The organism is Peribacillus sp. NPDC097284 (genome assembly GCF_044761765.1).
GTDB lineage: Bacteria > Bacillota > Bacilli > Bacillales > DSM-1321 > Peribacillus.
Window position 1 is genome coordinate 1 of the sequence record NZ_JBIWCZ010000004.1, and the last position, 230,686, is coordinate 230,686.

Sequence of the window (230,686 nt, forward strand, 5' to 3'; positions counted from 1 at the left end):
CTCGACTTGCATGTATTAGGCACGCCGCCAGCGTTCGTCCTGAGCCAGGATCAAACTCTCCGAAGAAATGTTTGACTTGCTCATTTTGCTTTTTTATAGTGTGTGCTCACTCAAAATTTACGTTGGCGCTTTGTTTTGTTCAGTTTTCAAAGAGCAATTTCGTTGTCGTTTACTTCGTAAGCGACTTATACATCTTATCATGTTTTCGTTTAAGTTGTCAACATGTTTTTTTGATGTTTTTTTATTTCGTAAAGCTTCGTTGAAGCTGCGAAAGCTGATGTCCCGCAGCGACATGTATTAATATAACACCTATATTATTATTGGTCAATACTAAAAATGATTTTTTAGTATATTTTTTTAAACTTTATAAAATCGGTGATAAACATCGTGCCCTTTGGTCTCGACTATAATGGTATCCACTACTTTCTTTTCAATTAAGTATTCTAAAAGAACGCCTAGATCGATTGAATAATAACTTAGTTCTGGATGCTCCATTAACTCCGCTATGGTCCAAAATCCTTCTCTAGCATTCATTATTTCCAGTAGGTGTTGAGAACCGGCATTAGTTCGGGAATAAATAAGGAACTCACTAGCTAGAAAAAGAAGCTCCAACCTTTTCTCCAGGGTTTCTTCACTGCTAATCAGTTCTTCGTACAACTTATATATTTCAGGTTCCATATGCTTCACTTGATTCCAAACCGTCACCTCTGGATGAAAACCTTGTTCTATTATTTCCAATCGGGCTAGATGATGTAGCGAGTGAACAATATGGTTATAGGCATCCAGGTAATGGCCATTCTCAAAAAAGTCTTTTCCATCCCTATACCTACGAATTAACTTTGCAAATTCCATTCCCATCTTCAGCTTTCTTCCATAGAAGGGAAACTCACGGATTTCGGTTTTTAAATGCTCCAGGTATTCATTTCGGTCGAATAAAATCTTCCCATTATAAATCCAATCCACGACTTTACGATTCGACCCTAATAAAATCCATTCCTTGACTTGCTCTTCTTTCACAACATGTAAAGCCGCTTTCTTATCCTGATAGGTATAGTGCTTTAAAAATACAGGTTCCTCTGCATCATCCACGATGACAAATAGGACATAATCAAACGTATCAGTGATGGGGCTTTTGTGCTCCCTTTTTTCTATTAACAAAATCCCTAATGTGGACTTCAAACTTGCTCGCTCTTGATAAATCGGGCGAAGGATATCTTCCATTATAAATTCCTCCAAAACCATTTTTCTTTTTACATTCGACAATTCTCTTCAAAAATCCTGTTTTCTGAGCCTAGATGTTCCTTCCTATTTTTCCTCGGGTCAACCATAAGTCATTTGTATCCTTTATTTCTTTTTTGTTCCAACCTTAGTTTATGTTATAGTTAAAGTTATATTTTAGGAGGGTCTAACATGGCTAAATATTCTAGCAAAATCAATAAAATCCGTACGTTTGCTTTAAGTTTGATCTTCGTTGGCTTTATCGTGATGTATATCGGTCTATTCTTTAAGTCGCACCCTATCGTCATGACGCTCTTCATGGGTCTTGGACTTCTATTCATTATCGCAAGCACAGGCGTTTACTTTTGGATTGGGATGCTGTCCACAAAGTCGGTACAGGTTATCTGCCCTAACTGTGGGAAGCCTACGAAAATATTAGGTAGGGTCGATATATGTATGCATTGCAATGAAACGCTGACCCTTGATAAAAAGCTGGAAGGCGAAGAGTTCGACGAAAAATATAATCGCAAAAGCCTGAACGACTGAATGAAATGGATTTTAGTTACAGTGCTTTTGCAACAAAAAAAGTTCCAACCAAGTGGCGGAACTTTTTTTAATGCGCTTCTTTCTTTGCACAATCCGTGCATTCCCCATAGATTTCCATCCGATGGTGACTTACGTTGAATCCGGTGACCTGTGCTGCAAAGTGCTCGACCTCATCCAATGCAGGATAATCGAAGTCGACGATTTTACCACAGCTTTCGCAGATAACATGATAATGATTCGTTGTTACGAAATCAAATCTAGCTGACGAATCGCCATAGGTAAGCTCTTTGACCAATCCCACTTCACGAAACACACGCAGGTTGTTATAAACCGTAGCCACACTCATATTCGGAAACTTGCCTTCTAACGCTTTATAAATATCATCAGCAGTAGGATGCGACATGGAGTCTATCAAATACTCAAGAATTGCATGGCGTTGAGGAGTTATTCTTACACCGGTATCTTTAAGGGAATCCAACGCTTCTTTCAACTGAACTTCAGACACCGTCATCCACCTCTTTTTCTAATTAAGTATGAATTATTACATTGTAATGTTTATAAATAGTGTACTCCCCATAAGCAAGCTTTGTCAATATATCTACACCCTTAGTTTATTCCTCATTCATTTAATTATTTCCTGTTTTTCTAGTTGGTCCTAGTATCCCTTTTTAGGGTCGATGATATTAATGAAATCCTTTCCGTCTTTTAGGTAGACTTTCATGTTTTCCTCAAAGATTGAAAAGGTCCTTGGTAAATATTCGCCGCTTTTGCTTGATAGGTGCGGGGTTACCGTGACCTGCTCCATATTCCAGAATGGGTGGCCCTTCACTAGCGGTTCAGGTTCGAATACATCCAGTATCACATGAGCGAGTTCATGCTCCTGCATGACCTCTATGAGCACGTCTTCCTTGAACAGATCTCCCCGTCCTATATTCACGAAGACGGCTGTACGTTTCATTGCCTTAAAATGTTCTTTCTTTAACAAATCCTTCGTTTCATCCGTACTAGGCAAGACGCTTACGATATAATCCGCTTTAGGCAATGCTCTCTCAAGCTCCGTAAGGGCGTATAGATGATCGATGTGTTCGACGGCTTTCCCACTACGATTCACTCCGAGGGTCGTCATTCTAAAAGCCTTGGCAAGACGTGCCACTTCCCCTCCAATTGCCCCCGTTCCTAGGATAAGCATCGTTTTTCCATTCAACTCGCCTACTTCTATCTTCCGGTCCCAGATTTCTCCCGCTTCATTCTCAATTAGTTGTTTTAATTTCTTTTCATACTGTAAAAGCATGCCGATTGTATATTCAGCCATCGGGATTTTATGGATGCCCCTAGCGTTGGTCACCATGATTCCGCGTTTCTCAATGGCGGCAAAAGGCATTAACTCCAATCCGGCACTCATGACCATGATCCATTTCACGTTCACTGCCTCTTCAATGATTTCATCGGTTAAATCTTCTCCATATGTAATAAGAACTTCGGCCTCTTGGAGCTTTTCATCCGCCCAAGTTTCTTGATAAATGAATGTCAAATCGGGAAATGCTTGTGCCATCTTCTTTTGAATGTCTTCATTCGGAATGATTGTTGAAAATACTAACATGATTATCTCTCCTTTTCTTTACATAAAAAAACACGGGCACTGAATGTCCCGCGCAACTTTCTATGAGGAGGTATTCCCTTACTAAATCATATTCAGGGGTCCTCTATTTGAGTTGGACAAACGCCTCTCCCTATTAAAAAGGGCTTTATTTTAATTGATTTGGATTCAATTCGCATAATTCCCGTGGCACGAATAAACCGTCCTTACGAACCAGTATATCATCAAAGTAGATCGCTCCGCCGCCATATTCGGGTCGCTGGATCAAGACCATGTCCCAATGAGACGATGATTGATTTCCATTATCGGCCTCTTGGTAAGCTTGACCAGTGGCAAGATGGAGGCTGCCACTAATCTTCTCATCGAATAGGATATCACCCATCGGTTCCATGATATACGGATTGATTCCCAGGGCGAATTCCCCGATGTACCGGGACCCTTCATCCATATCGAGCAAACGGTTCATTTGGTCCGACTGATTGGAAGAAGCTTTCATGATTTTTCCCTTTTTAAATGTAAGGGTTATCCCCTCAAATACCTCTCCTTGATAGGCGGAAGCAGTATTGAAGGAAATCGTGCCATTGACACTGTCTTTTACCGGTGCCGTGAACACTTCACCATCTGGAAGATTGTTTTTACCAGCGCAAATGACAGCGGGGATATTTTTAATGGAAAAAGCCAAGTCAGTCCCCGGCGATATGATCCGAACTTGATCCGTTTGATCCATCCAATCCTTTAGAGGCTTCATGGACTTTTCCATTTTGTGATAATCAAGTGTGCACACGTTTAACAAGAAATCTTCATACTGCTCAAAGCTCATGCCGGAATTTTTTGCAGAACCAATGGTCGGATAATTCAGTAACACCCAGCGCCGGTTATTGACGAAGAACATGGTGGACGTTTTCATGGCATCCTCCTGAAGGCGATATCTCTCATGAGGGACACTCACTCCTCGCCCTTCGTTTCCATCGCCCGATATGATGATGACTGCATCCACATCTTCGTATTTCTTATAATTCCATTTTGATAAGGTATCGAGCTGTTCCTTAACATTCCCTTTTAGCAGATGACTGGTAATTTCGTCATCTTCAAGTTCCGCATAAGGATAGGCCCCCATTCTATAGGCTTCGTCAATCAGTTCCTTCAATAGGGCCTTTGCTGCAACAGGCCCACGGATCAAGACTCGCTCTTTCGCCTGCAGCCTCAGTGAATGATGAATCAGCTGCTTGGCAAGCTTGATAAGTCGCTCATCCTTCATTAGCCTGTACCTTATTTTTCTAGGTCACGAAGAGTTTCCAACGCTTCTTCGACGTGGCCCTTTACTTTGACTTTACGCCATTCTTTAACGATCGTTCCTTCCTTATCAATCAGGAAAGTCGAACGCTCAATGCCCATGTATTCCTTACCGAAGTTCTTTTTCAATTTCCATACGCCATATAATTCAGCGGCTTCTTGCTTTTCATCAGCAAGCAACAGGAAAGGCAACCCATGTTTTTCAATGAATTTTTCATGACGTGTTACCGGGTCCGGGCTAATGCCTATGATGACAGCATCAAGCTCTTCGAATTGTTCATTAGCATCACGGAAATCACAAGCCTCCGTCGTGCAACCGGGTGTCATGTCTTTTGGGTAAAAATATAATACAACGTGTTTACCCTTGAATCCTGATAGGGTAACTTGTTCTCCGTTGTTTGCTGGTAATTGAAAGTCTGGTGCTTTTTCTCCAATTTCGACCGTCATTCTAAACCCTCCATTTCTTTCATCATGGTAAGCGTACCCAATAATCGAAAGAAACACAACTTTCATTTCTTGTTCTTTCTTTCCTTCTGTTCAAAATCGATGACAGCCCTGATCACAAATGCCGCAGGAAGCGTATAGCCAATGAATGCTTGGATTGTCGCGATCATCCGGCCAATGCCGATTGGGGAGATATCCCCATATCCGACGGAGAACATCGTCATCGCACTAAAATAAAATGAAGTCTTCAGCTGCTCGGAAAAGGTTCCATCCAAGCGATTGCCCATATCAAGAATCACCGAATGATTCTGAAGCTCGTATAATAAATAAATCAGTGCAAAACCGACTAATAATGTCGCATATAAATTGCCGAGCCACAGCATATCTTCAAGAGAAAACTTCTTTGCCTCCGACTCAGAAAGAAATAAGGTCCGAATGCTCATCACCATGCAAAAGATAATCCCCACAATCAAAATATAAAAGGTCATCCCCCACGCCTCATTTCAAAAACAACCCACTTCCCTTATACATACTCTTTTGCGAGTCAATATATGCTCGTTTTAGGGGTCAGACCCTATTTCCCAGCTGCTGCACCATCAAGAAAACATAGATACAGCATGGGTTCTCGTGCCACATGGTGGGGGTCAGACCCCATTTCCCGACTTTTTCCTTGTTGACCCATTTGGCCGGGATATGCTAAGATGGGTTAAGTTTTTATAATATTTTGTAAATTTTAGTGTCCGTGTTTATGCGGACGGAGTTTTTTATGAATTTCATATGTGGAGATAGGTTCCTAAGCTTTTAGGATTAAAAGGGAAGTCCGGTGTAATTCCGGCACGGTCCCGCCACTGTAATGGGAATGTATAGCGCTTTTGTTTGATGCCACTGGTCCTTTTGGATTGGGAAGGCTTTTAGTGCTAAGGAAGAGTTCCCTGAGTCAGGAGACCTGCCTATTTCGACAACACTGTTTTAACCTACGGGAGATAGGGAGGTGTTAGGGACCTTATAATGATAAGGGGTATTTTCGTGCCCCTTTATTTTAAGCATTTCTAACTTTCTCTTTTGACGGTTAGGGATGCTTTTTTGTTGTTATTTCATTAAAAGGAGATGGATGTGTTGAAAAGTAGTAATATAGGGTACCCACGAATCGGTGAAGATCGTGAATGGAAACGTACATTAGAGGCATATTGGGCTGGAACATTAAACGAAACGGAATTCACGGCGCAATTGGAAGCGATCCGTTTAGGCAATTTGCAAAAACAAAAAGATCAAGGCATCGATATCATCCCGGTCAACGACTTTACGTTATATGATCAAATGCTCGATATGTCCGTCATGTTCGGCCTGGTGCCAGAACGCTATTCGGCTTATAAAGGCGGCATGGTCCCCCTTTCCGTTTATTATTCAATGGCCCGTGGGAACAAGGATGAAGTCGCTTCCGAAATGACGAAATGGTTCAATACAAATTATCATTATATCGTTCCAGAGCTAAAACAATCCCAGCTTACGTTGACAGAAAACAAGCCACTTACTGCTTACCGTGAAGCCAAGGAAAAACTAGGAATCGATACGAAGCCGGTTATAGTCGGACCTTACACATTCATTTCTTTGTCAAAAGGCTATGATAAAAAAGATCTTCCGGCCATCATCCTGAGCCTGTTGCCTTTATACACAAAAATTTTGCGAGAGCTGGAACAAGAAGGAGTGAAGTGGGTGCAGGTCGATGAACCCTCCCTTGTTTCTTCCCTTTCCAAAGACGAGATGAAAACTGTTACATACCTGTATGAAAAATTGAACGAAGCTGTCCCCAACCTGAACATCATGCTGCAAACATATTTTGATGCTGTAGAGCACTACCAAGAAGTGATTGACTTGCCCGTTCAAGGAATTGGCCTTGATTTGGTCCATGACAAAGGAAAAAATCTCAGCAATCTTCAAACAGTCGGCTTTCCAAAAGATAAAATACTTGGGGCCGGTGTGATTGATGGGAAAAACATTTGGCTTTCTGACTTGACGAAAAAAATCGGGTTGGTCGAGTCCATTACGAAACACGTATCCGAAGATCGGATTTGGATTCAACCTTCCTGCTCCCTGCTACACGTGCCAGTGACGGTTCGAAACGAGACAGAACTGGCCAGCAAAGTGAAAGAAGCCCTTGCCTTTGCTGATGAGAAACTAGAAGAAATCACGCTTTTGGTCAGAGGGAACAGCGAAGGTCTAGAATCAATCGAAGAAAAGCTGGCGGCAAACAAAGCTGCATGGCAGACCTTAAAGAATTCAAAGGCCAGAAACCATAAAGACGTTCAATCCGCTGTCGAACAGGCGAAGCAGCAATCCCATGGCCGTACCCTGCCATTTAAACAGCGCTATCAAAAACAACAGGCGTATTTCAACCTGCCCTTCCTTCCAACCACGACAATTGGAAGCTTTCCGCAGACCGCGGAAGTTAAACAGGCCCGCGGGAAATTCAAACGCGGTGAATGGACGGCTGATCAATATGAAGCATTCGTGAACGAGGAGATTAGCAGATGGATTGATATCCAGGAAGAAATCGGATTGGACGTCCTTGTGCACGGGGAGTTTGAACGGACCGATATGGTCGAGTTTTTCGGCCATAAATTGGGTGGATTCGTCTTCCTTGAAAAAGGCTGGGTTCAATCTTACGGCTCCCGCTGTGTCAAACCTCCCGTCATCTATGGAGATGTCCATTTCATCGATCCGATGACGGTCAAAGAAAGTGTGTATGCACAAGCCTTGACGAAAAAAACGGTGAAGGGAATGCTGACCGGTCCTGTTACGATTCTGAACTGGTCGTTCGTCCGTGACGATATTTCACGGGAAAATATCTGCTATCAATTGGCATTGGCCTTGAAACAAGAAGTAGAGGCACTGGAATCAGCAGGGATCAAAATGATCCAAGTCGATGAACCAGCCCTGCGTGAAGGCCTTCCATTGAAAAAAAGCGACCGTGATGAGTACTTAAACTGGGCGGTCCATTCATTCCTGATTTCCACTTCGAGCGTCGAAGACACAACACAAATTCACACCCATATGTGCTATTGTGATTTCAATAGCTTCATGGATGTCATTTCTTCCCTGGACGCTGATGTGATTTCCATTGAAACGTCCCGTAGCCACGGCGAGCTCGCTTCCGCATTCGAGGAGAAAACATATGAAAAAGGAATCGGCCTTGGTGTGTATGATATTCATAGCCCTCGCGTTCCTGCAGTGGAAGAAATGGTCGATATGATCGAACGTGGCATCAAGGTACTGGATAAAGACCAATTTTGGATCAACCCTGACTGTGGCCTGAAAACAAGGGGCGTTCCAGAAACCGTCGCTTCACTGAAAAATATGGTCGAAGCCGCAACGGTTGTCCGGAATAAGCTATTGGTCCAACAGGAAAATGACTGATTTAACAACAGGCATTCCCGTTCAACAGTCACGGACGTTTTTAACGGACCTCGTTTTTCCACCTGATACGAACCATCACAATACCATCTTTGGTGGAAAAGTGATGGCTTATGTGGATAAAATCGCCTGCATTGCAGCGATGCGCCACTGCCGGAAACCGGTCGTAACCGCTTCAAGCGACTCCTTTGACTTCCTGGCCCCCATCAAGACCGGGGATGCAATCAATTTGGAAGCCTATGTCACCTGTGCCCATCGAACGTCAATGGAGGTATTCGTAAAAGTAGAACGGGAGAACCTGTTGACTGGCGAAAAGCAACTCACCGCCCGCGCTTTTTTAACGATGCTTGCGATAGATGAAGATGGAAAGCCCATACCGGTTCCACAGGTCCAACCGGAAACGGAAGAAGAAAAACGGCAGTACGTCCAAGCACAAGCTAGATATGTCGAGAGAAAAAACAAACGCATATAAGCAAAAAAAATCCCTTCAACAAAATTGTTGAAGGGATTTTTTTTTAGTTTCCTGCTCCGCGGTACCTTTTCACACCCTGATTCCAAATGAAGATCGAGATCATGAAAAAGACGACCCCTATAACAGGTGTGGCAAATGCATACGCGTACCACTCTTCTTTTCTAAGAAAATAGGAAGCGGGATACACACCGACAAAGGCAAATGGCAGCACCCAAGTCAGAACAAAGCGGATGACCTTGTTATAAATATCAACCGGATAGCGCCCGTAGTTCCCGATGTTGTACATCATCGGCATGATGGACGTTTTGGCATCAGACCAGAAGCCGATGCTTGCAATCGCAACAAAGATGGCGGCATACGCGAGTGCCCCGCCGATTGCAAAGATGATGAAGAGAATCGGGTCATACCAAGTTAGTTCCAGGTTTAACGAAACACCGGAATAGAAGATGATGATCAAACCGGTCACGACTCCAAATAATGATTCAAGCTCAATCCGCTCTAAGATGACTTGAAACAGGCTGTGAATCGGCCTTGTTAAAATCCGGTCCATCTCCCCTTTGACGATGTAGCGATCGTTGAAATCCCAGATGTTGAAAAAGGATGAAAATAGTGCAAACGGGATAAGGAAAAAACCGTATATGAAAATGATTTCATCCCGGCTCCACCCGCTTAGGAACTCCGTATGTCCGAAGACCACTAAGATAAACACCAGATTCACGACTTGGTTCAACAAATCAGAAAGAATCTCGATGACGAAATCCGCCCGGTACTGCAATCTCGTTTTCATATACTGACTCACATATTGAAAAAACATTGATACGTAAAACATCCCATCAACCTCCCTGAATAATCAGCTGTTTTTTTGCGACTATCCATAAAACCTGGATGGGGATAACGAGAATGATGACCCAGATCAATTGCTGTAAAAGAGCCATGCCGATGTCTCCCGTTCCGTATCCATTTGTGAAAATCATACTCGGGACATAGCTGATTCCTTGAAACGGCAGAAACTTCATGATGTCCTGTGCCCAGATTGGATAAAAGCTGATAGGCAATAACAAGCCTGAAAACAAATCAACAATGACCCGTTTTGCCCGGATCAATCCAGCATTATTATATAAGAAAAATGTCGTGATTCCCGTTAGCAAATTGATTTGCGTATTGATGATGAAGCTGAATAACAGGGAAATTCCGAAAAGCCCCCATGTTGCCGGTTCATTTGGCAAATGGATGGGGAAAATGATGGCGACGAGCAGCATACCTGGAATGGAGAAGAAAAAGAAACGGAAAATCCCCTCACCCAGGCCTTGCATCGTCTTCATCCCTAAATAGTTATAAGGTCGAATCATCTCGATTGCGACCTTGCCGTCCTTGATCTCATCGGCAATCTCACGGTCAATATTATTAAAATAAAAGGCGCGCGCCATCCAGGCAACCGCCACATAGGTGGTCATCTGCATGCTGGATAACCCTTCAATGGAACTTTTCTCTCCATATATTGCATTCCACAAGAAATAATAAGCACCAATATTGATGCTATAAATTAAAATACCGGTATAATAATCGGTTCGATACGCAAGCATCATCAAAAAACGCATGCGAATCATCGCAAGATACTTTCCCATGGTCCTCTCCCTTCTTGGTAGACACATTTTTTCTGAAAGAGTCAGACCGTGCCCTCTTCGTAAATATTACGAACAATCTCTTCGATGGACGTTTCATGGATTTTGACGTCCTTGATTTTAAAATGTGAAACGACAGCGGCGACCAGCTGTGAAATATGATCACTTTCTTCTTTTAACACGGCTATGTATGCATGATTCTTTTCATCGTGCTCCCAATTGACGTGAAAGGATAACGGCAAGGATTGCAGTTCATCCAGTTCGACTGGCTCGATGAATTGGAAGTGGACCTGTTTTTCCTCTGCCCAATTATCTTTCAAGCTTTGCAATTCCCCGTCATAAATGATTTGACCTTCATCAAGCATGATCACCCGCTCGCACAAGGCCTCGATATCCCCCAAGTCATGCGTGGTCAGAAGGATGGTCGTGTTGTATCTTTCATTGATTTCCTTCAGAAACTCACGGATTTTCATTTTCACTAACACGTCAAGGCCGATTGTCGGCTCATCCAGGAAAAGCAACGGTGGATTGTGTATCAAGGCAGCAGCCAGTTCACAACGCATCCGCTGGCCAAGGGACAGCTTACGCACCGGCTTATCGAGTAACGGCCCGATATCCAACGTCTTGATTACATGTGCCATATGATCGTTATATTGTTCATCAGACACCTTATATACTTTTTTCAGCAGCCGGAAGGATTCCTGGACGGCGATATCCCACCAAAGCTGCGATCGTTGCCCGAAGACGACCCCGATGGTCTGGGTGAACTTTTCCCGTTCTTTATGCGGATTCATGCCATTGACCATGATATCACCGGACGTCGGCTCCAAAATCCCCGTCAGCATCTTGATCGTCGTCGACTTGCCTGCCCCATTTTCCCCGATATACGCTACCATCTCACCCTTTTTTACAGTAAAATTGATATCGTTGACAGCAGGCACGATTTTATAATTTCTTGTAAGTAAGTCGCGGAAGGCCCCTTTTAATCCGGAACGGCTTGAAACCGACTTGAATTCCTTCCGTAATTGATTAACCTGAATTGCATTGCTCATTATGTTATTTTCCTCCATATTCCTTGTCCTAATCAAATAGTTTAGCCAACCTCAGCTTTTTAAACAATAAAAATGCCTGGATTCAGGATATCCTGGGTTGGGCGAATTTCGACGATGTATGTATTACCTATAAAAAGGAGACTAATCGCTATGAATATAAAAAAGTTATTGCTCACGCAAATCGAAAAAATCGTACTGGAATTACGGTATGATTTCTTGTACGAGGACGAATACGACCAACTATTGTGCCAGATCGTCCAAAGGGATTCGTCCGGCTCCATCGAAAATACCCCACTAAGCTTTCATTTACATATTAATGAAGAAAAAGGAACAGGACACGCAACCTACTACCAGGCCCAAGGCGAAATCAAACGCCAAACCTTCAACATCGAAAACCCAAGCACCATCCTAGATATAATGTCCTTCATAAGTGAAACTTTGGGGTCAGACCCCATTTCCCAAACGAAATAATTCATCCAAAAAGCTGTACCATCAAGGGTTACAGCTTTTTGGATTGGGGGTCAGACCCTATTTCCCAACTCTTTATAGGAGACTAGTTCGATGTCACGCACGGCTATGGCTTTTTGGATCAATGGGTCTGTCAGGATGGCCATTTCCTTTACACGTGGCAGGGCGTAGGAGCTTCCGTTTAGTATCGATTCGTCTATATACCCGGGATGGCACATGATTTCGACTGTCTCGGAGGATAGACTTTTATCCAAGATATCAACTAAATGACCTGTCGTCAGGTCCGATCCGTAGAAATCCGTTATCAATTTCTCTGTCCTTTTCACCCCTTGATAACCATGAATTGCCCCATCCAATTTCCGAACCGGCAAGCCATGCGCTTTCGCTATCTTTTCAACGATGGGATAAACCTTCTCCAAGCCGTGAACATGGTGATGGCTATCAATGTGAGTCGGTTCCAGCCCCAATGATAGAAATCTCTCCATTTGGCTGTTCAATTCTTTTTCTATATCCGCAGGATCAGCAAACTTATGCATATCCCCGCGTTGATGAAACGCACCATCCTCCCTCACCAGCGAAGGAACATCGCTTCTCACTGGAAAGCCGCAGGTCAAAACCAAGTGAATCCCACGCCAAGATTCGGGTTTTCCTTAGCCAGCGCTACCGCATGCTCGGCACCCGGCATATTGGCCATCAAAGTTGCCGACGTCACGACACCATTCTGAAAACATTCAACAATCCCCAAATTAATTCCCTTACAATACCCAAAATCATCCGCATTAATAATCAGCTTCGTCATCCTTATCCCCCTCCCATTCCCCTTGCCTACTGCTATGAATATACCAGACCGTGGGGGTCAGACCCTATTTCCCAAACAAAATAAAAAGCATGAAAGCTTGGTATATATGGGGTTCGGTCTGCTTGTTTGGGGGTCAGGCCCCATTTCCCAGCGATTTTAAAGTGGAAAAGTGCTATGATTAGGAGTGATTATGTTTGTATTTTTAGGAGGTTTTTAGATTGGATTTTACTAATTCGGAAATTATACATAAAGAGGCATTGGAGCATATCGTCGGTGGGGTTAATAGTCCTTCCCGTTCTTATAAAGCCGTGGGCGGCGGTTCGCCGGTGGCCATGGATCATGCCAAGGGAGCTTATTTCTGGGATGTTGATGGCAACAAGTATATCGATTATTTAGCGGCATACGGCCCGATCATCACAGGCCATGCACACCCCCATATCACAAAGGCGATCACAAAGGCTGCAGAAACAGGTGTTTTATACGGTACGCCGACAAAACATGAAGTCACCTTTGCCAAAATGTTAAAAGAAGCGATGCCTGGCCTTGATAAAGTCCGTTTCACCAATTCTGGTACGGAATCCGTCATGTCCACCATCCGCGTAGCCCGCGCTTACACGGGTCGCGATAAAATCATCAAGTTTGCCGGCTGCTATCACGGTCACTCCGACCTTGTGTTGGTTGCTGCAGGTTCTGGTCCGTCCACACTTGGAACACCGGATTCCGCTGGTGTCCCAAAAAGCATTGCACAGGAAGTCATCACGGTACCTTTCAATGATATCGAGCCATTCAAAGAGGCCCTGAAAAAATGGGGCAACGAAATTGCCGGTGTCCTGGTCGAACCGATCGTCGGCAACTTCGGCATCGTCGAACCGCACCCTGGATTCCTGGAAGATGTGATTTCCTTATCTCATGAAGCTGGAGCACTCGTCATCTTTGATGAAGTCATCACTGCATTCCGCTTCATGTACGGTGGGGCTCAGGACTTACTTGGCGTTCAACCCGATTTGACCGCTCTTGGAAAAATCATCGGTGGGGGTCTTCCAATCGGTGCTTATGGCGGCAAAAAAGAAATCATGGATACGGTCGCACCATTAGGACCTGCATATCAAGCAGGAACGATGGCCGGAAACCCTGCTTCCATGCTATCCGGGATCGCTTGCTTGGAAGTGTTGAAGGAAGAAGGCGTTTACGACGAGCTTGATCGCTTAGGGAAGCTCCTTGAAGACGGCATTCTTAAAGCCGCTCGTCAATATAATGTGCCTATTACCATCAACCGCCTAAAAGGTGCCTTGACCATCTATTTCACTACAGAAACAATCGAAAACTACGAGCAAGCTGAAAATACGGACGGCGAAATGTTCGGTAAATTCTTCAAGCTGATGCTTAATCAAGGAATCAACTTGGCACCATCCAAATATGAAGCCTGGTTCTTGACAACGGCCCATACGGATGAAGATATCGCTTATACTTTAAAAGCGGTTGAACATGCATTCAAGAACTTGATTTAAGCTGGACAAAAGAATAAATATGCACCAACCATTCAACCCCAAGATGGATATCCATCTTGGGGTTTTCTCATATCGGCTAAATTAAACTTTCAAATTGGCTTTCACGGAGTTTTTTCTAAAAAACACACTTTTCCATCCTATCCAATATACTGTATAAAAAATTGATTTCTGAATATTTAAATGATATGATACCAATACATTTATATCCATTTATTCTATTTTATATCATTCAATTAAAAAGCTTGGACAGTTGTTCAAGTTTACTAATATGAACGTTTCATAAAATCAAAAGCCACAGGGGGTGAACGGCAGCAAATAAGGGTTATCCTTATTGACGCCAAACATATGACTCAACAATGGACACCTGCTACATTCAAAGAATTCTATAGAGAAGAACATGATGCCTGCGGTATCGTAGCCCGTATCGAAAAAAAGAAAATCCCCACCAATGAGAACATTTTCGCATGCATTGATGCACTGGTTAAGATGAATCACCGTTGCGGATTCATCAATGGCGAAGGCGATGGCGCCGGTATCCATATTGATATTCCACGTGCTCTTTGGAAAAAGAAACTCGAAAAGGAAAACATCGATTCCGGCATCGTCGATCAAGACGATTTCATAGTCGGTCACCTATTTTTAAGCAGAAAAGCAGATGCAGGCAAATTAAAAACCGAAGTCAAAGAAAAATTGCAGAAACGTGGGCTATCGCTCGTTTTTGAAACGGATAAAGCATACCGCTCTGAAGCTTTGGGCCCGATTGCCATCCAAGAGGATCCTGTGTTCTGGCAAATTGCCTGTTCATCCACGACTACCAATCAACAGGAACTCACCAACATCCTTTTCGAGCTGACGTCCGACATCGAGAATAGTGATTACATTCATGTCGCTTCCTTAAGCCAGCATCATGCCATCTACAAAGTAATGGGTGCCGGGGATACACTCCCTGCCTACTATCATGATCTTGCCGACCCCCTTGCAGCCTCAACTATGACACTGGGTCATAACCGTTTTTCCACCAATACTCTATCAAGTTTTTTCCGTGTGCAGCCATTCAGTGTCCTTGGACACAACGGCGAAATCAATACCATTGCCAAATTACGTGATGAAGCCAAAATGATCGGGGTTCCGATTGCTAAAGACGGAAGTGATTCCCAGGATTTGAATAAAACGATTGAAACATTCATCTGCCGTCACGGCTACTCTTTATTCGAGGCAATCGACCTGGTTTTTCCGCCAATCATCAACGAAATCAAGGAATACCCTGAGCATTTGCAGAACCTTTATACGTATCTAAGGGAAGCATGGGGGCATTTTGCACAAGGCCCAGCTGGAATCATCTCCCGATTCGGAGATGAAGCCGTATTCTCCGTAGACTCGTTAGGCCTACGTCCGCTTTGGAATATCGAGACGGCTTCTTCCTATATGTTCACTTCCGAGCCTGGTATCATCCCCTCTTCAGAATATACGGGAGACCCAAGACCGATGGGACCAGGGGAAAAGGTCGGGTTAAAATGGAATGGCGACCTTATTGAACTATATAACTATAAAGAATATCAAGGGAAAGTGTATGAGCGCTTCAATGAACGTTTTGTTCTTTCCGATGACCTCGTTCGCCTGCAGCCACCAATTTTCGAGAAGGTGTTCACCATGACGCAGCCACAGGCCATTCATAACGGACAATATAAGGCATTCGGTTGGGAAAGGGAGCACGTTCAATTAGTCGAGCAGATGGCTGAAAAAGGTGCAGAACCCATCCGTTCATTGGGTCATGACGCACCGCTTGCCGCCCTTAATCCACAGCGGACCAATCTTTCGGATTTCATTAAGGAAAGCGTCGCCGTCGTAACCAATCCAGCCATCGACCGGGACCGGGAAACCGAGCACTTTTCCACGAGAACCATTATTGGAAGACGTCCTTCTTTATTTGAAGCAAAGAAGGCCGGTCACGTTACCGAACTTCTGACACCTTTATTAATCGAGGGACTGACAGGGTATGAATGCTCCTCCACCCTTTCACAACCAAGCTATGATCAATTTGTCCTTCACAACCAGGATCAAAAACTGGCACATTTCATTTCAAGCACGTTTACAGAAAAGGAGAGTATCCCTGAAGCGTTAAAAAGGATAACGGATGAAGCCGTAAAATCGGTCGATGCCGGGAAAACGCTGCTCATCCTCGATGATGCCCTTGCTCATCAAAACGGGAACCTATGGCTTGACCCTCATCTTGTCACGTCAGCTGTCGATCAAGCATTGGTCAATTCCGGCAAGCGCCGCGATTGCTCGATCCTGTTACGTTCTGCATCCCTAAGGTCACTGCATGATATCATCGTTGCCTATGGCCTCGGTGCCAACTTGATCAGTCCCTATTTCATGTTCCTTTCATTATCTTCCGGGGACCTGAAAGGCGTTATGAATCTATATAACTCGTTGACTAAAGGACTGGAAAAAGTGATCTCCACCATCGGGATTCATGAATTGCGCGGCTATGGCCGGCTATTCTCAAGCATTGGGTTACATGAGGAGATTGCCTCTTATTTGAATGTGGCCAATTTCTTCGGAGCAAACCATTTAGACTATGATTTTGACAAAATCAAAGAGGATAGCATCCAGCGTGCATTAGATTATGATAATGAAAAAGAACGGATGGGTAAAACCTTTCATCTATTCCCGCGGATTTGGAAATCCATCGGCGAAGTCGCTTCCACGGGAAATTATGACGCCTATCGTGAAAAGATCACGGAGCAAGAAGAATCAAACCCGACGACAATCCGTCACCTGACATCACTTAAGTTGTCAGACACACCTGTCCCAGCCGAAGATGTCAGTCTATCCATTGGCGATCAGGAGTTGCCTTTCGTCATCGCCTCCATGTCATTCGGTTCTCAAAATGAAATAGCTTTCCGAGCGTACGCAGAAGCGGCAGACCGTTTGGGCATGATCAGTATGAATGGCGAAGGCGGAGAAATTAAGGATATGCTCGGAAAATACCCGAAATCACGTGGGCAGCAGATTGCTTCCGGAAGATTCGGTGTCAACGCCGAACTCTTGAACTCTTCTAATCTCTTGGAAATTAAGATTGGGCAAGGGGCAAAACCTGGTGAAGGCGGACATCTTCCCGGTTCGAAGGTTACGGCAAAAATTGCGGAAGCACGGAATGCGACGATTGGTTCTGACTTGATCTCCCCTTCCAATAACCATGATATATATTCGATTGAAGATTTGGCCCAAATGATCCATGAGCTGAAAACGGCCAACGATAAAGCCAAGGTGGCCGTCAAGGTACCGGTTGTTCCCAATATTGGAACGATTGCCGTCGGCGTTGCCAAAGCCGGCGCCGATATCATCACGCTTTCCGGCTTTGACGGCGGAACGGGTGCAGCACGGATTCATGCCCTTGAACATGTAGGTCTGCCTGTCGAAATCGGCGTAAAAGCCGCCCATAATGCGTTGCTTGAATCCGGAATTCGGCAAAACATCGAAATCTGGGCTGACGGTGGATTGAAAAGCTCGATGGATATCCTGAAATTGATGTTGCTCGGGGCCAACCGCGTTGGTTTCGGTACCCTATCGATGATTGCCGTTGGCTGTACAACATGCCGCGGTTGTCACCTGGATACATGCCATGTCGGGATTGCCACCCAAATCGAATCGGAAGCACAGGCAAAAGAACATGGATTGCGCCGCTTTGTTCCTCGAAAATTTGATTTGGCGGTTCAAGGATTGACGAATATGTTCACGGCATTCGGCCAGGAGCTAAAAACCCTGACTGGATCACTAGGTGTGAAGAACCTTCAGGATATCGTCGGCCGCTCTGATTTGCTTGAGCAAGTGAAAGGCCAACAATCGCTGGATCTGACCTATTTATTAAAGAACCTTGATATCACGCCATTCTCCAATAGGGAAAAAGAAGCTTATTTGAATGAAAGTTCCCTACAGGTGGCGGTGGGAGCGGAATATCTCGATTCGCAGGTTGAAGAATTACAGCAATCCCGCAGTTATAGCGGCATCACTTCCGAGCAACGGGTCCTTGGTAGCCGTGTTTCGTGTCACCGCGTCCGTAACAGATTGGATGGTTCGTATAAGAATCTGCCTCCCATTCATCTTTCCTATCAGGATGGTTCCATCCCTGGTAATGGCCTTGGTGCCTATAACACCGAGGGAATCACCATTAGCGTAAATGGCGGAGCCCAGGATGGAATCGGCAAAACGTCAATCGGTGGGAATATCGCCATTTTCAAATCACCAGGAAAAGATGGCAACCTTTACAATGGCTCTGTCGGTAAAGGTTTCGGGTATGGGGCACAGCACGGACTCCTTATCGCCCAAGGTGATGCCGATGCAAGGGCGGGAATCCGGCTTTCAGGTGCCGACATGATTATCGGTGGCCTAGTGAAAAAGCCGATTCCAGAAAATGAACATGGCAATATTGCGGTAACCTCGAACATCAAGGGATTTGCATTTGAGTATATGACAAATGGCAGAGGATTGGTTCTAGGGGATCCGGGCCCATGGATTTGTGCAGGCATGACCGGCGGTGTCGTTTATTTAAGGCTTCAGCCGGAAGTCGGCCTAACGAAAGAAGTTATCCAAAGAAGGATTGCGAAGGGTGCGAAAGTGTCGATTGAATCCCTTTCCAAAAAAGGACTTCAGGACGTGAATGAGCTCCTTGGCAAATACGTTGCCCTTTTAAAAGAGCAAGGGCAAGAAGAGGAAGCAGCCTCTCTTGGGGCCTTGCTCCATAATCCGGGAAACCACTTCCTTCAAGTTGTTCCCGTTAAGGAACAAGCAGATCCATCTGTATCAACCGAGTGATGATAAAAAAGCTAATGTCTTTTTACAGGACATTAGCTTTTTCCATCTTTGTAACTCCCCACAGCCAGGGGAAAAAAGCACCTCATTTACATATGTCATAAAATCTTCATTTTTTCCCTTCCGTAAAAAGCTTATAATTACTTTTACGGCTGCTTTGCTCCATTACTTTTTGTTTACAACATTAAAAATTAGTGTAAAGTACTAACATATAAGTTAGAATACAACTTTACGAATATCCTGTATAAAGAAAGAGCTTCTTATCAGGAACAATAACATCACAAAGAAAGGATTTACCTATATATGAAGTTTGGTGCCCGCATTCTCAAAACAGGAATAGCGATTGTTTTAGCGCTTTATATTTCGGAACTGCTTAATCTTCCTGCTCCTGTCCTTTCTGGGATTGCTGCTATTTTTGCCATCCAGCCCACCATCTATCGTTCTTACCAGACGGTGCTGGAACAAATTCAAGGAAATATCATCGGTGCCTTAGTCGCCATTTCCTTCGTTTTATTGTTTGGTAATGATATTTTCATTATCGGATTGGCCGTAATGGTAGTCATTACGATAAATCTGAAATTGAAAATGGATAAGACGATCGTACTTTCCATCGTGACGGTTATTGCCATTATGGAAAGCCAAGAAGGAGAATTTTTAAACTTTGCATTTGTGCGTCTTTCATCCGTCTTACTTGGGATTATTGCTTCATTTATTGTCAATCTCGTTTTCATCCCGCCAAAGTATGAGGCAAAGCTATATACGCGCATAACCGATGTGACAGAAGATATTTTGAAATGGATCCGAATAAGCACTAGGCATGCTACAGAACATACCTTATTGAAAAAGGATATTAGCAGATTAAAAGAAGATTTGCTTGATTTAGAGCATATCTATTCCATGTATAAAGAAGAACGTGAATATTTCAAAAAGAAAAGTGTAGCTAAATCAAGGAAGCTTGTCGTGTATCGTCAAATGATCATCACGACGAAAAAGGCGTTTGAGACCTTGAGAAGGATTCATAAATTCGAGAATGAAATCTATCATATGCCTGAAGACTTCCAGAAGACGATTTTACATCATCTTGATTCCCTCATACGTAAGCATGAGCAGCTGATTTTATTGCATATCGAAAAAATCAAAAACATTGAGGAAATCGATGATTGGGATCAGGGTTCCCTCAGCCGCAAAGACCTTCTTGCCCTCTTCTTTGAGCAACAAAACGAAGTCGACGAAATGCATGATGACCTCGGGCATCTTTCCGCCCGCCTTGTTCCATTGATTTCTTACATCATTGAGTATGACGAACAATTGGAGCATCTCGAAAAGCTGATTGTCAGCTTCCAATCCTTCCATAAAGATGAGAATGAAGTGTCTATCCAATATGAAGAAGATTAATAGAGAGACGGTTCACTAGATAACCGTCTCTTCTTTTATGTTGGGCTCCCAATATTTTCTCTCTGATATATGTGAATAGTCTAACTATATAGAAAATATCATTCCCCATTGACATTTATTCACAAACGAATTAAGCTAAGATAACTCAACAATAATGTTTAAACTCAGCACTTGCTGAGAGACGGAATTTTAAAAGGATTTCCTTTTTTCGTTCGTCACTTGCCATCTAGGCAGGTGGCGATTTTTATTTTTTAGGGGTGAAAAAACATGCAACTTTTGAAGTATTCTATAATGGTTTTAATTGGTTCCATCTCATACGGCACATTATCCACCATGATGAAATTCGGATTCAAGGATGGTCATTCTTCCGGGGACCTAGTCGGCAGTCAATATTTGATTGGATGGCTGATCGTCGCCGTTTTGTTCCTTTTTTCGTTTAAATATAAAATTTCTTGGAAAAATGCCGGTTTGCTTGCCATTACTGGGATGATGTCCGCTTTTGTCGGAAAAGCCTACGCGGTGGCTGTTGCGGAGCTTCCGGCTTCCATTGCCGTAGTATTTTTATTTCAGTTCACCTGGATTGGTGTCCTTATTGAAAGCATCATAAACAAAAGACGTCCAGATCGAAGCAAGGTCCTGGCCATCTGCTTGCTCTTTATCGGGACATTATTTGCAGGTGCCATCTTTGGCCAGCCTCTCTCTGCCCTTAGTTTGACGGGGGTATTATTCGGGCTTCTGTCTGCCTTGCTCTTTGCTCTTTACATGTTCTGCAACTCTAAGTTCGCCGTTGAAGAGCCCTCGATGAAACGTTTGTTTTTCATTGCGACAGGTGCCATGCTGACTGCGGTATTCACAACCAATCCGGTAACGCTTGCCACCAATCTTGTCGAAACCAACCTTTGGCAATTCGGTCTATTGCTCGGTACACTTGGTGTTGTGGTTCCCTTCTTTTTCTTTGCCGTCAGTATGCCGAAAGTCGGCGTCGGCCTGGGGACGATCCTATGTGCCGCAGAATTGCCTTCCGCGATGGTCGTTTCCGTCATCTTCCTTGGAGAAGGCGTAACATCCCTTCAATGGTTTGGAATGTTCTTGATTATCGTCGGAATCGCCTTGCCGGAGTATTTAAAGTATTTGTTGAAAAAGACTCATACCAAGAAAAAGCCTTTGCACGAAAAAAGGGTTTCTTAATGTAACATTCATACGAAAAAAAGAGAAGGATAGCTGAAGCAACTATTATTTGCCTCAGCTATCCTTTTTGCCGTTTCAGTATAATGCCTTGATGGATAATAATAGACATATACATGCTAACGTAAAGAAAAGAACCGAAATTTTGAGATTCTTTCTCATATTAAATCCGTAGGCACTAAAGAAGATGGCAGCGGCTAATTTGGCAAAACCTTTGAAATAAGCATGATCTGAAAAAAGAGTACTGCTAAAAACAACGGAAATCACCAAAGTTACAAAGATTAGAATTTTAAACCACAATGGCTCTCTCAGGAAATGTCTAACCATAAATTTTATCCGCTGCATGATTGTATAACTCCCCTTCGATACTCTTTATTAACTAATTGTATGGTATTTTTCACAAGTTTATTAGAATACTCTGCCCCGAAATTCATCTGCATCCTATGTATTCCACAATGATCAAAAAGACCATCCCGCAACAGCGAGATGATCTTTTTTTGATGTCAGTTATCCAATTGCTGCACCTGAAAGAGTTTATAATAATTACCTTGTTTTTGCATGAGCTCTTCGTGTGAGCCGATTTCAGTTATTTCCCCGTTATCGATATGGACAATTCGATCGGCATGCGTGATGGTGGAGAGACGGTGCGCCACGATGATCGTGGTTCGGTCCTTCGCCAATATATCAAGGGCTTCTTGAATATTATGTTCACTTTCCAGGTCAAGGGCCGATGTTGCTTCATCCAGGACAAGGATCGGTGGGTTTTTTAGAAAGACCCTGGCGATGGCTACCCGTTGCTTTTGGCCACCTGAAAGTTTCACGCCCCGCTCGCCCACTTTCGTATCATAGCCTTCTTTCAATCCCATAATGAATTCATGGGCGTTGGCTGCTTTGGCGGCTGCAAATACCTCTTCGTCAGTGGCGTCGGGTTTCCCCATCAGGATATTGGCCTTCACAGATTCACTGAATAAGATGTTATCTTGCAGCACCATCCCAATTTTATCGCGCAAGCTTCGAACTTGATAGTTCCGGATATCGGTTCCGTCCAGTAAAACGGCCCCTTCCGTAACATCATAGAACCGGGAAATCAAACTGACGATGGAGGATTTTCCCCCACCACTCATGCCGACAAGTGCAATGGTTTCGCCAGGCAACACATCCAGGTTGATATGTTTTAGAACAGGTGCCTCCTTCTCGTCATAAGCAAACGAGACATCCTTGAAGGTGATCCGTCCGTCCACATGTTTCAGTTCTTTTGAATCCGGGGCATCATCGATATCGTACTTCTCATCCACGAACTCGAATACCCGGTCCATGGAAGCCAATGTTTGGGTCATCGTCGTCGATGAATTGACTACGCGACGTAGAGGATTATAAAGCCTGTCTATGAACCCGACGAAGGCGACCATCGTTCCGAGTGTCAGCTGCCCCTGTATGACTTGATATCCGGCAAAGCCAATCACCAGTAATGGGGCAATGTCCGTAATCGTATTCACGACGGCAAACGATTTTGCATTCCAGCTTGTATGCTTGAGTGCCTTATCGAGGAAATTTTTATTCTGCTTCGCAAACAGTTCCTGCTCGCGGTCTTCTATCGCAAAACTTTTGATGACAGACATCCCCGAGACACGCTCGTGAAGATGACTCTGCACATCGGCCAGAGCTTGTGACCGTACTCTCGTATAGATCCTAAGCTTGCCGAAGAAATGCTTGATTGAAAACGCATAAAAAGGCAGCATGAGAATCGAGACGATCGTCAGCTTCACATCCATCGTAAACATGATCACAATGACAATGGCGATGGTGGCGATATCGAGCCAAAGGTTCATCAGGCCCGTAATCACAAAATTCTTCGTTTGCTCGACATCGGTGATCATCCTTGAGATGACCTCGCCCACCCTCGTATTGGAATAATATTTAAAACTTAATTTTTGTACATGAGTGAATAAATTATTGCGAATATCATATAAAATCTTCGTTCCGGTCCATTGGGCAAAATACTGTCGGTAATATTCAATTGGAGGCCTTATTGCCACGAAAATGAATACCATGATGCCCATCGCCCACAGGAGGTGTTCGGTTTTCTCTTCCGTTGTCAGATTTCCATTAATGATGTCATCCACAACATATTTACTTAATAAAGGAATCAACAGTGGAATTCCGAATTTTAACAGACCTATGAAGACTGTCCCGATAATCTGCCATTTATATGGCTTAACGAATTGCATATATCTCTTAATGCTGCCCACGGGGTCCCTCCATTTTCATCTATTTTCTCTTCTTACTATACCCTATTACCCTTGATCGACCGACCATCTGCAAAAGAAAAAGCCTGCAATGTTAGCAGCAGGCCATCTCACTGTTATCGATACGTTAAAAAACGTTCATACCAACTATCAATGAATTCCGCTGAGAATGGTCCCTTTCTCTGGCGAATCATATATATTAGATAGTCTACATTCTGCTTTAAAATTTTATCGATAGCTTCAGGATAATTCATTTCTTTCGAATGTCTTTCATATTCATCCTCATCCAGCAAATTAAACGTCATATCTGGGAATACTTTGATGTCCAGGTCATAATCAATGTATTTCAGTGCTTCTGGATCGTATGTGAACGGAGAACTGATATTACAGTAGTAATACACCCCGTCCTCTCTCAACATGCCAATCACATTAAACCAATACTTTGAATGAAAGTAACAAATCGCCGGTTCCCTTGTGATCCAGGTCCTACCATCAGATTCCGTCACGATCGTTCGGTCATTGGCCGCAATCACCAAGTTTTGAGTTCCCTTCAAGACGGTGGTTTCTTCCCAGATACGATGGATATGTCCATTATGTTTATAGCTTTGGATTTGGATTTTTCCTCCTTCAGCAGGAACAATCCCCATTTATCTCTCCCTACTTTCTATAGACACCTTCAACGTACTGTGCCCTATTCCGTTACAATCGTGTGGATTCGTTTATATACATTTTTCCATTTACCCTATATTCCTATATTATAGCGATTTATTCGGAAATTTAAAACAAAAGAGGCTAATCTACAGTAAAAATGTGTAAAAAGATTAAAAAAAGCAATCTTTTTCCTCATTCTCATCTGAAAATTAGCCAATGTTTTTATTGAACTGCCGCTTGTTCCTGTTGATAACATCGAATGACATCCTCCGTTTGCCGCTCGAACGTTTCATGAATCGTCTTCAATTCCAATTTTCTATGTTGAATTTCTTCTTGAACGGTGACCGCTTTATCTTCTTCCTGATTCGCAAGGAATTTTTTCTCTATATCTTGATATCTTTCGATTTCGGATTGTACATATAAAAGTCGTTCCATCGTTTTCAACTGGGCGTTAATGAGCCGGTTAAATTCCTCCATATTTGCACCATCCTACATCTGTATTTTTCCCATAGTATGTATATTCTATTTATTTACAGCATTTCCTTTTACATTTAATTTAAATTATCCCTTCTCTAAATTTTAACAAAATCCCCTTTTATCTATATTCGTCTGCGCGGGAAAAAGTGAATGTTAAGAGTAACCTTAAAAAATGGACGAGAGCTAGGGCGCCAAGCGTGAAGTGGAACTAACATCAATTTAAGGTATAGGTTTTCCATGGCAATTGATCACAATAAAAAGGCACCCTTCATAAGAAGGATGCCTGGTCGTGGTTGGAGTTCAATTACCCTTGGCTTTTTTTGCTTTGGGATTTTTGATTTTGCTGTTTCACATCTTGTACATTTGTTTCACTCGCAAACTCTGTACCGTATTGGCCTTGGCCTTGTTGAGATTGCGCGTTTTGTTTTTTAACTTGTTGGATGTCAGTACCTGATTGTGTTTTGTTGTTGTAATTAGCCATTGATATCACCTCCACGGTAATAAGATATCCATCATCACCGTGGTCTATCCGGCTAATTTTTACCAATTACTTAGACGAGCAGGGAAATTCCGCCATCGACGATGATCGTTTGCCCACGGATCATGCTTGATTCGTCCGCTATCAAGAAGAGAATCGTATTCACCATATCCTCCACTTCGACCATCCGTCCTGCAGGTGTTTGTTCAGCGGCTTCCGCAAGCATTTGTTCGCGGTTTGGGAATGACTTTAAGGCATCCGTATCAATGACACCGCCTGAAACCGCATTGACGCAAATGTTTCTTGAAGCCAATTCCACGGCCAAATACCTTGTCAATGCTTCGAGTGCAGCTTTTGATACTCCGACTGCGGTATAGTTTTTCAGATATCGGATCGAACCGAGTGAACTGATGCTGACAATTTTACCTCCGCCGTTCCTTTCCATTAACTTTGCCGCTTCCTGGGCACAAAATAGAAGGGCTTTCGTATTGATATCCATGGTCCAGTCCCAATGTGTTTCTTCAAGCTCCATTAAAGGACGCTGTACGCCAGATGCCGCATTATTGATGAAAACATCCAAACGCCCGTAATGGGCATCGATTTCGGCGAACATGTTCTTCACTTTTGCGACATCGCCGACATTGGCCTTTACGACAAGCGCTTTCCGCCCCATGGCTTCGATTTCAGCAGCTACTTCTAATGCTTTGGACTTGCTCCGGGCATAATTAATAACAAGGTCGTACCCTTCTTTTGCAAGCCGTAATGCCGTGCTTCTTCCTAGACCCTTACTGCTACCTGTAACGAGTGCTACTTTTTGTTCCATATGTTTATTCCATCCTTTCTGAGTGAACATTAAAGTATAACGAATAAAAAAGGAGTGTGTGTCTATGTATGTTGGACGAGATATGACAGAGTTGTCCATGATGGAGAAATCGGATTGGGAAAATAGCGAGCTTGCCTATTTTCATCACTCCCTTCAACAAATGGTACCTTATTTGAACCAAGAAGGACAGAGTATCCATAAGGAAATCGTTCAAGAAATCGAAAGAAGAGGCGGGCTGAAAAGACAGGAAGCCGATTACACTCATGGTACCGAGACAACCTACGATTGACTTGAATTTAATGAAAGATGCCGAAAGCAAAGCTTTTCGGCATCTTCTTTGTTGAGTTCATTCTAAAATATATTTACGTTAAGCAGTTTTTTCTTCATAAGGCAAAATTGAATTAGCCCCTATCGTTATAGGCTTTCATCATCTTTTGGTGAGAGACTGGAAATGCAAATTCCTCCATCGCCTCTTTACTCACCCACTTCAGCTGATTTTCCGCTAAGATGTCATCACCGATTGGTTCCTTCACCACTCCGGTATACGTATCCATCTTCCATACCAGATGGGAAAAGACATGTTCAATTTTGACGAGCGAATCGATTAGTTCCGGTTTGCTACCGTAAGTCTCAAGAAAACGCGCCTCAAAAAATTCCCGTTTATGTTGAAGGGTTGTGTGAATCTCGAAGTTCGGGTATTCCCAAAGGTTCGCAAGCAATCCTTCCGACGCCCGCTTGTGAATGAGGAATTCACCTTTTTCATTCGTCAAAATCGCAGCAACGATTGGTACGTCACGCGACTTTTTCTTTTGGATCTTGACCGGCAGCTCTGACTGTACTCCCTCCTCAAATGCCAGGCAATGGCTTTGTACAGGGCATAACAGGCAGGCTGGCTTGCCTGGCGTGCAAATGAGTGCACCCAGTTCCATCAGGGCCTGATTGAACTCAGACGTATGATTGGGATCGATTAGCTTGCGTACGGCGACCTCGAAGGTTTTCCTCGTCTTCGGCTTAGCGATGTCTTCATAGATCATCAAGATCCGGGACAACACACGCATGACATTTCCATCGACGGCCGGTTCTGGCTTTCCATAGGCAATGCTTAGGATCGCTCCGGCCGTATAAGGTCCGACACCCTTCAGTTTCGAGATTTCCTCCGGGCTATCCGGGACAATCCCATTATAGGATGCTTGGACTTCCTGGACAGCACTATGCAGATTGCGGACCCTTGAATAATAACCAAGGCCTTCCCACGCTTTTAATACCTTTTCCTCATCGGCAACCGCGAATTCACCAAGAGTGGGGAACCAGTCCATAAACCGGTTAAAATACGGGATGACGGTATCCACCCTGGTTTGCTGCAGCATGATTTCAGAAACCCATACCCTGTATGGATCCTTATTTTCACGCCATGGCAAATCCCTTTGTTCTTCAAGGAACCAGTTGACCAAATCTTTCTGAAACGCTTCAATATTTACTTTTTCTATGGTTGGGATCATTATTTCTTTCGCCATTTTGTTCCTCCAAAGATGTTAACTCTTATTAAAAAAGGGAATACACCATAATGGGCATTCTTTTTTAACAGGCACTCATTTCGTTTTATTGTAAGGGGCAAGGTAAGAAAGTCAAATATATTCATTTGATTGATAATATATAAATACGGTATGATGGAAAGAAGACATATTTTTCTATATTGTGGCAGGGAGGTTTTGCTTTGGATACAGGCACTCACTTTGTCATGGGGATTGCTCTTGGAGGACTTGCCACATTAGATCCTGTTATTGCGCAAAGCCCCATTACTTTCAGTGCAGTAATGGCTGGTACGGTTTTGGGTTCGCAAGCTCCTGACATCGACACCATTCTAAAATTAAAAAATAACGCTGTTTATATACGAAATCACCGGGGAATCACGCATTCGATTCCTGCCGTGTTACTTTGGCCCCTGCTTATTAGTGGCACCCTTTACATGATCATGCCTGAAACGAATTACCTTCATTTATGGCTATGGACATTTCTGGCCGTATTCCTGCATGTTTTCGTCGATATCTTCAACGCCTATGGGACACAGGCGCTACGGCCCATTTCCTCGAATTGGGTGGCACTCGGGGTCATCAATACGTTCGACCCGTTCATCTTCGGGATCCATGTTGGCGGCTTGATATTATGGGGATATGGTTTTCCCCCTGGTTATCTATTTCTGACGATGTATGCCATACTCGTTCTTTATTATCTCGCCCGTTTCAGGGAAAGAGCATTCGTAAAGAGGGCAGTTAGACAGCAGATTCCCGGTGCCCGGAAAATTCTCTTATCACCAACGATGAGCTATCACCGCTGGAGAATAGCCGTGACTGCCGAAAAGCATTATTATGTGGCCCGGGCTGATCGAGGCTACGTGACGATTCTTGATACGTTTGATCGAATCCCGCTTCCTGAAAGCAAAGTTCTTGAAGCCGCCAAGCATGATATCAATTTGGCAGCCTTTCTCTCTTTTTCCCCCGTCTACAGATGGGAAATTGAGCAGAACAAGGATTATTATGAAGTCCGGTTCATCGATTTAAGGTACCGCAGCAACGGTTATTATCCTTTTGTCGCCGTTGTTCATTTAGACGATGACTTGAATATCTTGAATTCATTTACCGGCTGGATTTTTAGTGAAGCGAAACTCAAGAAGAAATTGAATATCATTTTGTAGTACCTTCATAAGAAAAAAAGGCTGATTCCGAGGGGGAAATCCCCAATGGAATCAGCTTTTTTTAATGAATTTGGTTCTGTTGATCCAGTAAATGCTTATATTTAGGATTTTTTGCAATGAATTCGTGGAATCGTTCCCCGTAGTTGTCGATCCAAGTCTGGACAACTCGTGATGTCATTTCTTCGCCCGCATATTCATGTCCCGCTTTCGCATAGGTCGCCTCGAAATCTTCCCATAATAATTCAACCCAAGTTAGAGCCTGCTCATACGTTATGTGATCATTTTTCTCGAGCAAAATCTTGGTTAATCTTTCATGGTAATCATTCATCTAAACCACCCCGTTGCCAATATTTTTACAGACTGAATTTTACTGTTCCTTACCCATACTAGTAGAGAACAGAAACACTTTTTTACTTATTCTAATGCTTGGAGGAGAAAAACTTGAGAAATAAACAAAAAGGTTTTCCTAACCAAAACAATAATAAATTCCAAGGCGAACCTCGCGCAAAGGCGAGATATGCTTCAAAACGGGCGGATGGCAGCATCAATACACATCCACAAGAACGTATGAAAGCTTCAAGCGAAAGAACGGAATAAAGATACTACCAAAAGGAATCGGGTTCGTCACGATTCCTTTTTTTATTTCAACATCGAAATGGGCAACGCTTCCTCTTTCCCACTTCCACCTAAACGGTATCCCCAGGCAAAAACGCCATTCATATAATCAATTTTGAAGTAGACACCTGGGTCGCCTTCAACTTGATAAATTTCACCTTTTTTAAAATCATCCGGATTTAACAGATAGGCTTTAGCCATGGTCACTTTCCGTTCCAATACGGAATATTCGTTGACCATTCCCAGTTGCTCGGCTTTTCTCGCCTTTTCCGTCAGTGTGGCAATTTCTTGCTGCAGCTCGTAATCCGACATCGTGCTATATCTTACCTCGCTCATATATAAGGCTCCTTAATTAATAATATGTACTTCTATATTAAACAAAATTATGCGTTTTGGCTATGCATGTACCTTAATCGACATCAGAATCGTTCAAATAGCGGTCGATCAATTCGATGGGGAACCCTTTTCGATATAGTGCCTGCTTCATCTTCTGCTTATACTCAAAGCCTTCATAGTTCCGGTAACGGCGTTGAAGTTTTTCGGCATGATGCGTAAGCGAGGTCCATTGCTCATCCTCGTCTTTTTCCACGCCCACCTCTTCCAAGGCCTCGTGTATGATGTCCCGGGGATATCCTTTACGGGCTAATGTTTGTTCCACTTTTTGCTGTAATGCCCGTTCCGAGATATTCTTTTCTTTCCTGATCGACTTTTCGGCAAGCTTTCTTGCATGCTCCACTTGAATCTCGTGGGGGTATTCCAACAAAGCTTGTTCGATCAGCTTATCCTGAATCCCTTTTTCCTTCAGCTCCTGCTTTAGCGTGATTGGTCCTTTATTGCCACCGTTCACATGCGTCCGGACATATGCCTTGGCAAAATCGAGATCGTCGAGATAGTGAAAGCTGTACAGCTTATGTATCGCTTCTTTTATAATCGGTTCTTCGATATCCTTCTTTTTTAAATACAGGCGGACTTCCGATTCTGAACGCATGCGGTAGGATAAATAATGGAGGGCATCGGTAAACGCCTTTTGTATTTCATCATGAAACTGCACTTCGGCAAGAAGCAAATCATCGAGTACCGTGCCTTTTTTCAACTGAAACTTCAGAAGGACCTCTTCGTCCACACTGAACGCATATTTTTCATCGACAAATATATTGTAACGGTCTGTCCTTTTCTTTTGGGTCGTTATTTTCGTTATGTTCGGCATACTTTCCACCCCCTTCTTACTTTACCCGTTTCTGTGAACCTTTTCTAGACAAGCACGTCCAAAAATGAAAAAAGAACCCGAGCGTGTTACAGTGAAGGAAAGACAGAAAAAGGATGTGATTTTCATGAAAATAGCCATTGCCGGGGGAAGCGGTTTTGTCGGCACTGCCCTTATTGACGAATTATTAAAAGAAAATCATGAATTATATATATTGACCAGGCATCCAGATAAATATGATAAGCAAGAGCATATTCATTACGTAGGCTGGCTAAGCGCAGGATCAAGCCCTGAGAGACAGTTGGAAGATCTTGATGTGTTCATCAACCTAGCCGGGGAGTCATTAAATAGCGGTCGTTGGACACAGGAACGGAAACGGACGATTGTCGAAAGCCGGGTCGAGACTTCCAAGGAAATGAACCGGATCCTCTCCAAGCTTCCGAAAAAAATCCCGTGCCTGATCAATGCCAGCGCAGTGGGATACTATGGCATATCCGACCAGGAAACCTTTACAGAGGAATCGGATTCCATCGGGGAGGACTTTCTGGCCCGCACCGTCAAGCTATGGGAAAAAGAGGCGATGAAATCAAGCCCCTACTGCGAACGTGTCGTCCTCACAAGATTTGGCGTAATCCTGGGGAAAAAAAAAGGGGCACTCCCCATGATGACCCTTCCCTACAAACTTTTCGGCGGTGGAAAAATCGGCAAAGGTACCCAATGGCTTTCCTGGATTCATATTCAAGACGTCGCCCGTGCGGTTTCTTTTTGCATGAAGGAAAAGAATATCCAGGGACCAGTCAATTTCACAGCGCCAAACCCCGTTCAAATGGATACGTTCGGTAAAACGATTGGCGCCGTCATGAAACGGCCTCACTGGTTCCCGGTCCCTCCATTCCTTCTAAAAACCGCACTCGGCGAAATGAGCATCCTGGTCCTTGAAGGGCAAAAGGTCCTACCAAGCAAACTAATGAAGGAGGAATTCACATTCTCCTTTCCCACTCTTAAAATGGCCCTAGAAGATATTTTACATGTATGATTGAAGTTATTTGGGAAAAAATAGGATTATCACATGAATTGGAGATGATCTAAATGGCGAAAAAAACGGATAAAGAAAAAAGTTTCCTAACAAGCATGCAAGAGATCACTTACTCTCGCGAATTCAAACAAGCAGATCGAGCCGGCGGTTTTACAGAAAAGAAACCCCGTCGTTAAGTTTGGCGCTTTTTTCCGTACATGATGATCTACCATTCAACACACAATAAGCTGGAGATGATTTAAATCAAATCATTTCCAGCTTATTTACTTTCATCGAGGGGGCGCTAACATGGGACGAAATAACATTCACCATAATCGGGATAAAAACAAACAAAAACTGCCACAGGTACCTAAAAACCTTAAAAGTGACGGAATTGATGTCGAATTTTCTACCGAACTAGCCGACCAAGATGATATGGAGGCTCAAGCGCGCGCCAATGCCGCTGACCGCCGGGCCCATAACCGTAAATCATAGCGTTTAGAGGAGGCTGTTTTTTCAACAGCCTCCTTCTTATACACACCATCTTATCCACAGCCCTGTTAATATTGTGGATATTTTCTGAATATACCGATAAATAATGGGTAATACGACACCTCTTGATTATATGAAAATAATGTAAATTATGGATAACTCTGTGGATAATGTGGATAACAAGCTATATTCCTTGAATCGTAAGCTTTTTACATGTGGATAACATTTAAAAGGAGACTCCTATGACTGGAGTCTCCTTTTCTTATTCATTCACTAATTCAACTAATGAATCGATCATCACCCATTGTTGCCTTAGACGGTATTCTGTGGATTTTTCATAAACCAATTTGCTTGCGGCAGCTTGATCGCTTTCGGCATTCACTAAACTGCGTCCTTCGAGAATGGAATGTTCATCGACGACCGCATGCCATGCAATTCGAAATGACTTACTCAATTTGTTCCCCCCATTATGTTTTCTCATGTTGTCCTTTATTTTATCGGCCACTCGGATTTTTATTTTAAGGGGAATCCTCAAATTATTGTTCTTCCACGACGTTCTCTTCCAACTGTTTGCGAAGCATGAATTTTTGGATTTTGCCACTTGCGTTTCGCGGCAGCTCCTCACAGAAAATATATCGTCGTGGACGCTTATAGTTAGCTAGCGTTATGCTATTCCTGCACCAATCCTCTAAATCCTTCTCAGTTAACGATGGATCTTTCGCCACGATAAACGCCGTCACCGTTTCTCCCCATTTATCATCTGGTTGACCGAGCACGGCACAGTCGAGAACCCCCCGATGTTCATAGAGGGTATCTTCCACTTCACGAGGGTAAACGTTCTCGCCACCCGAAATGATCATATCATCCACCCGGTCCTTGACCCATAGAAAACCGTCTTCATCAAGGAAACCGATATCCCCGGAATGGTACCACCCTTTATGAAGCGCTTTTTGGGTCTCTGGCTCTCTTTGAAAGTACCCTTGCATGATGCAAGGTCCTTTCACGAGGATTTCCCCAGTTTCCCCAGGACCCATGGCATCATCGGGATCCGCTGGCCCATCTTCATTCGGACGGGCAATGACGATTTCATGGCCACGGCATGCCTGGCCGGCTGAACCGGCTTTCCGGATTTGGTCGTCTTCCAGCAGCAAGGTGATGGCTGGACCCATTTCGGTCATCCCGTAAGCCTGGATGAACTGGATGCCCAGTTTTTCCTGGCAAGCGAGCACAAGCGTCGGGGCCATTGGGGCTGCCCCGTACAATCCAAGCTTGAGGCTTTGAATATTATAGTTCTCCAGGTTCTCCTGAAGCAGCATGTTCCACATCGTCGGGGCTGCGAATAGTTTGGTGATTCCTTCCGCTTCGATCAGCTCAAGTGCCAGCTTGGGATTGAACTGATGCATAATCACATTCTTAGCTCCGACCTGAACGCGTGGTAAAAATGAACAGTGCAATTCAGCACAATGGAACATGGGTGCGGTAATCAAACCGACGTCTTGACTTTCATATCTCATCGCCTCTGTTATTATGGCTGACTGCTCGACCATATCCTTATGAAGATGGATCACTCCCTTAGGTCTTCCTGTCGTCCCGCTCGTATACATGATGGCATAGACATCATTTTCATCCACGGCTACATCAACCGGTGTGGAAGATGCATGGATCAGTTTTTCCTGATAACTCTTGGCATAGCTAGGAACTTTCTTATCAATGAACCAGAAAGCAATGCTTGGAAAACGTTTTTCAATCGCCGCCACGGACGATTGCAACTCCTCCTCGAAGATCAGCACCTTTGGCTTTGCATCACTGATGATGAAGGCCAGCTCTTCCGCCATCAATCGAAAGTTAATCGGATTAAAGACAGCCCCAATCTTGGCACAGGCAAAAAACGCGGTGGCCAGTTCTTCATTATTATATAAATAAGTAGAAACCCGGTCTCCTTTTTGGACACCTTCTGCTTGGAGCGCAGCCGCCAGTCTATTCACCTTGTCGTTCCACTGGATGTATGTATATCGGGCATTCCTTCTCACGTCGTAGATAGCTTCTTTAATGGGGAATTTTTGAACCGTCTGATCGAATAGGGTGTTAATCGTAACCGACATCTTTTTTCCTCCTCAAATACCTGCCATCATCCGGGGGATTCCTGATGATGACAGCTTTCTACTTCATCCAAACTTGACCTTCACGTGAATTTACCGATTACTCAACCTTTCGATGATTGTTGCATTGGCCATCCCATGCCCTTCACACATCGTTTGCAGTCCATAACGGCCGCCTGTCCTTTCCAGTTCATGCATCATGGATACCATCAGGCGGGCACCGCTTCCGCCAAGGGGATGTCCCAGGGCAATCGCCCCTCCGTTTGGATTCAGCTTCTGCGGGTCTGCGCCCGTTTCCTTCAACCAAGCCAGGGGTACAGGTGCAAACGCCTCATTCACTTCAAAGATATCGATATCATCAATGGAAAGACCCGACTTTTCCAAAGCCTTTTGCGTAGCCGGAATCGGACCCGTCAACATCAATGTCGGATCTGAGCCGACAACCACCCGCGTATGCACTTTAAAACGTGGTTTCAAACCAAGTTCTTCTGCCTTACTTCTCTCCATCAACAGTAAGGCCGCAGCCCCGTCGCTGATCTGGCTCGAGTTCCCGGCATGGATCAGACCATCTTCTTTAAAAACGGGTTTCAATCCAGATAGGACCTCAACCGTCGTTCCAGCTCTTGGTCCGTGATCTGCCGTGACGTCAATCGGGTTGCCTTCTTTATCCCTACCTGTAACGGAAATGATTTCACGGTCAAAATAGCCCTCTTTTTGCGCGCGTATTGCCCTCTCATGGCTTTCAACAGAAAATGCATCACATTCCTCGCGTGTGATTTTCCACTTTTCGGCGATTCGTTCAGCTGAGAGTCCTTGGTTGATCACCTCATATTTATCAACATACTTTTGGCTCGTAGTCGCCCCTTGGTAATTGAATCCCATCGGAACACGGGACATATTTTCCACACCACCCGCTACGACCACATCCATATCGCCTGATAGGATGGCTTGGGAAGCGAAGTGGACAGCCTGCTGGCTTGATCCGCATTGACGGTCGATGGTCGTTCCTGGCACTTCAATCGGATAACCGGCAATCAAGGCAGCCACACGGGCAATATCTCCAGCCTGCTCCCCGGCCTGTGTTACACAGCCTAAAATGACATCTTCAACGATGGCTGGGTCGATTCCTGCTTTTTCAACCAGTTTCCTTAACACTTCTCCAGCTAATTCGTCAGGACGAAAGTCCCACAGGACCCCATTCCTTCTGCCAACCGGTGTACGGATCCCCTCAACAATAACCACTTCACGCATCTAATCGCTTCCCTTCCATTCTTTTTTAGAGGCCAAGATTCTTAGCTATGATTTTTTTCATAATTTCATTGGTTCCTGCGTAAATGCTTGCTACAGGTATATCCCGGTAGCGCCTAGCAATCTTGTATTCTTCCATATAGCCATAGCCACCGTGAAGTTGCATACATTCCGTGGAGATTTTCCTGGCGGTTTCCGTCAATCTCCATTTCGCCATCGACACTTCAGTGACCACGTTTTCCCCTGCCATATGGTTTGCAATCAGTTGGTCCAGAAAAGCTCGGCCCATTTTGATTTCCGTTGCCATCTCGGCTATTTTAAACTGCGTGTTCTGGAACTGGCTCACCGATTTGCCGAATGCTTCACGGCTTTTCACGTATTCGATTGTATCCGCAAGCATGTCCTCCGATGCAGCTTGGGCACAGATTGCGACCACAAGGCGTTCCTGTTGCAGTTTCTCCATTAAATAGGTGAATCCCTTGCCTTCTTCACCAAGCAGGTTTTCCTTTGGCACCCGGCAATCCTCGAAAATGAGCTCTGCTGTATCCTGACAATGCAGGCCAAGCTTTTTCAACTTCCTTCCCCGTGAGAACCCGGGTGCATCTCGTTCCACTACGATCAATGAAACGCCTTTATGCTTCGGAACAGCATTTGGATCGGTTTTACAAGCTACGATAATCAAATCAGCATGGATGCCATTTGTGATGAATGTCTTTTGCCCGTTAAGAACATAATGATCTCCATCCAAAGTCGCCGTCGTTTTAATATTGGCCAAATCCGATCCCGTCCCCGGTTCCGTCATGGCGATAGCCGTAATCCTTTCCCCTGTCGTACATGCAGGAAGCCAGCGCCTTTTTTGTTCCTCGGTTCCATAGGCGGAAAGATAGGGTACCGTAATATCGCTATGAAGCCCGAAACCGATTAATCCCGAGCCCACCCTTTCCAGTTCTTCATTGATGATGACCCCAAAGCCCCAATCGACTCCTGACCCACCAAACTCTTCATCAAGATCAGGACAGAGAAAGCCTTGCTCGCCCATCTTCTCCCAGAATGACCGTGGGATGAGTCGCTCTTCTTCCCACTTTTCATAATGTGGAACCGCTTCTTTCTCTAAAAACTTCCGTAATGATTTACGGAAAATCTCGTGATCTTCTGTTAAGTAAGAATGCTTCATCTGTTCTCGCTCCTCTTTCTTTTCTCTTCTTCTATCATTACTCGGGTGTCATGGTCACCTTGGTGACATCCTGATGGCCCCGTCCAGCCGGATCGTTTCCCCATTCAGCATCGGGTTGGTTATGATGCTTTCCGTTAGCTTCGCGTATTCGTTTGGATACCCGAGCCTTGATGGGAACGGTACCGTTTTCCCAAGGGATGTCCTCGCTTCTTCCGGAAGCGAATCGAACATCGGTGTATGAAATAAGCCAGGTGCAATCGAGACGACCCGAATGCCAAAAGAAGCAAGATCCCTTGCTATCGGTAAGGTCATGCAGACGATTCCCCCTTTTGAGGCACTATAAGCAGCCTGCCCGATTTGGCCTTCAAAGGCAGCTACGGAAGCCGTATTAATGATCACGCCCCGTTCGCCCTCTTCATTCATCGGATTATGAACCATTTTCTCCGCTGCGAGACGTATGACATTAAACGTGCCGATTAAGTTGACCGTCACCACTTTTGAGAACGCTTTCAATTCATGTGTGCCTTTTCGGCTAACGACCTTCTCGGCAATGGCAATCCCCGCACAATTGACGACCGTGTTAATCGTCCCGAATGTTTCGATTCCTTGGTCCATGGCGGCTTGGACACTATCCTCTTGCGTCACATCCGTTTTAATGAACAGGACGGAATCCCCTAATTCCTCGACCAGCCTGGCCCCTTTTTCTTCCGAGAGATCAAGGATGATCGCTTTCCCGCCTTTATGGATGATGTTTCGCACCGTTGCCTCACCCAGTCCTGAAGCCCCACCTGTCACTACTGCCACTGTCTCTTGAATATTCAAGTCCTCCACCTCTTTCCCTTTGTTTTTGAAGCTTATGATTCAACCTTCAAGTTATGAAGGGTTTTCTTAAAATCATGGATCATATATTCAAAATCCCGCTTCAATTCATCAAGTTCCCTCATTCGTTCATTGATTTCTTCTAATTTCTGTCCCGCTTTTTCTATCGTTCTCTCCAGTTGCTTGACCCCTGTTCTGTCCTGCTCGAAAAGGACCACAATGTCTTTTATTTCATCTAAAGAGAACCCATACTTCTTGCCACGCATGATGATTTTAAGCTGTGCGAATTCTTTCTTTCCATATACTCTGTTCCCTGTTTCGGTCCGCCTCGGCTTTAGCATGCCTAATTCCTCATAGTAACGCAGCGTCCTCGTCGTCAATTCAAACTCTTTGGCTAACTCAGAAATCGTGTACATCCTATAACCACACTTTACAAAGGGATTATTTACCTTTATCTTACCATTGACGTTAACGTAAACTTCAACAAATATTCATAAAATTTCATGAAATCAAAAGAAAAGGGTCGTTTTACCTGTTATACTAAAGATATATTCTTGTAAATGAAGGGATGGATCAACATGATCTGCTCGAAAATACTAGTTGCCTATGACGAATCTGAATTAGCTCTCAAGTCTTTGGAAAAAGCGATTGAATTAGCCAAGCTGGATCCAGCCATTGAAATTCATGCGATACACGCTGTAACGCTACCGATTCATCCAAGTATATATGGAAACGCTTTTCAAGAAATCGAGGAATCCATGCTGAAGTATGGAGAAGAAGTCATCTCAAAAGCGGATGCGCTATTATCGGAAATTCCGAATAAAACCCAGACATTTGTCGTGGAAGGCTCCGCCATCAAAACGTTATTGGAACATGCGAAATCCCAAAACTGCGACCTTATCATCATGGGTAGCCGCGGCTTAAGCGGGTTCAAGGAATTCCTGGGAAGCGTCAGTCATTATATCGTGCAGAACTCCCCGGTACCCGTCTTATTGGTTAAGTGATTACATAGTACGACTCGTTTTCAAAAAAGCTGGGCTCCTTGAGACCAGCTTTTCTGCTAGCTTGACAATAGGATGTAAACGGCAAAGAGATTCTTATTTTACAAACCCTTATTTCTATGGGTAAAATGAAAGTACTTTGAAGAGATAAGCAGGTGAAGCGATGGATATTAAGCATTTACAATACTTCATAGAAGTGACTAATTTTAACAGTTTCACTCGGGCAGCCGATCATTTATTCATTACTCAGCCGACCATCAGTAAAATGATCAAGAACCTGGAAACCGAACTTGGGGTTGAACTTTTCGATCGTTCCCGCAAGCAACTCGCTCTGACCGATGCCGGTCGGGTCGTATTAGAGCAGGCAAAATTGATCGATAAAGCCTTTCATAACTTGGAAACAGAAATGGATAATTTATTAGGCCTTAAAAAGGGACATATACGAATCGGTTTACCCCCGATTATCGATGCCTCTTTCTTCCCCCGAATTCTTAGCCGTTTTCATGAGGATTATCCCAATATCACCTTTCAATTGGTTGAAGATGGTTCAAAAAAAATTGAAGAGTCCGTTCAAAATGACCAACTGGATATAGGCGTAATCGTCCTGCCGACCAACACCGTTCTATTTCACCATTTTGCCTTTTTAGAAGAAGACATCAAGTTGATCGTTCATCCCTCTCACCCACTTGCTTCCGAGGATGAAATCGATTTGATAGATCTTCAACATGAGTCCTTTATCTTATTCAATAAGGATTATGTTTTGCGTGACCTCATCATTTCATCTTGTAAGGAATCAGGTTTTTCTCCACACATCGTTACCGAAAGCTCTCGATGGGACTTTATAGAAGAAATGGTTTTCTGCAAGCTTGGCATCGCCCTTTTACCAGAAAGCCTCTGTCGGTTGGATAGTCGTGTTAAGACCATTAAGGTTAAAAATCCATCACTGAGCTGGAACTTGGCATTCATTTGGAGTAAGGATCAATACCTTTCATACGCCGCAAAGGAATGGCTGAAATATACAAAGGAAGCATTGGCTAAAAAAGAGTGATCATACACCTTCAATAAGAAAATAATGTAAGCACTATCATAGATATGAGTTATCTTCATGATAACATCTAACCATTTTACTTTATTTACTTGCCGAGTTAGACTTGGTAGTGAGTAAAAAGCACTGCAATACCGATATATCGATATTTTCTGAAAGGAGATATTTATGATCACTTTATCTAGTGTCGATGAGTTACAAGCAACCGAAGAAGCGTTGGAAAAAATTAAATATTCATACCCCGAATTATTTAAAAAACTGCTTCATGTCGTTGCCTTAACACGAGCTTTCCAATTTAAATATCAATTTATGGGCACATTAATCATGGATGAAAACCCTAACGAATACACCCCTGAATTCGTTATGCCCTCCGTTATCACTTTATATAAAGAGGAAGTTCAAAAGTTAAAGAATGATCCGAATATCGAGGTTCTTCGACAAACCCTCTCCCAAAATGAAAATATTGGATATGCGAAAATCAGTATGCTAGTGCTCGGTAAAAGCCCTGAATCACTTTTAGGCGCTTCATACATTAAATAATACCCCCTGATATGTTCCTAAAAAAACCTCCCGTTTTCGGAAGGTTTTTTTCTTTAGCTATACGTCAAAGGACTTTACTCAAAAATGCCTTCGTTCTTTCCTGCTGCGGGTTGTCAAAAATCTCGCTAGGCACATTCTCCTCAACGATTAACCCTTCATCCATGAATATCACTCGATCTCCAACCTCTTTTGCAAATCCCATTTCATGTGTCACCACAACCATCGTCATGCCTTCTTTCGCCAGTTGCTTCATGACTTCGAGCACTTCACCGACCATTTCCGGGTCTAGAGCGGATGTCGGTTCATCAAACAACATGATCTTTGGGCCCATAGCCAGAGACCTAGCAATGGCTACACGTTGCTTTTGCCCTCCTGACAAAGAGTCGGGATAGGCGTTCGCTTTATCCGACAGACCCACCTTATTAAGCAATTCCATGCCCGTCTTTGCTGCCTGTTCCTTGGAAACTTTACGCACTTTTATCGGCGCAAGCATGATATTTTCAAGAACCGTTTTATGCGGGAATAAGTTAAAATGCTGAAAGACCATGCCGACTTCCGTACGGATTTTATTAATATCGACTTTCTTATCCGTCGTATCAAGCCCCTCAATGTAAATGTGGCCACCCGTTATCGTTTCAAGCTGATTGATGCATCTTAGGAAAGTGGATTTTCCAGATCCCGAAGGACCAATGACCACGACGACTTCCTGAGGGGCAACGGTTGCACTGATATTCTTCAATACCTCATTGTCACCAAATGACTTATTTAAATTTTCCACCTTGATCATTCTGTTTTCAACCTACTTTCAAGTCTATTTAGTACGAAACTTAATACAAGCGTCAGGCAAAGATAGATGAAGGCACAGGCCAAATATGGCTCCCATACTTTAAAATACTGACTGCCCATCGCTTTTCCCCAATACATCAATTCCGGGGCAGCAATGACACAAACCAAGGAAGAATCTTTCAATAATACGATGAATTCATTACCTAGAGGAGGAATCATGCGTTTGAATGCTTGTGGAAGGACAACGGAAATCATGGATTGAGTGTGCGTCAAACCTAAAGAACGTGCCCCTTCCATTTGTCCTTTATCAATGGATTGAATTCCGGCCCTGAATATTTCAGCAATATATGCCGCTGCATTTAAAGACAGTGCAATGACTCCCGCTGCGACGGCATTCGTTTCGCCGGTAAAGAAAGGAACCACCCCAAAGTGGATCAAGAAGATTTGGACCAATAATGGTGTCCCCCGGAAAACCGTGACATAGCAGTAAAATGGAAAGGCGAGCCATTTATTTCTTACTATCTTCCCTAATCCAATCAGCAATCCTAGAAACGTCCCGATTAGAATCGAAGAAACGGATAGACCAATCGTAAGCAACGTCCCCTTCAATAAGAAAGGCGCATATTCAAAAATAATATCCCAACGAAAACCCATTCTATGTACCTCCTAAAGTCCAAAAAAACTGCGTAACTTCACACGTAAAGTTACGCAATTTTCCTCATAACCTATATTATTGTTGTGCTTTTACCGTCTCGATATCTGGATCTGTGCCAAACTGTTTTTTATAGATTTCGGCGTACTTGCCATTATCGAGCATGGTATTGATCGCTTTATCGAAATCGGCCTTTAACTCACTGCCTTTAGGGAATAGGACTCCATAAAACTCCTCTTCAAAGCTGCTGCTGTCTTCCACGACCTTCAACTTTTGATCAGGATTATTTTTTACGTACTCTTCAACGACCGTATTATCCGCCACGACCGCTTCAGCCCCACCCTTGAGCAATTCCTGAATGGCTAAGTTATTATTCTCGAATTTCTTGATATCTTTATGGTTTTTCCCAAGAAGGGCTTCCACCGCTTCTTGACCCGTTGTACCTGTTTGGACAGCTATCTTCTTCCCTTTCAGATCTTCTCCCGATTCCACATCACTTTTTTCGGGAACCAAGATTTTATTAGTGGAAAGGAAATAAGGAACCGAAAAATCATACGATTGTTTTCTTTCATCATTCACTGTAATTGCCGATACAGCTAAATCTGCTCTTTTTGATTCAATCTCCACAAAAATCGGATCCCAGCCTACATGCTCAATCTCGACTTTATACCCAGCTTCCTTCGCTACGGCATTGATAAAGTCAACATCGAATCCGACGATTTTATCACCTTCGAGGTATTCAAAAGGCGCATATGCCGCATCCGTCACGATTCTAAGCGTCTTTTCCTTCGGCCCTTCATCACTTGTAGTGGAAACTTCCTTTTCCTTGCCACATCCTGTCATGATCAAAAGCAAAGAAGATATCACGACCAACATGTATACAGATACCCTTTTCAACATAATCCCCTCTTTTCTCCCGTAAACTCTCACTCAAAATAGTCTAATAATTTAGACTTGAATGATTATTCAGTATTTTTTGCTTAAAAATAGTATACGTTTTTTTGAGTTTTCATGCAATAAAAAGTAAAAAAATAACTTTAGTAGAATACAAGTTTATTACAGTAAATGACAAAACCGAGTATCATAATGGACTTTGAACATGTGAGCAATCGATTCATCTTCTTTTTCCATAAAAAATAGAAAATTATATTGAAAACGAATATAAAAAAATAAGCAACCACCCATTTAGAGGGTTGCTGCTTATTATGGTTCGTCCAGTGCACGGTTAGTTTCTTCATCAATATCTAACATATCCAATAGGAAGATAAAGATTGGTATCCCGATGATCAATCCCCAAATTCCAAGGAAGTGTTCGGAAAACAGTAAGATCATAAACGTGAAGAACGTAGGAAGATTTGTTTTGGCCGACATGAATTTCGGGTTCAAAATATAGCTTTCAAGCGCATGAATCACCACAATCATGATCAACACTGCAATGACCTTTGGCATGCCTCCGATACTATAGGCAATCATGCTTAGTGGAATCAAGGAAATAATGACCCCAGCCACTGGAATCAAACCAAGGAAGAAAATCATGATCCCCAAACCAATTAACTGTGGAAAACCAAGAATCCATAAGAACGCAACGGATAGAATGGCATTCGTAATGGCAATTAGGAATTGAACCTCAATGACTTTTCCGAATGAGTTAACGAACTTCACACCGAAATGTCCAATATTAATGAAGAAGGAATTGAATTTCCCCCGCTTAAACTTGGAAGTGAAGCGGATGATTTTATCCTTTTCCAACAAGAAAAACAAGCTAAGCAGTATAGAAATGAAGATTTGAAACGCCAGTTTTCCAAAGTCAGATATATAAAGATAGAGCGTATTCATCTGCTTTTGAAGATCCAGAGGTGATTCAAGTTCATTCATTAAACTAATGGCATATTGAATGACCTTGCTATCAGGCGGATGTTGAAAGAAGAATACAATCTGCGTAATCAGCTCAGTAAATTGTGTCGTAATAACCGGCAAGTACTTATAAAGGACGATAGCTAAAGAAGCAATGAACACTATATAAATGAAACTTATGACCACTTTGGAATTGATGGGCATCACTTTTTTCAGATGAAGCATGATGAACTGTTCAAGCCTTCCCATCAGGAAAGTGAAAACAAATGTGAATAAAACGATATTGACCATACTTCCGATGCTTACAAGAAATAAAAACAGCACAAGTAAGGTAATGAATCTTGAAAATCCTTCGCTTTGTAAATACTCTTTTACCACTTACCTATCTCCTATCTACCATTTTGCCGTAATCTATCTTTGTATTTATTATTTTACACGGAATGGAGGAAATCTACTACAAATACCTTCCAAAAAATAATAATTTGAAATATCTTGCCCGGACTCCCTCAAAAGCCCCGGCTTTGTATTAACTATAACCGGTACAAAAAAGGGATGCACCTATTATGCATCCCAATCAAGAAGGCTTAGTCTTCGTCCTTAATGTCTAGATCTTCCGGAATCGGTTCATTCGCCAATTCTTCGACTAACATTTTATATTTCTCCAGCTGTTCAAAGTGCGTCTTGAACTGGTCCTTATAGATCAATACTACACCCTCGCCGTCATCCACCACTCTAATTTTCCCTTGTAAGATTAAACTTTCGACATATGGTATGGACACCGATAAATAATCAGCCGTTTCCTCTACTGTTAAATACACGTTTTCGTCACTCCTACTACTATCTTTATAGCTATTATACCAGTAGTTCACTTTTTCTGCTTTTCTCCTATTGCCCATTTTCCTCCATCCATTTGAAAAGGGCCTTTCCCAGATTGGGAAAGGCCCTTCTATCATTTCACTGTCACTTTGACCGTTTTGGCATTTCCGGCCTTATCGGTTGCCACAACCGATAACTTTGTCTTTTTCTTTTGTTTTTTCATCGTCACTTTATATTTGCCATTTTTATCGGCTGTCGCCTTTCCGAGAACCTTGGATCCCACTTTAACCTGCACGGTTGCTTTGGCCTCTGTTTTACCGGAAACCGATTTACTTGAACTCGTCACTGCGCTGACTGTAAGCGTTTTGGGTGCCGTCACGTCTTTTACCGTCGTTTTGACCGGGGTGGTCTGGTACTCTTTGCCACCCACGGTTCCTGTAGACCAAACAGAGACTTTCGTTCCGGCTTTTTGTTTACCGATCGTGACAGAATACTTGCCGTTCGCTTTTATCTTTGTTCCCTTTTTATTGACAACTTTATTATTGACCTTCACATACACTGTGGTATTCGGTTCAGCTTCCCCGCTTATCTTTGTATCCTTATCCCCGACCTTTTTGATGGTCGGCCCAGACATGGTTGCACCTACTGCGTATTCTTCCTGGCTTTTTAAACTCCCTGTGTCTTTCACTTTAATATAATATGTTCCCGGAGATACGGAATAGAGTTGAGTATCCGCTTGATCTACACGGTTGGAACTTTCCAGGCTCACCGCTTTATTCTTGGCATTATATAAAGAAAAATCTAGCGAACTATTAAACTCCGTAGCAGCGACCACATATAAGAAACCATAATGCTTCACTTTGATTTTATAGTAATCTACATCGTTCGCTTTATTGAAAATCCCCAAACCAAATTGTTTCAGGCTTATTGAGTTAGACTTTTTAATCGTATTATTCGGTTCTTTTTCAATGAGATACTCACTTGCCATCTTCTTGTATGACTGATTATGTACACGCTCGAAAGGACTTTTCAGGCCTGGTCCCTTTTCAACTGAAACTGTAGCGGCTCCAACCGCCCCTAAATTAAACGAGAATAGACTGAATACAGAATAAAAACAAATGATTTTTTCATAGTTCTCTCCCTTTTTAATAAAGTAAAAGATTTTCTTCTTTTCCCCTTGTCTCTACCCACATACAAAAAGGAAATAAACCCTCTTTTACCAAAATATACTAATAATTACTCTGTGCGTAAAGGGACTAAAGCCTGATATGTCCACCTTATTTCCTGGTTCGTGAATATCAAGGAAAATAAAATGCGTTTATACCTTATAAATCAAACCCATAAAATGTAAAATAGTGTTAATGTAGGAGTTCTATAGACTAGGAGGATTGAAAAAATGACCTTATTTTATGTCATGCTTGCAGCCATTTTCGCGATCATTGTGGTTATCCTGGTAAAGCGAAGAAGTGAGCCGGTTCGAATGGAACGGTATCAGCAAGAATTCCGGAGAAGGTATGAGGAGACGTTGAACATAGGCGGGAATGCTATCGTATCGGAAGCCTTAATAGAAAAGCTAAATCAAGCCATGGAAATCGAGTATATGGAAAAGGTCAATACCGATTTCCGTATGAGACACCCACGTTATACACAGGGGAATGTCAACGAGTTATGGCGGGAATTAAAACGGTACTTCATCATGACGGCCGTGTTCGGTAAAATGGAAATGTTTCATGCCACCGTCGATGAACTCTGGCATATCATGCTGGATGATAAACAGAAATATGATAGGTTCTGTCGGGACTTCCTTGGCCAGATGATCCTACATCATCCCCACACAGAGCCTGTCTTTAAACCAGTGGAACGGACACTGTTCGACTTTTACTATGTCCAGCTGTTCACTATTGATTCGCCCTCGATTCTAACTTGGGGAAAGTTCTTCAAACATGATAAAGCAACCTCCTTGCTCCACGATTTCGAAACACTGGAAGTTGACCAGTTAAAGGAAAAATACATGCGAAAACCGACGAGTGTGGAAGCGGAAGAAACTTTTGATAGGTTCTCGGGCCTCATAAAAAGTGACCGCACAGAACGGAGTGTGGATTGGCAAAAACGGTACAATCAAATGGATTATGCTGCACCCGCTTACTTCATTTATGCAAGTGCGGATGCATGTGATTCGGACTTCAAGCATCTGTTTGGTGACGATCCCGCTCACGGTTCCCATTCTGGAAATGTAGGTACCGACAGTCATGGCAGTGTTCATGATAGTGGATCTGATTCCTCGAGTTGTTCTTCCTGTAGCTCGTGCTCTTCATAAAAACAGCACCACCGTTTGTTAGATGGTATCTAGGTGCTGAACACTCTTTGTCCAATCAATAAAGTACCCGTTACCATTTCACCTTCCCCAACCCATTTAAAAATGCCTCCTTTTACTCAAGGAGGCATTAATGGATATCAGTTTTGCTTATTCATGTTCCAGTTTCTTCACCTGTACTTTTACATCAAGCGTTTGGTTCCCACCTCTGTAAACTCCCTGTAACGGGCTGACATCTGAATAGTCCCGCCCAGCGCTAAGACAAATGTGATTTTCAAGTGCCTCTACATTATTCGTAGCATCGAGCCCAATCCAGCCGATACCAGGAGCCATGAATTCAACCCACGCATGGGAGGCAGCATCACCAATCAGCTCCGAGTTTTCACCGACGTAGAGATAGCCGCTTACATATCTGGCCGGAATCTTCCTGGCTCTAAGAACGCCCAGCATAATATGAGAATAATCCTGACATACGCCTTTTTTCAAGTCAAACGCTTCATTAGCCGTTGTGCTTACATTAGTCGATTCTCCGTCATAGTTCATGACCTCATGAAGATACCTCATTAACTGAAGGGAGAATTCAACTGGATTTTCAATATCACCTACCGCTTGGATAACTTGGTCGATTTGATACTGATATAAGAAGGTATAGCTTGTTTCGTTTAAAAAACTCTTATAATGATCATGAAATAATTCCGAATGAAAGATATATCTCATTTCTGGAGAATACTCGATTTGTCGAATAAATGGCGACCTTTGAATACTGACAATGGAGGTCGTCTTGACTTCCAACTTCGTATGTTTTTGAGGGATAAAGAAACTCTCCACGTGATTCCCCCATAAATCCACATGTTCCTTTGGCATAGATACAGGTGTGATTTCATTTTTATAAGATAATAAACGCTGACATTCATCCGTCCTAGGCTTCAAACGAATGGTATTCATACTTTGGTCTACTGCTGTATCATAGTAAAAAGTATTTACATGTTCAACTTCATATTTCATGGCCATTTCTCTCCCTGATACTATGGTTTTACTGTCCTGTAAGAGGAAGGGTTTTTTCTGGGAATGCTCCCTTTCATTTTACAGGATCAGCTTCTAAGTAATACGTTTCGGAGAATAACTTTCCAAATTCCAGGCACTGGCTATAAGCCGAATCAATAAAAACCCCAATCTCTTCCGTATTCAGTTTTTTGATGTCCACATCTTTGAATTCACTGATCATATTGTCAATGGCCGCATACATCTTCCAAGAATAATGGGCCACCTTTTCACCTTCAAGTCCTTTAATAACTTCTCTGACATGTTCCATGCAATAACAGAGGGAACGAGGAAAGCTATGATCGGATATCATGAATTGCAGGACAAATTTGGGTTCCATCAAAGGTCTGAATTTCTTAGTAAAGTCCTCATATCCATTAATGAGCTGTAGACTTGTACGCCAGTCCAATTCTTGCCCTTCCAAGTCACCATATGGAACGGATTGTCGATACATCATCTGCATGACAAGAGCTGTTTTTTCAGCCCGTTCCAGCCATTTTCCTATCTTAATAAAATGATAAGGTAAATCTCGTGACATGGTAGAATCTATTATTCCAGTCGCAATCATTGAAGTGGTTTTAATACGCCTGATATAGGAATGAATCTCTTGGATGGAGTAATCCTCCCTTGCTTCGGCATTTTCTTGCTCTAAGTAAAACTCATTCCATACCTCCCAAAGCATGTTAGGGATTCTATCTCTTGTCATCTTGGCATTTTCTCGAATATTCTTGGTCATCCTCGATAGCGAATTGAAGTTATCTTTTGAAAAGGCCAAATAATGGACGACATTTTTCATCGTAATTTCTTCATAAAGAGAATCGAATTCCTCTTTATCCCCACAAATCCCGATGATCGCTTCCAAGTCATGTTTGACCAGGATTTCATGCTCGGATGCCTCTAGCATTTTTATTAACTGAACCTCAAGGATATCTGCATTACTTTCCATCCGTTCACAATTCCTTGCCATCCAAAATAAAGAATCGGCTACACGACTAAGCATGCTGCATCTCCTCCTTTAACACCCAGGTATCTTTTCCGCCCCCGCCCTGTGAGGAGTTCACAACGAGTGATCCTTCCTTTAAAGCCACTCGCGAAAGTCCGCCAGGCAGTACATGTACTTGTTCCCCCTTCATGACGAATACGCGTAAATCTACATGGCACGGGTAGAATCGGCCTTTTTGGTACGCCGGGGCCCGTGATAATTTAATGGTAGGCTGTGCTATGTACTGATAAGGATTTTCAATGATTTTCTGACGGAATACTTCCCTCTCTTCCTCGGTAGCATGGGGTCCGATTAGCATATCGTAGCCACCAGAAGCCCCTACATTCTTCACGACGAGTTCATCCAACCTTTCAAGAACCCACTCCCTCTGGATTGGATCGCTTAACAGGTAGGTATCCACGTTTTTAATGATCGGTTCTTCCTTCAAATAATATCGAATCATATCCGGTACATAGGAATATATCGCTTTATCATCGGCCACACCGTTTCCAATCGCATTCAAGATGGAGACATTCCCCTCTTTATAAGCAGCAATCAATCCCGGCACCCCGAGTAACGAATCTTCACGAAACGCCTCCGGATCAAGAAAATCATCATCTATACGGCGATAGATGATATCCACCCTTTTTAATCCCCGAATGGTTTTCATGTAAACCATGTTGTCTTTCACGATCAAATCTCTTCCTTCTACAAGCTGGATATTCATTTGTTGTGCTAGAAATACATGATCATAATAAGCCGAATTATACATTCCGGCTGTTAAGAGGACTGCTCTAGGTTCAGTGTTTTTCGAGATGTTATTTGGCACATGCGATAATAAGGAGTGCTGTAAATGAGCAATTTGATTTTCAAGTGTGTTGAGAGAATGTTCAGAAAAAAACTCGGGGTAAACCTGACGCATAACATAACGATTTTGATACACATACGAAAGTCCTGAAGGATTTCGTAGATTATCCTCAAGAACTCGATATTCACCATGTTCATCTTTGATTAGATCGATTCCTGCCAAGAAGATATGATTTTGTAACGGGATATCAACCCCGCCTACCTGTTTATAGTAGTAATACGGGCTATTTTCTACCAGATATTTCGGAACAACATGATCTTTTAAAATTTGTTGATCATGATAGATATCATCCAAAAAGTGATTAAGCGCTTCGACTCGTTGAATCATGCCTTTTTCAATCACTCCCCATTCTTCAGCAGGGATGATAATTGGTATGAAGTCAAACGGCATGGTGCGCTCCGTTCCGCTTTCTTCCCCATACACCGTAAAAGTAATTCCCTGTCTTAAAAAACTGAATTGAGCTGTTTCATGCTTTTTCCTATACTCTTCTTCTGAAAACTGTTGAAGAATTGAATGGAAGTATCGATAGTGGTCTTTTGGCTCTCCATTTTCCTGAAGCATTTCATCGAAAAAGGAGCCCGTTTCATAAGTTTTGAACAATGCTACACGCCTCCAAAAAATGTTATGTAAAGAGTAATGACTATTTAATTACGACAAATTTCATGGGATATCCTTCTTTTCTAACAATATTTTTACTAATAATTTAGATTTTTCTAATAATTGTAGATTGGTACCGTTTACATTTCTTCCTTTATAAATTTACAAGAAAAAAACTAATAGGTTGCCCTATTAGTTCCATCGGTTGAACCAATTTTTGATTCGTTGTTTATTCTTTTCGAGAACTTCCTGCGATGTTTGGTTATCTTTTTGTTTTTTCCATTCAAAGAAAGAAGCAATGGCGATGAGGAGCCCTCCGCCGATGACTAAGTACAACCACCATGGCATCTGTCCCCACATCGAATTTGTATTCATATAGATATTGAACAAGATCGTTACGGTTCCCGCCAAGAAATATGATTTGTATTTCATCGTAAATCCAAGGAGGATCGCCGCTAAAGATATCGTCCCGATAACCAGTGCATCATATAGGGTGTTGCTTGCCATGGCATCTCCTATCATGATAATAAAGAGAACGAAGACGACGCCCATCTCGATATACTGCGTTAATTTGCCTCTATTAAAAATTTTGCGTAATAAGATGGTACTTATGATAAAGAGTGGCAGGATCTGTGCCTCTACCTCCAGGACATCCGGGAATGGAATCTTATCGATGATGACCCAATATGGATATAGACTGAGCACTATGGAAGCTGCCAAATAGATTTCCCTTTCCTTTACTCTCACCGTCATCGCCCTCATCAAGATGAAATAAACCGGCAATAAAAGAGAAACGAAAATGTCTAGAATGATGGATTTAGATTCTCGATTATGAATATCCATCATCATCGCTACAAGGAAAAGAAATCCGTACACCCGGTAAAAATCGATTTGCAAAATGATCGCACCTTTTTTCACGATTCCACTAAAGGATCTTCTACTTACTAACACCATTGCCGCCGTACATCCGAAAAGGACCCCAGTGCCAATGAATATGTCCAATGTTCCTGCATAGGTCATGATGGTCCAATACGGGTACAATCCAAGAATCCCTGCCAGCAATGCGTATGTTTCCCTCTCCTTTGCAGGGATCGTAAAGTGCCTCATCAAGATGAAGTACCCAATCAAGAAACAAGAAACTAGGACCTTGAGTGGCCAATACGTCGGTTCATTCATAAATGCTTCGACATTCATGGTTAGTAAAAAAAGCAAGCCATATATCCGGTATACATCCACCTTGATTCCTGATTCATCCTTCCTTACCAAGCCTGTAAAGAAATGTCTGCTCAACAGGATCATCACGAGCATACAAGCAAAAAGAACGCATTCACCCGTAATCAACGAAACCGTATGAATGTAATCCACGATGCTAATGAACGGATACAGACTGAGGATCATCGCAAGAGCGGAATACACCTCCCTTTCTTTCCGTCCATTTGTAAAGCTTCGTATCAGAATGAAATAGCCTGGGATCAATAGCGCTACAAGGACTTGTAAAAGTGGATAAGATGGTTCATTTACGAGCACTTCCCCATTCATGGCAAGTAAGAATAATAGTCCATAAATACGGAATGCATCGATTGCCGTCCCCGTTTCGTCCGTCTTAAACAGCCCTTTGAAGTATTGCCTGCTCAACAACAGCAACACGACCATACAGAGGAAATGGACAACCAGAGCTGTCACGGTCGGCAGCGAGTGGACGTAATCCCATATGTTGAAAAACGGATACAATCCGATGACGGCCGCTACACCTGAATAGATACCTCTTTCCTGTCTGCCTATCGTAAAGGTTCTCATCACGATAAAGTAAATCGGCAGCAGCAAGGATACCGTTATTTTCAAGATTTCAAATTCCGTAGAATCCCAGAATACTTCCCCATTCATATCAAGTATAAAGAACAAGCCGACTATTCTATAAAAATCAATGATTTGCTTGTCACCTGCTTGGTTGACCAAGCCCGTGAAATATCGTTTACTCATGAACACCATCCCAACAGCACAGGCAAACAGGACGGCCATTCCAAGAAGTATCGATAAAGTGCCCGCATACATCACATAGAAAATGAAAGCCATGCCGAGTGGAAGCACCACATAATTTTGCCAGTTCCTTCTCATGAGTAAATACCAAGCAAAGAGAAGCTGTATAGTCACCAAACCTACCCAAATGATTTCTCGATCAAGAGGGAATTCATACAGGGCCGTTTCAACAATCGACATGGCAGCCGTTATATGAATGAAAGGAATCAAATAAAACTCGATGATGCCTTTCCACTCTTTTTTGGAGACCGCCCATAAACCCGTAATGATTCCCGCCGTAATCATCAAGCAAATCGAAAAGACGAACCGTGTTGGCTCCACGTCGGTAAAAAACAACTGGATTTGTAGAAACAGGACGGTAAATCCAAGATATGTGAAGAGGAACCTTTCCCATTTCACCTGGGTTCGCAGTGCACTCACATATAGGAGAAGTTGTGTGATAAATAGAAAGGGTGAAACATCAGACATCGTGATCAGGATGAATCCAAGCGGTATGGCAACAAGGTTGGCCAAATGGCTCGAATAAAGGAAATACTTTCTTCCAGTCTGTGAATGCCTCCCGATCCATTCCCCGACAAGGAAAAAGATGAATGGCCCAAACAGCACAAAACCAATCTGGTATGAAGTCTCACTGAAATCAAAGACCTCATATAGAGAACCATACAATCCCGCACTTGTAACGATGACCGGAAGCCAATAAAGAGATGTACGATGCAAATAAACGGACCACCCGTTTATAGCCGTCGCAATAGCCAGTAAAACGGTGACCTCCAAAGGACTCAATGCACCATATCCGACCAGCAAGAAAGCCATGAAGGACAGGAACTGGCCACTAAAGAAAAAGGGAGGGAAGAAGATCCCCAATGATTTTTTCAAGGCATACGCTGCTCCGATGGAAATCAGGGCTACCATCATTAGATGCATGCTGAATGCCATATTCGACTGAAACCAATCGCTTCTTTCCATCAAATACGGGTAAAACGCGATAAGCCCCAGTAAGAAGGAAATCGGAAATCCATATACACTGACTTCCTTGATTTGTCGAGCATCCCCTTTAAGATAGGTAAGAAAGAACGTGCCAGATACTACGATAAGACCGATGCCTACTTCTAGCCAGGCCATCTCGCTAAATTTGATTGTCAATATTCCCACCATGATCAAGGAAGAAATAAGCAAGACACTCTGTTTAAACAAGCCATACCTTGCATGGCGATTGTATACATACAGACCGACATACAAAAGGATCTGAAGAAGGAACATCAGATTCAAAACAGCGGGGAAAGCAAGTGAAAACGCAAAACAAAGATAAAAGCATCCAAAGTTAAAGACAGCAACCGCCGGATAGGTGAAGTTCCTATTTTTCGTGTGCAGGGCAACATAAACCAATTGGGCAGTCACGATCATCAGAGCGATAAAAATCTGGGCATATTTTTCCTGGTAGGCCATCGCATTGATATATAGGAAAACGATTCCGACCTCGACCAGGCTGGTCACCATGAAGCTTTTGGATAGCCCAGGCTCATTCCTTCTTGCCATATAAGTTGAAAGTGCCATGAAAATCAGCGGGATACTCGCATAAGCGATGACCATGTAATCGCTTAGAACAGAGTTAAAGACCAAATGGATATATCCATAAGTGAAGATGAAATTGAATGCCAGCTCATGATACTTCTTGTGGAATTTCACGGCCAATATCAAAAACAAGATAGAGATGACCATCAATGTAATCGAATAGACCAAGTTACTCGAAAATAACGTGAAGGCGACAAAGCTTTCCACGATGATCTTAAACTGGATGAATCGAAACAGATATGGCCTGAATAGGGCCAACACCTTTCGATTCTTCAGATATTCGACGTTCCATACCAGCAATAAATTAAATATACTGACCATCAATAACAACCACTCGATTGTCGGCGTCAAATAGGCAAAACCGAAATAACATGTGATGGCAAAAGTGAAAATGGAAATGAAAATGAATATTTTCGACTTAAAATATGCTGCAATTCTGTAATAAATCCCTAAGCAAAGGAGACCGCCAAGAAACCCAAGCAGGCCTCCTCCCCCGCCTTCCAGGGATAAATACTCTCCGAAGATCTGATAATAGGAAGCTGATAAAATCGTAATCGGGATAAATAAACTGGCCAATGTCAGAAAAGCAAAAGCCGTTTGTTCAATTTTCAGCTTGGAAGCGATAAAGGCCATGCCAGTGAATACAACAGACACCATACCAATGAACAAGACCTTCCACACCGCGTTCAAGTCCCCCCATGAACTGGTAGCCAAAATCAATCCGCCAAATAAGAGAAGAATGACTCCGGTAAGGAGAACGACGGAAATATTCCTCTCCCGTATCTGCTCCGGTGTCTTTTTCGGTTTTTCTGGGCGCACCACCTTTTTCTTCTGAGTCACCTGTGGCTGGGGAACAGTTTTTTCCACGGGAGCGCTTATGTTGACCGGTTCCTCTAGAGACCTTGAATCCTTTTTCTCCTCGGTGGATTCCTCGACTCGTGGAAGATTTGGCAGATTAGGAGTCTCTTGTACCGTTTGCTCTTCCCCTGTCACGTCATCCACAGGGTGAACGGATGTTTTTTCGTCTTCACGCTCCTGACTTTTCCTTGCAGGCTCTCTCTCAAGTTCAGCTTTCTTTTTTGCCTCATTCAGGCGCTTTTCCTGATAGATGGCCAGTTGAACATGCCGGTCATATGCCCGGCTGATCCGGATATATTCGGTTTTAGGAATGAGCCGCTTTTCCCATAAAGCTTGGAGCTCTTCTTGGAAAATCTGCTGCCTTCTTTCTAAACCCATTTCCTCATTTGAAGAATCAACCATCCAGAAACCCCTTCCTTCGCCATAGCTTCTTCCCATTTTATGTATCTACTACTTTTGATAATAACAAAAATTACCTATTTATAGAATATTAAACCATTTAATAACGAACAAGCCATCGATTTGACAGCCAAGGTTAGTCCCCTTACCCTATGTGTCCAGTTTCCTAGAAATAGAGAAACAAAGATAGCCCAATGCCACTAGTACGATAAAAATAGGAATGGCAAAAGGCGTCAAAAAGCAAAATACAAAGAAAATGCTGCTAATCGCGAATAGAATCCAGCTTATGATTAGGAAAAGACTCGAAAAAAAGTCCGACATTTCATTACTCACGCTATTCACCCCCACAATAGGTTCATTGAATCATATAATGTTACAATCCTTCGGGACCGTATTGAGGATACAAGCACAAAAAGGGCGACCTACTAGCGATCACCCCTTCGTTTCTATAATGTTCTTAACTTATCCTCACTTCTTACGATCCATAAATAGACCATGATTGAAATCACAATCGAAAAAGCTGCCGTGACATAAATGCTTCGGTACCCGAATAGATACCCGATCTGTCCGAACACGATGGCTCCTATTCCAACGCCCAGGTCGAAAAAGGAAAAGTACGTGGCATTCGCCATCGCTTTACGATTGGGGGCCGTTTTCTCGATTGACCATGCCTGCAAGGCCGGCTGCACAGAACCGAACCCCATTCCATAAAGCACGGCTGCGATGTACAGAACCGATTCACCCGGCATCCATGCCAATAGGAACATCCCCGACATAATAAGCAATGCGGAGGGCACGAAAATGGCCCGGTGGCCTCTCCGATCATATAAACGTCCGGAAAATAACCTCGTAACCATGAGTGCCAAGGCATACAGCAAAAAGTACCACTGAATGCCACTGACCCCTTTTTCCGCCGTATAAAGTGGCAGGAACGTCGCAATTCCTCCAAATGTGACGGATATGAAAAAGATTAACAGCGAAGGCTGCAACGCACTTTTTTCATAAATATCAAACCGTTTAGCGCTCAATGCGGCAATCGGATCTCTTTCCACTTTCTGATAGGTGATCAATGATGCCATGATCATGGCCAGTATTCCCAACAGCGAGCAGATCAGGAATAACTGTTGAAATGGAAGGACTGTCACAAGAAAAAGGCCAAGTGTCGGTCCAAGTGCAAGTGCTAGATTACCAGATAATCCGTAATACCCCATCCCTTCACCGCGACGTTTAGCCGGAATGATGTCAGAAGCAATCGTTCCGGACGCCGTTGAAGACAACCCCCAGCCGACTCCCTGAACAATACGCATCAAAAATAACAAGCCGATGCTTCCCATGAAACCGAAGGAACCCACAGAGAAGGCGAATATGGCCAACCCAATCAGAAAGATGATCCTTCTTCCCTTCGTTTCCAACATCTTGCCCGCAAATGGCCTTATAAGCAATGCAGAAAACGTGAATACCCCAAGGACTGCCCCAACCAGGCGGTCATCCCCTCCAAGTTGCTCAACAAACAGCGGGATCGTTGGCATCGTCATTTGGAAACCCATGAAGATACATAGATTCGCCAAACAGATCATGACAAAGTCACGCGTCCATATTCTTTCCGAACCTTTAACCCGTTCCTCGGCTAATGGTTCCCCCATATGATTTCACCTTCTATCCGAAATAGTCATTTCCAGTTTACTAAAAAAGGAGAAAATTAGCGATGAATTGAATTTTGAAGTGCCAAATGAATCAAATTATAACGCCCCGTTCAAAACGGGACCCCTTGTATCCTTATTTCTCCCTGCCCCTTACTTTTCATGAAAAATTTTTTTAACAGCATGCTACTTTTTCCTTTTTAGAGTTTATATAGACAGTGAACTCAAAATAAACCTCAATGGGCTAAAAAGGAGCCGAAAACTAATGATCTATGAAGAAACGTATCGCTATTTATTACGAAATGTAAACTCCACTGAATTCGACACATGCTTATACTCCGTATTGCATATGGATTGGGATGGCGTAATTCAAAGCCCGATTCACCAAATGGCCAAAGGAATAGGAACGACTGAAAAATACCTAAAGAAAATCATCAAGAGGCTATCATCGCCGCAGCCCGGTTGCGGACGTAGAATCTTCCTTCCGGTCGATCAGGAAATGGTGACGAAATACCAATTCAATTTAGGTCCAACCGGCAGCTTCACCAACAGAAAAGATCGATATTGTAAAAAATACTGTTTCTTCTTTACTGATGCCTTTCGCAGTCTCCCCCTAGCGGCCAAGAGACTTGTACTTATGGCTGCCTTCACGATGTCCGTGAAAAAATCCGAAGTCGTCTCACTGAATTACGAGGAAGTCATTCAGTCGGGAAGTTCCCTGGCTAAAAGAAAGCATATTTACGAAGCGATGAAGATCATTAATGAAACATTGAACGGCACCATGGCCTTTTCCATGGCTTCCTCCACTTTCAACCGTAAGGAATTCATCGTGGTTTCCTTCAAAACGGGCACACTTAACGAGTACCTCGAAAATCGGACAGAAAGAATGATGTTGAGAAAAACCATATATGAAGCGGGGTTTCTGGAACATATTGAGGATAAAGTCTGTATCGAACTGGAGCGTGTCGGAAAATATATTTTCCATTCGTTTCTTCATGCTTCAGAAGGACCTGTCAAAGAAGAGCTATTGAAACTAGCGCGCTTCATCTATCAGTCTTCCCTTAAAAAGTTTGGCTGTGCCTTGAACGGCAACAAACCATTATTGGCTGAGCCGAAAGAGGCTTCCGCTTATTTCAGTACGATCGTATATAATGAAGCATTAGAACAATTGGGGGTATATGCTCACCAGGCTGCCTGCATAAAAGAGCTTGTAGACCGCGAACAATTTCATCGCGAGATTTCCGAGAAATCTTTGGACCGGCATGTAGATTATAGTGAAGTGGATGAGCATATTGAGCCCATTCGTGCGAAGTATAACCTGGCAATGGACATGTACCAGACGCTGAATAAATGGTGCGAAGACTGGGTGATTTCCCGGGTAAAATCCGCAATGACTGAAACAGGATCATCTAAGAAACGGATCTTAAACAACCAAAGTCCATCCGACTATCTCGACTACCTGAAAAAACATACATACGAGCAACTGGAACGACACATGTCAGTGTACCGACACATCAATCATGGTGAATATGTTCTGGACATTTTACAACAGAAGAAAGAAACCCTCCAATCCTATTTCGCCATTCAGAAAGAGCGCCTGAAAAAATAAAGTGAATCATATAACTCAGTGAACACTGGCTTTTGGGCGAGTGTTTTTTGTCATGCATCCTTATCCTTCCTTTCACTCAGAAAACCCCATGTTCCTTCCCACATCGTCAGAGTCGATAGGATTTCCTCTGATTTCCTCTTCCCTTCCTGTAAATAACCTGTATTCAGTTGTGGATAACCACCTCCTTCCTTCACATATCCGATACTTGTCTGTGAATAAAAAAGGAACGTCCCTACTTTTTCCTGATAGGCATCGATGAAACCAGTCATACCAACGGTTTTCTCATAAAAGTTATCCAAGGGTCTAAAGAAAGGGTCTCAATCACTTATCTAAAAAAAGTTCTGAATATCGTTATGAATAAGGGAATGAACTAGAGTCCCCCCTTCACCATAAGAAATATAGGTAGCAAGTAACGATGATCTAGATGAATTAGATAGTTCAGCACATATGCAAGCTAGGAGGTGTGAACGATTTCTATTTTTATTCATAAAATCGGACAAATCCTTTCATATTTTGGGTAAGTGATAAAGTAGATTCACCAATTCCAGAAAGGAGCTGACAGGTAGAGAAGCAAACAAGGCAGACGATACTTGAAAATTACTTACCATGGTTTCACATTTTGCAAACCTACTACCCCCTTATTTTCTCTGCACCTGACGCAGTAGAAGACAAGTAAAGGCATCTAACTGATTGAGCTGTAATGCGTACTGAGCTTCCATGAACTTGTATATCCATCCCCAAGGATACAAGCCATTTTAACTAACGAATAACGACCAGATCAGTTGGGTGCTTTTGTCATGAACGGACAAACGTCCCCCGCCTGGCAGGAATCCTGCCAGGCGGGGGACGTTTGGGTTACTACATTATTTGGTCACTTCAATTTTGCCGTTGTTCGATTCTAGATCAACCAGATTTTCTCCCTTTCCAATGACCGTATTCCCCTCATATTTATCGAGGATATTGATGGTACCATTATCGACAGATACCTTGAAGGTTGTATTCGTCGGTTCTTTATCCGTTTTAATGATAATCTTTCCATTGTCGCTCTCTAATTGAATGTTCCGATCTAAATCCTTTGTAACGAGCGATATCTTACCATTATTTGAGGAGCCCTTGAGATTGCCCTCTACATCATTAAGGTCCAACCTGCCATTTGCACTTTTTGCATCAATGTTTTCAGCTACAATCTTATTTAATTCAATCCGTCCATTATCCGTTTTCACTTTCAAATCCTTTATTTCCAATTCCGACATTTTCATTTTTCCATTATCATTATCGAAGACAAAGGAATCATACGACTTTTGCGGGACATATACGTATAAATGAGAGGATTGAAAGTTAAATCCAATGCTGAAGAGGTTAGGTTCCTTCAATCTAATGGTCAGCTTCTTTCCTTCCACGTCGGCAGCTAAATCCAACTTAGACACATCCACGCCTTTTGTGACAAGCTCCACTTTAATCTCTGTATCCGAAGTCGGAAGAACTTCTACCGTTGCATTATCCGAACGGACCTCGATATCCTTTACCATTTCGGCACTCACCTTTTTCTCTGTCGTAATCTCATCATGATTGGTTTGTGAATACGTAAAGAGACTGCCAATACCGCCAACGATCAATAGAAACAACGCAAGGATTGATAATTTTTTACCCATGCTTCACACCACCCTTTACAAGAGACACGTTAAATTTCAAGTAACGAATAAATCCTTTAGTAAGAGTTTTAGTTGCAATGAACATCCCCATCGCGATGAATATTCCGATTCCACAAATACCAAGGGAAAAGAACAAATCAAACAATCTAAATTCACCCATGAACAGATTAATAAGGATGCTAAGTGGAGCGAGGATGAACCCTAAAGATGCTACCCATCCCGAAAACACGACGCCCACCAGTGCAATGAAAGGCCCGAGGACAATCACAATATTGAAGAATCCCAATCCAATCACGGCCCATACTGCCCGTAAGATGTTTCCCGTGGAAGTCGTTTGTTGAACCATATCAAGATGGTAGGATGCCAGAAGCTCCTTGGCTATTTGTTTTGGGTTTCCTAGGGACGCTGAGATTTCCTGCTCCGACTTTCCCTTTTCTATTCCAATTGTGAAGTACTCTTCGTAATCTTGCAGGATATCCTGCCTTTCTTCTATAGAAAGCCTCTTTAGGGAAGCTTCCAACTGCTTTAAAAATTGTTCTTTATTCATTTGCGACACCTTCCTCGATTAATTGATTGACTCCATTAGAAAATTCATTCCACTCTGTCAGCAATTCGTGAAGGTATTCCCGCCCTTTATCAGTCAACTTGTAATACTTACGTGGTGGACCCTCTGATGATTCTTGCAAATATGTCGTAAAGTACTCTTCCTTCGTCAATCTTCGTAACAGTGGATAAACCGACCCTTCCGATATTTCAATCTGGTCTGAAATCTTCTGAACTAGCTCGTAGCCATATCGATCTTGCTTATCAAGCAACACCAGTACACATAGCTCCAAGACGCCCTTCTTAAACTGTACATTCAATGCACCATCACTCCTTTCTGATATGTCTAGGTACTATCTAATGAATAGTACCTGACAGCGAATAATACATCTTATTTAATAATTTACCACATGCTACTGTTTAATGCAAGGTACTGCGGAAATTATTTTGTTAATTTTTTCAAGTTGTTTTTTCTTCTTACTTCAACTTCCCCAATCCAATCCGTATAATAGAAGGATATGGAAAGGGGGAATTGATTTGGTCAAAAAAGAAATAACCAAAAAGCAGTTTGAGTTTCTTGAACAAGAATTTACCTACCTGCAAAATGGCGGGACCATTTCCGAGGAAGAGAAGAAAAAGATGTTAGCTTCCTATCATGTGAAGGCCTCTTTAAGTTTCATCTCCATCCTATTAGCGATTGGAGCCGTCCTTTTAGGCCTTGGGGTCTTAACATTCGTGGCCAGCAACTGGATGTATATAAGTAAAGGCGTTAAATTCCTATTGATCATCGCCTGTTTGATTGGCGTGAATGTTGCCGGGGTCAGGTGGGAGACACGCTTTCCAAAAACCTCCCGAAGTCTGCATTATGTCGGGATTCTCATATTTGGAGCAGGTATATTTTTAGTCGAGCAGATGTTTAACATCAGCATCAATTTTAACAGTTCCTTTTTGTTATGGGGGATTGGAGCCATCTGCATCGGATATTACCTAAAGGACGCCATTGTCCTCCTATTCACTTCTTTTTTACTTTTCGTGTACCTTAATGGCAGCATCTTTCTTGATGAAACGTCTTACCCGCTGGCCATTATCATCCTTCTACCGGCTTTATATTTTCTAGTAAAGCAACTCAACTATCCTAGGTTTCTATCCTTTATCGTTAATGGCTTAACGATCAATGCCCTCATCCTTTTTCTCATGGAATTCGTACCTAAGCTCGTGGAGGGTAACGGGGATACCATCATTCTCTCGATTCTTTTTATCGTAGGAATCCTGCTCGCTTACATTCGCGTTCCAGTTAAGTTGCAGAGAATCACCCATATTCAAGGACATCTCCTCCACGGGATTGCGGCTATCTTCTTAACTTACGAGCTTGCCATATGGTTTCCTTTAGTTTATTTTCTTTTTCTCCTTTACCTGATACAAAAAGGAAGCTTGACCAGTATCGTGATCATATGTGCATTGATATTCAGGTACTATATCGATTCCTTTGAATTCCTGCCGAAGTCACTGACCTTCATCATCGGAGGCCTCCTGCTCCTTGTGTTTGGCTTCTTCTTTGAAAAACAACGCCAAAAAGGAGGGGAATCCATTGAATCGTAATAAATTTTTGCACCCGCTCATCGTATTCGCCATTCCTGTTTTGATTCTTATAGCCCTGGCGGTTCCACCCGTCTGGACAACTTTGTTTGGTGAAGAAATCAAAATCCGAACGGCTCCGATCGATCCGACGGACTTATTCAGGGGAAGCTATGTAGCATTAGGATATGAGATAGAATCCGTCACGCTCGACCAACTTGATGAGACGGTGAAAACTGATTTCCACAGTAAGAATGTCGGAGATTACAAAAGTGTATATGTTTCATTAAAACAAGACAGTAATGGGCATTACGGCGTCCACCATGTATCGAAGGAAAAACCGGATGAAGACATGTATCTCAAAGGAAAATTACAAATCCCCTATGATTTACAAAGGGCCTCGTCCATTCACATTAAATATGGCTTAGATAATTATTACGCTCCTAAAGACAAGGCATTGGAACTGGAAATGTCCGCTGCTGCAAAAACGGCCATGGCCGTGGTGAAAGTGAAGAACGGAAATGCGGTATTGCAGGAAATCATCGTACCGTGATTACACATGCGAAAAGCATAGGAGGCATCGAATGAGATGCTTCCTATGCTTTTTTTTGGCAACATTATTTTATTTGATGAGCCTTTTAGCCCCGATATAGCGATCCTTCCAATACTTGTCGCTCATCTTCACGACCTTCACGCCTTTTGTGGTCGTTCCGACAAATGTACCGTTCCCATTATAAATGCCGACGAAGGAAACCTTGCCTTTCTTGCTACCGGTCGCATAAAACACCAAATCACCTGTTTTTAAGTTTTTCTGTTTTACAGCCTTTCCTTTCTTATACTGTTCCGCACTGGTTCTTGGAATTTTCATGTCTGTCGCCGCTTGTTTATAAACATATTGAGTGAGTCCACTTGCATCGAATCCTTTTGGTGTCGTTCCGCCATATTTATAAGGGCTTCCCACTTGTTTTGCTGCTACTGCAGCCACTTCGTCTCCATAATTAATGGACGCCGAAGCATTGGCCGGACTGAAAACGAAAGCTACCAACAATGCGGCAAGTGCAAGTACGGCCACAAGCCATTTTGAAACAGGTAATCTAAGACTCATCTTTTTTCTCCCCCAATCTGTAAATGAAACACAATTTTAAATATATGAAGTACATTCGCTTTCATTCCTTGATTCACCTTTTTTTCAAAAAAAAGCTTTGTATTGAGGATGAACTCTACAATCCAGACAAAAACTTAGAAACTTCTTAGATCAAATATAAAAAACGACACTGTTAAATTATGTTAAATTAAGTATAATCATGTATGAACCATTGTAAGTAATTTCAATAATAGACTGGGGGTTTTTTATGAGGAATAAAAAGAAAATAATCATCATGACATTATTTTCAGCTTTGCTATTTTGCATGGTCATCGTTTTGAGTTCTCTTTCACCACTAGCGGATACAGGTAAAAATGCGAATCAATTTAATTCTATCGGGATGTGGCTTTCCATTGCGATGATGCTGGTACTGTATTTCGTCCCATTGCTCCTGTATGTTATCGGCTTGGAGTGGATGAAATATGTAATGGCCGTATTCTGCTCACTATCCTTACTGTCTTTGCTACCCATGATCGGCATAGTCGTATTTCTTGGTGTAATGGAAGGCTTCACTTCATCACTCATCGGCGTGGTCATTGTCAGTGGGATGAATGTACTCATCAATACAATCTGGTTCTTCACGGCATTCTCTAAAGGAAGCAAGACTTCCATTGGAGGAAGTTTGAAAAATCCTATTCAAAATTAAAAAAAGAAACCAGATATCACCGTTCCATAGATAGACGGTGGTATCTGGTCTCTCCGCTTTCTTTGATTCAAGAAGGATGATCTACTATTTAGGTTTCTCGTATTTCTTAGCCTCATCACTGTCGCTCATGCCTTGTGTCGTATGGTCAATTACGCCGCCGATTCCAAAAAACGTAAGCGCAATGAAATTAATGATCCCCATAGCCCCGTTCAATGCATCATCGGTGATGGTAAAGCCAATCGGGTGTATAAAGTTATTGATAAACGCAGCAACCATCTGCGTTACCATCAAAACACCTGGCAAAAATACAGTAAAAATAAACGTAGGATTTTTAAAACGAACTTTCCAGTTAATCAATTTTCTCTATCCCCTATTATCAGTGCCGTCCACACTACAATGGTACGAACTTGCTATATCATATGCTGCTTGTCCTTTTAGCGTTCGGGAAATTCATGCCCCCCTAGAAAATCCCTTAGACCAAAAAAAGGAGATCCATCCAAAGACAGAACTCCCTTTTAGATCCTTATAGCATCACCGCACCTCACTTTAACAAATAGGTGACGGCTTCCTCTAGTTCAACAAATTCATCCGTATGCCACTGCATGTTTTCCTTTTGAAAATACGCTTCTGTTTCGAGTGGCAAATTAGACGTAATCATCCGCAATCCCTTTCTTTCTATTTCCCCTGGAATGGAGAATGCCGGCAAATCCTCTGTTAACCAATACCGTTTATATTGCTGTCCCAACTGATCCTTTTCGAAATGACCGATGAGCTGGCCGTGATTCATGAAAATCAGGTAATCAGCAAGTTTGCGGATGTCTTCCATTTGGTGGGTCGAAAAGAAGATGGTTTTCCCTTCCCTCTCCATCCACTTAATCAAAAAATTCATGTATCGCTGTTTTGAGATGATGTCCATAGAAGCCGTTGGCTCATCCAGGATCAATAGTTCGGCATTTCTTGCTAAAGTCAGCGCAGCTATTAGCTTTTGTTGATTTCCCTGGGACAACTTTCCATACTTCTTATTCAGGGGGACCTCGAAGGTTGTGATCACCTCGTCAAACAATACCTTATCCCAAGTGGGATACCATCTAGAAGATAACCGCAGTAATTCATGCCCCGTAAACGAATCGCAGCCAATCAAAGCTTGCGGCTGATAAGCGACTTTTTGTTTCCAGGCTTCATCTTCCTGCTTCGTATTCTTCCCAAAAATGATAATATCACCAGCATCTTGTCGCGCCAATTGCATGACCATCTTCAGCAGTGTACTCTTCCCGGCGCCATTATTCCCAATCAAGGCTGTCACGGTACCTGGCTCTAGCGTCAGATCAATCGGTCCCAACGAAAAGTCCTCGATTTTCTTTTTGACAGAATGAATCTCAAGCGACGTTGTCATGGTTTCCCCTCTCCTTTTTCCGTTTTGAGCTCTTCTATTAAACCCGTAAAAATCTCCTCAATTTCCTTGAATGAATAGTTTTGTTGAAGTGCAGCTTCAATGCTATTTTTCATGGCTTCCTGGACTGATTTTATTTTCACACTGCGGAGTAGGCTTTCCTCAACGTCTGCAACGAACGTCCCTTTTCCCTGGATTGTTGTGATAAAGCCTTCCGTTTCTAAATCTTGATAAGCTCTACGGGTCGTGATGGCACTGACTTCCAGATCTTTAGAAAGCATCCTGATCGATGGCAAAGGTGAACCCGAAGACAGCTGTCCGCTTGCTATCAAAGCTTGGATTTGTGCCGTTATCTGATGATAAATGGGGATTCTTGATTCTTTTGATAAACGAACCGGCAGCTCCACTTTACTTCTCCTCCCTATATATCATTATTTTAGATAATCAATTTGGAACATTTTCTTTTTCATATATCGCTTCCAGAAGTAATAGCCCCCGACCGTTACGACTGCCGAAATGAGACTAGAACCAATTGCGAAGTTCTTCGCGGCTTCCATCGCCCAACCGACAACTCCCCTATCTGTTTTCAAGGATAACCACACGAGCACGGCCGTCACTCCACCATAAAAGACTACACTATATATACCTAACTTAATCGGGGTGATTCGTTCCCCTACATCACTTGCTGCAAAAACGAAAGAGGACGAAACACCAAAAGCCAGCCAGATAATCGAGAAGGCAACATACTCCAAAACAACCATGGATTCTAGAAGTCTTGGAGTAAATAATAACAAGAACAAAACCTGGAAAGGCAGACTAGGGAACAGCATGTGAACAAACCGGCTTTTAATCAATACTTCCTTTTCGATAGGAAGCATATTTAACATCATGAAAAACGGGGACACCCAAACATCTCCCTCCACCTTTTGAAGCTGCAATTCTTTCGGCCTTACCATGAAGGCCACACAACCAAATGACAATATAAAACCAATGTCGGTCAAAAGTGATGGTGCCTGAGTCTCCACTTCCAAAATCCATGAATAGGAAGCAGCCAGTACAAACAGTGCAAAGAATAAACATAGCGTGCCGAACCAAGATTTCCTCCATTCGATACTTGCGAGCCAAAAAGCATCTTTCCATGTATTCATCATCTAAACTCCTCTCAAACTGTTATGGTGTTTATATCTATATACACACTATATGTTAAATACATACAATTATCAACCATAAAAGTAATTTATAGGTAAAAAAATACTGATGGGCTTATAGAAAAGCTTAATCCCTTAGCACTTGTATATGGGAATTTTTGAAACCTTTCTAACAGGGTAGTCGTAAATAAAATAGGAGGTGTACCATGAAAAAGTATGCGATATTCATATTGAGCTTCTTGTTGCTCTTTACCTTGCTACACATTTCAGCAGGTCTATTATTAACCGCTACATACACTCCCGATCCCACCAACGCACAACTGAGCCTCCCATTAACCCAGGAAGTGACTTTTGGTGACCAGTCACAAATCCCGACTTTATTGATTGCAACAGTAGCGGCCACTTTAGCTTACCTAGTCCCAACGAAATGGGGAAAGAATTAAATAACAAGAAAAGACCGTTCAACTATATGAACGGTCTGGAAATACCTAATCCGAAATAACAAATGACATTAGGCTTAGGATCTTCCATCTAATCCTGCGCCACTATTTGATAGTCTATCAAAAACGCCCCTATCCGTTCGGCCGCTTCTGTCAATCTCTCAACCGGCTGGACAAGGGCCATTCGAACATATCCTTCACCCTGTTTTCCAAAAGCATCTCCTGGGACCACGGTTACACCCGCCTTTTCAATCAGTTTATAGGCAAAGTCGCGTGACTTCCATCCAGCCGGAATGCGGGCCCAAATGAACATTGTCGCAGCAGTTTTCGGCACGTGCCAACCGGATTTTGCGAGACCCGATATCAAGGCGTCACGACGGGCTTCATATACGTTCACCTGATCGGACAACAAGGAAAGGTTGGAGGTAAGTGCCATCTCGGCGGCCTTTTGAATCGGGTAAAAGACCCCATAATCGATATGGGACTTCAAAGTCCCTAAGATGTTCAGTACCTCTTGATTTCCGACTGCATACCCAATACGGCAGCCGGCCATATTGAACGTTTTTGAAAGCGAATTGAACTCGATTCCAATCTCCTTTGCACCCGGGATGGATAGGAAGCTGATCTGAGGATGATCATCGAAAATCAGTTCTGAATAGGCAAAGTCATGTACGACCAGAATGTCGTTCCTGTTTGCAAAGGAGACGACCTCGGCAAAAAAGGTTTCATCCGCAAGGGCCGTGACTGGATTTCCTGGATAACTAAGGATCATCAGCTTCGTCTTGGCCAAGATATCTGCCGGAATATCACTCAGCTGGGGCAGAAAATGATTCTCTTGCGTAAGCGGCATCGGATAGATCACGCCACCTGCAAGATTCACACTTGCTTCATATATCGGATAGCCCGGATCGGGCACCAACACATAATCGCCCGGGTCAATCATCGCAGTCGCCAAATGGGCAAGTCCATCCTGCGATCCCATCAGCTGCAATACTTCCGTATCCGGCTCAAGATGCACCCCGTAACGCTGTTCATAAAAAGAACAAACAGCATCATGGAATTCCGGTATTCCCTTCAACGTATACCCGTATGCAGTTGGATCTTTTGCATACTTTACAAGTGTATCTCTTACAAAGTCCGGCGGAGGCATATCCGGACTTCCGACACTCAAATCAATAACATCCTTGCCTTCCCTCAACGCCTTTTGTTTACGGTTCGCCAGCTCCGAAAAGATTCCCGTTTCGAAATTCCCTACTTTTGCAGATGGAGTAATTTTCATGATAATTCCCCTTCACCTCGTGTTTTTTATCTAGTGCTTTAGTAAATGTCCTGTTCCTAGCTTGTCAGCTATATAGGTGGAATTTGTTCTTTACGTTATCTAAACAGTTCGTGGTTTCGTTCACGAATCCCTCCAAAACCTTCATTATGAAAGGATATCTTGAATATTGAACAAACCAACAGGTAGACTCATAGATTCCCCTTAATCATTTACACCATTTACCATTTATTATAAAATGTAATGGGAAATATTATCAATATATGAATATATATAGAAATGCAATCGGGACGTACTACATGTTGAAATGAGGATGACACTATGGGTTTTAAGGATTTTATAGGTAAACAATTTCTTGATATTATCGAATGGGAAGACGCCACCAACGATACCTTGGTCTATAAGTTCCCCATGAAAGATAACGAGATTCAAAATGGGGCACAGTTGACCGTACGCCCAGGCCAAAACGCCGTTTTCGTTGAGGAAGGAAAAGTGGCTGATGTATTTAGCGAAGGAATGTATAAGCTTGAGACGAAGAACCTCCCTATCTTAGCAGACATTAAAGGCTGGGCTTTCGGATTCAAATCCCCGTTCAAAGCCGATGTGTACTTTGTAAACACAAAAAAATTCATCGATCAGAAATGGGGGACATCCAACCCGATTTGGATTAATGATCCAAAGTTTGAACAAGTGGAAGTCAAGGCTTTCGGAACCTTTGGTTTTCGGATTGAAGACCCCAAGATGTTCATTCATACCGTCAGTTCCACAAACAAGATCTATAAGTTGAATGAACTAAAAGGGCAATTGAAGGAATATGTCTTAAGCGAATTTTCCAATGTCGTTGCCAAACAAGGTGTGACGATCACCGAGTTATCCCAGAACTATCGAGTGATGAACGATGCGATGAAACAGGAACTGGAAAACGAATTCACGGATATGGGACTTGAAATCGTTTCCTTTACCATCACCAACATTTCCTTGCCGGAAGATTTAACGAAGTTCTTGAAAGAAAGAACGCGCATTAACATGATGGGTGGCATGAACAACTACAAAGATGTCAGAAAGCTTGATGCCTTAGAGAATGTTTCTGAAAAGGAAGGCTCTGCCGGTGATATGATGCAAGCCGGGATGGGATTTGGTGCCGGCCTCGGTTTTGGGCAACTCATTTCCCAATCTCTTCAAGGCGGCAACCAGAACAATGAACCATTGCACACGGAGAAAACGGCACCGTCTGAACAAACCGAAAAGTGTCCTGAGTGTAATCATGACAATCAAAAAGGCGCAAAATTCTGTGGAAATTGCGGAACGAAAGTAGAACGAAAGGCTGTTGCCACTTTTTGTACGGAGTGTGGCCATCCCAATACGCCGAATTCTAAATTCTGTGCAGAATGCGGGAATAAATTAGGATGATGAATAAATGGAACATTCAATGGATCATCACACTGCTTCTCTGTTTCACCTCCCTTCTCATCTTTCCCGTCGATGTCACACTAGCCGATGTGGGGAATGGTGTATCGCATAATGAGGAACCGGAAGACGAATTCGTCAATACTTCCACGACTTCAGGGGAAGGCATCGACTTATGGTTTTTGTTTTACTTTCTAAAAAAATATCCCGTATTGGGAGTCATTTTGATCATCGCTTTCTTTGCCTATAAAAAATTCGGTAAAAGCAACCAACAAACACAACGAAGAGGCACCACATCCAATAGGAATACCGTAAAAAGCCCAGAGCCTGCCTACCGGCCTATAGACGCTAATCTTGCAGGATTGAAATCGAAAGATCCTCTGTTTCATGATGAAGTGTTTTTATCGAAAATCAATAATATGTTTCTCCAATTACAGCAAGCTTGGATGGAGAAACAGTGGAACAGCATCAGACCGTTTGAAACCGATCCATTATTCAATATGCATAACCGGCAATTACAGTCCTATATTGACCAGCATAAAACGAATGTGGTTGAAAATATCGCCATCCTTGAATCGAAAATCGTTCGCTATGAAAATGACGGATCCAATGACGAACTCGATGTATATATCAAAGCCCGGATGAATGATTACGTAATCGATGATCACACCAAGAAAGTCCTCAAAGGCAATCCTGACCGGGATATTCACATGTCTTATATCTGGACACTGATCCGTAAGGAAACAGTATTGACCGAGACTCAAAAAGAGAAATATGATGTGACGCAATGTCCAAACTGTGGAGCGAATGTCAGTATCAACGCATCCGGACAATGCGAATATTGCGATAGCGTAATTTCAAGCGGGGAATACGATTGGGTGCTCTCCAAGATCAAAGTCATCAGCCAAAAATAAAAACGAGTAGGAATTTCCTAACTCGTTTTTTCTTATTTATGTTCTCGATTAGCTGCTTGTTTCCACTAATCGTTTCCTTGCATGGAACACTTGATAAAGGACCAATGCAAACAGCGATAGGATCGCACCGGATATAAAAGGTAAACCGATGTAGATGGAGAATAACCAACCACCTATAGGAGGGCCCGCAATCCTTCCGAATGAATCAAAGGAAGAAAGTAAGCCCGTGACCCCACCATGGCCGGATGTTGAACTTTTAGTGACCAGTGCCGAGATGGCAGGGCGGATGACACCGTTCCCCAATCCGAAAATCGTCAGGAAAATCGCCGATGTCCAGAAATTAGTCGAGAACAAGATGAGCACAAATCCAATCGCCGATACGACAATTCCGATTCGAATGACGTTTCCTTCCCCGAACTTCTTGGTCATCGGTCCGATTAATCCACCTTGAACAATCGCACTACCGAATCCCATGATCATAAAGATATAACCTAATTGAACAAGACTTATATCAGCCTTTTGGGCTGCAAAATAAGCAAACGTCGTCTCTAAGCCCGCCATGGAAAGGGTAATGATCAATTGCAGAATAAACAGGACGCTCATCGGGCCTTTAAAGGATTTCCACATGGACACCTTTTCTTCCGTCCGGTGGGATCTTTTTTCTTCAGTAAGCGATTCTTTCAGTAATATCATGACTAATATGAGGGTAATGATGGATGAAATGCCGGCGATGTAAAACGGCATATTCAAACTCGTCTCCGAGAATATCCCACCAATGGCCGGACCGAATATGAAGCCAAGTCCTGTAGCGGCCCCAATGATTCCCATCCCTTTTCCCCGTTCTTCAGGTGTCGTAATATCTGCTACGTATGCCATGGCAGTTGGCATATTCGCTGAAGATAAGGCACCCCCGATAATCCTGGCGATGAATAACACCAGTAAAGAATCCGCCGATGCCATGATGAAAAACGAAACAGCCAAGCCTGCAATCCCGATCATCATAACCGGCTTCCGGCCAATCCTGTCAGATATCCGGCCCCACATTGGTGCGAATATCAATTGCATGAACGAATAGACAGCCATCAAAAGACCAAGCTCTGTCGGGCTTCCTCCCACTTTTTCAGCCAGGAAAGGCATGACGGGAATGATGATTCCAAACCCAACCATGACTAAAAACATCACTAAGAAAAGAACGGGTAATACCTTTTTTGTTTCCATGATTTATCTCCCTCTATTCCCCATTTGGTAGAATCTTCTGTTAGATTTTATATGTATCCACTTTACCATCCATTCTATTATACAACTATCCCTTTACACAGCATTGTTTCATACTATGTTCATTCGTTTTAATCTAATAATGATGTCGTCATCCCTACATATTATCCCTCATCATGTAAAAATACACTCAATTTTGGAGACACGAATAAATAAAGAAGCCCAATCCAAAGATCGAGCCTCCATTATCCACTCTTACTCACGGAACCAATTCGCCCCTTCATCCATATGTACAAATGGGATGGTGGTATCAATCACACCCATGATTCTTTCTTTTTCAATATCTTCTCCTGCAAGCCATTTTGCAAAGTCCAAAACCGTAGGCTCTTGATTGCCGCCCAGTGCAATCCATGCTTTCATTTCACGCGGCAAATAAACCGACGTATGAATCGTTCCTGCCCAGCTGCTATACAAATCGGAAAAAACACCCTGATTGGTGTCGTTAAACAAACGAAATGCTTCATATGTATCCGAGATGCTATCCTGTTGTTGATGGATAGTGTCCAATCTCCGTTTCGAATCCACAAGATGATGACGGTTTTCATGCTTCAGGATCTCAAAATGATTGGTGCAGGCAGTCGCTGTCCGGACCTCCACATTTCTTGGGGACGTTTCTATTATAAAACTCTTCCCACTTCCATCATGAACGACGTATGTGAATGAATGTCGATGCGGAATTTCCTTCAGCATCGCAACGGCTTCCTCGACATTTGCACAAGACTCCAATATCAATCGGCCAATCATGCAGCAAATGAATCCATCGCCGGGATTTTTCCGATTCATGAAGTTATACCCTATCGATAGCCCTTTTTCGTTCATCCCATCCATCCGTCCAGTCCCGCGTTGGCTCGGACCGATGCTCGCATACCCCTGGTCCGTCGGCTGGAATAGCACATAACGTCCCTCATAGGTTTTCGGATGGTAATCATAATTACGCACCAAATACGAATCGCCTGTCATGATCGAACAACCCGATCGAACATAATCCAATCTATAGCCGCCGAACTCCTGGAGAACACGTTCGATTGGCCATTTTAATGCTTCTTGGAACCCGAGTATTTCTTCCCATACGCCAGGTGCAAATGAAGTAATTGCATTTTTGACCTCTTCCTCTTCAACCGTAAAACGTGGCTGCCTTACTTTCCACTGATCTTCACGATTTTTAACAGTGAGGGAATCCTTTAACTTTTCCCCCTGCATGAATCCAAAGTCATAATGCGTACCCCTAAATTGTAGTATTTCACTGTATAGGTGCTTCACGAATTATCCCTCTTTTATCCTAGTGGTTATCTCCCATTAAGAATACTCGATGTATAGTTGAAAATAAAGAAACTAATGCTTTTTATTTAGAAATTACTCACTGATTCGGTGGGATATGGTTTTAAAACCATTCAAAGGGATGATGGCCTCTATGAGAATGACCCCTATTAATATAACAAGTGGCGTGGAAATAATTCTGTAAATGTAAGAGTATTTCGGTATAGTAAAAAAAAGGTTACTATGAATCTGAAGGAGATGACTATTTATGGCTTGCCCAATAACGATTAATATTAAATGATAAGCTTTTATTTGAAGCCATCCGTTTTCTGAGCGCGGACCATATCCTTAGCATTATGATTAGCCGTTACCAACTCTTCTTCTAGAAAAGGGACTGTAGCAATACTTTCATTGAGGTCGGCACCGATAATATCTCCTGGAATGCCGCAAAAAAAGCCCCACAAGATGATCATCATCCTGCAGGGCTCTCTTTTAGTTTTCGTCTATTTCATTACGTTTTTTCTTGAATAGTTTTGATAATACTTCGTAAACGATTGGAACGATAAGCAATGTTAATAGCGTTGAACTTGCTAATCCACCAATTACTGTAATACCAAGACCTTTTGAAATTAAACCGCCGCCGCCTGAGCCGAATGCTAATGGCATTAATGCTCCGATGGTTGCAATGGCCGTCATCAGGATTGGACGGAGTCGTGTTGCGCCAGCTTCTAGAATGGCTTCACGCATACTCATACCATCACGTTCCATATGAATGATCCGGTCTACAAGTACGATGGCATTTGTTACAACGATACCAATTAACATGAGAAGTCCCATCATGACCGATACCGAGATCGTTTCACCAGCGATTAATAAACCTACAAACGAACCAATGACCGTAAACGGTAAGGAGAACAGGATAGCAAATGGTGCGACACCCTCACGGAATGTGACAACAAGGATGAAGTACACGATTGCGATTGCTGCGATCATGGCTAAACCAAGTTGGGTAAATGTTTCTGACATATCCGCTGCTACACCGGCTACACCGATTGTCACGCCTTTTGGTAAGTCTAATTTATCAATGTCTTCATCTATTTCAGAAGTAGCCTTTGAAATATCTTTATCTGTGATGGTTCCTGAAACAGTGGCGTAGTATTCACCTTTACTACGGGCCAATGTATTCAACGTGGTTCCTTCTTTAACCGTGACCAATTCAGAAAGTTTCATCGTCGTACCTGTTGCGGTTGGTACTTTTTTATCTAACATATCATCAATTGATTTTGGCTGTTCGTCTTGATCTTGCTGAACGATGACTTCTACTGACTCACCGTCTTTTTCAATGGTTGTTAATACTTCTTCTTGGGTAGAAGGGCTTAACATCCCAATGATTTGAGCTGTAGTTAATCCATACTTCAATAATTCATCTTGTTCTACTTTGAATGTATATTCCACATAGGCATCCTCTGTACTAGAAGAAACGTCCTTTAAGCCGTCATTTTTCTTCATAACGCCTTCTACTGTTTTTACCGCGTCATTTAATTTACCTAAATCTTCACTGTAGAACGTGTAGCTGACTTCATCACTCGCCACAGACATAGACGAGAAGTTCTGGCTCTTCCATTCGCCTGATTGACCAATATTGAAGACATATTCTTCAATCTCTTCCCGTACTTCCGGGAAGTTTTTCATGTCTGGGTCAAAGATCAGGTACATGAGGGCACCGCTTCCGCCCCCGCCCATCATTGCGGCCATGGAGTCGCCATCCTCTGTTACGGATAACTGAACAATATCAATCTCGTCACGTTTCAGTAACTTCTTTTCCACCACTTCAAGGTTCGCTAATGTTTCTTCTTTGAGCTCCCCTGGTTCTGGTGTGTAGGTTAAGTACATCACTTTTTCTTCTTCGCTACCTAAGAAACTAAAACCGATTAATGGCGTTAACGCCAAACTGCCGGCTAATAGAACCACAGATATGATGGAAGTGATCACTTTATGATTCAATGTCCATCTAAGAACACGTTTGTATCCCTTAGCTAATTTGCCAAGCTCTTTATGATTACTCTCGGTCTTCTCACCATATAATTTTTTCTTAAATAAGAAGTGAGATAATGCCGGCACAATCGTTATGGCAACGACTAACGAAGCCAAAAGGGCAAATGTCATGGTTAATGCAAATGGCGTGAACAGTTCGCCTACCATACCGCCAACGAAGATAAGCGGAGCGAATACCGCAACCGTTACTAATGTTGATGACATGATTGGCTTGAACATTTCGATTGTCGCTTCTCGCACCAATGCACGACCCGTTAATTTTTCATCTTTCAAATGCATGCGTCGGTAAATATTTTCAACAACAACGATCGAGTCATCGATTACACGTCCGATGGCAACCGTAATCGCACCCAATGTCATGATATTTAATGTGATTCCCAGGCCATTTAAGATTAGGAAGGCCATAAAGATTGAAACAGGAATCGAAATGATCGAAATGATCGTCGATTTAATGTCCCTTAGGAATAAAAGGATGATTAATATCGCAATTAGACCGCCGAATAGCGCTTTTTCTATCATCGTCGAAACGGATTCCTCAATTGGTTCCCCTTGGTCAAGACTGACATCGACAACAAGGCCATCAATCTTTTTCTCTTCTTCTTTAATTAGATCTTTCACATCGTTAACCACGTCAACTGTGTTTGCTTCCTGCCCTTTGACAATTTGAATGGCAATCGCATTTTCACCGTTCGTACGTGATACGGATTCTTCTTTCCCAACTAGCTCAACTTTAGCAATATCGCTAAGTTTCACAAAAGGTGCTGGATTGCTAGCTGATGGTGTTACAGGAATAAGCATTCCCTTCAATTCTTTAGCTGTCATGAACTTACCGTCTACTGAAACGGCCTGTTCCCCTTCTTCGAATTCGTAAAGGCCTAATGATACAGCTAAATCACTTGCCTGAATCATTTCCTTTACCTTATCTTCCGTAAGGTCCAGTTTAGCCATTTTTGCTTCGTCATACGTTAATTCAACTTCTTCTATATGCTGGCCAGTGGTAGTGGCCGAAGCAACCCCGTCGATTTTCTCGATTTTTGGAAGTAAACTATCTTCCACGGTTGACGTTAATTCAACAATATCCTCTTTTGTACTGCTTACACTCAATGCCATAACAGGCATCATGTTTAAGCTGATGGCTGTAATCGTCGGCTCTTCCGCTTTCTCCGGTAACTTTACTCCGTCAATTGCCGATTCAAGAGCACGCTTCGCCTCATCCATATCGATCCCATATTCATATTCCACTTGAATATTGGACATATTGGAATACGAATTGGAATAAACGGCTTTCACGTCCTCAAGCCCTTCAACCGCTTCCTCTAATGGTATCGAGACCTCATCCATCACTTTCTCTGGAGTAGCACCAGGATATACACCCATCACCGTTAAATAGGGAATTGTAATATCCGGGATTGTCTCCGTTTTCATTTGCGTACCCGAATAAATACCAGATACCGTAATAATAATTGTAAGGAGCCACACTGCTAGTTTATTCCTTAGAACAAAATTGACTAAACCTCTCACCTTTACACCTACCCTTAATTGACTTATCAAACATATTTACTTATACTAATGACTAATTAGTCATTTGTCAACAATATGACCTAGGAGCGAATGGAATGATTAAAAAGGAACTCATAATGGAAACGGCCATCGAACTCTTTGCAAAACAAGGGTTTAACGCTACCTCCGTACAGCAAATCACCGATCACTGCGGCATTTCAAAGGGTGCCTTTTATTTATCTTTTAAATCAAAAGATGCATTGATTATAGCACTGGTCGATTATTTTATGATACAGCTCGTCTCAGATATTGACCACGTAGTCAAAAACACAGCAGATGAAGACCTTTTATATGAATTTTTCTATACCTCATTTAAATCTTATCTGAACCATACAGACTTCGCTAAAATTATTTTTAAAGAACAAGCACAATCATTAAATGAAGAACTCATAACACGAATTCAACACTATGAAAGAATCAATGAAACGAGTATCCTCTCATTGGTTGAACGACTATATGGGGACGATATCATTCAAACAAAATATGATTTAACCTATTGTATAAAAGGATTCTTGCAACAGTATGCTGTTTTATTTTTATTCTATAATATACCGTTGGATTTAGTCCGACTCTCGCAATCTCTTGTGGAAAAAACGAATATACTGGCAAGGCATTCAACCATTCCTTTTATTTCACAAGAATTGACAGAAATAATCAGTCCTGTCATGTGCGAAGAAATGACAAAGGAACAGCTACTCGATCTTATGGATAATAAGATTGAGGAAATCGAAGAGTCCATAGAAAGAGAATCATTAATCCTACTCAAGGAACAGCTGACTGAACAAACTTTCGGACCGGCGATCATAAAAGGATTGCTAGAGAATCTTCATGCTCATCCACATTGCAAATACCTAGCCTACTTACTACGACAATATTATAACTTTTAACGTGAAGAAGGTAGAAACGCTTTGATATAAAGCATTCTGCCTTTTATTCATGGCACCTACTCTTTATATTCACCGTCTTGTACAAATATTCACAACCTTTTAATTTATTTTATCATGAATTGACAATTTCCTTTCATTTGAATGTTCTCCATTCTTGTCTTTTTTTCAACAATGGCTTGGACAGCTTTCCAACAAGTCCGATTTATGACTTTTTTAAAACAACTCACCATTTGGGCTCCCCTTCATAATCTGTATCAGGAAGATTTTGAGGGAGATGGATTATGGGATGGGATTGACGGCTCTCCATTGGATTTATGTATTATTTATCGTGTTGATCATCGGGTTTATGGTAAAGCGTCGGGATACCACCCTCATTTGCATCGTTGGCATCTTCATTTTGGCGCTCGTCTCTACAGGCAGTTTGGCTTCCTCCATCAGTGGCGTATTCAATAGTTTCGCTTTCGCCATTACCGAGTTAATGTCGACCATTTTAATCATTTCCATCATTGTTGCCATGAGTACCGTCTTGACGAAGTCCGGTATCAATGATGTCATGATTGCACCTTTTGCTAGATTCATTAAAAATCCCACGCTCGCCTTTTGGGTGATTGGAATCGTCATGATGGGCATTTCCTGGTTTTTCTGGCCATCTCCTGCCGTCGCTTTGCTTGGTGCCGTGCTGCTACCGGTCGCATTGCGGGCCGGATTGCCTGCACTAGGCGTGGCGATGGCGATGAATTTATTTGGCCACGGCATTGCGCTTTCGGGTGATTTCGTCATTCAAGCGGCACCAAAACTCACGGCTGATGCGGCTTCGATTCCGGTCGGTGACGTCATTTCAGCCAGCATCCCGCTCGTCATCACAATGGGCGTCGTGACCACGGTTTCTGCGTTCATCTTCTTGAAGCGGGATATGCGGCTTGGTCGCATTCAGCCTACCGTACAAGAAGCAATCGACGAAGGCCAGGATGGGATGAATGAAGAGTTACTTACGATGGGACAGAAGAGGTTTTTTGCGATATTCATCCCATTGGCCTTTTTACTGGATGTCGTCGCTCTTTGGCTTCTGAAATTACAAGGCGGCGAAGCAACAGCATTGGTTGGCGGAACCGCCGTTTTTATCTTGCTGATCTTATCTCTCGTGGCCCATGGCCATCTTGGCCTTGAAAAATCAACGAGCTACTTGATTCAAGGGTTTCAATTTGGCTTCAAGGTTTTCGGTCCGGTCATCCCGATTGCCGCTTTCTTCTATTTGGGCGATTCCGGCTTCACTAAAATCATCGGGGACTACTTACCGAAAGCCTCTCTCGGTATCGTCAACGATTTGGGCGCAGCACTCGCCGCCTCGGTTCCGTTGACGAAAGAGATAGCCGCCGTCACACTGACAGGCATCGGTGCGATTACCGGCTTGGATGGTTCCGGGTTTTCAGGTATTTCCCTAGCCGGTTCGGTCGCAAAACTATTCGGGACGGCGATTGGAAGCGGTACTGCGACGTTGACTGCCCTCGGCCAAATCACGGCAATCTGGGTCGGAGGCGGTACCTTGATTCCATGGGCACTTATCCCAGCGGCGGCCATTTGTAACGTCAGTCCCTTCGAATTGGCCCGCCGAAACTTGCTTCCGGTATGCATCGGTTTATTCGTGACGACGATTGTTGCGATGTTTTTGATTTGATCACTATAACTAATCCAGTGCGCCTCCATTTAATGCGCGCTGGATTTTTGAATAACAAAACATCATTGACAATTATAGGAAATTACGATAGTTTAATTATAGACCGAACGTTCAGTTTATCATTGGAGGCTTATCTGACATGAAACAACAAAGTACCCCCTCTCCCACTAAGCTTAAGATAGCTAAAGAAGCAGAAAAATTGTTTGCCCAAAAGGGTTACGCCGCTACGTCAATGGAAGACATCACAAACGTCTCCGAAAGCAGTAAAGGGAGCATTTATTATCATTTCAAAAGCAAGGAAAAACTTTTCTTGTACATCGTCGAGAATAACGCCGACGAGTGGAAGCGCGCCTGGAACATCAAGCAAAAGAACTACCGCACGAGTGTAGAGAAATTATATGCATTGGCAGACCATTATCTTGAAGATCTGCAAAGTCCATTAATTAAAGCCGCTGAGGAATTTGGCGGAAGTGAAACGGCTGACCCTGAGATTTTTGCGCATATTTTAGAAATTTATCGCAGTCAGTATTATGACACGTATGAAGCCGTCATTGACCAGGGAATTAAAGAAGGGGCGTTCATCGAAGATAATCCCAAAGACCTTATGTACATTCTCTTTGGCATGCATGCCGGATTACATGCCACCTATTACGAGATGGAATTTCCTGAAATCAGGAGACTATATCACAAAAGCGTGGACGTCTTTTTAAAAGGCATTTCGAAACACTAGAGGAACAAACATCCCTTTCTTATCCTTTTCCCAAGAAAGGATGTTCCTCGATTATTTAACGATAGTCCTGTAGAACGATTTTTTTTAGGAATTTATTAAACCGAACGGTCAGATTAATTAAGAAGGAGCTGCCTGTGGATGAACCAATTATTGAAAAATAAGGTTTTCTGGATCATGTTGAGTTCGGATATGCTTGATCAAATCAGCATATGGATTCGAAATATGGCCGTTTTGTTTTACATTATCGAAAAAACGAATCAGGATCCGGTCGCGATATCCCTTATCACTGTCATCGAGTACGCCCCCATCTTCTTATTTTCCTTTATAGGCGGAACCTTTGCCGACCGTTGGAATCCAAAGAAGACGATCATTAGCGGCGGGCTGCTCAGCATCGTTTCGATTCTGATCATTTTAGGTTTCATCTCATTCGGGATGTGGGAAGCCGTTTTCTTTGCCACATTCGTCTCAGCAATCGTCTCTCAATTTTCACAACCTTCTTCCGCGAAGATTTTCAAACGGCACATCCCTGAAAATCAAGTCGGTTCGGCGATAGGCATCGTGCAAAGCCTAGGTTCCCTGTTCTTGATTCTGGGACCCATCATCGGTACGGCCGTCTATTCGAATTTTGGCATTTCGGTTTCCCTTTCCTTGTTAATTCTTACATTTGGATTATCCACGGTCATCACGCTCTTTTTACCGAAGGATGCCAAAAAGGAAAAACAGGCTGACTCGACGATCGTTACAGAAATTAAACAAGGCTTTCACTATGTACTCCATAATCACAATTTGAAAAGAATCGCCCTGATCTTTTGTTTCTTGGGTCTTGGAGCAGGCCTGGTACAACCGCTCGAGGTTTTTCTGATCACGGATAGGCTACAATTGCCAAAAGAAGCCCTTCAATGGTTATCCGCTGCAGCAGGGGCTGGTTTACTGATTGGGGGAATCATCGCGGCCACTTTAGTTAATCGTCTTCATGTGAGGGTGACGTTTGTTGGTACGTTTTTATTGTTAGCCCTCTCCACCGTTATCGAAGTACTGTCCACTTCCTTTATTTTAACGGCATCGATGAGATTCATCACCGCCTTCATGATGGCGTTCATGCAAATACTCTTAAGCACCATGATGATTAAACTTGTGGAAGAAAAATTCATCGGCAGAACAAATGGCATCATCACGCCCATCTTCATTCTATTTCTCTTAATTGGAACGGCTTCATCGGGTCCATTGCTGAAAATAACTTCGCTATTCACGGTTTTTAGTTTATCCGCTATCACCGTTGCTCTGGCAGCTATCCCGGCTTTGGGCATGTCGGTCGCACCACATACTGAAAATAAAGAGGAAAGAATCAAAACTTTGTAAGGTTAAGAAAAAAACATCCCCGCTAAAAACGGGGATGCAAGTGGTTTACGCCTTCGTCAATGTTTCTTTAATACTGCTGTACACTTCTTGCCAAAGCTGTTCGTTTTGGGCATAAGATTCCCCGATTTTCTTAAAAAGCTCCTTTTGTGCCGCTTCAAAATGTTCGTCTTCCTTAGCTGGCAAATCCTTGCGCAATTCCATTACGAACTCCTGTACTTTAGGTGCTCGAGGGCCCCAAACCGCTTTTTCCTTCCCTTGATTATCGATGAAAATAAAGATGGGAATCGATCGTGCCGTTCCATTCGTTAAGTACTGATCCATCAGCTCAAGGTTTTGATCCCGCAGAATCATCCGCGTATCGATATTCGCTGCCTGTGCGATGTTCAAAAGGATCGGGATATTCATCATCGCGTCGCCACACCAATCTTCTGTAATGACAATCGCTCTCAGCTCTTTCCCTTTTACTTCTTCGAAAAATGCACGGTCTTCTTCCGAAATGGAAAAACGCTCGTATACGGATTGCAAGCCTTCCTTATTCACTTTCATCGACTCCACAAATTCCTTTGCAGGTATCCCCTTTTCAAACCATTCATGTAATGTCGTCATGTTCCCACTCCTAACTAATTTTAATTAAAAATACCATAAACCGGTTTATTTTTCAGCCCATTGATTCGGGAGAAACGAATCATGTATCTAAATTAATATATTAAAAAAATGTTTTCATTTTAGAAAACAAGGGAAATTTATTAGTAGCTAACTAAATAACTAGTACTTTTCATTAATACAAATGTTTGTAACTTAGGAGATGGATTTTGTGGAAGGTTTTCTCTATGCACTTATCCCCGCATTAACGTGGGGAAGCTTGGTACTTGTTTCCGAAAAACTCGGAGGCAACTCATATAACCAAACACTCGGTATCACCATCGGCTCTTTATTGTTTGCCATCGTGATGTCGGTCATCAATCCCCCCGAATGGACGAGCCTCATCTGGATTGTCGGAATCATTTCAGGGATTGGCTGGGCGTTCGGTCAACTTTTTCAGTTCAACAGTGTCAAGGAAATGGGCGTTTCCAAAACCGTTCCCATTTCAACCGGATTGCAAATACTAGGAAATACATTTTTTGCGGTTATCGTCTTTAAGGAGTGGAACACCACTTCGACGATCATCCTTGGCGTGATTGCCATCATTTTCTTGATCGCCGGTGTATTGCTGACAAGCTATGAAGGTAGTAGAGGAAAAAATGAAGGCAGCATGAAAAAAGGAATCCTTTACTTGATCGTCTCCACTCTTGGTTTTGTCACCTATGTCATCGTCGTCAGATGGTTTGACATTGACGGGTGGTCGGCTATCTTGCCACAAGCGTTCGGAATGTTTATTGCAGCTTTCCTTCTATCCATTAAACATAAACCATTCAACAAATATGCCGGACGCAACATCTTAACTGGGATCATGTGGGCGACCGGGAATATCGGTCTCCTTCTCGCTAATCCAAAAGTGGGCGTTGCCATTGCCTTTTCATTCTCGCAAATGGGTATCGTCATTTCCACTTTAGGCGGCATCTTCCTATTAGGAGAGAAAAAATCAAAGAAACAAATGACCTATGTCATCATCGGTTGTATCTTAGTCATCGCCGGTGGCGTCATGATTGGATTCACAAAAGAATAAATAAGGGAGAGGATATAGTATGTATACAGATTTAGAGAACAAGGTAGTCGTAATCACAGGGGCCGCAACAGGATTAGGTAAAGCAATGGCGGAACGCTTCGGAAAGGAAAAAGCACGAGTTGTCTTAAATTATCATTCGGAAGAGAACGACTATAAGGAAATCATTCAAACGATTGAAGCTTCAGGCGGGAAGGCCGCAGCCATTCAAGGCGATGTTACAAAAGAAGAAGATGTGAAGAAATTAATTCAGTTTGCAGTGGATACATTCGGTACCATCGACATCATGATCAACAATGCCGGCATTGAAAATGAAGTGCCAAGCGAAAAACTGACGCTAGAAGATTGGCAAAAGGTCATCGACGTCAACCTTACCGGCATGTTTTTAGCAAGTCGGGATGCAATCAGTTATATGTTAGAACATGATATTAAAGGAAACATCATCAATATGTCTTCGGTTCATGACAGAATTCCATGGCCACATTTTGTTCACTATGCAGCAAGTAAAGGTGGCGTCAAAATGATGACCGAAACACTTGCCCTTGAATATGCGCCAAAAGGAATCCGCGTGAATAACATTTCCCCTGGAGCGATCGATACACCGATTAACGCCGAGAAATTCAATGATCCAAAGGCGACACAAGAAGTCATCGACCTGATTCCGATGGGCTATATCGGAAAACCGGAACAAATCGCTGCATGTGCGGTTTGGCTCGCATCCGAGGAATCCAGCTACGTCACCGGCTTGACACTATATGCGGATGGCGGCATGACCAAATACCCTGGATTCGAAGCTGGGAAAGGTTGATTATAGGGATTACCGACACGGCGTTCTTACGCCGTGTTTTTTTCATGCATGGCTTTTCATATACTCCACCGTCTCGATCAACCCTTCACGATAAGAAGTCCGAGGCACCGGTCCAATCAGCTTTTCGTATTTTTCCCCGTTCAACACAACCGGTTCTTCATTCAAATAATACATCTCGACCGCTTCACGCATCTGGGAGTTGAAGATCCCCAAGAATTGAATCATCTTCTTTGAAATGGTGGATACTCCTTTTTGATAATCCGTTATGTCGCGAATGATCTTGATTAGTTCTTTTCCAGTAATCACATCATGACCGGGTATATTCCAGTTCTGACCGTACGCTTCTTCGTTAAGGGACAATTCAACGATGGCTTTTGCTCCGTCCGGGGTGTATATGAATTCCCTGGCAATGCTTTGGTCGCCCACATAACTGGCCTTCTTATTTTTAATGACATGATTAAGCGTATAATGCAGTAAAGAACTTTCCGCATTGGGACCATAGAAATCAGGAAAGTGAACAATGATTGCAGGAATGTTTGATTCCTTAATCAGGTTTTCGACATTCAGGCGGATGCTTCCTTTTTTCGTGTGGGGATGTTTAACCGTCATTTCAGTCACGCTTTTCCCTGAACTGCGTCCATAGGCATAAATATTGTCGACAAAGGCAAGTTTCGCTTCATTCTTTTTTGCCACTTCCATAATATTGGACATCATGACCACTAACTTCTCATCCCATTCTGAATAGGGAATGTTCGCTGATTGGAATATGACGTCAACACCTTGGGCTGCTCTTTCTAAATCCTCCACTTGAAATAGATCTCCCGTATGGATCGTCACATTCGAATCATTTCCGAAAAGTTTTTCTAGCTTACTGCGGGTGCGTGCAAAGGCCGTCACCGAGATCCCCCTGTTTGATAATTCCTTGACGATTGAATACCCCATTCCTCCTGAAGCTCCTACTACCAATGCTTTTTTCATAATGGACGCCCTCCCTTTTATTTAACCACTGGTCAATACGTGGTAAAAAAAATCAGCTAATTGATTTTGTTAAAAATTTCACGTGCAACACAGCTAGATTCTTTACTTCCTCATACGTCGTGACATGACGGCAATAATGCGTGACAAAACCATGCAAGGATAAAAAGATGCTGTAAATATGCTGGATGGAGACTTTGTTCTCACATAAAGTGAAAATAATCTGGGCGAATTTTTCATAGGTTTTGTGTGGCCCTTGATTGATGAAGTTCTGTACTTCTTCGTCCTTGATCAAAAACATGATTTCATAATGGCTTTGATGGGTCAGCCCGAATTCAATGAAGCCCAAAAGAATGTTCTCTAGCTTTTCCCCATTTGGGATGGCTTGGTGCATCACATCATCCAGTTTTTGATCGAGCATGGCGAAATGTTCTTCCACTAACGCGTAAAACAACTCCGCTTTATTCTTGAAATGATAGTAAAGAGCACCATGGCTGTACCCTAATTCTTTCGCAATCTGCCTCATGGAAACATGCTGATACCCTTTCGCCACAAAGAGATCCCGTGCTGCGTCCATTATCATTTCCCGTGTTAATTCCTGTGTAACGGATTTTCTTGGTGACATGATATCCTCCTTGTTGACCACTGGTTAATTAAAAGTATAATTCATATTTTTACCATTGTCAATAAGTACCAATTAAAAGAGAGAGCCGAGGATTAAGCTCTCCCTAAGTTTTCCACATATCAATTACAACTTGGATAGACCGTGACGATCTTATCAAATAATGGATTCGATTCGGATGTAATGTCCATTTCGCTAAAAACTTCTTGGTAATGTTCTACCCATTCCACAGAACCGGTAGGTATATGGGTATCATCTTTAAGAAAATTCACAAGGACCAGCCACGTTGGAATCCCCATTTTCTCATTCAATATATATAAAAAAGCCAAACGATTCGCCAACTGATAATAACGGTTCAGCCAGACTTCCATAGGGGCCCGGGAACCCATCGCCTCCATCGTTTCCTTCATGGTACTCTCTATCAGGAATCTACTGTCCAGATCCTTTGCCCGTATCGATGAAGTCATTTCTTTCAAATGGGCCTTCGCTTCCACTAGCAAAAACCCTTTTTGACCATCTTTCCCTGCCACCGTGGCATATCCATCCCATTGCGGCCCCATCCTTGGCCAATATTTCTCCAGCTCGATTCGTCTGCCCCGCCTCACACTTTCAAGCTCCAAAAATTCATTTCTGTATTCTTGGTAACCCGTTTCCCGCAATGGGGACTTCCACTGGATGGACCGCTCTTTAGCAAGGAAAGTCAGCAAGGAAGGCGAACTCATCAAAATAAGATGGTTCAATTCCCCTTGCCTGTTATTTACGAATTGCTGAATCCAATGTTTACTCCCTTTTTCAGCCTGAACCTTCTCAAGCCTAAGCCTAGTCTTAGTATCCTTTACCAACTGCAATAAAAACTGCTCTAACAGCTCGTCCTCAAGATAAAATAAATCGATATAAGAAAAAGGCTCCTCGGCTTGATATGAATCCCGTTTGAACAAATTTCCTTGCCCAAATCCCCCATTCTGTTTCGAGTACTCCGATTCTATCCAATCCAACAATTGAAGGAATCTCATATCCGGCTGACTTTCCCATAATTCCTTAACCAGAGAATTAATGCTAAAAATCCTCTCCACTTTTCTCAATCGAATCACCTTCTTTTATGTATATTTCTTCTCTTCATCTTATATTCAAGCGCCCAACATTACAATAAATTACATATATCAGTCAATTTCTCATTTTATCGGTCAAGTTGGAAGGTTTATCGGTCAACTGGCCACTTTTATCGGTCAATCCCCTACATATATCGGTCAAACAAAAAAAGCTATGCACGAAGCATAACTTTTTCCGACACTCTATATTACGCAGATACATCCTCTTTCGCCTTCACGTCTAACGGTACCCGCTTATCCATTTTCAGTAGGTAGTAACAGGCTACAACGATTGCTAGGAAAACGATGCCCACAATCAAGGAGAGTCGCGTACTCGGGTTAAACCACATGCCGACCAATACCAATAGTAAGAATGCAATCGTTGCATAGTTGGTATACGGGGCAAAAGGCATTTTGAATGGATGGTTTTTCATTTCCTCAGCTCGTACCTTCCTGAACCTAAGCTCACTAATAAGAATCACGAACCATGGAATCATCCCGGGCAGCACACTTGCACTGTACACATACAGGAATATTTCCGGTGGAGCCAGGTAGTTCAGGACAACACCAATGGCCAAGCCCAACATGACAGCGATTGTACAATAGGCCGGCACTCCGCTTTTCGATATTTTTGCAAAGATTTTTGGCGCTTGCCCGTTCAAGGCAAGGGTATAAAGCATGCGCCCTGCACTGAAAATCCCACTATTGCATCCTGACATCGCCGCCGTGATCACGACAAAGTTGATGATGCCCGCGGCTGCGGTAACGCCTATTTTGGCAAAGGTCGATACAAACGGGCTTCCAAGTTCATCTAATTGATTCCAAGGAAATACCGTGACGATGACAAAAATCGCGCCGATATAGAAGATTAATATACGCCAAATGATCGTTTGGATCGCTTTAGTAATGGTCCTCTTCGGATCCTTTGCTTCACCTGCAGTGATCCCGATAAGTTCAACGCCTTGATAAGATGCCACAACAAGGGAAAGGGCAAAGAAGAAACCTTTCCATCCCCCCGTAAAGAAACCGCCATTAGCCCATAGGTTGGAAAGGCCGATTGCCTCCCCACCATTCCCTATCCCGAAAAAGATAAGACCTAGACCGGCAATGATCATCAAGATGATGGTAACGATCTTGATCAGTGCAAACCAGAATTCGAATTCACCGAAGGATTTGACGGAAATGAGGTTAGCGGCGCCAAGGATGACCATGGCCACCACTCCCGGAATCCAAGCCGGCAGTTCAGGGAACCAAAAATTCATATATAATCCTACGGCAATGATTTCAGACATGCCGACCAACACCCATAGGAACCAGTTGCTCCAAGCAGTTACAAATCCTGCCAATGGATGGATATAATCACTCGCAAACGTTGCGAATGAGCCCGTAGTAGGCTCCAGGTACAGCATTTCCCCCATCGAACGCATGATAAAAAAGATAAAAAGTCCCGCGATGGCATACGCCAGCATGACAGAGGGGCCGGTCCACTTAATTGTGCTGGCAGATCCCATAAATAACCCAACACCGATCGTACCGCCCAAGGCAATCATCTGAATATGACGTGCCTCCAGCCCTCTAGTTAATTCTTTATTTGACATGATAACTCCCCCAGATGTACAAGCATAAAATGACGATTCTCTAATCCTTATTTAAGATAAGTAATTTAATAGATTTACAATGCTTCCTAAAGTACTCTACCCACAAAAGCATTTCCTTATCTTATAATAATAAATATTCCGTAGAAATACAAATGTACTTTTAGGAAAAACACTTTTGGCCTTCTAGAAGTAATGGATAGGAGGACATGAGTGGTAATGGTTCTTTCCCTATACGGGTGAAGGAATCCTATGTACTATTGATAGTAAGTATCGACGGAGGTGAAAAGAAAATGAAATTAATAGGAGAAAGAATCTATCTCCGTTATTTAAAAGAATCGGATGCACCTATCCTTTTAGAAAATACAAAGGATGAGGAGATACGGTATATGACAGGAACAAAATCTATATTCACTTTAGAGCAGCTTCAATGTCATATAAAGAATGTACGTGAAGATCTATCACGCCATGATCTAGCCATTTGCTTAAACGAAAGCGATCGAATGATCGGGGAATTATCCATCTCTGATATGGACGAAGAGGACAAAAAGGCAGGATTTAGAATTTCGATGAATGCCATTGAATTAACGGGTAAAGGGTATGGTACAGAAGCTATCCGACTTGTTTTAGCATTTGTTTTTGAAGAATTGGCTTTAAATCGTCTGCAACTGGAAGTATTCAGCCATAATTTACGTGGAATAAGAGCCTATGAAAAAGTTGGCTTTATCAAAGAGGGGATTTTACGAGAGTCTTTATACTTCAACGGAAAATATTCGGACGAAATCATCATGGCCATTCTTAAAAGGGACTATGAAAAAATGTCCTTATCAAACTGATTCGGGGTTCGCATCGTTTCTTGGCATCAAAGTTAGCATATAGATTCACCCCCACCACATTTACAATATATCCCTTTGACCCAAAATCAAAATAGTGATAGAATTCCATTATTATTTTAAAAGAGTAAATGAGTTGCTAAAAAGAATTTCATCTTTAACAGTGGCCATTTATTGACAACCACATACTAAGCAAGCGATGAATGCTATGGATCACACTATAGCAGGAGCAGCTTCTGGAGAGACTGTACACACGTGCAGCGCCGAAGGATTCACAATCTCAGGCAAAAGGACAGAAGAGTAACGAATATTTGTTATTCTTTAACCTTTCGAGATTGGTAGCTTCCAATCTCTTTTTTTATTGTCTTTTTTCAATCATCACTAAAAAAACGAAGTGAAATCGCTACTAAACTGGACAGATTCATTGCCCTGGTGATCGATTGGAATCAACGGACCATGCACTTCACATTCAAGAATTATAACAACGGGGGCGCACAAATTGGCTAAACAAGAATTGAAAAGGGATTTGAAAAATCGACATGTACAACTCATCGCCATAGGAGGAACCATCGGGACCGGGTTATTTTTGGGATCCGGAAAAGCCATACAGTTGGCGGGACCCTCCATTATCTTTTCGTATCTGATTATCGGGATTGCCTTGTTTTTCGTCATGAGGGCTTTAGGGGAATTGCTGTTGTCCAACGCGGGATATTCCTCATTCACCGAATTCGCCACGGAATACATCGGACCGTGGGCTGGTTTCGTGACTGGCTGGACCTACTGGTTCTGTTGGATCATGACGGCCATGGCCGATATCATCGCTGTCGGGGTCTATATGCAATATTGGTTCGACATTCCGCAATGGATCCCTGCACTTGCCTGCTTGGTGATTCTACTAGGATTGAATTTGTTGACCGTGAAGCTATTCGGAGAATTGGAGTTCTGGTTCTCCCTCATTAAAGTCATCACGATCGTCGCCTTGATCGTTGTGGGAATCGTCTTACTCATCATTGGTTTCCAAACCGATACAGGAACCGTTTCCCTCAACAACCTTTGGAGTCATGGGGGCATGTTCCCGAACGGCGCATCCGGCTTTTTGCTTTCCCTACAGCTAGTCGTCTTCTCCTTTGTTGGTGTCGAAATCATTGGGGTGACAGCGGCCGAAACCGCCAATCCGAAAAAAAATATCCCGTCAGCGATCAATAAGATCCCTGTCCGGATATTGCTTTTCTATATCGGTGCCATCACCGTCATCCTTTGCGTCAATCCATGGACACAGCTCGATGCCGCAAGCAGCCCATTCGTGGAGGTCTTCGCCTTGATCGGGATTCCGGTTGCTGCAGGGATTATCAATTTCGTCGTGTTGACATCTGCCGCTTCTGCCGGGAATAGTGGATTGTTTTCAACAAGCCGCATGCTTTATACCTTGAGCAACAATAACGAAGCACCTGCTAAACTTAAGAAATTAAATAAACGTGCTGTTCCGAGTAATGCATTGGTTACGTCCACCATCGTCGTCTCCATTGGGGCATTATTAAGTAAAATCATACCGGAGCAAGCTTTCACCATCGTGACAACGATTAGTGCGATCTGCTTCCTATGGGTCTGGAGCATCATCTTGATTTCCCATATCCGGTATACGAAAAAACGGCCGGACTTAAGGGCTACGTCCACTTTCAAGGCTCCCTTAACACCTTTCATCAACTATGTAATCTTAGGGCTGTTTGTCTTCATCTTGATCGTCATGCTGTTTGCTGAAGCGACCAGGCCGTCATTATTGCTGACACCGCTTTGGTTCATTCTTTTAGTTGTCATATATAACTATCGAAAAAAATGAACGAGGAATTTTGGGATACGGAAGTCTACCTTCCTATCCCATTTTCCTGTGATTAAATGAGAGAGTAAAATGAAGCGTGACGAATATTTTTTTCTGCCACACTATTAATTTTTTTATCGAATTAGTGTAAGGTACTAGGTATTACGGAAACATTTTTTTAGAAAAACATCATAATCTGTGAAACGTATTTAGAATGGAGGGGTTGCTTCATGAAAGTATTATATATTCTTACACTCGTTCCTTTTATCGGCATATTAGGGTTTCTTCCTTTTGTTAATAAAGTAGAACCTTATGTATTGGGGATGCCTTTTTATATGTTTTGGATGGCGATGTGGGTCGTGCTCACTTCCGTCACTCTAGCCGTCATGTATAAGTTGGATCCTAGGAACCGGGAAGGTGAAGAAGAATGAATATTGCTCTTATCATTATTTTAGCATTTTTACTTTTATCGATTTTTCTTGGGATCCGTTCGACAAAAGGAAAAGACATGAACCTGGAACAATGGACGGTGGGCGGCCGCGGTTTTGGCGCCATATTCGTCTTTCTATTGATGGCAGGGGAAATTTACACAACCTTCTCCTTCCTTGGAGGAAGCGGCTGGGCTTATGGAAAGGGTGCGCCCGCTTTATACGTCCTCATTTATATTACCTTGTCTTATGTATTATCCTATTGGCTACTTCCGGCCATTTGGAAATACGCAAAAGAAAATCGGCTTATGTCACAATCCGATTTCTTCGTAAGCAAATACAAGAGCCCAACTCTAGGGATTCTTGCTGCCCTTGTCGGCGTGGTATCGATGATTCCGGTCGTCGTCGTACAGCTCAAAGGCTTAGGGATCATTGTTTCCGAAGCATCATATGGCGCCATTTCCATGTCCACCGCTGTGTGGCTTGGAGCTATCAGCCTGACCATTTATGTCATGATTTCAGGCATTCATGGATCAGCCTGGACAGCCGTCATCAAGGACATCATGATGATCGTCATCATCGCATTCCTGGGCATTTATCTTCCGATTCATTACTTTGGTGGTCTTCAACCGATGTTTGAGACCATAAATGCCGCCAAACCAGGTTTCCTGACGCTGCCAGAACAAGGTCTTAGCGTTTCATGGTTCATCTCGACCGTCATCTTGCTCGTATTTGGTTTTTACATGTGGCCCCAAGTATTCAGTGCCGTCTATACGGCCCGGAGCGGAAAAACATTTCGTAAAAATGCCATCATCAGTCCACTGTATACGCTCATGTTACTATTTGTCTTTTTTGTAGGATTTGCAGCGATTTTGAAAGTGCCGGGACTGGAAGGTGCCGATGCGGACCTTTCCTTATTGCGCCTTGCGATACAGACCTTTGATCCATGGTTTATAGGAGTCATCGGTGCGGCTGGCATGTTGACGGCATTAGTGCCAGGATCGATGCTGTTGATGAGCGTCTCTACGCTCCTAGCGAAAAATGTCTATAAGGAACTCCATCCTGGAGCATCAGACCGGCATGTGGTACGTTTGGCCAAGTTACTCGTTCCCGTGATTGCACTCATATCCGTTTACTTCACCTTAAACGGCGGAGAAACGATGTCTGCTTTGATCTTGATGGGATATAGCTTCATTACACAACTATTCCCGTCCCTGTTATTCAGCCTGAAAAAGAAGAACTTTATCAATAAATATGGGGCAATAGCGGGTATCATCTGTGGACTGGCCATCGTCACCTACATCACCATCAGCCAATCGACAATCGGCACGCTGTTCCCATCCTTGCCACAAGCGGCGAAGGATCTGAATGTCGGAATCATCGCCTTGGCTGTGAACTTTATCGTGATGATGGTTGTCAGCCTCGCATTCAAGAAGCTGGTAGTTGGCGAAGTTAAACCCGTAGTGGTTAAAGAAGTATAAAAAAAAGCAATCGGACCTCAGTGAAAACTGAGACCGATTGCTTTTTTTGTCTTAATGGGCCTTCCTGAACCGATCATTACCGGAGAATGAATCCTTCTGGCAATGTGGCTTTCATCAAGATGGCCGTTTCCTTGAGCCTTTCTTGATTGTAGGAGGAATGCTGGAGCAAATCATCATCCAGGTAGGCTGGGTGGGTCATGACCTCCACGCTTTTGCCCTCACTAATCCGCTCGTTAAGGGTTTGAAAGTAATCGACGGCCGCCTTTTCCCCATAAAAATCGTCAAGGAATGTATCGGTCACTGTTTCAATGTCCTGAAAATGGGGTCCCGCTTTTCGGACTGGTAGCCCATAATGGGCGGAAAGCTTTTTCACGACCGGCCAAAAGGCCGGGATCGCATGGACATGATGATGACTGTCAAAATGGGTCGGCATCATCCCCAAATCGATGAATTTATCAATCTGGGCAGACCATTCCCTCTCCAACTCTTCCAAGGAAATACTACCCGGGTTCCCATATACCTCATCTTGCTTTTTGAAGTTTCCCTCTCTGTCTACAAGGCTAGGCACATCATGTAGCAGCGGCCGTCCCCATGTCAGGACAAGATGGATGCCCACCTTAAGCGTGCGATGATCTTTGGCAATTCTGATGGCATGATCGGTCGCTTTTGCATTCATCATCATGGTCGCCGAATTGACTATTCCATTTTTGTGGCTATTCAATATGCCGTAATTCACAGCCCGTGAAAACCCGAAATCATCAGCATTGACCAGCACTTCAATCATGAAAGCTTCCTTGTAATTCCTTATTCCGGAAGAACTGCAGCAAAAATTCCTTATGCGCCAAGAGCATTTCGTCCAGAATCAATTTCCCCACCCGGTCACTTGGAACTAGTGGGTTGATGGTCATCGCAAGCAAGGCCGTATCATAGTTGCCTGTTACGGCAGCCTCGATAGCCACCCTTTCAAAGGACTTAATTTGCTGGACGAGTCCGCGAACGGCTACCGGTAATTCACCTACCGTGATCGGTTTTGGACCATCCTTCGTAATCACACAGCTCACTTCAACGGCTGAATCGTACGGGATGCCTTCAATCGCACCATAATTCATCGTATTGACCGCCTGTATATCACGTTTATCCGTATACATGGAATGGATCAACCGAACCGCGGCATCACTGTAGTAAGCGCCGCCCCGTTCTTCAAGTTGTGGTGGCTTGATGTCTAGATCGACGTCTTTATATAGTTCAAATAGTTCCGTTTCCAGCTTTTGTACGACCTCAGCCCTTGTTTCCCCATTTTCTGCATCCTTCAGCTCTTGAGCCAGGATATCTCCCGTTTTGTAGTAATAATTGTGATATGGGCAAGGAAATAAATTCAATGCACGAAGGAATTCTGGCTCCCATCCCATCGCATGGATATTCTTCATCGTCACCGCTTTATCCGGGTCTGAAATCATATCGATAATTTCCTCTTTCACGCTCTTTCCATCCACGAATACATCCAACCCGTATACCATATGGTTCAATCCGGCGAAATCAATCCGCACCCGGTCCGGTTCCACCTTCATCAACTCGGCGACACCACGTTCCATCCCGATCGGCACATTGCATAGACCGACGATTTTAGTGATGTTGCTATGACGAAGAACGGCTTCCGTGACCATGCCGGCAGGGTTCGTGAAATTGATCAACCAGGCATTCGGGCAAATCTCTTCCATCTCCCGGGCGATGTCAAGAATGACAGGAATCGTCCGAAATGCTTTGAACAACCCGCCTGGTCCATTCGTTTCCTGACCGATGACCCCATGCTTCAGCGGGATTTTCTCATCAAGTGCCCTCGCAGCCAGCTGCCCGACCCGTAATTGGGTCGTGACATAGTCGGCACCCTCTAGAGCTTTCTTACGGTCAAGCGTTAAGTGAATATCAATCGGCACTCCCGCTTTTTCCACCATCCGTCTTGCCAGCCCGCCGACGATTTCAAGCTTTTCCTTGCCAGCTTCTATATCCACGAGCCAGATTTCACTTACAGGAAGCTCCTTGTAATATTTAATGAATCCTTCAATCAGTTCCGGCGTATAACTTGAACCTCCGCCTATCGTAACGATTTTCAACCCCTTACTCATTCCGCTGTCCCCTCCTTGATCTTGTTGGCTCCAAGAAACTCTTCTCTCATCTCAATCATTTCAACCGCCAAATCCTTCAAAGTCATCGCCGTCATCAAATGATCCTGTGCGTGTATCAGGATAATCGGGATATCTAATTTCTCGCCACCCGCTTCCGCATGAATCAACTGAGTCTGAAATTTATGTGCCTGCAATAATTCCGTCTCCGCCTCCGCTATTTTCTGCCTGGCTGCTTCGAAATCTTTTTTCTTGGCTTCTTGCAAGGCTTCCATCGCAAAGCTCCGTGCATTTCCACTGTGTAAAACAAGTTGGAAAGATAACTGATATAATTCTTCTTTTTCCATGTTCCCCACTTCTTTCTTAAAGACTTACTGATTCTGATTCCGAATCCTTTGTAAGCTCCGTTTTATTTTTCGAGTCAATTTTCACTTGGGCATACACGAACGGCAAGTAGATTACGGTTGAAATGACGAGATTGATTCCTGCCAGGACAGCCCCCGAAACATGGCCACCTGTCGCCAAGAATCCTCCGACAATCGGCGGGGTCACCCATGGGATTTTGGCTACAATCGGGAAGACCAGACCGCTGCTCACCGCTAAGTACGAAATGACTGTAGTAATGATAGGTCCTAGAACGAATGGAACCAACCAGATTGGATTCAATACGATGGGAAGCCCAAAAAGAATCGGTTCGTTGATTTGGAAAAGTCCCGGGGCCCCACCAAGCCCAATCATCTGTTTATACCGCCTTCTACCGGCTATGATCATCGCAATGATCAAGCCCATCGTTCCGCCCGATCCACCTAGATAAACAAAAGCATCAAGAAACGAGCCGGCCAAGACGCCATATTGGTCCATATCTGTAATGCCTTTTGCATACAGATCAATATTCTTTACGCCAGAACTTTCAAAAAGCGGTGTCGTGATTCCACCAAGGATGTTCGGTCCATGAAGACCCACCATCCATAAAATATGAACGAAAAAGACAAGAAGGATGGCGAATGGCAGTGAATCCACGGCCCCTTGCATCGGAGATACAATCACTTTACTTAACCAGTCATTCACGATCTGGCCATTCGTTGCGATACGGAAAAGCAATCCGAACACCCCGATGATGAAAATGGTTGCCATGCCTGGAATCAATTTGGCAAACGAGCGCCCTACTGCAGGAGGTACACCCTCCGGCATGTTGATCACCAAGAATTTGAGTTTGGAAAGCCTTACAAAAATCTCCGTCGCAATAAGGGAAACGGCAATTCCCGTAAAGAGAGCGGTTGCATTAAAGTAATTGGTACTGATGAAGCCAGCTGCCTCGCCTGATACGACTTTGTTATCAACCGTCAGCGAGACCAATCCCATCTGTGGAAGCAATAAGAAGAAACAGGCCGCCGAAATGAGCATCGCCTCGAATCCATCGTCTCCATAAGATTTAGCAAGTTTATAAGATATACCGAAAACGGCAAAAATGGTCATGAATGCAAAGGTACCGAATGAAATGTCATTGCCAAGCGTCGTCCAGGTAGGACCGAAAATGGCTTCCATCATTCTTCCGTATGGCTTGATGATTTGCCCTAGATTATTCAATAAAACCGCGAACGATCCGATAATTGTAATCGCTATCATTCCAATCAACGTGTCACGAATGGCCAACAGATGTCGGTTATTCCCCAACTTGACTGCAGCCGGCATAATGTACTTATCAATGAAAGTCATCATATCCTTATTCTCCTTTTATCAAAGTAACAGCTTGTTTGAGCACTTCTTCCCCGTTGCACAAACCATAGAACATCGGATTGATTGTATCGACTGGAATGCCTTTTGCTGTGCCTGCTTGCTTCATCTTAGAAAGCAGGAACCTAACCTGTGGCCCTAGTAAAACAACATCTGCCTTATCCATTTCTCTGTCCACCTCAGTAGAAGACACTGCCCATATGTGGCAATCTATGCCTTGTTCCTTCGCACTTTTCTCCATTTTCGTCACTAGTAAACTCGTAGACATTCCCGCAGAACAACATAATAAGATATTCATAGATTTCTCCCCTTTTCATTTCTAAATATTCTGTATTTTTGATGTAAATAGGTGCTTCCTTTTCTTATTTCACCTTTTACGAATGTATCTCCTCCTTTTTGAGTGGAACATTGGTCATTACCTATATATTCCATTGTATAGTCATTTATATCTAATTTCAATACAAATTTTAAATTTGTTACTACAAATAACTTTATAGTTGATTCTTGTTGTAACAAGATATACTCTAGAAGTAGCGAAAAATGTCTAGGAGGAAGCATGTTGAAAACCACGAATAAAGTGACAGCCCTTCATTCTGCCGTAAAGGAATCCATCGTTCAAATGATAAAGAATGGGGATTATCAGCCAAACACTAAATTACCGACCGAAGCAGAATTCTGTAAATCATTCGAAGTGAGCAGGACGACCGTCCGAACAGCCCTCCAACAACTTACCGTGGAAGGGTATGTGTACCGGATTCAAGGTAAGGGAACCTTCGTTTCAGAAAATAAAGTACGCCAAACACTTACCAGCACAGTTGAAAACTTTTCCGATCAGGTCATGATGCAGGGGAAAAACCCCTCCACCAAGGTCTTGGGTTTAACTGTCATTGAAGCAAACGCATCCCTTGCCAAACGATTCGACCTTGATATTGGTGATCCCATCAATAAACTCGTTCGGGTGCGTTATGTAGATTCCGTCCCCCTTCAATACGAAGTCGCCTACCTACCGTGGCATAAAACACCCGGTCTTGATATGAAGGCCTGTGAAACATCCCTATTCCGACTGCTTAAAAACCAGTTCAATCTCAAAGTCCTGAAGACCATCGAACATCTGGAACTGGCCCTCGCCGACGAGTCCATTGCAGAAAAACTGGAAATTCCCAATGGATCTCCCTGTTTCTCGCTTGAAACCCATACGTACGAGGTAGACCAGAGCGTCATCGAATACTCCAAAACCTACTTCAGGGGAGACCGTTCCCATTTCGTAATTGAAAGGAATTATGAATGATGCAAAAAGAACTGCCCATCATGACATGGACAGTTCTTTTTGTATCAGAAAACATCATAAGAGAAAATCCGGTGAATGATGGCTTGAAGAATCTTTTGATTGCCTCTGTCTTTTCTTAACCCGTTCTATATGGGTGACCTTCACACTAGCCTAAAATCATAGTTGTCAAACGGTTTACCGCCGTATGCAAAGTTTCTTTCCCCTCTACACATGCCATTGCCACACCATAAATGCCCCAACTCCAAAATGTAGCAAGTAAATAATGTTCTTCCTTTACGCCATGCTCTTTATCTAATAAGGCTTGCAGAGTTTCCGTCAATCGCTGTTTAATTTCATGGTCCATTTTCGATTTGAATTCTTCAAGAGCATGTTGACATTGTAGCGATAAATTTATTTGAGAACCCATAATAGCCTGTAGCGACATAATAATCGTTTGTTCATCGATGTCTTCTTGTAATGCTACTTCTTTAAAAATTTCTTTCGTAAGAACTTCTCTTTGAATCTCATCGATTAAATCGTATTTATCCATAAAATGATAGTAAAACGTTGAACGGTTAATCTCTGCTTCTTGTGTAATATCAGCAATGGTAATATCACTAAATTCCTTTTGTTTAATCAGTCTCATAAAACCATTCATGATACTTTGCCTTGTCCGTTGGATTCGTGGATCTTGTTTTTTCATTCGTACCCACCTTCTCATAATTTCTAACACTTGTTGGATGAATTGAATGACCCGATTATAACAGAAGAATTTCCAGAAAAAAAATAAGCAATTCGTGGTCCATTCATATGAACCACGAATTGCAATATAAAGATAATAGACGATTAGAAGGTTTGGGCTAATTGCTTTGCACGCTCGATGCCTGCTGCTTTAATTTCCTCCGCTTTATTTCGCATTGCATCATGACCTTCTATAAATAAACCTTCAAATTCAGTAATGCCCATGATGGCCATCAATTGTTTTAAATAGCGATTGCCTAGCTCTAAATGAGCTAGAGGATGTCCTTCTGAATAAAAATCACCACGGGCTTGAATGTGAAGCACTTTCTTACCTTGAAGTAAGCCTTCAGAACCTTTTTCTGTATATTTAAACGTTTTACCAGGTACAGCTACGGCATCAATGTATGCTTTCAGAACTGCTGGGAATAAATAATTCCATAATGGCGTTACGAATATCATTTTATCTGCTGAAACAAATTGATTGAGAATTTCGTTTAAGCGACTAACTTTCGCTAATTCCTCAGTTGAAAGAGCGTCCATTGGCTGTCCTGCACGAAGTTTTCCCCAACCACTGAAAACATCTGCGTCCAAATTTGGAATTTCTTCCTTAAATAAATCCACGGTCACGATTTCATCCGTTGGGTTTGTATCTTTATATGTTTCAATAAATGCTTTTCCTGCTGCCATACTAGCCGAACGATTTTCATCATTTGGATTTGCTGTAATTAATAACACCTTAGTCATAATAATTACCTCTAATTCTTTTAAATTTACAACAACTGTTGTGAAACTTAGTATAAAATGATTGATTAACTAAACAAACCATCAATTTTATCAGCTTGTTGCAAATCCAACATTTAGCTGATATTGACTAAAAAGTGAATAATCAAAATAATTATCAATTAGGTGACCTCATATAAAAATACGGATATTAGCCTTTGTATATGTAAAAAGGCATGAGATGTATGGATTTCTCCTGTACTCTCATGCCTCTTATCTTCATATCATACTTTTTTAACACGCAGGAAGTTACTTGGCTTCTTCCTCACCCTCTAAATCATCCGGGTAGACGACTTCGTCAAAGACTTTTTGAGTCGCCGCATCTTTAACCGATATCGTAACTTTATACTCATCCGGGCTTGCTCCATTAAAAACTTGATAGTACATGCCAGTTATGCCTAGTCCCATGGCGGCAAAGCCGTCGAAACCATTCTCATATGTTTCTTTATCCACTTCTAAAGTAAACTTTGAAAACGCCTTGTTATGGGAGACCTCTTTAATGGATGGATAATCTTTGCCATTCTTCATCTCTTCCATTGTCTCTTCCGCATTCTTTTCTAAGTCTTTCATCATTTCCTTATGCTTAGACTTCGGCATTTTATACGTTAATGATCCGTCCTCGTTTTTCGTCACTTTACTTACACCATCTTTTTTGGCTTCAGCAATGACGCTATCGATGTCCTCACCTTCAAAGAATGAAGCAGGCAATGTCACTTCTACATTTAGGAGGCCTTTATCGACCTTCAATGCCCCCTCTTCATCTTTTTTCGATGCATTATCATCATCAGATGAGCAGGCTGCAAGCATCGCCATCATTACCATTAAAAAGATAAATCCAAATTTCTTCATACCGTATCCCTCCTATATATGTATGATCGATCATAATTCTTTAAGTAAAAAAATCATTTCAAATCACTTTAACATTATATAAGAAAAGTATTGATTCAGTATAAGTATTTTTTGTTTCCTTTAATTAAGCAGAAATCCACATGATACTTACTGGTTATTCTTTATGGGTAGTTCGATTACATTCAAGTTTTCTTATTGTCGTATGGTTTCTTCCAGATAAGAAAAGCTAAGGGAAAGGAAGGTTGGTTACTACTCAATCGATTTGTCATTCATTGAAATCCTAACGCTCCTGATACTATTTCCGAAATCCCCTTGCTTTCCTAGTTAGATGGCTCTGATTTAATCGTCAATGGACAGTCCCTTCGGAGAATTAATCGGCCACTCATTTTAAAGAATAATAGGAAATATTCCGAAATAACTTTCTTTTTTCAGTGTTTCTAAGAACAGGAAATATCGAGAAAATTATGGAATAATTAGGGTGATTCCCTTTAAAAAATTAGCCACATTTTTACAAAAATGCTATTAGTAATCTATTTTTCTAGTTCTTATTGCTTGTGTTTTTGTCGAAAAAAGACGATTATAGAGATAGAAAGCAGACCTGGATGATTTCCCTATCATTGTTCATACAATCGTGTTCATCGGGGTTAGTTTTCTAAACCAATTAAAGGGGAGAAATACAACTATGATTTATGCTAATCCTAATACAGAAGGTTCTGTCGTACAATTCAAAGAAAAATACGATAACTTTATTGGTGGAGAATGGGTTGCACCCGTTAAAGGCCAATATTTCGAAAATAAATCACCAGTAACTGGTAAAGTATTCACAAAAGCTGCTCGTTCTACTGTTGAAGATATCGAATTGGCATTAGATGCTGCACATGCTGCAAAAGCTGCTTGGGGAAAAACTACTCCTGCTGAACGCGCTCGCATTTTAAACAAAATCGCTGACCGTTTAGAAGAAAACTTAGAAATGATCGCTGTTGCAGAAACTTGGGACAACGGTAAAGCTGTACGTGAAACATTGAATGCCGATATTCCATTGGCAATCGATCACTTCCGTTACTTTGCAAGTGCCATTCGTTCTCAAGAAGGACGCACAACTCAAATAGATAATGATACAGTAGCATACCACTTCCAAGAGCCACTTGGTGTTGTTGGACAAATCATCCCTTGGAATTTCCCAATCCTAATGGCTGTTTGGAAAATCGCTCCAGCTCTAGCTGCTGGTAACTGTATCGTCATGAAACCAGCTGAACAAACTCCAGCTTCTATCATGGTGTTGGTTGAATTAATTCAAGATATCATCCCTGCTGGTGTTCTTAACATCGTTAATGGTTTCGGTATCGAAGTTGGTAAACCACTTGCTACGAACCCACGTATTGCTAAAATTGCTTTCACTGGTTCAACTGCAGTTGGTCGCCAAATCATGCAATATGCAACTGAAAACATCATCCCTGTAACACTTGAACTTGGTGGCAAATCACCTAACGTATTCTTTGAAGATGTAATGGATAAAGATGATGCTTACCTAGATAAAGCAATCGAAGGTATGGTTATGTTCGCATTGAACTCAGGCGAAATCTGTACATGTCCTTCACGTGCTCTTATCCAAGAATCAATCTATGACAAATTCATGGAACGTGCACTAGAACGCGTTAAACAAATTAAAGTTGGTAACCCACTTGATACTGAAGTAATGATGGGTGCTCAAGCTTCTAATCAACAAAAAGAAAAAATCCTTTCTTACATCAAGCTCGGACAAGAAGAAGGCGCTGAATTACTTATCGGTGGAGAAGAAAACAAATTTGATGGAGAACTTGAAACTGGTAACTACATCAAACCGACTGTTTTCAAAGGAAACAATAAAATGCGTATCTTCCAAGAAGAAATCTTTGGACCAGTACTTGCTGTTACTACTTTCAAAGACTTCGATGAAGCAATGGAAATCGCAAACGATACTCTTTACGGCTTAGGAGCTGGAGTATGGTCTCGTAGTGGAGATATCGCTTACCGTGCTGGTCGTGGTATCGAAGCTGGTCGTGTTTGGACAAACACATACCACCAATATCCTGCTGGCGCAGCATTCGGTGGATACAAATTATCAGGTATCGGCCGTGAAAACCACCTAATGATGCTTGATCACTATCAACAAACAAAATGTCTATTAGTAAGCTACGCTAAAGACGCTCAAGGATTCTTCTAAATCGAAAGGATACGATCAAACATGGTAGAACGTGTTATTGCAACGAACGAAGCACTTACATTAATAGACTCTATTAAAAAAGTACATGGATCTATCATGTTTTATCAATCCGGCGGCTGTTGTGATGGATCTTCTCCGATGTGCTATAGAGAAGGAGATTTTCAACTGGGGGATGCAGACATCCATCTCGGTGCGATTGGCGATGTACCCTTCTACATGCATAAAAGCCAATACGATTATTGGAAGCACACGCAACTGATCATCGATGCAACTGAAGGACGAGGCCCGGATTTCTCACTTGATAGCGTGGAAGACCAACATTTCATCACACGCTCGCGGGTTTTTTCAGAGGAAGAATACCAAGAAGTGAAAAAAGTTTTATAGCATGTTAAAGAGCATTCCCAAAAGTCTAATTTGGCTATTGGGAATGCTCTTTTCATTATTATTTACTTCGTTTCTTTGACAGGTTTGAAAGTGATATACATGTATAAAATAATCCAGTTGCAATCAACAACTGGATTATTTCTTAGAAAATCTCGTTCAATTTTATTTATTTTTTCTTAAAAACAACCTTTTTCAAACCAGAAATATAAATACGATCTCCAGATTTAAGTGTATTGGTTACACTTTTAACTCCAAAACCATCAGATTCACTTGTGAGAATTTCGTTTACAAGTAGGCTATTACCTCTTTTAATGATTAAATTCCCTGTTCCGTCTGATGTAACCATTTTATATTTTCCGGCATTTATATCCTTACCTACTGTCCAATATCCCGCATGTAGTGTATTGGATTTAACGTTCGATACACGTGTAAACTTTACACTGTCCAAACCACTTATTTTAATTTTATCTCCAGCTTTTATATCCGTTGTAACTACTCTTACTCCAAAATCATCATATTCACTAGTTAAGACCTCATTTATAAAGCGATCTGTGCCCATACCAATAACTAAGTTTCCACTACCTGAATTTGTCGTGATCTTGTATCGCCCTGCTTTAATATCCTTGCCTGCTTTCCAAGTACCGGCACTTAAGTTTTTCACGTAGGGTTTCGCTTTCACTTTGATCGTTGCCGAAGTCTTTTTGCCGTTTGTAGTGGTAGCGGTAATTTTTACTGTCCCTACACCAACGCCTTTGACTTTCCCTTTACTACTGACAGTTGCAACTTTTTTATTGGAAGTCGACCATTTCACTGTTTTTTTTACCGCATTACTTGGGCTCACTGTTGCAGATAAGGTTAATGTCTTTCCTTGAACGATGGTAGCTGAAGTCTTATTTACCTTTACAGACTTTGCCACAATTGGTGATTTAACCGTTACTTTCACCTTAACCGCTTTAGCATCTTTAACATTTGCTGTAATGGTTGCGGTTCCTTTCGCTTTGCCCGTAACCTTACCTTTGCTGCTAACCGTTGCGATTTTTTTATTCGAGGTTGTCCATTTCACTGTTTTATCCATACTATCGGATGGGGAAACAGTTGCGGTAAGCTGTCCTGCTTTACCTGCTGTTACAGTTAAGCTTGTTTTATTTACTTTTACAGTTTTTGTAGAGACCTTCACCTTTACTTGTTTCACAACGTCACTATTATCATTTGCGGTCGCCGTAATGGTAGCAGAACCGTTCGCGATTCCTTTGATATTACCTTTTGAATCTACTTTTGCCACCTTAGTGTTGGAGCTTTTCCATACAACTGTTTTATTTGTAGCATCCGATGGAGCAACGGTCGCCGTTACTTTTACTGTTTGTTTCTTTGTGATATTTAAAGATGCTTTGCTCAACTTCAAACTTGTTGGCACTTTTGTTACAGTAAGTGTAATACTTTCCTTTATAGATGGATTGCCGTTTGCAGTAGCAGTAATGGTTGTAGTACCTACATTAACTGCTTTGATTTTTCCATTTGTATCTACTGCTGCGATATTCGGATTTGTGCTAGTCCAGTTTACGCTTTGATCAGTAGCATCAGCAGGGTTTACAGTCGCTGTTAACTGAGCCGTTTTATTTAATTTTATCGATACGCTTGATTTGTTTAGTGTAATGCTTTGAGGAGCCACAATCTCCGCACCTAATGAATCTGTGTTTTCCGCTTGAGCTGTACTGCCTAATGATACCGATAACGCTAACATCAGCATGAAAATAACTTTTACCCAAATATTTCTTTTCAAATACAAAACCTTCTTTCAATTTTTCATTATTCACGACTAATCATCATCAAACAACTTTCTTAACACAAAATTATAATATAAAAGTGCTCTATTTCATCGAAAAGACTTTCACACTACGAAATTACCTTGATTAGATTATTCGATAAATTATATCCAAAGTTAAATCTATCACTTTAATAAATACTTTGCCTTATAAATCTATTAATTTTCTAAAGTTTTATTCGTCGCCCATATACCAAAAGTAACAATTCAAGATATTTTTATTCTAAAATGATAGGATAATGTATCTAAAAAGTTTTTAACAGAAGTCGATTCTTCTTCAACCCGAATACCTATAGAAAAAAAGATGACTCCAATAGGAATCATCTTTTCGAGTTATTTTTTTCATTAAGTACCACAAAAAGTCTGGTACGGGCCGCATGATTCAGGTACTGTTGCGTATGCTTCCTGATCTCTCGTATGCGCGTATGGGTGTGAGAGTACTTCCAGAAGTCGTTCCAACACACTGTAATCGCCTTTTTTCACCGCAGCATCCAATGCTTCTTCCACCCGGTGATTTCGTGGAATCACCGCAGGATTACTTTCTTGCATCAGTTTCTTCGAAGAGTCTTTCGATTCCTGTTGACGCCCTACTCGCTCCTGCCATAGTCTTTTCCACTCGTCAAACTCCGGAGAATCGAAAAGGGCTGCGTCCCCTTTTGTTTCAAACGTTAAGGCACGGAAGGTGTTCGTATAGTCTGCCCGATGCTTCTTCATCATGTCGAGGAGTCCTTCGATCAGCGCTTCATCCTCTGCCTCTTCATCAAAGATGCCCAACTTTGCCCTCATGCCCTTGAACCAATGTGTATGATATAACTTATTGAATTCCGAGATCTCATCCTGCGCCAGTTGAATGGCCTGTTCCTGATCATCATGCAACAGTGGCAGTAGGCTTTCCGCCAATCGGGCTAGGTTCCAAGCGGCAATGTACGGCTGATTTCCATAGGCATAACGGCCTTGAACGTCAATGGAGCTGAATACCGTTTCCGGATCATAGGTATCCATGAAGGCACATGGGCCGTAATCGATGCTTTCTCCGCTAATGGTCATGTTGTCAGTGTTCATCACCCCATGTATGAAGCCAACCAACTGCCATTTTGAAATAAGCTTGGCCTGTCGTTTGATGACCTCCCTTAGCATCGATTGAGCTCGGTTTTCAGCGGCTTCCACCTCTGGAAAATGACGCTTGATGGTATAGTCGACAAGGGCCTGCAGTTCCTCGATTGTCCTCCACTTAGCAACATATTGAAAAGTCCCGACACGAAGATGGCTGGCAGCCACACGGGTTAGAACCGCACCTGGTAGCACAGTTTCCCGATAGACCGGGTCGCCTGTCTTCACTACAGCCAAACTACGCGATGTGGGAATTCCCAGCGCATGCATGGCTTCACTGATGATATATTCACGTAACATCGGACCCAGTGCCGCGCGTCCATCCCCCCCGCGTGAATAGGGTGTTCTTCCTGGACCTTTAAGCTGGATGTCCATCCTTTCCCCCTCTGGCGTAATCTGCTCACCCAAGAGCACCGCTCGCCCGTCACCTAGCATCGTGAAATGACCAAATTGGTGACCCGCGTATGCTTGGGAAAGAGGCAAGGCTCCTTCAGGAATCTCGTTTCCAGCAAGTACTTCCACACCCTCATCGCTTTCTAATTCTTCCGCGGACAGTCCTAAAGTAGCAGCCAGCTTTTCATTGAGAATGATCAATTCAGGTGCACTTACTGGAGTCGGGTCGGTAAGGGTGAAAAGAGCTTTTGGAAGTCCAGCATAGCTATTTTCGAAGTTCCATCCTGATTCATTATTTTTTGTCATAGAATCCCCTTTTCTTTAGTCATGTTTGTACTGGTTTTTCCTCATATTTAAAACAAAAATAGTCATTTGCATGGTCCTTATGCACGTTTTTAATGTCTGCATATGCCCATTTATTATACCGCTTCCACATCAAGATGACCCTTTTTAAGCAATCGCGTTTGAAAAACACCATAGGTAAATACACATTTAAACGGCTATTACATAGAATGCATGAATGAAATGACTTAAGGGGGAGTTCTGTTGATTATCTATGTAGTAAGCAGTGGCGATTCGTTATGGAAAATTGCAAACCGCTATGGAGTAACGATCGATTCAATTGTTAAATTAAATGCATTATCCGACCCAAGCCAATTAACGCTTGGCCAGTCATTGGTTATTCCTCACATCGGGACCTCTCACATCGTTGAAGCCGGAGAAACCTTATGGTCGATTGCCCAGCAATATGGACTGACCATTCAAACACTCATGCAAGCCAATCAACTTACCGACCCAAACGTACTTTACCAAGGCAGTGTTCTATATATCCCGCCCATTACACACGTCGTTCAGTCGGGACAAACGTTATGGGACATTTCCGTTTGGTATGGCACGACCGTTCAGGCCATCTTGAGTGTCAATCAAATCGAAGACCCAAACACGATTTATGTAGGAATGAACCTCATCATCCCAAGGTCGAAACGAGCGATAGAAGTGAATGCTTATACCTATCAATCAAGTGATGCAGCCGTCCAATCCATCCAAGATATCGGCCAACTACTTACTTACCTCAGCCCTTTTGCGTATAAAATCAAGGAAGATGGCACATTAGAAGGACTGAATGATGAAGATATGGTCGACGCCGCGATTTCAAAAAGCATCGTCCCCATGATGTCGATTACGAACTTCACTTCAACGGAAGCGGGATCCAACCTAGCCCAAGTCATTTTGTCCAACTCTTCATTAAGGGAAAAGGTCATCAGGAATGTGCTTGAAGTGATGGATGACAAAGGCTATACCGCACTAAACATCGATTTTGAAAATGTATTGCCCGAGAATCGCGAGGATTACAACCGATTCCTGCAACTGGCCGTTGACCGCCTTCATGCTAGAGGCTATTTGGTTTCTACTGCTCTTGCGCCCAAAACGAGCGAAGAGCAAGCTGGTGTGTTATATGAAGCACACGATTATGAAGCGCATGGAAGGATTGTCGATTTCGTCGTGCTCATGACGTATGAATGGGGATATCGGATGGGTCCCCCACAAGCCATCTCTCCCCTCGACCAAATGAGGAAAGTCGTGGAGTATGCCTTGACGGTGATTCCTGCAGAAAAGATCTTCTTAGGGTTCCAAATATATGCACGGGATTGGCTCCTCCCACATGTTAAAGGCCAGGAAGCGGAGACATTCAGCCCACAAGAAGCCGTAAGAAGGGCCGTTAAGCATGGAGCACCCATTCAATATGATCCGGTCGCCCAATCACCCTTTTTCCGCTATACAGACGAAAAAGGGAAAACGCATGAAGTATGGTTTGAAGATGCACGGAGCGCCCAAGCCAAGTTTGAACTCGCAAAGCAATATAAGCTCCGCGGTATCAGCTACTGGGCACTAGGTTTCCCTTACCCCCAAAACTGGGCTTTATTAGAGGACAATTTTTCAATCAAGAAATTGAAGACATTTAGCTGATTTGCTACAACCTTTCGAGGATAACCGTTTAAAAAAATGGCTTATCGACATTCGATAAGCCCATTCTATCCAATTGTTATTTCGATAAGGCAATTTTTATATGGGCTAAGTGGTGCTTTTCGTGCCAAGCTAATTTTGCGATTTTTTTTGCCACTGTTATTTCACCATTTTCCTGGTGAGTGAAAGTCCGACGTACTTGCTCTTCGGTTAAACTATGCCCTAAAGCAACGATACGCTCATTTATCCCCTCTAGCATTTTAATGGAACTTTCTATGGGAAGTTCAGTGTCCGGTTGAATGGCCCACTTTTCTTGGTCAAAACCTGGTACCGTTGGATTCTCATCTGTCAAAGCCAGCTTCAAACGTTGATACATGTTCAACTGGGAATCTGCAATGTGATGAACAAGCTGACGAATATTCCAGCTACCCTCACGATATGTTTTCCTTAATTCCTCATCACTTAATGAGTCAACAGTTTCTCTTAATTGAACGGTGTATGTTTCGATATCCTTTAGCCATTCTTGAATGTCATCCAGTGTTACTTGTTCAGGCACTTGTAATTCCCCAATTGGAAATCTCACATCCATTTTCATTCCCCATTTCCCTATTCGTTATTTCTTTTACATATTGATCAGGAGATTATAATCCCCTTATATTTTAACATATTTTATCCAATTTCCGACATTTATTGGTACCAATAAAGGGGACACCGAAATAACAAGAACTCTTTAACCAAAGACTAAAAAAAAGCTGCCCGCCCGTCAGTTTTCACCGACTTTGGGACAGCTGCTTTGTTTTATTGCCTCTTAATAAGGATCGGCTTCGTGGCTTTTCTTCACGGCATCTTTAGTCGCTTCATTCGCAGCTAATGTACCTTGGCCATATTTCGACTTACCTGAATCACGGCCTGGAATCTTGCCTTCTTCCTGCTTTTCCTTGATTTCTTTCATTTTCATTTCGATGCCTTCCTTCACACGGCGGCCATATTCTTCATCGGCTTGTGTAAAGTGCTCAACCATGGCATCTTGAATACGTTTGTCACATATTGCAAGTGCGTTGGATAGGTTGTTGATTAATTCATCACGTTCCCAGTCCTCAAAGCTGCGATATGTATCGCCCGCTTGACCATAGTTATTAGGACGGTCAATCGGCTCGCTCATTACCGCCGCATTATAGCTCGGACGGTGCTGTGGACGCTCTTCTTTGCTTGCTTCCTTGTACCCGCCGATCATCGAAGGTTCATAGTTAATCGATGGATTTTCACCATTCTCTTTCGGGTCACGAATATCCATTTGACCACGATGCTGATTCGTGCGGACAGGCACTTTCGGAGCATTCACAGGCAATTTCAGATAGTTCGGACCTACACGATAGCGTTGCGTATCAGAGTAGGAGAACGTACGGCCTTGGAGCATTTTATCATCGGAGAAATCCATTCCGTCGACAAGGACCCCTGTACCGAAGGCGGCCTGCTCGATTTCCGCATGGTAGTCCACCGGATTGCGATCAAGAACCATACGACCGACTGGTAACCATGGGAATTTATCTTCCGGCCAAAGTTTTGTATCATCTAGCGGATCGAAATCAAGTTCTGGATGGTAGTCATCCTCCATGATTTGTACATAGAGTTCCCATTCCGGATACTCGCCACGCTCGATGGATTCATATAAATCCTGTGTCGCATGGGCGACGGTCTTCGCTTGAATAGCGTCTGCTTCTTCTTGGGTTAAGTTGCGGATGCCTTGCTTAGGCTCCCAATGATACTTTACAAGCACAGCTTCGCCTTTGTCATTCACCCATTTATAAGTATTCACTCCAGAACCCTGCATATGGCGGTATGTAGCTGGAATGCCCCATGGAGAAAATAGGAATGTAATCATATGCGTAGCTTCAGGTGAACGGGAAACAAAGTCGAACATCTGCTCAGGATTCGCCACGTTCGATGCTGGATCCACCTTGAATGCATGAATCATATCAGGGAACTTCATCGCATCACGGATAAAGAAAATTTTCAGGTTGTTACCGACAAGATCCCAGTTACCATCTTCCGTATACATTTTCACGGCAAAACCGCGTGGATCCCGTGCTGTTTCTGGCGAATCCTTCGATCCTGCCACGGTAGAGAAACGGACCATGAGTGGTGTTCGCTTCCCAGCACCCGAAAATACTTTCGCCCGTGTATATTTTTCTGGAGGTTCATCTCCGACTTTTCCATATGCTTCAAAATAGCCAAATGCTCCAGCACCACGTGCGTGAACCACACGCTCCGGCACTTCCTCCCGGTCAAAGTGGGAAATCTTTTCGATGAAATGATAATTCTCAAGTGTAGCGGGACCGCGATTACCTACTGTTCGGATATTCTGGTTATCCGTCACAGGGTGACCTTGACGCGTGGTCAACGTATCGCGTTTCACATCTTTTTCTTGATCCTGTCCTTTTGGAGCATTCATATCTTTGTTCTCTGCCAAAATGAAAACCTCCTTAAAAATAGTGGCCCTTACTTCACTAGTATTCCAGTTTATAAGGGGAATTATCATTTATATTAAATATTAAATGATAATTATTATAATCAATACAAAACCATTATAGGGTATGCACGTAAAGAATGCACGTAAAATGAATTACATTTTCTTTCTCAATAAATATCGTATATTCTCAGTAGTGAGGATTACTAGATAACCGCTCATCTATCTATTAGAGGCCGTCCCTTAATTTCTTAAAAGTCGTTTACTAACTAATTAGACAATACTTCTTCTATACCTTCGTTTTGAAAAAAGAAAACCTATAATTGATAAATTTCTCCAGAAAACCAGAAATTATTCTCATTAACTTAGATGCCTTCATAACAAAAAAAGAGTCAATTATCCTTTTGGATAACTAACTCTTTTAGTTCTTTATTTATTGAAAATAAACGGCATTAAAATGGGTTCGTTGCGATGAAGCTTGCTGTTTTGACATACATACGTGGATTGATCTTTAATTGGTCCACGATGAATTCTGCAATATCTTCAGGTTGGATGAATTTTGTATCGTTATTTTCCTTAATTAAGCTTAGGTCAAGCGCAAGATCTGTTGCCACCGTACTTGGTGTCAAAGCAGACACGCGAATATTGTTGCGGCGAACTTCTTGTGCCAGGGATTCTGTAAAACCAATCACGGCAAACTTGGATGCACTGTATGCACTTGATGTAGCTGCTCCACTCAATCCATTTGTGGAAGAAACATTGATGATGTCCCCACCATTTTTCTCGATTAATTGAGGCAGTACAGCATGTGTGACATAATAGGTTCCCATTAAGTTTGTATCAATGATTTGTTTCCATTCTTCTGGATCCATTTCCATAACCGTACCGAATGTTCCGATACCCGCGCTATTAATTAGAATATCTGCATTCCCTAACTCTTTTGTTAAAGATTCAATCGCTGCTTCCACTTGTTCCTTTGATGAAACATCAGCTGCTGCATAGGCCACTTTAACGCCTAACCCTTCAATTTCGGTAGCCGCCTCTTTTAGAGTTGCCTCTGTTCTTGCAAGTAAACCGACGTTTACTCCTTCTTTAGCTAGTGCGATAGCCGTTGCTTTCCCGATTCCTCTTGCCCCACCGGTAACAATTGCTACTTTATTTTTTAATGATTGTGCCATAATAGTTAGCCCCTTTCTAAATCAACTTTCATATACGTTCTATTATACTATTTTGGATTGGATATTCCTAAAAGCCTGCTTGGCCTTTTGCAGAAACCATTTATAAGTATTTTCTTGATTAGGTTTTCGTAAATTTTGTTTTATATTCTTATATTTCTCTTGCTATGCAAATCATTTAAAGGATAGGTCAAAATGGTAATATAAGGATTTGGTCACTTTCCAATGGTACAACTAACATTTAAAAAATGGATGAAAATCACTATTACATTAATGATTCTTTCAACAATATTATATTCATTGAATGCCGTATACATTGATAAAAAGGCGATTGATTGGGAACATGTACTTCTCCAATCTATCGGATTACCATTATTCATTACAGGTTTTTTATGGTTATGGGGAGATATAACTTTTTCAAAAAAGAACAAAGAAGAAAAAATCGATCCAAAATAATAAACCTAGCGATTACGATTTTCCCCCAGTTTCATTCATGACTATTTCGAGCACACCACAGCATTAAGAAAGTTTTCTGATTGTTGATTCTCCAGCTGAAAATAATGGCAAAAAGAACATCAGAAGTATTCTGATGCCAGACTGTAGACAAACTCTATAAAAATCGTGTTTGTATGGCTTGTACAATGTGGACGTTGATTTCCACTCCAGGCACTCGCTTTCCGCGGGCGGTCCGCGAGCCTCCTCGGCTTTCGCCTGCGGGGTCTCCCGTAGACACGCTTTTCCCGCAGGAGTCTCGTACCTTCCGTTCCTATCAACTTTGTTTTAACTCATAGATAATACCCTATTTCCTAAGTCATGATTGTTTCACAATAGAATTATTAGTTCTTAAAATGGAGCCTGCCCTGAATGTAAAGATGATGGAAAATTGGACACGGCAAGTTTAGGCGAAGATTCGAAAGGAATTTCAAAAGGGGATCGGAACTTAATATTTCCGACCCCCTTTTGTCTAAACTCTGACATCAGAGTTTTCTGATGTTCCTAAAGTATTGCAATTTCCCCTCTTACTTATAGACCTTGACCGGTAAATATGTTAAGGACTGTCCAGTAGCGGATTCGGTTAAGTTTTGTTCTAAATCAAACCCTTCGACAGGTTCGATACGAGAGAATTTCTTGACGAAAAGCTCCAAAGCCAATTTCATTTCCAATCGTGCAAGCGGTGCACCTAAGCAGAAATGTGGCCCGCTTCCGAAGGTCAAATGCTTCTTATTATTTGGACGGCGGATGTCTATTTTGAAAGGATCTTCAAACATATCTCCATCCAGATTGCAGCCGCTCATCCAAGCGATGACGGTATCCCCTTTTTTTAACGGAACCCCTAATAAATCATTATCTTCTTTAACCGTGCGATCTCGTCTGGAGCTGTGGAACCGATACCGTAGCATTTCCTCGACTGCATTCGGAATCAATTCAGGCTCATTCCGGAGTTCTCCATAGATTGACGGATCATCATAAAGTAATGAATAGAAAGAATTCGCGATCGCATGGCTAGTCGTTTCTACACCCGCGCCTAATAGGAGCATCGTCGCCTGCACGATCTCTTCATCCGTAAACCTTTCCCCATCCACTTCTGCCCGGATTAAGTCACAGATAATATCATCTGACAGATTCGAACGTTTCTGAACGACAATCGGATATAGGTATTGGAAATATTCCTTTGCCGCCTGTTCCTTTTTACGCATGATATCTTCCAACCTTGCTTCGTCATAAGGTTGGAACAGGATATCCACCCATTCTTTGAACTGGTGTTGATCTTGAATCGGCACCCCGAATAAATCCGCGATAACCATAGCAGGTAAAGGGCCAGAGAATGCTTTTATAATATCGACCGTTGAGTCAGCTGGAATGTCATCTACAAGGTCGCTAATAATTTGGTGAATACGAGGTTCCCATTCTTTCAAACTGCGCGGGGTGAAAGCGGCTGCTAACAAGGAGCGGCTCTTCCGATGTGCAGGTGGATCCACCAATGTAAGATTCGTTATGGAAGAAGGTTTTTCTGCCTTCTTACCCGCTCCAACGAAAATAGCACTTCTAGGTCCTTCACTTGAAAAAACCTTATAGTTACTTAACACCTGTTTAACATGTTCATATTTAAACACATTCCACGTATTCGTTCCCTCATGGAAATAGACAGGATGATCGTGAAGCATTTCTTTGTACCATTCAATCGGGAAAAACTCATCAGCACGTGATTGAAAATTCGTAATTTCTTTAATAGGAATCACTTCTTTGTTCATTAAGTCATATTCCTCCTTCAAAACATCTAAAGATTCTCTGCCTTCTACATTTGCACGTATGTTCAGCTTACTCTAAACAGAGTATTTTGAAAAAAGCAATAAGTAATAGGGCATGAAACCCACATTTGAATACCTTTGGTTTTTTTGTAGGTAGTAGGTCTCTTCTATGTGGCGGTACAGGCGTGCCTAAAGACCACATAAAAAAAGCACTCATTTTGAATGGCTCAAAATGAGTGCTTTTTAGTCGTTTCATCAAATCTCCATGTCCCAACGATCCTGCTCGGTTTGCTTCATCTGTTTTTCCGTTTTTTCCGGATAGGCTGTACGGAATTTATGGTGGTCGGCCGGGATGATTTCAATCATCTTCTCGATCATGTCTTCCGGATCAAGTTGGTTCTTTAATCCCGCATCCTGTTTCTCCATATCTTCCTTCCGTGTAAAGTTGCGTTCCTCATCGAACCACTTCCATTTCTCCTCTGCAGCCCTGTCGTTGAAGCCCGTATTATAGGCACCCGGATTTATGGTCGCCACCTGCACCCCAAATGGCTCAAGCTCATCCTTCAAGGTTAACGCCATACCCTCGATGGCATGTTTGGTTGTCGCATATGGACCTCCGAATGGTGTCGTGATAATTCCGGCCATCGAACTCAAGAACACGATTTTCCCGCTTCCTTTTTTGACCAGCTTCCTTGCTGCATGTTGGACGGATTCAAGTGTCGCAAATACATTCACTTCGAAAATCGCCCGGAACCGATCCATCGGCACTTCCCCTAGTGCACCGCCTTCGTTGATAGCAGCATTGGCCACAAACACGTCAAAATCATACACATCAATCAGAGCCCTGTCCCGTTCATTCGTGATATCCAATTTGAGCACGTCCATATTCAGGCCTTGCTCCTGTGCTTCTCGCATTAGATCCGTTTTCTGGGACGTGATTTCGGTCGTCGCAATCACGTGGTGCCCTCTCTTCGCTAATCCTAATGCTGTTCCTCTTCCAAGCCCACTGCCTGCTCCCGTGATGAAAATCGTTTTAGTCATCTACTATTCCTCCTATCGATATTCTCTATTATTTCTTCTTCCCCGTTGCTATAGACCTAAACAAAATAACGCTTTTCCCAAGGGCAAAAGACAAATAAGTCAGGGTCTAAAAAAGGGATAACAAGGTTTTCAAAAGGACTTTATTCCCCTTTTTTGTTAAAATTAAATAGAACTTTAGACATGCATCCAAATTTGTCTTTGCGTTTATTAAGGTCGTTTACGGGAATACTTAAAAACATCAAGTCTATCCCTGCATTTCATTCATGAAAGCTTAAACAAACGAGGATAACTAACGAAAAAGGGGTTTTTACGATGATGAATTACAAAAACATCACAGTTGCCGGAAGCGGCGTTTTAGGAAGTCAGATAGCCTTCCAAACCGCTTACGTAGGAAAATTCAATGTAACGATATATGACATTAACGACGAAGCTTTAGAACGTGCCAAAGAAAGAATCACGAACTTGAAGCCGTATTATAAAGAAGATTTAGGGGCAACGGACGAAGAGTTGAATGCGGCTTATGACCGTCTTACTTTCCATTCCGATCTTGCAAAAGCTGTAGCGGATGCGGATCTTGTGATTGAAGCGATTCCAGAAGTCGTTCAGATTAAAACTGATTTTTATACGGAATTAGGAAAAGTTGCGCCTGAAAAAACCGTTTTTGCAACGAACTCTTCGACATTATTGCCAAGTCAATTTGCAGAAGCGACAGGCCGTCCCGAGAAATTCCTCGCCTTACACTTTGCGAATGAAATCTGGAAAAACAATACCGCTGAAGTCATGAAGCACCCTGGGACAAATGACCAGTTTTTTGATGAAGTGATTGATTTCGCAAAAGCGATCGGAATGGTTGCCCTGCCATTACATAAAGAGCAACCCGGCTATATCCTGAACTCTTTATTGGTTCCGTTCTTGGAAGCAGGCCAAGGACTCCTATTGAATGAAGTCGCCGACCCTGCAACCATCGACAAGACATGGATGATTGCAACAGGCGCTCCACTCGGACCTTTCGCCATCTTGGACGTAGTGGGAATCACCACCGCCTATAACATTGCCAATGCCAAGGCTCAAGCAGGTGATCCACATTTCGTAAAATTGGCTAACCTCTTGAAAACGGAATACATCGACAAAGGGAAAACAGGCAGAGCAGCAGGAGAAGGCTTCTACAAATACCCGAACCCTGCTTTCGCTAAAGCTGATTTCTTAAAAGGTTAATGAACATGAAGGAAAAAGCAGAAGGCGCTTAGGCACCTTCTGCTTTTTCATGGATGATTTGTTTCGATATACCTTCCAGCTGTTTGCGTAAAGCATGCTACACTAAGAGTTTCCCAAAGGTAACCAACCATTTAAGATTGCACCACCTTCTGGGTTATTTCCTACTACCAACTCACCACCATGCTGTCTAATGATTCGCTGAGAAATCGTTAAACCTAATCCTGCTCCTCCGGTTGAGCGATTTCTCGATGCTTCCCCACGATATAGTGGTTCAAATACTCGCGGAAGGTCTTCCATAGAGAACCCCTCCCCTGTATCTTGTACCGTAAAGATCACTTGGTTATCCTCTCTATTGCAAGTAATGAATATTTCTCCATTCCTAGGTGTATGCCTTACCGCATTATCTAGCAAGTTATTCAGGGCTCGTTCCAATAAGTGCGAATCACCCTTGATGTAGCAACCCATTTTTAAATGATCTGTCATGATAGAAATCCCCTTTTGCTGAGCCTGCAGGCGCAGACTTTCTATGGAGTTCTTGAGAACAAGACACAGATCAATCCTGTTTTCAGGCAGATTCACTTCTTGGTATTCCGTCTTAGCAAACGTGAAAAGATCCTCTACCAATCGATCCAACTGCGCCGACTTCTCCTTACATACCGCCAAATACTTTGCTTTCTTTTCAGGTGTATCAGCAATGCCTTGCTCTAAACCATCTAGGTAACCACGCAAAGCAAACAAAGGCGTTCGTAAATCATGTGCAACAGCAGTAATGACAAATCTCCTTTCAGCTTCCAATTCATCCTGTTTCTGAAAAGCTTTTTTTAGACTATCTACCATAATAGTAAACCCGTCATGTACCTCATCAATTTCTGAAATCCTTGATGAAGGTAACTGGATATCCAGGTCTCCCTCTCCAATCTGTCGAGCACATAGACCCGTTTTCTCCAAAGGAATGAGAATATATCTTCGCATTGCATAGGTAATGACCAAAATCGCCACGATTAGGCCAGAAATGACTGCAATTATTTGAGTCATTTTTGAATGATCTTGATAGATGACAACCCTTCCAAGCACCTGCCCATCCTGTATGATTGAAAACTGTTCCACGCTCGCAGAGGACGGCCCTCGGTCAGAGTCCGATTGAAAAATCGCCTGATTAGATCCGGATAGTATCGACACGCCCATGTCTGCTTTCTCTAAAAGCCCGCTTAATTGGTCTTGCCAAGCAGGACTTTTCCATTTATCAGTATTTGTTTCAATCAAGTGAGTTATCGCTTCCATATTCTCCTGTTGTGGTTCATCCATTCCAAGATTGAATGACTTTGTTTCAAGAATATGCCCACCTACATAAAACACCCACGGGAAAGTAAGGATAATGAGTAGGCAGAGGATGGTGAAATGACGAATTCGAATGGTTTTCATTTTATTCTCCTTTGAAACGATAGCCTATACCCCATACATTGACTATAAATTTCGGTTCGTTAGGGTCCGCTTCAATTTTCTCCCGAAGTCGACTTAGATGGACACGAATAGTATGTTTGTCCCCAATCCCTTCCCAAAACTTTTCTAGTAATTGCTCGTATGTAAAAACATATTTCGGATGTTCCGCGAATAATTGCAGTAAATCATACTCTTTCGGTGTAAGCGAGATGGGCTGCCCTTCTATAGATACCTCTCTTGTGGATAAATCCAACGAGAGGCGTCCATAATCCAAGACCTTCCCCTTTAACTCTTGCTGAGAACTGGAGCGACGTAATACCGCCTTCACTCTTGCAACAATCTCACCAGGCGAAGCGGTTTTGACTATATAATCATCTCCTCCAAGTGCAAGGCCTCGTATCTTGTCTACATCATCACTAAGCGCACTCAAAAAAAGAATCGGGACGTTGCTTTTCATACGAATCTGCCGACATAACTCAAAACCATTTTGTCCCGGCATCATGATATCAAGGACAAGGCAATCAATTCTACATTGCTTTACCACATCAAGCGCCTGAGTAGTATCATAAGCAAGTTTCACCTGAAATCCCTCATTTATTAAGAAATCCCTCAATAATTCAACAATGCTATGGTCATCGTCCACAACTAAAACGGTATGTACATCCTTCACAAATCTAATTCCCCTCTCTAATTGGCTCCCCTATATACCATCCTTACAATTTGATTCAATTTTATCACTTTTTTGAAAAAGGAAACGTTTTAGGATGGATTGTGATTATTTTGTGATTGTTTCATACCATTTTTTGAGATATTTAACGGTTATTCTTTAACTGTGAAACAAACTTCAACTATTGTAATGTTTCGTTCCACAATTCTAATAACTTCGAGGGGGATTTAATAATGGGTGTTGAAGATCAAAGTTATTCATTTTTTCCATTTGGTGCATTGTTCTGTCTTACACTATTTTGTTTTGTAGCCGTTCGCATATTCGCCATACGATCTCGTTATAAGGATTCCAATCAACTTACCCATCTAAAAAAGCTGGTAAGCAAAGGGGAAATGACAGAGGCCGAATACCAAAGATTTAAAGAACTTCTTACTAAATAGGAACATAGGAAATTCAGTTATGGAGGAAAAATTATGCATATCCAAATTGTATTGTTTGATGGATTTGATTTATTAGACGCTATTGCACCTTATGAAGTGTTTACTGCTGCTGGGATGTACTTTAAAGATGACTTAACCGTAACACTCGTTTCTGCAGAAGGGGAACGAATGGTGACAAGTGGAGTGAATGGTTTACAAATTGAAGCAAGTGGGAAACTTGACGTAACACGTAAAGGAATCATTCTTATTCCGGGTAGCTCTGGTTCTGTTCATGATACTGGAGCCGAATCGATACCAGTTAGGCTCCAGCAAGCATCTGAAACTAACTTGAGACAATTATTAAAACAAGCCATCGGAAATCCAGATATATTGCTATCCACAGTTTGCGGTGGTTCCCTTATATTGGCCATGAGCGGCTTATTAGAAGGTCGGCATGCCGTTACCCATCACATGGGAATGGGGCTTTTAAGTACTACGAATGCAATTCCTGTTCATGCTCGAATTGTAGATGATGGGGATATTGTTACTGGCGGTGGCGTTACTTCTGGACTAGATGTTGCCCTTTACCTGGTTGAGCGAGAATTAGGCCCACTTATAGCCCACGCGGTGGAACAGCTGTTTGAGTACGAACGTAGAGGTACGGTTTGGAGAAATGAAGGAAATGTACCGAAAGAAATCCGACAGGAAAATGATATTGGAGTGACAAGTGATGAGTCCGTTATCCCAACTGATTCAAGAGATGACTTCCAAGGCAATTGGGATACCACAATCTCCACTCCTATTGGAAAAATCCCGATTTTATTACATGTAACCTATCAAAATGGGAAACTAGTAGGTACAGCAAAGCAAGGAGATGGTATTGTCACAATGGACGATCCCGTACTAGAATCGAATCAATTAAAGTGGTCCATGAAAGTGTCTAAGCCCATGCGCCTTAATTTGAATTTCAGCGTTTACGTAGATGGAAACAAAATGATTGGTGAAGCAAAAGCAGGGATGCTCCCTACATCAAAGTTAGTTGGACATCGAGTTGGATAACATGGGGTGATAGGAAGCCTAACCGTTCATATCCCTGAATAACGCGTCCTATTCATATCGTACTTGCTATTACTTCTCTTATTACTGGACCCTCCCATAATTAATCCACAGCGGGATTCAGGTAATGACTAAACGGCTTGAGCTCTATGAAATTTCAGAGCTCATGTCGTTTTTTTATTTTTTCTACTATTAATTAACTGTCCTTTCGTATCTGGTTATTTCTTTTGAATATAGGAAATGATATCAATATATAATTCGGTCATTTCTTGAGGGGGTTTATCTAAATCATTTTGTACCCATTGCTCGATCAATCCTAAAAAAGCAGACGTAATGAAGGATAGAAAGTAGTCCATGGGCACTTTTAAATTTGATGCATGGAAGCTTTCATTTTTCTCTAAATTAACACGCACTTTTTCGGAAAAGGCATCTCGAAATCGAAGGTGGAAACCTGTTCTCCCATGATTGCTTAAAAATATCTTTAATAAGGGCGCATGCATTTTAATGGAGCTAAATAAGGCAGCCGCTAATTGCTCCTGTCCTTTTTCAAACGTATGAGTCGATGAATAGCGCGATTGCAATTCATCAATATGATTGCCTAAGTCCTCAAACAACTGCTGTTCGATTCGATCTAGCAAATCGAACTTATCTTGATAGTGCAAATAAAATGTTCCACGGTTAATTTGTGCCGTTTTCGTAATGTCCCCTACCGTAATTGAATCAAAGGACTTTTCTTCTAAGATATGTATAAACGACGTTTGAATGAGCTGTTTAGTTTTTCGATTTTTCTCTGCATACATGCTCATCATCATCACCTCCGTCCTAAAATTGAACAATCTGTTCACTTTTGTTCATTGCTTATATGGTCCTAAAAACTATAAGATATATACATACCACTGAACAACATGTTGAAAATTGAGAAAGGATGATATACATTGAGACTATTTAAAAATAAACTAGCATGGGCTGCTCCCATCGCGGTTATATTAATTATCGCTCTATTTTCGGTAAACTTATTCGCCCAAGGTAACCCGAAAGTAAGAAATTTACCGGTTGCCCTGATTGTCAATGATGAAGGAGCACATGTAGACGCTGTCCAATCAGCCGTTGAACAAATGAGTAAAGGCACGGATGGCGAAGAACCGATGTTAGCTTTTACAAAGGAAAAAGAAGAAAATATTGAAGATCTATTCGATGATAAACAGTACTATGCCGCATTGGTCATTCCTGAAGGCTATAACGATAGCTTACAAAATGCCGTGAAGTATAACAAATCAGCACAGTTGAAAATTTATATTAATCAAGGATATAACATGACGGGTGCTAACTTTGCGAAAACTGCATTAAACGGCTTAGTTACCCAATTAAATAATCAATATTCTACAAATTTCATCAAGCAAATGGATGGTCAACAAATTGATGCAGCCCAAGCAGCTGTATTAGTGAACCCAATCGTTTCCGAAGAAAAAGTGTTTAATGAAATCACAGCCTCAACGGCAAATGGTAGTGCACCAACATTAATGGCCGTACCTGCTTGGGTAGGTGCCTTAATCGGCGGTTTCATCCTATTCTTAGCCATATCAAACATCACTAAGAAAGAAAACTTAACACGCAAACAAACATTACGCTTAATGGGTGGTCAAGTATTATTCGGCGTGATCATCGCCCTATTCTCTGGCTTTACAGTTTCGACATTAGCGTCCATCGCCGGTATTAACATGCCAAGTTACTTACTAGTTGCATTCTTCGTATCGTTTGCAGCATTCTGTTTCTTCCTATTAGTATCAGCCATTACGGCTTGGATCGGTAAACCAGCCATCACGTTATTCATGGTTGTCATGCTTCTAGGTATGGGTGTATTAATGACACCACTAGAAATGCTACCCGATTTCTTCGTGAACTTCATTCGCCCTTGGGTTCCAATCCGCTTTGCGTCTGAAGGATTACGTGAAATCTTCTACTTCGGTAGTGGCTTCTACACTGGTGGTTCGTTCATCACGATTGCAGGAATCGGTATTGTCGGTTTAGTGATTTACCTGCTGTCTATTTTCAAACCAGCACCTAAACAAAACGACTAAACCAAGAACTTGTGAAGCAATCCCTTGATTAAATGGTTAGGTCTGAGTTCGATATTTTATCGGACTCAGACCTTTTTTACTTTCTCCTAGAATTCAATGGATGTGTTAGCTCATTCAAAAAACTGCTGGCTTTTCTTCAATGCTCTTTTTCGCTGAATGATTTTTATAATGGGAATGGCGATAAGCAATGCTACGGCAATGTTAAGAATACCAACAGCTGAGTTAAAGAACTCCGGCAGCGATTGATCCCCTAAAATACCTACGTTCACAATACCCGACCAGACATTTATAAAAAAGAGTAAAAGAAAAATATTCAACATGCGCTTATAATAATCGATCCTTGATTGTGTATCTGTATATAGTTCAAACGGACCTTCAGATGCTACCTTTTTCATGTACACCCAACCACCAAATTCATGAATAATGGTAATCCCACTGTCTTCAAGCAAGTCAAAATAATCCTTCATCTCACTTTTAGACTTTCCCATGATAAATTCATTACGGTAAAGGAAAACACCAGGCTCCCCCTTCGTAAAGGTGAACCGCCCCAACGAAAACTTCTTTAGGTGCCAACCGTGCACTGCCATCTCATTGATCCACTTTTCTTCTTTTTCGTAATCCAAGTAAAAGCGATACCTTACTTTCTTCACAGCTGGTTCTCCCCTTTCGTAATGAGTAAACCGTTATGATACAACTCATGGAGTCGTTTCATTTCATTTTCCACCATCATCTTCCCAGCATCCGTAATAACATATTCCTTTTTTCGTCCATCCTCATCTAAAGCAACAATCCACTTTCGCTTAACCAATGTCTTAATCGCACCATAAATCGTTCCAGGACCAAGCTCAACACGACCATCGCTAAGTTCGGAAACAAATTGCATAATCCCATACCCATGCCTTGGTTCATATAAAGATAAAAGGATGTAATAAACACCCTCTGTCAAAGGAGCCTTATCTTCCATCATTCCCCCACCTATCGTCTAACGTTATATCGACTGTTGATACACTTATTGTATCAGCGGCCGATATAACTGTCAATGATATACATATTTAGTTTTTGTTTCTGGATAAGGAGCGTGCGTTTAAGATTCAGGTCAGGGATAAGGATTATATCTATGAGGTAACAAATAGTTGAGTGGAACGGAAGGCACGAGACTCCTGCGGGAAACGCGCGTCTACGGGAGACACCGCAGGCGTAAGCCAAGGAGGCTCGCGGACCGCCCGCGGAAAGCGAGTGCCTGGAGTGTAAATCAACGTCCTCATATTCATTCACGACTTAGGAAAACAGGGTTCGATTTATGAGGTAAAACATAGTTGATTGGAGCAGAAGGCACGAGACTCCTGCGGGCAAAGCGCGTCTACGGGAGACACCGCAGGCGTAAGCCGAGGAGGCTCGCGGACCGCCCGCGGAAAGCGAGTGCCTGGAGTGGAAATCAACGTCCTCATATTCAACATTCATGACTTTAGGAAAAAGGTTCGATCTACGAGATAAAACATAGTTGATTGGAATGGAAGGCACGAGACTCCTGCGGGAAACGCACATCTACAAGAGAACCCGCAGACGTAAGCCGAGGAGGCTCGCGGACCGCCCGCGGAAAGCGAGTCCCTGGAGTGGGAATCAACGTCCATATGGTACAAACCATAAAAAAAGTAGACAAACCGATTTTCAGGTTTGTCTACTTTCTGAACACAGCAAAAAGCTATGAGATGTGTGTGTTTGCATTCTTTTCTTCTTTTTTCACACGGATGAACATGCCTTTCGATACAATCAAGCCTAATATCGAAAATGCAATCAAAATATACATAGTCACTGAGTAATGAATTTGTAGGCTGATAATGACCGATGCGGCTATTGAACCGAAGTAGCGAAACATGGAATAAATACCGGAAGCTACCCCTGTTAATTCCTTCGCAACGGATTCAAGAGACGCCGCTTGCATGGAAGGAACGCCCAATCCCGAGCCAATTCCACCTAGAAATAAAATCAAACCAGCAAAGACTAATGTATCAATCGTTGGAAGGATAACATATAATCCTAATGCCAGAATTAATAGGCCAAAAGATATTCCAACGGTCCTACCCTTTCCAATCTTGCCTTCTACATATCCACCTAGCCATGATGCGATCGAGATAGCTAACGAGAATACAAACAAAAGAAGTCCTATCGAACCGATAGAGTATCCGACATCTCTTTCTAGCATCATCGGCATTATTAAAATGGTGCAATACATGATGGCATTGTTCAGTAGGATCGATAGATTTGCACTTGTAAAACTAGCGTCTTTAAACAGTGAAAAATCAATGATTGGATGGCCATATCGCTTCTCTCTATATACGAATAGAACGAAAGATAGGAAGAAAATCAACCAAAGCCAAACATTGGTGTACCATTCATTTGTCACAATCAGGACAAGGACCGTTAAGAATGTACCTAATAGAATGGACCCTTGAATATCTAATCGGGTATGGCTTTTCGGTTCGATATTCGGTAGGTATTTATAGGCAATAAGGAAGGACAAAACCGTAAAGGGAATGTTTATCCAAAAGGTGGACTGCCATCCCCAAGCTCCAATCAGGAAAGCACCAAGAAGTGGGCCGAGTGCCGCCCCAATGGACATCGCAAACCCAAACACACCGAATGCCTTGGTTAACTTTGACTTAGGTGTGATAAAGCGAATGATCGCCGTTCCATTAGGCGTAATCAAGGCCCCACCCAATGCTTGAATGCCTCTACCAATGATCAATACCAGTAAATTAGGTGCATAGACACATACTAACGAAGCCACTAGAAATAAAAGCAAGCCGAGTAAGAACAATTTGCGTGTTCCATACATATCCCCGAGTTTTCCTGCTATTGGTTGGGCTACGATCATGATAATGAGATACACCGTCACAATCCAGGAGACATTTGCTACATTCGTCTGAAAGGCGTCCATGATCGTAGATAAACCTATCGTTATCATTGTAGAATTCAACGGGACTAGAAAAGCCCCCGTTAATATCGCAAGCAAAGGAATATTGTTACTTTTCTTTAACAATGTACACGACTCCATTTGTTCCATCCACACGTACGATATCACCATCTTGTAACATCTGCGTTGCCACTTTTGTACCTAAAACAGCTGGAAGCTTGTATTCACGGGCAACCGTTCCGGCGTGGGACAGGATCCCACCTGCATCCGTGACAACAGCTCCGGATATAGAAAATAGCACGGTCCATGGTGGGAGTGTTGTTTTACAAACGAGTACATCCCCCTTCTGAACTTTAGAAAAATCATTCTGATCCCGAACGATTTTCACCGTACCCGTATGGACTCCTTTTGAGGCTGCATATCCTTTAAAGCTTTGTTCTTGTTCATCCACTTCCGCCGCTCTTGTTCCAAAGATTCTTTCGATGACAGGCGCCGCTTCCTCTTGTGGGGGCACACCGTATGTCTGAGGAATCTCTTTCTTTGAATTTTGTTCATGTACAGCCTTGCGCTCAACAATTTTGGTGGTTATATCCATTGGGCTATTTACTAACTCCACTAACTCATCCAGGTATAAAAAGAAAATATCCTGTTTCTCTTCGATTGCTTTTGCTTCAACTAAGAGTGCTCCTACTTCCAGTAATACCATTCGAGCTTTAGCCGGAAGCATGGCATCAATGTAGAAGTGATGATCTTCATCAACACCCCAATAGGCTAACGCCCAGTCATGGATCTGCTTGAACCTTGCTTTTACTTCACTCTCCGGGTACTTCTCTAACAAAGCGGATACTTTATGTTCGCGTTCCGCTACAACACGTGCAAATTCTTCATCAAAATCGAAGTCTTTCTTCATATATTCCGAAATGACAGCTAAGGCATATTCAGGATTCTCCACCCATGTTTCATCAGAAAACTCATGGGAATTCGCGATGCGCCACCCATAAATTTCTAACGTATCTTGAACTTGGTCCAGGAAAGTTTGGCCTGCAGGAGATGCTGTAAGCTCCGTCACTAAATCTTCATTAGGAATGGAAGTAAAACAGTTCGACACTTCAGGTGACGCCATAGCCACCTTCGCAAGCTTCCATAAAACTCGATCCGTCTCTAATGATTTGTTCATCACACCTTCAAGAAGGTCATACACATAAGTCGTATTCGTGTCACCCGTTAAATTCTTATAGGCATCTTCTAAAAGTAACCCAACAGAACCTCTAGGCATAACAACCTCAAAATGAATCTCCCAGGCGCGTTTAAAAAATTCAAATAATTCTATAAGGATTCCCCTTGCCTCTGCCAAAGTAAAGCTATTTTTACGATATTGGTCCAGTGTGTTAAAGTACGGGATTAACTCTTGATTCATATAATTCCAGAATATATCACTTAAGTTTGGCAACAATGCTTCTATAGCCGTTGCATTTTCTTCCAACCGTTTTCCAATATCCCCTTGATAGGAAACGGTATTCTGATAATAGTGAGAATCAGAAATTTTAATTTGGAATTGATGGATGGGAAGTTTCAATGTTTCATAAGCCTTTTTTGTCCCTTCTGTAACGGCTGGTGCCATATAAGACGCAAACAGGGGAGTTAAAGAACCGGGTAAATGCAATTCATCTAGAAACCAAAATCCATTTTGTTTATCTTCTTCGTTCAGCATTAATTCTTTTCGGAAATTTTCAATATTCAACATATTTTTCGCACTCTCCTTGATTCTAAGATGTAATGGGTCTAGATTGAAGAACGAAAATCATGTCATCTTTAATGGCAAACTCTATATCAACGGGAAATTCGTAAAATTCCTCTAATTTACTTGTTACAGACTCCAAAGCTAAAATGCCTTTTTCATTAAGACAGAAGGAGTCACTTTCTTCTGGTGTCGTTTCCACTTCAATGATTTGATTATTAAGAGGCAATATCTTCACTTCTTTTAAACCTAAGTCTTTCATAATTGACTTTGTTTCTTTATTCACTATGAAAGTATCGGGGGTCACTATTCCTGAAACTATCGATTCACCCAAGCCGTAACTCGCATTAATGATGATTTCATTAGGATCTTGAGTAATGGGATTCAAACTAAAGATCACTCCGGCTACATCCGGGAACACCATTTGCTGAATTAAAATCCCCATCGGAAATGCATCTAAAGAAATATCTTTTTGTGTCGCATATTCACGAACACGATCGGAGAACAGGGATGCCCAGCATTGTTTGACTGCATAAAGCAATTGTTCTTCCTCACAAACGTTCAAGATTGTCTCATATTGACCGGCAAAGGAAGCGTCTTTTAAATCTTCAGCAGAAGACGACGACCTAACGGCGACCGATAAGTCAACGGATCCTGTCAGTTCCTTCAATTTTTCATAGGAAGATAGAACTTCCTTCTCTATTTCTTTTGGAAGAGGAGCCTTCATGAACACGTCAATAAATTCCTCTTTATGTACTTGGGTTTGTAAAGAATGTTCTTTCATGAAAAGTTTCAAAGCATTTGCTTTAAGAACAAATCCGTTGGGGATATTTACACCCTCGTTTATGATGTTTGCTAAGTGCAATGCTTTAGACCCAACTTCTAGTAGTGATTCTTGGTTAGCTTCTTTTAGGAATACTGTAAACACTGAAAAACAAACCCCTTTTCTTTATTAACACTATAATGATAGTACAAAATACGCAGTAGGATTTAACCACTTTATTTATTAAACTCTAATTTAGTATACTTTGCAATCTACAAAAGAATAAATACTCATAAATTACTATTTATTACAGATAAGATATTAATAGAGTGAGGGTAGATTTAATAAAAATACAAAAAGTGAAGAGGCAGAAATGTTGATTTAATAACATTTCTGCCTCTTCACTTTTCCGTCGTTTTACTTAAAAAGGTCGTATTGCATAACTATATTAGTCTCTTTTGACTTCGGTTGAACTAAGAAGCTCATTTACAGCTAACTCTCCATCCTCCAAAAACTTTACCTTATGAACACTATTAAAATTCTTATACTGTATTGAGCTATCGCTGCCTATTATTTTATACGCTGCATATGTCGCTACTTCATAAGTGGATTCATCTACCTTTGATATCTTTTCCACCTCAAGATTCATAAGTTCTTCTGTAATATTTTTTTTGTTTAAATGGGTTGTATACTCTTTTTGTTCTTTATATGTCTTTCCACTCGGATCAATGTACGGTTCTACAAGCGAAAAATCTTTCCGATTAATTGCCGTAACACTGGCCTCTATATATTTTTTAATAAAAGAGCCAACCTTACTTGCATTATCAGCTTCTGTACCTGAAGATGTTTCGTTATTCGATTCAGAATCAGCACTTGCAGGAGAAGAAAATACTTCTTCGTTAACAATTAATGCTAAGCTAGCTTTATCTGATCCTGTTAATACTGGAATAGAGTAACCACATGATCCGGAGTAATCCATTAAATCTGATGAAGAAAACTTATTTGGGTATTGAGTTACACAATTATTCCCTACTTCTATATTCCAATCTGTATGTAATTCACCAGCAAGCTCTTCAACTATGCTAACTACTTCTTTTGCCCATGTGTTTGTAGGATCTATGTCGCCATCATCATAAAGAGAAAAAATACTTTCCAAGTCTTCTGATGGGATATTTTTAGCTTCAAAGTATAATGTATTGTTATTATGATTAATATCCCAGTCACCGACCGTGATGTCCTGTCCTTCACTAACGATTCTTAGTCTTTCTAATTGCTTTGTATAACGTTCTAACATTACCTCTTCATCATTATTCGCTATTTTTTCTCCATTTTCCTCTTCATCGTCTAAATGGGGATTGGGACCTTCCTCATTAGACTTCTCACTTGAACTTTCAACAGCCATTTCCGGCTCCTTTAAAGCATTCACAACAAAATATGCAACAACGCAAAGCAATACCATACCGATAATAGAAAAAGTGATAACTTTTGTTTTCTTATCAAGTAGTATGTTGTTCTTCCATACTATTGACCTTTCTTCCTTTAGCTTTATTGAAGAATTAGGCATTGAATTTGCTTGATTTTCAGGCCTTGTTCCGCAATTTGTACAAAAAGCTTGACCAAATTCTAGTTTGTGACCGCATTGGGTACAATATTCCATTATAAGATTTCTTCCTTTCTCTTACCCCACTACCAATTATTTCATTAATATATACTATTTCATTTTTTTTGGGAAGGAAAATAGTAATATAATAATTTTCTATTTGGAAGAAACTTTATACAAAAGAAGCAGATTAATAAAACTAAATATGGATTGAGTCAATATTTTGGACACAAAAAAGTTAAATCTTAAGCTGTATCTCTGTTTCTGGTATTGTGAATACCAAAAAGGCTGGTACCTATAAGCTCACTTATTCTGTTACCGATAAAGTAAAGAATAAAGTAACAGTTACTCGTACAATTACCGTTATTGATATAATCTAGCCTAATATCTCTGGTGTTCAGAACACACAAATCAATTTTAATGACGAATTTAATCCCTTAACAGGTATTAGTGCTTCTGACAATAATGACGGTGACATTACTGAAACTATTAAAACAAGTGGTTCAGTAGATACAAACATTGAAGGAAAATACTTAGTAACATATGAAGTAGTAGACGCAAGTGGAAACACAATAGAAGTACGACGAGCAGTCCCTGTAGAAAAAATTGCTGTCTCAAAAATTGAAATTATTGCCCCTGTTTCTATTAAAAACGCAAAGAATCAACAGCTAATATACATCCAGAGAACGCCACTAATCAAAACGTAGTCTGGAATAGTTCTGATGAATCAGTCGCTACAATTGATAAAAATGGTGTATTAAATAGTTTATCAGAAGGTACAATTACAATAACATCAACAATTGAAGGAATTAGTACCTCAAGAAAAGTAACAATATCGGACGTCCGAATTTATATTTATATAAATCTAGCTCTTCTACTATTAATAATGTAATTAAGAGTTTATCAATAACCCTTCTTAATTTAGAAGCCAAGGAAAATGTGTCTATTGAGCAAGTTCAAATATATAAAAAAGAATCTCTATATAAAAAATTTTCTAAAGAAGCTCTCAAAAACTTAGGTAACACTACAGTTAAACCGTCATCGAACTGGGGGCTAAATATGAGTACCAAATTAAGTATTTGGTCAAATCAATGTAAAGTTATAGTAACTATCAGAACTGAAAATAATAAATCTTATCAATACTCTATTGATATCTAAAACTCTACTCTTTCTTATTCATTATCCCCATATCGGTTTTGCTTGCCCAACCAATCGTTTGCTTCTCTCCACTTAAGCTTTTTTGCTGCAATCCAACTCACGCTAGTTTCAATTCCCTTTTCAGGATGAAAATTAGAGTCATCCGCCCAATAAAAATTGCGGTTACATTTCAAAATAGTGGCATCTCTGATAATTGAATCATAATTTTCTGGCGTCGGGATAATATGAATACCCGTTACACCTTCAAAAAGCAATTCAATTGCAGATGGATTGCTATATTGACGTTGAAATAACATTTTTACATTTGTATCTAATTCTCCAGAAACAGTCATGGAAAGATCTACATCTACATAAGTTCCTGTCCACATATGCATTTCCCTCAAGCATCCATCATGAAAATAACCGAATCGCTCTAGCAAATCCTTGCTATCCGATTCCTCCTTCAATTCAATCCAATTCACCTCTATTGTCCTCCAATAACATTTGTCTTCTTATAATAATTCGTCACTAAATGATACCACTCCTTTTCAGACAATATTAAAACCCACTTGAAACACTTTATTTCAAATGTTTAAGGCTTTTCTTTAATACACCAGACTTACTGATAAAACCATTATAGAACTCTCGGATTCGATTAGTTAAAAAGCGACTGCTCATCATCAAGCAATCGCTCCCTCATTGATTTCTTTATTATGGATCGATTTTGATTTCTTTCGGTAACTTAACTGGAGCCTTGGGAACTTCTTTTTGCTCGTTATTAATCACGTCAGAGGAGTAAAGTGTAACAATCATACTTCCTCCATATCGTTTAGCCCTAATCAAAACTGGTTGGTTATACTTGTTTTGAAAGCGAAAGTCAGGTCCATACCAGCTTACCGTAGCATCCCGGCCGGATGGAACATATGGTACATGCCTGCTATGGGAATACCGCTCGACAATTCGTAGCCCTGCACGGTCGACAGCATTATACAAGGTTGATGACACCTGACAAATCCCTCCACCAACCCCTTCAGACAATTCACCTCTAACGATAATGGGAGCACTCATGTACCCCTTGCCTTTAGACCTCTTCCCTACAACTTGGTTAAAGGAGAACGTCTCATTAGGAAAAACAACGTGATTGTCAATTGCTTTTGCGGCAAGTGAGATATTTTGCGAACGACTTTTATTGTTAGAATTAAAATAAGTCACGTACTGACCAATCTTTTGTATCCGTATGTTAGCAAGTAACTCACTATCCACTTTTGGATAAACATCCATTTTTGGTACCTCTATCTTGGAAGAACCTTTACCAAAGAAATAGGCATAAAACTGCTCCTTTAATGCCTGTCGATATAGTTTATACCCTACCTGTCCTGGGACGATTTTCCCCTGACTGTTGATTCTAGCATCTATAGGGGCCCTGTAGATTCGTTGATCAAGCTTATCGATGAATGTACCAAATTTTTCATCATCAATCATTGGCGTACCAGGAAGGGGCAGTGTGAAATTTTCACGGTTAACACTAGCTATGGGTTGCCCTTGTTGGGTCACTGTTAAGCTGTCAGAAAGCTCAACAGGTTGAGCAAATAATAAAAGACCAGTCATCCATATATGTATCATAAGTTGGTATACCTCCCAACATTAGTATGAACGGGAGGTTGTCCTTTGATGTAATTCTTCCATTTATATTGTAGACGTATAAGTAGTGACAGCGTGTATAAAGCAAAAGGTACGACTGTCCTTACGCGAAAAGGCTTTACTTCTTAAAAAATGGAACAAAATAAAAAAATTTATACACAAAAAGGCTCAAGCTATAAGAATTTATCCTTATCACTCAAGCCTTCATTCACACGTTATGCAAAGATTGAAACCATCAACTTTGATTTATTCAGTTATAAATTTAATATATGCTCTATCATCAAAGCTTAATTGACCTTCTTCTACACCTTTCGTTGATTTATATCGCTTGTAACATAAAGGATCTTCCACTAAGATTTTCTTTAAATATCCTTCACTTTCTTTTAACGTACTAAATAGCCTCGGGTAACCATCACTTCCTAAAATAACTTCCGCGCCACTTTCAACGGTATATACATTTAAGTAGGCGCTATTGATAGGTTGTCCGTTTAGTACACCGTATGAAAACTCACTATTTTTATTTTCTAAATATAATTGTCTCTGTAAAAATACGTTGATTGCTTCTCTACTTAACGTATTTATATAATTAGTATCTCCCTTTAAATTGTTTTCTATAAACGAATCAATAAAGAGGGCTCGTATATTAGCAACATATTCATCTACTATCTTCGTATGAGGGTAATATTGTGCATTGATTATACACTGGCAATCACCATACGACCAAACCTCTTTATAATGCTTACTATAAATAATCAAGGATGCTCGTAAATACTCGTTAATTGAATTAGAAATATTTCTTTTAGCGAACTCATGTTTAAATAAATTATTAATACTGTTAAGTAAAGCTATATTCGAAATATCACTTGGTATTTCTTTTAGCAAATTTATAATTAAATCTTTTGCATATATACCGCTTTTATGACCATTCCAGAGTAATTCTCCTTTAGACGTAACACCATCAATTACAGCGATAAAATCATTACTTATAAAAATACCATCTTCACACAAAGACTGATCTACTTGTTTTCCTACTAAGCTTCTCTCCACAATATTCATTTCTTTTCACGTCCCTCAAGGTAATTCATTAAAATTACAATGGCCGCTGAAGCACTTGGCATTGTTAAATATGATCTACCCCCAAAAATAATCATTTCTGGCGTTATATAGACTTCTTTTAATCGATTACGATCAATGAAAACTAACTCATTACCATCCATTGCTAATTTAGTTTGCAAATACGCCTTCTCTGTTTTCTTTATAGCATTTATAAAAGTTTCATCCACTTCCTTTGAAGATTTAGAAGTTTTCACATAAAACAATAGCTGCGGCTTTCCACCTTCTACTAAATCTCTGTATATTGCAATAATGTTTTTTGATGAAAAATTAAAATCTTCTCGTTCCAGCTTTAGTTCATCATGTATTTCTTTAATCATACTTTCAACTAAACCATTCTCTGTAAACTCTTTGTCTTCATTAAGCGCGTACATTGTTTTTAATGATGCTCCAACACTATTCCCCAAAGTTCCCTTTCCAATTGAAACATTGTTACTGCGATTTACGAATACAATTTTACCGTCTGATGTTTCTACAAAGCCATTGAAACCTAAATGGTTTGAAAGCTTAGATTCTTTTAGCGGGTTTACGTAGGGACCGAAATCGTAAATTTCACGATTACTACTTTTCAATCCCCATTTATAATCCATTGCCCGGTTCGTAACTAAAGAATCAAAATAAGTTGTTCTTGTAGTAATCAACTTTAAACTATTTGTTGCTTTGTCATATTCATAATCACTTAAACGGATATTTAATTGGTTATATACGTCTGAGAACTCATGTGCATGCATAATCGTTTCATAATTTTCTTTTATACGTTCTGGTAATTCGTATTGCTCTTGAGGTTTGTCTTCAATTTCAAATTTAGCATCATATAAAATGCGCTCTATAATGACAGGAAATTTCACCTTGCCATCTTTATATTTTTTTAACGTTTTTCTATATAAAAAACGGTTAATTATAGCAGTATTCTTATACTTTATTAAATTCTTCTCGCAAGGATACTGTTTAATTAAGTAATTATAGTCATCTGAGAGCTTATTAAAATCCTCAATTTTCTTACGAATGAATCTAGAAATCGATGTTTTGACCATATTTACTATAAATGCAACGATAACCGCTAAAAATACCGTTACATCGACTTTACTAAAAAAGTTTTGACCATTTAAACCTAATGAGAAATAGATAGCTACTAAAATTGCTCCCATGAACAACACTTCAATAACTGTTTCAGTAAAAATTTTATTAATGGTTCTATAGAAAGATTTCCTTAACCTTACGAACATGCTAGTCATAACTCCTTACAGTAATTAAATTTATATACGCATAATTCAGTACATATTTATAGCCTATTTGGTTGCATATTAATTTACTCTATATATTATACTTCTTAAATTGACTGCAAAATACAGTTTTGTATATATCAATAACTATTATGATACGGTTCTCCCTATTTAACGCTTTCTGATATTTTGAACTCCTCTTCAACCCCGTTGAACAGGAAAATTAAGATGTTCTTAACTTGAGAGTTCCCAAGAGCATTGTGTATATATCCTTTTTTAAATAAAATTTCAGGAACTTATGCCCATTAAAACTGATAAATCAACCCAATAAAGTTATACACAAAAAGGCTCAAGCAATAAGAATCTCTCCTCATCACTCAAGCCTTCATCCACATCTTATGCACAACTTGAAACAATCAGATGCGTTTTACTTATCCCCGATATTTCAACGTTAACCCTTTTAAGAAATTACGAGCATATCTGTCGCCGCACTGTTTATAATTCCGATGGCCTTCTTTTCTAAGAATGGCGCCTAATTCCCCTTTGGTTATGTTGACTCCTGCATCTCCCAGGATTTCAATCATATCCTCGCTTGTTAGCGTGAGCGCGATTTTCAATTTCTTAAGAAGGACGTTGTTCACACTTTCCTTGCCTGTTGGTGCCGGGCTCTCTGATTGTCCCGGTTTTGGCTCTTGTTTGCCTCTTTTGAAAATGATCAGGCCATTCAAAAAGGACTCCATCATCTTGTTATTGCATTTGATTGTATCTTCTTCGTCTTCATATTCGTAAAAGTCGACTTCATCATCTTCGTATTCGTCATAGTCGTCTTCTTTTGGCTTGGTCAGCATCTCCATCACTTCTTCTTGTGTCACGTTCACGCCGCCAAGTTTGAAAATCTCTACCATATCTTTATTTTTTATATCGAGAGCATATCGTACTCTGATTAAAATATCATGATTATGCATCCATAAACCTCCTATATTCGCACCCTTTTCAGTAGCTTCCTCTTTATCATTGCCCGAGTAAATTCTTCCAATACTAAAAACGAAGGCAACTGAAAATCCGAGAATCGTTTACAGATTCCCGGATGCTGTAAGTGTACTGTATGTTTTATTATACCTAAAAAAGATGGATCCGACATTAAGTTTGGGTGAATCGCTTCAAAGGCTTACGATTCCTCGCCGCCCTCTGCTTCCCATCTCGCAATTTCCTCCCGTACTATTGGGGCCACCTCTTTACCCAATAGTTCGATGGCTTTCATCACATCATCATGTGGCATCGATCCGACGGGAACATGCAGCATGAAGCGCGTGATTCCCACGGTTTTACGAAGGTGAATGATTTTTTTCGCCACGGTCTCCGCGTCACCTACATATAGGGCACCTTCTAAACTACGGGCCGAATCGAAGGTTTCACGGGTGTATTCTCCCCACCCACGCTCTCTTCCTAACACGTTCATCGCTTTCTGAGTGGAAGGGAAAAATTTCTCTGCTGCAAGATTGGTGCTCTCAGCAATGAATCCGTGTGAATGGGAGGCAACCGGCAACTTGCTTGGATCATGCCCTGCCTCTTTGGCCGCCCTTTTATACAGTTGGACGAGCCCTGCAAATTGCCTCGGGCTTCCACCGATAATCGCGAGAACAAGTGGCAGGCCAAGCATGCCAGCGCGAACAACGGATTGGGGAGTTCCTCCGCTCGCAATCCAGACAGGTAGAGAATCCTGAACAGGAATCGGGTAAACCCCACGGTTTTGAATGGATGGACGATGCTTGCCACTCCATGTCACCTTTTCGGAATGCTGAATTTTCAACAGCAGATCCAACTTCTCATCGAACAATTCATTGTAATCGTCCAAATCATACCCGAATAACGGAAAGGACTCGATAAAGGAACCCCGGCCCGCCATGATTTCCGCACGTCCATTCGAAATCGCATCAAGTGTCGAAAATTGCTGAAACACTCGTACCGGGTCATCGGAAGACAACACCGTCACCGCACTGGTAAGACGAATCCTTTTGGTCCGAGAAGCAGCCGCAGCCAATACGACAGCTGGTGAGGAAGCCGCATAATCCCTCCGATGATGCTCGCCCACTCCATAGACATCAAGCCCCACCTCATCCGCTAATACAATCTCCTCCACTACTTCACGTATACGTTCAGCATGGCTAAGTACCTTCCCCGTCTCGACATCCGGTGTCGTTTCTACAAATGTAGTCAACCCAATTTCCATTGCCCTTCCCCCTCTATGTATGGTTTACATACCATATTTCCGTTCCTATCATTAAAAAAGATCCTATCATTCATCATACATTATCATGTGAATACTTCTCAAATTTCCAATTCACTTATCCATAGTAAAAAGGCAGGACCCCTATCAAAGGGCTGACTGCCTGTTGGTAGAACTATTTTATAGATTGATGGCTTTTTTTCTCCTTAAATCAACTGATAAAACAACCCATGCTGCGTACAGTACCAAAGCAACATGCCGTGTTTCCGTTTCGGAATGCGGGTTTGCAGCCCCCATTCCGGATACTGTTTAATTAGTTGCACCTGATCGCCTGTAGCAAAGGCAATAAATGAAATATAATGCTCTTTGGTCATAGGATGATCGCTTGAAATGAACCAATCCTCTTCAACCTGTATAACTTCCAGCTTCTCTTCATCCGTCGCTTTCTTCGGTATAAGTGTATCCAACTTTCTTCCACAACAAGAAACAACTGCGTTACCAGTACTTAAGGTGATATTCCCACAAGATGGACACACAAAATAATTTGACCGTTTCATATTTCCTCCTACAAAATCATTGGAAGCGAGTTCGCCTTCCAGAATATGTTCAATGTTTACACCTAGGAGGGAGGACAATTCCGGTAATAGGGAGATGTCCGGACACCCTTGGCCACGCTCCCATTTGGAAATCGTCCGGTCAGAAATATTCATCCGGTCCGCCAATTCCTTTTGCGTGAACCCTTTTTCCCTCCGCAATCGTAAAATCAAATGGCCTACTTTGCTACTATCCATTGATTCACCCCCTACTCATTACATCATAAGAGGTATGACCCGATCCGGCAACAAACGCTCCGTAGAGTTCTATAAATGAAGACATGCAAAAAGCCTGTTCCAATCGAAACAGGCTTTTTGCTTATCTATGATTATTTGGTATTAGTAAATCCACCATCAATGCGAATAACTTCTCCATTGATATATTCTGCTTTAGACGTTAATAGGAAGGTTACAAGTTCCGCAACCTCTTCCGGAGTTCCCAATCTTTTTTGAGGGATTCCCTTCGTTGCGTTCTCTTTCATGGCCGGATTAGCTTCGTAGAAAGCCTTGACCATCGGTGTCTCAGTAGGTCCTGGTGCAATTGCATTCACACGCAGACCTTCTTTTGCATATTCAGCCACCATGGACTTCGTTAACCCTGCAATAGCATGTTTCGTAGCGGAATATGTCACTACTGAATCCTGTCCAATCACACCCGCGCTTGAAGCTGTATTAACAATCGATCCACTGCCATTTTTCAGCATAACCTCAGCTACATAACGAACGCCATATAAAGCACCCATTAAATTGATTTGGACAATCTTTTCAATTTCTTCCACGTCCGTATCCAAGAAGTACTTACCGCTACCAGAAATCCCTGCATTGTTAAAGAAATAATCGATTTTGCCATATTTCTCTACTGTTTGATCCACATAGTTCTTCACTTCTTCTGCTTTGGAAACATCCGTTTTGATGAAAAAAGACTCGACTCCTAATTTTTTCACCATTTCAACCGTTTCGTTCCCACCCTTTTCATTAACGTCCACTACAACGATATTGACTCCTTCTTCAGCCATTCGAACCGCTGTAGCTTGTCCTAAACCGCTTCCTGCTCCTGTGATAATCGCTACTTTATTCTTAGTTGTCATGAAAAAACCTCCGTTGTAATGAATAAGAACCGGGTAACCAGCACTATCCACGTATATTTTCTCTTAGGATAAAATACCCTAACTCTCTTATACTTTACCCCGTGGGTAGGATTTAAAACGATTAATTTCTGGAAGAGGAAATCGCTTAAATATTAAAAGAATAGCTATAAAGGAAAAAATTGATTTATCATAAAATGTATAGTGACACTTACCCTTTAACTAATCGAATGATTTTTACCTAAAATGGGTTTGCGAAGGTTTACACTTAAACACAGCAGTTTAGTTCAATTAGATGATAAAATCTTATAAGAACAAAATTAATATTGGAGGAAAAATATGAAGGTGGAATTGGCAACAAATGAAGAAATTGATATGCTTCATTCAAAGTTTAAAAAATTCAATACTCATCTTCTCGAAGAACCAAGTAAGGTATACAACCATATCGGTATAATGGATGTATATGATCGAGTTCTTGATGAAGAAGAGGCAAGTGAGTTATTGAAGAGAAGTCATAATTTTAAGTACAGTGAAAAATTCGTTAGCACTTTTACGAATCTTTTTCATATAGAAGAGAATGAAGTGTATGTAAACATTTATAAAAAAGGAATGAAAAAGGAACGGTTCAAATACATATTAAGTTGTTTAAACCAAGTAGAGGCGAATCTCTTTCGAAAATTGTTTTCCAATAGTAAGGGAATTTACAAAATAGGTGATATGGAAGCCCTTAACTTTTTAACAAAACTTTCAGTGGATGAACTGTATTTTGCAAACTTTTTCTTTCCTTCTATGGATACCGTGATAATTGGGAATTATGAGTTGTCCTTTCCTGTTTATTCTAAGACGAAAATAGGTTTTAAGAAGTGTAAGGATATCATTGAAGAAAATGGCTTATTTATACGACAATGAAATCCATGTGAAAACTTCTCTCTCCATTCACCAATTAAAGGTCCTGGTTTGGAAGCCGATACGGAGAAATGACAAGATAGATAATCTAGAATGGCTTCTTTATCTCTATCTTTAAAAAAACCTGACAAAAATACTTGTCAGGTTAAGTGAAGATGACTATTTAGATTTCCTTAACTAATTACGTATAAATCGAATTGGATTTCTGCTTGAATGAGGCTAGAAAAATCTAACATATTTTTCTCTAAATGCATTGCCGGTTTTTCATCATTAACTATTTCTATGACAATCATAAAAAGATACTCTACATCATATTTCTTTTTGAGTTGTTTTAATTCTTCCGTTTTCCCTCCAAGGGACTTTAGAAGAAGATCCAACTGATCATTAATATCGTACGACTCTTGGTATCCAGTGCTTAAAATCCAATCGGTTTGTTTTCTTCTTTTACTAGTAGTTGATACTAGATTAGGGTGAGTGATGACATCTCCCTTATTAAAGGTTTTCGTGGGTTCAATATCAAGAACATCCGTTATTATATCCTCACCGAACGCACTAAAATAAAGCCATTACTCTTGTTTTGTCCAGAATGTTTCATCCTCTTCTTTATAAAAATATCCTCTAATTCACATAAGTATTTTAGTCATCACAAGATCGGTTTGTTTTTCATCTCCCATTTGAAAGGAATGCTTTCCAGTCTGAGTAAAGCCCATTTTTCTATAAAATTTGATGGCCCCCTCATTTTTTTCCCACACGCCTAACCAGACTTTCTTCTTACTCTGGCCTTTCGCCAATTCTATTCCTTTATTTATAAGATGATGACCTAATCCCTGCCCTTGAAATTCCTTTCTTATATAAATTCGCTCAATTTCAAGTGACTCATCACCCTCCTCTTCTGTCTGGGCTTCATTGACATTCACCTTTAAATACCCGGCGACTTCATTATGAACATAGATAAAAAAGAATTCCGAAGAGGGATTGGATAATTCCGTTTCTAATTGCTTTAAATTAAATGCCTCTTCCAAATAAACCTTCATATTTTCGGGGGAATTCTGTTCCTTAAAGGTCTCATTAAATGTTTCGCAGCCAATCTCTTGGAGTAGTGGCAAATCTTCAAGGGTACACTTTCGTATATGCATCGTCATTGTAATATTCCGCTCCTCTACTTATCAATAATTTCGCTTGTTTCCCTTTTTCACATATTCCCAGTCTATTTCTATATTTTTTCTCACTTTTTGCAGAAGACGAAAAAGGGTTTCTCCTTCTTCTTCGGATAATCCAGCTAATGCGACTGCATTGGAATAATCATGTTCTCTTTTTATGAAAGGATACACACTTTCGCCTTTTACAGTTGGGAAAAGCTTTTTGATCTTTTGGTTATGTGTATCCTCTCTCTTTTCAATGAAACCTTGTATCTCCAATTTCTTTATTGCACGAGCTGCCGTGGTTCGGTCTACTTTTATCATTTCTGCTAGCCGTTCTTGAATGATTCCTGGATTCTCGCATATGCGCACAAGGTACAAATACTGCCCTTTTGTAAGGTCATATTCTTTAAACTCTATATTGCTAATAGAATCCAAGGCCCTTGCTACCATTCCAATCTCCCGAAGAACTTCCTTCATATGTTCAACACCCCAATAACTCGTAATTACTTATACAAATAGTAATGGATTTTTGTTGCATTTGCAACAAAAAATATTGTACGATATAACTTGAAACAGTTGAGAAAGGGACGAAGAAAAGTGAAAGTAAAAAAGATAATCGAAGAGAATGAGCTAAAACAGGCATTCCATATTAGAAGCAAGGTATTTGTTGAAGAACAGGGCGTTCCATTAGAAGATGAATTTGACGAATTCGATACACTTGATGGTCAATGTGAACACATTTTGGCTTATCACAACGAACAACCAGTTGGAACAGGAAGAATAAGAACGGTTGGTGGATTTGGTAAGCTAGAAAGAATTTGCATCCTAAAACCTTACCGTAAATTGGGTTATGGAAAAATAATCATTAAAGCACTCGAGGAAATTGCAGAAAAAAATGAAGTATCCAAAGTTAAATTGCATGGACAAAAACAGGCAGAAGGCTTTTATGAAAAACTCGGATATCAGGACTTCATCCGATCTATTTATGGAAGACGGAATCCCACATATTTTAATGATGAAGGAATTATCCAGTAAATAGAGACGACCAATACACTAAAGAAAACCCGACAAGAAAAAAAACTTGTCAGATTCATAGATGTCATATAAGTTACACTTTTATTAAGGTAATTATTGTTTCACTTTCACAAGAAAAAGAATAATTAAGAGTAAGGGCAGTCATACTAACATTCGGTTGCCCCCCTTTTTCATAACACTGATCACTGGCTACATTTATTTCTTTATTATTAAAATAAGACTTAGTGCCAACTAAAAAGATACTCATCAAAACAACTAAAGCTGCTGCACTTAGATATAACTTTGTTTTAAATTTCATTTTTTCCTACTCCTCTCCTTTTTTAATAGTAGTAGGCTTAGATATAATAAATCATAACTAAACACCTAGTAATAGAAATTGAAAATATTTGTTAAATACACCGCTTCCTATTTTAAGGTAATAAAAAGAAAAATAAAATAGGGACGATTCCTCCCCTTAAATCTTTGTTTCTTCATACAAATACCATTTGCCCTGACTCTTATGTCTCTAGATTATATTAAAAGTAGCTCACTAGCAAAAAAGACCTCCATGCCGCTACATGAAAGTCTCCACTCAATTATTTCCTCTTTTTCTTGCCTTTCACAATCAAGATGACGGCCACGATAATGAAGACAACCACAATTCCCGCCGTAGTGGCGATCGTTTTAACCTTTGGAACAATCACTTCAAACTCGACAGGCGTTTCGGTAGCTGTCGAGATATTCCAGGACAGGGTTTTACCCTTCTCCTCATCGGCATTATTTGAACCAAAGAGCTTATACGGAAGCGCTACTTCCAGTTTAAGATCCGATTGGTCCAACTTTTGAAGAATGATGGATTGTATGAAGGTGTTGCTGGTTACATCCCCTATGTACCGACTGAGCTGGCTTTGTAAGTCAACGGATGCCTTCACATCATAAGCTGTATAAAAGAAAGAGTCCTTCTCATCCACGGAAATCTTACTCTCACCTGATCCGTCCTGGATAGAGTTCAGCGCTTCAAGAGAAGGGTAATGTTTATACACCTTGATGGCATTTTCGCCTTGTTCCAGCTTGTAATCCGTCCCCTTCAGTGCCTTTTCAATATAGGGACCGGCCAGCGCATACATATCACCGTCCATGGCTGCTTCAAGCGAGAGATCCGCACTTTTATCTTTATTTATTTCAACCCGCGCTGTGGAATCCACACATCCTGCAAGGATCAATCCCAATATAGGAATCGCGAGCCATTTAATTAGCTTCATTTTTGTCCCCCCTGATTTCAATAAAAAAGAAATCCGATCATATTCTCTTCCTCAGTTATCCTGTTTTAATCTAATCTTATAAAATCGTATACCTTCAAGATGACCTTCCGTTTCAAATACCCCTTGTTCAACCAGCTTTTTAAGTCGACATTCAAGAAACGAATCCCCTACATACTGATCTAAATGCCCCAACACCTCGCCAATGAGCCTTGCGGATATCATAAAATCCTTAGTCTTTTGTTGGTCATGTAGGTTTTTAGCTTTCTTCATAATAAACTCATCATAGTAATCTTCACGAACGCTCTGAATTCTTCCATTTCTCCATATTCTTAACGTTTCTTGATTATCTGAAAGGGATTGCCACTCTTTTTCTAAATCTTCTCGATCATGATCAGTACATAACTTTCTTTTACCCTGTTCATATATGTATTGAAGCTTTTCAGAGGGAATTTCACCTGTATGAAGTGGTGTATATTTCACCTTTTTCACTTGAAACAGTTCTTCGTACGCTTCTGTCGTGTTAATAAGGCTAATATCCAGATTTTTTTCTTTTAAAAGATAAACAATCAACCTCAATCCTGTCTGTTCATGTGCATTAGAAGAAGTCCAAATGGTTAGATGACTTCCTTCAGGAATAGAATGTATTTGTTTGATCGTCTTTTCAAATTTCTGTTCATAATCGGGACATTCATCAAATTCGTCATGTATGTACGTCTTCATCCACTCAAACCTAGCTTGAATCCCCTTTTCCTCATGCAGCTGCCACACGGGCCCGATTGAAAACATGTCCCAAAATGAAATAACCTTCTCCCTTTTATCAAGACCCAATTCCCTTAAAACGAACTTTACGCTTCCTGAAGCGGATGCACCGAAAACAATATGTATCATTTGAAAGCTCCCATCTTGTTTCATTTTTAATTATATACAACTAAAATTAAACTCAAAGCAATAACATGATAAAAGTACCAATAGAGTATGGCAACAGTTCCAATTACATTTTCAAGTACGAGTTAAAGGCGAATTAACTGAAAAAATAACCTACCTAAATAGACAGGTTATTCTAAATCGATATTTGTGATACTTACTCTTCGTCCCTATGTTTATCAAAAGATTGTTGTATGAGGAACATGGCATATTCAGCTTCACTTTCATTAGCAACTCCGAACTCGACATCTCCATTTCCCCATCTACCCAGGTTCGTAACATCTTTACATATTTCTTTTGGATCATGTATTTCACTAAATGGCATATTAAGACTTAAACGAAGTCTACTTTTTTGGGGAACAATATCTACAAAGTTTGTTGTTGTTTTGTAAGCAATATATAGTTTTTTGAATTCTTCCCTTACAGAACTATCCAGGTTACAAATTCTTTTTCTTAGTTGTTCAAATAATTCTAACATTGCTCCTGTTAATTCAGGAAAATCATTGATTGTATATTTTACTTTCTCATTTCCATTAGGCTTTTTCTTATATTGTGAAATGATTTCTTCGGAAAGCTCTGGATAGCTCCAGACTACTATTGCCTGTTCCGCAAGCCTCTTTCCTCTATTCACAATTTCTTGCTCATTCCATAGTTCAAGTTGACCTATACCTCGATTCAAACGTAACGGACTATCAGCAAAGCCACCATCCATGTCCCTTTTTTCTTTGAATGGTCTATCGCTCAATTCAGAGTTATATCTTGTTAAAGTTAAATTCCCTAATGAATGAAGATAGGTCTTATGAACTTCTTCCCAATTTACTCCTAAATCATTTCTCCATGCAATAGACATATTTTCATTTTGAGGCATGATATGTTCAATCGTATAGCTTTCAATTTCGACAATTTCTTTTCTATTGCAATTTTCCAACTTCCTTAACAAATAGTTGCGGTTCCGAAAGTTGTATACATCTTTTACGGTAAGTTCCCTTATAAATTCTTCATTATTCGGGAACCTCTTATAAGAGTCTTTAAGTACTAAAATAACCTGTAGACTTTCTACATATTTTTCTTTGTTTATTTCCTTGCTTATCGTTGCAAATGTTTTATTAAGTGAATTTGTTGGTACTCCACAAATTGCTCGACGAAAAACATACGACTCAACCAATTTTAGAATCGATATAAATTCAGCCTGAGTTATCTTTTGGTTGAAATAATCATCATAAACTTCAAGTAAGAATGGATATGAAACATCAACCTTTAAGGAATTTATATCTTTTAAAATAGCATTAATCTCTTTATCCTTTTCGGTCTGAAAAGCTAAGTGCACAAAGTACTTAGAATATTGATAAATATCTTTTAGAATTGTCTCAATATCCACCTCTTTTAGTTGTGCAACATACTCTTTAAAATCCGCATATACGTTTCTAATATTTGGTATACGACCCATCTTGACCGTTAAATAGTCACGCATGAACCTATCAAATAAGGAAGATTCACTTAGGTCACCAAATCTTTTCTCCATTGGATGCCAATAATTCTTATATAGGACCTCTTGTTCGGCTGGATCAAGTTTCATCAAAACATAATTACGAATCAAATCGGCTTGGGACAAATCAAGTCCTGTTGAATTCAAACTTTCAAAAATCAGTTGTGGATTATCGTGATCACGGTCAAGGGATATATCTACAACAATGAGTTTGGCTATGCCCCGATAAAGTAAATTAAGATCGATTCCACTTTTTTTTATTTTATCTAAAAAGAACTGGAAGTTTTCATACACTCTTTGCGAGTATTCTTCAGGCAGCTCTTTCTCATTTATTAAGCTGAGTAGTGTTTCTTTATCTGTTTGAGTCAGTAGAAGTTTATGAAAAAACTCATCTTCCTCTTCATTATTTACTAAATAGTAATTCATGATTTTCTTTCTAGTTATATCAAACGTTTGTCCGCTGTCTTTTATTGCCTGATCTAAAGCAAGCAATAGCAAAGTAAGTGTAGTCATACGCTGTTGTCCATCAATGACAAGTAATTGCGGTACAGCTGATATTTGATATAGACCTTTTTCAATGTAAACGATAGACCCCACAAAATGTCCTTTTATATCATCATCTTTAGACGCTCGTAAAATATCGTTCCAAAGTTGTTTACATTGCTCTGCAGTCCAGCTATATTTCCGCTGATAAATCGGGATTATAAATTGTTTTGTACCTTGAAGAAACTTCAAAAAATTCGTTTCAGATGCTTTCACTTCCACATCACCCTTCAATATTCCAGTCTAACTACTAAGACAAGTATAACAAGAAATATTAGAAGAAGTACCTTACTCATACAACCAATTTATTCCAAGTTGAACAGTCAAATGGTACATGTTTTTGCTTAATTCCAGTATCCTAATTAGAGCTTATAGCGTTCGCTCCTTATCCTCTTGCTTCTGTACCTGACATAGAAATCATTGCAGTTGAAATAATCTCATTTAACTCTTCCAATGAAAAATTCTTAATCTTTATCCATCCTCGTGAATCCACTTCATAACCCTTTTTTATAATTGTTTCAGGGTCCATATATTTTCCAACTACATACCCATTTCCACTCGGATGTAATTGGGTAGCAAGAGTCTTCCCTTTTTGCAAACTATTAGGATAAACAATATTTATTCTATTATTACTGATTGGTTTTTCCTGCAATTCTTTAAATGAATGAAAAATTGACTTCTTATGTTCAAAACTCAACAATGTAGATCCCCCATTGTGATTCCTGTTCTTATTGCATTATATTAGTGGCCTCTTTATTTTTTCGAAAATTAGCATACTCTTCTTCAAATGACATAAACCAGTAGCCAGAATCGTCCTTGTCACAGATAGCCTTCCTCACTTCCTTTAATCCATTGGGAGTAAAATTATATGCATAAACTCTTTGTACATCAAATAGAGCGTCATAATAACGATAGATCATTAGAACATTCGAGTTCTGCACTACGTTCTTTTGAACAATTAATTCATTAAGAGATTCCATTCTGTCTACCGATTCTATGTATTGGATACCTATCACATTATGTGGAATAAACCCTTCTTCTGTATCTGAAAAGAGTTTTTCGATTGTCTCCATATCCTTAGTCCAAATAGACTCCCTTTCTAAATGCAGGGCAAGGTATAAAAAATTTTCTTCATCAACTCTCCCATCGTATTTCCACCATGACAAATCCATCGGTCTTGAACGCCCCATTGTTTTATCAAACTTGGTATCTTCGATAAATGAATCAAACCCCAACATCTCACCTAGATTGGCAAAATAATCTATTTCACGTTTCGTAAACATTGAACGGTTATGTAATTTGGCAAGATTCATTCTTCGGTAATTTCGTACATACCCATCAAAAAATTGCATCAGATTAAAGTATTGCTTGTCCATTAGGAGTCTTCCTTTCTGATAAAAAAGTTTTGTAACATTCTATTACTATTTTACCATTACATGTAATTTACTGTAACAAAAATAAACCTTTATAATGATTCAGAAAGGTCGGATCCAGCCATGCCAGTTTTTAATACGGAGTTCTAGAGAAGGAGTAAGGACAAGCTACACATGAAAAAGACCTGGATTCGGAAAATGTTACTTTACCGAAAACCAGGTCTGATTATATTCCTACTGTTCCTCCACCACTTCAGGATGTTCAAAGGTATCAAGCAAGGCACGCACTTCATCCGTTGATTTTGTGTTCATCAATTGATTTCTCAGTTCACTTGCCCCTCTGAATCCACGGACATAGATCTTGAAAAAGCGAGGTAGGGGCTTGAACGAACGTGGTACGATTTCTGAATATTTATCATGAAGGTCCATATGCAATCTTAAGAGACCAAGCAATTCCCTACTAGTATGCTCTTTCGGTTCTTTTTCAAAGGCAAATGGATTGTGGAAAATGCCGCGTCCGATCATGATTCCATCCACGCCGTATTTACGAGCGAGTTCCAAGCCAGTTTCGCGGTCAGGGATATCTCCATTGATCGTTAGAAGGGTATCGGGTGCCACTTCATCACGAAGTTTCTTGATCTCCGGGATTAGTTCCCAATGAGCGTCCACTTTGCTCATTTCCTTCCTTGTACGCAGATGGATGGAAAGGTTGGCGATGTCTTGTTTCAAGATGTGTGTCAGCCAGTCGCGCCATTCGTCGACTTCCGTGTAGCCAAGTCTTGTCTTCACGCTTACTGGCAAGCCGCCTGCCTTTGCTGCTTGGATTAATTCAGCAGCAACATCGGGACGACAGATCAGGCCACTACCTTTCCCATTTCCTGCTACATTAGGGACAGGACAGCCCATATTGATATCGATTCCCTTAAACCCTTGCTCTGCCATACCAATGCTCATTTCCCTGAAGTTTTCAGGTCTATCTCCCCATATATGGGCAACCATTGGTTGTTCATCTTCCGTAAAGGTCAATCGCCCACGCACACTTTGTCTCCCCTCAGGATGACAATAACTTTCCGAATTTGTAAACTCTGTAAAAAATACATCGGGTCTGCCTGCTTCAGCCACTACATGGCGAAACACAACATCCGTCACTTCTTCCATTGGTGCCAGTACAAAAAAAGGTCGTGGTAAATCACGCCAAAAATTATCTTTCATCTTCAGATCCAAGTCCTCTCATTAAGGGTTACCAGGCTATGTGAACCAGTTTCCCACTATTTTAAAATCTTCTCTGCCTTCTAAAAGTCCAGCCAAGGGCCGCCATGAAAAAGGCCCGGAATTCGGTCATGTTAGTGAACCGAAAACCGAGACTGAATGGGACATCTTTATTTATCTGGATTACTTTTTCAACGTCAATTTCGTCACAACTTCAACATGACTTGTCTGAGGGAACATATCCACAGGCTGCATGGTTTCTACGTTATATAGAGCACTCAATTCATGCAGGTCTTTTGCCAATGTGGATGGGTTACATGATACGTACACAATGGTTTTTGGTTTGACCTTCAGGATGGTTTGCAATAACGATTGGTCCAGGCCGGTTCTTGGTGGATCGACGACTAGTACGTCTGGTTTCCAGCCTTCTCTGATCCAGCGTGGCAGGATGTTTTCAGCTTTTCCTGTTTCGTAGTGCATGTTGGTGCGTTTATGTTTAATGGCGTTTTTCTTGGCATCTTCGATTGATTCTTTGATGACGTCCATGCCGCGTACTTCTTTTGCATCTTCCGATAACCAAAGTCCGATCGTCCCTACGCCGCAATAAGCATCGACGACTTTTTCCGTACCTGTTAGGGCTGCCGCTTTTTTCACTTCTTCATACATGCGAACCGTTTGGACAGGGTTCAATTGGAAGAACGTGCGCGCCGATAGTTCATATGATAGGTCACCCAATGTTTCGTTGATGACTTTTTCGCCAGCAAGGTGGATCGTTTTTTCGCCGAAAATCAGCGATGTGTTTTGGTTGTTGACGTTTTGAACGACCGATTTCACTTCTGGCAATTGGTCGCGGATTTGTTTAAGCAATTGATCTTTTTGTGGAATCTCTTCCGCTCCCGTTACTAAGACCACTTGCACTTCGCCCGTTTCAAATCCAACGCGTGTGATGATCGTACGGATGACACCTTTTCTTTTTCTCTCATTATAGATTGAGATGTTCAGGTTTTTCAGGATCTTTTTCACCGTACGCGTGATTTTATTCGTTGCCTTATGCTGTACAAGGCAGTTCGGGATATCAATCAATGTATGGGAATTCAAACCGTAAAGCCCGGCAATCAGCTTGCCATCTTTCTGGCCGACTTGATATTGGCTTTTGTTGCGGTAGTTCCAAGGGTCTTTCATGCCGATCGTTTCTTGGATATCCAATGAATCAATCGGGAAATCCGTGTGGCGTTCCATCGCTTGGATGACCATATCGCGTTTTTCGACCAATTGTTGGTCATAGCTTAAATGTTGCAGCTGGCAGCCACCACATTGCTCGTAGACCGGACATGGTGCGGCAATGCGGTGCGGTGATTCTTTCCGGATCGTTTTGATTTTTGCTTCGGAAAAATTCGGCTGCACCTTCGTGATCATCGCAACGATTTCTTCACCAGGAAGGGCACCTGGGACGAAGACGACTTTCTTTTTGAAATAGCCGACTCCCTCTCCGTTGATGCCAAGGCGTTTAATCGTTAAGGGTAAGGTTTGGTTTACTTCTAGGGTTGTATCTTGAAAGTTTGTCATTTCTTTTCACTCCGTTTTTCGATGCTTCTCCACAAGTAGAGGGAAGCGTAGCTTAGATATGGGGCCCACTTCACACTGTAGGTCTCCATTTCTTCATGGGTCGGCTTTTGCGGTAAGCCATACAATTGTTTCAGGGCATTTTGGATGCCAATATCGGCTTTTGGGAAAAGGTTCGGTCGCCCTAAGCCAAATAGCAGGAAGTTTTCCGCCGTCCATCTGCCGATTCCGCGTATTTTTATAAGTGTATCCATAATCTCTTGATCGGATAGCTTGTCCAGCTGATTCACATCAAGGTGACCCTGGACGATTTGCTGAGATAAACCGATGACGTACTCCGCTTTTCGGCCGCTGAATTGAATCGCCCTCAGCTGTTCGACCTGAAGCTGCGCAGTCGTTTCCGGTGTCGGGTAAAACCAGGCACCATCGATTTGGTAGCCAAAAGTTTTAACGAACCGTTCCGTTAATGTATGAGCAAAAGCCAGGTTCAATTGCTGGTGAATGATGCATTTGACGAGGCAGCTATAGTAATCGAAGTCTAGGACAATGGCCGTGCCACGGTGCTCTTCGAAAATGTCCCGTAAATCTGACTCCAGGAAGTGCTGGGAAACGGCAGCCAATGGCTCATGCCAGTGGAAAACTTTTTTTAAGCGTTGCAGCGCCTTTGGTTTGTTTTCCTCTGATTGGCCTTTGATGACGAAGACCGGGTCTTCGGTGTCACCGATTGCCTGTACGTGTAAAACGGTTGGCACTTTTTCTATATATAATGGAACTTTTACCGTCCTGTTCATAAAATCAACTACTTGAAGTGGGTCTAACGATAATCGTTCGAGTACAAGATCAAAATTATAGGGTCCTTGGACCTCTACTTTTTCCGTCCACACAAGCGATCCATCCTTTTAGCAGTTTTCCAGGTATTATAGCATGTTTTCGAAAATATTACTTGTTATTGAGGATAATGGAAAAAAGCGGAACCTGATTTCCCTAGTCAGGTTCCGCCTTTCCTATTAATACAACATCCTGTTCGGCAGTTGTTTTTCTATCATTAAATCATCCAGGCTTTTGAATGTGTACCCTTGTTTCTCAAGATCCGTCAGAATCGAATCGAGTGCTTCAGCATTATCTTTTGAAACCGTATGCAACAGTAAAATCGCTCCCGGATGGATCTGTTTCATGACTTCATCATGGGCGAAAGCCGCTCCACGTTGTTGATCGACGACCCAGTCCTTGTAAGCAAGCGACCAAAAAATATGGTAGTAGCCTTCTTGCTGGGCAATTTTCATCGTCCGTTCGTTAAAAACCCCACGCGGCGGTCGCAAATAATTCATCCCTTTTTGCCCCGTCAATTTTTCCGTCGCATCCTTGACCCGAAGTAACTCGGTGCGGATGACTCCGTCTGTCACGCTCGTCATGTCTGGGTGGTTCCATGAATGGTTTCCGACAATATGGCCTTCATTCGCCATCCGGACGACAAGTTCAGGCGCCGTCTTTAAATAATGGCCGGTGACGAAAAAAGCCCCCGGTGCCTTATGTTTTTTTAGCACATCTAAAATCTGCGCCGTATAGCCATTTTCATACCCATTATCGAATGTTAGGTAAATATCCTTTTTCGAGGTATCCCCTTTATAAATCGCCTCATATTTAGGCAGCATCTCATTGAAATTTTTACCCGCATCCGCCGGAGTTCCGTTTTTCCCTTTATTGAAGCCCCAATTATAGGACTCTGCAAAAGCCGGGCTCGCCAAAGACCAGAGTAAACAGAGAATAGCCGACATCATCGCCATCTTTTTCATTGAATCGTCCCCCATTTTCCTTTTTCTTAGTGTTTGAAACGGAAGGATTTATATGCACGATTTTGTGTGTGGCTGAATTATTCTCATTTGTGGTTGAATTAATCTTGCTCGTGGTCGAATTATGGCTCACCGTGGTTGAATTATCTACTCGAGTGGTCGAATTCCTGCACCGGTGGCCAGCTTCAAATGGGGTGAACGTCGATTTATCCCGGTTGACGGTCGAATTATTGCCCTGAAAGTCGAGTTCCGCTTGTCCACCGTCGAATTAGTCGTCGCGACAGTCGAATTCCTTGCACCGGCTGCCAGCTTCAAACGTCGATTTATCCCGGTTATCGGTCGCATTATCGCCCTGAAAGTCGATTTCCGCTTGCCCACCGTCGAATTAATCGTCGTAACAGTCGAATTCCCACACCGGTGGCCAGCTTCAAATGAGGTAATCGTCGATTTATCTCGGTTGACGGTCGAATTATCTCCCTGAAAGTCGAATTCCGCTTGCCCACCGTCGAATTAATCGTCTAACAGTCGAATTCCCACTCCGTATGTATAAAATCCTCGCAAAAAAGGGCCTGTCCCAAGTTGGGATAGGCCCCCGAAGTCTGTTTATCCTTTAAATAATGCCTGTGCTGCCTGCCAAATGATGGCGATGGCAAAAACAAGGACGATGACGATTCCGATAACGACTAGGAATGGGCCTAGACCGGAGAAAATCGTGCCTGCCACAGGAAGAAGAATGAACGCAAAACCTGTCAACAAGGCGATGAAGTATAGGATGTAATTGTTCTGCATAAAATCCCCTCCTTTCCCTTCTAATATATGTTCCGTAAATTCCGTTAGTTTGTACTCCTTTCAGGTAATAATCGCCTTTTTTTTCATATACATAAGAAAAGGGGGCGTATGTCATGCTGGAATGGTTGGTTACGATGGGGTTCATCGGTTGTCTCGCGCTTGGTGCAGGAGTGTTCGTCTATTTTGTGAGAAGCGGGTTTGATTCGAGTGACATTTCACGAATCGATCCCTTTCCAGAACCTGAAGCGGAATCTGAGTCTTTTCAAGAATCTGCTTCTATAACGGAACCGGAGCTTGAGTCTGCAACTGAAATAGAACCAGAGTTAACGTCTGATGCCAATCCCAGAAAGGAAGAGTAATTAAAAAGACGCTCAGCCAAATCGACGAGCGTCTTTTTTCTATTACTTGAATACGGGTTCTTTGAATTGAGACAGTTTGTCCAATGATGATTGTTGAACATCTTTGTGTAGGCTGTTTCCGTGTGAATCCATCGTCACGACGGCAGTGAAGCCTTCGACGTTAAGATGCCACATGGCTTCAGGAATGCCGAATTCAGTGAAGTTCACGCCTTCCACCGATTTAATGCAGTCTGCGTAGTATTGAGCCGCTCCGCCGATTGCGTTAAGGTAAACGCCGCCATGTTCACTCAGGGCTTCCAACGTTTTTGGTCCCATGCCGCCTTTCCCGATGACCGCGCGGATACCGAAACGTTTCATGATATCGCCTTGGTACGGTTCTTCACGGATACTTGTTGTCGGTCCGGCTGCTTTCACATGCCATTTGCCTTCTTCATCCTTCAGCATAACCGGTCCGCAATGGTAGATGATCTGGCCATCAAGATCAATTGGTGAAGGGTTTTCAGACAAGTGCTTATGGATGGCGTCACGGCCTGTGTACATTCTGCCGTTAATGTGGACGACGTCCCCGACTTGAAGCGCACGGATTTGCTCTTCCGTGATTGGTGCTTGAAGCGTGATTTCACGTGGTGCTTCCACGTCTGTTTCGATAGAGACGGCCACTTCTTCACGTGCTGCTTTTTCAGCTTCACGAGCAAAGTCGATTTTCTCGCCTTCTTGATACAACCATTCGTTGATTGCACCGGTTTCCGGGTTTACTTTCACACCTAAGCGGCGGAAAGCCCAACAGTTGTATGCAACTGATACGAAGAAGCTTGCAGGAATGCGATGCATGACGCCGATTTTACAGCCAAGTAATGTCGTTTCGCCGCCGAAGCCCATTGTTCCGATTCCAAGTTCATTCGCTTTTTCCATAATATACTCTTCTAGCTTGCGAAGATCTTCATTCGGGTTCACATCTTCATTGCTACGGAAAAGTTGCGCTTTAGCCAAGTCATATCCGGATGAACGGTCTCCCCCGATACCGACACCGATGAACCCGGCACTGCAGCCTTGACCTTGTGCTTGATAGACAGAATGAAGGATGCATTTACGGATCCCGTCCAAATCACGGCCCGCTTTCCCTAATCCTTCAAGCTCCATTGGTAGGCTATATTGGATATTTTTATTTTCGCAGCCGCCACCTTTCAAGATCAGGCGCACATCAATATAATCTTCTTCCCATTGATCGAATTTCATGACAGGTAGACCTTCCCCAAGGTTGTCCCCGCTGTTTTTGCCTGTCAAAGAGTCGACAGCATTTGGACGAAGCTTGCCGGCCTTTGTCGCTAAAATAAGGGCATTGCGGATTGCTTCTTTTATTTCAAGTTGGTTCACACCAACAGGAGTTTTTATTTTAAAAGTCGGTAGACCTGTATCCTGGCAAATCGGAGATACATTGTCGTCAGCCATTGTAATATTGTTCGTGATGGTCGCTAGGCTCAATGCTGAACGCGTACCTGCATTTTCACGTTGTTTCGCGCTCTTGACCGCACGACGAACATCCTTTGGAAGATTCGTTGAAGTTTCAACGATAAGACTGTACATGCTTTCTTGGAATTTCTGAATATCCAAATTTCTCTTCCCCCTCTTAATCCCCTAGATATATCACGACAAAAGTAGTCATGACTTGACACCCGTTTTATTATACATCTTCCATAATCTTTCGAAAACAAGTAATTCATTTTCCTTCATAAAAAATGGCATATAAAAAGGGACGACGATTTATCCCGTCATCCCTTTTGAGCATATTCATATTTAAAAAATCATAGTATCGTACAGGTATTATTCTTCTGAACGAGTTTTGAATTGTTGCACTTTATCTTCAAGATCATCTAGCATGCCGATTAGACGGTCGATGTCTTCCAGGTCTGTACTCTCGGGTTCGATATGGTCCAGAACCTCCACGAACATCGTTAGGCGTTCCTTAAGATAGGATAATTGGTCGTTTTTATCTGTAATGGATTTTCCCATGAGGCACTCTCCTTCTGTTCTTCCTTCCATCGTAACGAAAAATGCTCCAAAGTGCAATGGTAAGCTATTGTCCGGGGTTCGCCATTTGACAATTTTTGTTCCCATTGTTCATAATGGGTTAGTGCATTATTACGTAAGGAGTTTTAAACATGTCTATACTGAAGCAAGATCTCTTAACACCAATTACACCCAAGTATGATCCTTGGGAAGCATATATGGACGTCGATCAATATGGAAAGCTCACTCTTACCAATGTGGAATTCACAACCACAACCCTTTGCAACATGCGTTGTGAACATTGCGCAGTCGGTTACACACTGCAACCGAAAGATCCCGATGCTCTTCCTTTGGAATTATTGATTCAGCGCCTTGACGAAATCCCATCGCTCCGCTCGCTAAGCATAACAGGCGGCGAACCGATGCTTTCAAGAAAACAAGTGAAGAATTATGTCTTGCCTCTATTGAAATATGCGCGTAGCCGCGGCGTTCGCACCCAAATGAATTCCAACTTGACGCTTGACTTGGAAAGATATGAAGAAATCATCCCGTATTTGGATGTCCTTCACATTTCACATAACTGGGGAACGATTGATGAATTCATTGATGTCGGCTTTGCCATGATGGATCGTAAACCTACCCGTGAACAGCGGAAGAAATTATTCGATAAAATGATTGAAAATTCCCGTGCCCTTACAAAGGCCGGTGTGTTGGTTTCGGCTGAAACGATGCTGAATAAAAGCACACTGCCCCATCTTGCGCATATCCATAAACAGATTGTCGAGGAAATGGGCTGTCAGCGCCACGAAATCCATCCGATGTACCCTAGTGATTTTGCTTCGGCCCTTGAAACATTATCATTGGAAAAAATGCGCGAAGCCATTCATCATCTGCTTGATATCCGGGACGAAAATGTCTGGATGCTGTTCGGAACGCTACCATTCTATCCTTGTAATGCCCATCCAGAAGACCTTGAACTTTTAAAGCGCCTTTATAGCTCAAAAAAAGTGACAGTTCGCAATGACCCGGATGGACGATCCCGCCTGAACGTCAACATCTTCACCGGGGAGGTCATCGTGACCGACTTCGGCGATGCTCCAACATTGGGGAACATCCAAGATCAGCCACTGACTGAATCGTATGAAACATGGATGAATTCAAAACTGGCCAATGAATTGAATTGCCACTGCCCGGCGGTCAAATGCCTTGGACCTAACGTCCTTGTCAAAAATGCCTACTATCCAAAAGAGGACTTCAAAACGAGAAAATCCCTTATATAAAAAGAAACTCGCCAAACCGGCGAGTTTTAGTTTGTCGACAAAAGAGGTCCAGAATGGTTCATTACGGACCTCTTTTAAATTTGAACACTTTTCATGGTTTTTTGGCTTAAAAAGGCTGTCCATTGCCTCTTCCTTGGCCATTTCCGGTTGTCTCCAAATCCAGTTGGCCATCTTTTTCAGACGTTTAGAAAGAGAGTTGATTGGAGTGAAAGGCGTGAAGACTCCTGCGGGAATTGAGGGAAAGGTGAGACCCCGCAGGAGCGTATGCGACGAGGAGGCTCACCGCCCGCCCGCGGAAAGCGAAATGCCTGGAACGCAAATCAACACCCATTTTAGAAGATAAAAAAGAAACTCGCCAAACCGGCGAGTTTTTTTATCTTGGCTGTTGTGTAACCGTAAAGCTGAAGGATACGTGGTCCTGAACGGGTATCCATGCACCGATGCCTTGCGAGGTGATGTTTTTAATCACAATCGTGCGCTTATTCCCCCTCAAGTTCAGATACACTTCCCCATAGGTGACCTTCCCTTTTTCATTGACGGCAGATGCATAGCTGGATAAATAACCAATCCGGTTGGAAGCAATATTGTATACTTCATCCTTTTTTGTCCCGGCTCCGATGATGGTTTTAAAAGCGAGTGGCAAATTCGTCTTTTCCGTTGCTTTTAGCAGCATCATTTTCTGGACATCTTCAGCCTTTGGAATTTTCGCGGTCAAGCCCCCGGTCACTTCCTTTTGACTTTCTTGGACATAGCGGATCCGGTATGGAACCTCGCCGCCGCGATTATCATAGTAGTTCATGTTGATCTTTTGATACTCCCAATTAGGGGATGTCTCCAACGATTCATAATTCAATGCCCAATGGCCAAGGTAAATCGTCGCTCTATACCCAAAGGCAAGTGGCGCTTTCGCAATCGCTGATTCATTCAGCATATGAATGAGTTCTGGATTTTCAATTTTTATATCCGATGAATCAATCAATTGTTGGGAAAATTTGCTTGCCTGAAGCATTGGCAGATCTTGAGTCGGGTTCGGATACGTATTTTCCTTGGCGACATTTAAAACGGAAGGCGGGATATTCACCTTGTTCCGAGTTTGTTTGTCTTCCGCTCCCACACCTGCATTCGTCTGAATGAAAGCCACTACTGTAATCAATGTGATAAGAATAAGTCGTCTCATGCTGTCGTCTCCTTTAAAGGGTTCCATCTTTTGTTTATAGATTTTGTTTCTATTCAACTTTCTATACATGTTGGGTGGAAGTCTATTTTGTAACATATTTGTAAAGTTCTGAATATTTACTTTTCTTTAAAGATGGAGTATACTTAACCTACCTTATAAAAAGGAGGCGAAAACGTTCATACCTAATACCATTCAGGAGGTATGCTTATCGATTCAATCTACGATGCCCTTTAAAAGGATGACAGAAAACGTATTCGCCACTACTTAAATTCACTATGCGAAAGGACGGTGTAACACTCTAGAATATTTCACAACTTTAACAGAAGTATCTTTTTACTTTAACAGAAGCATGATGAAAGATTTTGGATGAATCTATGGATTGTACTATACCTTTATAAAAATGACTCTGCTACGTCTCAATCACAGCAGAGTCATTTTTGTATGCCTTTTTATGAATAAAAGGCCTCCCGATACGGAAGACCTTCCACGTTTATAATAGATAAAACCCAATTCCCATTATGAAATAAGCGGCCAATAGGGTAAGCCCTTCAAACCAGTTCGTCTCTCCATCATTCGAAATCATGATCATCAAGAGAACAGCGGTCACCATTGAAATCAACTCTGGCAAGGTGAAGACAAGTGGCATATTCGTTGAGAACATTAACGAGATCAACACAAGAACCGGTGCGACGAACATCGCTACCTGCAAGGTCGAACCGACGGCGATCTCGACGGCAACATCCATTTTGTTTTTGTAGGCCATGATGACGGCGGATGCATGCTCAGCCGCATTTCCTACGATGGCCACGATAATGACCCCGATGAATAATTCAGTCCATCCGAAGGTTTCCCCGACTTCACTGAAGGTATGAACCAGTTTTTCCGATACGAAAGCAACTGCAACGGTGGCCAAGGCAAGAACCATGATTGCCTTTTTCTTGCTCCATTCCGGAACTTCTTCCTCATGGGGTTCTTCCCCTTCTCTTTTTTCCGCTGGTTGGTATACACCGCGGTGTGTCACCAATTTAAAGAATAGGGCAGCTAAGTATAATAAAATTAAAATAACGGAAATCCCGACACTTAACGACATCGTGCTTGTTTCGTTCATATTCTGAGAGAACACTTCAGGAATAACAAAAGCGACAACGACGGCAAAAATCAATAATCCTGCGTTATGCCTCGCATCAAATACATTGAATTTCTGACGCTTGTATTTCGTCCCACCGATAAAGAAAGATAGTCCAGCGACCAGCAATAAATTTCCTAAAACCGATCCTGTCAAAGATGCTAATACGACGCCAATCAACCCAGCCTTTAATGAGAAGATCGAAATGATCAACTCGACGGCGTTACCAAAGGTTGCGTTCAGTAAACCGCCAATCCTCGGTCCCATCACAATCGCCAGGCTTTCTGTCGCCCGGCCCATGAATCCTGCAAGCGCGATGATCGTTAAGCAATAGACGATGAACATCACGACGCTAGGCCAATGGAGAAAAGACCCAATGAACGATAGAGGCACCCCTAATACGACGAGCCCCAAAAATATTTTATCCAAGAAACTTCCCCTCACTTCTCATGTCCATTTTATTATGTAACAAAAGTAATCATACATTTCTTTATTTAAATGAAAAAGATAAATTTTTTCTAAATCCTCTTCATGTCCATATTTACCCGATTTTCTATTGCTTAATCCTCTTCTTTCCATGTAACATCAACTAGTATACATAAAATAGGAGACGAAAAATATGAATCAAAAACTGCTTATTCCTGTATTAATCTTCATGGTCGGCATATCCGGTTTCTCACAAGGTATGCTTCTTCCGATCATCGCCGTCATTTTCGAACATGATGGACTCAGCTCCTCTTTAAATGGACTGCATGCCGCTTCCCTGTATATTGGAATCCTTTTAATTTCACCTTTTATGGAAGCGCCTCTCCGTAGATTCGGTTATAAACCATTGATTTTGTTTGGTGGATTGACGGTCATTCTCTCGCTTGCCTTATTTCCGCTTTGGAAATCGTTCTGGTTTTGGTTTATATTGCGATTTTTCATTGGAATCGGCGATCATACGTTACACTTTGCGACCCAAACATGGATCACGGCCATTTCGCCCCTGGCGAAAAGGGGCAGGAATATCGCGATATACGGATTGTTTTTCAGCCTTGGCTTCATGATTGGACCGCTTATGACGAAGTTGCTTGATGTGAATCAAGCCTTGCCCTTCATCATCACTTCCATTCTTAGCCTGCTTACGTGGATGTCCGTTTTCCTGATTAAGAACGAAATTCCCGAACACGATGATACCGAAAGTACCTCTTTCCTCGATACGCTCAAGCGATTTTGGAAAGTGAGCCGGATCGCCTGGGTTGCCTTCTTACTGCCATTCACCTTTGGCGTGCTTGAAGCATCTCTTAATAGCAACTTTCCAGTCTTTGCATTGCGTTCCGGCATTAGTCTGACCGCCGTAGCGATTATCATTCCTGCTTTCTCGGCCGGTACATTGCTCACACAGATTCCCTTGGGTATGTTGAGTGATCGCTTCGGTCGGAGGAACATCTTGCTGGTCATTATTTTTTCCGGGTCCCTTATCTTTACTGCGGCTGGGCTTCTTACTCCTTTGGTCAGCGGCCTCTTCTTCTGTTTTTTGTTGGGAGGAATGATGGTAGGATCGACGTTCTCTCTTGGCATCAGCTATATGGCTGATATCCTGCCTCGCCATCTTATGCCGGCCGGAAATTTATTATGCAGCATTTTCTATAGCGTGGGCAGCATCGCCGGTCCCTACTTCGGTGGATTGGCCATCGAACACTTACCAGGCGGAAGCTTTTTCTATCTAATCAGCATCATGCTAGTGCTCATCTTCTTTGCGCTGATGTTTTTCAAAGAAAAACAGTCTGCCACCGGGATCTAATTGTTTTGTAGTATCTTGATTCCCTCTTATATTATTCAGGTTCATTCTCTTTACATATCCTAAAATTAGCTTTACTGTTTATTTATATTTTTTCCTAGATTAGAATCATTCTTCTTTATTTTTTCCTAATATATGTGTTAAGATAATACTACCATACGAAATAGATGATAAAAAACGCTTAAAAAACGTTGATTTCATCACCAATTCATTGATTGACCCTAAATATCGACCCGAAAGATGACGCTGATTATCTTTCTCAATTAGATATCCTATAAATGATAATTAATATCAGTTACGAACAATAGAGAGAAGATTACAGGAGGAACATAATGACAACAGACACTAAACAATTGACCCAGCCAACTGAATGCAACACCTCTTGGCTCGAGAAAACAAAGCCACATCTTGAACTGATTGCCGCCCTACTAAGCGGTGTATTGATCCTGGTAGGTTGGCTGTTATCTAAAAACGGAATGGAAACACCATCCATCATCATCTATTTGGCCTCCTTTGTGATCGGTGGATATGCAAAAGCAAAGGAAGGCATTGAAGATACCATCGCGGATAAAGAACTGAACGTGGAAATGTTGATGATCTTTGCAGCCATCGGATCCGCCATCATTGGCTACTGGACAGAAGGCGCGATTCTCATCTTCATCTTCGCCTTAAGCGGGGCGCTTGAAACCTACACCATGAATAAAAGCCATAAGGAAATCTCGGCCCTCATGGACCTGCAGCCGGAAGAAGCACTCCGCATCACGAATGGATATGAAGAAATCGTGGCCATTTCTGACTTGACGGTCGGCGATACCATTTTGGTTAAACCAGGTGAAAGAGTGCCATCAGACGGAAAAATCACGGATGGGCGTACGAATCTCGATGAAGCAGCCATCACAGGTGAATCCATCCCCGTCAGTAAATCCATCGACGATGAGGTATTCGCCGGAACCGTGAACCTGCGTGGAACGATCAATGTGGAGATTACGAAGCCAACAAGCGAAACGCTCTTTCAAAAAATCATTACGCTTGTTCAATCGGCCCAAAGTGAAAAGTCCCCTTCCCAACTATTCATCGAACAATTTGAAGGGAAATATGTAAAAATCGTCTTAACCATCGTAGCCTTGATGATGTTCGTTCCTCATTTCGCACTCGGTTGGAGCTGGACCGAAACCTTTTACCGGGCCATGATCTTACTTGTTGTCGCATCACCTTGTGCCCTGGTCGCCTCCATCATGCCGGCCACACTTTCCGCCATTTCGAATGGCGCACGTCATGGCATCTTGTTTAAAGGTGGCGTTCACCTGGAGAACTTAGGTAACCTGAAGGCCATCGCCTTGGATAAAACGGGTACCTTGACGAAAGGAAAACCTGAAGTGACGGATGTCATCATCCGTGAAGATTTGAACGAAGAAGAATTCCTATTCCATATTGCATCGGTTGAAAATTATTCGAACCATCCATTGGCGACTTCCATTGTCCGCTATGCTAAAACGAAGATTGAAAGAGAAATCATCAAACCCGAGGACATGGAAGATATCTCTGGTAACGGCGTGCAAGCCTATTTCAACGGGGTCCTTTGGCAAGTCGGAAAAGCCGATTTCGTCGGCCGTAATGAAGCTGAACGATTCCAGAATGGTATTGCGCTGACACTGGCTGAACAAGGAAAGACCGTTGTGTATGCACGTGATGATAAAGGGATTGCCGGCATCCTTACATTGAAAGACGTGGTCCGTGAAGAAACGATTAAAGCAATCGAAGCCTTGAAAGAAGAAGGCCTCCATACCATCATGCTGACTGGCGATAGTCACAATACGGCAAAAGCGATTGCCTCCGAAAGCCATATCGATGATTATATTGCGGAATGCCTGCCTGAAACGAAAGTAAATGAAGTGAAAAAACTTAAAGAACAATACGGCACAGTTGCGATGGTCGGAGATGGAATCAATGATGCACCTGCACTAGCTACCGCTTCTGTCGGGATCGCCATGGGTGAAGGAACCGACGTTGCCTTGGAAACGGCAGATGTCGTACTAATGAAGAATGACCTTCCGCGTATTGCGGAAGCCGTTAAGTTATCGAAGAAAATGAATCGAATCATCAAACAGAACGTGATTTTCTCGATTTCGGTCATCATGATTCTGATTTTATCCAACTTCCTGCAATTCCTTGATCTACCATTTGGCGTCATCGGTCATGAAGGAAGTACGATTCTCGTCATCCTAAACAGCTTACGGTTACTAAGGAACTAAAGAAAAGGAAGCCCGACGAAGGCTTCCTTTTTTTGTTTTGTATCCTGTAACTAGTTAGTGATAGCCATTCTTTCCATTAGCGGAACCTGACGTTTTGTGGTTCCCTTTTTTGCCTTTATGCTTCCCTTTCTTACTCATGAATGAACCCTCCCCACTTACAAGATGTGTTCATCATTAGTGTGTGTCGAAGGTTCTTGAGCTAGTCCGGTAACTATTGCCGTATGTGGTTGAATGTCGGATTATTCTTCTGAATGTCGAATTATTCATGCTCACCGTCGGATTATCCCGTCCAAAGTCAAAATATCCAGATGAACGTCGGATTCGCCGCCTAAATGGTTCAAGGACGTTCAATCACAACCTGGATCCTTTTTACTGAGGAAAGCATTGATTTCTCCGCCGACGATGATGATGAGCCCGGATAAGTAAAACCAGATCATCAGGACGATGATGCCTCCAAGGCTGCCATATGTAGCTGTATAGTTGCCGAAGTTCTCTACATAGTAAGAAAACAGCAACGAAACGAGTGCCCAGCCAGCCGTGGTGAAAATGGAACCTGGAAGGACCGTCAAACATTTCAACCGCTTGTTTGGCGCCAGCCAATACAACATGGTGAACACAATGAATAATACGATCGTACTGATCACCCAACGGAGGCTATTCCAAATCGACAAAAATTCCTCGGAAAGGCCCATTCCATCGAATAAGAAGATTCCAATCTGTTTTCCGAACACAGGAAGCAATAATGCGACAATAAAAACGAAAATCATCGCAAACGTGAGAAGAATCGACATTCCCCGGGAAATATAAAAGGGGCGGTTTTCTTTTACCCTATAAGCATGGTTAAAGGCTTTAATAATGGCATTCATCCCGTTAGAAGCCGACCAAATCGTCCCGATGACACCAAACGACAATAACGTGCCATTTGTTTGCATCACATCGCCCAAAGTATCCTCGATGATCGTCATGGAATCGTCAGGCGTGTAAGAACGTACCAGATTCAGAATATCCTCCTGAGTAAACGGCAGGTAGGCCAATAAAGTAAAAAGGAAAATAAGTAAGGGAAACAGGGAAAGTAAAAAGTAGAAGGATAGCTGGGCAGCAAGCCCCGTTACCTCATCTATCTGAAGTTGCTTGATAAACTTTCTATAGAAAGACCATTTCAGCCATTCCTTTTTATTGGCCATCCCTTCACCTCAATTTCTAATTTAAAGGACTCCGTCTTTCTGAATCTTGTTTACCAGCCGTCGTGTGCATATCCTCCGAAGTAAAAGCTTCCTTCGTTTCCATGACGACATTGGCAACCTGTGAGGGAATATTCTTCATCTCCTCGACCCTTTTCGAAATGAAGGAGACGTCATTGGAAATCTTCTCGACAGTGGAACGGAATTCCGAAGATGTTTCCTGTACTTGCGTTAACAAGTTAGAAGGATTCTGAATCATTTCCTTCATGCATGTCAAACCATTTTTACTATTGGAGATCACCGTTTTTCTTGTATTTTTATCAAAAAGACTTACCGCGGCACCGGCCAAAGCCCCAATCAAAACAGCTTGCATAAACTTACTTTTCTTTTCGCTCCTATATTCTTCTCGAACAGAACTCATATATTCTCCTCCTTGGCATATTTTAATTAATGTATATTTCCATTATACTATTTTACTACCTAGTTTTTTTATCTTTTCCCAAACCAGAGCGCTTTAAAACGTTTCCAAGCAGGAAGTCACAAGATATATCTGCATGAATTCCCATTGACTTATAAGGGCAATCATGCAAAGATAAAAATAATTTAGAAATGTGTGGAAGGATGATAGAATTGGATTTATCACAGAATACGGCAGAGAGCGTCGAGTACATGGTTGAAGCAATAAAGGACAAATTAAGAGTAATGAACTTTGGTGCGATAAAATCCACCCATTTCGATATCGAAATGTATGAAGAACTTCATGATATTTATACTTTGGTCATGAAGAAAACGAATTTCAGTGTCCGTGAAATGGAAGCCATTGCAGAAGAACTTGGAAAATTACGCAATAAATAAATCTTTGAAATCCTCCCTTCCTTGTGAGGATTTTTTTATTTTTTTGCTATACTTGAATAACAATACATAGTTTAACGATTTCAGATAGGAGCGATAAGTATGGTAGAAAGAAGAACACCCATCAAGCTGAGTGAAGCGCTAGATAAGATCATGAAACATGCATTGGAAGGACAAATGGAGATGGTCCCTCTTGAGGAATGCCACTACCGCTATTTGGCGCAGGATATTGTCGCCACAAATGATGTTCCCCACTTCAACCGCTCACCTTATGATGGATTTGCACTACGATCCGCGGATACAGCCGAAGGATCCCTAGATAATCCGCTGGAGTTCGAGGTCATTGAAGAGTTGGCCGCCGGAATGGTCTCGACCATTCCTGTACAGAAAAACCAAGTGGCCCGCATCATGACCGGCGCCCAGATGCCTATGGAATGTGACGCCGTCATCATGCTCGAGCTAACGAAAGAATTTGAAAAAGACGGAAAGAAATATATTTCTTTCAAACGTTCTCTGAAGCATGGCGAAAACGTGTCCATTAAAGGGGAAGACGCGAAGAAAGGCGATATCCTAGTCAAAAAAGGCACAATGATCAATCCTGGCATCATCGGGTTGCTTGCTACTTTCGGGTATGCCGAAGTTCCTGTTGCGAAGAAGCCCGTCGTCGGCCTATTCGCGACTGGATCTGAACTGCTTGATGTCAATGAACCCTTGCAACCTGGAAAAATCCGGAATAGTAACTCTCATGCCATCTCCGCCCAAATCCAAAGAGCAGGTGGGGAAGTCCGTTTCTACGGGAAGCTCAAGGACGAGTTTGACATAAGCTACGAGGCCATTTCCACTGCCTTGGAAGAAGTCGACCTCCTCATCACAACAGGCGGCGTGTCTGTCGGAGATTTTGACCTTCTTCCTGACATCTATAAGAAGCTCGGCGCTGACGTTTTATTCAATAAAGTAGCCATGCGTCCTGGTAGCGTGACGACGGTAGCCGTTCACGAGAACAAGTTTTTATTCGGCTTATCAGGTAATCCATCTGCAAGCTATGTCGGTTTTGAATTGTTTGCCCGGCCAATCATCCGTACCATGCTGTTTTCCGGACAACCGCATTTACGGAAGGAACAAGCTGTGCTGGCTGAAGATTTCCTGAAGGCCAACCCATTCTCCCGCCTCCTTCGTACTCGCATGTATTATGAAAACGGACAGCTTCGTGTCGTCCCTAGCGGCGTCGATAAATCGAATATCACCACAAGCCTAGCTGGGGCGAATTCACTTACCGTACTCCCTGGCGGAACACGCGGTTTTAAAACGGGAGATAGCGTGGATGTCCTGCTTCTTGATGATCAAGAAGGATCAATCTGGCCTTGGTGAAACCGTTCCTATTTCAAATAGTCGGGTACCAAAACAGAGGGAAAACGACTTTCATTACCAAACTGATTCAAGAGCTTCGGATAGAAAATCTGGAGACGGCCGTCTTGAAGCATCATGGCCATGGTGGAAAGCCTGACAATACAGGTGAGAAAGATTCCACTAAGCACTTTCAGGCTGGAGCGGCTGCTTCACTCGTGGAAGGAGACGGTTCCATTGAGTTGCTGGGGAATTTCAAATCTGGGGCCACGCTCCCGGAATTGCTTCACTTATTGGAGATTTTCCACCCCGACGTGATTTTGATTGAGGGATATAAGCGGGAGGACTTTCCTAAGGTCATCCTCCTTAAGGAGGATGAGGACTTTTCATTACTGAAACAGCTCACCAATATTCAGGCCGTGGTGGCTTGGCCCGCCTGCCTTGAACAAGCAACAAGCTTGGCAGAGGTTCCCGTGTTCCCACTGGATTCCGAACATTTTGCTGAATGGTTCATCAAGCAGGTAAAAAAACACGAATAAAGGCAAGAGGCATCCTTTAATGAAGGGTGCCTCTTGTTTTTATTGCTTATTGTTCCGTCAGAATTAGCGGGCCATTCTTTGTGATGGCAATCGTGTGCTCGAATTGTGCCGAGTACTTCCCGTCGGCAGTCGAAGCCGTCCATCCATTCGGATCTCGAGTAGCCTTATATGTACCTACGTTCACCATCGGTTCAATCGTGAAGACCATGCCTTCCTTAAGGCGCGGACCTTTATGAGGCAACCCATAATGAGGGACTTGCGGTTCTTCGTGTATGACATTCCCAATTCCGTGGCCGATAAAGTCACGGACGACAGAGAAACCTTCCGCCTCCACATAAGATTGGATGGCATGCCCAATGTCCCCAATACGATTACCAGCGACAGACACTTCAATGGCCTTATATAGGGATTCCTTCGTTACCTCCACTAAATGTTCCGTTTCTTTGGAAACCTTGCCGACTGTATACGTCCAGGCTGAATCCGAAAGTGCCCCATTATAATTCACGACCATATCAATCGTGACGATATCCCCATTCTTCAATGGCTTTTTGCGGGGAAAACCATGACAGATTTCTTCGTTGATGCTTGCACATGTCGCGTATTCATATCCCTTGTAGCCCTTTTGTTCAGGTTTGGCGCCATGTTTCTTCAAGAATCCTTCCACGAATTCTTCGATTTCCCATGTTGTCACACCTGGTGCGATTAGTTTTGCAATTTCCCTATGACAAGCAGCTAAAATCTTCCCTGATTCATGCATCGCTTGAATTTCACGTTCAGACTTTATTACGATCAATCGTTACACTTCCTTTTTTCATTCTTCTTTTATTTTACTGCAAAGATAGAAGTATATGAATCCAAAAACCTTATAAATAAAAAAATCCTGACGGCTGCCAGGATTTTTTTATTATTTTAATAACTTGAGTGATTCCCGATTGAATGCCGGAAGATCATCAGGCGTCCTGCTTGTAACAAGTTGATCGCCGCATACGACGACTTCTTCGTCCAAGTATGTTGCACCTGCATATTCCATATCAACCTTGATGGATGTATACCCTGTTGCATGGCGTCCTTCAAGGGCTTTAGCCGTAATTAACAGCTGTGGTCCATGACAGATGGCAAACACGGGTTTCTTGGCATCCATGAATGCCTTGGTAAACGTTACAAAGCGTTCGTCCGCCCGTAGAATGTCCGGTGAAAAGCCACCTGGGATAAGCAACGCATCAAAGTCTTCCGCTTTCACAGAATCTATGCTCTCATCGATTGTAATTTCAACGTCACCTTGTTTCCCTTTAACCGTTTTGCCTTTTTCCATCTCAATCGTCGTTACCGTGTGACCCGCTTCTTTAAAAGCTTTGACCGGTTCACTATACTCTGAATCCTCAACCATATCAGTTACTACACATGCTATTTTCTTACTCATAAAAAAATTCATCTCCTCAATTTTGATCGAATGAACTTACTTTATTTATATTCCCTGATTAGACAGGATTAAACACATAAATTGCCCTCTTCATAGAAGTCTCCCATGGTAGTCCCTATCGAATGCTTGCTTCTTAAAACTTGTTTTTACAAAAGCACCCCTTCAGTAGCATGTACTACTATAATCCTTTTAAATAAAGGCTGTTTTCGTAAACTTTATTGTTTTGGGTAAAGAATGGTATTCAACAATCGGGCCAGATTGTGGAGCAACAACTTTAAATAAAACTGAATATAAATGACATTCTAAAAAAATACTCAAACTACCTTATAGAATAATTGAAGAATAGGATTATACAATAAGGCAGTGGAGAAATTTATGAGGTGCTTTGGTTATAATCTTATTTTTGGCATGGGCCAAAACGAATAAAGATAAGCAATAATAGTGATTAATTTGCTCATGATGTAGAAGATAATGCTACTAATGTACCCTGAAAATTAGATTTTCACTCTAACTTTTGGGGTACATTAATAGTTAGGACATGCGTTAGGACATGTATTTGCTTTTGGTTTTCGATAAGTTTATTGTATTATTTTTTATTAAATGAACTAATAAGGCGAATAAAGGCAAGGCTGTTCCAATGAGTAAAGCTACTTCACTATTAAATTTATAGTAAGTATAACTTCCAATCCATGAACCAAAGGCTCCTCCCAAAAAGAAAATAGTCATATATAATCCATTAAGTCTGTTTCTTATTTCGGGATTCAAACCAAAGATAACTTTTTGACCTAATAATAAATTTCCTGATACCCCAATATCGATGCTAATTCCGGAGATAAGAATTAAAATTATACTCAATAGTGAATGATCTTGAACAAAAAATAATAGTAAGATAGATAATAGTACGAGCGCCATTGATACATTCGTCATTGTAAAAATATAACCTTTATCTGCTATTTTACCAATAGTAGGAGCTAACAAAGCTCCAGCTATTGCAACAAAGCCAATTAATGCAATTTCATTATTCGAAAAATTTAGTGGCTCAGACCTTAATAATATTGGCATTATCGTCCAATAGAGACTAAATGTTGCAAATAAACATGCGTGATAAAAAGCTCTTTGTTGTAAAGGAGATGTATTTATTAATAACTTCACCATAGAAGCGATTAAATATGGATATGACATGTTACTAGACGTTACTACCTCATAGTTGGGCAAAAATTTTATAATTAACAGTAATACGGCAACTAGCGTGATTAATGAAAAAAGAAATACCATTCTCCATCCGAACCAGTCAGCTATTCCGATAGATAAAGGGCGAGCAATCATAATCCCAATCAATAAACCACTCATCACTTTACCCACATATTTACCTGTCTCTTCAATGGGTACAATCCTCATTGTTAGTGGAACTAACATTTGAGCCGCACATGCTCCAATGCCAATTATGGTTGTTAATATTGTGAAAATAATTCCATTTGTCGAAATTAGCATACCAATTAATGAAATAATAGTAAGCCCGATAAGAATTCCTATTATTTTCTTACTTTTAAATAAGTCAGCCATTGGTACGATGAAAAATAAGCCCAATCCATACCCAATTTGTGTAAAGGTAGTGAGCAATCCAGATAAATCAGAAGAGATGTTCAGATCTTTTGCAATGAATTGTACAATTGGTTGTGCATAATAAATATTAGCAGCAAGTGAACCACAACTAATTGCCAAAATAAATATTAGAAAATTTATCTTCTTAGTCAATTTCATCATTCCTTTTGTTTATTATTTTTTGGTACGTTCGTTCCAAAAAGCTTAAAAAAGAAAGACTATAGGTCTTCAATAGTCTTATCCACTAAATTATAGGCTAGATTTTTTTCTTTTTTATACTTGGACATTAAATTAATACTATGATTTAAACTTAATAAAGAATATGCCACTAATTCAGAGTTTGCTTCTTGTGAAATTTCTCCATTGTCTTTTCCTTTTTCAATAACTTGCTTAAATACTTTTTCAAGTTCATTAAAATCATATATAAGTATTTTTTCTATGGAAGGATCAATGTGTCCAATAAGCAATGAAGAATTAGTTATAATACAACTTTTAGGAATGTCATCTGAATAGCATTTTTCAATATGTTGATAAAAAAAAGATTTAAGTGATACTTTAGTGTTTATTCCATTAAAAAGTAAATCTCTCTTTCGAGAGCCAAAGTTTTTATAATGCTCTAAAACGAGTTTAAATAGTTCATCTTTATCACCAAAACTAGTATAGAGAGTAGACCGACTTATTCCCATTGTTTCAATAAGATCTGAGATATATGTAGCGTCATAACCTTTTTCCCAAAATAAATACATAGCTTTATCTAAGGCATGTTCTTTGTTAAAACTAATATTTCTACCCAATTTATAACACCTCCGTTCATGTAGTTTAGTATAAAGATTTCGGAATGATGAGTCCAGAGAAATTTATCTTGAAATCAAGTCTTCCGTTAAAGGGCGCAATTGTGGAAGAAGGCCCACTTTTCTCCATAGCAACAACCTTTGAGAAAACAGCCTAAATAAAAAAAAAGATAAGAGTCCTGATCTCTTATCACATGTTGTCGTCTATAGTTGGTGCTTCGGGTACTTGCCCACCACATGAATCGCACTGATAATTCTCTTGTTGATCCATTTCCGGTTTTCTTCCGTATTCAACCTCTCGAATACGATTCTCCGCCCTTCATCCGTCGTTACATAATAAGTGGGAAGGGCGTTCAACGAAATGGTGATGATATCATTCTTGCATTTATTACATGGACAAAATGTTTGATAATCCGTACCGGCCATTAGTATCTGGACCCAAGCGACTACGATTTCTTCCATCACATTAGTAAATTCTCTTTCCATAAAAACTCCTTCGTAAAGAAAAACCTGTCCATTCCAGACAGGTTCTCACTCATTTATCGGGGTACGTGGAACGATCAAAATCTCAACCCGTCGATTTTTAGCCCGGCCTTGTGCCGTCTTATTGGATGCGACCGGCTTAAATTCCCCGTAGCCTTTAGCACTGAACATTTCAGGATCCAAGTTCGTATTCTCAAGAAGCAGCTTCATGAAGTTCACTGCACGCATGACGCTTAAATCCCAATTCGAATCATAGCGATACGTCTTGATGGGAACATTGTCGGTGTGGCCGCTTATGACAATGCCCCGAGGCAAGTCCATAACAAGCAGACTCGAAATCTCCTTGGCAATCCTGCGATCTTCAATTCTCACTTCCGATACTCCCGATTCGAACAGCACATTATCCCTGATGGAAATCAACATGCCTTCATCCGTAAGGTTCGTATCAAGCTCGTCCACTAAATCATTTTCCTGAATATAGGCATTAACCCGTTTCTGTACTTCCATAAGTTGTTGTTCCTCGCTCTTACCCTGCCCCTTCGTCCCTTTAATCCCTGTCATTTGTTCAGGGGACGTGGGATTATTACTGGGGGAGTCACTCGGGTATTCCATGAATCCCGTTCCGCTCGTGAACACTTGGTTAAACACATTGGACAATTGTTGGAATTTGACTGCATCCACCGAACTTGATGCAAATAGAACGATGAAAAGAGCCAGAAGCAGCGTCAATATATCCGCATAGGGGACCAACCAAGATTCATCAATATGTTCGTCATGCTTTTGTTTCTTTTTCCGCCTAGCCATCTTCTCTCACATCGCCTTCTAACCACTTTTTACGATCTCCAGCAGGCAAATAAGATGTTAGTTTTTGTTCAATCGTCCTTGGCGCTTCTCCTTCGATGATCGACAAAATCCCTTCAATCATCATTTCCTTGATGCGGACTTCCTGTTGCGATTTCCGTTTCAGCTTATTCGCAAAGGGATGCCATAACACATATCCTGTGTAAATCCCCATAAGGGTCGCAACGAAAGCGGCAGATATCGCATGCCCCAATGCCTCGCTATCAGCCATGTTACCCAATGCCGCAATCAGCCCGATAACAGCACCCAACACGCCAAGCGTCGGGGCATAGGTGCCTGCCTGGCTAAAGATGGCCGCTCCACTGTGGTGACGTTCTTCCATTGCCTCTATTTCTTCAGCCAATATATCTCGAATATAATCAGCACTCTGACCTTCCACTGCAAGGTTCAACCCATTTTTCAAAAAGGTGTTATCCACCTGATCCGATATGGTTTCCAAGGCCAATAACCCTTCTTTCCTGGCGATGACCGCCCATTCGGAAAAGGTTTTAATCAATTCTTCAGGCTTTGTCAGCTTTTGTTCAAGGAAAAGGATCTTCAATATTTTTGGCAATCTTTTCAATTCAGATAAAGGAAAAGCCGTTACAACCGCAGCCACTGTTCCCACAATGATAATCATGATAGCTGCCGGGTTAATCAGCGCCGTTACGCTTACGCCTTTCAGAACCATTCCCACTAAAATAGCCACTATACCAAGAACTATACCTACAACCGATGTTATATCCATCATACTCACCCATTCATATAAAATCTCGTCTGCTCCTTATATCGGATAAAGTTCGGAAAAAGTGAGGATTATTTTACTATTCCGATAGATTGAATGTAAAAATTCTATCTTTTTTCACAAAGTCTCCCTATATTCATCCTTATACAGCAACCATTCTATCGCATATTTCGCAATATAGGGACAATTTATGACAAAAAGGGAAGAAACGGTTATTTTAAACAGTCGTGTTTATCCCTTCCCTTTGGATGAGTTCACTTGTTTCTCCAAAGTTTAGGTACCCATTTGATGCCCTCCGTTCCAATGACACTTCCTACCATCCCCATTATTACGCTGGCAGAAATAATTTTGACCGCGTAAAAAATCCCAGTACCCGTTATGAGATCGATGATTAAAAAGTTTTTGATGGATGATCCTTTGATGCTATAGAATACAATTTGATGTTGTTTTTTTGTAGTCAACCAATCACATACTTTCATCTTTTTTTCTATAGGTATGATGAATAAGGATTGTCATATGCCCTTTCTGGAGCCGTCACAACAGCAAAAAGGCCACCCGTTGAGATTGGCGGCCTTCTCCACTCTATTCGTTTTTCATTAGGACCCTAGGAAACTACACGACCTTTACCTTCCCCCTTTTTTTCACTAAGTAGTAAGCCGTTATCAATGCTGTAATAGGAATCACAAGGGCTACACCCGTTCCCGCACAAAATATCGTGATCATTTCAGCACTGAATATTTTCGAATTGACGATTTCTCCAACAGAATAAGCTAAGTCCTTAAACCAGATAAGCAATGCCAGATAGCCACCAAAGAAAGCAAAGAACAATGTATTCGTACTGGTTCCCAGGATGTCCCTCCCAATGCTCATTCCAAATTCAAATAAATCTTTCCTGGTGCTGGATGGATGGTGGAGAAACATTTCCCGCATGGGAGACGAAATGGCCATGGCTGTGTCGATAATGGCGCCAATCGTACTCATGATAATGACTGAAACGCCTACCTTCAAAAAGTCCACACCTATATAAAGGGAAAAGATGCTAAGCTCTTCAATTTCTTCTTCACCAAACCCCTGGATCATCGCACGTTCCGTCACCACGACGATAAAAAAGAGGACGATGACAATCGTGATGAGCGTAGAAACGAAGGCTGTCTTGGTCGTACTGTTTACTTCATTAATAAAGAACAACGTGATATAACTAATCACCGTACATGCAATCAATGTGACGATATACGGATCATTATGTGGATTTTTCATAAAGAAGATGGCAAAAAGCAACACACCAAAGTTCAAGAATAAAGCAAAAAATGAACGTGCTCCTTTTTTACCACCGATCGAGATCATCAAGATAAATAATATGCTTGCTAGTAATACCAATACATTCATGTTCTTCCCTTCCTTCGATTAACGAAATAGATCGAAATATATAAACCTATCAGAATCGTTAACACGATGCCAATCCCCCCGGCAAGGGCACGGGCCAATTCTAATGATAGGTTCATGGAAAGGGTGAATCCCAACGTGGAAGCATTCTTCAAATACAAAAGAATCACGGGGATGGAACCGCTTATGTAGGCAAAAAACAAAATATTCGTCATGGTTCCCATAATATCTTTCCCTATTTCCAATCCAGAGGCTTTCAGGGCTTTTACGGATATGTCATTATTCTTTTCATACAACCCAAAGATCGAAGAAGACATGGTAATCCCTATATCCATCACAGCTCCTAAAGATCCGATAAACAAGCCTGCATAAAACACCATTTTATAAGGCCTGGTGAGAAATTGCATTTCTTCATATCGGAGGCCACTTTCTCCCGTTACCCACATAGCAAGATAGGTAATGAACAACGAGGAAAAAGTCCCTAGGAGCGTCGCAATGATGGCTGCGTATGTCTTTTCATTAAAACCGTTAACGAGTAAGAGGGAAAGAACCGTAAATAGAATGATCGCTATGCCGCATATCCAGACCAGGCTGATGCCTGATGTACTCATATAAAAGTCCAGGGCATAGGACAACAAAACGGCATTGACCACCAAACTTATAACGGAAAGCAGCCCCTGCTTTTTACCAACGATCAGGAGGGTAAAAATAAACACCCATGCCACAATCACCACATATTTATCACGTTTGACATCTTTAATCGTTCCGGCTAATTCCGGGCCCTCTCCATCTTTTGCGTCGATCGAAACGAATAAATCATTTCCAACTTTGTATTCTTGATCATAGGCACCAGATGAGGAATATTCATTCTTTAACGTAATAAGCTGCCCTTTTTCTTCTCCATTTTGCAATTGGGCTACGATACTCTGTGTAAATAGCCGATCTTCATTGAGATACATATCATCCATTTCCGTTGTACTTTCCAGATTTGTCTTGATGACTTTGGCTATAGGGCCTTCATAGAAAGAATAATTGTGAGTCACAAAGAAAACGGAAGCGACAAAACAAAGGGCAATGATGATGTACACCCAAACTTTCTTGTAACCGATTTTTTTAACTGTATTTGTGATAATGTTCAAAAAAAAACCTCCATATATCAGGTGGCCAAAAGGAAAGATGGCGGCAGGTTTGGCTGACTACATCCTACCTTACCAGTATGTAATTTTTTTATCTTATCATGAACACATGACGTTTACGAAATTAAAACCAATGGATGATAACTTTTTCATTGAGGCAGACGGAAAAGACCGGAGCCCTCACTCCCGCCTTTTCTGTCTTCCCTGTCTCCGATCCAGCACTTTGATGAGTGGCGACACTAAAAACAAGATGAATAAAATCCTGAATAAGTGAAAGCTTGTGACCACGGATACATCAACGGAAACGGACATGGCCGTGACCGCCATTTCTGCCACACCACCGGGGGCCATGCTTAAAAACAATTCATTGGCCGGCAAGGATAGGACTGGTGAAAAGTAAGCCGCAAGATAGTAACAAAAACCGATTAGCAAAACATTACTCACGAAAACCACCGCGAACATCTTCCTGAAAAGCCGTGGATTATCGACTTTCAATGTGAATCCCAGATGGGCACCAATCAGAACCTGGGACAAGTTCAACCAGAAGCCAGGAATATGTGGTGCTTCAGATCCTGTCAAATTGAACAGAGCCGCCGCAATGAGTGGGCCTAAAAGGAAAGGAAGTGGGAAATGAACCTTTATGGCAATGAAAATGAATAACGCCAGAGCTGCAATCAGTAGGAGTGCCAAGGTCCCGTCATAATCAAACATAAAGAACGGCCCTTTTGCCATCGTCGCCGTTGCTTCGGAATCCACAGACATGACATGGGTGACGAGCCAAGGTACGATCGATATGACGAGAATGACCCGAAGCGTCTGCATGAAGCCGACAACCGTTTCGTCACTATCTTTCATTTCTTCGCTCAGGATCACCATTTGAGACAGGCCTCCTGGGAAGCTTCCAAGAAGCGAGGTGCTCATCGATAAGTTCATTCTTTTTCCTACGAACAAGCCTGTTACTACGGTGAACAAAATCAGCACCACCGTGGTAAAAAGCATGACGGGCAAATATTCGCTCATTTCATGTAACGATCGTTTCGTAAATGAACTGCCCAGTTGTAAGCCGAGGATGATCAGTCCTGTGCTCCTTAGCGTTCTCGACCACAACATCGAGTGTCCCCATTTGATTTTTGCGATCATCACCACAAATAACGGTCCGAGCATCCATGGTAAATAGATGCCAAGTTTGTCGAACAGGTACCCTCCTAGAAACGCCAGTAAAGCTGTGAAAGTCATTCTTAAACTCTTATGATCCGATATGAATGTCTTCAATTCCATAACCTTCTTATCTATAAAAATTCCACTTACATAGTACCATAACTTATTTGACGGAATTTATCCCTTGTCTTGTCTTCATTTCAAACTCAGAGTATGATGGGGAAAATAACAGAAAGTATGGGAATTCTACTATGCGTTTACGAGATTGGGATACGAACTTAAAGATTCGCCTTGCCGGGGAATCTGTCGTCAATATATCATTTTGGATGTTTTTTCCGTTCCTTGCGATTTACTTCTCCGAATCATTCGGGAAAACAACTGCTGGATTACTGCTGATTTTCTCGCAGTTCTTTGCGGTTGTGGCCAATTTATTCGGGGGATATTGTGCTGATCGATTCGGAAGAAAGCGGATGATGGTCATTTCCACCTTCGGCCAAGGCATTGCCTACATATTCTTTGCATGGGCGAGCTCCCCTTGGCTGGATTCGCCCAGCATCGGGTTTATCAGCTTCACCGCCGTCAGCATATTCAGCGCCTTTTATAACCCTGCCAGCCAGGCAATGGTCGCTGATGTGATTCCAGAAAAAGACCGCAGTGGCGTCTTCGCCGTATTTTATACATCCATCAATATTGCCGTGGTCATAGGTCCGATTTTGGGAGGGATTTTTTATGCGACCCACCGTTTCGAACTGTTAGCCCTTGCTGCCATCATCAATATCCTGTTAGGTTTCATCCTGCAAACATGGGTCAAAGAAACGGCTCTCCTATCCATTCAGGAAAAGGGATTGGGAAAAAGGGTTAACGGATTCTCTTTTTTACTGAACCAACTACGAGACTATCAAGTCATTTTCCGTGATAAGGTGTTTCTACTTTTCATCATCGCAGGCGTCTTGGTCTATCAAACGTTCATGCAACTCGACCTTTTGTTCCCTGTCTATATTAATGAAATGGTCGATCCGCAATCCATATTTTCGATCACACTGCAGGAAGAGCAGATTTTCGGGTTCTTGCTTGCGGAAAATGGATTATTCGTGGCCCTCTTAACCATCACCGTCACGAAATGGGCATCCATGTATAAAGAAAGAAATATATTCATCATCTCTTCTCTGATATACAGTTTTTCCATGATTTTATTTGGTGCGACCCAATGGGTTTGGGGATTATTCATCGCCATCGCCCTATTTTCCATCGCCGAGCTATTAACGGCCGGCATCCAGCAAGGATTTGTTTCGAAATTGGCCCCAGCACATATGCGTGGCCAGTATTTCGCTGCATCAAGCTTACGTTTCACCATCGGTAGAATGCTTGCTCCACTAGCCATACCGATGACAGGGTGGATTGGATATAATGGGACATTCCTCATGATCAGTATGCTGGCCGTCTTGAGTGCCGTTCTATATTTCATCATGTTTTCCCTGTATGAAAAGGCGAAAGTCCAGATTCCATAATCTAACTCCATTTCCTACCCCCATAAACTTACCATTAGAGGTAGAATCATTATATAGGGGTCAAAACTCTTATGGAGGGGTGACTAGATGTTAAATACAGAAATTGGTATAGACTTAGGAACGGCAAATACACTCGTTTACAGTAAAAACAAAGGAATCATATTCAATGAGCCATCTGTAGTGGCCATAGATATAGTGACTAATAAAGTGTTGGCAGTCGGCCTGGAAGCGAAGAATATGATTGGGAAGACACCTGGCCATATCGTCGCCATCCGCCCATTGAAAGACGGGGTCATTGCGGATTTCGATGTGACCGCACAAATGCTTAAGGAAATCATGAAAAAAGCTAGCAAGGCGATCGGCTTATCGATCCGTAAACCGAATGTGGTCGTATGTACGCCATCCGGTTCCACATCCGTTGAAAGAAGGGCCATTCAGGATGCGGTTAAAAATTGCGGAGCCAAACAGGTTCATCTGATCGAAGAGCCCGTTGCTGCTGCCATAGGAGCTGGACTTCCTGTAGAAGAACCGGTCGCGAATGTCATCGTCGACATTGGTGGCGGTACGACTGAGGTAGCGATCATCTCGTATGGTGGAGTCGTTTCATGTAATTCGGTCCGTATCGGTGGCGATCAACTGGATGAGGATATCTGTCAATATGTAAGAAAAAAACATAACATATTGATTGGGGAACGAACTGCCGAACAAATAAAAATGGAAATCGGCTACGCGCTCATCGACCATTCTCCATTGACCATGGAAGTCAGGGGGCGTGACCTCGTGACGGGTCTTCCAAAGCCCATTACGATTACGTCCTTGGAAGTTCAGGAAGCCATTCAAGAATCCTTGCTTCATATTTTAGAAGCCATCCGTTCCACGTTGGAAGAATGCCCTCCTGAATTAAGTGGGGACATCGTCGACCAAGGCGTGGTCCTTTCCGGGGGCGGAGCCTTGCTTAGCGGGATGCAAGATTGGTTGATGAAAGAACTCATCGTGCCCGTCGAGCTTGCCGATAGTCCGCTTGAATCTGTTGCCATTGGGACAGGTCGTTCACTCGAGATCATTACCAAATTACAAAAAGCCGTTTATTGATAGTATGCGAGAGGGAATCCTTATTAGGGGGTTCCCTCTTTTTCATGCCTAAAAAGCTATTTAGCCATGCCAGATATATTTCTTTTCCATTCAGTAAAGAATACATAAAAAAAGGAGGCCAGAATTTGGATACTTTTCTTTACTTCTTCTATCTAGCCGGATATGTGGCCCTTTTCATTTGGGGAATCACCCTCGCTAATAAAAACGGATGGCTCTCTGCTTCCAACGTTCTCTTACTCGTGATTTTCGGGCTAATCGTGGATAACACCCTGCTCGCACTCGGACGGTATATCGGAATGGGGCACTTTCTGGAATCAATCAGCTATGCCCGCTTTTGGGGACATGCCCTCTTCACGCCCACATTAGTTCTCTTTGCTTGGGATTCCCTGAAAAAGGCCGACATCGCGTGGGCCCAAAGAAAACTTGCCAAGTATATCAGTTACGTATTGGTGATCGCCCTAATATGCTTTGAATTATTCACTGAAACGCTTGGGCTTAAACTGGAGGCCGATTGGAAGTATGGGGTTTTAAGTTATACCAGTTCAGAGCCGACGAGCGGACCGCCCATCATGGTATTGATCATCTCCCTCGTACTGATTATTTCGGGGTTCTTGATCTGGCGAAAACAAAAATGGATATGGTATTTGTTAGGTACGGTCATCATGACCATCGGTAGCGCCGTTCCTCTCCCTATCAAAAGCGATGCGTACATGAACGGATTTGAACTCATCCTCCTGATTTCACTACTTGCCACGAAGCATTTACAAGACCATGAAGGGCAACGCCAAAAAACAGAGTTTTAGTAACAAGCATCATTGGATGCAATGTAACATAACTTGTGTTATAATATAATTAAGTTACATTGGTAAGAGGAGAAGAATTATGGAATATGTAGAAGCCTTTAAGGATGTCAATGAAATCAGCAAGATCAAAAGTTACTTGCGATCTCACTCCAGCCGCGATTATTTGTTATTTGTTTTAGGAATCAATACGGGAATGAAAATCAATGAGATGTTGGAAGTGACCGTGGCAAGCGTTCTCGATGAAACGGGTAAAGTTAAAGAGTTTTATGAGCACCGCTTGGAAAATGACGAGGTCACTCAAATCTATTTGAATCAGAAAGTCCGGACAGCTTTACAAGAATACATCAAAGACTCGAAAGTGATGGAAGGCCAATTTTTGTTTTTATCACCTAAGACAAAAAAACCGATCACACGCCAACAGGCACACCGAATCATCCATGATGCCGTGGAAGGTGCCGGATTGATTGGTAAATATGGGGCCAGTTCAATGCGTAAGACATTTGGATATCACGCCTATAAGCAAGGGGTCTCCCTCGCCTTAATCCAAAAGCATTACCATCATTCTAGTCCATCCGAGACACTGAAGTACATTGGCATCTCCAAGGAGAGTAAATTCAAGACGATCATCGACGTGAATTTATAGCATATTTCTATCTTTTGTAATCTCAAACCACCATTTTAAGGAGGAATTCAAGTGAAAATTAGAGAAAGCGAACTTCCTGGTATAGGCCAGAAATTCGAGATTATCACGAGAAATGATGAAAAATTAGTGATTGTCATTCACGATGATGGCCGTAGGGAGTTATACCACTTTGATACCGATCATGAGGATGTTATTTCAAGCATCACACTCAATGATCAGGAAGCGCGTCAAATGGCGTCCATCATCGGCGGTATGATTTATAAACCACAGGCACTCGAAACAATCGAAATGTCATTAGGTGACTTGGTCATCGAATGGTTCAAAGTGGAACCAGGTTCCAAAGCGATTAACCAAACGATTGGTGACATTGACATTCGTAACAATTACAACGTGACGGTTATCGCCCATTCGAAAAAAGGGAAAAAACAACTGAATAACCCAGGTCCTGATTCAATCATTGCTGCAGGCGACACGCTGGTCATCTCTGGTGAAAGAAAAGACATCAAAAATCTGATTAGAGAATTACTGACCGACGAAAGGAGTGACTAAGTACATATGGATCACTTAGTCTTCGAAGTAGGAACGGCCCTATTATTGGTTGCAGCCGCAGCTCTCATAGCAGGGAAATTCAAAATATCGAATGTACCCATCTTAATTATCGTCGGCATGTTGGTAGGACCTCATGCCCCGCATTTTGGAATGATCGATTTACGCTTCATCGAAAGTGAAGAGATCATTGCCTTCCTCGGAAGAGTCGGTATTCTTTTCCTTCTATTCTATTTAGGACTTGAATTTTCTGTAAAAAAATTGATGAAATCCGGAAAAAACATCGTGACAGGCGGATCCATCTATATTGTCATAAACGTTGGTTTAGCGATGGCTTATGGTTTCCTCATGGGTCTTCCACTGAAAGAAGTCCTCATTTTAACCGGGATCATCAGCTTTTCATCAAGTGCCATAGTAGCCAAAGTACTTGTTGATTTAAGAAGGACCGGTAATAACGAAACGGAACTTATCCTGGGAATCATCATGTTTGAAGATATATTCCTTGCCGTTTATTTATCCGTCGTATCAGGATTGGTATTAAGCTCATCCGGTTCAGTCTGGGGAACATTATTATCTACGTTTATCGCAATCGGATATATGCTATTATTTTTCGTCATCGCTCGAAAAGCATCCGGTTTCCTCAACAAATTATTCAATATTACCTCTGATGAGATTTTCATCATTGTCGTATTCGCCTTACTGTTCTTTATCGCAGGTTTCTCTGAAACGATTCATGTTGCAGAAGCAATCGGCGCATTACTGCTCGGACTCGTCTTTTCTGAAACGGAACATAGTGACCGCATCGAAAAACTTGTCATTCCTTTCAGGGACTTCTTTGGAGCCATATTCTTCTTCAGCTTTGGATTGAGTATCGATCCGACAACGCTAGGTGGAGCAGTCTGGATGGTACTTGGAGCCGTCATCATTACCATTATCGGTAACTTCGTTGCTGGTATGATTGCTGGACGTAAATCCGGTTTGTCCCATAAAGCCTCAGCCAATATCGGCTTGACGATCGTTTCACGCGGTGAATTCTCCATCATTCTCGCAAACCTAGGCATTGCTGGCGGTTTGATGCCTATCCTAACCCCGTTTGCGGCATTATATGTGCTGACATTAGCGATTCTTGGACCAGTCCTTACGAAAGAATCCAAGCATATATATAATATCCTCAATAAAATCTTCAAATGGACGCCGCCAAAAGTCCAAAAAGAACAACAAAAAGAAGGCTAATCAAAAAGGTCCAGACACCTACGTCTGGACCTTTTTCGATATTCTCTGAGTTTCTTAGATTACTAACTTGCAAGATGTGCCGACTCCCACCTAGTCATCCCTTCTTATTTTCCATCCCATAGACATGTTGGAAGAGATTTTCGAATAGTAAATGGGTAACTGCTTTACAATATTTACTCTCAGGAGGGTTAAGGTACCCGATCTGAGGGAAAAGAAGCAGATAAACGAAGAAACTTTTCAGGAGTGATGCCGATTGAATAAGTCGATTGATTTTAGCAAGAAACTCATCAAGGAAGTCAAGGAGGATCGTGTCACAGGATTGGCAGCTGAACAGGCATACTATTACCTCCTCGCACTATTCCCTTTGCTCATTTTATTGCTGTCGATTTTGCCATACTTGAACATCGATACGCAAACAGCTTTGGATACGTTAAAGACATTCATGCCATCGGAAACGATGAAAACCATCGAAGAGAATATCATCAAGATATTGAATGAACGGAATGGCGGCTTGCTGACCTTTGGTATCCTTGGTACCATCTGGTCCGCTTCGAATGGAATGAATGCATTTATTCATTCGATGAACATTGCCTATGATGTGGAAGAAACGCGCAGCTTCATCAAGGCTCGCCTCATTTCCATCCTGTTAACATTAGGATTGGTCTTTGCATTTATCGTGATGCTGGTTCTTCCCGTCTTTGGGAAAGTACTCATCGATTTAATGGAACAAGTCGTGTCCCTTCCAGAAGAAACACAAAGTCTATTCAGTATATTGCGATGGGTGATCGCCGTTGCGGTTATCTCTTTCGTGCTAGCCATTCTATACCGTTACGCACCGAATAAGAACTTCCCGTTCAAACACGTCATTCCGGGTGCAATTACGGCCACAATACTCTGGTTTGTCATCTCCATCGGTTTTTCCTTTTATGTCAGCAATTTCGCTAATTATTCGTCCACGTACGGCAGTTTAGGGGGCGTCATCGTTTTAATGTTATGGCTGTACCTGACCGGTTTGATCTTAATGCTCGGCGGCGAAATCAATGCGATTCTACACCGTCAAAATACCACACCTCAAAAGAAGTCTCGAACACTCGTACATCCCGTACCTTTAAAACGATAAAGAAAAAACCAGGTTCCTATAATGGAAACCTGGTTTTTCAATCCGATCAAGCTGTCTTCCTTAATAAGTATAGGAAGTAAGGAGCTCCGATAATAGCGACGATGATTCCAGCTGGAATGGTTTGTTCACTATAAATGATGCGGCCTATTGTATCAGCGAAAACTAAGATGGCTGCACCAATTATGGGAGATAAGAATAAAAAGCTCTGATGCTTGGAACCGACCAACTGTTTGGCGATATGAGGAGCAATCAATCCAATGAAACTAATACTCCCAACGACCGAAACCGCTGAAGCCGCCAGTGCTACCGCAATGATCAGCAAAAGGGCCCGATCCCGGTTCAGGGAAACGCCCAACCCTTTCGCCACCGTTTCATTAAGAGCGAGGAGATTCATTGCCTTTTGCTTCCAAAGTAAAAACGGTATCGCCACCAGTAGCCAGGGAAGAAGCGCTAGAATAAAGGGCCAATCGGCTCCCCATATATTCCCTGCGAGCCATTTGGAGATGAATTGGACATCCTCCTGTTTAGCGCCTGAAACCAAGATGATCATTAATCCCGATAACGCCGAGGCAAACCCGACACCCATCAGCACGAGCTTGATCGGCTGGATACCGTTTTTCCTGTCCAACGTGAAGAGGACGATCAGCCCGGCTGTAATGATCCCACCTAAGAAACCTACTGCCGGTAACTGATAGGTATAGGAGTCTAAATTGGCGTCAACGAACAAGTAAAATAAGGTAATTGCAACCCCTGCTCCAGCATTGATACCGATAATACCTGGATCAGCCAGATCATTTTTGGTCAATGTCTGTAAAATGGCACCGGATAATGCCAGCGACATCCCTGCTAAAGTTAGGACCAGGACGCGAGGAAACCGAACGGAAAAGAGAATGAATTCCTCTTTGAATGTCCCATCCCCCAATATCGTCGGAATGATTTGAGAGATACCGACTGAGGAAGGTCCTAAGCTGATGCCGGCAAGGATACTTATGATCAGTAAAAGGGTCGTTAAGCTATACATCCATCGTACATTACTTTTTTTACGCAAAGAAAGTTCGACCTCCTTTCTTTACCAAGACCAGGAAGAATAGGAACCCGATTAATGAGACCAATGCAACAATGGGGATTTCCAATGGAGCAATTACGATTCTACTAATGAAATCCGTTAGAACCATGAAGGCCCCGCCGATTATAATCGACATCGGGATGATCAAACGGTAATCCGCCCCCACGATCTTCCGGACGATATGTGGAATGAATAAGCCCACGAACGACAAATTCCCTATCAGGGCTACTGCCGTTCCTGCTAAAACGATGACCACGAACATCAAAATCACTTTGATCTTCTTCGTCTTCTGTCCAAGCCCTTTCGCCACTTCTTCATTTAAGCTAAGGACGGTCAATGGTTTGCTATAGACAGTCGCCAACACTAAACCAAAGATGATGAAGGGGACAATGATCAAAGCATCCCATGTTGTGCTGATCAACCCTCCAGCCGTCCATGTACTGACATTTTTCGATACATTGAAAAGAATGGCTATACCACTTGAAATGGCCTGTAAAAAGAGAGAAACGGCCGCTCCCGCTAAAACGAGCTTTAGCGGAGATAAACCGTTTCTAGACGTGATACCTATTCCAAATACAAGTAGCATACCAATCATTGCACCTATAAAAGAACTGAACATAAGCATTAAGAAGGTGATTCCGGGAATGAAGGCCAAGACCAGGGTAAGAGCTAAAGTAGCACCTGAAGTCAGACCGAGTAGACCCGGATCGGCAAGAGGATTCCTTGTCATCCCTTGCATGATGGCCCCGGCAACTGCCAACGCGGCTCCCACGAAGAATGCCGCGATGACACGAGGAAGACGAATTTCTCTTAGCACATCATAATAGGGTCCACCGCTTCTTCCGATAACAGCTTCATATAAATCTTGAAAACTCGTATTTGCTGCACCATACCCTAACGCCAAGACCACGACCACCATCAAAACAACGAACGATAAAACCATTTTGCTTATAATAGAATAGGAGACTTTCATCGAATCTCCCCTTATTTACCTAGAAAAGATTCTTCGAAGAAGTCTAGTTGTTTATCGAAAGAATGGGCATCGGCGAAATAGAATGCAGAACCTTCCGCATAAAATACCTTTTTATCTTTAACCGCCGGTATTTTGTTGTACCAAGTAGAGTCCATGAATGAAGTATCTTGTCCTTCTTTCACTAAATTAAGAACTAAATAATCCCCAACATAGTCACCTAATACTTCTTCGGAAATTCCAAAAAATCCAGGCTCAAGGGCAACATCTTTAACAGCCTTTGGCATGTTCAATCCCATTTCCTGATACAGGATTTCCGTTCCACGTCCCCAGCTATCGCCAAATAAATAGATTTGCTTATCAGAGTTACCAGCAACCGTTATAGTAGCATCTTCTCCGATTTTATCTTTGATTTTGTCTCCTACTACTTTCGAACGTGCTTGGAAATCTTTAACCCACTTAGTCATTTCCTCTTCTTTATTGACTACTTTACCCACTTCGATACGTTGGTCGATGTAATTCAAAGCACCGTATGTGAAGATTACGGTTGGTGCAATTTCTTGTAATTTTTTAACGTCTTCCACATCATTAGAACCGATGATCAAATCTGGATCAAGTTCAATGATTTTCTCATAATCCGTGCTCGCTACCACTTCAGCATCCGGATATTTTTTAGCGAAATCCGGGTTATCTTTTGACCATGAATCCATACCTACTACGTTGATACCCATTTCCATTAAATCTCCCACGAATAACGATAAAACGACTACGCGTTTTGGATCGGCGGGAACTTTAACCGTACCGTTTTCCGATTTATAGCTGATCGTACCCGATTTTTTTGCATCATCCTTGCCTTGCGATGTTTCTTTAGTCGATGATTCATCATTTCCACAAGCCGTTAAAATAACCATTAATGCTGCAACTAAGAATAAAAGCCATTTTTTCATGTTCATTCTCCTTTTATTAGATCGTATGTGATGCAAACTGGTTTACCTGTACGGGGGTCTTTACTGATTTCCGCGTCAATTTTAAACACTTTCTTCAGTACATCTGGACTCATCACTTCTTCTGGTGTGCCCGCTTTTATTAAATTCCCACTCTCAAGAGCGATCATGAAATGTGAAAACCGGGCTGCATGATTCAAATCATGTAGAACCATCACAATGGTCCGATTTTCCTTTTCATTCAAGTTCTGCAAAAGTTCCAATACTTCAAGTTGATGGGCCATGTCCAGATAGGTTGTAGGCTCATCCAAAAAAATGATGTCCGTGTTTTGCGCAAGTGCCAAGGCAATCCACACCCGCTGTTTTTGACCTCCGGAAAGTTCATCTACAGAGTTGTGTCTAAATTCATATGTATTAGTAGACTTCATGGCCCAATCAATGATTTCTTTGTCTTCTTTTTTTAGGCCACCGAACCCTGATTGATATGGAAAACGACCATATGAAACCAGTTCCTCGACTAAAAGTCCTACTGCACTATCCTGTGTTTGTGGCAAGATCGACAGTTCCCTCGCCAATTCTTTCGTATTCTTTTTTTGTATTTCTGCTCCATCAAGAAAGACCTGTCCATTTTGATAGGGAATGATTCTTGTTAAAGCTTTTAATAACGTTGATTTTCCACACCCATTAGATCCTATGATTGTAGTAATTTGGCCATCGGGAATTTCAATCGTCAAGCCGTTAACGATCACTTTTTTGTCGTATCCAACTTCAACGTTACTAACGTTCATTCGCATGTAATCATTACCTCCCCTTTCACGCTGAAATTGATAATCGTTATCAACTACTTAACAATAAGATTATTCAGTATAATCGAATCTTTGTCAAGCGTTTTTAGGAGAAAAGAACTAAGGTACTACCCTCGTTTTTTTCCCTCCATATAACAACTGCAAATAACAGCCGCCCAAATTTGGACAGCTGCATTGCCTTACCCTCTATTCACAAACTCTTCGTATCTTTCATCGTTCGCAAGCCAGGCTACATATTTACGTTTCGTGTATTTTTCCGCTTCCTCGAACGTATCAAACGATTTCTTTATCAGTTTTCCATTCACTTCAATGATCCACTCTTCTTCTTCATCATTTTCATAAATGAAGATATCCTGTTTATCTCTCGTTGAATATAGGCAACCTTCTGGTGAATTCTTCACATTCAATTGGTTCTTATGAGCGTCGCGCTTAATCGGTTCAGAGAAGAAGGTCTTCTCGACGAATTGGCTGTATGCTTTTTCGGACATCGTACAACCTGCGGCTTTTTGATGGCCGCCCCCATCATATTTCCCTGCAACCTCAGCTACATCTATCTCATCATGGATGGTGCGGAAACTGATTCTTTTGCTTCCGACCATAAGGATCGCAATATAATCGAGATGGGAAAATTCTTTTGATAGCTCATTACCCAATTCTGAATGATAAGACTCGGCATGGACCACCCCAACTGTATGAGGACCGACCGTAGCCTGATACACTTCTCTTTTTTTCCTATTTATGTACCGATCCACACGACTCTCTTCCACTCCCAAAAGAGTCTGTTCCACTTCATCAAACGCGAAGCTTTCAGCTGATGAGAGCTTATGTGCAATCTTCGTTTCGAATTCTTCAATCGGAATCATGAAGAATAAGTCATTCAACCGTTTGGCCGTTACATTATTATTGGCCTGCCATTCCCATGTATCATATTGTCGAACCAATTCAACGAATTCAGAGAAAATCCGGGAAGGCTCCAGCCACTTTTGATCCACCGCATATTGATAGAATAAAGAAGTGGCTGCCGTTTGTTTGCCGTCTTCCTGTTCAACCGTAACAGATGCCCAGTCATGTTCATTCAAATGCAGCGCCGACTTATGATGGTCGATTAAAAGTGCATGTCCTCCATCTTCAACGAATTGCGTAATCATTTTTTCATTATCTTCATTTACCGAAAGATCGGTAACAATCAATGTATCCTCGATATTCGCCTGCTCAAGAAATGCTTCGACATTCTGATTAAGGCGGCCGATTGAATTGTAGCTAACTACCACGTCTTCCCCGAATGCAAGCTTCGCGACGATTCCGCAGCCGACCCCGTCTAAATCATTATGTGTAAAAAGATAGTACACATAAACCCCTCCTAAAAACTAATATATTTACTTTTCCCTAAGAAATGATTTTCAATTGCAATCTTTACAATTGTAGCATAATCACATCCGACTATTTTAACACGGTTCCACCCAAAACCGCTTTGAACGTAAAAAAAAATCGACCACCTTCAATTTTTTTCTTTATTTTGTAATATTTACATCGTAATATAGATGAGTTACTAAATAGAAATCGAGGTATGACAATGTATCAGTTCAGATCAGATCGTGCATCAAGAGAAATAATAAATAACTCAAGACACTCGGCCATCATCATCTATACACTATTCACGATTGCTGCCGGCCTCCTATTATCATTCACAGTCGGCATACCGACTCTAAACATTGGAATCATTGCCCTTTTTAGCATCATCCCCGCCGTTGTGGCCTCCATTTTGATCAAGCAAAAAAAATGGACACTCGGGGTGCCCTATCTTATCGGCATCACGATCAACCTTTTATTCGCTTCGATCATCATCCAGTCTAGCAGCCCTTTGTCATTGGTCCTGTTATATCTAGGGCTTCTTTTTGCGTCCATTTATTACGATTATTATCATGTCATCTTGTCGATCGTCCTATATTCAGGGTTCCTGATTTACCTGATTTTATGGTCAGAACCTTTTTCCATGGTTTTATCTGAAAAGGGCGTCACTGTACTTGGTATCATTCTTTTATTTATTTTAACTGCCATTTTATCCGTCTTTTTCAGTTTAATCGGTAGTGCTTCGATTAATGTCGCCTTGGTCGAGCTTGCAAAGAGCCGACAAGCGGAAATCAAGACAAAGGACATGCTTGACGAAATCACAAAATCCGTTCATGGATTGACCGACTTTTACAATGAGTTGCAAGCCAATGTCCAAGTCACTGGAAATATCTCCAAGGAAATCACGAATGCCTTTATAGAAGTCACAAGGAATATTGAATCCCAAGCATTAAGCGCCAATGAAGTGAAAGATTCCATCGATTCATTCGATGTAGAAGTTCAACAGGCCACCCTTGCATCCGATAAAATGAAAGTCCATACGGTAGAAAATGAATCCAGCACCAAAGATGGACGTCAGGCGATGATCATCCTTGCCCAAGATATTATATCCGTGGGGGAAAAGGCTAAACAGACCGCCTTCTTAATGGAAGAATTGAATCAACAAAATAAGCAGATCCAAACGATTCTGGCATCAATCGAAGACATCTCGGACCAAACAAACTTAATTTCCTTGAATGCCTCCATCGAGGCGGCACGAGCGGGGGAACATGGGAAGAGCTTTGCCGTGGTTGCGGATGAGATCAGGAAGCTTGCTGTAAACAGCCGACAGGCAACCAATCAAATCCAGCAAATCTTACATCATATCTCCATCAAGTCTAATGAGGTGACAGATGGCGTGAATCAGAGCTTGGACGTTGCAGGCATGATAAAGGATAAGTCCGAAGATGTCGAACACGTTTTCAAAGAGATGGAAGGAAACACGCTCCAAGTCATGGAACAATCGATCAAACTTCAAACCATGCTTCAAGCTTTGACGCAAAACTCGAGTACGGCAACGAATGAAGTGACCAATATTGCCAGCATCGTACAGGAAAATGCCGCTTCCCTTGAGGAAGTCGCCGCGAGCGTGGTGGATCAGAATACCCTCATTACCCAAATGGAAAGTAATTTCTCCAGTTTTGAAGACCTTTTAAGAAGCCTGGAAAAGCTGACAGTCAGCGAGAAGTAATTTGTTCAAGAAGAAAGCCGCGGATGGTTGCCCTTCCGCGGCTTTCTATCTAATTTATTGTTCAATCAGTTTTCCAAGGTTCGCCATTTCTATGGCACTGACCGCTGCTTCATATCCTTTATTTCCCGATTTCGTGCCGGCCCGTTCAATGGCCTGCTCGATATTTTCCGTCGTCAATAATCCGAAGATGACCGGAACGCCGGTATCCAAAGCAACGGAGGCCATTCCTTTCGCTGCTTCATTGCAGACATAATCATAATGCGAAGTAGAACCTCTGATGACCGTCCCTAATCCAATCACTGCGTCGTATTTCCCCGTGTTCACAAGTTTCTTGGCAATGAGCGGCAATTCAAATGCTCCTGGCACCCAAGCGATGTCCACGTCATCTTCGTCAACACCGTGGCGTTTCAGACCATCCAATGCTCCGCCCAATAGCTTGCTTGTAATGAACTCATTGAACCTTCCAACCACGATTCCCACTTTCAGTCCCGATCCGATTAATTGTGCTTCGATAATTTTCCCCATGTCTATTTCCTCCTCATTTTAAAAACATCATGCATTTTGAATGTATACCTGTTCTTGCGATGATTCCTTTTGCTTACGGTATTGTACCAAGTCCGCAATCGTAATGAATTTCAGGTTGAATTTATCCGCAATTAGTTCCAAGTCGGATACACGTGCCATGCTTCCATCTTCATTCATGATTTCACAAATGACACCTGCTGGAGCAGCCCCACATAACTTGGCCAAGTCGACGGAGGCTTCCGTATGTCCCGTGCGGCTTAACACGCCCCCTGCCTTGGCTATCAACGGAAAAGTGTGCCCCGGGCGTTGAAAGTCCTCGGCAACCGAATCTTCCTTCAAGAGCTCGAGAATGGTCAGGGACCGTTCGAACGCACTGATACCTGTAGACGTGCTTTTATGATCGATACTTACGGTGAAGGCCGTCCCATGATGATCGGTGTTATCATTGACCATCGGATGCAAGTTCAGCTTTTTCGCCAACTGTTCGGTAATCGTCGTACAAATCAACCCACGGCCATGCGTCGCCATAAAGTTGATGGCTTCGGGTGTCGCCTTTTCTGCAAGCACCACGAAATCTCCTTCATTTTCGCGGTCTTCATCATCGGAAATGATGATTACTTTCCCAGCTTTCAAATCTTCAATCGCTTCTTCAATGGTATGGAACATCCTGTACACCTCCATTTATTAGAATCCATGCTTAGACAAGAATGCTAAATCCAGTCCTGGTTTTGATTCGCTGTTTTTCATTTGATGTATGATATATTTCCCTAACATGTCGTTTTCAATGTTTACGATATCGCCTGCCGCCTTCCTGCCCAAAATGGTATCCTGATGGGTCAAGGGAATGAGTGATACAGTCAGCAAATTTCCCTCGATGCCGAATATCGTCAAGCTTGTCCCATCGATGGCAACAGATCCTTTTGGCATACAGTATGTACTGAGCCCTTCTTCCAGTTGGATCACATAATAGACGGCATTTTCTTTTCGTTCTTTTTTCATGATGGTGCCCGTTCCATCGATATGACCTGAAACGAAATGGCCGCCGAAACGTCCATTAGCACTCATCGCACGTTCAAGATTCACTTCTGAACCTGGTTTCAATGTCCGAATCGATGAAGCTTTCACCGTTTCCGGCATCACATCGACCGTAAATAAAGTCTGTGTGAAGGAAGTCACCGTCAAACAGACCCCGTTAACGGAAATGCTGTCTCCAAGATGGACATCTTCCAGTACTTTCTTAGAGGAAATGGCCAGTTCCATGCTGCTTCTTCCCTTTTTCATGGAATGAACCGTGCCGATCTCCTCAATGATTCCGGTAAACATAGTTTCTCCCCCTTTTATACACATATAAAAAACCCCTTAGGATGGCCTAAGGAGTTAGCAGGAGAAATGAGTGAAAAAAATGGTATACCTAATAAACCCATCATTTCATATTCTGAAAAAATAGGCGTACGTATACACTTGGATTTCACACGTCCTTCTCCCATCCAGACTGTACTGTCGGCTTTGGATTCTCACCAAATCCTGCCTTTATCAGGCTCGCGGGCTTAGAATTGCTTCATCACCGCCGGTTGGGATTTTCACCCGACCCCGAAGGACTAACTATTTTTTTGAATCTTCCATTATTTTAACACTCTAAAGTACGGATGTAAAACATCTATCCTAAAATGAATCGATAGTTGCAAGCACTTCCTATAAGAAAAAGGAGGAAACGATCCTATGTAAGCGACTATAGCCGTGGTGCTTACATATCAATAGATCCCTGCCATCATATGAATCTCGTATACACGATCCGAGAGTGAGATGCTAAAATTTGATTCCATTATTTTCTTATAAATGTGACATATCATGATATAATAATTGGAAAATCAAGAATAAATGGGGAATTCAAATGGGAAAGACAAACCTTTTAATGGTTCAGCACAATCATATCGAAAGTGAGCGTATCATCTTACGTCCGGTTTCGCTTGATGATGCTGAGGATATGTATGAATATACATCTGATGAAGAAACGACACGTTACCTTTACGACAAACATAAAGATTTGGACCAGACTAAGAACTTCATAGCGAACTATTTCTTGGAAGAGCCTATCGGCAAATATGCACTCGTGTTAAAGGAAGACAACAAAATGATTGGGGCTATCGAATTCAGAGTGCATGAATCGAACAAATGTGGAGAACTGGGTTATACTTTAAACCGGAATTTCTGGGGTAAAGGCTATATGACCGAAGCGGGAAAATCAATACTGGAATTAGCCTTCAATGTTTTGGATTTGGAGCGAGTATTTGCTGAATGTGATGTGATAAATGCCGCATCCGGGAAAGTATTGGATCGCTTAGGCATGAAGTGTGAAGGGATTCACCGTAAAAGCCACATGACGAAGGGTACATTATTAGACAGCGCCTATTATTCCATATTAAAAGAAGAATATGTAACCCCCGAAAAAAAGGATGAAACGGTTGTTAACGCTAAATCCTAATTTCACTAATTAATTAAACACCCTTAAAGGACCTTGCTGCAATAAAAGTAGCAAGGTCCTTATTTTTTAGACGTGTTGTACCTTTATCCCTTTACAGACAATTGAATACCATCTTTTCTCCACTAAGTAAGAATCCTTCCTTCCGATGTGCTAAAAAAGGTTATCTCTCCAATTTAAAAGGAATAAGATAATATGTCCCAATTTCATTCAAAGGAGGAAGACACATGCTAATTGTTCTTATCAACCTTGTTGCCTATCTATTCGTCATCACGATGAACTTCCTGGCTAATTACCTTCCCTTCAACGGCCAAACCTCAGGGGAAGTTTCCGGGAAACTGGACGTTCTTTTTACCCCAGCCGGCTATGTATTCTCGATATGGGGATTGATTTATTTTCTTCTTGCCATCTGGGTAGCCAGACAGTTTATGGGGAAACACAAAACAAGTCCCGCATATATGGTCTCTTTCCCATGGTTCGCCTTAAGCTGTATATTTAACGGAGCCTGGCTATTAGCTTGGCATTACGAATACTTCCTGTTATCCGTCATCATCATCATTACACTTTTATTGACCTTGATTGTCATTTACACAAACATTATAAAAGTGAGGCATGCCTTTCTCGACTTGATGCCCTTTTCCGTCTATCTAGGATGGGTGAGCGTCGCGACCATTGCTAACATTTCCTACTATCTGACCTATATCGGCTGGAATGGTTTCGGGATTTCCGATGTAGCATGGACCATCGCCCTCTTACTCGTAGCCACGGCTCTGGCATTCATCTTTGCCATCAAAAACAAGGACTGGTGCTACCCACTCGTCTTCGTCTGGGCCATCATCGGAATCGGCGTAAGGAACAGCACGCCCCATCCGACAATCACCACCACATCCTATATCCTGGCCACCCTCATCCTCATCCTATCCATAACCGTCCTGATCAGGAACCTCAGGAAATAATTCAGGAAATAAAAGGGGTCAGACCCCTAAAACGCCTGTTCAAGGTCAGACCAGATGTCATGCCAGGATTCTAGGCCGACGGAGAGCCGTATGAGTTGGTCGGTGATGCCCATCTGCGTTCTTGATTCTTTTGGGATGGACGAGTGTGTCATCGTAGCGGGATGCTGGATCAAGGATTCAGCGTCTCCTAGGCTGACCGCGATTTTTATAAGCTTCAAGTTATTGAGGAATCGTTGGGCATCCTGTTTTGTCCCCTCCAGTTCAAAGGAAATCATGCCTCCACCGGATTTCATCTGTTTTTCCATGATCCGATAATCCCCTGATTCTGCGTCGCCTGGATAATAGACGGCCTTAACCCGTTGATGCTGTTTCAGCATGCGAAAGATCTCCGTTGCATTAGAAGCGTGACGATCCATCCTGACTGGCAACGTCTTCAATCCCCGCAACAGCAACCATGCATCAAATGGCGAAATAATCCCTCCGATATCCTTTTGTGTTGTCATGGCCACCTGATTGATAAACTCCTTCTTTCCGACAATCAGACCCGCGACAACGTCCCCATGTCCACAAAGATACTTCGTAGCACTATGAAGGACGACATCACATCCAAATTCCAGTGGCTTCTGTAAATATGGAGTGGAAAACGTATTATCGACCACAACAGGTACATTATTCTCCTTGGCGACTTTCATGACCAATGCTAAATCGATCATTTTCATCGTCGGATTAATCGGCGTCTCAACATAGATGCAGGTCGTATTCGGACGGATCATGCTCCTTAGCTGGTCCTCCGTTTCCATATCGCAAAAATCGTGGGTGATCCGGTATTTTTCCTCCATCAGTTGAAGAAGGCCGAAAGTACATCCATACAACCCTTTTGAACAAACGATATGGTCATCGGCTTTGGTCAAAGCAAAAAGGACCGCAGACACGGCAGCCATCCCTGAACTGAACGCAAGTCCCGCTTCCCCGCCTTCCAAGGCCGCAATCTTCTCTTCCAGCACCCGAACCGTCGGATTTCCCAGCCTCGAGTAAATGTATCCATCTTCTAAACCAGCAAACCGGTTCTCCCCTTGTTCGGCTGTATCGAACGTAAATGTCGAGGTTTGAAACAAAGGTGTGGTCAAGCTTCCTAAATGCTCCTTCGAATCATATCCTTCATGAATCACAGCTGTTTCAATATGCTTATATTTCTCTCCCATTCTAACTCCCCCTATCCAAATAGCTATATCTATCATATGTTAAAAAAACATATTTTGGAAGCGTTTTCAATGTAAGTCGCCTGGGCATTCGTACAGGATCAGTCCTGTTGCCCTTGTTAATCATCCACAAAGCTTGTGAAGCGGCCAGTTTTCCTTTAAAAAGCTTGCAATTCTATCAAATAGGAACGTCAAATGAGGATAGCCGGATTACGCTACAGAACATAAAAAAAGAGACAGCCTTCATGGCCATCTCCATTCTTCATGCCTATTCTTCTTCTACGATATTCCCACCATAGAAAGTGACTTTCGTTAAGGGGATTTCAAGTTCGCGAGCCATTTTCTTCAACTCACGCTCTTCTCTTTCCGTCACGATCGAGATGACCGTGCCATCCGCTCCGGCACGTCCCGTTCTACCAGACCGATGAATATATTGGTCAATGTTTTCAGCCATATCAATATGAACGACGGCTGTCAGTCCTTTAATATCAAGTCCACGGGCCGCCACATCGGTTGCAATCAACATCGGTGACTTTCCAGAACGAAGCTTACGCAACGCTTTTTCACGATCGACTTTATTCGACTCCCCGTGAAGTACGCCCATTTCGATGCCTTTATAACTAAGCTTCTCATGTAACACGCTAAGCTCGGCAATATCGTTCAAAAAGGCCAATGCCTTAACATCTTTCAATCTTGTGATTTTCTCCAAGATTTTGGACTTTTCGCGTCTTTCGACTACAAAATAAAGATGATCGACCTTCGAATCCATTTTTTCACTTTTATCAACCTTGATCAATTCCGGTTCATTCATGAATCCTCGGGCCACTTTTTCCGTTTCTTCGGGAAGGGTCGCCGAGAACACCATGATTTGGCGGTCCTTAAGCGTCGTTTTGATAATATTGTTGATTGTTTGCATATGCTCGGGAATGATCAATTGATCTCCTTCATCGAGTACGATCGTTTTCACTTCATGCATCTTCAACTTCTTTTGGGCAATCAATTCATAGACACGGCCTGGTGTTCCCGCAATCACTTGTGGATGCTTCTTCAGTTTGTCCAACTGACGCTTCACATTGGCACCACCAATGAAGGCTGCTCCAGAAATACCGCTACCTTCCGACCAAATCCGAATCTCTTCATTGATCTGCATCACCAATTCCCGTGATGAAGCCAAGATTAAAGCTTGGGGGGATTTTTTTTCAGGATCTATTTTTTCAAGCAATGGCAGTAAATAAGCAAGTGTCTTTCCCGTCCCCGTTGGAGATTCGGCCATGACGTCTTTTCCTTGTGCAATGACAGGAATCGTTTTCGTTTGTACCGGCGTAAGTTGTGCAAAGCCTGACTTTTTCCAGACTTCCTGGATAAATGGCTTTCTATCGTTCAGTAATACAGGTAATTCGCTCATATCGTTCTCCTTTAATAAAAAAACTTTTCATATCCTTTATAGTACCATTTGTTATAGGGTAGTAGCCAACGGAATCCGAATTGTCACCGTCGTCCCTTTATGTTTCTCACTTTCAAATCGCATCTCACCATTCAATCGATGGACAATTTTCTGACAGATGGTAAGCCCGATTCCCGTTCCCTTTTCTTTTATCGAATAAAACGGTTCACCAATTCGCTCCAACCGCTCCGGCTCCATCCCGATCCCATTATCACTGACCATGACTATAGCATGATCATCGATGATTTGCAGGGATATGTCAATTTTTCCATTCTCATCAACAGCCTCGATGCCATTCTTGATGAGATTGATGAATAGCTGTTTAAGCTCGATCGAATCGGCCATGACTAAAACGGGGTCTGCCCCTTTCACTTCAATGGCCATCTCAATATTGTTCAGGTTCGATTCAGCTTTCATGAGTGTATACACTTGATGCAGGCAGTCCCCAAGGTCCAGCTTACGGAAGGTGACATCCTGTTTCTTGCCAAGGACGAGCAACTCGCTCGAAATGATATTGATGCGTTCAATTTCCTTTAACATGATGTCAGTATGCAACGGGTCGACTTCCTTGGTCATATCCATTAATTGCACGAACCCTTTTAATGATGTTAACGGATTTCTTATTTCATGTGCCACTGCTGCCGAGAGATGCCCGATGACGGAGAGCTTTTCAGACATGATCATCAATTCCTCTTCACGCCGGACCTTGGTAATGTCCCGGACGATGGCATAGATTCCAAGTAACTCCTTGTGGACAATGATGGGCAAAAAGGTGACACGCATGATTCGCTTTTCGTCATCCATCCTCTGGATATTCGTTTCGAAGTGTACAGCTTCTCCCTCCAAAGACTTGATAAAATAATCAGATGCTTTTTCATTTTCGATCAAATCGATGAAGTATCCCGCTTGTTTTGCTTTTAATGCCTCACCTCGGACCCCGAGGAACTTTTCGGCTTTTGGATTAACCGACATGATCCTGCCTTCAAGATCCAATTGTAGAACACTATCTGGATTGTGCTTAAACAAGGATTGATACTGCTCATCCTTCAAGTTGAATTCCTGTTGGGACCGCAACATTTTCCCTGTCCAATACCGGATGATGACATAGAGAATGATCCCGGTTATGAATATATAGATCCACCCCTTCGAATGCTGGAACATCGCATAGGTGTGAACATTCTCTTTTGCGCGGGACATCGAGATGTAATCGGTAACAAAAATCCATAAGGCCCCAATGATCATATATATAATAGCTACTTTACCTGCAATTTTATGTGAATGGTTCATCCCGTATCCTTTATATTTATTTTTTGGCTTATTATTCCCAACTCACTCAAAAAAAAGTCCTCATGCACTACACATAAGGACTTTACAGCTATTGTACCATGTTTTTGCTAATGATTGAAAAGAGAGTGCCATCCATTCAATTGAACAGCGCATTCTATTTAGTTAGGTTTTTAACAGCCTGATCAAAATCTTCGTCTATTTCTTTAGAAGGTTTCGCCGATAACAGACTGAAAATCACGACGGCAAGCGTACCTGCGATAAAGCCAGGTATGATTTCGTAGACTTCCGCGAACTTGTCGATGGATTCCCATACGATCACGGTTACCGTACCGATGATCATTCCAGCCAGGGCTCCCCATTTTGTCATTCTTCTCCAGAAAAGGCTCAGTAATATGACCGGTCCGAATGCCGAGCCGAAACCTGCCCAAGCATACCCAACCAATTTTAAAATGGTCCCGCTCGGGTTGAACGCCAAAACAAGGGCAATCACGGATATCGCCAATACGCCCAACCGTCCAACCAGCACTAATTCCTTATCGGAAGCATTTGGACGAACGAACTGTTTATAGAAGTCATCCGTCAACGCACTTGCCGACACCAATAATTGAGAAGCGATCGTGCTCATGACTGCGGATAGAATCGCCGCCAGCAAGAATCCCGTAATTAGAGACGGGAACAACTCTTTAGAAAGGAGGATGAATACTGATTCTGCATTCGCTTCCCCCAAAGGCGCATTCGCCTTGCTAAAGTAAGAAATCCCGACCAATCCTGTGAACATGGCACCTACAATGGCGAACACCATCCAGCCCATACCGATGCGACGGGCACTTTTCAATTCTTTCACGGAAGATATCGCCATGAATCGGACGATGATATGCGGTTGGCCAAAATAACCAAGTCCCCATGCCAGCAACGAAATGATCCCAATCGTCGACATTCCTTCAAACGCATGCAAAAGGGTCGGATCAATTGATTTTATTTCCGTAAATGTTGGAGTCCAGCCTCCTATATTTACAATGGTGACGACAGGTACTAGAATTAAGGCAATGAACATGATGGTTCCTTGAACAAAATCCGTCCAACTCACGGCAAGGAAGCCACCGAATAACGTGTAAAGAATGACGACACTTGCCGTCAGCCAGATTCCATATCGGTAATCCAGGTTAAAGGCCGTCCGGAAAAGCTCCCCGCCTGCTACCATACCGGAAGAGGTGTAGAAAGTAAAAAAGATTAAAATGACTAAAGCGGATACCACTTTTAAAATTCGGGAGGTATCTTTAAACCGATTCCCCAAATAGTCTGGTATAGTAATAGAATTATTCGCGATCTCCGTATATGTACGAAGCCTTGGCGCCACGAATAACCAGTTTAGATAAGCGCCTACTGACAGACCGATGACGATCCACCCGGCACTTAAGCCATTCAAGTACATGGCTCCAGGAAGGCCCATCAGCAACCATCCGCTCATGTCGGAAGCACCGGCACTTAAAGCGGTTACAGCCGGACCCAAGTTTCTTCCTCCGAGCATGTAATCCGTCAGGTTAGCGGTCCTTCGATAAGCAAGGTACCCGATTAACAGCATACCTGCCATGTATATGACAATTGAAACGATTGCTCCATATTCCAAAAATTCTTCCTCCATTACTTACGAACCTTTCGATAGAGAAGGCTCATTTTATTAAAATAAGCTTATCAGAAAAAAAAACATAAGTTAAGTAGTTCTTTCTAATACCCAATATATTAAAATATACAATTAATAGACTATTCAAAAAAGCGTTCCAAAAAACAAGGAGGACAAAGTCATGCAACCCTATTTCAAACAACAGGATGGAATCTTCCCATCGGTTTGCTCACTTGATTGCCCCGATCAATGCGGTTTACTCCTTCACAAAAAAGACGGAAAAATCGTGAAAGTCCAGGGGGATCCCAAACACCCGGTTACAAAAGGAAATATCTGCAACAAGGTCCGGAATATGACAGCCCGTCTATATGATCCGCATCGTCTTTCGCAACCGCTTATGCGAATCGGTCCAAAAGGAAAAGGGCAATTCGCCCCCATTAGTTGGGACGAAGCGATCGGGATGATCACGTCAAAATGGAAGGCCTTGATAGACCAGCATGGACCGGAATGCATCCTCCCCTACAGTTTTTATGGAAACATGGGAAACCTTAGTGCTGAAGGCATGGATCGTCGCTTCTTCCACAAACTTGGGGCAAGTAGGCTGGAGCGTTCCATTTGTAACTCTGCCGGTTCGGTCGGCTACAGTTATACCATGGGCGGTTCGTTCGGAATCGATCCGGAGGAAACGATCGACACAAAGCTTTTCATCATGTGGGGGATTAATGCCGTGAGTACCAATATGCACCAAGTGACAATTGCCCAGCAGGCCCGGAAAAATGGCGCCAAGGTTGTGGTGATCGACGTCCATAAAAACCAGACCGGGAAGTGGGCTGATTGGTTCATCCCCATCCTGCCTGGTACAGATAGTGCACTTGCCCTTGGCATCATGCATATTTTATATGCCGAAAATATGGTCGATCAGCCTTTCCTAGACGCCTATACGGTCGGTTCTGACGAATTGCGTGAGCATGTCCGCCAATATGACCCGGCGACCGTCTCCACGATCACGGGCGTTCCAATCGAAGACCTTTATACATTAGCCCGGATGTATGGACAGACCGAACCATCATTCGTTCGAATCGGTAATGGCCTGCAGCATCACGATAACGGCGGAATGGCTGTAAGGACCATTGCCTGCCTTCCCGCCCTTACCGGACAGTGGGGTGTTAAAGGCGGTGGGGCGATGAAAGGGAACTCCGGTTATTTGGCATTTAACAAAGATGCCTTACAACGCCCTGAGCTTTTGCGAAACAAGACTACTCGCATCGTCAACATGAATCAAATCGGAGAAGCCCTTTTAGATAAGGAGAACCCGATTCGTTCCTTATTTGTATACAGCTCCAATCCTGCCCTTGTCGCTCCCAATGCAAACAAGGTTAAGGAAGGACTTATGCAAGAAGACCTATTCACGGTCGTCCATGATTTATTCTTAACTGAAACGGCGCAGTATGCCGATCTGGTCCTTCCCGCCTCTTCATCCTATGAAACGGAGGATTTTTATACTTCCTACTGGCATAATTACATACAAATTCAAAAGCCAGTCATGGAGAAATATGGAGAGTCCAAATCAAATGTGGAATTGTTCAAGATGTTGGCTGCTAACATGGGATTCGAGGACCAAGCTTTTCAAGACTCTGAGGAAGACATGATCCGTCAAGCACTCGACTTCCCCGAGAATCCTTATTTAGGAAACATCAACTATGAAGCTCTTTCTGAACATCAGTTTGTGAAAGCCGAGATGCGACCACTCTTCCCAGGGAAACTGCCGACACCGAGCGGCAAAATCGAACTCTATTCCGAACGGATGAAACAGCATGGGTACGAACCATTGCCTACCTATACACCCATCGCGAAAGACAGCGACCTGCCGTTCTTATTCATACCGGCGCCGAACCATAATTTCCTGAATTCGACTTTTTCCAATAACGAGAAACATATATCGATGGAAAAAGAACCAAAACTGCATATGAATACGGAAGACGCAGTAAAACGAGGGATAACAGACGGCGATATGGTCCGTATCTGGAATGCCCGAGGCGAATGTGTATTAAAAGCCGTCATAGGAGAAAATGTCCTGGCCGGTGTCCTAGTCAGCCAAGGCATATGGCCAAATACACCTGGCAGAAAGCAGCATATCAATGCCCTCACGCCAGACCGGCTCTCCGATATGGGAAATGGTGCCGTCTTCTTTTCCGGCCGTGTTGATGTGGAAAAAGCAGTGTAAATGATGATTTTATTTCTCGCATTCACTCGTTTCCCGGGAAATATCCTCGATTCTTGTAATATATTGACTCAAATTCTGGATTCATTCGCTCCACAAAAAAAGGCTGTTCCCTCTGGGGAAGCAGCCTTTTTCGTGGATCCGAACCACCCTGGTTGATTCGAATGCCATCCTCTTCACGTCTTATACAACTTCTTTTTCGATAGCCGCAAATGTATCGTCCAAGATTTCGATCAACTTCCCTACCTCTGCTTTAGTGATGATCAAAGGTGGTGCAAACACTAGTGTATCTTGATCGAATGTAACAGATCGGCAGATTAAACCATTTTTAGCGGCCTCCGAAACGATCCGTGGAGCCAAAGGGGTTTCGAATTTCCCCCCCGTTTGTTTGTCTTTGACGATCGATATACCACCAATCAGTCCTAGCGCCCTTACATCCCCGATTATGGAATGTTTAGCTTGAAGCTTGTTAAAGCCTGCAAGCAATTCCACTCCACGTAGTTTCGAGTTTTCAATTAAGTTTTCCCGTTCAATGATTTCGATATTTTTCAACGCAACGGCACAAGCCATCGGGTGGCCACTGTAAGTGTAGCCATGTAAAAGCGTCCCTTTAGAAAGGGCTATGAAATCCTGATACATCCTATCATTCAGGACAACACCACCCAATTGGGCATATCCACTCGTCACGCCTTTGGCAAAGCACATCATGTCTGGTATGACCCCGAAGTGCTCGATTCCGAAATACGCACCCGTTCTGCCAAAACCGGTAATGACTTCGTCCGTCACCAACAAAATGCCGTACTCATCACAAATCTCCCTGACCTCCTTGAAGTAGCCTTCAGGAGGCATATTCACGCCACCAGCCCCTTGTATCGGTTCCGTTATGAAAGCAGCGATAGTTTCCGGTCCTTCCTGTACAATGGTCTTGCGCAATTCCTCAATGGAGGAGCCATCCACATAACAGAAATCCGGCGCAAGGGAATTCGTGAAGTCGCGGAAAGGCTTCAATCCCGTGGCACTAGTCGCTCCCATCGCCACCCCGTGATAGGAGTTCGAACGGGAAATGATTTTTTGCCGGTTGGGCTGGCCTTTTAAAATCCAGTAGTGACGCGCAAGCTTGATCGCCGTATCACTCGATTCCGACCCTCCGGACGTAAAGAACACGGCATTCAAATTTCCGGGTGCGATGGAAGCGATTTTGGCAGCCAACCGAATGGCTGGTTCATTACTGAAGGTGGCAAAATTAGAGGTGAACGCCAATTTCTCCATCTGCTCCTTCGCCACTTTGGCAATTTCGTCCTGCCCATGCCCGATATTCACATTCCAAAGGGAAGACATCCCATCGATAACCGTCCTGCCCATGATGTCCGTTAGGTATATCCCCTTACCCTCGGTAAAAATGAAACTCGGTCCATCTTGCTGCTGTTGTTCGATCGCTGTTGTCGGATGGATAAAATGCTTTTTATCCCAATCAATCAATTGCTGAATATCCGTCTTTTCTTTCACCATGTAGAAACACCCTTCTCTACTGATATTTTTAATACAGAGATATGTATTCTGTAACAAGATGCATGCCGAGGTACTGTGTTCTAACATAACCATTCAGGAAATAATCAGGAGATAAGTCAACCTCTCTATCTAGTTAATTTTCTGAAATATTTCATTTAACATTGTATTATTCTTGTATTTTTTTTATCCCATAAACTTCGAAAATCTTTAGCCAGGATATCGCTACATGCCATGAAGACCTGCATACCGGGACCCACTAAAAGGCGGGGATACGAGCAAAAAAAAAAACTAGCTGCTAAGATGACAGCTAGTTTTTGATTCCCTACCTTTTCATGGTACTTTCTTTTTATTTTATTGTTATCGAGCACTCACTTCATGTCGTCCATCAGCGAGTGCCTATTCGAATTCCTTCAACACATAGGCCAAGTTTTCACTCACATCACTTGCGAGCAGACTGCTCTTCGCCCTCGTTTCACTCCATTGCTCCGCGCTTACCCCGTGACAGTATACAGCATTGGCCACGGCCGCTTTCTTATCTTCATAGAATGAGATAAATGCAAGGATCATCCCAGTCAAGGTATCACCTGTCCCGCCTTTGGCAAGTCCATCATTGCCGGTCGAATTCACCCATACATCGCCATCGGGAAACGCCATCACCGTATTTCTTCCTTTGAGTACAACGGTCACCTTATTCGAGATCGCATATTCAGATGCGAGGCGCAGGCGGTCTTTCTGGATTTCCTTCGTCGGAAGACCCGTCATTTTACTGAACTCACCAGGATGGGGCGTGACGATCGTCATCGCTTCACGCATGGGATAGTCGCGTTTCTTAAGGGCTCCTGCATCGATAATGATCGGCAGGTCCCTTTTCATTACTTCATGTAACGCCCGTTCGATTTTTTCCTCATTATCCAATCCTGGGCCGATTGCCACTCCCCTTATCCCTTTAGGCATCGCTCCAGCCGCTACCTTTTCCAGTCCATCATGTAAAAATGTACATTCCGGCACCCGGCTCGCGATAATTGCTGAAGCGAACCTTGTTGTCGCCACAGTCAGTTTCCCGATTCCACTCCGCATCGCGGCAAGGCTCGCCAGCATGGCACTTCCCGGCATTTCATCCGTACCCGCTATCAACAGTCCCGTCCCGAATGTCCCCTTATGCGAGGCACTATTTCGCTTCGGGAAGCTTGCGGCAATATCCCCTTTGGTCCATACTTGCCAATTGGATGTCTGTGGCAAGCCAATATCGAGCACTTCGGTCTGACCATAATACTCGACACTTCCTTCGAGAAACGCCGATGGTTTGTACCCGTGGAGCGTGAATGTTCGGTCAGCCTTTATAGCCTTTTCCACTTCACCGGTATCCGCCAAAACGCCTGTCGGAATATCGATTGCCATCCGAACGGCCTCTTGCTCATTCATCCAATCAATCAGCTGTTCGATATCATTACGGAGTGGCAACCTCGCTCCGACCCCAAGCAGCGCATCTATCAACACATCATAATCCTCACTGATTTCCGATACCTCAAATCCGCAGTGGAGATAATAGCGGTAGTGGCGCTCTGCAGTCTCAGAAACAGGTTCCCCTAGTGGGATAGCGAGCTCACATATGAAACCATGTTGCTTTAAATAACGGGCGAGAACCACTCCATCTCCGCCATTGTTCCCTTTTCCCGCAAGAATCAAGATTCGCTGCGATTTGCTCACATTTTTGACAATGGCTTCAAATAAAGCCCGTCCCGCATTTTCCATCAGCGTAAACGTTTCAAGTCCATGATCCGCTGCAGTTCGATCGATTCTTTTTATTTCCTCGCCTCGATAGATATACAAAACGAAACACCAGCTTTCTACAAGATCCTTACAAGGTCTAGTTTTGGCCCCACTTATCTTTAAAAATCAAATCATCCATCGACCGTCTCTTTTCCCAATTGGCCGTTTCAAGAATCGGTTTATCGGGATATTGATCGGTATAGCCAACAGACATGAGCGCGACAGGCTCCACGTGTGGAGGGATATCCAAAATGTCCCGGATATCATTCTTCTTGTAAAAACTGACCCAGCCCATCGCCAACCCTTCCGCACAGGCGGCTAACCACATATTCTGAATGGCACAGGCCGTCGATAAAATATCCGTTTCAGGAATGGAGTTGCGTCCAAGCACATGAGATCCACCCCGCGTCGGATCACAGGTCACACAAATCGTATAGGGGGCTTCCTTCAAGCCTTCTACTTTCAAACTAAGAAACTTGTTTTCTTTTTCCCCTTCATAATGAACCGCAAGCGCCCTTCTTTCCTTATCCGCGGCCCAGGCCAACCGCTCTTTAATCTCCTGGTCCGAAACGACAATGAAACTCCATGGTTGCATGAACCCAACAGACGGTGCATGATGTCCCGCCTCCAAAATCTTATGCAAGGTATCCTTTGAGATGGGATCGGGTAAAAAACTCCGGATATCCCTCCGGCTATAAATCGCTTTATATACACCAGCTTGTTCATCATTAGTAAACATACTTCTCCTCCATTATCTCTGTCTCTTAGAGAAATTTATCTAAATATTAATATTCAATATGAATTTTACAGGTAAACCCTTACAATGAAAAGCAGCCTCATCCTTCCTATTCTATGACAAAAACCGGAATCGATGAAGGATAGCTAGGGGAAATGGACTCGGGGTACAAGACCTTCATCCGCGAGAAAGGAAAGGAACGAGACTCTATTCATCTCGTTCCATCCACAATCAGGTTGACCCTATCTCGTGGAAGATGTGCATCGACATAGAGATCTTCATAGACCATCCAGTTATCTTCCCACATGGAACGCATCTCTTCCCCATCACGCTCAATTCCACGGTCTAATCGTTTCTCCCGGGGGCACTCCACCCAAATGGTAAAATTATAGAAGGCAGCCAATTCATAGCGAGTAGAGTATGTGCCTTCAATGATGACAGTCCCACCCACTGGGATGGTATGCCACTCAGCCATTGCATCCGATTCCCAATCATAACGTTGGTAGACCGCTTCTTTCCCTGAGGTAAGCGGTTCCAAAACTTGACTGAAGACACGGGACCAATCGTAGTTCACACCAATCAAATTCCCGACTGGAGGCAACTGGGCCCTTTGAGAAGAAGGAAAATAGAAATCATCCATATGAACAATTGTGACATCCTGACAATGAGCTTTTATATAGGCAGCAAGGGTACTTTTCCCCGAACCACCGCGACCATCTATGGCAACTAAATATGGCCTTCGGTTTCCAGGGGAATTCTGGATTTCAGCAATAAGTTGGGAAATCGTGTGCTGGCCACGAATTGTTGGGAAATTCATCAAACCCCTCCTCTTCCTATATATTTCTCTACACCCTCCCAAGAAACCCTCCTTGGGCGCGCAAAAAAATTGAAAGAAGGTACAAAATATGAATTCCATTCCCTTTGCCGTCATCTTCGACATGGACGGCACCCTGTTTCAAACCAATAGGATTTTAGGTTCATCACTTGAAAGAACGTTCAAAGTCCTTCGGTCAGAAGGAAATTGGCAGGGAGAAGCCCCTCTTGCCACATACCAAAAAATCATGGGGGTTCCACTAAAGGTCGTATGGGAAACCTTATTGCCAAATCACGCCGAGTCTATTCGGAATCAAGCCGACCGACTCTTTCTTGAATGTTTGAATCAAGAGATCAAAGAAGGAAAAGGTCAGCTTTACCCAAACGTCATCGAGACCTTGTCAGTCTTTAAACAACAAGGTATTCCAATATTCATAGCCAGCAACGGACTTGAAAAGTATTTGGAAGAAATCTGTACATATTTTCATCTGCATGAATACCTTACGGACATTTACAGTATCGAAAGGTCATTGAAAGGCTCGAAAACGGATTTAGTTCACATGTTGTTGAGAAACTATAACATTGAAGAAGCCATCCTGGTTGGCGACCGAAAGTCCGATATCGAAGCTGCAAAGGAAAATGGATTAGTGGCCGTCAGCTGTCCATTTGGTTTTGCGACTGTCAATGAATTGGTGGAAGCAGATCTTCTCATCGCGGATTTTTTTGAATTACAAGCATATGTTTTTAAACGAATATCAACGCTCTCTTTCTAACAGATCTTCCTGTTCCGCTAGCCATACCACTATTTTATCTTGGATGTCCCTGATTCCCTTTTCCTCCACGAAGTTGTTCAAAAGAATTGAAAAGATGATGCCTTCCCCACTTTTGGTGGTCACATATCCAGACAAAGTGCTCGTAGCGGAAATCGTCCCCGTTTTAGCGCGGACATTTCCCACGGCCGCCGTCTTTTCCATCCTATTCCTTAATGTACCGCCTATCATCTTTTCTTTAACCCCAGCAACCGGCAGTGCATTGAGATAGGAAGGAAACCATGTTTTTTCCCGAACGGAATAAAGGAGTTTGGTCAATTCGTTCGCTGAGATCAGATTGACCTGGCTAATCCCTGAACCATCCCGCATCATGGTCGATTGCGTGTCCATCCCCATCAGCTCGAGCTTACTTTCTGCTATCTTCAATCCATTCTCCCAACTGCCTTCCCCCTTCGCTGCCTTCCCCATTTCCTTCACCAAAACTTCAGCATGTGTGTTATTGCTCAGTTTCATGAAGGGAACCAGCAATTGTGAAAGGGTCATCGAATCATGGCTGGCAATTTTCCTAGCTTGCGCGGGTGTTTTTCCTTGTTTGGTCGTACCTAACACCTTGATGCCTTGCCGTTCCATCGATTGTTCAAATAATCTTAGGGCATATTTGGTAGGATCAATCACCGCCATATATTCTTTTGTCGGCAAGCCATGTTCCGGCATAGTCCCCGTTACCGTCAAGACATTTCGCTCATGATCGCGTTCGACCTTGATTTTCTGCTTTCCGTCCGGTGATACTGTTATCGCTTCATTAACGACTGTTACATAGTCCGTTTCCGGTTGCATCGTCACGGTTGCTTTTTTTCCAGCCCTTTTCCCTGGTGATATCTCCAGAAGGACTGTCCCGGTATCATACTCCTCATCGGGTGCGGCGGTTAAGGCTGAAACGGCCGACCCGTAGTATTCTTGCTCATCACTTCGTATTAAATCAGGCGAATGGCCTTCATCGTCATACCATGTATCATCGCCGATAAGATCTCCATGAACATAGTGGATTCGATGTTGCTTCAACACCTTCGCCAAACCATCAAAGTCCTTTTCAAGAAGGGTTGGGTCTCCTTTTCCCTTCAAATAGACATCCCCCTGAAGGACGTTCGCGACATGAATGCCTTTTATGTATAGTTCCGTTTGGAAGACATGTTCCTCCCCTAACGTTTCAAGTGCCGCTGCCGCTGTCAGAAGTTTCATGTTCGATGCCGGTCTCATCCTTATATCCGCATCATGCTCATACACCAATTCCCCTGTATCTGCCGAACGGATTGAAATTCCGGCTAAGGCCCCGGTTAAAGCAGGCGACTCATGTACGATACGCTTGATTTCACCAGCCATCGATTCCTCTTCATAAGCAGCCTGCATCGTTTCCCCATTAAAAAAGCACATCAAAAACAGAAAGAAAATAATGTATACTTTCCTTATAAAGGTCAAATCCATTTCACCTACTTTTAAATTTCATTCACATGTCCCTTCATATCAGGCATACACAGTATTCCGTATTCCAGGAAAGCCTCACCTCAGGGACTTTTTTAGCCCTAAAGGGAACTTTTACTAAGAATCATCCGTATAAAAGTAATGACACAGTAAGGAGTGAACATATGTATTCAAAGATTCAAGCGCCCACAAAGAAAATTTCGAAAGAATCCATCAAGGTTTGGCGGATGACGGAAACCATCACCAACCTCATTATTCTCGTCATACTCGGCATCTTATTATTCGTTGATACTTATTTTTCCTGGAAAGAGTGGATTGGATGGGTTTTAATCGGACTGACCATCATCGAATGCTTTTCCGCCATTTGGTCCATCATCATCGCCCCCATTTTATTGCAAAAATATTGGCGATATGACGTAAGCGAAGAATTCATCCAAACGAAACATGGAGCGTGGTACGAATCCCATGAACTCATCCCGATGACGAAAGTTCAATCGGTCGAGCTGAACCAGGGGCCGTTTCTACGGAAGTATGGCCTTTATACGATTAGTATCGGAACCATGGGCGACTCACATACCATACCCGCCATTCCGGAGAAAGAGGCGTATGAACTTCGAGATAAAATTGCGCACTACGCCAAGATAAAGGAAGTGGAATGACATGGCGGAACAATCCAAACGGTTACACCCGCTCAAAATCCCATTTGAAATGTGGAATGTGCTGAAGAAGGAATTCTTTTTAATTATCCTCCTTTATGTATTGAATTTTGGTACGGAAAAGGTTTATATGATCGTGCTGCAACTCATCTATCTCTTATACTTCGTATGGAAGGTCATTTCATTGACTTTGAACTGGTTCACCTATACATATCATATAAAAGAAGGAAACATTCAGATCAAGTCCGGGCTTATTTCCAAGTCCTATCGGACAGTTCCGCTTCACAAAATACAAAACGTCCAACGACGGACAACCGTCCTTCATAAGTTTTTCCACTTAACTTCTTTAACGTTCGAAACGGGAATGACTGGTGACCAAGGTTCTGTCTTGTTGGAGGCGATTTCTTTAAAAGAAGCCCAACGACTTGAAACGGAATTTTCCTCACAAGAAATCCCGGCTGTAGAAGAAGATCATCTGGAAGAGGACAGCTTGAAAGAAACGGGTGCTGAACAAACCATACATTTCACACCGACTAAACGGGATGTGTTAAAAGCTTCCTTCACGTCACTAAGCTTCCTGGCCATCATTCCGATTGTCGCTACGATTTATAAAACACTTGATGATTTTTTCAATCTGGAAAATGCCGAAGGGGCTGTGGCATCATTTTTGAATTCATGGCTAACCATAACCATCGCTCTCATTGTTTTAGTAGGATTAGCTATTGGTTTTGGAATTATTTCCACGTACGTGAAATATGGGAAGTATGAAATTTCATCGGATGCCAAACGTGTGTATATAAAAAAAGGGGTGCTCGATGAATCTGCCTTTTCAATTCAGAAAGAAAAGGTGCAGGCGGTGGAAATCACCCAATCCCTCATCAAAAGAATGCTTGGATTAGCGGAGGTGAAACTGATAAGCGCGGGAAGTACAGGAGATGAAAAACTGGAAACGAATACGCTCTATCCATTTTTATCGGTTGACCGTGCCCATGCCATAATCGAAGAGATTTTGCCTTCTTACAAGGTGGAACGCTCCATGCATCCCTTATCGAAACAAGCTTTCATCGTGCGAATGCTAAGGCCAAGCTATATCTGGATAGTTGTGACGGTTGCCATTTTTATTTTCAAGCCAGCGATATGGTATATTTCCTTGATTCTTTTCGTACTCATTTATACATCGAGAATCATAGATTACAAAAATGGCCGCTATTTATTACATGACGAATTCATTCAATTTAAATCAGGAAGTTTGGAAACGTCCCTGTTCATCACGAAAAGAAGCAAGGTCATTCAGATTAAAGTCGAACGCTCAAGACTGCAAAAACGCTTTGGGCTCGCATCGATCGAAACCATTAACCGTTCCAAACCGGTACATCATACCAAGCTACAAGATGTTTCCCTTGAATATGCCGACGAGTTTTACACATGGTATATTGATCGCACGAAAAACATTCAAGTCGAATAACCAACCAGAAGAAAGAGTTGACTGCATCCAGTCAGCTCTTTTTTTGTAAGTCTAATTGGCTGACAATGGAGGTCACTACTATTTTTAATGGATTCATCATTCCATGAGATGTCTGCTGTTCGAATCGCTTGGCTGCATCCACCATCGATAATTGAGCAACAGAAATTGCCTTTTGATCATCTTGAACGAGTTGATGTAAGACCTTGATGATTTCAGCATTGTACTCTTCTTTCAATCCTTTCATGATTAATTCGAAAGTATTTTCCATGATCATAATCTCCAAATCCAAGGATTTTTGATGGATTTCCGCATACTTTTCAAGACGCTCCACGGTACCGTTAACTGTTGCTGGGTTCGTAAAAAGGAGAATCTGAGGTTGAGATAGCGTACAGATGTATTCGAAGTAAGGTTCATCAATTTTAATGATGGGCACGGATGCTACCATACGTTGGTCTTGTAAAAGGGCGATATAGTTCGTGCAAGTAATTAGGATAGCATCCACTTCACATTGAGCGATCCAATCCAGTTGCTCTTTTACTTTTTTCTTTGCTTCTGTTTTATCGTAATTCCCAACAGAAGTCATTCGATACATTATGGAAGAGTCCACAAAATGCATGAGATCGATGTCATAGATTGAAAGAGCTCTTTCTATATATTCTATATTTGAATAATGGGCATGAAGGCATCCTAATCTTTTTTTCAACTCACCATTCCCCCTTCATTATGCTTTCTGATTATTCTACCAGTAAAATTCCTTTCTTGGATAATCTTTTCTTTCCTGTTTCAATCACTTTACCTCCTAATATAAGTCATTCTTATGAATTTTCTAAAAAAACTAAAAGATAGGGAAACTAAGCCGAAATATCTAGAGAACTCATAAGAAGTAGATATAAAGGAGCAAACCTATGAAACGTCTGAAAAACTGGTACTTCAATTCTCTTAAAAAACAAATACTGATACCCTTTTTAGCTTTAATTATTATTAGCGGATTTCTCATATCCTACGTAGCCTATGATCAAAGCATTGAACTAACGACAGATGAACTGAAAAATACGACAGAAGGTCAAGTAAAATCAATGAATGAAGTATCTGATCGCTTCTTCCAAGAAAAGGAAAAGAATTTAGACAGGATAAGCAAAGATGTGGCCATGACCACACCCCATTCAGACGCTGATTCCATACTTACTGAGTTTACCAATACCCAAACAACCAATGAAGAGATCATCAGCTTGTACATGGGGACGGAGAAGGAAGGACAGACGATCATCTTCCCTAAAGCCAATTTACCTGGTGACTTTGACCCAAGGCAACAAGATTGGTATCAAGCCGCTTTGAAAGGAAAGAATGAAGTCATATGGACCGAGCCTTATACGGATACTGCGACCAATTCCCTTATCATCACGGCAGCAAAAGCAATCTATGATGGCGATAAATTGGTCGGCGTTCTTGGTGTCGACATCGCGATGGAAACGTTACTGAATACGATCAATCAGACGAAATTCGGGAAAACGGGATATGCCATTCTACTGAATGAGAAAGGGTCTATCCTTGCCCACCCTGATCAATCGAAAATCATGAAGGATCTTTCGGCTCAACCCATTTTTCAGCAAATGAAAGGTGAATCAGGATCTATGATCCTGGATTTTGAGGATAAAAGGCAAATCATCGGATACTCATCCAGTCCTACTACTGGTTGGAAAATAGCTGGAGTCGTGGATAGAGATGAAGTGGTGGACCGTGCAAGCTCTATGGTCATGCACAATATCCTGGCCATGATCGTCACTTTTACTTTGACTACCATTTTTTCCATCTTCATCACACGTTCTTTGACAAAGCCCATTAAACGCCTTCAAGAATCCATCAAGAAAATGGCTGGCGGTGACTTCGCCTCCACGATTTCCATTTCCAGTGGGGACGAACTCGGCAAGCTTGCAGAAGACACCAACACCTTAGCAGAGAATATGAGTGCCATGCTTAAAAATGTCCATGCCCTTTCCAATAAGGTTGCCGATTCCTCCATGTTGCTCGTTGCCAGTGCCGAAGAGAATTCGGCTGCCGCAAACGAAGTCGCCATGACGATGGAACAAATCGCTTCAGGTGCCATTGATCAGATTGAAGTCGGCCAAGATAACGAAACGGCCATAGAGCTCATGGCCGACAAAATCAACAACCTGGAAAATCAGGCAGAAAAAATGTCGCTTGCCTCCGATGACATGTTCAAGGCATCGGAAAATGGCATGATCACCGTTCAGGGACTAAAACAACAATTCGATGTTACAGCCCAGATATCCAACCAGATGAGTACAGCCGTAAAATCACTGGATGTTCGATCCCATACGATTAGCGATATCGTCAAAACCATAACAGGGATTGCCGGGCAAACCAATTTACTCGCCTTGAATGCAGCCATCGAGGCAGCCAGGGCAGGCGAGCATGGAAAAGGTTTCGCCGTCGTTGCCGATGAAGTGAAAAAATTGGCCGAACAAACGGAACACTCCTTAAAGGAAATAGCAGAAATCATTTTTGCCATGCAAACTGATACCGCAAATACGGTTAGCTTGATTGATCAGGTCAACCAGAAAATCGATCATCAGAGTACATCCGTCACGAACACCGAAGTGGCCTTTGGCGATATTGCATCAATCATCTCTACCACATTCAGTAACTTTGATGAAATAACAAGTACCATGCACGAAATGATTGCCCAGATTGCCGTGATGTCAGGCAACGCGAAACAACTAAACTCCGTTAGTCAGGAGGCAGCTGCCGGCACAGAAGAAGTGTCCGCTTCAATCGAAGAGACGAATGCCTCCATGGAACAATTAAATGCCCTGGCTGGGGAATTGGACAGCCTATCGCAGGAAATGCACAAGGAAATCCAGAAATTCAGCTACTAAACAAAAGAAAGAGCAGAAGCCAAAAGGCCCTGCTCTTTTTACACGCTCTAAATTAAAGTGGTCTTCTTCTATTCGTAAGCGTTTCATCCGTTTCCGTAATACCTGTGTATGAAGAGTTACCCCTTTTCGCATCGGCATCCACCAATACAAGCAGTTTCCCATTCTTAACATCCGATTCATATTGAGTGGCTTCACGCTCAGGGATACCGAGGCCAATCAATGTACCGGCCAAACCACCTGTACCAGCTCCTACTGCCGCACCAGCTAATGTAGCTGCAATCGGTCCAGCCGCAAGTACCGGTCCGATTCCTGGAATGGCCAAAGCACCGATTCCCGCTAAGAATCCAGCTGTTCCGCCTAGAACTCCACCAGTGGCAGCTCCAGTAGCAAGCCCTTCCTCTACTTTCGTTCCTGTTTCTTTTTTCACCGTTCTAAGTTCTTCTTTATCTTTAGCAACCACCGAAATATCATCTTGAGTATATCCTTGAGCCTGTAATGCCTCAACTGCCTGAATGGCCTCTGATCCAGTATCATAAACTCCAATTATACGTTTATCCATATCTATCATCCTCCTTAAAGAATGTTGTTTGTCGCTCCCTCTTTACATACCCCCGGAATCCAAAGCACTAAACACATTTCCACCGGAAAAGATTTATGGTTCAAGCCCATTTATAAGGGTATATAAAATTATAGTTTGCATACTTATAGGAGGTTTTTTTTTAATGCTTATCGATTTACTGAAAGATTTAGTCTCCATTGACAGTTCCTCCAAAGAAGGGGCCAATGAAGCAGTGGATTTCTGTGCCGGTTGGCTTAAGGGCCAGGGATTGACTGTGGATGTGATTGAAAATAACGGGTACAAAATGCTCGTTAGCGAAATCGGGAGTGGAGAAAAAACATTGATATGGAATGGCCATGTTGATGTAGTGAGCGGGACGCCTAATCAATTCTTCCCCGAGGTGCATGAAGGGAATTTATATGGCCGTGGAACGGCCGATATGAAAGCGGGGGTTGCAGGCATGATGTGCGCCTTCGCCGAATTGAAAGATAGGGACTTAGGGTTGAAAATCCAGCTACAAATCGTTTCCGATGAGGAAATCGGGGGCTTGAACTGCTCCGGCTACCTAGCGAAGCATGGATATCGAGGCGATTTTGTCATCTGTGCAGAACCCACGCAGTTAGGCATCGGCCTACAGGCTAAGGGCTCCCTTCGCCTCGATATCGAAGTTTCCGGTAAATCCGCACATGGAAGCCGTCCATGGGAAGGTGTCAATGCCATCGAAAAGGCCTATGATATCTATACGAAAATCAAGGCCCTTCCTTTCACACGGGAACATACCCCCCTTTACGCTTCCCCCTCTCTCAATCTCGCAAAAATAAAGGGCGGAGATGTGTACAATAAAGTACCGGATGCTTGTTTACTCAGTCTCGATATTCGTTATCTTCCAACCCAGACAATGGAGGAAATCGTCGAGCAAATCGAAACCGTGGTAGGCAAGAACGTCCATATTAACATGTATAGTAAACCCGTTAATACGGAGGAAAACGATCCTTACATCACCCTACTCCGTCCGATTATCGAAAAGAACACGAAACAGGAAGCGGTCGTCTTCGGTCAACATGGCTCCGCTGACACCATCTTCTTTGCAGCGTACGGCATCCCAGCCATCGAATTCGGTCCAAAAGGGGAGAATTGGCATGGTGACCGGGAATGCGTCAATCTCGAATCCGTCGAAGTCTATCAAAAAATGCTCGTTGATTTTGCCTCTGAATTCATTTTACAAAAATAAGTATAGAAAGAAGCCGATATGTTCATCTATCGGCTTCTTTTTTTACAGAAGAATCCATCGTGAACGTCACTTCTAACCTCTTAAAACGGAAAATTCTCTTCTTTCCATATAATTGACAGCCTTTTCTTTCAAAAATGACTCTTCATACCCTCTTAAAATGGCAAAACCATAAAGTAGGCTTTTAAGCCCATACTTTTTCCACTTATTTTTCCATATTCATACAAAATACATTATGAAATCAAGTAATCTTCCAAATTTTATAGAAAATTATGAAGTATTTCGTGATAAAAGTTCAAATTAATATCATTCTTTTTACCTAGTTTATTTTTCAATGAAATGTTTTTGTAACACAATTACTATGCCACCGAAACATTATTGTCATATAGACCTGTTATTCTAAGTCTACGCTTTAAAACAAAGGAGAATATTAATTGAAAAAAATACTACTTCCTATTATCACTGCTTTCTTCCTGGTATTTAGTTTTTCCGGAGTTTCATCAGCTGCTACTACTACATATAAAGTTAAAAGTGGTGACACACTATGGGGCATCGCGAGTAAACATAACATAACGGTCAATCAACTAAAGAGTTGGAACAACCTTAAAAAAGATCATATTAAACCAAAACAAGTTTTAAAAGTTAAGAAAACTGCAACGAAGGCAAAACCCAAAGCAAAAAAAGCATCAAAGAAATATAAAACTATCACAGTTAATGCTACAGCCTATACAGCGAACTGCAAAGGGTGCAGCGGGATTACGGCAACTGGCCTTAACCTGAAGAAAAACCCTAAAGTCAAAGCTATTTCTGTCGATCCTAAAGTCATTCCACTAGGAACAAAAGTTCATGTAGAAGGTTACGGAGATGCCGTAGCAGCAGATAAAGGCAGTGCGATTAAAGGAAAAAAAATCGACGTCTTCTATTCTTCTAAAACAAAAGCTCTTAACTGGGGCAGAAAAACAGTAAAAGTGAAAGTCTATCAATAAAAAGTAATCAGCTTGTAACAATTCAGGCTGTTTTTTTTTGCCTTTTTTTCTTTTATAGTCATTATTTCACCATTCATATTTACTGAAAATTCAGCTAATGGTATGATTGGTCCATCAATCAGAAGCGAGGTGTACATATTGAAGATAGTCGTTATCGGAGCCGGTGCACTTGGTTCCTATTATGGAGGTAGACTACAGCAAGCAGGACAACAGGTTCAATTCGTCGTCCGTAAAAACCGAGCCCAACAATTGAGAGAGCAAGGGTTGAACATAACAAGCCCTCATGGAAACTATGAGTTTAACGAACTTCAATTCACAGAGGACGTACATGACATACAACAAGTTGACTTGGTCCTCCTAACGGTAAAAGGGTTCCACCTGAGAGGGGCGCTGCCTGACTTGAAGGTCCTGGTCGATAAAGGGGCAAAGGTTCTTCCCCTTTTAAATGGACTCGAGCATATCTCCATACTTCAGGATGAACTGGGCGAAGCGAACGTCATAGGGGGAAGTGCCTTCATTATCGCTACCTTAAACGAAAAAGGCCATGTCGTACACTCTAACCGGAACCATGACTTAATTTATGGCCCGCTTCATCCCTCTCAACAAGAGATCTGCGATGAGTTTGAACAAGCAGTTAGTTCAGCCATCATGGGAGCAAGCAGGACAGAAAACATCTTAATTCGTCTATGGATTAAATATATGTTCATTACTGCTTTCTCCGGCGTGACAACAGCATCCAATCTTCCCATAGGGACCATACGCAACTATCCAGAAACGAACCGGGTACTGGAAAAGGCGCTTGTGGAAATGCAGATGCTCGCTAACGCTCATGGCATTGGATTGACGGAAAGGAATGTCGCTCAGGCACTGGAGGACATAGCGGCTTTACCCGACGAAGCTACCTCCTCCATGCATCAGGACCGTCGGAAAAATCAATCCCTTGAAGTCGAGCATTTACAAGGGGGTGCCCTAAGGCTCGCCAAAAATGCCCATATCCAACTTCCTGTGATTGAAACCCTCTACGCACTCATCAAGCCTTTTGAACAATGATTTTTCTTAGGCACCAGTTTTAAAACTGGTGCTTTCTTGTTCCTCCTCTCTTCTCCCTCTCTCTCACTTTCCAAGACCAAAAAGACCAAAAAGAACAATATCACCAAAAGAATATTCTGACTCTTCCTTCTGTTACACTATAGTTAATTAAAGAAAGCGCTATCATATAACAAAGGAGAATACAGTATGAAACTATTAAAAAATCTAACTGTCCAAGTCATCATAGGTATCATTCTCGGTATTACAGTCGGTTTCTTATTCCCTGCTTTCGGTGAACAGCTGAAAATCTTAGCTGATTTGTTTATTAAAATGATAAAAATGGTCATCGCACCCATCATATTCTTAACCGTCGTTATCGGCATTGGCGGCATGGGTGACATGAAGAAAGTGGGTCGTATCGGTGGGAAAGCCCTCCTTTACTTCGAAATCGTTTCCACCGTTGCCCTTGCGATTGGTCTTATCGTGGTCAACCTGTTAGGACCGGGTAAAGGATTTAACATCGATTCAGTGGAAGGCGGAGATGTATCGCAATATACAACCGCTGCTGAGGAAACAGAACACGGTGCCATAGCCTTTATCTCCAATATCATCCCGGACAATGCTGTCGCTGCAATGGCCGGTGGAGACTTGCTTCCTATTCTGTTCTTTGCCGTCTTGTTCGGTATCTCCATGGCAATGATCGGACCAAAAGTACAACCTGTCGTCTCCTTCTTACAACATATAGCGGATATTTTCTTCGGCATCGTTGGGATCATCATGAAGTTTTCACCGCTGGCGGCATTTGGGGCCATGGCCTATACCATCGGTAAGTTCGGGCTTGGTTCTCTAAGTTCTTTAGGACAATTAATGGCTAGCGTATATATTACCATGGCGTTATTCATCATCATCGTCCTTGGGGGCATCGCAAAATTCTATGGCTTCAACATTTTCAAATTCATCGCTTATTTAAAAGAGGAACTTCTATTGGTATTGGGAACTTCTTCTTCGGAATCCGCATTGCCAAGTGTGATGAAGAAACTTGAGAATTACGGATGTTCAAAATCCGTGGTCGGGCTGGTCGTACCGACCGGTTATTCCTTTAACCTTGATGGCACATCGATTTACCTGTCGATGGCAGCCATTTTCATCGCCCAAGCTTATGGCGTGGATTTAAGCATCTGGCAGGAAATAACCCTTCTTGGAATCCTGATGCTAACATCTAAAGGGGCTGCAGGTGTAACAGGGTCCGGTTTCATCACCCTTGCGGCAACATTGGCTGCTTTCCCGATGATTCCTGTTGAAGGCATGGCACTTCTTTTAGGAGTCGACCGCTTCATGTCGGAAGCTCGTGCCATCACGAACCTGATCGGAAACAGTGTTGCTACAGTTGTCATTTCTAAAACAGAAGGCGAATTTGATCCAACTCATTCAAACTACAACAATTTGGATGAAGTAGCCGCCTCCACAGATCGATGAAGAACGGACACTAAGAAAGAGGATAGATGGGAAGCAGAACTCTCTGCCCGCATCTATCCTCTTTTCCATATGCATTCTTACTTCCTTACTGTCCCTTGAAACACTTCTTCACTCCGTTTTATTGTCCCTATTGACTGAACCCACCATCATTTCTTAAAACTTATCAATCATATTCATTTAAGATTTCCCGAAAAGTGTTTATACTTTTATATAGCAGATGATATTAGCTTATAGACATTCACTCTAAATAAAGAACAAAATGATACAAAACGGGAGGTTTTATCATGAAAGATTACGGATTATACATTAATGGGGAATGGTCCGATCACGGACTTGAAAAAATCGAAGTGAAAAACCCGGCAACCGATGAAATTGTCGCCACTGTCCCAAAAGGAGGAGCCATGGAAGCAGCCAAAGCTGCCGATGCAGCTTATGCGGCCTTTACTGATTGGGCTGCCCTCTCGGTTTATGAACGTGCGGATTTGATCTGGAAATGGCATAAATTGATCGACGACAATAAAGAAGAACTAGCTAGAATCATGACAGAGGAACAAGGTAAACCATTGAAAGAAGCCCTTGGGGAAATGAACTATGCGAATGGATTTTTATCCTGGTTTGCCGAAGAAGGAAAACGGGTGTATGGGGAAACGATTCCTGCCTCCACTACGAATAAGCGACTTTTTGTAACCAAACAACCAGTCGGTGTCGTAGCCGTCATTACCCCATGGAATTTCCCGGCGGCGATGATTACGCGAAAAGTGGCACCCGCACTTGCCGTCGGCTGTACGGTTGTCATTAAACCCGCGAATCTGACGCCGATTACAGCTTTGAAAATGGCCGAATTGGCTGAAGAAGCAGGCATTCCAAAAGGTGTCATCAATGTAGTGACAGGTAAATCATCGGAAATCGGCGAAACTTGGCTTCAAGATACCCGGATTCGCAAATTGACCTTCACTGGTTCAACGGAAGTCGGGAAAACTTTAATGAAGGGCTCTGCCGAAACCGTGAAGAAGATATCGCTTGAGCTGGGTGGCCACGCTCCCGCCATCGTTCTGGAAGATGCCGACCTCGATAAAGCCGTTGAGGGCATCATTAGTTCGAAATTCCGGAACGCCGGACAAACATGCGTGTGTTCAAACCGCATTTATGTTCATGAATCCATCCAGGACGTCTTCATCGAGAAGCTTGTTGCCAAAGTGAACGAACTGAAAGTGGGCAACGGTTTGGAAGAAGGCGTCGACATCGGACCTCTTATTGACCAAAGTGCAGTCGAAAAGGTACAAAAGCAAATTGACGAAGCCATCAATAGCGGAGCCAAACTCGAAGCTGGTGGGAAATCGATTGGCGGACTCTTCCTTGAACCGACCATCCTTTCCAACGTCAGCGATAGCATGCTTTGCATGAATGAAGAAACATTCGGACCACTAGCACCGATTGCTTCCTTCAAGACAGATGAAGAAGCGGTACAACGTGCAAACGACTCGATTTTCGGGCTGGCAGCATACGTCTTCACCGAGAACATCTCAAGGGGCATTAAAGTCACCGAAGCCCTGGAATTCGGGATCGTCGGCTTGAACGATGGCCTCCCTTCCGTTCCACAGGCACCATTCGGCGGATTCAAGCAAAGTGGGCTTGGCCGCGAAGGCGGACATCATGGGATTGAAGAGTTTTTAGAGGTCAAATATATTTCACTAGGCCTATAATCAAATATTGGTACAAAAAAAACGGGACCAACTCTCAAAGAGTCGATCCCGTTTTTTCATTCAATTAAATCTTCCCCGAGTTTTTCCTCTTTCCTGATCCTGATGAACTTAACGATATTCAATACAATCGTTTTAATGACGGAATAAGTCGGTACAGCCAGGATCATCCCAATGATGCCTGCGATGTTTCCCGCAACCAATAAAAGGATGATGATGGTTAACGGATGCGTATTTAGCTTTTTCCCGATGACCAGCGGTGAAATGACATTACCGTCCAACTGCTGAACAATCGTGATGACCACTATGACCAAAAGCGCCTGTGTCGGCGAATGAATCAAGGCCACAATCACTGCAGGAGCGGCTCCAATAAATGGGCCGACATAGGGAATGATATTGGTAACGGCACCTATCAATGCAAACAGGAAGGCATAAGGCAAATCAATGATTAAATACCCCACGAACGTCCCAATTCCAACAAACAAGCAGACTAGCATTTGCCCCTGTATGTATGTCGTAAGGGTCTCTCCCGTTTCCTTAAGAACGGATAATGCCGGTTTGTGATAACGGACCGGTACAAATTTCATGATGGAGCTTGGTAGCTTATCGCCATCCTTCAACATATAAAACAGGATGAATGGAACCGTTACGACTACCAACGTTATATTCGTGACAACGCTGAATACAGAAGACAGACTTTTAGTAATATTGCCCGGTAGGTCCGTCAAGTATCTTTGAAGGGAATCTCCCACTTCTTTCAAAGACACATAATCCTGTTCCATCGTCCACATGAACCATCTTGATTTGGATAAATCTTCGATGAACGTTCTGGATTGATTAAAATAATCAGGAAGGTTATTAATCAAATCCGTGACCTGACGTGAAAGGGACGGGCCGACAAGACCGACCAATAAACTTACTAGACCAAGGAATATCACATACAGCAATAAAATCGCCAATCCCCTCGGCACTCTCCTTTTCACGAGCAAATCGACCGTCGGATTGAACAAGAAATAAAGAAAACCGGAAATGAGTATTGGAAAGAACAAAGTTGAAGTGAAAATTACGATTGGTTCAAAAAGAAACGAAATCTTCGTCCCCACATAAAATAACACGGACAATAGCAATAGCTCTAATGTCCAAAAATGCAGTTTAGCCTTGAACAAGTTATCTCCTCCTATATAACTCTTCTTTTTCTAAAGAAAGATGATCCATTATGTATGTAAAATTTTATAATGCTACCTATCATTGATAGAAGTTTACCATACTTCCATTACCACAACGTAAAATTCTGTATAAAATTTATTTCAATGATTCCCAGGATTTACATTGGGAAAAAATCATCCTTCTCAAGGCAGTCTTTTAGAGCGGGAAACCCTTTTATCGGTCAAAACGATCAATATATCGGTCAAACTTGGCTTTTATCGGTCTATTCAACCTATTTATCGGTCAAATCCAGCACTTTATCGGTCAAACCCCATCTCAGCAAACAAAAAAACCCCGCTGCAATGAGCGGGGTCCATCTTCTTATTTTTGATCTTGAAGAGTAGCTTCAAGCATTGTACCGTTCTTGGCAAGGTTTGTATACCAAGAGAATGCTTTTTCAAGAACATGCGGTGTTTGGTGTCCACCAGTTAGAGCGACAGCTTCGTTGAAATAATCACGAAGTTGTTGACGGTAATCCGGATGTGCACAGTTTTCAATGATTGCATGTACACGTTCTTTTGGTGCTAGACCGCGTAAATCAGCGTAACCTTGTTCTGTAACGATGACATCCACATCATGCTCAGTGTGGTCAACGTGAGATACGAAAGGAACGATACTTGAGATTTTGCCGCCTTTTGCATAGGACTTCGTTACAAAGATACCCAAGCGTGCATTACGAGCATAGTCTCCAGAACCACCGATACCATTCATCATTCTTGTACCAGAAACATGTGTTGAATTTACGTTTCCGTAAATGTCGCATTCTAACGCAGTGTTGATAGAAATCAATCCAAGACGACGGATGACTTCCGGGTGGTTAGAAATTTCTTGTGGACGAAGAACGAGTTTATCACGATATTTATCAAGTTCGCCATATACTTGCTTACCTTTTTCTTCAGCCAAAGTAATGGAGCAACCTGAAGCGAATTTAACTTTTCCAGCATCGATAAGATCGAATACTGCATCTTGTAACACTTCAGAGTATACTTCTAAATCTTTGAATTCAGAATCAATTAAACCATTCAATACGGCGTTTGCAACGGAACCTACACCTGATTGAAGTGGTGCAAGCGATTCAGTTAAACGACCAGCCTTGATTTCTTCGCGAAGGAAGTTAGTAAGGTGATTGGCCATGACAGCAGTCTCTTCATCAGGAGGCACGATTGTAGAAGGTGCATCCGTAACTGTTGCCACAACAATCCCTTTCACTTTTTCAGGATCAACAGGAATACCGATCGAACCAATACGATCACTTGCACTCGTCAATGGAATCGGTTGGCGCTCACCTTGTTGAGCTGGTAAATATATATCATGCATGCCTTCTAATCCTTCTGGATGAGACACGTTTAATTCGATGATGACATTCTTCGCTTCTTGTACGAAGATAGCTGAGTTACCTACAGAAGTTGTCGGAATGATTAATCCGTCTTCTGTGATAGCCACTGCTTCGATGATAGCAAAGTCGATTGGTCCAACAATCCCTTGACGAACTAATTCAGCCGTATGAGATAGATGTTGGTCGACATAAGTGATTTCATCAGCATTGATTTTATTACGAATACCTTTATCCGCTTGGAATGGTAAACGTTTATTTATGAGTCCGGCTTCCGCCATATGTTGGTCGACTTCAGGTCCTAATGATGCACCTGTATATACGTCAACTTTGAATTTTTCAGTTTTCGCTCTTTCAACTAGAGCCATTGGAATAACTTTCGCATCACCAGCACGAGTAAATCCACTCATACCTAGTTTCATACCATCTTTAATCCATGAAGCAGCTTCTTCTGCAGTGACAACTTTCCCCTTAAGTTGCTCATTGCGGATTTTTTTGAAAACGCTTTCGTTCATACAAAAGACCCCCATTTTCGCTTTTCTTACACCTAATTTTATCAAGTACGTGTAATTGTCACATTCTTTTATGAATGAAAAGCCTTAAAAGGAGCACAAAACAGCATTTTTATTACACGAAACAGAAACTCTAAAAACCAAGTGCTCTTCGGAACTGGCTTGCGTACGTTTGGCTAACTTGAATTTTCGAATGATCCTTCATCACAAGCAAGAATGTAGAGTGAAAGTCAGGCAAGATTTCCTCAATGAAATGAATGTTGACAATATAGGAACGGTGCACCCGAATAAACATTTCACTTGGTAAAACGAACTCCAATTCACTTAAATTCAATTTATGGAAACCACTCACGCGTTCAGACTGGATCCTTGTCTTCCTATTTTGCGCTTCTAAAAACATGATTTCCTCATAAGGAAGCGGAATCCATCTGTCTTCCGTCTTGACGGTTAAAAAGGAAGTCGGCAACACGAACGGCTTGGAGGGAAGGATGGCTGTCACGGCGCCCATTGGATTTTCACCTTCCAGGATGGGAACGCTCAAACCATAATACGGGACGCCAAATACATCACTTTCAACTTGAACGGCAATTTTCTTCCGGCTCTGCAATGCCTTGAAAGCGGCCGTCCCTTCACTTATTAAATCCCCAGGTTTAATCCCGACGTCGATTTGCTTGCTTGGTTGATAATAGATAAACTGCTCAGAATCAGCCACTGCAATCGAAGCGTTTTTTGGAACAAACTCACTAATGATATTTAAAACGGATTTAACCGTAAATTGATCCATTTTTCCCCACCCCATAAAGAACATATTGATTGATTATTTTCACTTTAAAGAAAAGGACTTTCTTCTGATTTTTCCCATATTAATGAAAAATGGAAGTAAATAAGCGAAAATCGTCGAAAAAAGCCAGAAAACAGGATTTAAATTGCCTGTCCCCATTTCATTATAGTAGGTACTCCCACCAATTTCTATGGTGGAACCAATAAAAAATCCGTCCTTCTATTATAAAATTCACTTCCAGGATATAAACTATTCAAATACGCTGCCGAAAAGGTTTGCCACTATCTCTAAAACATAGGAAAAACCGTTCCTCTTTTTATAGAAGAAACGGCTTCCTAACTTAGACATCTGCTTTTTTAGACGGGGAATTGGTTCGGAGAAGTAAGATTGATTCTAAATTCTTCAATGGTAATTCTAATAAATAAGACCTGTCGGTAGGTTGGTAAATGTTTTCGGATATCAGTTCAGTCACGATCTTTTGCTTTTTCCTGGAAACAATCTCAATCAACTTGCCCATCTGTCCCCTCCTTTAATGTTTTCCTCAGTCGTTCTTTAATGCATCGTGCCCTTCTTTTCCTGTCCGGATATTCACCACATTGGCTAATTCATAGATGAAGATCTTTCCGTCTCCAGGTTTTCCAGTGCTTAAGAATTTCCTGGCAACATCCACTACATCTTGAACGGGGACTTCACATACTACAATCTCTATTTTCATTCGGTCATGTAAGGATATTTCCCGATTTCGGCCTCGATATGTTTCGACATAACTCTTCTGTAGCCCAGTACCTTTCGCATCTGACACCGTGATACCACTGACACCAATCTTCGCCAACTCCTCTTTGAACTGTTCAAACTTGATTGGCCGCGTAATGATTTCGATTTTCGTCAATACCTGAGACATATGAATTCCCTCCTTTAAATTGATTCGTGATAGGCCTTTTCACCGTGGAGTGTAAGATCGAGCCCCGTTGTTTCATCTTCTTCGCTGACACGTAATGGAACGAACAAGCTAATGACTTTTGCGATGATATACGTGACTACAGCCACGAAGATATATGTGGCGATAATCGCTACAACTTGTTTCCAAAGTAGGTTGAAGTCTCCGTAGAACAAACCGTTGGCTCCCCCTTCATTCACCGAAGTAGTCGCGAATAATCCCGTCGCGATTCCACCCCAAGTGCCTCCAATGCCATGTAAGCCGAAAGCATCAAGTGCATCATCATAGCCCAATTTGTTTTTAAGGAAGAATACACCCCAGTAACAAACCGCTCCGCCAATGACCCCAATCAGGATGGAAGATGCTGTCGTCACGAACCCACAGGCTGGTGTAATGGCCACCAATCCAGAAATGGCACCCGATACTGCACCAAGCAAGGTTGCCTTCTTATTTGTCATGTACTCAACGATTAACCAGCCAATGATACCAGCCGCAGCTGCAACAGCCGTATTCACGAAAACATTCATCGCCACTGCATCGATCGTCAAGGCACTGCCGACATTAAAACCGTACCAGCCAAACCAGATCAACGATCCACCAAGGAATGTTAAAGGTAGATTATGCGGGGCACTGTTTCCTGATTCCTTCCTTTTCCCCAACATGATAGCCAACACTAAACCAGCAACACCTGAAGAGATATGAACGACGTTACCGCCGGCGAAATCAAGCGTACCAAGTTCAGCTAACCAGCCGCCTCCCCATACCCAGTGAGCAACGGGTGCGTATACGAATAAAGACCAAAGAATGGTGAAAATTAAGAAAGCGGAAAATTTCATTCGTTCAGCGATCCCGCCTGCGATAATGGAAACGGTCAATACTGCGAATGTCATTTGGAATAGCATGAATAAACTATGAGGAATTGTGTCGCTGTATGGGCCAGGAGCGAAGCCGACATCCTTTAAACCTACCCAATCCAGACCGCCTAGGAGAGTATTTCCTGGTGAGAAGGATAATGAATACCCAACCAGCACCCAAAGAATAGAAATGACAGCGAGTGGCATATAACTATGCATTGCCGTATTGAGGACATTCTTGCTTTTTACCATCCCTCCATAAAATAGGGCAATTCCTGGAGTCATAAGCCAAACCATCATTGTCGCTAAAAACATGAATACCGAATCTGCCATCTGCATTTGTTTTTCCCCCTTTAATTTTTAATATGTTATGTTATATAACATTGTTATGTGATGTAATTTATCATATACTTAATTTTCTAAAAATTCAACCACTTTATTTACTTTTTTTGAAAATTCTATGTAATAAGCACCGGAAACCGAACGGTACAAAATAGATTCTTAGTCCTTTCCTCACATACTTTCATACTCTTCTTATAAAATCCGCACAAAAAAGGGCCCTAATAATAAGGGCCCCTCCTAACTATATGACTAGCAACAGCGTGATACCTTCCCATCCTTAGCATTATACCTTTCGTCCTGCGCTTCGCAGAAGAACTCTTTCCTTGTCTTAATCGTTTTATCAGGATGTTCCAGCTTCATATGCGCTACATACGTTTCATAACTAGGAACTCCGACAAGTAGACTAATGAATTGCTTTCGGTAGCTAAGAATCCGGGTAATTTTTTTTAACATGGTTTCCTTCCCTCCATTATCACCTTGATATATAAGGAGATTCATGCATGTCAATTTTTTCATTTTTGATGATCTTGATCCATAATCGTACCGCGGAAATCAAAACAGTGATGACCACGATCATAAAGAAGGCACAAAGGGCTGCATCTAAATAATCATTGAAGATGACTCGTTTCATTTCCGCTAAATTCGCCGCCGGAGCAAGGACCTCTCCTGCATCATAGGCAGCCTTGAATTTGTCCTTATGCGCCAAAAAGCCAATTGCAGGGTTTTCGTGGAATAGCTTTTGCCAACCCGCTGTCATCGTCGCAATTAATATAAAGGTCGTCGGTAAAAGTGTGACCCATGTGTACGCTTTCTTGCCCATCTTGAACAAGACGGTCGTACCAAGCAGTAACGCAATCGCGGATAGCATTTGATTCGCAATCCCGAACAATGGCCATAGTGTATTGATTCCTCCAAGCGGATCAATGACCCCCTGGTACAGGAAGTATCCCCACCCTAGAACACAAATGGCTGTCGCGATGATGTTCGGCACCCATTTATTCGTTTGCGCAAATGGTTTATAAAAAGTACCGATAATATCTTGAATCATGAAACGGCCCACCCGGGTACCGGCATCAATCGTCGTCAAGATGAACAGTGCCTCGAATAGTATCGCGAAATGATACCAAAACGCCATCAAGGAAGCACCCCCGACTACTTGTGAGAAAATATGCGCCATCCCAATCGCAAACGTGGGAGCTCCTCCAGTACGGGATAATATCGTTTCCTCCCCGACATCATCGGCAAGGTCCGTAATCATATCAGGCGTCAAGACAAATCCCCAATCAGATATCGTCGTCGCAACCTGAGCCGGCTCCGTCCCAATGACAGCACCCGGACTATTAATGGCAAAGTAAATACCCGGTGTTAATACGCAGGCCGCTACCATCGCCATGATGGCCACGAATGACTCAGTCAGCATGGCTCCATATCCGATTGGACGCGCATGGGATTCACGTTCGATCATCTTAGGCGTCGTACCCGATGAAACGAGCGCGTGGAATCCAGACACAGCCCCACATGCAATCGTGATGAATAAGAATGGGAATAGGTTACCCGAGAAAACCGGCCCCGTACCATCAATGAACTGCGTGACCGCTGGCATTTCAAGATTAGGCATGACGATGAAGATGCCTAGTGCAAGTGCGATGATCGTACCGATTTTCAAAAAGGTACTTAGATAATCCCGCGGAGCCAAAAGCATCCAGACCGGTAGCACAGAAGCAACAAAACCATACACAATCAAGAGGATGGCAATCGTTTCACCTGAGTATGTAAACATGGGAGCCAATGTTGCACTTTCCGCTACAAACCGTCCGAAGTACAAAGCAAGCATCAACAGGATAATCCCGATGATGGATCCTTCCCCGACTCGTCCAGGCCTGATATACCGCATGTAAACACCCATAAGGACGGCAATCGGTATGGTCGAAGCAATCGTGAACATCCCCCAAGGGCTTCCTACCAAGGCCTTCACGACTACTAGCGCAAGCACGGCCAATAAAATGACCATGATGCCAAAAATCCCTAGCATGGCAATGAATCCTGTGACGGGACCGATTTCTTCTTTTATCATTTCACCAAGCGATTTACCATTTCGGCGCATCGATCCGAAGAGAATGACGAAATCCTGTACCGCACCGGCCAAAACGACACCCACCACGAGCCATAGTGTACCCGGCAGATACCCCATCTGTGCCGCTAAGATAGGCCCTACAAGTGGCCCTGCCCCAGCAATCGCTGCAAAATGATGACCAAACAGTACCCATTTATTCGTCGGTACATAGTCTTTTCCATCATTATTCAATTCAGCTGGAGTCTTACGTTTATCATCAAGCTCGAATACTTTCTGTGCGATAAATTTACTATAAAAGCGATAAGCAATCGAATAGACACAGAGAGCAGCCGTAACAATCCACATAGCATTAATGCTTTCCCCGCGATTTAAGGCGACAACACCGAAGCTCACAGCTCCCAACGCAGAGATGACTCCCCAAAGAACAACTGATTTAAGCGCTTTCATTTTTTCATCTCCTACCCCATTATATTTACCAATTCATTGTGCCTGAACGTTTTCCACAGCCTCCTTAAAATGACTAAACAACGTTAATTTTGTATATATTCTGAATTATATGTCATTTAATGGTTAATAAGCAATAGGTTTTCTTCACTAGCCGAAATTATAGCACGGCATGTACCGTTACGATTTTTTCAGACTACCCAGACTTCCTCCCCAATACATCCAGACTACCTTTTCAACGTTCATTTCCATACTGCCTATTTAATTCCTACCTCCTATTCCGCTATAATAAAAAGGAAAGTTTAGCCATAACCTGAGCTGGATGAACGAATTGGAGGTATGACAATGGAATTTTTGACCGTTGGACAATTGTCTAAGCGAGCGAATGTGACGATAAGGACCATCCGTTACTATGACCAAATTCAATTATTAACGCCTGAATACAGGCACGCCAATGGCCGCAGATATTACTCGGCAAATGACCTGAAGCGACTTGAGAAAATCTGCCTGCTTAAAGCCCTTTCTTTTTCATTGGACGATATCAAAACCGTATTGAATAAAGAATCCTTCAAAGAATTACTTCTCCAGCACCAACAACAAATACAATCCGATATAAAAGAAGAGGAAAATACATTAAAGAACATCCAGACTTTATTAAACAGTATCGAAATCGAAGGGGAGTTCAATTGGGAGTTACTGCTTCCATTATTCAAAAGAAAAGAGCATAATCGAGGGTCACACTTTAACGAAGAAGAACAGAAAACCATCAATAAACTACCCAAAATGGAACAAAATGATATCAGCACGAGGCAATGGATCAATCTCATGAAGAGAATCGAATGGTCCCTTGAAAAGGGCGTTTCCCCCTTATCGGAAGAAGGACGGCTCATTGCTGAAGATTCCCTCCTGCTGTCCGAGTTGGTATTTCAGGGAAACAAAGAGCTTGAGGAGAAATTCTGGGAAATTCGAAAGTCCAAGGAAGGATCCGCTTCCGCAGGTTTGTATCCGATAAACGAAGATGTGCTGACCTTCTTGGATGAGGCAATTGCCTCGGTAACGGAATGTACCCGATAGGTTCCAGTTTTTTGGACCAACTAAAAAAATGTGCGCCAAGAGGCACACATTTTTTTCATCCCGTGTGATTTCCATTTAAGGAACCGCGATGAAGTTCAGCATAGAAACCTTTTTGCTTCAATAACTCCGAATGGGACCCTTTTTCGATGATTCTCCCCTCATCCAATACCAGTATTTGATCGCTTTGCTGAATCGTATTCAGTCGATGCGCAATGACGAAACTTGTTCGCCCCTTCATCAATCGATGTAATGCCTCCTGTATTTTGATTTCGGTGATCGTATCAATACTGCTTGTCGCCTCATCCAAAATCAAAAGAATCGGATCGGCTAAAATCGCCCTCGCAATTGAAAGGAGCTGTCGTTGCCCCTGGCTGATTCCACTGCCATCTTGGGTCAAAACCGTATCATATTGATTGGGCAGTTTCATGATAAAGGTATGTGCATTTGCAAGTTTGGCCGCTTCCACTACCTCCATATCCATGGCTTCCAAACGGCCATAACGGATATTTTCACGAATTGTTCCTTGAAATAGAAAGGAATCCTGTAAAACGAATCCCATATGTTTACGGAGGCTCGCCCTCGTTACCTGTTGGATATCTTGTCCATCGACCAGGATCCTGCCACTGTTCGGTTCATAAAACCGGGCGAGCAGATTAATAATCGTCGTTTTACCCGCACCGGTCGGACCGACTAATGCAATGGTCTCTCCTTTTTCAGCATGGAAACTAATATCGTTGATTGTTTGATCGTCATCATCATAGGAAAAGGACACCCCTTCGAAATCAACCTCTCCACGGATGTCCCGTAGTTCACCCGCATCTTTCTCATCCACGCCCTCTTCCTCTTCATCCAGGATCGAGAATACCCGCTCAGCACCAGCGACAGCCGAAAGCAGGGTATTGAACTGGTTAGCCAAGTCATTGAGCGGACGCGTGAATTGCCTGGAATACTCGGTGAAGATGACAATCACGCCAATGGTGACCCCACCCATTCCTTCCAAGGCCAAATAGCCACCGACAGCAGCAATCACGATGAAGCTTAAGTTATTCAATAAATTCATCAGCTTCGGTATCAATCCCGAATAGGATTGAGACCAATAACCGGCTTTTTTCAAGTTCTCACTGCGAGTGATAAA

The 230,686-nt window shown here is 42.2% G+C and carries 222 protein-coding genes, 1 rRNA gene, 3 pseudogenes and 3 riboswitches (1 of these 229 cut by a window edge); of the genes and pseudogenes, 79 read left to right on the top strand and 147 right to left on the bottom strand.

The features are described from left to right. Positions 1 to 66, bottom strand: a 16S ribosomal RNA gene (locus ACIQXU_RS09910); the annotation flags it as partial. A gap of 291 nt (positions 67 to 357) precedes the next feature. Next, positions 358 to 1,221, bottom strand: coding sequence for a nucleotidyltransferase-like protein (locus ACIQXU_RS09915; protein ID WP_402988827.1), 864 nt, complete (start codon positions 1,219 to 1,221; stop codon positions 358 to 360). 189 nt (positions 1,222 to 1,410) lie between these two features. Between ACIQXU_RS09915 and ACIQXU_RS09920 the strand changes: the two genes are divergently transcribed. Beyond that, a complete protein-coding gene (locus tag ACIQXU_RS09920) occupies positions 1,411 to 1,764 on the top strand; it encodes a YgzB family protein (protein ID WP_402871365.1) in 354 nt (117 codons plus the stop codon). Between the two features lie 67 nt (positions 1,765 to 1,831). Here ACIQXU_RS09920 and perR read toward each other — a convergent pair whose 3' ends face one another. From perR to ACIQXU_RS09945, 5 genes are all read right to left on the bottom strand, one after another. Beyond that, a complete protein-coding gene (perR, locus tag ACIQXU_RS09925) occupies positions 1,832 to 2,275 on the bottom strand; it encodes a peroxide-responsive transcriptional repressor PerR (RefSeq protein ID WP_402871367.1) in 444 nt (147 codons plus the stop codon). Between the two features lie 144 nt (positions 2,276 to 2,419). Next, complete coding sequence (locus tag ACIQXU_RS09930) at positions 2,420 to 3,364, bottom strand: D-2-hydroxyacid dehydrogenase (RefSeq protein ID WP_402988830.1); 945 nt, start codon at positions 3,362 to 3,364, stop codon at positions 2,420 to 2,422. Between the two features lie 145 nt (positions 3,365 to 3,509). Continuing rightward, entirely contained in the window at positions 3,510 to 4,619 is a 1,110-nt protein-coding gene (locus tag ACIQXU_RS09935) for an aminopeptidase (RefSeq protein WP_402988833.1), read from the bottom strand. 11 nt (positions 4,620 to 4,630) lie between these two features. After that, on the bottom strand, positions 4,631 to 5,101 hold the full coding sequence (bcp, locus tag ACIQXU_RS09940; protein WP_402871374.1) for a thioredoxin-dependent thiol peroxidase: 471 nt from the start codon (positions 5,099 to 5,101) through the stop codon (positions 4,631 to 4,633). A 62-nt stretch (positions 5,102 to 5,163) separates the two neighbouring features. Continuing rightward, positions 5,164 to 5,586, bottom strand: coding sequence for a potassium channel family protein (locus ACIQXU_RS09945; RefSeq protein ID WP_402871377.1), 423 nt, complete (start codon positions 5,584 to 5,586; stop codon positions 5,164 to 5,166). 282 nt (positions 5,587 to 5,868) lie between these two features. After that, positions 5,869 to 6,066, top strand: a riboswitch (cobalamin riboswitch). 139 nt (positions 6,067 to 6,205) lie between these two features. Here ACIQXU_RS09945 and metE point away from each other — a divergent pair. Both metE and ACIQXU_RS09955 read left to right on the top strand, forming a co-directional pair. After that, positions 6,206 to 8,512, top strand: a complete 2,307-nt coding sequence (gene metE / locus ACIQXU_RS09950; RefSeq protein WP_402988836.1) for a 5-methyltetrahydropteroyltriglutamate--homocysteine S-methyltransferase — start codon at positions 6,206 to 6,208, stop codon at positions 8,510 to 8,512. Continuing rightward, the gene (locus tag ACIQXU_RS09955; protein ID WP_402988839.1) at positions 8,505 to 8,981 is read left to right on the top strand and encodes an acyl-CoA thioesterase; all 477 of its coding nucleotides are present in this window, start codon (positions 8,505 to 8,507) and stop codon (positions 8,979 to 8,981) included. Before metE ends, ACIQXU_RS09955 begins: the two co-directional genes overlap by 8 nt. A 43-nt stretch (positions 8,982 to 9,024) precedes the next feature. Here ACIQXU_RS09955 and ACIQXU_RS09960 read toward each other — a convergent pair whose 3' ends face one another. From ACIQXU_RS09960 to ACIQXU_RS09970, 3 genes are read right to left on the bottom strand one after another with little or no spacing between them, the layout of a single operon-like run. Next, entirely contained in the window at positions 9,025 to 9,810 is a 786-nt protein-coding gene (locus tag ACIQXU_RS09960) for an ABC transporter permease (protein WP_402871385.1), read from the bottom strand. A 4-nt stretch (positions 9,811 to 9,814) separates the two neighbouring features. Next, positions 9,815 to 10,606, bottom strand: coding sequence for an ABC transporter permease (locus ACIQXU_RS09965; RefSeq protein ID WP_402871388.1), 792 nt, complete (start codon positions 10,604 to 10,606; stop codon positions 9,815 to 9,817). 41 nt (positions 10,607 to 10,647) lie between these two features. Then, a complete protein-coding gene (locus tag ACIQXU_RS09970; protein ID WP_402988842.1) occupies positions 10,648 to 11,655 on the bottom strand; it encodes an ABC transporter ATP-binding protein in 1,008 nt (335 codons plus the stop codon). Positions 11,656 to 11,805: 150 nt separating this feature from the next. Between ACIQXU_RS09970 and ACIQXU_RS09975 the strand changes: the two genes are divergently transcribed. Continuing rightward, positions 11,806 to 12,126 carry a hypothetical protein gene (locus ACIQXU_RS09975; protein ID WP_402988845.1) on the top strand — a complete coding sequence of 107 codons (321 nt, stop codon included), beginning with the start codon at positions 11,806 to 11,808 and terminating at the stop codon, positions 12,124 to 12,126. A 50-nt stretch (positions 12,127 to 12,176) separates the two neighbouring features. Here ACIQXU_RS09975 and chbG (ACIQXU_RS09980) read toward each other — a convergent pair. Further along, positions 12,177 to 12,922: pseudogene (chbG, locus tag ACIQXU_RS09980) on the bottom strand (chitin disaccharide deacetylase). Between the two features lie 218 nt (positions 12,923 to 13,140). Here chbG (ACIQXU_RS09980) and ACIQXU_RS09985 point away from each other — a divergent pair. From ACIQXU_RS09985 to ACIQXU_RS10000, 4 genes are all read left to right on the top strand, one after another. Continuing rightward, complete coding sequence (locus ACIQXU_RS09985) at positions 13,141 to 14,430, top strand: glutamate-1-semialdehyde 2,1-aminomutase (RefSeq protein ID WP_402959298.1); 1,290 nt, start codon at positions 13,141 to 13,143, stop codon at positions 14,428 to 14,430. A gap of 345 nt (positions 14,431 to 14,775) precedes the next feature. Continuing rightward, positions 14,776 to 19,248, top strand: coding sequence for a glutamate synthase-related protein (locus tag ACIQXU_RS09990; RefSeq protein WP_402988848.1), 4,473 nt, complete (start codon positions 14,776 to 14,778; stop codon positions 19,246 to 19,248). A 300-nt stretch (positions 19,249 to 19,548) separates the two neighbouring features. Next, on the top strand, positions 19,549 to 20,640 hold the full coding sequence (locus ACIQXU_RS09995) for an FUSC family protein (protein ID WP_402871399.1): 1,092 nt from the start codon (positions 19,549 to 19,551) through the stop codon (positions 20,638 to 20,640). Between the two features lie 267 nt (positions 20,641 to 20,907). Then, the gene (locus ACIQXU_RS10000; protein WP_402871402.1) at positions 20,908 to 21,828 is read left to right on the top strand and encodes an EamA family transporter; all 921 of its coding nucleotides are present in this window, start codon (positions 20,908 to 20,910) and stop codon (positions 21,826 to 21,828) included. A gap of 500 nt (positions 21,829 to 22,328) precedes the next feature. On the opposite strand, the gene ACIQXU_RS10005 is transcribed toward ACIQXU_RS10000, so the two are convergent. The 5 genes from ACIQXU_RS10005 to fabL all read right to left on the bottom strand — a co-directional run bounded on the left by ACIQXU_RS10005 (position 22,329) and on the right by fabL (position 26,500). Further along, positions 22,329 to 24,074, bottom strand: coding sequence for an ABC transporter ATP-binding protein (locus ACIQXU_RS10005; RefSeq protein ID WP_402871405.1), 1,746 nt, complete (start codon positions 24,072 to 24,074; stop codon positions 22,329 to 22,331). Between the two features lie 113 nt (positions 24,075 to 24,187). Continuing rightward, complete coding sequence (ntdP, locus tag ACIQXU_RS10010) at positions 24,188 to 24,718, bottom strand: nucleoside tri-diphosphate phosphatase (RefSeq protein WP_402871408.1); 531 nt, start codon at positions 24,716 to 24,718, stop codon at positions 24,188 to 24,190. 226 nt (positions 24,719 to 24,944) lie between these two features. Continuing rightward, positions 24,945 to 25,199: a YgaB family protein gene (locus ACIQXU_RS10015; RefSeq protein ID WP_402988851.1), complete on the bottom strand. Its 255-nt coding sequence runs from the start codon at positions 25,197 to 25,199 to the stop codon at positions 24,945 to 24,947. Positions 25,200 to 25,503: 304 nt separating this feature from the next. Further along, positions 25,504 to 25,680 carry a gamma-type small acid-soluble spore protein gene (locus ACIQXU_RS10020; RefSeq protein WP_402988854.1) on the bottom strand — a complete coding sequence of 59 codons (177 nt, stop codon included), beginning with the start codon at positions 25,678 to 25,680 and terminating at the stop codon, positions 25,504 to 25,506. A gap of 70 nt (positions 25,681 to 25,750) precedes the next feature. Then, entirely contained in the window at positions 25,751 to 26,500 is a 750-nt protein-coding gene (gene fabL, locus ACIQXU_RS10025) for an enoyl-[acyl-carrier-protein] reductase FabL (protein ID WP_402988857.1), read from the bottom strand. A 64-nt stretch (positions 26,501 to 26,564) separates the two neighbouring features. On the opposite strand from fabL, the gene ACIQXU_RS10030 reads away from it, so the two are divergent. Beyond that, the gene (locus ACIQXU_RS10030; protein WP_402871421.1) at positions 26,565 to 26,789 is read left to right on the top strand and encodes a hypothetical protein; all 225 of its coding nucleotides are present in this window, start codon (positions 26,565 to 26,567) and stop codon (positions 26,787 to 26,789) included. Between the two features lie 112 nt (positions 26,790 to 26,901). Here the strand turns inward: ACIQXU_RS10030 and mutY are convergent, their stop codons facing one another. Beyond that, on the bottom strand, positions 26,902 to 28,014 hold the full coding sequence (gene mutY / locus ACIQXU_RS10035) for an A/G-specific adenine glycosylase (RefSeq protein WP_402871422.1): 1,113 nt from the start codon (positions 28,012 to 28,014) through the stop codon (positions 26,902 to 26,904). A gap of 200 nt (positions 28,015 to 28,214) precedes the next feature. On the opposite strand from mutY, the gene ACIQXU_RS10040 reads away from it, so the two are divergent. Then, a complete protein-coding gene (locus ACIQXU_RS10040; RefSeq protein ID WP_402871425.1) occupies positions 28,215 to 29,192 on the top strand; it encodes a metal-dependent hydrolase in 978 nt (325 codons plus the stop codon). Between the two features lie 61 nt (positions 29,193 to 29,253). Here ACIQXU_RS10040 and ACIQXU_RS10045 read toward each other — a convergent pair whose 3' ends face one another. Next, on the bottom strand, positions 29,254 to 29,520 hold the full coding sequence (locus ACIQXU_RS10045; protein WP_402871428.1) for a YfhJ family protein: 267 nt from the start codon (positions 29,518 to 29,520) through the stop codon (positions 29,254 to 29,256). A gap of 113 nt (positions 29,521 to 29,633) precedes the next feature. Between ACIQXU_RS10045 and ACIQXU_RS10050 the strand changes: the two genes are divergently transcribed. Continuing rightward, positions 29,634 to 29,789 (top strand): small, acid-soluble spore protein K, encoded by a 156-nt coding sequence (locus tag ACIQXU_RS10050; RefSeq protein WP_402871431.1) that lies wholly within the window; start codon positions 29,634 to 29,636, stop codon positions 29,787 to 29,789. Positions 29,790 to 29,831: 42 nt separating this feature from the next. On the opposite strand, the gene ACIQXU_RS10055 is transcribed toward ACIQXU_RS10050, so the two are convergent. Beyond that, the gene (locus ACIQXU_RS10055) at positions 29,832 to 30,143 is read right to left on the bottom strand and encodes a YfhH family protein (protein WP_402871434.1); all 312 of its coding nucleotides are present in this window, start codon (positions 30,141 to 30,143) and stop codon (positions 29,832 to 29,834) included. Between the two features lie 73 nt (positions 30,144 to 30,216). Then, positions 30,217 to 31,014: a recombination regulator RecX gene (recX, locus tag ACIQXU_RS10060; RefSeq protein WP_402871436.1), complete on the bottom strand. Its 798-nt coding sequence runs from the start codon at positions 31,012 to 31,014 to the stop codon at positions 30,217 to 30,219. A gap of 124 nt (positions 31,015 to 31,138) precedes the next feature. On the opposite strand from recX, the gene ACIQXU_RS10065 reads away from it, so the two are divergent. The 3 genes from ACIQXU_RS10065 (at position 31,139) to ACIQXU_RS10075 (ending at position 32,521) form a co-directional block, all read left to right on the top strand. Continuing rightward, positions 31,139 to 32,047 carry a TIGR01777 family oxidoreductase gene (locus tag ACIQXU_RS10065; RefSeq protein WP_402989386.1) on the top strand — a complete coding sequence of 303 codons (909 nt, stop codon included), beginning with the start codon at positions 31,139 to 31,141 and terminating at the stop codon, positions 32,045 to 32,047. 53 nt (positions 32,048 to 32,100) lie between these two features. Next, complete coding sequence (locus ACIQXU_RS10070; RefSeq protein ID WP_402871438.1) at positions 32,101 to 32,223, top strand: YfhE family protein; 123 nt, start codon at positions 32,101 to 32,103, stop codon at positions 32,221 to 32,223. Positions 32,224 to 32,335: 112 nt separating this feature from the next. Beyond that, complete coding sequence (locus ACIQXU_RS10075; RefSeq protein ID WP_402871439.1) at positions 32,336 to 32,521, top strand: YfhD family protein; 186 nt, start codon at positions 32,336 to 32,338, stop codon at positions 32,519 to 32,521. Between the two features lie 259 nt (positions 32,522 to 32,780). On the opposite strand, the gene ACIQXU_RS10080 is transcribed toward ACIQXU_RS10075, so the two are convergent. The 6 genes from ACIQXU_RS10080 to ACIQXU_RS10105 form a co-directional block, all read right to left on the bottom strand. Continuing rightward, positions 32,781 to 32,972, bottom strand: a complete 192-nt coding sequence (locus ACIQXU_RS10080) for a hypothetical protein (RefSeq protein ID WP_402871442.1) — start codon at positions 32,970 to 32,972, stop codon at positions 32,781 to 32,783. 82 nt (positions 32,973 to 33,054) lie between these two features. After that, positions 33,055 to 34,620 carry a fatty acid--CoA ligase gene (locus ACIQXU_RS10085; protein ID WP_402988860.1) on the bottom strand — a complete coding sequence of 522 codons (1,566 nt, stop codon included), beginning with the start codon at positions 34,618 to 34,620 and terminating at the stop codon, positions 33,055 to 33,057. A 90-nt stretch (positions 34,621 to 34,710) separates the two neighbouring features. Then, positions 34,711 to 35,868: a thiolase family protein gene (locus tag ACIQXU_RS10090; protein WP_402988863.1), complete on the bottom strand. Its 1,158-nt coding sequence runs from the start codon at positions 35,866 to 35,868 to the stop codon at positions 34,711 to 34,713. 25 nt (positions 35,869 to 35,893) lie between these two features. Continuing rightward, positions 35,894 to 37,039, bottom strand: coding sequence for an acyl-CoA dehydrogenase family protein (locus ACIQXU_RS10095; RefSeq protein ID WP_402988866.1), 1,146 nt, complete (start codon positions 37,037 to 37,039; stop codon positions 35,894 to 35,896). A 54-nt stretch (positions 37,040 to 37,093) separates the two neighbouring features. Beyond that, a complete protein-coding gene (locus ACIQXU_RS10100; RefSeq protein ID WP_402988869.1) occupies positions 37,094 to 37,861 on the bottom strand; it encodes a 3-hydroxyacyl-CoA dehydrogenase in 768 nt (255 codons plus the stop codon). Between the two features lie 32 nt (positions 37,862 to 37,893). Continuing rightward, positions 37,894 to 38,274, bottom strand: a complete 381-nt coding sequence (locus ACIQXU_RS10105; protein WP_402959310.1) for a MerR family transcriptional regulator — start codon at positions 38,272 to 38,274, stop codon at positions 37,894 to 37,896. Positions 38,275 to 38,436: 162 nt separating this feature from the next. On the opposite strand from ACIQXU_RS10105, the gene ACIQXU_RS10110 reads away from it, so the two are divergent. The 3 genes from ACIQXU_RS10110 to ACIQXU_RS10120 all read left to right on the top strand — a co-directional run bounded on the left by ACIQXU_RS10110 (position 38,437) and on the right by ACIQXU_RS10120 (position 40,444). After that, positions 38,437 to 38,862: a universal stress protein gene (locus tag ACIQXU_RS10110; protein ID WP_402871457.1), complete on the top strand. Its 426-nt coding sequence runs from the start codon at positions 38,437 to 38,439 to the stop codon at positions 38,860 to 38,862. Between the two features lie 160 nt (positions 38,863 to 39,022). Next, positions 39,023 to 39,907 (top strand): cidABC operon transcriptional activator CidR, encoded by an 885-nt coding sequence (cidR, locus tag ACIQXU_RS10115; RefSeq protein WP_402871459.1) that lies wholly within the window; start codon positions 39,023 to 39,025, stop codon positions 39,905 to 39,907. 165 nt (positions 39,908 to 40,072) lie between these two features. Further along, a complete protein-coding gene (locus tag ACIQXU_RS10120) occupies positions 40,073 to 40,444 on the top strand; it encodes a hypothetical protein (RefSeq protein WP_402959312.1) in 372 nt (123 codons plus the stop codon). Positions 40,445 to 40,508: 64 nt separating this feature from the next. Here the strand turns inward: ACIQXU_RS10120 and ACIQXU_RS10125 are convergent, their stop codons facing one another. The 6 genes from ACIQXU_RS10125 to ACIQXU_RS10150 all read right to left on the bottom strand — a co-directional run bounded on the left by ACIQXU_RS10125 (position 40,509) and on the right by ACIQXU_RS10150 (position 45,540). Continuing rightward, a complete protein-coding gene (locus ACIQXU_RS10125) occupies positions 40,509 to 41,231 on the bottom strand; it encodes an amino acid ABC transporter ATP-binding protein (protein ID WP_402871463.1) in 723 nt (240 codons plus the stop codon). After that, on the bottom strand, positions 41,228 to 41,884 hold the full coding sequence (locus ACIQXU_RS10130) for an amino acid ABC transporter permease (protein WP_402871465.1): 657 nt from the start codon (positions 41,882 to 41,884) through the stop codon (positions 41,228 to 41,230). The genes ACIQXU_RS10125 and ACIQXU_RS10130 overlap by 4 nt, the downstream gene beginning before the upstream one ends. Positions 41,885 to 41,960: 76 nt before the next feature. Next, complete coding sequence (locus ACIQXU_RS10135; RefSeq protein ID WP_402988872.1) at positions 41,961 to 42,779, bottom strand: basic amino acid ABC transporter substrate-binding protein; 819 nt, start codon at positions 42,777 to 42,779, stop codon at positions 41,961 to 41,963. A gap of 306 nt (positions 42,780 to 43,085) precedes the next feature. Next, positions 43,086 to 44,114, bottom strand: a complete 1,029-nt coding sequence (locus ACIQXU_RS10140; protein ID WP_402871469.1) for an AI-2E family transporter — start codon at positions 44,112 to 44,114, stop codon at positions 43,086 to 43,088. A gap of 206 nt (positions 44,115 to 44,320) precedes the next feature. Further along, a complete protein-coding gene (locus ACIQXU_RS10145) occupies positions 44,321 to 44,554 on the bottom strand; it encodes an excisionase family DNA-binding protein (protein WP_402871471.1) in 234 nt (77 codons plus the stop codon). Positions 44,555 to 44,685: 131 nt separating this feature from the next. Then, positions 44,686 to 45,540 (bottom strand): Ig-like domain-containing protein, encoded by an 855-nt coding sequence (locus ACIQXU_RS10150; RefSeq protein ID WP_402988875.1) that lies wholly within the window; start codon positions 45,538 to 45,540, stop codon positions 44,686 to 44,688. A 408-nt stretch (positions 45,541 to 45,948) separates the two neighbouring features. Here ACIQXU_RS10150 and ACIQXU_RS10155 point away from each other — a divergent pair, with 408 nt between their 5' ends. Beyond that, the gene (locus ACIQXU_RS10155) at positions 45,949 to 46,869 is read left to right on the top strand and encodes a glycine-rich domain-containing protein (protein ID WP_402988878.1); all 921 of its coding nucleotides are present in this window, start codon (positions 45,949 to 45,951) and stop codon (positions 46,867 to 46,869) included. A 147-nt stretch (positions 46,870 to 47,016) separates the two neighbouring features. On the opposite strand, the gene ACIQXU_RS10160 is transcribed toward ACIQXU_RS10155, so the two are convergent. The 5 genes from ACIQXU_RS10160 to ACIQXU_RS10180 all read right to left on the bottom strand — a co-directional run bounded on the left by ACIQXU_RS10160 (position 47,017) and on the right by ACIQXU_RS10180 (position 56,863). Beyond that, positions 47,017 to 47,871 carry a transglutaminase family protein gene (locus tag ACIQXU_RS10160; protein WP_402871480.1) on the bottom strand — a complete coding sequence of 285 codons (855 nt, stop codon included), beginning with the start codon at positions 47,869 to 47,871 and terminating at the stop codon, positions 47,017 to 47,019. 73 nt (positions 47,872 to 47,944) lie between these two features. After that, the gene (locus tag ACIQXU_RS10165; protein ID WP_402988881.1) at positions 47,945 to 48,907 is read right to left on the bottom strand and encodes an alpha-E domain-containing protein; all 963 of its coding nucleotides are present in this window, start codon (positions 48,905 to 48,907) and stop codon (positions 47,945 to 47,947) included. Beyond that, positions 48,900 to 50,357, bottom strand: a complete 1,458-nt coding sequence (locus tag ACIQXU_RS10170; RefSeq protein WP_402988884.1) for a circularly permuted type 2 ATP-grasp protein — start codon at positions 50,355 to 50,357, stop codon at positions 48,900 to 48,902. The genes ACIQXU_RS10165 and ACIQXU_RS10170 overlap by 8 nt, the downstream gene beginning before the upstream one ends. 189 nt (positions 50,358 to 50,546) lie before the next feature. After that, positions 50,547 to 55,223, bottom strand: coding sequence for a caldesmon family protein (locus ACIQXU_RS10175; RefSeq protein ID WP_402988889.1), 4,677 nt, complete (start codon positions 55,221 to 55,223; stop codon positions 50,547 to 50,549). A gap of 443 nt (positions 55,224 to 55,666) precedes the next feature. Then, entirely contained in the window at positions 55,667 to 56,863 is a 1,197-nt protein-coding gene (locus tag ACIQXU_RS10180; RefSeq protein WP_402988893.1) for an MFS transporter, read from the bottom strand. Between the two features lie 262 nt (positions 56,864 to 57,125). Here ACIQXU_RS10180 and ACIQXU_RS10185 point away from each other — a divergent pair, with 262 nt between their 5' ends. Then, positions 57,126 to 58,469 carry a hypothetical protein gene (locus tag ACIQXU_RS10185; protein WP_402988896.1) on the top strand — a complete coding sequence of 448 codons (1,344 nt, stop codon included), beginning with the start codon at positions 57,126 to 57,128 and terminating at the stop codon, positions 58,467 to 58,469. A 50-nt stretch (positions 58,470 to 58,519) separates the two neighbouring features. Here ACIQXU_RS10185 and ACIQXU_RS10190 read toward each other — a convergent pair whose 3' ends face one another. From ACIQXU_RS10190 to ACIQXU_RS10205, 4 genes are all read right to left on the bottom strand, one after another. Then, positions 58,520 to 58,738 (bottom strand): hypothetical protein, encoded by a 219-nt coding sequence (locus ACIQXU_RS10190; protein ID WP_402988899.1) that lies wholly within the window; start codon positions 58,736 to 58,738, stop codon positions 58,520 to 58,522. Positions 58,739 to 59,332: 594 nt separating this feature from the next. Further along, positions 59,333 to 60,121, bottom strand: a complete 789-nt coding sequence (locus ACIQXU_RS10195) for a DUF4097 family beta strand repeat-containing protein (protein ID WP_402988902.1) — start codon at positions 60,119 to 60,121, stop codon at positions 59,333 to 59,335. Then, entirely contained in the window at positions 60,114 to 60,668 is a 555-nt protein-coding gene (locus ACIQXU_RS10200; protein WP_402988905.1) for a DUF1700 domain-containing protein, read from the bottom strand. Before ACIQXU_RS10200 ends, ACIQXU_RS10195 begins: the two co-directional genes overlap by 8 nt. Then, positions 60,661 to 60,984: a PadR family transcriptional regulator gene (locus ACIQXU_RS10205; RefSeq protein WP_402988908.1), complete on the bottom strand. Its 324-nt coding sequence runs from the start codon at positions 60,982 to 60,984 to the stop codon at positions 60,661 to 60,663. The genes ACIQXU_RS10200 and ACIQXU_RS10205 overlap by 8 nt, the downstream gene beginning before the upstream one ends. Before the next feature lie 217 nt (positions 60,985 to 61,201). On the opposite strand from ACIQXU_RS10205, the gene ACIQXU_RS10210 reads away from it, so the two are divergent. Together ACIQXU_RS10210 and ACIQXU_RS10215 are read left to right on the top strand one after the other, a co-directional pair. Then, on the top strand, positions 61,202 to 62,263 hold the full coding sequence (locus tag ACIQXU_RS10210; RefSeq protein ID WP_402988911.1) for a DUF2157 domain-containing protein: 1,062 nt from the start codon (positions 61,202 to 61,204) through the stop codon (positions 62,261 to 62,263). After that, entirely contained in the window at positions 62,253 to 62,792 is a 540-nt protein-coding gene (locus ACIQXU_RS10215; RefSeq protein WP_402988916.1) for a GDYXXLXY domain-containing protein, read from the top strand. Before ACIQXU_RS10210 ends, ACIQXU_RS10215 begins: the two co-directional genes overlap by 11 nt. Positions 62,793 to 62,861: 69 nt before the next feature. Here ACIQXU_RS10215 and ACIQXU_RS10220 read toward each other — a convergent pair whose 3' ends face one another. Beyond that, positions 62,862 to 63,344, bottom strand: a complete 483-nt coding sequence (locus ACIQXU_RS10220) for a C40 family peptidase (RefSeq protein ID WP_402871515.1) — start codon at positions 63,342 to 63,344, stop codon at positions 62,862 to 62,864. A 247-nt stretch (positions 63,345 to 63,591) separates the two neighbouring features. Here ACIQXU_RS10220 and ACIQXU_RS10225 point away from each other — a divergent pair, with 247 nt between their 5' ends. Then, the gene (locus tag ACIQXU_RS10225) at positions 63,592 to 64,029 is read left to right on the top strand and encodes a DUF5391 family protein (RefSeq protein ID WP_402871517.1); all 438 of its coding nucleotides are present in this window, start codon (positions 63,592 to 63,594) and stop codon (positions 64,027 to 64,029) included. 84 nt (positions 64,030 to 64,113) lie between these two features. On the opposite strand, the gene ACIQXU_RS10230 is transcribed toward ACIQXU_RS10225, so the two are convergent. The 4 genes from ACIQXU_RS10230 to ACIQXU_RS10245 all read right to left on the bottom strand — a co-directional run bounded on the left by ACIQXU_RS10230 (position 64,114) and on the right by ACIQXU_RS10245 (position 66,567). Continuing rightward, entirely contained in the window at positions 64,114 to 64,386 is a 273-nt protein-coding gene (locus ACIQXU_RS10230; protein ID WP_402871520.1) for a phage holin, read from the bottom strand. Positions 64,387 to 64,570: 184 nt separating this feature from the next. Continuing rightward, complete coding sequence (locus tag ACIQXU_RS10235; RefSeq protein WP_402988920.1) at positions 64,571 to 65,422, bottom strand: ABC transporter ATP-binding protein; 852 nt, start codon at positions 65,420 to 65,422, stop codon at positions 64,571 to 64,573. Then, positions 65,419 to 65,826, bottom strand: a complete 408-nt coding sequence (locus ACIQXU_RS10240) for a GntR family transcriptional regulator (protein ID WP_402871525.1) — start codon at positions 65,824 to 65,826, stop codon at positions 65,419 to 65,421. The genes ACIQXU_RS10235 and ACIQXU_RS10240 overlap by 4 nt, the downstream gene beginning before the upstream one ends. A gap of 24 nt (positions 65,827 to 65,850) precedes the next feature. Then, positions 65,851 to 66,567 carry a hypothetical protein gene (locus ACIQXU_RS10245; RefSeq protein ID WP_402988923.1) on the bottom strand — a complete coding sequence of 239 codons (717 nt, stop codon included), beginning with the start codon at positions 66,565 to 66,567 and terminating at the stop codon, positions 65,851 to 65,853. Between the two features lie 206 nt (positions 66,568 to 66,773). Between ACIQXU_RS10245 and ACIQXU_RS10250 the strand changes: the two genes are divergently transcribed. After that, positions 66,774 to 67,010, top strand: a complete 237-nt coding sequence (locus ACIQXU_RS10250) for a hypothetical protein (RefSeq protein ID WP_402988926.1) — start codon at positions 66,774 to 66,776, stop codon at positions 67,008 to 67,010. An 88-nt stretch (positions 67,011 to 67,098) separates the two neighbouring features. Here the strand turns inward: ACIQXU_RS10250 and ACIQXU_RS10255 are convergent, their stop codons facing one another. Then, positions 67,099 to 68,286: an LL-diaminopimelate aminotransferase gene (locus tag ACIQXU_RS10255; protein ID WP_402988929.1), complete on the bottom strand. Its 1,188-nt coding sequence runs from the start codon at positions 68,284 to 68,286 to the stop codon at positions 67,099 to 67,101. A gap of 318 nt (positions 68,287 to 68,604) precedes the next feature. On the opposite strand from ACIQXU_RS10255, the gene ACIQXU_RS10260 reads away from it, so the two are divergent. Beyond that, entirely contained in the window at positions 68,605 to 69,693 is a 1,089-nt protein-coding gene (locus ACIQXU_RS10260; RefSeq protein ID WP_402988932.1) for an SPFH domain-containing protein, read from the top strand. Then, entirely contained in the window at positions 69,690 to 70,604 is a 915-nt protein-coding gene (locus ACIQXU_RS10265) for a TIM44-like domain-containing protein (RefSeq protein WP_402988935.1), read from the top strand. The genes ACIQXU_RS10260 and ACIQXU_RS10265 overlap by 4 nt, the downstream gene beginning before the upstream one ends. 48 nt (positions 70,605 to 70,652) lie before the next feature. Here ACIQXU_RS10265 and ACIQXU_RS10270 read toward each other — a convergent pair whose 3' ends face one another. From ACIQXU_RS10270 to ACIQXU_RS10285, 4 genes are all read right to left on the bottom strand, one after another. Then, on the bottom strand, positions 70,653 to 71,822 hold the full coding sequence (locus tag ACIQXU_RS10270; RefSeq protein WP_402988938.1) for an MFS transporter: 1,170 nt from the start codon (positions 71,820 to 71,822) through the stop codon (positions 70,653 to 70,655). Positions 71,823 to 72,074: 252 nt separating this feature from the next. Continuing rightward, positions 72,075 to 73,139: a C45 family autoproteolytic acyltransferase/hydrolase gene (locus ACIQXU_RS10275; protein ID WP_402871545.1), complete on the bottom strand. Its 1,065-nt coding sequence runs from the start codon at positions 73,137 to 73,139 to the stop codon at positions 72,075 to 72,077. Between the two features lie 305 nt (positions 73,140 to 73,444). Further along, a complete protein-coding gene (locus ACIQXU_RS10280; protein WP_402988940.1) occupies positions 73,445 to 73,612 on the bottom strand; it encodes a hypothetical protein in 168 nt (55 codons plus the stop codon). 16 nt (positions 73,613 to 73,628) lie between these two features. Continuing rightward, the gene (locus ACIQXU_RS10285) at positions 73,629 to 76,712 is read right to left on the bottom strand and encodes an efflux RND transporter permease subunit (RefSeq protein WP_402988943.1); all 3,084 of its coding nucleotides are present in this window, start codon (positions 76,710 to 76,712) and stop codon (positions 73,629 to 73,631) included. A gap of 95 nt (positions 76,713 to 76,807) precedes the next feature. Here ACIQXU_RS10285 and ACIQXU_RS10290 point away from each other — a divergent pair, with 95 nt between their 5' ends. From ACIQXU_RS10290 to ACIQXU_RS10305, 4 genes are all read left to right on the top strand, one after another. Then, the gene (locus tag ACIQXU_RS10290) at positions 76,808 to 77,638 is read left to right on the top strand and encodes a TetR/AcrR family transcriptional regulator (RefSeq protein ID WP_402988946.1); all 831 of its coding nucleotides are present in this window, start codon (positions 76,808 to 76,810) and stop codon (positions 77,636 to 77,638) included. 274 nt (positions 77,639 to 77,912) lie between these two features. Beyond that, a complete protein-coding gene (locus ACIQXU_RS10295) occupies positions 77,913 to 79,313 on the top strand; it encodes a hypothetical protein (RefSeq protein WP_402988949.1) in 1,401 nt (466 codons plus the stop codon). Between the two features lie 139 nt (positions 79,314 to 79,452). After that, the gene (locus tag ACIQXU_RS10300) at positions 79,453 to 80,043 is read left to right on the top strand and encodes a TetR/AcrR family transcriptional regulator (protein ID WP_402959052.1); all 591 of its coding nucleotides are present in this window, start codon (positions 79,453 to 79,455) and stop codon (positions 80,041 to 80,043) included. A gap of 138 nt (positions 80,044 to 80,181) precedes the next feature. Next, on the top strand, positions 80,182 to 81,402 hold the full coding sequence (locus tag ACIQXU_RS10305) for an MFS transporter (RefSeq protein WP_402988952.1): 1,221 nt from the start codon (positions 80,182 to 80,184) through the stop codon (positions 81,400 to 81,402). Positions 81,403 to 81,447: 45 nt separating this feature from the next. Here the strand turns inward: ACIQXU_RS10305 and ACIQXU_RS10310 are convergent, their stop codons facing one another. After that, positions 81,448 to 82,008, bottom strand: a complete 561-nt coding sequence (locus ACIQXU_RS10310; protein WP_402871568.1) for a thioredoxin family protein — start codon at positions 82,006 to 82,008, stop codon at positions 81,448 to 81,450. A 199-nt stretch (positions 82,009 to 82,207) separates the two neighbouring features. Between ACIQXU_RS10310 and ACIQXU_RS10315 the strand changes: the two genes are divergently transcribed. Both ACIQXU_RS10315 and ACIQXU_RS10320 read left to right on the top strand, forming a co-directional pair. Then, the gene (locus tag ACIQXU_RS10315; protein WP_402988955.1) at positions 82,208 to 83,068 is read left to right on the top strand and encodes a GRP family sugar transporter; all 861 of its coding nucleotides are present in this window, start codon (positions 82,208 to 82,210) and stop codon (positions 83,066 to 83,068) included. 19 nt (positions 83,069 to 83,087) lie between these two features. Beyond that, positions 83,088 to 83,873, top strand: a complete 786-nt coding sequence (locus ACIQXU_RS10320; RefSeq protein ID WP_402988958.1) for a glucose-1-dehydrogenase — start codon at positions 83,088 to 83,090, stop codon at positions 83,871 to 83,873. Between the two features lie 42 nt (positions 83,874 to 83,915). Here the strand turns inward: ACIQXU_RS10320 and ACIQXU_RS10325 are convergent, their stop codons facing one another. The 4 genes from ACIQXU_RS10325 to ACIQXU_RS10340 all read right to left on the bottom strand — a co-directional run bounded on the left by ACIQXU_RS10325 (position 83,916) and on the right by ACIQXU_RS10340 (position 88,156). Next, a complete protein-coding gene (locus tag ACIQXU_RS10325; protein WP_402988961.1) occupies positions 83,916 to 84,851 on the bottom strand; it encodes an SDR family NAD(P)-dependent oxidoreductase in 936 nt (311 codons plus the stop codon). A gap of 52 nt (positions 84,852 to 84,903) precedes the next feature. Next, on the bottom strand, positions 84,904 to 85,473 hold the full coding sequence (locus tag ACIQXU_RS10330; RefSeq protein ID WP_402988964.1) for a TetR/AcrR family transcriptional regulator: 570 nt from the start codon (positions 85,471 to 85,473) through the stop codon (positions 84,904 to 84,906). A gap of 119 nt (positions 85,474 to 85,592) precedes the next feature. Continuing rightward, positions 85,593 to 86,552, bottom strand: a complete 960-nt coding sequence (locus ACIQXU_RS10335; RefSeq protein WP_402988967.1) for a hypothetical protein — start codon at positions 86,550 to 86,552, stop codon at positions 85,593 to 85,595. A gap of 215 nt (positions 86,553 to 86,767) precedes the next feature. Next, entirely contained in the window at positions 86,768 to 88,156 is a 1,389-nt protein-coding gene (locus tag ACIQXU_RS10340; RefSeq protein WP_402988970.1) for an amino acid permease, read from the bottom strand. Positions 88,157 to 88,446: 290 nt separating this feature from the next. Here ACIQXU_RS10340 and ACIQXU_RS10345 point away from each other — a divergent pair, with 290 nt between their 5' ends. From ACIQXU_RS10345 to ACIQXU_RS10360, 4 genes are all read left to right on the top strand, one after another. Beyond that, entirely contained in the window at positions 88,447 to 88,989 is a 543-nt protein-coding gene (locus ACIQXU_RS10345) for a GNAT family N-acetyltransferase (RefSeq protein WP_402989389.1), read from the top strand. 223 nt (positions 88,990 to 89,212) lie between these two features. After that, positions 89,213 to 89,292, top strand: a riboswitch (glycine riboswitch). Positions 89,293 to 89,485: 193 nt separating this feature from the next. Then, positions 89,486 to 90,823, top strand: a complete 1,338-nt coding sequence (locus ACIQXU_RS10350) for an amino acid permease (RefSeq protein WP_402988972.1) — start codon at positions 89,486 to 89,488, stop codon at positions 90,821 to 90,823. Between the two features lie 209 nt (positions 90,824 to 91,032). Beyond that, positions 91,033 to 91,233, top strand: a complete 201-nt coding sequence (locus ACIQXU_RS10355; RefSeq protein WP_402871609.1) for a DUF3311 domain-containing protein — start codon at positions 91,033 to 91,035, stop codon at positions 91,231 to 91,233. Then, entirely contained in the window at positions 91,230 to 92,711 is a 1,482-nt protein-coding gene (locus tag ACIQXU_RS10360; RefSeq protein WP_402871611.1) for a sodium:solute symporter family protein, read from the top strand. The genes ACIQXU_RS10355 and ACIQXU_RS10360 overlap by 4 nt, the downstream gene beginning before the upstream one ends. A gap of 76 nt (positions 92,712 to 92,787) precedes the next feature. Here the strand turns inward: ACIQXU_RS10360 and chbG (ACIQXU_RS10365) are convergent, their stop codons facing one another. Genes chbG (ACIQXU_RS10365) through ACIQXU_RS10385 form a run of 5 tightly spaced genes read right to left on the bottom strand, consistent with a single transcriptional unit; the run spans position 92,788 to position 96,863 of the window. Next, positions 92,788 to 93,495: a chitin disaccharide deacetylase gene (gene chbG, locus ACIQXU_RS10365; RefSeq protein WP_402871614.1), complete on the bottom strand. Its 708-nt coding sequence runs from the start codon at positions 93,493 to 93,495 to the stop codon at positions 92,788 to 92,790. Further along, positions 93,488 to 94,834 (bottom strand): 6-phospho-beta-glucosidase, encoded by a 1,347-nt coding sequence (locus ACIQXU_RS10370; protein ID WP_402988975.1) that lies wholly within the window; start codon positions 94,832 to 94,834, stop codon positions 93,488 to 93,490. The genes chbG (ACIQXU_RS10365) and ACIQXU_RS10370 overlap by 8 nt, the downstream gene beginning before the upstream one ends. After that, on the bottom strand, positions 94,831 to 95,178 hold the full coding sequence (locus ACIQXU_RS10375) for a PTS sugar transporter subunit IIA (protein WP_402871619.1): 348 nt from the start codon (positions 95,176 to 95,178) through the stop codon (positions 94,831 to 94,833). Before ACIQXU_RS10375 ends, ACIQXU_RS10370 begins: the two co-directional genes overlap by 4 nt. A 16-nt stretch (positions 95,179 to 95,194) precedes the next feature. Continuing rightward, on the bottom strand, positions 95,195 to 96,550 hold the full coding sequence (locus tag ACIQXU_RS10380) for a PTS sugar transporter subunit IIC (protein ID WP_402871622.1): 1,356 nt from the start codon (positions 96,548 to 96,550) through the stop codon (positions 95,195 to 95,197). Between the two features lie 4 nt (positions 96,551 to 96,554). After that, positions 96,555 to 96,863, bottom strand: a complete 309-nt coding sequence (locus ACIQXU_RS10385) for a PTS sugar transporter subunit IIB (RefSeq protein ID WP_402988978.1) — start codon at positions 96,861 to 96,863, stop codon at positions 96,555 to 96,557. Positions 96,864 to 97,124: 261 nt separating this feature from the next. Between ACIQXU_RS10385 and ACIQXU_RS10390 the strand changes: the two genes are divergently transcribed. Further along, entirely contained in the window at positions 97,125 to 97,853 is a 729-nt protein-coding gene (locus ACIQXU_RS10390) for a GntR family transcriptional regulator (RefSeq protein WP_402988981.1), read from the top strand. Between the two features lie 145 nt (positions 97,854 to 97,998). Here the strand turns inward: ACIQXU_RS10390 and ACIQXU_RS10395 are convergent, their stop codons facing one another. From ACIQXU_RS10395 to ACIQXU_RS10405, 3 genes are all read right to left on the bottom strand, one after another. Continuing rightward, positions 97,999 to 98,535 carry a TetR/AcrR family transcriptional regulator gene (locus tag ACIQXU_RS10395; RefSeq protein ID WP_402988983.1) on the bottom strand — a complete coding sequence of 179 codons (537 nt, stop codon included), beginning with the start codon at positions 98,533 to 98,535 and terminating at the stop codon, positions 97,999 to 98,001. A gap of 143 nt (positions 98,536 to 98,678) precedes the next feature. After that, positions 98,679 to 99,317: an FMN-dependent NADH-azoreductase gene (locus tag ACIQXU_RS10400; RefSeq protein WP_402988986.1), complete on the bottom strand. Its 639-nt coding sequence runs from the start codon at positions 99,315 to 99,317 to the stop codon at positions 98,679 to 98,681. 285 nt (positions 99,318 to 99,602) lie between these two features. Then, positions 99,603 to 100,202 (bottom strand): hypothetical protein, encoded by a 600-nt coding sequence (locus ACIQXU_RS10405; protein ID WP_402988989.1) that lies wholly within the window; start codon positions 100,200 to 100,202, stop codon positions 99,603 to 99,605. A 682-nt stretch (positions 100,203 to 100,884) separates the two neighbouring features. On the opposite strand from ACIQXU_RS10405, the gene exaC reads away from it, so the two are divergent. Together exaC and ACIQXU_RS10415 are read left to right on the top strand one after the other, a co-directional pair. Beyond that, entirely contained in the window at positions 100,885 to 102,405 is a 1,521-nt protein-coding gene (gene exaC, locus ACIQXU_RS10410; protein WP_402871640.1) for an acetaldehyde dehydrogenase ExaC, read from the top strand. 21 nt (positions 102,406 to 102,426) lie between these two features. Next, positions 102,427 to 102,789, top strand: coding sequence for a DUF779 domain-containing protein (locus tag ACIQXU_RS10415; RefSeq protein ID WP_402988992.1), 363 nt, complete (start codon positions 102,427 to 102,429; stop codon positions 102,787 to 102,789). Between the two features lie 166 nt (positions 102,790 to 102,955). On the opposite strand, the gene ACIQXU_RS10420 is transcribed toward ACIQXU_RS10415, so the two are convergent. Continuing rightward, entirely contained in the window at positions 102,956 to 104,569 is a 1,614-nt protein-coding gene (locus ACIQXU_RS10420; RefSeq protein ID WP_402988995.1) for an Ig-like domain-containing protein, read from the bottom strand. A 387-nt stretch (positions 104,570 to 104,956) separates the two neighbouring features. Next, the gene (locus ACIQXU_RS10425; protein WP_402988998.1) at positions 104,957 to 106,420 is read right to left on the bottom strand and encodes a protein adenylyltransferase SelO; all 1,464 of its coding nucleotides are present in this window, start codon (positions 106,418 to 106,420) and stop codon (positions 104,957 to 104,959) included. Between the two features lie 240 nt (positions 106,421 to 106,660). On the opposite strand from ACIQXU_RS10425, the gene ACIQXU_RS10430 reads away from it, so the two are divergent. After that, on the top strand, positions 106,661 to 108,082 hold the full coding sequence (locus tag ACIQXU_RS10430; RefSeq protein WP_402989001.1) for a LysM peptidoglycan-binding domain-containing protein: 1,422 nt from the start codon (positions 106,661 to 106,663) through the stop codon (positions 108,080 to 108,082). Between the two features lie 76 nt (positions 108,083 to 108,158). On the opposite strand, the gene ACIQXU_RS10435 is transcribed toward ACIQXU_RS10430, so the two are convergent. From ACIQXU_RS10435 to ACIQXU_RS10455, 5 genes are all read right to left on the bottom strand, one after another. Beyond that, positions 108,159 to 108,668: a YfiT family bacillithiol transferase gene (locus ACIQXU_RS10435; RefSeq protein ID WP_402989004.1), complete on the bottom strand. Its 510-nt coding sequence runs from the start codon at positions 108,666 to 108,668 to the stop codon at positions 108,159 to 108,161. Between the two features lie 219 nt (positions 108,669 to 108,887). Next, entirely contained in the window at positions 108,888 to 110,549 is a 1,662-nt protein-coding gene (locus tag ACIQXU_RS10440; RefSeq protein WP_402989007.1) for a catalase, read from the bottom strand. 449 nt (positions 110,550 to 110,998) lie between these two features. Then, a complete protein-coding gene (locus ACIQXU_RS10445) occupies positions 110,999 to 111,724 on the bottom strand; it encodes a 3-ketoacyl-ACP reductase (protein ID WP_402871658.1) in 726 nt (241 codons plus the stop codon). Between the two features lie 1,016 nt (positions 111,725 to 112,740). After that, on the bottom strand, positions 112,741 to 113,973 hold the full coding sequence (locus ACIQXU_RS10450; RefSeq protein ID WP_402989010.1) for a cytochrome P450: 1,233 nt from the start codon (positions 113,971 to 113,973) through the stop codon (positions 112,741 to 112,743). Positions 113,974 to 114,225: 252 nt separating this feature from the next. Then, complete coding sequence (locus ACIQXU_RS10455; RefSeq protein ID WP_402989013.1) at positions 114,226 to 115,011, bottom strand: SDR family oxidoreductase; 786 nt, start codon at positions 115,009 to 115,011, stop codon at positions 114,226 to 114,228. A 315-nt stretch (positions 115,012 to 115,326) separates the two neighbouring features. On the opposite strand from ACIQXU_RS10455, the gene ACIQXU_RS10460 reads away from it, so the two are divergent. Continuing rightward, positions 115,327 to 116,226: a 3-hydroxyacyl-CoA dehydrogenase gene (locus ACIQXU_RS10460; RefSeq protein ID WP_402989392.1), complete on the top strand. Its 900-nt coding sequence runs from the start codon at positions 115,327 to 115,329 to the stop codon at positions 116,224 to 116,226. A gap of 102 nt (positions 116,227 to 116,328) precedes the next feature. Here ACIQXU_RS10460 and ACIQXU_RS10465 read toward each other — a convergent pair whose 3' ends face one another. Next, positions 116,329 to 117,648: a sensor histidine kinase gene (locus ACIQXU_RS10465; protein WP_402989016.1), complete on the bottom strand. Its 1,320-nt coding sequence runs from the start codon at positions 117,646 to 117,648 to the stop codon at positions 116,329 to 116,331. A 1-nt stretch (position 117,649) separates the two neighbouring features. Beyond that, positions 117,650 to 118,336: a response regulator transcription factor gene (locus tag ACIQXU_RS10470; RefSeq protein ID WP_402871671.1), complete on the bottom strand. Its 687-nt coding sequence runs from the start codon at positions 118,334 to 118,336 to the stop codon at positions 117,650 to 117,652. 230 nt (positions 118,337 to 118,566) lie between these two features. Here ACIQXU_RS10470 and ACIQXU_RS10475 point away from each other — a divergent pair, with 230 nt between their 5' ends. Continuing rightward, positions 118,567 to 118,773 carry a hypothetical protein gene (locus ACIQXU_RS10475; protein ID WP_402959006.1) on the top strand — a complete coding sequence of 69 codons (207 nt, stop codon included), beginning with the start codon at positions 118,567 to 118,569 and terminating at the stop codon, positions 118,771 to 118,773. A 33-nt stretch (positions 118,774 to 118,806) separates the two neighbouring features. Beyond that, complete coding sequence (locus ACIQXU_RS10480) at positions 118,807 to 119,811, top strand: DJ-1/PfpI family protein (RefSeq protein WP_402989018.1); 1,005 nt, start codon at positions 118,807 to 118,809, stop codon at positions 119,809 to 119,811. A gap of 215 nt (positions 119,812 to 120,026) precedes the next feature. Here the strand turns inward: ACIQXU_RS10480 and ACIQXU_RS10485 are convergent, their stop codons facing one another. Beyond that, positions 120,027 to 120,614 (bottom strand): TetR/AcrR family transcriptional regulator, encoded by a 588-nt coding sequence (locus tag ACIQXU_RS10485; protein WP_402989021.1) that lies wholly within the window; start codon positions 120,612 to 120,614, stop codon positions 120,027 to 120,029. Between the two features lie 129 nt (positions 120,615 to 120,743). On the opposite strand from ACIQXU_RS10485, the gene ACIQXU_RS10490 reads away from it, so the two are divergent. After that, a complete protein-coding gene (locus ACIQXU_RS10490; RefSeq protein WP_402989024.1) occupies positions 120,744 to 121,886 on the top strand; it encodes a YhgE/Pip domain-containing protein in 1,143 nt (380 codons plus the stop codon). A 110-nt stretch (positions 121,887 to 121,996) separates the two neighbouring features. Here ACIQXU_RS10490 and ACIQXU_RS10495 read toward each other — a convergent pair whose 3' ends face one another. From ACIQXU_RS10495 to ACIQXU_RS10520, 6 genes are all read right to left on the bottom strand, one after another. Beyond that, complete coding sequence (locus tag ACIQXU_RS10495; RefSeq protein WP_402989027.1) at positions 121,997 to 122,536, bottom strand: DUF2812 domain-containing protein; 540 nt, start codon at positions 122,534 to 122,536, stop codon at positions 121,997 to 121,999. After that, on the bottom strand, positions 122,533 to 122,850 hold the full coding sequence (locus ACIQXU_RS10500; protein ID WP_402989030.1) for a PadR family transcriptional regulator: 318 nt from the start codon (positions 122,848 to 122,850) through the stop codon (positions 122,533 to 122,535). Before ACIQXU_RS10500 ends, ACIQXU_RS10495 begins: the two co-directional genes overlap by 4 nt. A gap of 738 nt (positions 122,851 to 123,588) precedes the next feature. Then, positions 123,589 to 124,926, bottom strand: a complete 1,338-nt coding sequence (locus ACIQXU_RS10505) for an MFS transporter (protein WP_402958996.1) — start codon at positions 124,924 to 124,926, stop codon at positions 123,589 to 123,591. After that, complete coding sequence (locus tag ACIQXU_RS10510; RefSeq protein ID WP_402958994.1) at positions 124,910 to 126,544, bottom strand: PEP-utilizing enzyme; 1,635 nt, start codon at positions 126,542 to 126,544, stop codon at positions 124,910 to 124,912. Before ACIQXU_RS10510 ends, ACIQXU_RS10505 begins: the two co-directional genes overlap by 17 nt. Before the next feature lie 22 nt (positions 126,545 to 126,566). Next, complete coding sequence (locus ACIQXU_RS10515; RefSeq protein WP_402958992.1) at positions 126,567 to 127,466, bottom strand: PEP/pyruvate-binding domain-containing protein; 900 nt, start codon at positions 127,464 to 127,466, stop codon at positions 126,567 to 126,569. Positions 127,467 to 127,749: 283 nt separating this feature from the next. Continuing rightward, positions 127,750 to 128,958 (bottom strand): TcaA NTF2-like domain-containing protein, encoded by a 1,209-nt coding sequence (locus ACIQXU_RS10520; protein ID WP_402989033.1) that lies wholly within the window; start codon positions 128,956 to 128,958, stop codon positions 127,750 to 127,752. A 197-nt stretch (positions 128,959 to 129,155) separates the two neighbouring features. On the opposite strand from ACIQXU_RS10520, the gene ACIQXU_RS10525 reads away from it, so the two are divergent. Genes ACIQXU_RS10525 through ACIQXU_RS10535 form a run of 3 tightly spaced genes read left to right on the top strand, consistent with a single transcriptional unit; the run spans position 129,156 to position 129,793 of the window. Beyond that, positions 129,156 to 129,281 carry an immunoglobulin-like domain-containing protein gene (locus ACIQXU_RS10525; protein WP_402989395.1) on the top strand — a complete coding sequence of 42 codons (126 nt, stop codon included), beginning with the start codon at positions 129,156 to 129,158 and terminating at the stop codon, positions 129,279 to 129,281. A 6-nt stretch (positions 129,282 to 129,287) separates the two neighbouring features. Continuing rightward, positions 129,288 to 129,608 (top strand): immunoglobulin-like domain-containing protein, encoded by a 321-nt coding sequence (locus ACIQXU_RS10530; RefSeq protein ID WP_402989398.1) that lies wholly within the window; start codon positions 129,288 to 129,290, stop codon positions 129,606 to 129,608. Next, positions 129,575 to 129,793 carry an Ig-like domain-containing protein gene (locus tag ACIQXU_RS10535; protein WP_402989401.1) on the top strand — a complete coding sequence of 73 codons (219 nt, stop codon included), beginning with the start codon at positions 129,575 to 129,577 and terminating at the stop codon, positions 129,791 to 129,793. The genes ACIQXU_RS10530 and ACIQXU_RS10535 overlap by 34 nt, the downstream gene beginning before the upstream one ends. A gap of 280 nt (positions 129,794 to 130,073) precedes the next feature. Here the strand turns inward: ACIQXU_RS10535 and ACIQXU_RS10540 are convergent, their stop codons facing one another. From ACIQXU_RS10540 to ACIQXU_RS10575, 8 genes are all read right to left on the bottom strand, one after another. Next, on the bottom strand, positions 130,074 to 130,520 hold the full coding sequence (locus ACIQXU_RS10540) for a hypothetical protein (RefSeq protein WP_402989036.1): 447 nt from the start codon (positions 130,518 to 130,520) through the stop codon (positions 130,074 to 130,076). Positions 130,521 to 130,749: 229 nt separating this feature from the next. After that, positions 130,750 to 131,661, bottom strand: coding sequence for a VanW family protein (locus ACIQXU_RS10545; RefSeq protein ID WP_402989039.1), 912 nt, complete (start codon positions 131,659 to 131,661; stop codon positions 130,750 to 130,752). A gap of 264 nt (positions 131,662 to 131,925) precedes the next feature. After that, positions 131,926 to 132,735 (bottom strand): hypothetical protein, encoded by an 810-nt coding sequence (locus ACIQXU_RS10550; RefSeq protein ID WP_402989042.1) that lies wholly within the window; start codon positions 132,733 to 132,735, stop codon positions 131,926 to 131,928. Continuing rightward, a complete protein-coding gene (locus tag ACIQXU_RS10555; protein WP_402989045.1) occupies positions 132,732 to 134,018 on the bottom strand; it encodes a hypothetical protein in 1,287 nt (428 codons plus the stop codon). The genes ACIQXU_RS10550 and ACIQXU_RS10555 overlap by 4 nt, the downstream gene beginning before the upstream one ends. Positions 134,019 to 134,446: 428 nt before the next feature. After that, on the bottom strand, positions 134,447 to 134,980 hold the full coding sequence (locus ACIQXU_RS10560) for a YehS family protein (RefSeq protein ID WP_402989048.1): 534 nt from the start codon (positions 134,978 to 134,980) through the stop codon (positions 134,447 to 134,449). Between the two features lie 203 nt (positions 134,981 to 135,183). After that, positions 135,184 to 136,245, bottom strand: a complete 1,062-nt coding sequence (locus ACIQXU_RS10565) for an LLM class flavin-dependent oxidoreductase (RefSeq protein ID WP_402989050.1) — start codon at positions 136,243 to 136,245, stop codon at positions 135,184 to 135,186. 203 nt (positions 136,246 to 136,448) lie between these two features. Beyond that, positions 136,449 to 137,033 (bottom strand): helix-turn-helix domain-containing protein, encoded by a 585-nt coding sequence (locus ACIQXU_RS10570; RefSeq protein ID WP_402989053.1) that lies wholly within the window; start codon positions 137,031 to 137,033, stop codon positions 136,449 to 136,451. Between the two features lie 131 nt (positions 137,034 to 137,164). Next, positions 137,165 to 137,923 carry an SDR family NAD(P)-dependent oxidoreductase gene (locus ACIQXU_RS10575; protein ID WP_402989056.1) on the bottom strand — a complete coding sequence of 253 codons (759 nt, stop codon included), beginning with the start codon at positions 137,921 to 137,923 and terminating at the stop codon, positions 137,165 to 137,167. A 336-nt stretch (positions 137,924 to 138,259) separates the two neighbouring features. Between ACIQXU_RS10575 and ACIQXU_RS10580 the strand changes: the two genes are divergently transcribed. Continuing rightward, positions 138,260 to 138,829 (top strand): hypothetical protein, encoded by a 570-nt coding sequence (locus tag ACIQXU_RS10580; protein ID WP_402989059.1) that lies wholly within the window; start codon positions 138,260 to 138,262, stop codon positions 138,827 to 138,829. Between the two features lie 170 nt (positions 138,830 to 138,999). On the opposite strand, the gene ACIQXU_RS10585 is transcribed toward ACIQXU_RS10580, so the two are convergent. From ACIQXU_RS10585 to ACIQXU_RS10595, 3 genes are all read right to left on the bottom strand, one after another. After that, the gene (locus ACIQXU_RS10585; RefSeq protein WP_402989404.1) at positions 139,000 to 139,362 is read right to left on the bottom strand and encodes a DUF4279 domain-containing protein; all 363 of its coding nucleotides are present in this window, start codon (positions 139,360 to 139,362) and stop codon (positions 139,000 to 139,002) included. Between the two features lie 87 nt (positions 139,363 to 139,449). Continuing rightward, the gene (gene paiA, locus ACIQXU_RS10590; RefSeq protein ID WP_402989063.1) at positions 139,450 to 139,968 is read right to left on the bottom strand and encodes a spermidine/spermine N(1)-acetyltransferase; all 519 of its coding nucleotides are present in this window, start codon (positions 139,966 to 139,968) and stop codon (positions 139,450 to 139,452) included. 24 nt (positions 139,969 to 139,992) lie between these two features. After that, positions 139,993 to 140,445 carry a MarR family winged helix-turn-helix transcriptional regulator gene (locus ACIQXU_RS10595; RefSeq protein ID WP_402989068.1) on the bottom strand — a complete coding sequence of 151 codons (453 nt, stop codon included), beginning with the start codon at positions 140,443 to 140,445 and terminating at the stop codon, positions 139,993 to 139,995. 120 nt (positions 140,446 to 140,565) lie between these two features. Between ACIQXU_RS10595 and ACIQXU_RS10600 the strand changes: the two are divergent. After that, positions 140,566 to 141,007, top strand: a pseudogene (locus tag ACIQXU_RS10600) (GNAT family N-acetyltransferase). Positions 141,008 to 141,076: 69 nt separating this feature from the next. Here the strand turns inward: ACIQXU_RS10600 and ACIQXU_RS10605 are convergent. The 10 genes from ACIQXU_RS10605 to pdaA form a co-directional block, all read right to left on the bottom strand. Further along, positions 141,077 to 141,301 carry a hypothetical protein gene (locus tag ACIQXU_RS10605; protein WP_402989071.1) on the bottom strand — a complete coding sequence of 75 codons (225 nt, stop codon included), beginning with the start codon at positions 141,299 to 141,301 and terminating at the stop codon, positions 141,077 to 141,079. Between the two features lie 277 nt (positions 141,302 to 141,578). After that, a complete protein-coding gene (locus ACIQXU_RS10610; protein ID WP_402989074.1) occupies positions 141,579 to 142,244 on the bottom strand; it encodes a hypothetical protein in 666 nt (221 codons plus the stop codon). Positions 142,245 to 142,295: 51 nt separating this feature from the next. After that, positions 142,296 to 143,132: a DUF1835 domain-containing protein gene (locus ACIQXU_RS10615; protein WP_402989077.1), complete on the bottom strand. Its 837-nt coding sequence runs from the start codon at positions 143,130 to 143,132 to the stop codon at positions 142,296 to 142,298. A gap of 193 nt (positions 143,133 to 143,325) precedes the next feature. Continuing rightward, positions 143,326 to 145,413 carry a GmrSD restriction endonuclease domain-containing protein gene (locus tag ACIQXU_RS10620; RefSeq protein WP_402989080.1) on the bottom strand — a complete coding sequence of 696 codons (2,088 nt, stop codon included), beginning with the start codon at positions 145,411 to 145,413 and terminating at the stop codon, positions 143,326 to 143,328. Positions 145,414 to 145,582: 169 nt separating this feature from the next. Continuing rightward, the gene (locus ACIQXU_RS10625; RefSeq protein WP_402989083.1) at positions 145,583 to 145,897 is read right to left on the bottom strand and encodes a hypothetical protein; all 315 of its coding nucleotides are present in this window, start codon (positions 145,895 to 145,897) and stop codon (positions 145,583 to 145,585) included. Positions 145,898 to 145,925: 28 nt separating this feature from the next. Continuing rightward, positions 145,926 to 146,573 carry a hypothetical protein gene (locus ACIQXU_RS10630; protein WP_402989086.1) on the bottom strand — a complete coding sequence of 216 codons (648 nt, stop codon included), beginning with the start codon at positions 146,571 to 146,573 and terminating at the stop codon, positions 145,926 to 145,928. 231 nt (positions 146,574 to 146,804) lie between these two features. Continuing rightward, complete coding sequence (locus ACIQXU_RS10635) at positions 146,805 to 147,782, bottom strand: tRNA dihydrouridine synthase (protein WP_402989089.1); 978 nt, start codon at positions 147,780 to 147,782, stop codon at positions 146,805 to 146,807. Positions 147,783 to 147,962: 180 nt separating this feature from the next. Beyond that, complete coding sequence (rlmD, locus tag ACIQXU_RS10640) at positions 147,963 to 149,345, bottom strand: 23S rRNA (uracil(1939)-C(5))-methyltransferase RlmD (RefSeq protein WP_402989092.1); 1,383 nt, start codon at positions 149,343 to 149,345, stop codon at positions 147,963 to 147,965. Continuing rightward, positions 149,342 to 150,226: a DNA-3-methyladenine glycosylase family protein gene (locus ACIQXU_RS10645; protein ID WP_402989096.1), complete on the bottom strand. Its 885-nt coding sequence runs from the start codon at positions 150,224 to 150,226 to the stop codon at positions 149,342 to 149,344. The genes rlmD and ACIQXU_RS10645 overlap by 4 nt, the downstream gene beginning before the upstream one ends. Before the next feature lie 123 nt (positions 150,227 to 150,349). Then, a complete protein-coding gene (gene pdaA / locus ACIQXU_RS10650) occupies positions 150,350 to 151,126 on the bottom strand; it encodes a delta-lactam-biosynthetic de-N-acetylase (protein ID WP_402989407.1) in 777 nt (258 codons plus the stop codon). A gap of 77 nt (positions 151,127 to 151,203) precedes the next feature. On the opposite strand from pdaA, the gene ACIQXU_RS10655 reads away from it, so the two are divergent. Both ACIQXU_RS10655 and ACIQXU_RS10660 read left to right on the top strand, forming a co-directional pair. Further along, complete coding sequence (locus tag ACIQXU_RS10655) at positions 151,204 to 151,371, top strand: hypothetical protein (RefSeq protein ID WP_402989101.1); 168 nt, start codon at positions 151,204 to 151,206, stop codon at positions 151,369 to 151,371. Between the two features lie 14 nt (positions 151,372 to 151,385). Beyond that, entirely contained in the window at positions 151,386 to 151,613 is a 228-nt protein-coding gene (locus ACIQXU_RS10660; RefSeq protein ID WP_402989104.1) for a hypothetical protein, read from the top strand. Positions 151,614 to 151,735: 122 nt separating this feature from the next. On the opposite strand, the gene ACIQXU_RS10665 is transcribed toward ACIQXU_RS10660, so the two are convergent. Then, the gene (locus ACIQXU_RS10665) at positions 151,736 to 151,921 is read right to left on the bottom strand and encodes a hypothetical protein (RefSeq protein WP_402989107.1); all 186 of its coding nucleotides are present in this window, start codon (positions 151,919 to 151,921) and stop codon (positions 151,736 to 151,738) included. 113 nt (positions 151,922 to 152,034) lie between these two features. Between ACIQXU_RS10665 and ACIQXU_RS10670 the strand changes: the two genes are divergently transcribed. Further along, positions 152,035 to 152,280, top strand: a complete 246-nt coding sequence (locus ACIQXU_RS10670) for a hypothetical protein (protein ID WP_402989110.1) — start codon at positions 152,035 to 152,037, stop codon at positions 152,278 to 152,280. A gap of 42 nt (positions 152,281 to 152,322) precedes the next feature. On the opposite strand, the gene ACIQXU_RS10675 is transcribed toward ACIQXU_RS10670, so the two are convergent. Next, on the bottom strand, positions 152,323 to 153,891 hold the full coding sequence (locus ACIQXU_RS10675; protein WP_402989112.1) for a fumarate hydratase: 1,569 nt from the start codon (positions 153,889 to 153,891) through the stop codon (positions 152,323 to 152,325). 210 nt (positions 153,892 to 154,101) lie between these two features. Then, positions 154,102 to 154,290: an SE1561 family protein gene (locus ACIQXU_RS10680; RefSeq protein ID WP_402871764.1), complete on the bottom strand. Its 189-nt coding sequence runs from the start codon at positions 154,288 to 154,290 to the stop codon at positions 154,102 to 154,104. 155 nt (positions 154,291 to 154,445) lie between these two features. On the opposite strand from ACIQXU_RS10680, the gene yfkAB reads away from it, so the two are divergent. Together yfkAB and ACIQXU_RS10690 are read left to right on the top strand one after the other, a co-directional pair. Continuing rightward, positions 154,446 to 155,567 (top strand): radical SAM/CxCxxxxC motif protein YfkAB, encoded by a 1,122-nt coding sequence (gene yfkAB / locus ACIQXU_RS10685; RefSeq protein WP_402872303.1) that lies wholly within the window; start codon positions 154,446 to 154,448, stop codon positions 155,565 to 155,567. A 31-nt stretch (positions 155,568 to 155,598) separates the two neighbouring features. Further along, positions 155,599 to 155,910 (top strand): hypothetical protein, encoded by a 312-nt coding sequence (locus ACIQXU_RS10690; protein ID WP_402989115.1) that lies wholly within the window; start codon positions 155,599 to 155,601, stop codon positions 155,908 to 155,910. 30 nt (positions 155,911 to 155,940) lie between these two features. Here ACIQXU_RS10690 and ACIQXU_RS10695 read toward each other — a convergent pair whose 3' ends face one another. Together ACIQXU_RS10695 and cax are read right to left on the bottom strand one after the other, a co-directional pair. Then, the gene (locus ACIQXU_RS10695; RefSeq protein WP_402989118.1) at positions 155,941 to 156,744 is read right to left on the bottom strand and encodes a YfkD famly protein; all 804 of its coding nucleotides are present in this window, start codon (positions 156,742 to 156,744) and stop codon (positions 155,941 to 155,943) included. A 490-nt stretch (positions 156,745 to 157,234) separates the two neighbouring features. Further along, positions 157,235 to 158,299 carry a calcium/proton exchanger gene (cax, locus tag ACIQXU_RS10700; protein WP_402871770.1) on the bottom strand — a complete coding sequence of 355 codons (1,065 nt, stop codon included), beginning with the start codon at positions 158,297 to 158,299 and terminating at the stop codon, positions 157,235 to 157,237. Positions 158,300 to 158,489: 190 nt separating this feature from the next. Here cax and ACIQXU_RS10705 point away from each other — a divergent pair, with 190 nt between their 5' ends. Both ACIQXU_RS10705 and ACIQXU_RS10710 read left to right on the top strand, forming a co-directional pair. Then, complete coding sequence (locus tag ACIQXU_RS10705) at positions 158,490 to 159,656, top strand: MFS transporter (protein WP_402989121.1); 1,167 nt, start codon at positions 158,490 to 158,492, stop codon at positions 159,654 to 159,656. 329 nt (positions 159,657 to 159,985) lie between these two features. Next, entirely contained in the window at positions 159,986 to 161,905 is a 1,920-nt protein-coding gene (locus tag ACIQXU_RS10710; RefSeq protein WP_402989124.1) for a heavy metal translocating P-type ATPase, read from the top strand. Between the two features lie 347 nt (positions 161,906 to 162,252). Here the strand turns inward: ACIQXU_RS10710 and ACIQXU_RS10715 are convergent, their stop codons facing one another. Together ACIQXU_RS10715 and ACIQXU_RS10720 are read right to left on the bottom strand one after the other, a co-directional pair. Then, entirely contained in the window at positions 162,253 to 163,089 is an 837-nt protein-coding gene (locus tag ACIQXU_RS10715; RefSeq protein ID WP_402871780.1) for a YihY/virulence factor BrkB family protein, read from the bottom strand. Positions 163,090 to 163,105: 16 nt separating this feature from the next. Then, on the bottom strand, positions 163,106 to 163,507 hold the full coding sequence (locus ACIQXU_RS10720; protein ID WP_402871783.1) for a YtxH domain-containing protein: 402 nt from the start codon (positions 163,505 to 163,507) through the stop codon (positions 163,106 to 163,108). Positions 163,508 to 163,716: 209 nt separating this feature from the next. On the opposite strand from ACIQXU_RS10720, the gene ACIQXU_RS10725 reads away from it, so the two are divergent. From ACIQXU_RS10725 to mobB, 3 genes are all read left to right on the top strand, one after another. Continuing rightward, the gene (locus ACIQXU_RS10725) at positions 163,717 to 163,941 is read left to right on the top strand and encodes a DUF1128 domain-containing protein (protein WP_402871786.1); all 225 of its coding nucleotides are present in this window, start codon (positions 163,717 to 163,719) and stop codon (positions 163,939 to 163,941) included. A 99-nt stretch (positions 163,942 to 164,040) separates the two neighbouring features. Then, positions 164,041 to 165,306, top strand: coding sequence for a molybdopterin molybdotransferase MoeA (locus tag ACIQXU_RS10730; RefSeq protein WP_402989127.1), 1,266 nt, complete (start codon positions 164,041 to 164,043; stop codon positions 165,304 to 165,306). Continuing rightward, positions 165,303 to 165,821, top strand: coding sequence for a molybdopterin-guanine dinucleotide biosynthesis protein B (mobB, locus tag ACIQXU_RS10735; protein ID WP_402872306.1), 519 nt, complete (start codon positions 165,303 to 165,305; stop codon positions 165,819 to 165,821). The genes ACIQXU_RS10730 and mobB overlap by 4 nt, the downstream gene beginning before the upstream one ends. A 46-nt stretch (positions 165,822 to 165,867) precedes the next feature. On the opposite strand, the gene map is transcribed toward mobB, so the two are convergent. The 11 genes from map to ACIQXU_RS10790 form a co-directional block, all read right to left on the bottom strand. Then, positions 165,868 to 166,614, bottom strand: coding sequence for a type I methionyl aminopeptidase (map, locus tag ACIQXU_RS10740; protein WP_402871791.1), 747 nt, complete (start codon positions 166,612 to 166,614; stop codon positions 165,868 to 165,870). Positions 166,615 to 166,725: 111 nt separating this feature from the next. Then, positions 166,726 to 167,241: a type 1 glutamine amidotransferase domain-containing protein gene (locus ACIQXU_RS10745; RefSeq protein ID WP_402871794.1), complete on the bottom strand. Its 516-nt coding sequence runs from the start codon at positions 167,239 to 167,241 to the stop codon at positions 166,726 to 166,728. Between the two features lie 543 nt (positions 167,242 to 167,784). After that, on the bottom strand, positions 167,785 to 169,005 hold the full coding sequence (locus ACIQXU_RS10750) for an MFS transporter (protein ID WP_402989130.1): 1,221 nt from the start codon (positions 169,003 to 169,005) through the stop codon (positions 167,785 to 167,787). 56 nt (positions 169,006 to 169,061) lie between these two features. Continuing rightward, positions 169,062 to 169,637 (bottom strand): TetR/AcrR family transcriptional regulator, encoded by a 576-nt coding sequence (locus ACIQXU_RS10755; RefSeq protein ID WP_402958917.1) that lies wholly within the window; start codon positions 169,635 to 169,637, stop codon positions 169,062 to 169,064. A gap of 201 nt (positions 169,638 to 169,838) precedes the next feature. After that, positions 169,839 to 170,120, bottom strand: a complete 282-nt coding sequence (locus ACIQXU_RS10760) for a late competence development ComFB family protein (RefSeq protein WP_402871797.1) — start codon at positions 170,118 to 170,120, stop codon at positions 169,839 to 169,841. A 45-nt stretch (positions 170,121 to 170,165) separates the two neighbouring features. Beyond that, positions 170,166 to 170,921, bottom strand: a complete 756-nt coding sequence (gene motB / locus ACIQXU_RS10765; protein ID WP_402958915.1) for a flagellar motor protein MotB — start codon at positions 170,919 to 170,921, stop codon at positions 170,166 to 170,168. Beyond that, positions 170,914 to 171,705, bottom strand: a complete 792-nt coding sequence (motA, locus tag ACIQXU_RS10770) for a flagellar motor stator protein MotA (protein ID WP_402871803.1) — start codon at positions 171,703 to 171,705, stop codon at positions 170,914 to 170,916. The genes motB and motA overlap by 8 nt, the downstream gene beginning before the upstream one ends. 251 nt (positions 171,706 to 171,956) lie before the next feature. Further along, positions 171,957 to 172,163 carry a hypothetical protein gene (locus tag ACIQXU_RS10775; RefSeq protein ID WP_402989133.1) on the bottom strand — a complete coding sequence of 69 codons (207 nt, stop codon included), beginning with the start codon at positions 172,161 to 172,163 and terminating at the stop codon, positions 171,957 to 171,959. A gap of 151 nt (positions 172,164 to 172,314) precedes the next feature. Further along, a complete protein-coding gene (locus ACIQXU_RS10780; protein ID WP_402989136.1) occupies positions 172,315 to 173,088 on the bottom strand; it encodes a YibE/F family protein in 774 nt (257 codons plus the stop codon). Continuing rightward, positions 173,085 to 174,224, bottom strand: a complete 1,140-nt coding sequence (locus tag ACIQXU_RS10785) for a YibE/F family protein (protein WP_402989139.1) — start codon at positions 174,222 to 174,224, stop codon at positions 173,085 to 173,087. Before ACIQXU_RS10785 ends, ACIQXU_RS10780 begins: the two co-directional genes overlap by 4 nt. 177 nt (positions 174,225 to 174,401) lie before the next feature. Continuing rightward, positions 174,402 to 175,493, bottom strand: a complete 1,092-nt coding sequence (locus tag ACIQXU_RS10790) for an AbrB family transcriptional regulator (protein ID WP_402989142.1) — start codon at positions 175,491 to 175,493, stop codon at positions 174,402 to 174,404. A 137-nt stretch (positions 175,494 to 175,630) separates the two neighbouring features. On the opposite strand from ACIQXU_RS10790, the gene ACIQXU_RS10795 reads away from it, so the two are divergent. The 7 genes from ACIQXU_RS10795 (at position 175,631) to ACIQXU_RS10825 (ending at position 182,324) form a co-directional block, all read left to right on the top strand. Then, positions 175,631 to 176,887: an MDR family MFS transporter gene (locus ACIQXU_RS10795; RefSeq protein ID WP_402989145.1), complete on the top strand. Its 1,257-nt coding sequence runs from the start codon at positions 175,631 to 175,633 to the stop codon at positions 176,885 to 176,887. Positions 176,888 to 176,974: 87 nt separating this feature from the next. Then, complete coding sequence (mreBH, locus tag ACIQXU_RS10800) at positions 176,975 to 177,979, top strand: rod-share determining protein MreBH (RefSeq protein WP_402958904.1); 1,005 nt, start codon at positions 176,975 to 176,977, stop codon at positions 177,977 to 177,979. A 125-nt stretch (positions 177,980 to 178,104) separates the two neighbouring features. Beyond that, positions 178,105 to 178,782: a hypothetical protein gene (locus ACIQXU_RS10805; RefSeq protein WP_402989148.1), complete on the top strand. Its 678-nt coding sequence runs from the start codon at positions 178,105 to 178,107 to the stop codon at positions 178,780 to 178,782. 79 nt (positions 178,783 to 178,861) lie between these two features. Further along, on the top strand, positions 178,862 to 179,425 hold the full coding sequence (locus tag ACIQXU_RS10810) for a tyrosine-type recombinase/integrase (protein WP_402958900.1): 564 nt from the start codon (positions 178,862 to 178,864) through the stop codon (positions 179,423 to 179,425). A 51-nt stretch (positions 179,426 to 179,476) separates the two neighbouring features. After that, positions 179,477 to 179,974 (top strand): cation:proton antiporter regulatory subunit, encoded by a 498-nt coding sequence (locus ACIQXU_RS10815; protein ID WP_402871825.1) that lies wholly within the window; start codon positions 179,477 to 179,479, stop codon positions 179,972 to 179,974. 6 nt (positions 179,975 to 179,980) lie between these two features. After that, on the top strand, positions 179,981 to 181,204 hold the full coding sequence (locus ACIQXU_RS10820) for a cation:proton antiporter (protein ID WP_402871828.1): 1,224 nt from the start codon (positions 179,981 to 179,983) through the stop codon (positions 181,202 to 181,204). Between the two features lie 253 nt (positions 181,205 to 181,457). After that, a complete protein-coding gene (locus tag ACIQXU_RS10825; RefSeq protein WP_402871831.1) occupies positions 181,458 to 182,324 on the top strand; it encodes a YihY/virulence factor BrkB family protein in 867 nt (288 codons plus the stop codon). A 46-nt stretch (positions 182,325 to 182,370) separates the two neighbouring features. Here ACIQXU_RS10825 and ACIQXU_RS10830 read toward each other — a convergent pair whose 3' ends face one another. From ACIQXU_RS10830 to ACIQXU_RS10850, 5 genes are all read right to left on the bottom strand, one after another. Beyond that, a complete protein-coding gene (locus ACIQXU_RS10830) occupies positions 182,371 to 183,345 on the bottom strand; it encodes a FecCD family ABC transporter permease (protein WP_402989409.1) in 975 nt (324 codons plus the stop codon). 19 nt (positions 183,346 to 183,364) lie between these two features. Then, positions 183,365 to 184,363 (bottom strand): FecCD family ABC transporter permease, encoded by a 999-nt coding sequence (locus ACIQXU_RS10835; RefSeq protein ID WP_402989150.1) that lies wholly within the window; start codon positions 184,361 to 184,363, stop codon positions 183,365 to 183,367. 11 nt (positions 184,364 to 184,374) lie between these two features. Further along, entirely contained in the window at positions 184,375 to 185,307 is a 933-nt protein-coding gene (locus ACIQXU_RS10840) for an ABC transporter substrate-binding protein (protein ID WP_402871870.1), read from the bottom strand. Positions 185,308 to 185,309: 2 nt separating this feature from the next. Further along, a complete protein-coding gene (locus ACIQXU_RS10845) occupies positions 185,310 to 186,098 on the bottom strand; it encodes an ABC transporter ATP-binding protein (RefSeq protein WP_402871873.1) in 789 nt (262 codons plus the stop codon). 191 nt (positions 186,099 to 186,289) lie between these two features. Beyond that, complete coding sequence (locus ACIQXU_RS10850) at positions 186,290 to 187,459, bottom strand: DHH family phosphoesterase (protein WP_402871875.1); 1,170 nt, start codon at positions 187,457 to 187,459, stop codon at positions 186,290 to 186,292. 224 nt (positions 187,460 to 187,683) lie between these two features. On the opposite strand from ACIQXU_RS10850, the gene ACIQXU_RS10855 reads away from it, so the two are divergent. Next, positions 187,684 to 189,189 carry a methyl-accepting chemotaxis protein gene (locus ACIQXU_RS10855; protein WP_402989153.1) on the top strand — a complete coding sequence of 502 codons (1,506 nt, stop codon included), beginning with the start codon at positions 187,684 to 187,686 and terminating at the stop codon, positions 189,187 to 189,189. Positions 189,190 to 189,243: 54 nt separating this feature from the next. On the opposite strand, the gene ribH is transcribed toward ACIQXU_RS10855, so the two are convergent. The 3 genes and pseudogenes from ribH to ribE all read right to left on the bottom strand — a co-directional run bounded on the left by ribH (position 189,244) and on the right by ribE (position 191,037). After that, entirely contained in the window at positions 189,244 to 189,714 is a 471-nt protein-coding gene (gene ribH, locus ACIQXU_RS10860) for a 6,7-dimethyl-8-ribityllumazine synthase (protein WP_402871881.1), read from the bottom strand. Positions 189,715 to 189,777: 63 nt separating this feature from the next. After that, a pseudogene (gene ribB, locus ACIQXU_RS10865) lies at positions 189,778 to 190,380 on the bottom strand (3,4-dihydroxy-2-butanone-4-phosphate synthase); the annotation flags it as partial. A gap of 18 nt (positions 190,381 to 190,398) precedes the next feature. After that, on the bottom strand, positions 190,399 to 191,037 hold the full coding sequence (gene ribE / locus ACIQXU_RS10870) for a riboflavin synthase (protein ID WP_402989155.1): 639 nt from the start codon (positions 191,035 to 191,037) through the stop codon (positions 190,399 to 190,401). Between the two features lie 148 nt (positions 191,038 to 191,185). Further along, a riboswitch (FMN riboswitch) is annotated at positions 191,186 to 191,316 on the bottom strand. Positions 191,317 to 191,605: 289 nt separating this feature from the next. On the opposite strand from ribE, the gene ACIQXU_RS10875 reads away from it, so the two are divergent. Next, positions 191,606 to 192,196 carry a GNAT family N-acetyltransferase gene (locus ACIQXU_RS10875; RefSeq protein WP_402871885.1) on the top strand — a complete coding sequence of 197 codons (591 nt, stop codon included), beginning with the start codon at positions 191,606 to 191,608 and terminating at the stop codon, positions 192,194 to 192,196. A 224-nt stretch (positions 192,197 to 192,420) separates the two neighbouring features. After that, positions 192,421 to 193,149: a tryptophan-rich sensory protein gene (locus tag ACIQXU_RS10880; protein ID WP_402989158.1), complete on the top strand. Its 729-nt coding sequence runs from the start codon at positions 192,421 to 192,423 to the stop codon at positions 193,147 to 193,149. 26 nt (positions 193,150 to 193,175) lie between these two features. Here ACIQXU_RS10880 and megL read toward each other — a convergent pair whose 3' ends face one another. The 4 genes from megL to putP form a co-directional block, all read right to left on the bottom strand. Further along, complete coding sequence (gene megL / locus ACIQXU_RS10885) at positions 193,176 to 194,351, bottom strand: methionine gamma-lyase (RefSeq protein WP_402871894.1); 1,176 nt, start codon at positions 194,349 to 194,351, stop codon at positions 193,176 to 193,178. A 265-nt stretch (positions 194,352 to 194,616) separates the two neighbouring features. Next, positions 194,617 to 195,753, bottom strand: coding sequence for a DEAD/DEAH box helicase (locus ACIQXU_RS10890; RefSeq protein WP_402989160.1), 1,137 nt, complete (start codon positions 195,751 to 195,753; stop codon positions 194,617 to 194,619). Positions 195,754 to 195,804: 51 nt separating this feature from the next. Next, positions 195,805 to 197,079 (bottom strand): ATP-binding protein, encoded by a 1,275-nt coding sequence (locus tag ACIQXU_RS10895; RefSeq protein ID WP_402989162.1) that lies wholly within the window; start codon positions 197,077 to 197,079, stop codon positions 195,805 to 195,807. Positions 197,080 to 197,233: 154 nt separating this feature from the next. After that, on the bottom strand, positions 197,234 to 198,706 hold the full coding sequence (gene putP, locus ACIQXU_RS10900; protein ID WP_402871901.1) for a sodium/proline symporter PutP: 1,473 nt from the start codon (positions 198,704 to 198,706) through the stop codon (positions 197,234 to 197,236). 175 nt (positions 198,707 to 198,881) lie between these two features. Between putP and ACIQXU_RS10905 the strand changes: the two genes are divergently transcribed. Then, positions 198,882 to 200,924: a molybdopterin oxidoreductase family protein gene (locus ACIQXU_RS10905; RefSeq protein ID WP_402989165.1), complete on the top strand. Its 2,043-nt coding sequence runs from the start codon at positions 198,882 to 198,884 to the stop codon at positions 200,922 to 200,924. 180 nt (positions 200,925 to 201,104) lie between these two features. On the opposite strand, the gene ACIQXU_RS10910 is transcribed toward ACIQXU_RS10905, so the two are convergent. The 4 genes from ACIQXU_RS10910 to ACIQXU_RS10925 form a co-directional block, all read right to left on the bottom strand. Next, positions 201,105 to 202,430 (bottom strand): aminotransferase family protein, encoded by a 1,326-nt coding sequence (locus ACIQXU_RS10910; RefSeq protein WP_402989168.1) that lies wholly within the window; start codon positions 202,428 to 202,430, stop codon positions 201,105 to 201,107. 396 nt (positions 202,431 to 202,826) lie between these two features. Continuing rightward, positions 202,827 to 204,260 (bottom strand): NAD(P)H-hydrate dehydratase, encoded by a 1,434-nt coding sequence (locus ACIQXU_RS10915; protein ID WP_402958472.1) that lies wholly within the window; start codon positions 204,258 to 204,260, stop codon positions 202,827 to 202,829. A gap of 37 nt (positions 204,261 to 204,297) precedes the next feature. Then, positions 204,298 to 204,939, bottom strand: a complete 642-nt coding sequence (bluB, locus tag ACIQXU_RS10920) for a 5,6-dimethylbenzimidazole synthase (RefSeq protein WP_402871915.1) — start codon at positions 204,937 to 204,939, stop codon at positions 204,298 to 204,300. 208 nt (positions 204,940 to 205,147) lie between these two features. After that, positions 205,148 to 205,753 carry a uridine kinase family protein gene (locus tag ACIQXU_RS10925; protein WP_402871917.1) on the bottom strand — a complete coding sequence of 202 codons (606 nt, stop codon included), beginning with the start codon at positions 205,751 to 205,753 and terminating at the stop codon, positions 205,148 to 205,150. An 88-nt stretch (positions 205,754 to 205,841) separates the two neighbouring features. Between ACIQXU_RS10925 and ACIQXU_RS10930 the strand changes: the two genes are divergently transcribed. Continuing rightward, a complete protein-coding gene (locus ACIQXU_RS10930; protein WP_402958474.1) occupies positions 205,842 to 206,522 on the top strand; it encodes an HAD-IA family hydrolase in 681 nt (226 codons plus the stop codon). Here ACIQXU_RS10930 and dacB read toward each other — a convergent pair. Next, positions 206,505 to 207,926: a D-alanyl-D-alanine carboxypeptidase/D-alanyl-D-alanine endopeptidase gene (gene dacB / locus ACIQXU_RS10935; RefSeq protein WP_402989171.1), complete on the bottom strand. Its 1,422-nt coding sequence runs from the start codon at positions 207,924 to 207,926 to the stop codon at positions 206,505 to 206,507. The genes ACIQXU_RS10930 and dacB overlap by 18 nt on opposite strands. Positions 207,927 to 208,162: 236 nt before the next feature. Here dacB and ACIQXU_RS10940 point away from each other — a divergent pair, with 236 nt between their 5' ends. Further along, positions 208,163 to 208,657 (top strand): PH domain-containing protein, encoded by a 495-nt coding sequence (locus ACIQXU_RS10940; RefSeq protein WP_402871923.1) that lies wholly within the window; start codon positions 208,163 to 208,165, stop codon positions 208,655 to 208,657. A gap of 1 nt (position 208,658) precedes the next feature. Continuing rightward, positions 208,659 to 210,119 carry a PH domain-containing protein gene (locus ACIQXU_RS10945; RefSeq protein ID WP_402989174.1) on the top strand — a complete coding sequence of 487 codons (1,461 nt, stop codon included), beginning with the start codon at positions 208,659 to 208,661 and terminating at the stop codon, positions 210,117 to 210,119. Positions 210,120 to 210,150: 31 nt separating this feature from the next. Here the strand turns inward: ACIQXU_RS10945 and ACIQXU_RS10950 are convergent, their stop codons facing one another. Beyond that, the gene (locus ACIQXU_RS10950; protein ID WP_402989178.1) at positions 210,151 to 210,822 is read right to left on the bottom strand and encodes an aspartate/glutamate racemase family protein; all 672 of its coding nucleotides are present in this window, start codon (positions 210,820 to 210,822) and stop codon (positions 210,151 to 210,153) included. A gap of 202 nt (positions 210,823 to 211,024) precedes the next feature. Here ACIQXU_RS10950 and ACIQXU_RS10955 point away from each other — a divergent pair, with 202 nt between their 5' ends. Beyond that, the gene (locus ACIQXU_RS10955) at positions 211,025 to 213,016 is read left to right on the top strand and encodes a methyl-accepting chemotaxis protein (protein WP_402989181.1); all 1,992 of its coding nucleotides are present in this window, start codon (positions 211,025 to 211,027) and stop codon (positions 213,014 to 213,016) included. Positions 213,017 to 213,068: 52 nt separating this feature from the next. Here ACIQXU_RS10955 and ACIQXU_RS10960 read toward each other — a convergent pair whose 3' ends face one another. After that, complete coding sequence (locus ACIQXU_RS10960; RefSeq protein ID WP_402871935.1) at positions 213,069 to 213,575, bottom strand: YflT domain-containing protein; 507 nt, start codon at positions 213,573 to 213,575, stop codon at positions 213,069 to 213,071. Between the two features lie 163 nt (positions 213,576 to 213,738). Here ACIQXU_RS10960 and ACIQXU_RS10965 point away from each other — a divergent pair, with 163 nt between their 5' ends. The 5 genes from ACIQXU_RS10965 (at position 213,739) to ACIQXU_RS10985 (ending at position 219,997) form a co-directional block, all read left to right on the top strand. After that, the gene (locus tag ACIQXU_RS10965) at positions 213,739 to 214,806 is read left to right on the top strand and encodes a M20 family metallopeptidase (RefSeq protein ID WP_402989183.1); all 1,068 of its coding nucleotides are present in this window, start codon (positions 213,739 to 213,741) and stop codon (positions 214,804 to 214,806) included. Between the two features lie 431 nt (positions 214,807 to 215,237). Continuing rightward, positions 215,238 to 215,789 carry a 3D domain-containing protein gene (locus tag ACIQXU_RS10970; protein WP_402871940.1) on the top strand — a complete coding sequence of 184 codons (552 nt, stop codon included), beginning with the start codon at positions 215,238 to 215,240 and terminating at the stop codon, positions 215,787 to 215,789. A gap of 138 nt (positions 215,790 to 215,927) precedes the next feature. Beyond that, positions 215,928 to 216,839, top strand: coding sequence for a ketopantoate reductase family protein (locus tag ACIQXU_RS10975; RefSeq protein WP_402871943.1), 912 nt, complete (start codon positions 215,928 to 215,930; stop codon positions 216,837 to 216,839). 186 nt (positions 216,840 to 217,025) lie between these two features. Beyond that, positions 217,026 to 218,294, top strand: coding sequence for a dicarboxylate/amino acid:cation symporter (locus tag ACIQXU_RS10980; RefSeq protein WP_402871946.1), 1,269 nt, complete (start codon positions 217,026 to 217,028; stop codon positions 218,292 to 218,294). Between the two features lie 284 nt (positions 218,295 to 218,578). Further along, positions 218,579 to 219,997, top strand: coding sequence for an NAD-dependent succinate-semialdehyde dehydrogenase (locus ACIQXU_RS10985; protein ID WP_402989186.1), 1,419 nt, complete (start codon positions 218,579 to 218,581; stop codon positions 219,995 to 219,997). A gap of 56 nt (positions 219,998 to 220,053) precedes the next feature. Here ACIQXU_RS10985 and ACIQXU_RS10990 read toward each other — a convergent pair whose 3' ends face one another. The 8 genes from ACIQXU_RS10990 to ACIQXU_RS11025 form a co-directional block, all read right to left on the bottom strand. Continuing rightward, on the bottom strand, positions 220,054 to 221,160 hold the full coding sequence (locus ACIQXU_RS10990; RefSeq protein ID WP_402871952.1) for an AI-2E family transporter: 1,107 nt from the start codon (positions 221,158 to 221,160) through the stop codon (positions 220,054 to 220,056). A gap of 361 nt (positions 221,161 to 221,521) precedes the next feature. After that, positions 221,522 to 223,048, bottom strand: coding sequence for a succinyl-CoA:acetate CoA-transferase ScpC (scpC, locus tag ACIQXU_RS10995; RefSeq protein WP_402871954.1), 1,527 nt, complete (start codon positions 223,046 to 223,048; stop codon positions 221,522 to 221,524). A 130-nt stretch (positions 223,049 to 223,178) separates the two neighbouring features. Continuing rightward, positions 223,179 to 223,829, bottom strand: a complete 651-nt coding sequence (locus tag ACIQXU_RS11000; protein ID WP_402871957.1) for a LytTR family DNA-binding domain-containing protein — start codon at positions 223,827 to 223,829, stop codon at positions 223,179 to 223,181. 337 nt (positions 223,830 to 224,166) lie between these two features. Next, positions 224,167 to 224,343 carry a hypothetical protein gene (locus ACIQXU_RS11005; RefSeq protein ID WP_402871960.1) on the bottom strand — a complete coding sequence of 59 codons (177 nt, stop codon included), beginning with the start codon at positions 224,341 to 224,343 and terminating at the stop codon, positions 224,167 to 224,169. Between the two features lie 24 nt (positions 224,344 to 224,367). Further along, positions 224,368 to 224,727 (bottom strand): P-II family nitrogen regulator, encoded by a 360-nt coding sequence (locus ACIQXU_RS11010; RefSeq protein ID WP_402871963.1) that lies wholly within the window; start codon positions 224,725 to 224,727, stop codon positions 224,368 to 224,370. 14 nt (positions 224,728 to 224,741) lie between these two features. Next, positions 224,742 to 225,956: an ammonium transporter gene (locus ACIQXU_RS11015; protein ID WP_402871966.1), complete on the bottom strand. Its 1,215-nt coding sequence runs from the start codon at positions 225,954 to 225,956 to the stop codon at positions 224,742 to 224,744. A 252-nt stretch (positions 225,957 to 226,208) separates the two neighbouring features. Beyond that, complete coding sequence (locus ACIQXU_RS11020) at positions 226,209 to 226,412, bottom strand: YbdD/YjiX family protein (RefSeq protein WP_402871969.1); 204 nt, start codon at positions 226,410 to 226,412, stop codon at positions 226,209 to 226,211. Between the two features lie 19 nt (positions 226,413 to 226,431). Beyond that, the gene (locus ACIQXU_RS11025) at positions 226,432 to 228,480 is read right to left on the bottom strand and encodes a carbon starvation CstA family protein (protein ID WP_402989189.1); all 2,049 of its coding nucleotides are present in this window, start codon (positions 228,478 to 228,480) and stop codon (positions 226,432 to 226,434) included. Positions 228,481 to 228,822: 342 nt separating this feature from the next. On the opposite strand from ACIQXU_RS11025, the gene ACIQXU_RS11030 reads away from it, so the two are divergent. Further along, complete coding sequence (locus ACIQXU_RS11030; RefSeq protein WP_402989192.1) at positions 228,823 to 229,551, top strand: MerR family transcriptional regulator; 729 nt, start codon at positions 228,823 to 228,825, stop codon at positions 229,549 to 229,551. A 55-nt stretch (positions 229,552 to 229,606) separates the two neighbouring features. On the opposite strand, the gene ACIQXU_RS11035 is transcribed toward ACIQXU_RS11030, so the two are convergent. Continuing rightward, positions 229,607 to 230,686, bottom strand: the 3' portion of a protein-coding gene (locus ACIQXU_RS11035; RefSeq protein ID WP_402989195.1) for an ABC transporter ATP-binding protein. 702 nt of this gene lie beyond the right edge of the window; the window shows 1,080 of its 1,782 coding nt (coding positions 703–1,782); the start codon falls outside the window, past its right edge; its stop codon occupies positions 229,607 to 229,609.

Excerpts from the sequence above, each read along its gene's own strand:
- ACIQXU_RS10890 (WP_402989160.1), bottom strand. The coding sequence starts at position 195,753 with ATGAGCGAATTACCTGTATTACTGAACGATAGAAAGCCATTTATCCAG.
- ACIQXU_RS10875 (WP_402871885.1), top strand. The coding sequence starts at position 191,606 with ATGGGAAAGACAAACCTTTTAATGGTTCAGCACAATCATATCGAAAGT.
- ACIQXU_RS10030 (WP_402871421.1), top strand. The coding sequence starts at position 26,565 with ATGTATGTTGGACGAGATATGACAGAGTTGTCCATGATGGAGAAATCG.
- ACIQXU_RS11000 (WP_402871957.1), bottom strand. The coding sequence starts at position 223,829 with ATGGATCAATTTACGGTTAAATCCGTTTTAAATATCATTAGTGAGTTT.
- ACIQXU_RS10510 (WP_402958994.1), bottom strand. The coding sequence starts at position 126,544 with ATGTTGAATATTGAAAATTTCCGAAAAGAATTAATGCTGAACGAAGAA.
- ACIQXU_RS10295 (WP_402988949.1), top strand. The coding sequence starts at position 77,913 with ATGGATTATGGGATGGGATTGACGGCTCTCCATTGGATTTATGTATTA.
- ACIQXU_RS09920 (WP_402871365.1), top strand. The coding sequence starts at position 1,411 with ATGGCTAAATATTCTAGCAAAATCAATAAAATCCGTACGTTTGCTTTA.
- ACIQXU_RS10555 (WP_402989045.1), bottom strand. The coding sequence starts at position 134,018 with ATGTTCGTAAGGTTAAGGAAATCTTTCTATAGAACCATTAATAAAATT.
- metE (WP_402988836.1), top strand. The coding sequence starts at position 6,206 with ATGGATGTGTTGAAAAGTAGTAATATAGGGTACCCACGAATCGGTGAA.
- ACIQXU_RS10355 (WP_402871609.1), top strand. The coding sequence starts at position 91,033 with ATGAAAGTATTATATATTCTTACACTCGTTCCTTTTATCGGCATATTA.
- ACIQXU_RS10630 (WP_402989086.1), bottom strand. The coding sequence starts at position 146,573 with ATGGACAAGCAATACTTTAATCTGATGCAATTTTTTGATGGGTATGTA.
- ACIQXU_RS10185 (WP_402988896.1), top strand. The coding sequence starts at position 57,126 with ATGATCTATGAAGAAACGTATCGCTATTTATTACGAAATGTAAACTCC.
- ACIQXU_RS10665 (WP_402989107.1), bottom strand. The coding sequence starts at position 151,921 with ATGCAGAACAATTACATCCTATACTTCATCGCCTTGTTGACAGGTTTT.
- ACIQXU_RS10265 (WP_402988935.1), top strand. The coding sequence starts at position 69,690 with ATGATGAATAAATGGAACATTCAATGGATCATCACACTGCTTCTCTGT.
- ACIQXU_RS10110 (WP_402871457.1), top strand. The coding sequence starts at position 38,437 with ATGATCTGCTCGAAAATACTAGTTGCCTATGACGAATCTGAATTAGCT.
- ACIQXU_RS10705 (WP_402989121.1), top strand. The coding sequence starts at position 158,490 with ATGAATCAAAAACTGCTTATTCCTGTATTAATCTTCATGGTCGGCATA.
- ACIQXU_RS10710 (WP_402989124.1), top strand. The coding sequence starts at position 159,986 with ATGACAACAGACACTAAACAATTGACCCAGCCAACTGAATGCAACACC.
- exaC (WP_402871640.1), top strand. The coding sequence starts at position 100,885 with ATGATTTATGCTAATCCTAATACAGAAGGTTCTGTCGTACAATTCAAA.
- chbG (WP_402871614.1), bottom strand. The coding sequence starts at position 93,495 with ATGATTGAAGTGCTGGTCAATGCTGATGATTTCGGGTTTTCACGGGCT.
- fabL (WP_402988857.1), bottom strand. The coding sequence starts at position 26,500 with ATGGAACAAAAAGTAGCACTCGTTACAGGTAGCAGTAAGGGTCTAGGA.
- ACIQXU_RS10905 (WP_402989165.1), top strand. The coding sequence starts at position 198,882 with ATGCAACCCTATTTCAAACAACAGGATGGAATCTTCCCATCGGTTTGC.
- ntdP (WP_402871408.1), bottom strand. The coding sequence starts at position 24,718 with ATGGGGATTGTTCCTGCTGAAGGAGGAAAAATCCAAATCCAAAGCTAT.
- ACIQXU_RS10810 (WP_402958900.1), top strand. The coding sequence starts at position 178,862 with ATGGAATATGTAGAAGCCTTTAAGGATGTCAATGAAATCAGCAAGATC.
- cidR (WP_402871459.1), top strand. The coding sequence starts at position 39,023 with ATGGATATTAAGCATTTACAATACTTCATAGAAGTGACTAATTTTAAC.
- ACIQXU_RS10565 (WP_402989050.1), bottom strand. The coding sequence starts at position 136,245 with ATGGAAATTGGGTTGACTACATTTGTAGAAACGACACCGGATGTCGAG.
- ACIQXU_RS10425 (WP_402988998.1), bottom strand. The coding sequence starts at position 106,420 with ATGACAAAAAATAATGAATCAGGATGGAACTTCGAAAATAGCTATGCT.
- ACIQXU_RS11005 (WP_402871960.1), bottom strand. The coding sequence starts at position 224,343 with ATGGGCAAGTTGATTGAGATTGTTTCCAGGAAAAAGCAAAAGATCGTG.
- ACIQXU_RS10255 (WP_402988929.1), bottom strand. The coding sequence starts at position 68,286 with ATGAAAATTACTCCATCTGCAAAAGTAGGGAATTTCGAAACGGGAATC.
- ACIQXU_RS10015 (WP_402988851.1), bottom strand. The coding sequence starts at position 25,199 with ATGGAGGAATTTAACCGGCTCATTAACGCCCAGTTGAAAACGATGGAA.
- ACIQXU_RS10745 (WP_402871794.1), bottom strand. The coding sequence starts at position 167,241 with ATGAGTAAGAAAATAGCATGTGTAGTAACTGATATGGTTGAGGATTCA.
- bcp (WP_402871374.1), bottom strand. The coding sequence starts at position 5,101 with ATGACGGTCGAAATTGGAGAAAAAGCACCAGACTTTCAATTACCAGCA.
- ACIQXU_RS10965 (WP_402989183.1), top strand. The coding sequence starts at position 213,739 with ATGCTTATCGATTTACTGAAAGATTTAGTCTCCATTGACAGTTCCTCC.
- ACIQXU_RS11025 (WP_402989189.1), bottom strand. The coding sequence starts at position 228,480 with ATGAAAGCGCTTAAATCAGTTGTTCTTTGGGGAGTCATCTCTGCGTTG.
- ACIQXU_RS09935 (WP_402988833.1), bottom strand. The coding sequence starts at position 4,619 with ATGAAGGATGAGCGACTTATCAAGCTTGCCAAGCAGCTGATTCATCAT.
- ACIQXU_RS10190 (WP_402988899.1), bottom strand. The coding sequence starts at position 58,738 with ATGACTGGTTTCATCGATGCCTATCAGGAAAAAGTAGGGACGTTCCTT.
- ACIQXU_RS10750 (WP_402989130.1), bottom strand. The coding sequence starts at position 169,005 with ATGATGAAATTGACTAAGAAGATAAATTTTCTAATATTTATTTTGGCA.
- ACIQXU_RS10130 (WP_402871465.1), bottom strand. The coding sequence starts at position 41,884 with ATGGGTTTTCGTTGGGATATTATTTTTGAATATGCGCCTTTCTTATTG.
- ACIQXU_RS10340 (WP_402988970.1), bottom strand. The coding sequence starts at position 88,156 with ATGTCAAATAAAGAATTAACTAGAGGGCTGGAGGCACGTCATATTCAG.
- ACIQXU_RS10475 (WP_402959006.1), top strand. The coding sequence starts at position 118,567 with ATGGGTGTTGAAGATCAAAGTTATTCATTTTTTCCATTTGGTGCATTG.
- ACIQXU_RS10165 (WP_402988881.1), bottom strand. The coding sequence starts at position 48,907 with ATGCTTAGTCGTGTAGCCGATTCTTTATTTTGGATGGCAAGGAATTGT.
- ACIQXU_RS10730 (WP_402989127.1), top strand. The coding sequence starts at position 164,041 with ATGGTAGAAAGAAGAACACCCATCAAGCTGAGTGAAGCGCTAGATAAG.
- motA (WP_402871803.1), bottom strand. The coding sequence starts at position 171,705 with ATGGATATAACATCGGTTGTAGGTATAGTTCTTGGTATAGTGGCTATT.
- ACIQXU_RS10415 (WP_402988992.1), top strand. The coding sequence starts at position 102,427 with ATGGTAGAACGTGTTATTGCAACGAACGAAGCACTTACATTAATAGAC.
- ACIQXU_RS10780 (WP_402989136.1), bottom strand. The coding sequence starts at position 173,088 with ATGAATGTATTGGTATTACTAGCAAGCATATTATTTATCTTGATGATC.
- ACIQXU_RS10320 (WP_402988958.1), top strand. The coding sequence starts at position 83,088 with ATGTATACAGATTTAGAGAACAAGGTAGTCGTAATCACAGGGGCCGCA.
- ACIQXU_RS10460 (WP_402989392.1), top strand. The coding sequence starts at position 115,327 with ATGAATTACAAAAACATCACAGTTGCCGGAAGCGGCGTTTTAGGAAGT.
- mutY (WP_402871422.1), bottom strand. The coding sequence starts at position 28,014 with ATGGCGAAAGAAATAATGATCCCAACCATAGAAAAAGTAAATATTGAA.
- ACIQXU_RS09990 (WP_402988848.1), top strand. The coding sequence starts at position 14,776 with ATGACTCAACAATGGACACCTGCTACATTCAAAGAATTCTATAGAGAA.
- perR (WP_402871367.1), bottom strand. The coding sequence starts at position 2,275 with ATGACGGTGTCTGAAGTTCAGTTGAAAGAAGCGTTGGATTCCCTTAAA.
- ACIQXU_RS10695 (WP_402989118.1), bottom strand. The coding sequence starts at position 156,744 with ATGAGACGACTTATTCTTATCACATTGATTACAGTAGTGGCTTTCATT.
- ACIQXU_RS10150 (WP_402988875.1), bottom strand. The coding sequence starts at position 45,540 with ATGGCAAGTGAGTATCTCATTGAAAAAGAACCGAATAATACGATTAAA.
- ACIQXU_RS10485 (WP_402989021.1), bottom strand. The coding sequence starts at position 120,614 with ATGAGCATGTATGCAGAGAAAAATCGAAAAACTAAACAGCTCATTCAA.
- ACIQXU_RS10670 (WP_402989110.1), top strand. The coding sequence starts at position 152,035 with ATGCTGGAATGGTTGGTTACGATGGGGTTCATCGGTTGTCTCGCGCTT.
- ACIQXU_RS10400 (WP_402988986.1), bottom strand. The coding sequence starts at position 99,317 with ATGACTAAGGTGTTATTAATTACAGCAAATCCAAATGATGAAAATCGT.
- ACIQXU_RS10795 (WP_402989145.1), top strand. The coding sequence starts at position 175,631 with ATGCGTTTACGAGATTGGGATACGAACTTAAAGATTCGCCTTGCCGGG.
- ACIQXU_RS10985 (WP_402989186.1), top strand. The coding sequence starts at position 218,579 with ATGAAAGATTACGGATTATACATTAATGGGGAATGGTCCGATCACGGA.
- ACIQXU_RS10895 (WP_402989162.1), bottom strand. The coding sequence starts at position 197,079 with ATGAACCATTCACATAAAATTGCAGGTAAAGTAGCTATTATATATATG.
- ACIQXU_RS10085 (WP_402988860.1), bottom strand. The coding sequence starts at position 34,620 with ATGTCGGTTACGATTAACACCCTATTCGATCAGACGGTTCAAAAATTC.
- ACIQXU_RS10070 (WP_402871438.1), top strand. The coding sequence starts at position 32,101 with ATGGCGAAAAAAACGGATAAAGAAAAAAGTTTCCTAACAAGCATGCAA.
- ACIQXU_RS10225 (WP_402871517.1), top strand. The coding sequence starts at position 63,592 with ATGAGGAATAAAAAGAAAATAATCATCATGACATTATTTTCAGCTTTG.
- ACIQXU_RS10520 (WP_402989033.1), bottom strand. The coding sequence starts at position 128,958 with ATGGAATATTGTACCCAATGCGGTCACAAACTAGAATTTGGTCAAGCT.
- dacB (WP_402989171.1), bottom strand. The coding sequence starts at position 207,926 with ATGCAGGCTGCTTATGAAGAGGAATCGATGGCTGGTGAAATCAAGCGT.
- ACIQXU_RS10455 (WP_402989013.1), bottom strand. The coding sequence starts at position 115,011 with ATGACTAAAACGATTTTCATCACGGGAGCAGGCAGTGGGCTTGGAAGA.
- ACIQXU_RS10345 (WP_402989389.1), top strand. The coding sequence starts at position 88,447 with ATGAAATTAATAGGAGAAAGAATCTATCTCCGTTATTTAAAAGAATCG.
- pdaA (WP_402989407.1), bottom strand. The coding sequence starts at position 151,126 with ATGGCGATGATGTCGGCTATTCTCTGTTTACTCTGGTCTTTGGCGAGC.
- ACIQXU_RS10500 (WP_402989030.1), bottom strand. The coding sequence starts at position 122,850 with ATGGAAGATAAGGCTCCTTTGACAGAGGGTGTTTATTACATCCTTTTA.
- ACIQXU_RS10715 (WP_402871780.1), bottom strand. The coding sequence starts at position 163,089 with ATGGCCAATAAAAAGGAATGGCTGAAATGGTCTTTCTATAGAAAGTTT.
- ACIQXU_RS10880 (WP_402989158.1), top strand. The coding sequence starts at position 192,421 with ATGCTAATTGTTCTTATCAACCTTGTTGCCTATCTATTCGTCATCACG.
- ACIQXU_RS10840 (WP_402871870.1), bottom strand. The coding sequence starts at position 185,307 with ATGAAAAAATGGCTTTTATTCTTAGTTGCAGCATTAATGGTTATTTTA.
- ACIQXU_RS10090 (WP_402988863.1), bottom strand. The coding sequence starts at position 35,868 with ATGCGTGAAGTGGTTATTGTTGAGGGGATCCGTACACCGGTTGGCAGA.
- ACIQXU_RS10260 (WP_402988932.1), top strand. The coding sequence starts at position 68,605 with ATGGGTTTTAAGGATTTTATAGGTAAACAATTTCTTGATATTATCGAA.
- ribH (WP_402871881.1), bottom strand. The coding sequence starts at position 189,714 with ATGGGGAAAATTATCGAAGCACAATTAATCGGATCGGGACTGAAAGTG.
- ACIQXU_RS10570 (WP_402989053.1), bottom strand. The coding sequence starts at position 137,033 with ATGGATAGTAGCAAAGTAGGCCATTTGATTTTACGATTGCGGAGGGAA.
- ACIQXU_RS09995 (WP_402871399.1), top strand. The coding sequence starts at position 19,549 with ATGAAGTTTGGTGCCCGCATTCTCAAAACAGGAATAGCGATTGTTTTA.
- mreBH (WP_402958904.1), top strand. The coding sequence starts at position 176,975 with ATGTTAAATACAGAAATTGGTATAGACTTAGGAACGGCAAATACACTC.
- ACIQXU_RS10450 (WP_402989010.1), bottom strand. The coding sequence starts at position 113,973 with ATGAACAAAGAAGTGATTCCTATTAAAGAAATTACGAATTTTCAATCA.
- ACIQXU_RS10315 (WP_402988955.1), top strand. The coding sequence starts at position 82,208 with ATGGATTTTGTGGAAGGTTTTCTCTATGCACTTATCCCCGCATTAACG.
- ACIQXU_RS09945 (WP_402871377.1), bottom strand. The coding sequence starts at position 5,586 with ATGACCTTTTATATTTTGATTGTGGGGATTATCTTTTGCATGGTGATG.
- ACIQXU_RS10945 (WP_402989174.1), top strand. The coding sequence starts at position 208,659 with ATGGCGGAACAATCCAAACGGTTACACCCGCTCAAAATCCCATTTGAA.
- ACIQXU_RS10180 (WP_402988893.1), bottom strand. The coding sequence starts at position 56,863 with ATGGGGGAACCATTAGCCGAGGAACGGGTTAAAGGTTCGGAAAGAATA.
- ACIQXU_RS10595 (WP_402989068.1), bottom strand. The coding sequence starts at position 140,445 with ATGAAGGAAGTTCTTCGGGAGATTGGAATGGTAGCAAGGGCCTTGGAT.
- ACIQXU_RS09975 (WP_402988845.1), top strand. The coding sequence starts at position 11,806 with ATGAATATAAAAAAGTTATTGCTCACGCAAATCGAAAAAATCGTACTG.
- ACIQXU_RS10445 (WP_402871658.1), bottom strand. The coding sequence starts at position 111,724 with ATGGCACAATCATTAAAAAATAAAGTAGCAATTGTTACCGGTGGGGCA.
- ACIQXU_RS10550 (WP_402989042.1), bottom strand. The coding sequence starts at position 132,735 with ATGAATATTGTGGAGAGAAGCTTAGTAGGAAAACAAGTAGATCAGTCT.
- ACIQXU_RS10270 (WP_402988938.1), bottom strand. The coding sequence starts at position 71,822 with ATGGAAACAAAAAAGGTATTACCCGTTCTTTTCTTAGTGATGTTTTTA.
- ACIQXU_RS10680 (WP_402871764.1), bottom strand. The coding sequence starts at position 154,290 with ATGGGAAAATCCATTACAGATAAAAACGACCAATTATCCTATCTTAAG.
- megL (WP_402871894.1), bottom strand. The coding sequence starts at position 194,351 with ATGGGAGAGAAATATAAGCATATTGAAACAGCTGTGATTCATGAAGGA.
- ACIQXU_RS10250 (WP_402988926.1), top strand. The coding sequence starts at position 66,774 with ATGAAAAAGTATGCGATATTCATATTGAGCTTCTTGTTGCTCTTTACC.
- ACIQXU_RS10220 (WP_402871515.1), bottom strand. The coding sequence starts at position 63,344 with ATGAGTCTTAGATTACCTGTTTCAAAATGGCTTGTGGCCGTACTTGCA.
- ACIQXU_RS10820 (WP_402871828.1), top strand. The coding sequence starts at position 179,981 with ATGGATCACTTAGTCTTCGAAGTAGGAACGGCCCTATTATTGGTTGCA.
- ACIQXU_RS11030 (WP_402989192.1), top strand. The coding sequence starts at position 228,823 with ATGGAATTTTTGACCGTTGGACAATTGTCTAAGCGAGCGAATGTGACG.
- ACIQXU_RS11020 (WP_402871969.1), bottom strand. The coding sequence starts at position 226,412 with ATGTTAAAAAAAATTACCCGGATTCTTAGCTACCGAAAGCAATTCATT.
- ACIQXU_RS10545 (WP_402989039.1), bottom strand. The coding sequence starts at position 131,661 with ATGATACATATATGGATGACTGGTCTTTTATTATTTGCTCAACCTGTT.
- ACIQXU_RS10560 (WP_402989048.1), bottom strand. The coding sequence starts at position 134,980 with ATGCATAATCATGATATTTTAATCAGAGTACGATATGCTCTCGATATA.
- ACIQXU_RS10330 (WP_402988964.1), bottom strand. The coding sequence starts at position 85,473 with ATGTCACCAAGAAAATCCGTTACACAGGAATTAACACGGGAAATGATA.
- ACIQXU_RS10955 (WP_402989181.1), top strand. The coding sequence starts at position 211,025 with ATGAAACGTCTGAAAAACTGGTACTTCAATTCTCTTAAAAAACAAATA.
- ACIQXU_RS10200 (WP_402988905.1), bottom strand. The coding sequence starts at position 60,668 with ATGAATAAAGAACAATTTTTAAAGCAGTTGGAAGCTTCCCTAAAGAGG.
- ACIQXU_RS10835 (WP_402989150.1), bottom strand. The coding sequence starts at position 184,363 with ATGAAAGTCTCCTATTCTATTATAAGCAAAATGGTTTTATCGTTCGTT.
- ACIQXU_RS10395 (WP_402988983.1), bottom strand. The coding sequence starts at position 98,535 with ATGAAAAAACAAGATCCACGAATCCAACGGACAAGGCAAAGTATCATG.
- ACIQXU_RS10160 (WP_402871480.1), bottom strand. The coding sequence starts at position 47,871 with ATGAAATATGAAGTTGAACATGTAAATACTTTTTACTATGATACAGCA.
- ACIQXU_RS09930 (WP_402988830.1), bottom strand. The coding sequence starts at position 3,364 with ATGTTAGTATTTTCAACAATCATTCCGAATGAAGACATTCAAAAGAAG.
- ACIQXU_RS10635 (WP_402989089.1), bottom strand. The coding sequence starts at position 147,782 with ATGAAAGATAATTTTTGGCGTGATTTACCACGACCTTTTTTTGTACTG.
- ACIQXU_RS10280 (WP_402988940.1), bottom strand. The coding sequence starts at position 73,612 with ATGATGATCATCTTGTGGGGCTTTTTTTGCGGCATTCCAGGAGATATT.
- ACIQXU_RS10435 (WP_402989004.1), bottom strand. The coding sequence starts at position 108,668 with ATGGATGTGAGATTTCCAATTGGGGAATTACAAGTGCCTGAACAAGTA.
- ACIQXU_RS10125 (WP_402871463.1), bottom strand. The coding sequence starts at position 41,231 with ATGATCAAGGTGGAAAATTTAAATAAGTCATTTGGTGACAATGAGGTA.
- ACIQXU_RS10580 (WP_402989059.1), top strand. The coding sequence starts at position 138,260 with ATGAAGGTGGAATTGGCAACAAATGAAGAAATTGATATGCTTCATTCA.
- ribE (WP_402989155.1), bottom strand. The coding sequence starts at position 191,037 with ATGTTTACCGGAATCATTGAGGAGATCGGCACGGTTCATTCCATGAAA.
- ACIQXU_RS10120 (WP_402959312.1), top strand. The coding sequence starts at position 40,073 with ATGATCACTTTATCTAGTGTCGATGAGTTACAAGCAACCGAAGAAGCG.
- ACIQXU_RS10615 (WP_402989077.1), bottom strand. The coding sequence starts at position 143,132 with ATGATACATATTGTTTTCGGTGCATCCGCTTCAGGAAGCGTAAAGTTC.
- ACIQXU_RS10300 (WP_402959052.1), top strand. The coding sequence starts at position 79,453 with ATGAAACAACAAAGTACCCCCTCTCCCACTAAGCTTAAGATAGCTAAA.
- ACIQXU_RS10075 (WP_402871439.1), top strand. The coding sequence starts at position 32,336 with ATGGGACGAAATAACATTCACCATAATCGGGATAAAAACAAACAAAAA.
- ACIQXU_RS10405 (WP_402988989.1), bottom strand. The coding sequence starts at position 100,202 with ATGAAGAAATTTGGATTTATCTTTTTAATGGTAATGATGGCGATGCTT.
- ACIQXU_RS09965 (WP_402871388.1), bottom strand. The coding sequence starts at position 10,606 with ATGGGAAAGTATCTTGCGATGATTCGCATGCGTTTTTTGATGATGCTT.
- ACIQXU_RS09915 (WP_402988827.1), bottom strand. The coding sequence starts at position 1,221 with ATGGAAGATATCCTTCGCCCGATTTATCAAGAGCGAGCAAGTTTGAAG.
- ACIQXU_RS10480 (WP_402989018.1), top strand. The coding sequence starts at position 118,807 with ATGCATATCCAAATTGTATTGTTTGATGGATTTGATTTATTAGACGCT.
- ACIQXU_RS10960 (WP_402871935.1), bottom strand. The coding sequence starts at position 213,575 with ATGGATAAACGTATAATTGGAGTTTATGATACTGGATCAGAGGCCATT.
- ACIQXU_RS10720 (WP_402871783.1), bottom strand. The coding sequence starts at position 163,507 with ATGAGTTCTGTTCGAGAAGAATATAGGAGCGAAAAGAAAAGTAAGTTT.
- ACIQXU_RS10045 (WP_402871428.1), bottom strand. The coding sequence starts at position 29,520 with ATGAATGATTACCATGAAAGATTAACCAAGATTTTGCTCGAGAAAAAT.
- recX (WP_402871436.1), bottom strand. The coding sequence starts at position 31,014 with ATGCCGAACATAACGAAAATAACGACCCAAAAGAAAAGGACAGACCGT.
- scpC (WP_402871954.1), bottom strand. The coding sequence starts at position 223,048 with ATGAACGAAAGCGTTTTCAAAAAAATCCGCAATGAGCAACTTAAGGGG.
- ACIQXU_RS10845 (WP_402871873.1), bottom strand. The coding sequence starts at position 186,098 with ATGCGAATGAACGTTAGTAACGTTGAAGTTGGATACGACAAAAAAGTG.
- ACIQXU_RS10195 (WP_402988902.1), bottom strand. The coding sequence starts at position 60,121 with ATGGGTAAAAAATTATCAATCCTTGCGTTGTTTCTATTGATCGTTGGC.
- motB (WP_402958915.1), bottom strand. The coding sequence starts at position 170,921 with ATGGCTAGGCGGAAAAAGAAACAAAAGCATGACGAACATATTGATGAA.
- ACIQXU_RS10610 (WP_402989074.1), bottom strand. The coding sequence starts at position 142,244 with ATGAAGCTAATTAAATGGCTCGCGATTCCTATATTGGGATTGATCCTT.
- ACIQXU_RS10940 (WP_402871923.1), top strand. The coding sequence starts at position 208,163 with ATGTATTCAAAGATTCAAGCGCCCACAAAGAAAATTTCGAAAGAATCC.
- ACIQXU_RS10305 (WP_402988952.1), top strand. The coding sequence starts at position 80,182 with ATGAACCAATTATTGAAAAATAAGGTTTTCTGGATCATGTTGAGTTCG.
- ACIQXU_RS10055 (WP_402871434.1), bottom strand. The coding sequence starts at position 30,143 with ATGAGCGAGGTAAGATATAGCACGATGTCGGATTACGAGCTGCAGCAA.
- ACIQXU_RS10290 (WP_402988946.1), top strand. The coding sequence starts at position 76,808 with ATGATTAAAAAGGAACTCATAATGGAAACGGCCATCGAACTCTTTGCA.
- ACIQXU_RS10155 (WP_402988878.1), top strand. The coding sequence starts at position 45,949 with ATGACCTTATTTTATGTCATGCTTGCAGCCATTTTCGCGATCATTGTG.
- ACIQXU_RS10360 (WP_402871611.1), top strand. The coding sequence starts at position 91,230 with ATGAATATTGCTCTTATCATTATTTTAGCATTTTTACTTTTATCGATT.
- ACIQXU_RS10855 (WP_402989153.1), top strand. The coding sequence starts at position 187,684 with ATGTATCAGTTCAGATCAGATCGTGCATCAAGAGAAATAATAAATAAC.
- ACIQXU_RS10925 (WP_402871917.1), bottom strand. The coding sequence starts at position 205,753 with ATGAATTTCCCAACAATTCGTGGCCAGCACACGATTTCCCAACTTATT.
- ACIQXU_RS09960 (WP_402871385.1), bottom strand. The coding sequence starts at position 9,810 with ATGTTTTACGTATCAATGTTTTTTCAATATGTGAGTCAGTATATGAAA.
- ACIQXU_RS10465 (WP_402989016.1), bottom strand. The coding sequence starts at position 117,648 with ATGAAAACCATTCGAATTCGTCATTTCACCATCCTCTGCCTACTCATT.
- ACIQXU_RS11015 (WP_402871966.1), bottom strand. The coding sequence starts at position 225,956 with ATGCAGATGGCAGATTCGGTATTCATGTTTTTAGCGACAATGATGGTT.
- ACIQXU_RS10245 (WP_402988923.1), bottom strand. The coding sequence starts at position 66,567 with ATGAATACATGGAAAGATGCTTTTTGGCTCGCAAGTATCGAATGGAGG.
- ACIQXU_RS10325 (WP_402988961.1), bottom strand. The coding sequence starts at position 84,851 with ATGAAAAAAGCATTGGTAGTAGGAGCTTCAGGAGGAATGGGGTATTCA.
- ACIQXU_RS10020 (WP_402988854.1), bottom strand. The coding sequence starts at position 25,680 with ATGGCTAATTACAACAACAAAACACAATCAGGTACTGACATCCAACAA.
- ACIQXU_RS10760 (WP_402871797.1), bottom strand. The coding sequence starts at position 170,120 with ATGGAAAGAGAATTTACTAATGTGATGGAAGAAATCGTAGTCGCTTGG.
- ACIQXU_RS10575 (WP_402989056.1), bottom strand. The coding sequence starts at position 137,923 with ATGACAACTAAGAATAAAGTAGCGATTATCACAGGAGCAGGAAGCGGT.
- ACIQXU_RS10910 (WP_402989168.1), bottom strand. The coding sequence starts at position 202,430 with ATGGTGAAAGAAAAGACGGATATTCAGCAATTGATTGATTGGGATAAA.
- ACIQXU_RS09955 (WP_402988839.1), top strand. The coding sequence starts at position 8,505 with ATGACTGATTTAACAACAGGCATTCCCGTTCAACAGTCACGGACGTTT.
- ACIQXU_RS10380 (WP_402871622.1), bottom strand. The coding sequence starts at position 96,550 with ATGATGACTTTCATTGATAAGTACATTATGCCGGCTGCAGTCAAGTTG.
- bluB (WP_402871915.1), bottom strand. The coding sequence starts at position 204,939 with ATGTTTACTAATGATGAACAAGCTGGTGTATATAAAGCGATTTATAGC.
- ACIQXU_RS11010 (WP_402871963.1), bottom strand. The coding sequence starts at position 224,727 with ATGTCTCAGGTATTGACGAAAATCGAAATCATTACGCGGCCAATCAAG.
- paiA (WP_402989063.1), bottom strand. The coding sequence starts at position 139,968 with ATGACGATGCATATACGAAAGTGTACCCTTGAAGATTTGCCACTACTC.
- ACIQXU_RS10095 (WP_402988866.1), bottom strand. The coding sequence starts at position 37,039 with ATGAAGCATTCTTACTTAACAGAAGATCACGAGATTTTCCGTAAATCA.
- ACIQXU_RS10375 (WP_402871619.1), bottom strand. The coding sequence starts at position 95,178 with ATGGAAAAAGAAGAATTATATCAGTTATCTTTCCAACTTGTTTTACAC.
- ACIQXU_RS10235 (WP_402988920.1), bottom strand. The coding sequence starts at position 65,422 with ATGACAACGTCGCTTGAGATTCATTCTGTCAAAAAGAAAATCGAGGAC.
- rlmD (WP_402989092.1), bottom strand. The coding sequence starts at position 149,345 with ATGACAAACTTTCAAGATACAACCCTAGAAGTAAACCAAACCTTACCC.
- ACIQXU_RS10385 (WP_402988978.1), bottom strand. The coding sequence starts at position 96,863 with ATGAATATCTTATTATGTTGTTCTGCGGGAATGTCTACGAGTTTACTA.
- ACIQXU_RS10370 (WP_402988975.1), bottom strand. The coding sequence starts at position 94,834 with ATGAGTAAGGGGTTGAAAATCGTTACGATAGGCGGAGGTTCAAGTTAT.
- ACIQXU_RS10175 (WP_402988889.1), bottom strand. The coding sequence starts at position 55,223 with ATGGTTGATTCTTCAAATGAGGAAATGGGTTTAGAAAGAAGGCAGCAG.
- ACIQXU_RS10980 (WP_402871946.1), top strand. The coding sequence starts at position 217,026 with ATGAAACTATTAAAAAATCTAACTGTCCAAGTCATCATAGGTATCATT.
- ACIQXU_RS10830 (WP_402989409.1), bottom strand. The coding sequence starts at position 183,345 with ATGTATAGCTTAACGACCCTTTTACTGATCATAAGTATCCTTGCCGGC.
- ACIQXU_RS10105 (WP_402959310.1), bottom strand. The coding sequence starts at position 38,274 with ATGTACACGATTTCTGAGTTAGCCAAAGAGTTTGAATTGACGACGAGG.
- ACIQXU_RS10605 (WP_402989071.1), bottom strand. The coding sequence starts at position 141,301 with ATGAAATTTAAAACAAAGTTATATCTAAGTGCAGCAGCTTTAGTTGTT.
- ACIQXU_RS09970 (WP_402988842.1), bottom strand. The coding sequence starts at position 11,655 with ATGAGCAATGCAATTCAGGTTAATCAATTACGGAAGGAATTCAAGTCG.
- ACIQXU_RS10310 (WP_402871568.1), bottom strand. The coding sequence starts at position 82,008 with ATGACGACATTACATGAATGGTTTGAAAAGGGGATACCTGCAAAGGAA.
- ACIQXU_RS10930 (WP_402958474.1), top strand. The coding sequence starts at position 205,842 with ATGAATTCCATTCCCTTTGCCGTCATCTTCGACATGGACGGCACCCTG.
- ACIQXU_RS10000 (WP_402871402.1), top strand. The coding sequence starts at position 20,908 with ATGCAACTTTTGAAGTATTCTATAATGGTTTTAATTGGTTCCATCTCA.
- ACIQXU_RS10065 (WP_402989386.1), top strand. The coding sequence starts at position 31,139 with ATGAAAATAGCCATTGCCGGGGGAAGCGGTTTTGTCGGCACTGCCCTT.